This window comes from Psychrobacter immobilis (genome assembly GCF_003148585.1).
In the GTDB taxonomy this organism is placed as follows: domain Bacteria; phylum Pseudomonadota; class Gammaproteobacteria; order Pseudomonadales; family Moraxellaceae; genus Psychrobacter; species Psychrobacter immobilis.
Genome location: NZ_QGGM01000001.1, coordinates 57,672 through 288,357, shown reverse-complemented (window position 1 = coordinate 288,357; position 230,686 = coordinate 57,672). Strand labels below are relative to the sequence as shown.

Sequence of the window (230,686 nt, the reverse complement as noted above, 5' to 3'; positions counted from 1 at the left end):
TGAAGCACATGCCAGTCATCCGCTAGCAACAGCATTGGTTAACGCGGCTACTGAGCGAAATTTGCCGTTGATGAATGTGACTGATATTAGGGTCATTAAAGGCGCTGGTATACAAGCCAATATTGAAGGTTTGGGTGTGGTAAAAGTCGGTACCGCAGAGTTTGCTAATTTAACACTGCCTAAGCTGATGCCAAAGGTATGGCAAATTGCCAGTACCGTTGCCGTTAGTATTAATGAGGAAGCTTTGGGTGCTTTTGCTCTAGCTGATGACTTAAAAGTAGATACTCCAAAGGCTATTACTGCGCTGCAAGATGCAGGTATCAATGTCATTTTGATGAGTGGTGATAAGCAGTCTGTGGTCGATCATGTGGCAGGGCAGCTAGGTATTGAGCAGGCTTATGGTAAAATGAGCCCACGTGATAAGGCCAGTCAAATTGCCTTGTTGCAAACGGCTGGTCATAAAGTTGCAATGGCAGGTGATGGTGTCAACGATGCGCCAGCTATGGCAACTGCCGATGCAAGCTTTGCCATGTTTGAAGGCACAGATGTCGCCCAGCATAGTGCATCTGCACGCTTGATGGGTGAGTCACTGATGCATATTGATGCCGCGCAAAAAATCGCTAATGCAACAGTGCGCAACATCAAGCAAAATCTGTTTTTTGCTTTTATTTATAACTGCTTGGGTATTCCGTTGGCCGCTTTTGGTTTCTTAAACCCTATGATTGCCGCCGCTGCGATGGCGCTTAGCTCTATTTCTGTATTAATGAATGCGTTACGTTTGACCCAATTTAAAACAAAGGTTGAGCTGGATAACACAGTATCTGGCTCCCACGCTAAAACAGAACGTCTAACAAAAGCATAAGAGTCATATGGCTTTTAATATTATAGGTGCTGAGACAAATCCATAATTGGTAATTTGTTTGTCTAAGTGTGATTTTATCAGCGCCAGTCGGTGCAAGATAAGGGAAGTTTGGCAAAATTTATGCTATGATGCCAAGCACTATAGCTGACGATTAAAGTATTAAAATCACCTTTAATCCTGCTCAAAACTTGCTGACTATATAGATAAGCAAAGCTGGTTTGAGCATAGCACTATACGATATTTTGCTTTATCTTTTTTGTATTCTAGTTGCCGTTATTTATCCCACAAACTTGGCATGACCAAAGGAATTAACAGACATTATGTACGCTGAAGAAACCACCAACGTCACCGCAATTAAAGACATTCGCGCCCGTGAGATTTTAGACTCGCGTGGTAACCCAACCATCGAAGCTGATGTAATCTTAGCTGATGGCACTATCGGTCGTGCTGCTGCGCCAAGTGGTGCATCAACTGGTTCACGCGAAGCGCTTGAGCTACGTGATGGTGACCAAAGTCGCTATATGGGTAAAGGCGTTAAGAAAGCCGTTGCTAACGTCAATAGCCAAATTCGCAGCGCGTTGATGGATAAAGACGTCACCGAACAGCAAGGCATTGACGATGCAATGATTGCGCTAGATGGCACAGAAAACAAAGATAGCCTTGGCGCTAATGCCATGCTAGCGGTGTCTCTTGCCACTGCAAAAGCCGCTGCCAAGTCACAAAATCTGCCATTACATCAATATATTGCAAACTTGCGCAATCAGACGTCGCTGACGATGCCTGTACCGATGATGAACATCTTGAACGGTGGTGAGCATGCGGATAACACGGTTGATATCCAAGAGTTCATGATTGAGCCTGTTGGTTTCACCAGCTTCTCAGAAGCATTGCGTGCTGGTACAGAAATTTTCCACAGCTTGAAATCTGTGTTGAAATCACAAGGCTTAAATACTGCGGTTGGTGATGAAGGTGGTTTTGCGCCAAACCTGCGTAGCAACGAAGAAGCCATCACCGTTATTATGCAAGCGATTGAGCAAGTCGGCTACAAAGCGGGCGAAGACATTCATTTGGCGTTAGACTGTGCGGCTAGTGAGTTTTATAAAGATGGTCAATATATCTTGGCAGGCGAGGGCAACAAAGCATTTGATAGCCAAGGATTCTCAGATTATCTAGTCGGCTTGGCGCGTCAATATCCTATTATCTCTATCGAAGACGGGCTTGACGAGTCTGATTGGGATGGTTGGAAATATTTGACTGAGCAGATTGGTGATAAAGTTCAGTTGGTTGGTGATGATTTGTTTGTGACCAATCCTGCTATCTTGCAAGAGGGTATTGATAAGCATATTGCCAATGCAATTTTGATTAAGTTTAACCAAATCGGTACTTTATCAGAAACGCTAGATGCGATCTATCTAGCGAAGAAAAATGGCTATGCAACCATTATCTCACATCGTTCAGGTGAAACTGAAGACAGCACCATTGCAGATTTAGCCGTTGGTACGGCTGCTGGTCAGATTAAAACTGGCTCTCTATGCCGCTCAGACCGTGTGGCAAAATACAATCAGCTGCTACGTATCGAGCAACAAGTACGTGCAAGCTATCGTGGTCGTGAAGAATTCATCGGTCTACGTGGTTAACAAGCCAGATTTCTTGCTACAGCTAGGCGATATGTCATCATTAATCTGGTGATATATCGCTTAGCAAGCTTAGCTGGTTTTTTATTTTTATTATTGTCTCTATGTTGTTCGGCGTTATTATCTTATGAAATACTTTAGCCAATTTATGCTACTTGCTCTAGCCGTTGCCGTCCTTTTGGGATTGCAATATCAGTATTGGCTGGGCGAAAATGGTCGCTTTGAGCATAATAAATTGCTGACTCAAATCGAAGAACAACAACGCCTAAACGAAAACCAAGTGGCAGCAAATAACTTATTGCGTACTGATGTGCATGACTTAAAAACTGGTCTTGAGGCAGTGGAAGAGCACGCTCGTTTAGACTTGGGTTTGATTAAGCCGAACGAGACCTTTGTACAAGTATCTACGGCGCCCACGACGCATAGTCGTTATTAATTGCCCTTAACTGTCTAAAATTATGATCTTCTATTGTCTATAATAGAAATCTTATTCCTCGTCTATCCCTAGCAATACTGTCATGGGTTCTAACCATGAATACTACTTTATGAATATTGCCCTATGAATATCACACCTAATGTACATGCCATGATCGTTGCTGCGGGTCGCGGTAGTCGTTTTGGTGCGTCTATTGCCAAGCAATATACGATGTTGCAAGGGCAGACCTTGCTACAGCATAGTGTGGCACGGCTTGCTAGTAGTGCTTATATTGATACATGTTTATTAGTCGTCGCAGCAGACGACAGTACGGCACAGACATTGGATTTTGCTCTACCCATACATTATGCCATGGGCGGCGCTGAGCGCTGGCAGTCCGTACAGGCAGGGGTAAAGGCGATTATTGAGGCGGGAGCCGACGACTCAGATTTGGTTGTTATTCATGATGCTGCGCGTCCTGCAGTTCCCAGTCATGATATTGAACAAGTCATCGAAGCGGCGATGCTAGAGCCCTATGGTGCTATCTTAGCGACACCGGTGGCTGATACTTTAAAGGAATCCTATCCGCAGTCTACCGCTCAATCTGAGCTTGTAGGTGAGACGCCTGTAGTTAACCTGACAGTGAGTAGCAGCCCACATTCTTATGTTAAATGTACTATCGATCGCCGTCATATGTGGCAAGCACAAACGCCGCAAGTGTTTCGCTTAGGTCAGCTGCAAAAAGTATTAATTTATGTCGCTGAACACAAGCTCACCATTACTGATGAAGCCAGTGCATTTGAATGTTTAGACCTACCCATTCGCATCGTGACTGGCAGTCGCCAGAATATCAAGCTCACCTATCCTGATGATGCTATCTTACTCGCAGCGATTATTAACGCTCAGTTCTGTTCTGAGCAGACTAAAAATAATTGAACACTCGTAATAGACATCAGTCTGTATCAATCTCATTAATGAGCCAGTGGTCTTATCGCTCATTGGTGACGATTTTTATCATCACTTTCCTCTCCCATATTACCTATTTATCCTATCGCTGCCCATGAACCACAGTGCAAATTCTCGATATAAATAATTGCGAATTATTGTTTGGTTTTTTCAATTAATGATATAAGATAAACATATATTGCTTTGATGACTAAACTAGCCTATGATGTAACCAACTTAATACAATTAATATAAACATTTATAAAATCAATAATATACCAAGCCTATTTGATATTTTCAAAGATCTTGTTTCTATGTTTTTTCTAAATTTAGTATGGTTGTCTTAGCTACATTTACCTAAAAATAGGGAGAAGCTGATTGTCAACAATCAACGATTCGACAAATCCAGTGACGACAGATCTCTGCCAGCTTATATATATAAGCCAAATTACTTCGACTGGTCTTTCAAGCCCCAGCACGCTTAACGACATCTCAGAGGTCGCGATTGAGCGTAACCAAGCCGATAATGTTACGGGTATTCTTTGCTATGGCAATGGCTACTTTTTTCAATGTGCAGAAGGGTCAGAACAAGATTTAACTAATCTAAAGAATCGCTTATTATTAGATAATCGACATAAAGAATTAAAAATCTTAGACTTTTCAGAAATTACTGAACGCCGTTTTTCGAACTGGTCTCTACGCTCCATTACACTTGAACGTTGGATGACCAAAGAACCTGAGCTGAAAAAGCTCATGCCATTTAAACCCTATGATTGGGGCTCTAACGCATGGCGCGAATTTTTAGATATCTTACAAGGGTATTATGAGGAACAAGCAAGAACTGGCAATATTGACACGCCACCTATCAAATACAGCACGTTAGGGGTGACGTTAAGTAAGGTTGTTGGTCAGCATCAAGCATTCTTCTTGATTCAAACGGTACTCGGTATCATGATCGTGATGACATTGTTGTGGCTAATGCTATCAGATAAGATTTGGTAGTTTTTGTAAAAATAGACTGTTTGATTTAAAAGTCCAGTATTCAATGCTGGATTTTTTTTGCTTAAATTTATGATGAAGAGTTCAATAAATAAACAAAATATCAAGCTAAGTATAGAAACTATGGATAGCGACGCTTAGTAAATATACCTTAATATCTTGAGCGAACTTAATACCGAATCTTATCTATAAAATTAATTATGCTTCACTTATTAAGTAAATCGGCGATGACGAACTGAGTGCTAAGGTATCAAGAGCCTCATGATATAAAAAACAGGCATAAAAAAAGCCCAATTACAATAGTATGTGATTGAGCTTTTTGGTGGTACGCTTGTTAGTCTTATCAGATGCTTTGCAGCAAACTTGCTAATAAGTGACGCCAAATAGTGGCGTCCCCAGGGGGATTCGAACCCCCGTTACCGCCGTGAAAGGGCGGTGTCCTAGGCCTCTAGACGATGGGGACTAGTAACACAACACCTCAGCTGCTTTCACCTTTATGCTGAAGTGGTGCGTATTCTAATAGCGTCTGCGCTTGCTGTCAAGCCTTTTTCTTCTTCTTTTTAAAATTAAGTATCTTTTTTTGATCGCACGGCGAGGATGTAAGTCATTACGCTTTAAATGATAGCGAATCCATAGAGAAGTACAAGCACTAATAGTCAATGCGAGCAGCATATAACCGAGGATGGTTCCCCATAACTTAAGCTGTGGATCCATAATAGAGTCCCTCCTATTACGCCTCGATAGCATGAATCGTACGGGCTATCGAGACAATGTGGGCAACTTAAACCATCTATAGGATATAACGAGACGTTCTAATGTTAGTAATTACAACAACTTATCTGTTTTTTGAATTGTTTTACACAATATGATATTCAACGGTTAGACAAGAGGCTGATTTATTGTGATATCAATCATATCCCTATTGATTGTAAAACCAAGATGTTAAAGTCATCAAGTATTACAAATAGCACTATTAAGGGTAGTTGGCAATATAGGATATGTGATAAATGGATTATTTGTGACTACTCTCAGTCGAATCCTCTTTATTTTCTTCAGTATGCATCGCATTAGCTAGCATAGGATAATGGTTTAGAATATGGCAAAACAGCTCAGCGGTCTTTTGTGTATCGTATAGGGCAGAATGCGCATCATTGCCATCAAAATCAAGCCCTGCTGCCTTACAAGCCCGTGCTAGTACTGTCTGACCAAATGCCAGCGCAGATAAGGTCACTGTGTCAAAAACTGAAAAGTTATGAAATGGGTTGTGACTTTTATTATTGGTACGCAGCACTGCCGCATTCAAAAATGCTAAGTCAAAATGGGCGTTGTGCCCGATTAAGACGCACTGGCGGCAGTCTTCAGTACGGCGTACTTCTTTTAACCCCTTAAAGATACGGCGTAGTGCTGTTTTCTCATCTTCGGCGATGGCTTTACGCATTGGATTGTTGGGATCAATGCCAGTGAAGGCAAGGGCACTTGGCTCAAGATTCGCGCCTTCAAAGGGTTCGATATGAGCATTGAATGCTTCCCCAGGATAAAACACGCCTTGCTCATTCAGTAGTACAGGAATGCAGGCAATCTCTAGTAAAGCATCGGTTTGCGCATTAAAGCCGGCAGTTTCCACATCAACGACGACAGGCAGAAACTTACGAAATCGGTCTTTTAGACGCATGGGTGCTAGCTCGTCTGCTGCGGCATCTTCTGTGTGATTATTTGACGCGATCTTAATGCTATTATCTATAGGGTTTGATGGGTTTTCGTCAGGTAAGGCGGCATCGTTTGGAGTGGTCATATCTGGTTAAATCGCTTTTATCAGTCGTACTGTTATATTGAATTAAGACATTAGGGTCTGTTGAACATTCACAAATAGGCACTGCTGATTGATCAAATCGTTTCAGACAAGGCGCAAATTGAAGATAATGCCCGTGCCTTAGCTAGACTTGCAACACAGTATGAAGCGATTTTAACATCAGCTCAAAGAGACAGGACTCTTTGTTGCCGCTTCGTCATTAAAAACATCCGCTTAGAACGACTAAACTAGATATTTTTAATCTAAAATCGACTAAAAAATAGTCACTGTCAGTGCCGTGGTCGAATGTTCAACAGACCCTAAATGAAAAATAAATAACCTATGATACAAATCACACTGCTGGTTAGCAGATGTCATTCTTATCATAGGGTTAAACTTCTCAAGTTAAAATAGAATACAGATGGTTTTGCTTAGTGCGTTTTATGCTTTGATAGACCAAGGCAGTGTCTCGCCTGCCATAAGCGGAGTCAATGATGAGCCATCAAAGTAGGGATAGGCTGCTGGCACTTGCATAGGCGTATTGACAAGCGTAATCGTGTTTTCATTGACTGGCAGTCCATAGAACTGAGCCCCAAAACGACTGGCAAAGCCTTCTAACTTATCTATTTTTCCCACGCTATCGAAAGCGGTGGCATACAATGGCAAGGCAGTTGCGGCACTATAGCAGCCAGCACAGCCACAAGCGGCTTCTTTTTTATCCGTCGCATGCGGGGCTGAATCCGTGCCTAAGAAAAACTTGGGATTGCCACTGGTTGCCACATCTAGTAATACTCTTTGATGGCTTTCACGCTTCAAAATAGGCAAGCAATAAAAATGTGGCTTGATACCGCCAACCAACAGATGATTGCGGTTAAACATTAAATGCTGCGGAGTGATAGTGGCGGCAATGTGATTGCCTTGTGCTAAGACAAAATCAGCGGCATCACTGGTAGTAATATGCTCGACGACAATCTTTAATGTAGGGAATTTGACAATGATTTGTGCCAATACTTCGTCTAAAAAGCGCTTCTCACGGTCAAAGATATCTACATGATCTTGCGTCACTTCGCCATGTATCAACAGTGGTAGGTTGTACTTTTCTAATGCTTCAAAAACATCGACACAGGCGTTAATATTGGTGACGCCATCAGCCGAATTGGTAGTCGCGCCAGCAGGATAAAGCTTGACCGCTTGTACGATACCTGATTGTGCTGCCATCTCGATATCTTGGGCAGTGGTTTTGTCAGTGAGATATAAAGTCATACGTGGATCAAATGCAGTTTTGCGCTCAGCATTCAGCTCACTGGCTACTAAGTGCGCCATGATACGGTCGCGATAGGCACGCGCATCGTCAGTGTTCTTAACAGGAGGCACTAAGTTTGGCATACATATGACACGGTTAAAGCTGTTTGCTGCGTGCGATACAGTCGTGCTCAATGCTTTGCCATCACGCAAATGGATATGCCAATCGTCTGGCTGAAGGATGGTCAACTCTCTAATCGAATCAGTCATAATGTCGTCGCGCTCTATATCGTCATATACGGAAATAAAAGGAAGGGATACTGTACTGCTATCATAACAGATTTGCCTACTTGACTAAATATGCGGCTAAATATCTGTACATAATACATGGGTTGTTTTTTAATTTGCGGCAGTTAACTGTCACTTACATGTGAATAATTGAAATCTATCGACCCAAAATTTAAATCAAAAGCTTATGCCATGGGGCAGTTGCACTTTTGCCTATAGTAAATATGATGTACACTGAGCAAGTAATTTATCTTTTGATTGAATATTAGCGCTTTTCCTAACACTAAATGCTCACAATAGGAGTTCTTCATGGCTCAACTTGATCCAAAAAATATTAATAAAATCGTCTTGGCCTATTCAGGTGGTCTTGATACCTCCATCATCGCTAAATGGTTGCAAGAAACCTATGATGCAGAAGTGATTACCTTTACTGCTGATATCGGTCAAGGCGAAGAAGTTGAGCCAGCACGCGCTAAAGCTGAAGCTATGGGCATCAAACATATCCATATTGAAGACTTACGTGAAGAGTTCGCCCGTGATTATGTGTTCCCAATGTTCCGCGCCAATGCTATCTATGAAGGCGAGTATCTGCTAGGAACTTCTATCGCGCGTCCGTTAATCGCCAAGCGCTTGGTTGAAATTGCTAAAGAACACAATGCCGATGCGATCAGTCATGGCGCGACTGGTAAAGGGAATGACCAAGTCCGTTTTGAGCTTGGCGCGGTTGCTTTATCGCCTGACGTAGTCACCATTGCCCCTTGGCGTGAGTGGGACTTGTCTAGCCGTGAGAGCTTGATGGAATATGCTAAAGAGCATAACATTGCGATTGATTATGCGGGCAATAAGAAAAAATCTCCGTACTCAATGGACGCCAACTTACTACACATCTCTTATGAAGGCGGTATTTTAGAAGACCCTTACGCCGAAGCAGAAGATGATATGTGGCGCTGGTCAGTAAGCCCAGAAGAAGCACCTGATGAAGCACAATACTTAGAATTAGAGTACGAAAAAGGTGACATCGTTGCCATCGATGGTGAAGCACTTAAGCCGTACGAAGTCATGATTAAGCTAAATGAGATTGGCGGTCAGCATGGTATTGGACGTTTGGATATCGTTGAAAACCGTTATGTTGGCATGAAATCACGCGGTTGCTATGAGACGCCAGCGGGCACCATTATGCTAAAAGCGCATCGCGGTATTGAGTCATTGACGCTCGATCGTGAAGCCGCACATTTGAAAGATGAGTTGATGCCACGCTACGCTAAAACTATCTACAATGGTTATTGGTTCAGTCCTGAGCGTATGATGCTACAAGCATTGATTGACAAGTCACAAGAATATGTCAATGGCACTGTACGTGTGAAGTTATACAAAGGTGCTGTGAGCGTTGTTGGTCGTAAGTCAGATGATTCGTTGTTTGATGAAAAAATCGCCACTTTCGAAGATGATGCGGGTGCTTACGATCAAAAAGACGCAGAAGGTTTCATCCGTCTAAATGGTCTACGTCTGGCGATTGAAGCCAGCCGTGGTCGTGATTTATCGAAGTAAGCCTGTCTTAATAGACTGTGCTAGATAAAGCATGAATAAAAAATATGAATAGAAAAGGCGCTATATGAACAGCGCCTTTTTTTGTGGATTTTTTGAAGGTTTGTTCGATGATTTTTTGCTAGTCAAAAAGTTCTGTATTCAGAGCTTTTATTTATCATTGAGCCGCTTTTGTTTCTTTATCATCAGGCTCCTCATCGTCAACCATGACAATAGCCACATCCTGCTGTTGACGTTCTTCGATAATATCTTGTTCTATGACCTCTTCTGTCGCCAGTAACACACCGTCAGATTTTTGGCTTTGATACTTGAGCGCTGCAAGCCCGCCAAGCACTCCGATGACAGCAATAATAATCAGGATAACCGGATTTTTCCAGAGGGGTATGGATGCCTCGTATTCAATGGGCTTTTCGCTGGTGGTGGTCGGCGTATTGTCGTTATTACCACCAATTAAACCTAAGCTTACCAAAGGCGGTTTGGGTGCGCTGGCAGGTTCGGAGGTAATACGTAGGCGATTACGACTGAGATAGATATCTGAGATTTTGGCGAGCTGTAATAGCCAGCGTTGGTGTGGCAAGGCAATGGCTTGCATTTCTGTAAAGACTAGCATGTCGTTATGGCGACCTTGCTGCAAGTTATCAGGTGAGCGCCCAATGGCTTTTAAATAATTACCAGTTGCCAACTGCATATCTTGCACAGGCTGTTGATTTTCAGGCTTGAATGTCGTCAATTCATGCCAGTAAGGATTGAACGCTGGTGGGGTGTCAGCGAGCTGCTCTGTACTTAATAAGGCACGTTCTGTATTAGGATTGTTGTCGGATTCAGCTGCTGATTTTGTTTTTAATGTCGAGTCTAAATTGATCTCTGATGCTGCGACTAGACTGTTATCTTCATTTACCTCATTCAATTTAACAGAGACAGACGCTGGCTCATTGATGGCAAAGCGAGCAGCTGATAAAAACTGTGGCTGTAAAGCGAACCACTTATCCATCTCGTCGTTATCAAGTTGGCTATAGTCAGCTAAAATAGCCAGTTCACGTAAGACAATCACGCATAGAGATGTGAGGAGTATCTGTACTTGCTGCGTTGTTGCGTCAATCTGCTGAGCAATATAGTCACTCGCTTTAATCACGCGAGCATTATCATAAAATATCGCATCCGCCGCTTCATGGCGGTGATATAACGTCGCATTCATGGTCGAAAAATTCATCGAATTATATTGGCGTAGCTCTTTAACAGCGCCGCGACTAAATAGCTTTTTGCTCACAGCTTGTCCGTCATTGTGCTGCTGGTAAGCAAGCAAGGCACTGATAATGGCCTGCAAACTGGCATCCATTGCCAATCGAGCTTGTGGTAATGAAAGCTTGGCGGCATCTGCCAATAAAGATACCATTGGCTTGGTATCTTGATAGAGAAAATCATACATCGACACACGTGTCGGTGAAATAGTCGTCATAATCTGCTAGCATCAAAAAGTGTGCCCCTATATTACGGTGCCAAAAGCCTTGATACAATCCCTTAATAATAGAAAAAATCAATCAACTTACTTATCACGCGGTCAATAATGATATCTATTGGGTAAATGACCGTTGGAAACATTCTATGAAAAATAACGAAAGCTATAACGAACAATTTAACGAAAGTTCTGATGTGCAGTTGGTGGTCAATATTGCTAAGCAAACATTAACGCTCTACCAACACGATAAAGAAATTACTCAATATACGGTATCTACCGCCAAAAATGGCATTGGCAGTCAGCAAGATAGCGGCTGTACACCTCTTGGCAAACACTTTATCGCCAAAAAAATTGGCGCAAATGAACCCATAAATGCCGTGTTCATCGGACGCGTCCCTACAGGCGAGAGATATAGTGCTGAGCTTGGTGAACGACATCCTGAACGCGATTGGATATTAAGCCGTATTCTTTGGCTAAGTGGTGTGGAAGAGGGCTTTAATAAAGGCAGTAATAGTCAAGGTGGCTGCGATACTTATCAGCGTTATATCTACATTCATGGTACGCCAGACAGTGAACCGATGGGTGTGCCACTCTCGCATGGTTGTATACGTATGCGTAATGAGGATATTATTGAATTGTTCGACCAAATTGCAGAGGCCATATCGGTGACGATTGTTGCTCATTAACCATTTTTAGCCCATTTAGGTACTTTCGTTCAGGCTCAGGACATGCCCTAAGTAAAACAGAATAATGTTATAGAGTGATTGATAAAATAAACTTTATAAATTGTGGATATTATTTAGTATATTGATATAATAGCTTGCTTATGAATGATCGACTTGTCATGCTAAACATGGCTCGTTTGACCTATATTTTATGATAATTATAAGGATAATATCGATGTCTAAAGAAACCCTAGTCACTTTACAACAAGCCTTTGATGAACGCCGGTCAATATATGCTTTAGGCAATGAGCTGCCAGTAGAGCCACAAGCAATTGTGAATATGGCAGAGCGTGTTTTATTACATACGCCTTCTGCTTTTAATTCACAATCTTCGCGCTTGGTCGTACTGTTTGGTGCCGAGCACCAGAAATTATGGGACATCGCTGAAGAAAAACTGCGTGTAGCCGTCGGCGATGGCGACTTTTCTGGGACTAAGCAAAAACTAGATGGCTTCCGTGCGGCGGCGGGTACGGTGCTGTTTTATGAAGATAAAAACGTGACTCAGTCACTGCAAGAGCAGTTTGCGTTATATGCAGATAGATTTCCAGTTTGGGCTCAGCAAACCTCAGCCATGCATCAGTATGCGATGTGGACTGAGCTACGTACTTTAAATGTTGGTGCCAACCTACAGCACTACAATCCGCTTGTGGATGAAGACGCAGCTAAGGCTTTTGCCATCCCAGATAGTTGGGAATTGGTGGCACAAATGCCATTTGGCAACATTGTTGCGCCTGCTGGCGAGAAAACGTATCAGCCAGTTAGTGAGCGTATGAAAGTGCTAGGTTTATAAAATACTTAAGCTTATAAAATACTTAGGCTTATAAACGCGCTAGATGTAGAAAACGGATAGTGATTTTTGAAATATGCTTAACTCAGTTGAAGTATTACGTTTTTCAAATGGCTGAGTTTAAGCATTCAATTAAAAAAAGCACCTCAAAGCAAGCGCTTAAAAAAAGACAGCCCATATAAAGTGAGCTGTCTTTTTTATTCTAAGCTTGGCTTATTTTAAGCATGGTTCATGCTGCTACAGTCGATTCAATTTAAAAGTAGTACAAGGCAACCGAGTGTAGATGTATATGTGATACTTCAAGTGAGGTTAACGCTATAATACTTTTATAGTGGAATGACTATAAGAGCCTTTTTACCGAAATACTGAGCTGTCTGCCACTTTAGCCAAGCGTTTTTCTGTGCGCTTAAGGTCTCTCACTAGCATGGCTGCAAACCACCCAGCGCCATACAATGCACTGCTATCTGTCTTCGACTTTAATTGATAGCGCTGTTGGTACATTTTATGATGATGATATTTATTCAAAGTCTTTTGTGCTTTTGCTAAGTATTTTAGCCAGCGTTTGCTTTCCTTCTTGGCTTTTTTCTTTTTTGATTTTTTCTTATCTAATAATGGCGTGGCAAACTCACTGATATAAAGTAAGGTGGTTAACTGCTCATGCAGCTCATGCTCTGCATTATTATCGTCTAGATCAATATTTTCTATATCGTCACTTTTTGAATCTACGTTTTCTAAGTCACTATCGTCTAAGTCAACACTTTGTAAATCATCATCTTTTAAATCATTGCTTTCTATATTAATGTTATTTGAGCCAAGGTCTTTTTTACTCTGTAGCTCTTGTACTGCCTTGCCAAGCTTTGCCTGCTGTTTGGATAAGGTTTTTGCCAGTTTATCGATGGCGAGTTGATCAGCCTGTGGTTCAAGGCTTGGGTCGCTCATTGTAAAGGCGATCAGCTCAAGTAAAGTCAGCTGAAAATCGTTGGCACTGATGGCATCTTTCGGAGTAATCTTCAGCGCATCCATATCTGTTGCCCAATCGACAGTAGGTGCACCATGCTGCTGTAAGTCAGGCTCTATATGTGAGGCAAGATGGGCAAGCTCTCGATATTCATTCAATAACATGGCTGTTTGTTTCAGTATCGGCAGCCAGTCTGGATTGATTTCGTCAGAATAGCTGGCAAATGCTTGTAGGGCAGCTTGTAAGCGGGTAATACCAATGTATAGTTGTAATGCATGGTCATCGTCTTCGCTGCCAGCGACGATAGCGCTGCTATTGGGCAGTATTTGCAACAGACAGTTGTGTACCGCTGCTCGCACAAAGGCAGGCATACTGATTTTCTTATCGATATTTAGCTGATCAAGGTCAGCGTGGACAGCTGGACTATGCTGCTGTTCTGTGATGAGTAAACCACCGCGCTCAGCTTTTGTCACCGTAGACAAACAAAGCTTGTAGCGCTTACACCAAGTTTTGGCGGTTGCAAATAAAAAATCGATATCTCCTGATATCAGCTCAAACTCAATCTCTTGAATAGCATCACGCTGAGTATCATCATTACCGTGAATAATTTCTCCATAATCGTACGCCATCTCGACATGGTTATTTGCATCACCATCACTACCACTATCATCCACTAGCAATCGTGTGGTGCGCTCTACATCGGTCACATATAACCGTGTGAGATTTTTAGCCAGTTTTTTTAGCTTAAATTCAGCTAGGGCAGGGGCGACAGAGGTGTTTTTATAAATGGTTAAATCAGGCATGAGCGTATTATTATCGAGCATCGCTTGTACTTGTTCATTATCCAGTACCGCATTATGCTCTAGGCGTGCTGCAATGCCATCGCCGCCCGCTTTGATGGTCTGTACCCAAGCATCGCCTTCTTTACGAATACGCAAGCCAATGCCTGCCTCTGCAAGCTGTTGGTCTGGGGTATCATAATAATGGGCAGCCAGTTGTGTCACCTCAGAAGACTTGACTCGTGCTTGGCGCATCAAACCTTTCAGTCGCGACTCTGGTACCAAAAACTTTAGCTCTATCTCTTGCATGATGGCTCCCGATTATTTTAATAAATTTGAATGACTACCATCGTATGAAAGCTATCAGCGAATAACAAGCAAAATTTTTTCTATAAATAATCTGAGCCAATATTAGAGATATACTTTTAGTAAGTAATCATTATAATTAACGTTAATTATTAAACAAAAGTAGGATAAAGGTGGTTGGCTTTATAATAGAAGCTAAAATATTTTTATCCAATATATTTATCATATCTCATAAAATGCCGGATTATAAAATAATGACGCGATGCAATCAAAAGAAGTATGACACGCAGCAGTCTCATGCAATATTACTGTCTAAAGCCTTGTTTCCATCAGTTTTATGTCTACCAATAATGCTTGGGTCTGTTTTATTGATAGGCGGCTGCGATAGCTCTTCTGAATATGCAGAAAGCAGCGCAGATCTGACAGAGGTGGCAACCGAAGAAGTTGCAGACGCTACAGAAGGGGAGATGGTTGGCATCATGTCCGATGTGGCAGCTGATAATGCCTCTAACGCTGATGATTTAGAGGTTGCAAACCTATCGAGCACTAGTGAACAGACCCTTGGTAGTCAGGCAGCAGACATTAAAATTGCGGGCAAAGCGCTATTGATAACTGCTAGTGCTGATTTTAAAGTTGAAGATGTTGTCAAAACTAGTGATGCTATTGAGAGTTTGACACGGCAACAGGCTGGTTATGTGGCACTTAGCAATATTAGCAATCATCCTCGTGATAGCCGAACCTTTGTACAAGGCAATAAAAATATCACAATTACAACCTACACTCGTCAAGCTGACATGACGGTTCGTATTCCTCGCGCCAATGTCAGTAAGTTCCTAGCGCAATTACAACAGCAAGTCGCATTTTTAAATGGGCAGCAGTTTAGTGCTCAAGATGTGACATTAGATATTTATCGTGAACAGCTAGCGAGCCAGTTAAATAGTGATATGGCAAGCGAGCTTAGCCAAGAACGCCTCAATAGTAAAAATGATAAAGACCAAAGTAGCAATGTTGATGCTATTACCGCGACTTATGCGGCACGTCGTCAGCAAGAGCTTGCCAAGCTTGAGCAACTGGCTATTGCTGATAAAGTTCAATATAGCACCATTAACCTGACCTTTATGCAGCCAGATATCAGTTATAAAGAAACCACACAAAATCTGGATGTGCTATTAGATGCTGAGCAGCCAAGTTTTAGTAGTCAAGTGGGTCAAGCATTTAAAGATGGCTGGGAGATACTTAGATCAGTAGCGCTTGGATTGATACAACTGTGGTGGCTGCTTGTACTTGGCGGTATTTTTTATCTAATTTACAGAATGATAAAGTCAATCTATCGTAAATTTTTTAAACATGATCCCCGTATAAAAAATATGAAGCGTGAGCTGATGGGTGAAAATCCAAAAAGTCACGATTCAGTCGGTATACAGAGTAGTCAGGAAGAGGATAATAGCAATAATATGAAAGAGGCTGATAGTAAGGATAATAACCACACAAATTAAGAATTAACAAGCTCACAATGCTCAAAATCTTACAATAATAGAGTGCAAATAAGCAGACATAAAAAAGCCGCCCTACAAGATAGGACGGCTTTCTCTATAACTGGTACTTACGAGATGTACTTATAAGTGGTCGGTGATTAGAACTGGTTCATCGTGTTCTTGCCGCCGCCAGCTTTAAGGGCGTTTTCACCTGAGAAGATCTCTTTGTGATCATCGCCAAGGTCAGAGCCAGCCATTGCTTGGTGCTTCACACAAGCGATGCCTTCACGGATTTCTTTACGTTGTACGCCAGCAGCATAAGCAAGCATACCATCTTCACCGAAGTAGCCTTTAGCAAGCTCATGCACGCTAAGCGCAGTGGTGTGATAAGTAGGTAGCGTGATTAAGTGATGGAATACACCTGCTTCACGTGATGCATCACGTTGGAAGTTTCTAGCCGCTTCGTCAGCTGCTGTATCAAGTTCAGTACCATCGTAATCAGCACTCATCAAGTCATCTTTATTGTAGGCAGATAGGTCTTTGCCTTCTTCTTCCCACTGAGCGATGATTTGCTTACGGAAGTTCAGTGTCCAGTTGAATGATGGGCTGTTATTGTATACAAGCTTGGCTTTTGGCTGTTGCTCTTTAATACGATCAACCATCATTTTGATGTGTGCGACGTCTGGAGTCGGTGTTTCGATCCATAGTAGATCTGCGCCATTTTCTAGAGCCGTTACACAGTCAAGTACGACACGGTCGATGTTCGTTTCTTCACGGAATTGATATAGACCATTTTGAAGACGAACTGGACGTACTAGTTTGCCGTTATGCTTAAGCAAGCTGTCGTTCTCTTTGGCGTTTTCTAGCGTGACTTCTTCCATCTCGATAAAATCGATGTACTGAGAAGCAAGGTCGCCTGGCTCATTTGATACTGGGATTTTTTGCGTTAGTGACGCGCCTTCAGAGTCAGTACGAGCAACGATAACGCCGTCTTCAACACCAAGCTCTAAGAATGCATAACGAATAGCGTTGATTTTTGCGATATAGTCTTCATGCGGTACAGTGACTTTACCCGCTTGGTGACCACATTGCTTCGCGTCAGATACTTGGTTTTCAACCTGAATAGCACAAGCACCAGCTTCGATCATTTGCTTAGTTAGCAAGTAAGTGGCTTCTTCGTTACCGAAACCTGCATCGATGTCAGCAATGATTGGCACAACATGTGAATCAAAGTTTTCGATTTTTTCTAGGATGGCTGAGGTATCTTGACCCGCTTCTTCTGCAGCGTTTAGCTCACGGAAGTAGTCGTTCAATACTTTAGCATCAGCTTGACGTAAGAAGGTGTAGATTTCTTCGATTAGCTTAGGTACAGAGGTTTTTTCATGCATAGATTGGTCAGGAAGAGGACCAAACTCAGAGCGAAGGGCTGCAACCATCCAACCTGATAGGTAGATGTAAGTTTTTGCTGTAGTACCGAAATATTTTTTCTTAGCGTACATAGTTTGTTGAGCCACAAAACCATGCCATGCACCTAAAGACTGCGTGTACTGAGACGTATCATTGTCATAGTCTTCCATGTCTTGACGCATGATTTTTGCAGTATATTTGGCGATATCTAAGCCCGTTTTAAAACGGTTTTGTGACATCATACGTGCCGCATCGGTTTCGCTGATATTCTGCCAGTTACCGTGCTTTTGCTTTAATTCACGTACTAAGTCGATCGCTGATTTATATGCAGTTGACATCTATGTCTCCTTGGGGTGGTGAAAATTAGTAACTTAGAAAATTACAAGTATTGAGGTAATTTTGATATATGTAGAAAGATGCTGGCAGAAGTAAAAATCTAAAATATAAACCTTGTGCGTTAGCAATCTCTACTAAACTATAAGAAAATTATGATAAAAGCAAATGAAACCTGTCGAATTGGTCAGCTTTTATTATTGGGTCTTTCGTTTTAGGTTGAATGCGCTTTTTTATAAGTCTTTTTTGACTGTTAAAGTGCTTATTGCCCTAAAAAGTGCCAACTACTCATTCAAGCTTAAAAACAAATGAGAGCAAAAAATTAAGTTTGCGTAATAAAGGTTATGTCCGTATTTCTGCATGAAAATGCGATAAAATACCTGTGGTAGTCAATCCATCAAAACGCACGGCGACTGCCTAACATTAGACAAGGACTGATTAAGCGCTTGCTAGCCACTATAGCTAGGTTGCCTTGATTTATCTAGTTTATGATTATTATCTTGGGTATTTAATTTTATGATAGTATATATAAAACAATGACTTATGATGAATGATTTCAGTTATAATAAGCGTATATCAAAATAATTAATATAAAATTGTCCTTATTTCATGCTGTCATAGATGATTTATACTAAATAACAGGGCAAAAAACGCCGCGTTTGTAGTGGTATTTATTTTAAGGTAAAGAGACATATATGAATTTGCAGCGGGTAGATTTAAATTTATTGGTACATCTAGATGTGTTGCTACGAGAAAAAAACGTCACTCGTGCAGCTGAGCAGCTTGGCATTACCCAACCTGCTATGAGTAATATTTTGCGCCGGCTGCGTAAGCTATTTAATGATCCGTTGCTGGTACGCTCATCCGAAGGCATGACGCCGACTGAACGCGCTTTGGAGTTACAGCCTCGTATCCGTGAAATACTGGCAGATTTGACACAAGTATTAGAGCCACGCACAGAGTTTCGTCCTTATAGTACCTCGCGCGTTTTTCGTATCATGACCTCAGACTATGCTGAAGCGACATTGGTACCAAAATTGGTCAAAGCATTGCGCTCAGAGGCACCAAATGTCATCTTAGATTTCTTAACGCCATCGGACGTCTCATATCGTGATATGGAGCAGGGGCGAGTGGACTTGGCGATCAACCGCTTTAATGAAATTCCGCAAAGTTTCCACCAAGTTTTGGTCTGGCGTGATACCTTTAGCTGCCTATTGTCCTCTGACAGTCCCTATGCTCATCGCTTTAATCTCAAAAATTATCTTAAGGCGCAGCACGTTTGGGTCTCTAAAACTGGTATGGGTGTGGGATTTGGTGTCAATCCAGAAAAATCTGGTGGCCTAGGTTCAATTGATCAAGCACTGCAACGTTTAGGTCAAAAACGTCAAATCAGTGTTTTTACCCGCCACTATCAAATGCCAGCCATGCTTGCAGCCAATAAAGATTTGGTTGCAACTTTGCCTACGCGTGTAGCAAAAATGCAGGCTAATAACGATAGTATCATGATGGTCGAGCCACCATTTTTTATCCCTGAATTTGAGCTAACGATGGCGTGGTCGCCTTTGTTGCAGCATCATCCCGCCCATCGTTGGTTGCGTCAGCTTATCATGCATGTGGCTCGTCAAATTGTTGACGAAGAAGAGAATCCACCCCAAGAAATTCCTGTGATGAATCATTTGTTTTAAGCCATTTGTTTTTGGTTATCGATTGCTTATTTATTAAACCAGCCCAAGCGCTGGTTTTTTATTGGCGTAATTTTACTGAAAAATCTCGTCCAATATTTCGACCCAATAAATCAGTCAGTCACATTCTTAACATCTTACGAACACTTCTTTATAACTTGTAAAACTACTCGTTGTACATTTTGCTATGATAAATCCCACTTAAGAAAAAAGACAAATACATAGCCTATTGTTAAGTTATACGACAGTATCGGATTTCATAAAATCGTTGATGAGGTTGTCCAATTTAATCATATGCGTTCATAAAAATGACCATTCTTGGTTTATGTGTTTCTAAGGTTTATGCGTTTCTAAGATTTCAGATATTGAAGCGATCAATTTTAAACCAATAAAATAGTTGAATAAATAAGGATAATAATCATGGCAGATATTACTACTATAAACCCAGCAACGGGTGAAGCGATCAAAGAATACGATTACATGAGTAATGACGAGGTGAACAAGATTGTTGAATCCTCGCACCAAGCATTTACTGAGTGGCGTAAAACCAGCCACGAAGCGCGTGCAAAAGTCATCAATTCTATCGGTGAGACATTGCTCAAGTACAAAGAAGAGTTGTCTAAACTCATGACTGAGGAGCGTGGTAAGCTCTATAGTCAGAGTTTGCAAGAAATAGATTTGTGTAAAGCAATTTGCGACTATACCGCAGAAAAAGGGGTGGCTGCACTTGCTGATGATGAACGTGATATTGAAGGCTTGAAGAAAGGTATTGTGACTTATCAGCCTATCGGTGTCATTTATGGCATGCAGCCATGGAACTTTCCTGCTTACCAAGTATTCCGTTATACCATTGCAAATTTGATGGCAGGTAATAGTATTTTACTCAAGCACGCGTCAAACGTGACTGGTTCAGGCTTGTTAATCGAAAATATCTTCCATGAGTCAGAGTTACCAAACGATTTATTCCGTACGATTTTAATCGATCACGACCAATCAGAAGCATTAATCGGTCATGACAAAGTGCGCGGTGTCACACTGACAGGTAGCGACGGCGCTGGTAGCATTGTGGGTCAGCAAGCAGCAAAAGCCATTAAAAAGGTGGTGCTAGAATTAGGCTCAAACGATGCTTTTATTGTCTTAGAAGATGCTGATGTAGAGTTAGCGGTAGAAACTTGTACCCAAGCGCGTCTCATTAATAATGGTGAAACTTGTGTCGCCGCTAAGCGCTTTATCATCGTTGATAGCTTATACAATGATTTCCGTGAACGCATTGTCAAAAAGTTTGCAGACGCTAAATCTGGCGATCCGATGGATGATGCCTCTGATCTTGGTCCATTAGCTCGTAAAGATTTACAAGAAAAATTGCATGAGCAAGTAGAAGATAGTGTGGCAAAAGGCGCAACGATTGCTGTTGGTGGTCAATTGCCAGAAGGCAAAGGCAGTTTTTATCCAGCAACTATCTTGGAGAATGTCGAAAAAGGTCAACCTGCCTATGATGACGAATTATTTGGTCCTGTCGCCTCATTAATACGAGCCAAAGACCAAGATGATGCATTACGCATTGCCAATGACAGTCGCTACGGTTTGGGCGGTGCTATCTTCTCTAAAGACGAAGACAAAGCCATTCGCCTAGCGCGTGAAGAGTTTGATACGGGCATGGTCTACATCAATGGTTACGGTCTTGCAAATCCAGCGTTGCCATTTGGTGGAGTGAAAAACTCAGGTCATGGTCGCGAGCATGGCGGTTTTGGTATCAAAGAATTTGTAAATATTAAAGGGCTACATGTTCATAAAAGTCAATAATAGCTGACGTCTTCGGGATTAATATGCTTTAGAAGATTTTAAAGGTAGCTATTAGAAAGCCCAGTCATTCATTGAGTGACTGGGCTTTTTTATGCAAAGAGTTTAAGCTTGATAGTTGGTGCCTGATAATTTGTGACTGTCGCTACTTACTCAGTCGTTCAAATATAGTTTTAATGGTAGCGTTGGTAAAGACATACTTTGTTGATTGGCTGCTTGAGCATGGTCTAGCGAGAGTGCGCCTTTGGCCAATAATAAAATCGTCCAAGGGAGCAATTGATGCTCAAGCTTTTGCACGCGTGCTTGCAAGCTATCGGCAGTGTCTCTTTGATGTATCTCTAACAGCGCTTGGGTCAAAACAGTACCCGCGTCAAGCTCAGCGGTGACGACATGAATACTACAGCCATGATGTCGCTCACCTGCTTGTATCGCACGCTGATGGGTATCAAGGCCTTTATAGATAGGTAGTAAAGAGGGGTGCAGATTAATCATCGGCGCTGGTGCATTATCGATAAAATCTGCACTCAAGACACGCATAAAACCAGCTAACACAATGAGATCTGGTTGCCATAAGGCTAGTTGGCTGCTGGCATGATTCTCAAAGGTCTTGATTCCCATGCGTTTGCCGCTAGCAACATGTGACAATACTGCCACAGGAATGTCAGCGTCTTTTGCACGGGTGATGGCATAAGCATCCTCACGGTTACTAATGACGCCAACAATCTCAATCGGCAGTGCGCCAGCTTGCATGGCATCTATCAGTACTTGCAAGTTGCTACCACTACCAGATACCAAGACAGCAATGCGCAAAGGCTTACTGTCTTGGCGTATATTGGTTGATATTAGCGATATTTCTGACATTAACGGTACACCACAGCATCCGCTTCGCGCTTCACCATTTCGCCTAATTGCCAAGCTTTTTCGCCAGCATCATTCAATGTATTGATAGCCGCTTCAGCTTTATCTTTAGGCACGACAATGACAAAACCAACGCCGCAGTTAAAGGTGCGGTACATCTCGCTTTGTTCAATATTTCCTTGGGTTTGTAGCCAAGTGAATAGCTCTGAGAACTGCCAGCTAGCCGTATCAATACTAGCAGCTAAATTCTCTGGTAATACACGTGGTAAATTATCGGTCAAGCCGCCACCAGTGATGTGTGACATTGCATGCAGCGCTGAGCTACCAAGAGTATCTTGTAGCGCTTTAATCGCTTTAACATAGATGCGAGTAGGGGCCATTAACGCGTCTTGTATAGGCTGACCATCTAGTTGCTCATCGCTAGTAGTCACATCAATGCCGCTAACTTCGATGACTTTACGCACCAATGAATAACCGTTTGAGTGTGCACCACTTGAGGCAAGAGCGATCAATACATCGCCTTCCGCGACATTTTCGCCAGTGATGACTTCCGCTTCTTCAACCACACCGACACAAAAGCCTGCCAAGTCATAATCGTCGTCTTGATACATACCTGGCATCTCAGCCGTTTCGCCGCCGATCAGAGCACAGTTTGATAGCTTACAGCCTTCACCAATACCAGTGACCACAGTCGCTGCTACATCAATATCAAGCTTGCCAGTTGCATAATAGTCTAAGAAAAATAATGGCTCTGCACCGCAAACCAATAAATCGTTGACGCACATGGCGACCAAGTCGATACCGATCGTGTCGTGACGGTTTAGCTGTAACGCCAGCTTGAGCTTAGTACCGACGCCGTCAGTGCCCGACACGAGTAGAGGAGAGGTGTAACCAGTTGGTATACGACAAAGCGCTCCAAAGCCGCCAAGTCCGCCCACAACCTCAGGACGAGAGGTGGCTTTTGCCACTGATTTAATACGTTGTACCAACGCATCGCCAGCATCAATATCAACACCAGCATCTTTGTAGCTTAAAGAAGGCTTGTTACTCATGGTCATCTCACAAATTTTATAGGGAATGAAGGTCTGTCAGTAGAAAATCGAGTTGGTCGTGTTAATTCTGAATATAGTGCGCGCATTATACCCAAAAATGACCCTTACTCGCAAAGCAACTTGCGGATATTTGGCGGATATTTCACGAAGACTGACTTTAAGTGGGAAATAAAAAGTTAAGAAACAAAAAATGACGGATTTTTTGCTGTACTCTGCGATAATAGAACGCTAAATTTATTGTCGATAACAGTTCGCTATTACACCGTTGTTGTACGATAAGACGTATCATTTCTTTCAATTATGCTCCCATCTTAAATCAGCCTATCATAGGATTCCTTGTCATGATGAACCAACCAATAGATCCTTTTTTTCGGCGCTTATTTATTGTCGTTGCGATGGTGGTGGGTATATTGTTACTGTATTTGATGATGCCAGTCATTATACCGTTTGTCTTTGCTTTCGTACTGGCTTACTTGTTCAATCCGCTGGTCAAACGCTTATCGAAGTATATCAAACGCTGGGTGGCGATTATCATTGTCTACTCCACCATCACTTTAGGAATGGTGTTACTGCTTTGGTGGTTGATACCGACTTTGTGGCATCAGTTGCAAGCGGCGTGGGAGTATCTGCCTAAGGTCTTAACTTGGTATAATGAAGTCGTACGTGAATGGTTCGTTAACAACAGTCGTATCAATCTGCCAGAGTTGGAGTCTAAAGGGTTTTCTGAGACATTGGTTGAATATATGCAGACCAATTATAAGTTTGAAGATGCCAGTACCATGATGAACCAAATATTGGTATCGAGCATGAACTTTATTAATAATGCTGGACTCATTGTGCTAGTACCGATTTTAACCTTTTATTTTTTGTTCAATTGGGATCAGCGTCTGCAGACATGGAAGCTGGCAATTCCCGCTGCGTATAGTGAAAAAGTCATTCAGATTGCTCGAGAGTGTGACCTTGCATTGATGGCATTTATCAAAGGTCAGCTATTGGTGATGGTATTATTGGGTGCTATTTATGCGGTGCAATTACAGCTTATTGGGCTTGAGCTTGGGCTGATTATTGGTATGGTTGCCGGTATTGCTAGCTTTGTTCCTTATTTGGGTTTTGGCATTGGTTTTATCGCTGCCATTATAGCCTGCCTGTTCCAGTTTGGGCTAAATTGGACGTATTTGTCGCTGATCGTCGGAGCGTTTTTAGTTGGGCAAGCCGCAGAAGGTTATATTCTACAGCCGTTACTATTGGGTGATAAGATAGGTCTATCGCCGCTTTGGGTGATTTTTGCCGTATTGGCAGGCGCAAGCTTATTGGGTTTCGTTGGTATGCTAATTGCTTTGCCAGTGTCTGCCGTGCTTAATGTACTGTTTCGCCATTTATACATCTACTATCGTTCGACAGATTTTTATAAAGGTCGTAAGCAATTGGCATTGTTTGAGAAGAGATAAATATTTTATCGTTAAATTGATAGAGTCAAGGGGAATTAATAGTAAATGGTGTGAGAGATAAACAGCGATGGATAAGGCTTAATAGGTAAAAGACTTGTCAGTCATTTTGCAAATATGTTATATATAGGCGCAGTATTGACAGTATCAGCCGTTATCCAGTTGGTCGTTAACAAGATGACTTTTGATTAGGTGATTCTCAGATATACTCTCGATTAAAACAACGAGATGCTAACGCAGCAAGTTTATATCAGGTAGTATAAGAGCATCTCAAAGACAGTTATTAATAATTTATCCTTTTATTTATTGCATTACGCAAAACGAGTTGATGATTCATGGCAGAAGCACAGCTAAGTCTCAATCTGGACATTAAGCATGATGCAAGTCTAAGTGACTTCGCCGGTCCTGGTTGGATGTCGATTATTGATGCAGTGCGGCAACTACATGTCGGCCTGATCGGTCAGCTGTACCTATTTGGCAGTCCTGCTACGGGCAAGTCGCACTTATTATCCGCTATCTGTGAGTCATTTATTGAGATGGACAAGTCAGCGATTTGTTTGTCACTCAATGAGTTGATTCATACCGATGTGCACGTCCTCTCCTCTCTAGAAAACTTCGATCTAATTGCGATCGATGATTTAGAGGTGCTGGAGCAAAGCAGTCAATGGCAAGAAGCCTTATTTCATTTGATTAACCGCAGTCGTGAAGGTCAGCGTCAATTGTTGTTTGCAGCCAATAAGCCTGCTGGTGATTTGCCCTTTCAATTGAGGGATTTGCTGACTCGTTTGGCACAAGCACCTACGTTTAAAGTACCTAATGGTCATGACTTAGCCGACCGTCAGGCGTTATTACAATCTATCTTGCGTCGGCGTGGTTGGCAGTTTGATGATCGAATTATTGATTATTTGCTTACTGAAGGACCGCATCGCATCGGTGCGATGATGGAAGTACTCAATTATATTCAGCCGATGTTTTCGAACCTTGGGCGTAGCAATATATCCAAAGCAGTCATCACTGACGCATTGCGTACCATTGATGAGCAGACACTAGCAGCAGAGCTTGCTGATATTGCGCAAGAGACACAGGTAGATAACGATTCAGCGGAACAAGATCAACATACGATGCCACTTGATTTTTAGCATTAAAAACTAAAGTCTTTTATCCAAAGCGCTTTTACTATTGCCAAAACGTTTTCACTATTAATGGAATCACTTATGAAATCCAATGCTTCTTTGCTAAAAAAACTGACCATCAGCACGTTGCTTATTGGTGCAGGCTCTGTCTCTATGCTGTCGCATGCTGAAGTAACGCTACTGGTTGATGACCATATCAAAGTCACGGCTATCAATGGGCAAGAAGTGCAGCAGAGCGCTTTTCAACCATTGACTAAAAAGTTCACGCTTCAGCCAGGTCAACATGCGATTACTGCGAAGTATGATCGCTTATATGACTTGCGCCGTGATGAGCATGATTATTTACGTTCGGGTAATGTGAGCGTGACGGCAGAATTGGCGGACAATCAAACCTATCGTCTGACCATGCCGAATCAGCCAGAAGAGTATGCAGCAGCTAAAGAATATGCCAAGCGTCCGATACTGGCAGTAGAGAAAAACAATACTGTGGTTGCAAGTCAGCAAGGTATCGCTGGTAATCAAGGTGGATTGTTGTCAGGTTTAGGCAAGGCGTTCGGCGGTGTGTTTGGCGGGGCAGATGATGCAGAGCTACAGAATCAGCGTGCGATTGCCGCATTAGATCAACCAAGTGTGAATACGGGTACGGTAGCGACTACTAAGCAAACCACTAGCGTTAATTCATCTGCTAATACCTTAGATCAATTTATGCAAATTTGGTTACAAGCCACGCCTGCTGAGCGCGAAAAAATGCGTCAATGGATGCAAAAATAAGGTTTCATTAGCAACAGCAAGCACAAAAAAAGCACCTAAAGTAGGTGCTTTTTTATGATCTAGATTTTAGGGCGTGCCCTCAATCCAATCAATTACTCTCTAAATGGGCTAAAAATGGCTAAATTTTGTTAAACATCGTCAAATAGCTTATCAATATCTCGATATTAACAGCGCTATCTTCCTTGTTTAACTGCAATTTATCTCATTTTTATCACCATTTTTAAAATGAGGACACGCCCTAGTGATGTACTGTTTAATTAGTAATGATTAACCCAAAAAGGCGTTATACATCCAGATGAGCTTTTCTTGCTCTTGTACATAGGCATCTACGAGGTCAGCTGTTCCTTGATCTTCGCTGTCTGCTGCTAGAGCAGATACTTTACGCTGCTCTGTAATTAAAGCTTGTAAACCAGTTACCACACCTTTCACACAAGCATTGCCATCTTTGACGTTTTTATCTTCTTGAATGCTAGTATGCTGAGTAAAATCGCTATAAGCATGCAGCGGTGTGCCGCCCAAAGTTAAGATACGTTCAGCGATTTCATCAATTTGTAACTGTAGCGCGGTATACAGTTCTTCAAACTTTGGATGCAAGGTGAAAAAATGCTCACCTTTTACATTCCAGTGATAGCCACGGACGTTTAAATAAAATACGTGATAAGTTGATAATAAATTGTTTAGTTGTGCAATGACTTCGCTCATGTCAGCTTTTTCTAGACCGATTTGATTAGTAGCGTTACTCATAATATTATCCTTATAGTTTGAGTGTTGATATAAAACATTAAATGAAGAAGATGAGAAGTGTAGCAACTCGTGTGCTGCATTACTATGCTCGTTAATATATTAACGCTTTTCAGCCTTAAAAAGTAACAATCTTAGAAAATAGTATGGTAAAACTGCCATATAGAATGGCATCAGCTTAAGCTGAAATCATAACTATACATTCATATAATTTAGAGCAATTATCACCTTGCTTTTGATAGCTATTATAATAGCAGAGCACCATCGATAAGTTAAATTCAATAAATTTATAATTACGATTGATTTTGTAAAAAGTATTTTTTATTGATCATTTCTTTATCGCTCATATAGTAAGCGATAAAGAAGTCTTCTACTATTTTATGCTGGCGGCTGTAAGTTTTCAGGATTTAAGCCTTTAACGGGGATAACTTCTTGCAAATGCTGACGTACCGTATCGATCGGGAACTTCTGTGCTTCTAAGCGTTTTGGCACAATTTGGCTGCCTTGTTGACCTTTCATCTCAAACATCATAAAGATATAGTCGTCCGTCTCATCCCAGCTTTTGACAGCTGACCATGGAATGACGGCTTGCTGGGTCGTGCCTGCTCGCATTTGCATGCCGCGCATTTGGTTGTTATTAAATGTGTCAGGCTGGTTCACTGGCATCGCCATGACGAGGCCATGCTTTTGTACGCCCAATTTCATCTGACGCATCTCGTCTGGCATTTCTTGATCGGCCACTTGCTTGTCAAACTCTCTTTTGACATACCATTTAAAGCCAAGGGTACGAACTAGTAAATAAATGACGACTGAAACTAACATCAGCCAAAAGATAATGGTTGAGTAGCCGGTGACAAAAACCAACCCTGCGATCGCTAGTACCACGGTTACCGCCATAATGATCCATTCTTTCATTTTGATGCTTTTTAGACCGAAAGAAGGGCTGGCACTGGCAAATAGCTCGTATTGTGCTTGGTGAAATTCTGCCTCAGTTAGGTTTAAGGCGACAGGTTGTAGCGTATAGGGGTACAAGGCCATAAAGGTTTCTCAAATACTTGTATTGAAAGTGTTGGGTTTAAATCGACAAAACGTAGCAGCTACGTCGTACTTGGCTAGAAGTCGAATAAAAGGTATGCGCTTATCTTACCGAAAAGTACCCCTAAATGAAACATATAAGCCGCTCTGTTCGTTGATAGAGGTGATATTAATGGTTTTAACAAAGATGGGCGAGGCTTATTGAGGTAAGCTGAACTTTGAGAGATGTATTTAAAGCAAATATAACTGGCTACGGATAATGAAAGTAATAAATGAAAATTCAATCAGCAGAGGTCAAAACATGGTCAAATCTGCTGTGTCTTGGTATTATAGCGGCTATCACTTATTTTGATAAAATCAGCACCTTTAAAAACAGTATCTTTAAAAATAACACTTTCGAACCTCTTCCTCACTTCTAGCGTTACAGGCAACTATTATGATTGATCCAAAACTCTTACGCGGCGATTTAAGCGATTTACAACAGCAACTGGCCACTCGTGGTTATGCACTTGACATAGATTTTTGGCAAATGGTTGAGTCAGAACGTAAATCTTTGCAGATCAAAACCGAAGAGTTGCAGTCGAGCCGTAATGCGGGTGCTAAGCAAGTGGGTGCTTTGAAAAAATCAGGCGGAGATGCCAGTGAGCTATTGGCTGAGATGCAGAATGTCAGCGGTGAGATTAAAACAGCCGAAGACGAGCTGCGCACTCTACAAGAGCGTATCAACAAAGCTGCTATGCAAATTCCAAATATTCCAGCAGCTGATGTGCCAGTGGGTACGTCAGAAGATGATAACGTAGAAGTGCGCAAGTGGGGCACGCCTCGTACGTTTGATTTTGAAATTCAAGATCACACTTATATTGGCGAGACACTTGGTATGCTCGACTTTGAAGCAGCGACCAAGCTGACTGGTAGCCGCTTTAATGTGCTAAAAGGACAGTTGGCGCAAATGCATCGCGCGTTGATTCAATTTATGCTCAATACCCATACCATGAAGTACGGCTATCTTGAGACCTATGTGCCTTATATTGTGAATTCAGACAGCCTCAAAGGTACGGGGCAGCTGCCTAAGTTTGAAGATGATTTGTTTAAGCTGAAAAATCACACAAACAATGAAGATATGGATTTTTATCTCATTCCTACGGCCGAAGTGCCAATGACCAACTTGGTACGTGGCGAGCGTTTAGATATTAGCGAGCTGCCACTTAAGTTTACCGCGCATACGCCTTGTTTCCGTAGTGAGGCGGGCTCTCATGGGCGTGATACTCGTGGTCTAATCCGTCAGCATCAGTTTGAAAAAGTCGAGATGGTTAACATCGCTACCGCTGAGCAATCTGACGACTTACTAGAGGCAATGACAGGGCAGGCCGAATACATCTTGCAGCAATTGAACCTACCATACCGCACGGTGCAACTATGTACTGGCGATATGGGCTTTGCAGCACAAAAGACTTATGACATCGAAGTCTGGTTACCGAGCCAAGACACCTATCGTGAAATCTCAAGCTGCTCTAACTGTGGTGACTTCCAAGCGCGCCGTATGGGCACACGTGTCAAAGACGGCAAACAAACCAGCTTAGCACACACGCTAAATGGTTCAGGCTTGGCAGTGGGTCGTACACTATTGGCAGTGATGGAAAATCATCAAAACGCTGATAGTAGCATCACCATTCCAGAAGTATTGCGTCCGTTTATGGGCGGTGCTGAGACGATTAGATAGATAATAACATCAGGTCATTATACTAACTAATGACCTGATCTTTAGGTTTATAAATTTCTATCAGAATGTTTTTCAACCCTAATATTATAGCTATTACCTAAAGGAGTGATAAGTTTACTATTTATTTTATTAACCATATCCTCAATCCTTGTACTGTAGTTGACAACTAAAAGAATTGCTTCCGTAGGTATTATTTCTTGAAGTTCTAACCCGTCCCAATACATTATTAGTTGGTATAAATGTATCGGCTGAGCATCTCCAACCTTCAACTCATAAATAATTACATTACCATCTGCTTTTTCTCTGTACACATCTATTTTCACACCACTTGACCAAACAGAATATTCATCTGTAACATCATCTTCTGGAGTTGTGGCTTTTATCATATCTATCCACTTCTGTTTCAGTTCTTTTTCTGTTTCTTGACGTACATCTTTAGGTGGCGGAAAGTTGTTTAATTGTTCAAAAATTTTGTTCCAACCTTGGTCGTCAAGATTAAAATCAGTTTTATTATTAACAGTGGTTAAGAAACCTCTAGGAATATTGGGGATACGTAATTCACCTACGAAATCATTATATGTATTGTGGCGATTCAACTGTGAAGTACCATTTTTTGTCTTCCATATGTGGTCAAACATAGAAGTAGCCAGTACTCTTTTGCCTAACCGTATATCAATTCCTTGAGTTGGAATATTGTTAAGATAGTAGTATTGGTTTTTGTTATTACTAACTAATGATTCACATTTTACTTCATCAAGAGTACCGTATTCATATTCAACCTTATAAACCTTACTTCCGAATTCTACTTCAAAATATTTTATTTCTGATCTACCAAATGGTACGTGAACAGGAGGTACTCTCATCCTATCCTTTTCGATAGAAACTTGAATAGTTCCTTGATTATCTCCAGTGCTTTTGTCTAATTCTAAGTAGCCTCTATAGAATACACCTAAGTGTTCAATTAACCATCTTCTAAGTTTGATCAAATCATTAGTAGGACCCCCTCTGCCTTGTACTGTTCTAATATATTCTAAAGTAGTTTCTGCATAAACAAGTGTTGATATTTCGGCAGGCAGGAAGTCATTGTCTGGAAATTGATCATTGTCTTCTAACTGCATCGTTGGACCAAATGGTCCTTCGACAGAAGATATTTTTCCTTCAGGTTGCTTTGTCCATATTTTCCAATAACCATCACCTCTAGTTAATGTAGCCAAGGAATTTTTTAATCCAAAACCATGTTCATGTAATCTATCTGAATCAGGAGATGGAGTCCTACCAAGTTGAAGAGCTTCTTCCAATATTTCTAGAGACATTCCTAGTCCGTTATCAACAACATAAACTCCAATTTTATTATTATCTACTGGCTGAAAAATAATTTCTACACGAAATTTTTTAGAGGGTTGAGTAGAGGCAACTGCATTATCGACTAACTCGCTAATACATTGATGAAATAACATATTTTGTTTCGCTAGTCCCATAAACACACCTTTAGTTGCAACTAGTTGTACATCATGCTTTGCCATTTATAACCTTCCTTATTAAGTTTAATATTAATACTTTTATTTCATAAATTAATATAGCAAATAAAGTCGCTCTTGACTCCAAGTCATTAACAGATCGTGGTAAAATATCCTCTTTTTGATTCAAGCTGTTGTTTCTTCTTTATTATCGCCACAACTGTTAGGACACTCTATGCCAGCTCCAATTAGCGAACGTAAATTAGCCAATGCCATCCGTGTACTGTCGTTTGACGCGGTTCAAAAAGCCAACTCTGGTCACCCAGGTGCCCCAATGGGTATGGCTGATATTGCCGAAGTTTTGTGGCGCAAGTTTTTGAAGCACAACCCAACCGATCCACAGTGGCACAACCGCGACCGCTTTGTCTTATCGAACGGTCATGGCTCAATGCTTATTTACTCATTGCTGCATTTATCTGGTTATGACGTCAGCGTTGATGATCTGAAAGGTTTCCGTCAGTTGCATTCAAAAACCCCAGGTCATCCTGAGCTTGGTTATACACCAGGTATTGAAACGACTACTGGTCCACTAGGTCAAGGTATCGCCAATGCCGTTGGTTTTGCAATTGCAGAAAAAACTTTAGCGGCGCAGTTCAATCGTGACGGCCATAACATCGTTGACCACAATACCTATGCATTCTTAGGCGATGGTTGCTTGATGGAAGGTATCAGTCATGAAGTGTGCTCACTGGCTGGCACGTTAGGTCTTGGTAAGCTGGTCTTCTTCTATGATGACAACGGTATCTCTATCGATGGTAATGTCGAAGGCTGGTTCACTGATGATACGCAAGCGCGTTTTGAGTCTTACGGCTGGCAAGTTATCAAAGTAGATGGTCATGATGCGGATGCGATCACTCAAGCAACTGAACAAGCGCTTAACGAGACTACCAAACCAAGTCTTCTGATTTGCGAAACTACGATCGGTGCTGGTAGCCCGAACAAACAGGGTCTAGCAGCCAGCCATGGTGCTCCGTTAGGCGATGACGAAATCGCCTTGACTCGTGATGCATTGTCTTGGAAGCATGCCCCATTCGAATTAGATGATGAAATCTATGAAGCGTGGGATGCTAAAGCCAAAGGCGACGTACAACAAAAGAACTGGGAAGCTGACTTTGACGCGTATAAAAAGGCCTATCCTGAACTGGCGTCTGAGCTATTGCGTCGTCTAAATGGTGATTTGCCTGCTGACTTTGATAGCCAAGCACAAGCCTATATTCAGCAAACGCAAGAAGCGGGTGGCGATGTTGCCAGTCGTAAAGCCAGTCAAAATGCGATCAATACCTTACAGCCATTATTACCAGAATTGCTAGGCGGTTCAGCGGATTTAGCTGGCTCGAATCTAACGCTATTCAAAGGCGCTAAGGGCATCGAAAAAGACGCTGACGGTAACTATATCTATTATGGTGTACGTGAATTCGGTATGACCGCGATTGCCAACGGTATTGCATTGCATGGCGGTTTTATCCCTTACGTAGCAACTTTCCTGATGTTTATGGAATACGCACGTAACGCGGTACGCATGGGTGCATTGATGAAGCAGCGCGTCATCCATGTCTATACGCATGACTCTATCGGTCTGGGTGAAGATGGCCCGACGCATCAGCCAGTTGAGCAATTGACTAGCCTACGTACCACGCCAAATCTACGCACATGGCGTCCGTGTGATGCGACTGAATCTGCAAGCGCTTGGGTAGAAGCAATCAAGTCAGAAAACAACCCGTCAGCGTTAATCTTTAGCCGTCAAAGCTTGCCTCATCAAGCCCGTGATAGCGAGCAAGTAGCCAACATCACTAAAGGCGGTTATGTACTGGCAAAAGAGCAGAGCGAGCTACAAGCAATCATCATCGCAACTGGTTCAGAAGTTGGCCTAGCAATGGAAGCGTATGAAGCACTAAGCGCAAATGGTGTTGGTGTCCGTGTGGTATCTATGCCATGTGCTGAGATTTTCGTAGAGCAAGATGCTAGCTATCGTGAAGCCGTGTTGCCTGCCAATATCCGTGCTCGCGTAGCAGTTGAAGCCGCGCATGTAGATTATTGGTATAAGTTTGTTGGTTTAGATGGCAAAGTCATCGGCATGACGACTTATGGCGAATCTGCTCCTGCAGATCAGTTATACAAAGAGTTCGGTATTACCACTGACGCTGTGGTTGAAGCGGTAAATAGTTTGGTGTAATAAACCTAACTTAGTCAGTATTTAAAAAAAGAGCTGCCGGAGAAATCTGGTGGCTCTTTTTATTGGCTAAATAATCAGTATATTCATAATGGTATTTAGTCCATAATTAAAAAAAACAGAGTACGGAATAATTATGAACTGGGATTTGTTGAGTATTTTTATCACGGTCGGCTTGGCACATTTTCTTGCACTATTGAGTCCTGGACCGGATTTTGTATTGATCGTAAAGAGTGCGATTAAGAACGACAGTAAAGACGCAATAGGGGTTGCGCTCGGTATCACCTTTGCTAATGCTGTGTACATCGGTCTATGTCTAATTGGTGTTGGCTCAATTTTAGCCGCCTCTGCACCTATTATGATTACGCTAAAAATCATTGGTGGGTTGTTTTTAATGTATCTTGGTATACAGGCGTTACGCGCACGAAAAGATGCGTATGACCAATTTCAGGTAGCCCAATCAGCCCATTCAAATATACCTAAGACAACTTTTTTAAAGGAATTTACTGCAGGGTTTTTGTCTGGAATATTTAATCCTAAAAATCTACTCTTTTATCTCAGTTTATTCACTGTAGTGTTGACACCAGAAATAAGTTTTGTGTTCAAATTGGGCTTAGGTATTTGGATGACTGTTGTGGTATTCGCGTGGGACACTGCTGTCATATTTCTATTGTCGACTCGCAAAGTACGCGCTAAATTTACCCAAGTTGCTTATTACATCGATAAAGTTACAGGGGCGTTGCTTGGCGTCATTGGTTTAACTATCGTCAGAACAGCAATTGTAGATCGGTAATTTTAACCAAAAGTAATTAGTATATTGATATTGAACGTTATTTATTTTTTCATAACCACTTTCAAGAAAAAAACCATGTCCATCAAATCCACTTTCAAAGGCTTTCTAGGCGAGACCGTTATCAATGTCGCCATGTGGCTAAAACTTGAAAAAGATGTCTATCACCGATTAAACGGTATTACCTTGCCAAGAGCCAATGGTGGCAGTACCCAAATCGATCATATTATCGTCTCTGTATACGGCATCTTTGTCATCGAAACCAAGAATTATAAAGGCTGGATATATGGTAGCGAAAAGCAAAAGCAGTGGACGCAAGCTTTCCCAAATGGAAGTAAGTATAAATTCCAAAACCCATTACGCCAAAACTACTTGCACATTAGGACTCTCGCAGATTTATTAGGATTGGAGCTGAGCTACTTTCATTCGATGATTGCTTTCATCGGTGAGTGTGAGCTGAAAACTCGTGATGAGTTACCTGAACACGTATTGACAGGTGGGATGGTCTCTTATGTGAAGAAGAAACAAGATGAGATACTAAGTGAAGACGAGGTTAAATCCATCGTTGAGCAGATTAATAGCAACAGACTTAGCAAATCTTGGCGCACCAATAGAGAGCATAAAGCCTATCTAAAAGACAAGCATAGCCTCTCAAACAAACAGCCTAGCAGTAACGCTACTGATAAAACAATTGCTAAAACTGCCAGTAAGCCTACACTCGAGCCGGTAATAAAAGAAACCGCTAAACGAGCCACGCTGAAAAGCCGAGAAGTGCTGCGATGGTCGGGTCAGACTGAGATTGAATCTAGCGAGTTGCTAACGGACAGTCTGAATACCCAGCAGACAAACACACCATATGTCAGTATATCGCATGATGTTGCTAATAAAGTGTTTCTTACACCGTTTGAGGTTGTAGAGCTTGAGCCACAGGTGGAAGCACCTGCAATATTTGAGGCGACAAACCCTACTGCTAATCTCGTTCAAGCGCCAACTTGCCCGAAATGTAATGGAGAGATGGTTAAACGCACTGCAAAAAAAGGCGAACGCCAAGGACAATTCTTTTATGGGTGCGCGCAGTTTCCAAAGTGCCGAGGTGTAGTAAATATTGCTTAGCCTTTAATTCTCTTACCCATATATTTCTTCCAAACGTAAACAAGCAACCAATCGACCATCCCATTCACGCAGTTGTGGCTCGACTTCGCTGCATTGCTGCTTGGCATACGGGCAGCGTTTGTGCAGTGCGCAGCCACTTGGTGGATTGAGCGGACTTGGTAGCTCACCTTGTAGCGTTAAGTCGTTTTTATGACCGCTGATAGTCGGTGCCGCAGCCAACAGAGCGATGGTATATGGATGTTTTGGCGCGTTATAAATTGCTTCTTTCGGGCCATGCTCAACTGCCTGACCTAAATACATGACCATCACATCATCAGCGACATGACGCACGACTGATAAGTTATGCGAGATAAAAACGTAAGCAGTACGATATTCATCCTGCAAATCCATAAATAGGTTCAATACTTGCGCTTGAATCGATACATCGAGCGCGGAAGTTGGCTCATCAGCGACGACAATTTTAGGATTGAGCATCATGGCGCGGGCGAGAGCAATACGTTGGCGCTGACCCCCTGAAAACATATGTGGATAGCGGCCAGCATGTTCGGGTCGCAGACCCACATTTCGCATCATCTCATTGATTTTGTCACGCTTGTCGTCTTTAGAGAGTTTGGTATGAATATCCAATGGTTCAGTCAATTGATAGCCGATAGTATGACGCGGATTGAGGCTGCCATAAGGATTTTGAAAGACCATTTGGATTTCAGTACGTAGCTCTTTGAGCGCTTTTCTGCTATAGCCAGTGGTGCCTTCATCGTTGATAAATAGCTCGCCATCAGTAGGCTCTTCAATCAGTGTCAACTGGCGGGCAAGGGTAGACTTACCGCAGCCTGACTCACCCACGACGGCCAGCGTCTTGCCTGCTTCAAGCTCGAATGAGATACCATTTAACGCTTTAACGTAGGCCTTCGCTTTGCCCAAACCTTGAGATACAGGATAATGCTTGTGTAGATTGTCTGCTTTTAGGACCACTTTATTACTCATACTTGTGACTCCAAGGTAGCAGCGTGAGAGGGGCGAGCAGAAGGATCAGAATAAATACAGCGCACTTTGCCAGTAGGTGTATCTAAAATAGGGGGTGGTACTTCGCAAGCGGGCTCTTTATACGGGCAACGCGGAGACAATAAACAACCAGTTGGGCGGTCATATTGACTCGGCACGACACCGGGCAAGCTATTCAGACGGTCTTGACCGATAGCCAATTCAGGGATTGCTTGCAGCAAGGCTTCAGTATACGGGTGCGCAGGCTTTTGAAAAATCTCTGGCACAGTACTGGTTTCTACTACTTGTCCAGCATACATGACCGCGACATCACGCGAGTTCTGCGCGACCAGTCCTAAATCGTGGGTAATCAGTATCATCGCCATTTGTTTTTCGCGTTGCAATCGGCTTAGCAAGTCCATTATTTGCGCTTGTACTGTGACATCGAGCGCGGTGGTAGGTTCATCTGCGATGAGTAGTTTGGGCTCACAAGCAATTGCCATCGCAATCATAACTCGCTGACTCATGCCGCCTGAGAGTTGATGTGGATAAACCTTGAGGCGGTTTTTGGCATCGGGCATCTCGACCAACTCTAGCAGCTCTAAGATACGTGTCTGTACTGCTGAACCTCGCAAGCCTAGATGCTTGCGTAAGACTTCACCCAGTTGCATCTCAACCGTGAAGCTTGGATTTAAGCAAGACATAGCATTTTGAAAGATCATTGAGATGTCTTTGCCAATGATGCCGCGTTTTTCTTTTGCTGACATACTGAGCATGTCTTTATCATCGAACATAACGCGCTTGGAACGGACAGTTGCAGAGGGTGGTAGTAGCCCCATCAGTGCCATCATCGTAACTGACTTACCCGAGCCAGATTCACCCACGACTGCGATGACTTCGCCTTGTGTAATCTTTAACGACACATCATCGACTGCACGAAAAGCGCGCACCCCTTGCCCGAAAGTCACTGAAAGATTTTCAATATCTAACAACAATGGTGATTCTTTTTTTGATACGTCATTCATAGAAGTGTGAGTGGTAGGCGTTTTAATTAATGGTTCAGTCATCTTAGGTCACCTGCTTTAATTTGGGATCTAGCGCATCGCGTAGGCCATCACCAGTCAAGTTAATCGACAATGCGGCTAAGAAAATAGCGACACCGGGCCAAATCGCTAGCCAAACATTACTTTGAATATATTGACGCGCCGTACCAAGCATTGCACCCCATTCAGCATCGGGTGGCTGTACACCAAAGCCTAAGAAACCAATTGCACCTGCTTCTAAAATAGCAGAAGAGAAAATCATCGTTGCTTGTACGATAAGCGGTGCCATACAGTTGGGCAAAATGGTGATAAACAATAAGCGTAGCACGCCAGCACCCATCACTTGCGAAGCGATAAAGTATTCACGCTGTAGCTCTACCATCGCAGTTGCGCGCGTCAGACGAATAAAAGGTGGCGTACAGACCAAGGCGATGGTAATAATCGTATTGGTCATAGAAGGGCCTAGGATGGCGGCGATAATGATCGCCAATAGTAAGCTCGGATAAGACATCAAAATATCATTGACCAGCATGACCGCTTTGCCCCAAACCTTGGGCCAAAATGCAGCACTAAGTCCCAATGAAACACCGACTAACATGGCAAGAGTCGTCGCGCTCAGACCGATAAATAGGGAGTAACGCGCGCCATACATCACCCGAGACAAGGTGTCTCGTCCAGCATCATCCGTGCCTAGCCAAAACATGGTATTGCCGCCATCCAGAAAGGCAGGCGGCAACTGCTCTTGACCAGTAAATAACTCGTAAGGGTCATGGGGTGCAATGGCAGGCGCAAGGATAGCAATAATGACCATCAATGCCAGTACAATAAAACCAAGCACCGCGCCTTTATTTCGGCAAAACGTCGATAAAAATAGCTGCCAAGATGACGGCGGTGTGGCGGCCATAAGGTTGACATCAGAGGGAAGAACAGAAGGCTTCATGAGCAGTTCCTATAGTGGCTAGCGCGTTGAAAGTATGTCAGTCTCGTTTTTAGTAAGCCTTTAAAATGTGCTAAAACTCACTCAAGACCATACAAACACCAATAACCACTACTTATAATATGAGTATTTATCAATGTTAAATTAAGAAGTATGGCGAATACGTGGATTAATCAGACCATACAAAATATCAATAAATAAACTAACCAAAATCAGAGCAGTGGCGACCAATAAAATACCGTTTTGCACGATAGGATAATCACGAGTGAAAAACCCATCGAGCAGCCAATTACCAACACCTGGCCAACTAAAGATAGTCTCAGTGATAATAGCCCCCGCGAGCAAGGTCGCCATCTGTAAACCAATCACAGTCACCACAGTGATTAAGGCATTACGCATGACGTGTACCAATATCACGCGGCGCGGCGATAGGCCTTTGGCGCGCGCTGTACGCACGTAGTCCTCATCTAACACCTCTAGCATCGCCGAGCGTGTCATCCGTGCAATCATTGCGAGTGGTATGGTCGATAAGGCAATAGACGGTAGGATAAAGTGTTTGACCACATCCCAAAATGCGCCAGGTTCTCCTGATGTTAAAGAGCCAAGTAGCCATGATCCATATAAAGGTTTGACGTCTAAAAACTGCGCGACAGATATGACACCGGCGACGGGCAACAGGCCGAGATAATGGGCGAATATACCCGTGAGAATAGGCCCTAATAAATAGATGGGCATAGAGTAGCCAGCCAGCGCCCCTGACATTAGAGTGTAGTCAATCCATGTACCACGTCGTAGCGCGGCAAAGATACCTAAGCTCACACCGACAACACTGGCAATGACAATGGCACACAAAGCCAGCTCTAAGGTTGGTACAAAATGAGCAAAGAAGTCTTGTAATACCGGAGTACGAGTACGAAAGGATTGACCAAAATCACCGGTCAATATTCCGGTTAAGTAATCCCAATATTGGACAATGAGGGGTTTGTCTAAGCCAAGTCTTTCTAACGCTCGAGCATGTAGCTCTGGATCGACCATACGCTCACCCATCATAATCTCGACGGCATCTCCAGGGACGAGCCGAATTAGGGTAAATGTCGATAGCGTTAAGCCAAGATAGACAGGAATTAGAATGGCAATGCGACGCAATATATAAAGTAGCATGGGCTGCTCAATTCAATAGTTGTGGTTCAATCGTTTTAGATCGATGAGTAGAATGTTGGCAGAGATGAAAGATTCGGTGACAGCATGCTTAAACAGTGATTAGAAAATGCTTAATAAGGCGCTTAACTCATATAAATACGGCTGGAGCAGAGTGTCTGACCCAGCCGAATATAAATTAAACAATCATGCATGTCTTACCGGACTTCATCAGATCAGGTTATTCAACCTTGACACCATCGAAGCGTATTGAGCCAAGCGGACTAATTTTATAATCGACCACATTTGGTGCGGTGAATACCGTGACCACCGAATGCGCCATTGTCGTCCAAGGCAGCTGCTCTTTGAATATCTGCTGAGCTTGTACATAATCGCTGACACGCTCATCTTGATTGGTAATCTGACGGGCGTTAGTCACCAAAGTGTCAAAGTCTTTATTACACCAGCGTGAGTAGTTATTGCCACCGACCGCATCACAAGATAGTAATGTACCAAGCCAGTTATCAGGATCCCCATTGTCACCAGTCCAGCCTGCTAGAATGACATCAGGCTCACCTTTAGCAGCACGGTTTAGATACTCGCCCCATTCATACGTCACAAGCTTGGTATCGACACCAATTTTTGCCCAATCTGCTTGTAGCATTTCAGCCATGAGTTTGGCGTTAGGATTATATGGGCGTTGAACGGGCATATACCATAGATTAATGGCAAGTTTGTCCGCGCCTGCTTCTTTTATAAGGGACTTGGCTTTTTCCACATCGTAAGGCGCATCTTTGATAGATTTGTCGTAACCCCATTGTGTGGGCGGCATAGGATTGGTGGCTTTTAATCCTTCGCTTTGATAAACCGCATTTATAATAGCGTCTTTATTAATTGCCATGTCTAATGCTTGGCGAACTTTAAGGTCGCTAAGCTTCGGTTTTTCAACGTTATAGCCGACATAACCGACGTTAAAGCCGGGTTGATCGAGAACGGTGGCCTTACCAGATTTTTTGACAGAGTCAATTTCGGCAGGTTTTGGATAAGCGGACACATGACATTCACCTGCTTGCACTTTTTGCGCACGCACTGCTGAATCTTTGGTGATGACAAAGACTAGATTATCGATATGAATATCATCTTTGTTCCAGTAGTCTGGATTTTTGGTATAACGAATTTGCGCGTCTTTTTGATAAGAAGTAAAGACGAAAGGTCCTGTACCAACGGGTTTGGTGTTGATATCAGCAGCATTACCAGAAGCCATTAACTTTTCTGCATACTCAGCAGAATCGATATAAGCGAAGGGCATCGCTAGGTTCTGTAAAAATGGCGCATTGGTCTCGCTTAGGGTGATCTTGACGGTAGAGTCATCAACTTTTTCGATATTGGAGATAATATCAGGTAGCCCCATACCGACCGAATAAGGGAACTCAGCAGGATAGGCTTTATTAAATTCAAACTCTGGATTGGTGATACGCTCTAGAGTAAAGACAATGTCATCTGCGTTGAAATCACGGGTTGGGGTAAAGTAATCGGTCTTACCATATTTAACCCCTTTACGTAGGTTAAAGGTATAAGTCTTGCCGTCTTCACTAATATCCCAGCTTTCGGCTAAGGCTGGCTGAATCTCAGTACCATCTCTTTTGAATTCTACTAAGCCGTTGTAGATGGGAAAGGCGCTCGCATCAAAATCGGTACCTGCAGTGTATTGTGCTGGATCGAATCCAGCCGGACTACCTTCTGAGCAATAAAGTAAGGTTTTGGCTGCTTTAGCATCTGAGCTGGCAGCAGAGTCATCGGTGGTTTTGTTGTCGCCGCTACAGGCACTGATGCCTAGAATAACTGTCGCCAACATCGTCAGTTTGAAGAGTGATTTTTGCATTATTACATCCTATGTAATGATAAATAGTCGCCAATATATTTATAAGATCGTTTTTGAACTATAAATATAATGAGCGTGCTTTTAATTCCCTTTAAAGCAATTGTTTATATCGTGTTTCTAATATGCAAAATAAAAAATATTTTAGGTTGTATTAACCATTATTCAGATTTGCAAAAAATACCGATATAAATAAGTGGTTTAAATATACTCTGTTCAACAGTGGTAATGCAAGACATCCGTAAGCTAATTTGATAGAAAACGTTCTGTTTTACTATCTTTATTGCCGAATTTGTTAGAGTTTCTCCTTATTTTAGAAATGCTGATAAAAATAACCACGAAAAAATATGGGTTAAACTTTTATACAATCTGCTTATTTTCATTTTATTGAATATAAAGTTTTAGTAAATAAGTTTCTTAAATAAAAATACTAATTATAAGACGCATATCTTCCTATGTTTTATGGCGTGATATCATTCGATATGACCGTGATTTGCTTTGATAAGATCTGCGAGTTTTTCAGCAATCATAATCGTTGGCGCATTGGTATTACCGCTGATGAGAGTCGGCATAATTGAGGCATCGATGACCCTTAAGCCATTTACACCGCGTACTTTTAATTGCAAATCGACGACTGAATTGCTGTCTGAGCCCATACGGCAAGTGCCGACAGGATGATAAATGGTATCTGATTTGTTGCGGATATAACCGAGCATACCGTCTTTTTCGATATAGGGAGCAGGGTAGTCTTCAGTAATATATTTGGCGATGGGTGATTCTTGCATGATGGCGCGCGTACGCTCCGCGCCTGCAATCATATATTCCACATCTTTTGGGTGCGAGAGGTAGTTTGGATCAATCAATACCGCGTCTGAGGGGTCGGCGGAGTCCAGTCTGACCGTACCGCGGCTTTCAGGGCGTAGGTAGCAACTGTGACAAGAGACCGCAAAGCCACGTCTGAGATCACGACCGTGCTCAATCACGCGGGATATGACAAAGTGCAGTTGGGTATTTGGCCACTCTTTTGGGTCGTCACCGACACTAAAGAACGCGCCCGCTTCAGCATAGTTGGTAGACAAAAGGCCTGTACCATCCTTTCTCCACTGCCGAATACTTTTGGTCAATGTCGAAATCGTCGCCATACCAATACCGATGACGTCAGTGGTATTGACCTCGTAATCAAAAACGACGTCCAAGTGATCTTGTAGATTACCACCAACATCGGGCGCATCTACCACGACGTCGATGCCATGTGATTGTAGATGCTCAGCAGGTCCAATACCTGACAACATCAGGACTTTGGGTGAGCCAAAAGTGCCCCCAGATAATATCACTTCATGACGCGCCATCACCGCATGCTCGACGCCATCTTTTTCATAAGCGACACCAACGGCTTGTTTGTCTTCAAAAATGACGCGGTTGGCTTGGGCGTGGGTGATGACGGTCAGATTTGATCGGTTTTGTACTGGATGTAGATAAGCGGCCGCCGCAGAGCAGCGTTGACCTTGTTTTTCGCCATGAAAGTGGGTGACTTGATATAGCCCTGTACCGTCTTGCTTTTCGCCATTAAAATCTTGATTATGATCTAAACCATTGGTGATAGCGGCTTCTACGAATGCTTTGGAGATATCACGCGGACTCAGTAAGTTGCTGACATGCAGCGGTCCGCTATCACCATGCAGCTCGCCGCTACCATGAATATTGTTTTCTGCTTTGATAAAGTAGGGCAGTACATCATCAAATCCCCAGCCTTCGCAGCCTTGTTCTACCCAACGTTCATAATCGAGCGCACTACCACGCGTATAAATCATGGCATTAATAGCCGATGAGCCACCCAAGCATTGACCACGTGGTTGGAAGCCGCGTCGATTTTTCAAGTGCATCTGCGGCGTAGTTTGAAAGCACCAATTATTCAGTTTCAGCGGCTTGCCTGGTACCATCAAAATCAGTCCAGCAGGGACACGGACAGCAAGGTCTTTGCCTTCACCACCATATTCTAATAAGCAGACACTAATGTCTGGGTTTTCTGTTAATCGGCTAGCAAGTACGCAGCCAGCTGAACCACCACCAACGATGACGTAATCAAATTTTTTATCAAATTCCATTTTACATTCCTTCTAGCATCCATGCTGAGTAAAACGTGCTCGTTAAAACGCGTTTATTGAAATAGGGTACGCATTACAGTATCTATTATTTTGCTGGAATAATAAAATAAAAATGACTAAGGGGTGTTTATCGATCAACATATGGCATGGCAAAACAATACTAGGTCGTTAAAACGCTGGTATAGGCTATTTAAACTTATATAGTACATATCTCTGAACGTACGATAAAGCGTTTACCTTCTGGTATTTCAAGCGAAAAACTGGCTCCGCGTCCATCGACTACGTCTATCGTTAGATCGGTATGTTGCCAGAGCTTATACTGAGCTTTACCCATATAAAATGGACAGCCAACCAGCTCGCCGATGAGTACGTCTTGTCCGCCTACTTTAAATTCGCCCAATGGATAACACATGGGTGAACTGCCATCGCAGCAGCCGCCTGATTGATGAAACATCAGCTCACCGTGCTTAGATTTTAGTAAGTCGATTAATGCTTTGCAGGACTCTGTGGCTGTGACTTTCATAATGATTTCCCTATCGTTAGACCCGAACGGATATCTTTCATAATCATACTGAGTAGAAAATAAAGGGTCGCATCATATTCACTCACATCATTTATCATATGTGGTTGAAAACGATACGACCCTTTACTGATGATTACTCTAGCCAGTCATTGAGATGGTATTACGAGTCTCAAAATATCATAAAGCATGTGGCTACATAATGGTTGCTACAGACTATAGTCAATGACAATGCGACCTTCGATTTTGCCATCACGCATACGATCGAAGATATCATTGATATTTTCTAGTGGCTCAGCGGCAACGGTGGCTTTTACTTTGCCTGCTGCTGCCATGTCTAACGACTCTTGCAAGTCGAGACGCGTACCAACGATTGAGCCACGAATGGTAATACCGTTTAAAACAGTATCAAAAATAGATACTGGGAATTCGCCCGTTGGTAGACCGTTACAGACCAAAGTACCACCGCGTCGTAACATGCCTAATGCTTGATCAAAGGCTTTTGAAGATACTGCTGTCACGAGCGCACCGTGAGCACCGCCGATTTCTTTTTGTAGATATTCAGCAGGGTCAGTATTTTTCGCATTGACAGTGACTTTGGCGCCCAGTTTTTTAGCGAATGCCAGTTTTTCGTCATCAATATCCACAGCAGCAACGTTCAATCCCATTGCAATGGCATACTGAACAGCCATATGTCCCAGTCCACCGATACCTGAAATGACAACCCAATCACCTGGCTTGGTGTCAGTCATTTTAAGACCTTTGTAAACCGTGACGCCTGCACATAACACTGGTGCAATTTCAATAGAGTCAACGCTTTCAGGAATGATACCGACATAGTTGGCATCTGCTAGTACATATTCTGCAAAGCTACCGTTTACGGAATAACCAGAGTTTTGTTGGCTTTCGCATAAAGTTTCCCAACCACCTAAGCAATGGGTACAGTGTCCACAAGCAGAGTAGAGCCAAGGGATACCGACTCGGTCGCCTTCTTTGACATGATGGACATTTTCACCAACGGCGGTGATAAGACCAACGCCTTCGTGGCCTGGGATAAACGGTGGGCTAGGTTTCACTGGCCAATCGCCCTCAATGGCATGCAAATCGGTATGACAGACACCTGATGCCTGCATTTTTACGACGATTTGACCAGCACCTGCGGTTGGAATATCTACTTCTTCAATTTCTAAGGGTTGTCCGAATTCATGCAGCACGGCCGCTTTCATTTTATTACTCACGTTGTAACTCCTTGTCATCGTTCTTTACATTAAGATGCTCAGCGAGCATCGAGGTCGCACTTTACAGTTTTGCCATAAAGTGCTTTGAAAAACAGAATTAAAAGAAGCCCATCGCTTTAGGACTATAAGAGACCAGCATGTTCTTAGTTTGTTGATAATGGTCTAGCATCATTAAATGGTTTTCGCGGCCGATACCAGATTGCTTATAGCCACCAAACGCAGAATGCGCAGGATAGAGATGATAGCAATTCGTCCAAACGCGACCGGCTTTAATGCCACGACCGAAACGATAAGCGCGAGTACCATTACGCGTCCAGACGCCAGCACCAAGACCATATAAAGTGTCATTGGCTAGCGCCATCGCTTCTTCATCGTCTTTAAAAGTGGTGACAGCGAGTACGGGGCCAAAGATTTCTTCTTGGAACACACGCATATCATTCGTGCCTTCAAAGATAGTCGGCTGCACATAATAACCGTTTGCCATATCGCCATCATGCTTGGCAAGTTCGCCACCGACTAAGACTTTGGCACCTTCTTTTTTACCAATATCAAGATAAGATAGGATTTTTTCTAACTGATCTGAGCTGGCTTGCGCGCCAATCATGGTGTCAGTATCGAGCGGGTTGCCCATTTTGATGGCTTTCACGCGAGCGATACAGCGTTTCATAAACTCATCATAGATGCTTTCGTGTACGAGCGCGCGTGATGGGCAAGTACAAACTTCACCTTGGTTTAGCGCAAACATGACCAAACCTTCAACCGCTTTATCTAAGAAGTCATCGTCTTCATCCATGATATCAGCAAAGAAGATATTTGGGCTTTTGCCGCCCAGCTCTAGCGTTACTGGAATGATATTTTCACTGGCGTATTGCATAATTAAGCGACCAGTGGTGGTCTCACCAGTAAAGGACACTTTATCGATACGTGGGTTAGAAGCGATTGGCTTACCGGCTTCTACACCAAAGCCGTTAATAACGTTTAGTACGCCTTTTGGTAAAATATCCGCCGCGCCTATGACGTCAAGCATGTATAAAACAGACGCAGGGGTTTGCTCGGCAGGCTTGAGGACGATACAGTTACCCGCAGCAAGGGCTGGGGCAATTTTCCAAATCGCCATTAAAATAGGGAAGTTCCAAGGAATGATTTGACCGACGACGCCTAGAGGCTCATGGAAATGATAGGCAACGGTATCTTCATCAATTTGACTAATGCCGCCTTCTTGTGCGCGGATAACGCCTGCAAAATAACGTAAATGGTCGATGGCGATTGGGATATCAGCGGCAAGGGTTTCGCGAACTGGTTTACCGTTTTCATAGCTTTCAGCGATAGCGATTGCCTCTAAATTGGCTTCGATACCATCGGCAAGTTTGAGCAACATATTAGAGCGTTCAGTGACACTGGTTTTGCCCCATGCGTCTTTTGCGGCATGAGCGGCATCTAGCGCCGCTTCGACATCGGCAGCTTTAGAGCGCGCAATTTGACAGAAGGTTTTACCATCGATTGGACTTGAGTTGTCAAAGTATTCGCCATCGATTGGTGCGACCCACTCACCATTGATGAAGTTGTCATATTTTTTGCGGAATTGGACAGGACTATTTTCAGTATTGGGATAGGCGTATAACATTAACGACTCCTTGTTGTGTATTATGGCTAGTTAAGAACAAACGACTTAAGCATAAATATTTGGCCATCCTGACCAAGCTATGACCCTATCGTACTGAGCTTTAGCGATGAGCGATAATGACTTTTTATAATGATATATTCCGTATCGTATAACTTTAAGTTATGTGGCTTATCAGGGTTAAAGTCGTCCGCGAAACGGATGTAGCTGCTATAATTGTTGGCAGCTTTTTCTCTTATTATTTGCTCTTAAGCTGTTTTTCTTATTACTATTAACTTAATTGGTTTAGATATATGCGTCAATCTTCTGCTCTTGATATCTTAAAAACGGGTCAAAATGTCTTTTTGACTGGCTCAGCAGGTTCAGGTAAGACTTATACTCTCAATCAATATATCGACTACCTGCGTGCGCGCCGTGTGCCTGTCGCCGTCACTGCGAGTACCGGTATTGCTGCCACACACATGAATGGCACAACGATTCATAGCTGGTCAGGCATCGGTATCAAAGATGAGTTAAGCGACCGCGACTTGACTACGTTATCACGCAAGCAGTTTTTGGCAGACCGACTAAAAGACACCGCGGTATTGGTCATTGATGAGATATCGATGTTGCATGCTAAGCAGCTCAATTTGGTTAGCCAAGTACTCAAGCATATCCGCAAAAATGACAAAGCCTTTGGTGGTATTCAGGTCGTCGTTGCGGGCGACTTTTTTCAGTTGCCACCGATTGGTAGTAAAGGCGAGACCAACCGTGAAAAATTTGCCTTTATGTCGGAAGCGTGGCTTGATGCTAAGTTCCATATTTGCTACTTATCTGAGCAACACAGGCAGGTTAGTGAAGCGGCAAATGGCGGGCTTGATTTGGACGATATTCTCAACCAAATTCGTCGTCAGGAAGTCACTTTTGAATCGATTGCCGCGCTGGAGGCGACTTTTGACCAAAATGTCGATATCAAACGTACCCGTCTTTATACCCACAATCTCAACGTTAATAGCATCAATGATAAAGAGCTTGCCGCATTAGATGGCAAGATGATGCGCTTTACCGCCAGATCTACGGGCGACAGTAAATTGGTTGAGACGCTTAAAAAAACGGTACGTACCCAAGATGATTTGGTGTTAAAAGTCGGTGCCAAGGTAATGTTTATCAAAAACAATACCGAACTTGGCGTGTCCAACGGTACGATGGGTGAATTGATTGGTTTTGCCGCTGTTAAAATCGATGATAGCAAAGACAGCAGTGATGATTTAATCGAAGACGATAGTGAAAGCATTGCAAATGAGACTGATAAGACTGTAAAAGGCAAAGGTAAAAAAGCCATAAAAGAGAAACCCAAAGCCAAAAAGCCAACGACGCAAAAAATGCCCGTGGTTCGGCTCAATTCAGGGCGTGAAGTCATCGCTGAGCCTGAAGAATGGATCATCGAAGATGAGACAGGAGATGTGCTGGCAAGCTATGAGCAAGTACCGCTTTGTTTAGCATGGGCGATTACCATTCATAAGTCACAAGGCATGACCCTCGATGCTGCTGAGATTGATTTATCGCGTACTTTTGAGCTGGGGCAAGGTTATGTGGCATTGTCACGATTAAAATCGCTGGCAGGTCTGCAGTTGCTGGGTATGAACGACATGAGTTTGCAGCTTGATCCGCTAGCACGCGGCGCGGACAAACGGTTTTTGGTGCTGTCAGAAGAAGCTGATGCCAATTATGCGATGCTTGATGAAGAAAGCATGACGCAGGCGCATGAGAAATTTATTTTAAAATCGGGCGGTACGCTGAGTAAATCAGTGATTGATGCTTATGCCACTTTGCAAAAAAAGCGCCGAGAGCAACAACAGGCGCAAATAGACAAAAAACAGAAACTGGGCAATCAAGTTTCTGACAAATCAGACAGTACCTTGCTTGCGACCAGAGTGTTGTTAGAAGAGAGCTTGTCGATTGCAGAAATCTCGCAAGCCCGTCAGCTTTCACAATCAACGATTATGCGTCATATTGCTGACCTAAAATCTCAAGATCCAAGCTTGGCTTGTGATCATTTGCGGCCAGAGGATGAGGTGATGACGGCGGTTGGCAATGCCTACGTCGCGATTAAAGTCGCCAATAATCCAAATGATTTCAATGATGATGGCAGTATTAAATTGCGTCCAATATTCGATCATCTTAAGCAAAGTATTGATTACAATGCCATTCGTTTGGCACTGATTTTTATAACGCCTTAATGCCGAATGGCGTCTTGATACTGAGTATGACAATTCAGGGTTCAAGCATTCACCAAAGCCATTTAGCTGTTATATAACAATCCTTAGAGCCGATTAACAACTTGTTGGTTTTATTTCATTGTAGCGCTGACTTTGTAGTGCTCAATTTTTTATCCCTTTATAGCGATATCTTTTTATGCCTGATTTTTCGAGCGCCACTTATCAATTAACATCTGACCCAGTAGCAGCAGCGGCGTTTTATGCATCTAGTGATGACACACAGCCACTGAGGGTTGCTATCAATGGTTTTGGACGTATAGGGCGCAACGTTTTGCGGGCATTGCTAGAGCGCTTTGAGGTATTAGGCCGTGCGATCCATGTCGTGGCAATCAATGATTTAGCCCCAGCGGATATTTTGCTGCATTTATTAAAGTTTGACAGTACGCATGGTCGCCTAAGTCGCCTTGGGGTCAGTGCTGATATTGTGGCAAGTAGCAACGATGAAGCGAGCGATGACGGTAACAATAATAGCGCCACACAGCTTTGTCTGACAAAAAACAATTATACCTATTGTATCAATTTATTCTCAGAACCTAACCCTGCGCAGTTGCCTTGGCAGGCGCTGGGTGTCGATGTGGTACTAGAGTGTACCGGACATTTTCGCTCTTATGAGCAAGCACAACTGCACATAGTGGCTGGCGCGCAGCAGGTGATTATCGGTGCGGCACCATTCGATGATGTCGATGCTTGTATCGTTATGGGCGTTAATACCGACGAGCTAACACGTGAGCTGCCGATTATATCGAGTGTCTCTTGTACCACGCAGGCCTTGGTTCCCTTGATTGCGACGCTTGATACCGCATTTGGGGTAAAGTCAGCGATGATGACGGAGATTCATGCTGTCACCGCTGATCAGACAGTGCTCGATCAAGCGCACCGTGACCCAAGACGCGCGCGCGCGTCTGGTTATAACATCATCCCAACCACCTCTAGCAGTATCGCGGCGACAGAGCGTGTGCTACCTGCTATGGTAGGCAAGATAAATGGGCATTCGATACGCGTACCTACCATTGATGTAGCAGCTATTGATGTGACTTTTGTTTTTGATACGCCCGATGTGTCTGTCGAGGCAGTCCGCGAGGCACTCAAATCTGCCAGTCAGGCACATTTGCGTGACATCATGGCTTATACGGATGAGCCATTGGTATCCAGTGATTTTATCCATCAGACTGAGTCTTTGATCATTGATGGTCAGCAGCTCATGCAAGTGGGTAGCCAGTACAAGGTTTTTGCATGGTATGACAACGAATGGGGTTATGCCAATAGACTGCTAGATATGTGTCTACATCTGGCTTCTCATAAAAAACCTATCGTCAATTCTCTATAAAAAAGTGGCCGCGTTAACCTCGCTGCAAGTATCATATATACCTCTGCATGCAGTTGCCTTGACTCTCTTTTAAACTGAATCAACGATAGCATCAAAATAATTTAAATTCGTTCAATTAATTGCTTGCATTCTTATGTTATATCGCTATAATAACGCACAAATGGAGACGTGGCAGAGTGGTTGAATGCACCGGTCTTGAAAACCGACAAGGGTTTGTAGCCCTTCGAGAGTTCGAATCTCTCCGTCTCCTCCAAATTCGAAAGCCGCAATCATTATTAATGATTGCGGCTTTTTTTGTTGCATTTTTATTTTATATCGCTATAATAATGCAACAAATGGAGACGTGGCAGAGTGGTTGAATGCACCGGTCTTGAAAACCGACAAGGGTTTGTAGCCCTTCGAGAGTTCGAATCTCTCCGTCTCCTCCAAATTCGAAAAAAGCCCTAATCAATGATGATTGGGGCTTTTTTTATGCTGGATATTTATCCTATTATTTTATAAATATTCTGTAGCGTTTTTTTATTTCATTAGCGACTCATCAAACTTAATTTCCTGCCCATTCTCCAATATCAATGTGCCTTTACTGATCATGATGGTCAAGTCTTTGGTGTTTTTAATGGCACGCATAACGTTGATGTCTTCAATACTGCTCTCGATGATAATCTTGCCAGACTGCTCTGGTTTAATAGGCGGGTCAAACTGTGTTAGTGGTACGTTAAAGCTTTTGCCCTGCGCCAAGTTAGCATCTTGCATGGTCAGTGTGCCCTTAAAGCTTTGAATGGCGAACTTGCCGTGATTAGAGAGCATAAACTGCAGTTTTACTTGATTTAAGCTGTCACTATCGCTGGTTTTGACTGGTAGTAGAGCGACAGGATAGTTTTGCGCATTGGCACTATAAGCTGGCTGGCTGCTGACGATGGGGCTTTTTTTACCTGTTGGATTGTTTGGATGTAGTCGTTCGTATTCACGCTGTTGCACAAGGGCTTGCTTGATAGTGGTACGCGGCATCGCCCCCGACTCATAGGCACCGCTGAGTTTCATTCGCAACATGTAGCGGCTGAGTAATTGCTGCTCAGATTGAGGTAACTGCTCAAAAGTGGTGCCGAGTTTTTTCTGCCACTGGTCAGAGTTGGTCGGTATGGTTTTTTTTGTTGGATCAGCGGTTGGCTGTGAGCAACCAGAAACGATTGATAGTATCGCTAAGGCAATCGTCAATAGCAAAGCTTTATTTAAGCGTTGATGTAAACTCGCCATCGTACACCTCCTTAAAAATCTTTATGGATAATAAAGAATGACAACAAAATAATGAGCGTTTTCTTAATATACCTCGTTTGATGAGAGGTTGTGTTTAATTATCGCTAAATGCTGTATCGCAAGCAAAATAGGCATATTTTTATTACGCCCACAAAAAAAGACTGAGTGCTGTAAAGCAAACTCAGTCTTTTTGTATTAACAGCAGTAACACCTAATGACTGTTTGAATGGTTAGTCATGAGCTTGGTCATTTTCTTGCAGCTCAGATAGTGAGTGAGTAATATTATTATTATGGGTCACAACAATGGCCTCATCAATAATATGCTGGCTGACCCCGCGTTTACGCAGGCTTTCGATGAACACCTCGTCATGGGCTAGGGTGTAGTCTTGATGATCGCGGTCAAGTCCTTGGCGAATATATAAACGAATAAGCCCTTGGATGCGTTTAAACCCCAACTCTTTTGAAGTGGCTTCTAATAACGAAATCATCTCTTCAGACAAACGAATACTGATCGGGCGCATGATTTTTTGCGGATGATCAGAAAACTTATTTTTCACACGTACAGGTATCATAATAAACCATTATTTTTAGTGAGTAGGAGTAAAGCACTCAGACAAAAACTAACCCAATCAAAACTATCCTTACCATACAACAAAAACGCCTAAAAGAACACCGTAGCATGCCAATCGCACTAGGGCATGTCCTCAATTCAATCGATTAACCTCTAAATAGGCTAAAAATGGCTAAATTCTGCCAAACATCGTCAAATAGCTTATCAATATCTCGACATTATTTGTGCTACTGTCCTTGTTTGACGGCAATTTATCTCATTTTTGTCACCACTTTTAAAATGAGGACACGCCCTAAGATTGCGACTATCTTCTTAATTGAAAACGGCAACCATAAAAAAACCTTCATCAAATAATGATGAAGGTTTTTAGTATATGGCTCTCCAACCTGGGCTCGAACCAGGGACACACGGATTAACAGTCCGTTGCTCTACCAACTGAGCTATTGGAGAATAAGTTGGTATAACGATAAGTTAGATAAGCGCTATTGCTTGTCTTGTTTGCGTTATGTGGGGCACATTTTAGCCAAGTTGTTATAGGCTGTCAACCTTATTATGCCATTAATTATAAATATTGTTGTTATCTGTCAAAAATAACCAGTAATCCCTTATAAAGCGGGCTGTTTTGGCAAATTTTGACCGCTAAAATATTATTTTTTGACTAGGGCGTGTCTTCAATTCAATCGATAAATCTCTAAATGGGCTAAAGAATGAGCTAAAAGTGGTCAAAACCCTTATTTATGTAGGTTGGATATAAAATCTAGCGGTAATTTGATTAGACAAGTCGACTATCTTTTTGAATAGTAAAACAATCTGTATCTCCCTCGAAACAAAAAAGTCATAAACAGCTCTTCACATTGCTAGAATATTTCTATAGAATACCGACCGTATGGTTTCTTTAATGTATATACATTATTAATATGTGATCAATCTGAGACAGGTAACCTAATTATGAGTCCCACCACTATTGCCTACGGTTATCTAGCCATCGCCATTATTTGCGAAGTGGTTGGCACGACCTTTTTAGTCAAGTCAGAGCAGTTTACGCGTTTGGTGCCGACCCTGATTATGGGTGTGCTTTATGCCATCTCGTTTTACTTATTAACTCAAACCATCAAAACCATACCGCTTGGTATTGCTTATGCACTATGGGGCGGGTTGGGGATTGTGCTGACATCGCTCGTAGGCTTGATGTTTTTTAAGCAAAGTCTTGATACAGCAGCTGTGGTTGGTATCGCTATGATTGTGGGCGGTGTCGTGGTGATGAACTTATTCTCTAATTCTGTGGTGCACTGATATGGAAATGGAAAACGCTTACAAACGTAAAAAACAGCCCGAAGTTGTCCGTCGTGCGCTACTAGATCAGGCAGCGCGAATCACGTTAGAGCAGGGCTTATCAAAAGTGACCTTTCAGGCGGTCGCTGATGCGGTCGGGGTGACCAAAGGCGGGGTGATGCATCATTTCACCACTAAAAATGCACTCATCCTTGAAGTGTTTCATGATGCGATGGCAAAATTTGAGGCAGAAGTCAATCAAGCCATGGCAGAAGACCCTGTGCGTTATGGCTCTTTTACTCGTGCCTATATCAATGCCACGATTAGCTTAGGCGAAAAAGGGCAGGAAGAGCTCGATAGTCAAGCAACCTTATATGCATTGATGCTAGGCGATAGCGAGTTACGTGAGTTGTGGGCCAAGTGGGCAAATGCGCAATTAAAGAAACATCAAGCAACCGACAATACCGAAACCTTATGTATGGTACGTCTGGTGGCTGATGGTATTTGGCTCTCTGATTTTTCGGGGATTAGTATCTCAGATAAAACCTCTATTCATAAGCGTTTGATAAAAATGACGCAACCTGAGAATGAATAAAATACTGTTCTTAAATGATTGATCAAAGCAGCTTTTTTATTAAAAAAGCATTGAAAGTCAGGCTTGTAGTAATAGCCACTATAAATTTATTTTAAACATTTAACCCATGACGACATTATTTAGCATTAGCTTGTTTATAAGGCTTTTGCCAGTCGTTAATAGGAGCACCGCATGACAGATTCAAAAACACACCTAAGCAACTTAACAGACATCATTGATTTAGAGAAGGTTCAAACTGCTTATATTAATGGTCGTTACTTAGCAATCGACGAATCGCTTGCTACTTTTGAAGACATCAATCCAGCCACGGGTGAAGTGTTAACTACCGTTCAGCAAACGACCAGTGAACAGATTAATGAAGCGGTAAAAGCGGCACAAAAAGGTCAAAAGGTTTGGGCGGCGATGACGGCGGTTGAGCGCAGTCGTATTTTGCTAAAGGCGGTTGCGATATTACGTGAGCGCAACGATGTACTCGCGTTACTTGAAACTAAAGACACGGGCAAAGCGCTCTCTGAAACCAAATATGTCGATATCGTGACTGGTGCTGATGTCGTTGAGTATTACGCAGGGCTTGCGCCGATGATTGAAGGTCGTCAGATTCCATTGCGTGATACTAGCTTTGTCTATACTCGCCGCGAGCCGCTCGGCGTCGTCGCAGGTATCGGCGCGTGGAACTATCCGATTCAAATCGCGATGTGGAAAGCAGCACCAGCTTTAGCCACTGGGAATGCGATGATTTTTAAACCTTCTGAAGTCACGCCATTGACTGCATTAAAGTTAGCGGAAATATTGACAGAAGCGGGTCTGCCAGATGGCGTCTTTAACGTTGTGCAAGGCGATTATAAAGTCGGCGAAGCGTTAACACAGCATCCTGATATCGCCAAAGTCTCATTTACCGGTGGTGTACCAACGGGTAAAAAAGTGATGGCGAGTGCCGCATCTTCGTCGCTGAAAGACGTAACCTTGGAGCTTGGCGGTAAGTCGCCCTTGATTATATTTGATGATGCGGATATCGATACCGCCGCTGATATCGCGATGATGGCGAACTTCTATAGCAGTGGTCAGGTCTGTACCAATGGCACGCGTGTGTTTATCCCTAAAGCCTTACAAGCTAAGTTTGAAGAAGCCATATTATTGCGTGTCGAGCGTATTAAATTGGGCGATCCGATGGATGAGAACATCAACATGGGTCCATTGGTCAGCTTCCCACATATGGAAAGAGTGCTTAGCTATATCGAGCAAGGTAAAGCGAGTGGTGCACGACTGCTAACAGGCGGCGACCGTATCACGTCAGGCACACTTGCCAATGGCGCCTTTGTCGCACCAACCGTATTTACCGATTGCAGCGACGATATGACTATAGTACGTGAGGAAATCTTTGGTCCCGTGATGTCGATATTGACTTATGAGACTGAAGAAGAAGTGATTCGCCGTGCCAATGATACCGAGTATGGTTTGGCTGCAGGAGTCGTGACTGCTGACTTGACCCGAGCGCATCGCGTGATTGCACAGATTGAAGCGGGTATTTGCTGGTTAAATACGTGGGGCGAGTCGGCTGCACAAATGCCAGTGGGCGGTTATAAGCACTCAGGTATCGGCCGCGAAAACGGCATTGAAGCCCTTGAGCATTATACGCAGACCAAGTCTATCCAAGTAGAGCTTGGTAAGTTTGAATCGGTATTTTAATCACTTTTGCTGTGAAATTTTTAAAACGGTAAGGCTGAATTATTAGGACTAATTTGTCCTTTTGGCACCGCCTTACTGATATGAAATGATGGATTTTTTAATATTATGGAGCGTTTTATGACATCAACCACACCTGAATATGACTACATCATCGTCGGCGCAGGTTCAGCAGGAAATGTGCTGGCCACCCGCTTGACCGAAGATGCCAACATTAAGGTGTTGCTGTTAGAAGCGGGTCGCCCAGACCACCGCTTAGACTTTCGCACGCAGATGCCAGCAGCGCTCGCTATGCCGTTGCAAGGTACTACTTATAACTGGGGTTATAAAACCGATCCTGAACCCTATATGAATAACCGCGTCATGGATTGTGGTCGCGGTAAAGGGTTAGGTGGCTCATCACTGATTAATGGGATGTGTTATATCCGTGGTAATGCCTTGGATTTTGACGATTGGGCGAAAATCAAAGGTTTAGAAGATTGGACCTATTTGGACTGCTTGCCGTATTTCAAAAAGCTAGAGAATCGCGATGCTGGTGAAAATGACTATCATGGCGTCGGTGGTCCTGTCGAGATGACCACTTCAAAACCAGGGGTCAATCCGCTGTTCCAAGCGATGATCGAAGCAGGCGTGCAAGCAGGCTATCCAAGTACCGATGATTTAAACGGCTATCAGCAAGAAGGTTTTGGGCCGATGGACCGCTTTGTCACGCCTAATGGTCGCCGCGCTTCGACTGCTCGCGGTTATCTCGACCGTGCCAAACCGCGTAGCAATATCACCATTTTAACGGGTGCATTGACTGACGTGATTTTGTTCGATGGCAAGCGCGCTGTCGGCGTTAAGGTAGAACATCAAGGTCAAACCAAGAATTTCTACGCGTCTCGTGAGGTGATTGTTTCATCAGGTGCGATTGCCTCGCCGCAATTATTGCAGCGCTCTGGTATTGGTTCTGGTCAATGGCTCAAAGATTTGGGTGTCAATGAGATTTTAGATTTACCGGGTGTTGGTAATAATCTACAAGACCATTTAGAGCTGTATATGCAGTACGAATGTAAGCTGCCAGTGTCGATTGCGCCTGCCAATAAATGGTGGAATAAGCCAGCCATTGGTGCCGAATGGTTATTTAATGGCACAGGACTTGGCGCCTCAAATCAGTTTGAAGGTGGCGGTTTTATTCGTACCGATGAGAAGTTTACCCATCCTAATATCCAGTACCACTTCTTGCCATTAGCAGTGCGCTACGATGGTCGTAGTGCAGTGAAGTCGCACAGTTTCCAAGCGCACGTGGGCTCATTGCGCTCGCCAAGTCGTGGTCGCGTCAAGCTGACCTCAAAAGACCCAAGCGTGCATCCGAGCATCTTGTTTAACTATATGTCTCACGACCAAGACTGGCACGAGTTCCGTGCGGCAATGCGTATCACCCGTGAAATTATGCATCAGCCAGCGCTCGATCCTTATCGTGGTCGCGCCATTGCGCCAACGGATGATCTAGTGACCGACGCACAGCTAGACGAATATGTCCGTAATCATAGCGAAACGGCTTATCATCCGTCGTGTACCTGTGCGATGGGTGAAGGTAATGATTCAGTCGTCAATGGCGAAGGACTCGTACACGGCATCGATGGCTTGCGCGTCGTTGATGCATCGATTATGCCAAATATCATCAGTGGTAATTTAAACGCCACCACCATTATGCTTGCCGAAAAAATCGTCGATAAGATGCGCGGCAAGCAGTTGCCACGCTCGACGGTAGACTATTACGTTGCCAATGGTGCACCGCTTAGAACTGAGCCGATGCGCGCTTACCGCTCTACTGTCTAAAGAGCTATATGAGCTATTAGGCAATGAAATATATAAGCAATTTCAATAAGAAGACCTTTCCACGCAAAGGTCTTTTTCATCAGCGCTAACGTATTAAATATTTTTAATACTGTTGTGGCTGCCTTTGATTGTCATTTAAATTTTTATTTACATCGCAATTTTCATTTATTGGTACTGCTTTGTGCGTCATACAGTCATCAAGTTATGACGGACAAATCAATATCAGACCCTGTTTAATTTACCTATTGAGGTCTTTTATGTACAGCTCGCCATCAAAAGATGCGACGAAACCCCTGACTCTAAACAAGACGGTTTTTTTAGGTTCAGCTATTATTTCTATTTTATTAATTATCTGGACGATTGCGTTTCCAGATTATAGTGAGACATTGTTAAGCTCAAGCATGGCATGGGTATCAGAGAGTTTTGGCTGGTATTACATGCTGGTGGTTGCCGCTTATAGTATATTTGCACTATTTGTTGGTTTTTCTAAATACGGCGATATCAAGCTTGGGCAAGATCACGAAAAAGCCCAGTTTCCTTTCCTAGCATGGGCCGCGATGCTGTTCTCTGCGGGTATCGGTATTGATTTACTGTTTTTTGGTGCCTCTGAGCCATTGATGCATTATTTAACGCCGCATACGGGGCTGGAGCCTGCCAGTGCAGAAGCCATGCGCGAAGCACTTGCGCAAACCTTTTTACATTGGGGTCTACACGGTTGGGGTATTTATGCCTTAATCGGTATGGCACTGGCGTATTTTGCGTATCGTAAAAACATGCCATTGGCACTGCGTTCACCACTGACGCCTATCTTTGGTGAGCGTTTAATTAAGGGCTGGCTTGGCGATGGCATTGATACCTTTGGTGTTGTTTGCACCTTAATGGGTATCGCCACCAGTTTGGGTATTGGGGTATTGCAAGCCAATGCTGGACTGACTCATGTCTTCGGTATCGAATCGAGCAAAACAGTACAGACGCTTATTATTGTAGGTGTCGTTGCTGCTGCGGCTATTTCGGCGATGACAGGTGTGGAAAAGGGCGTACGCCGCTTATCTGAATTTAATATGCTATCGTCGATATTACTATTAATCGCCATATTGGTGATGGGTAATACGGTGTATTTGCTGAATACCTTTACCCAAAATATTGGTCAATATTTCCAAACCATTCTCTTTAAAACTTTTGATGTATATGCCTATGACGGTACTGCTGGTGCTGATTGGAAGTCAGGCTGGACAATCTTTTTCTGGGCATGGTGGGTCGCTTGGGCACCGTTTGTTGGTCTATTTATCGCGCGTATTAGCCGTGGTCGTACCTTACGTGAGTTTGTCTTTGGCGTGATGTTTATTCCGCTTGGTTTCATTTTTGCCTGGTTCTCTATCTTTGGTAATTCGGCGATAGACTTGGTTGCTAATGGGGCAACTGAGCTTGGTGAAATCGCTGTTAATGACGCCGCCATGGGTATGTTTGCCTTGTTTGAGTATTTTCCTTACAGTGACGTTTTATCATTCGCTGGTGTGGTTATCGGGCTAGTATTCTTTGTGACCTCAGCGGACTCAGGCGCGTTAGTATTAGCGAATTTGAGCTCACGCGGCATGACCAATGACACTGACGCTCCTGTTTGGTTGCGTCTGTTTTGGGCAGCGGCAACGGGTCTTATCACTTTAGGATTATTATTTGCTGGTGGCTTTGCGTCATTGCAGTCAGTATCTGTGATTGCAGGTTTGCCATTCTCACTCATTCTTGTGCTCTATATGATGTCAATGTGGAAGTCGCTAAAAGAGGAAGGCAATAAACGTAAGGCCAGTACGATTGGTACGGCTAATGTGCTGGATAGTGGTAAGAGCTGGAAAGCACGCTTGCAACGTATCGTCAGTTTCCCTAGACATGCTCAAGTTGAACGCTTTTTACAAAATGTGGTTAGACCTGCCATGACGGAAGTTGAAAAAGAATTTGCGGCAGGCGGTCTAAAAACCTCTTTGGACATCCGTAATCCTGAACATATCGGACAAGATATAGATGAAGGCATGGATGAAAGTAGCGGTCAAATAGATGGTCTAAAATTGCGAGTTGGACATGGCGATGAAGACGACTTTATTTATGAAGTGAATTTGATCAAAGCTGAGCGTCCTAACTTTACATTGAGCACATCAACTAAGAATGCAGAGTACTATTATCGTGCCGAAGTGTTCTTGAGTGAAGGCTCACAAGAGTATGACTTGGTAGGTTACTCCAAAGAGCAAGTATTGGTCGATATCTTAAATCAGTACGAGCGCCATTTGCAGTATCTACATTTAGAGCGTTAATTGATTTATCAACACGTCCTGAATATTTAAGTAAAAACACTTAAGTAAAAACATCGTAACAAACAACCCCATAAGTTGAATGCAGCTTATGGGGTTGTTTTATGAAAAATAAAATAAGTAGATATAGGGTAAAATATATAAAGATACGTTTCGGATTATCAGTTTCGAAATATTAGCAAAGGATAAGTTTGTGACCACATTAAAGTATATCGCTCATTATTCTGAGCAAGTTCAAACCCAAGCGGCATTGCTGATTAGCGATGGTAAATTGGGCGCGTATCTAGAAAAAAAGTATCCCACTCAGCACCAAATAAAAAGTGATAAGGCGCTTTATCAGTATATCAATGAGATAAAAAACCAATATATGCGCAAAGTGGGACAGCTATCGAATGTCAGCTATAGCAGTAAATTAACGATCCTCAAACATGCGCTGGGTATTCATACCACCCAGTCTCGCATACAGGGCAGCAAGCTCAAATCGCATAACAGCATTACCGTGGCCAGTTTATTTCAGGAAGCGCCGCCTGAGTTTTTGCGCATGATTGTTGTGCATGAGTTGGCGCATTTTAAAGAGCACGACCATAACAAGGCGTTTTATCAATTATGCTGTCATATGGAGCCTGAGTATCATCAGTTTGAGCTTGATACGCGGTTGTGGCTGCACTGGCGCGAACTGAGTTGATCGCAGTGCTGTATTCTTTTCTTCTCAAAATGAGGACACGCCACAGATTGTATTTCTTATCATAACTTTCTTATCATAACTTTCTTATCATAACTTTCTTATCATAACTTTCTTATCATAAATAATATTATACCTTTTATTAATATATTTTAGTGTATAATTTAATAACGATGATTTTAATGATTGTTGATAAATGGAGAAGATGATGAAACGGATAGTTGCTACTGCACTTGCTATAAGCGCCGCCTCACTGATGGTTGGCTGTACAGCGACCAATGCTATGTCACAAAAGAGTGACGTCATTCCAGAGAATAAAAAACCGACGCCATCGGTGTTGATAAATGTGACATCAGAGGATGCTCAAGTGCAGCTGATGTCGATGGTACTGACCATGCAATCCGCGCAGCAAGGTGCCAATACTCGAGTATTGCTCTGCGGTCCAGCCGGTGATATGGCACTCCGTGATGCGCCAAAAAGTGTGACCACAGCACAACCGCCTAAAAATATGAGCCCACAGGGTTTGATGCAAATGGTCATGAAAAATACCAATACCAAGGTTGAGGTTTGTGCACTTTATCTACCGGGTAAGGGTATTGACCAGTCGGCACTGATTGACGGCGTGAGTGCTGCTGATCCTGCTGATATCGGGGCGCTAATGGTCGATCAAACCACCAAGATAATGAGCTTTTAGGCAGATAAAAAATAATTAGTAGTTTGATGAATAAAAAGGGTGTGATATCGACTATCGCATCCTTTTTTTGTGTCAGTCATTTTGGCTAGTGGAATTGCGTTATAATCCCAGCTAAGCACTGTTTACCAAGTAATATTCGCCAAGTACTCTTGGCTGAAAAACAAGTACCATAGATCCTAATTCATAAAAGGTTATGAGCAATGATTAATACCAAAATTTATAAAGCAATTTATACCTTAGCTGAAGAGTTATTGGAAGCTGATCGTATAGGCAATCAAGCAGCATTTGATGGGTTTTATGCTGAATTAGAAGCCATTTGTAATGATAATGAAAATACCGATAAAGACCATCCAGAACAGTGGGAAACATTGGCTGACTTTACCGAAGATTTAGACGAAGCCTTAGTTATTTATGACAAGGCCTTAGCCAAAGCGACTGCGATTAATTCAAAAGACCACATGTCATCGATTGCCTTTTCTATGGCGGTTCTAGAGATCGAAATGGGTGAAAAGGATGCGGCTATTCTAAATCTACAGAATGCTAAAATTACGGCTAATAAGATTGAAGATAAAGAGTTTAAGGTTGAGATAGACGAGCTGCTTACCAAGTTGTTGGCTGAATAACTTCGATACTGAATAGCTTCAACTAAGCAGGAATGATTTGTTATGCAAAGCCTACCTATTGCAATTATCGGTGGTGGCTTGAGTGGCTTATATGCAGCGTTTTTGTTAGAGCAACGAGGCATCGATTGTATATTGCTTGAGGCGCGTGATAGATTGGGAGGGCGCATCGCTGTTGCGAAATCATCAGTAGATCAGAATGCTAGTAGTCAAAGTGTCGATAATAAAAAATCAAACAATGGCTTCGACTTAGGGCCATCGTGGTTTTGGCCAGAGTATCAGCCGCAGTTGAGCAGTCTTATCGAGGCATTAGATTTACCACGTTTTGCGCAGTTCGAGGACGGCGACATGATGGTTGAACGTGCTGCCAATCAGTTACCTATCCGTACCCAAGGCTATCAAAGCTCGCCACCGTCTATGCGCCTCGTCGGTGGTATGGCAGCGCTCATTGATGCTCTGTATGCGGGCTTAAATCCTACGCGCATGATCACAGGGCAAATCGTAAAGTGTGTGATCAAGACTGAGCGCTGTATCAACATAGAGAGCGAGAGCAGCGCTGAACAGATGACAGCTGGTCAAATAACTACTTATCACGCGCAGCATGTGCTCCTTGCGCTACCGCCTCGTTTGGCAGCGGCTAATATTAATTTTGAACCTGCTTTACCACAGGCGTTGATAACAGAATGGCAAGAGACCGCGACATGGATGGCGCCACATGCCAAATATGTGGCGGTTTATGATTCGCCGTTTTGGCGCAATCAAGGATTATCAGGGTCAGCGCGCAGTGCAGTAGGACCGCTTACTGAGATTCATGATGCGTCCTTGGTAGAGGGAAAAGGTGCATTATTTGGCTTCTTTGGGGTTCCTGCTCACGTCCGTCAAAGCGTCTCTGAGTCAGAGCTAAAAGCCCATTGCCGCGCGCAGTTGGTACGTTTATTTGGCGCACAGGCAGAGACGCCAACGGCTGAGTATCTGAAAGACTGGGCGCAAGATTCATTGACAGCGACGCCTGCTGATGCCAGTGATGCTAGTCAACATGCTGTCGCACCGAACGCTAAGCCAAATAGAGGGGTATGGCAAGACTGCCTAACGGGCAGTGCTAGTGAATGGTCAGAGTCATTCTCTGGTTATATTGCTGGTGCTATCGACGCGGCACATAAGGCAGTACAAGGTTTAGATTTAAGTTTGTCTGATGGGCTATCGTCATCAGCGTCACCATCCAATAGGATAGTTGATGAGTGAGTCTTCAGAACAGCAAGCTTCTCGCAACACCAGCACATGGCTCATCCCTTTTGCTTGCTTGTTAGGCGGAGGAGGTCTGATTGGTATTTCTACCAATTTGGCAAAATATGCTGGTGAGATAGGTGTTACACCACTGGCATTTCTCTTTTGGTCCATCACGGGCGCTGCTGCTATTTTATTGATCGTTGCCTTCATACGGCACGAATTACCTCCCTTAAATGCGCGTAGCTTTGAATACTATTTTGTGGCGGCGCTCATCAGTGTTGCAGGTTCTAATTTACTACTGTTTTCGGCTATTCCACATGTAGGTGCAGGTTTCGTCGCGCTCATTATCTCGCTTCCACCATTGCTGACTTATCTTGGCGCATTGGCACTGAGGATGGAGCGATTTAATATCGTCCGTGCTTTGGGTGTGGCCGTGGCGCTTCTTGGCGCAGGAGTATTGGCAGCACGTAAGTTTTCGACGCCAGACGCCAGTACTTTTTGGATTTTGATCGCGCTTTGCGGTCCAGTATTATTGGCTATTGGTAATATATATCGCACCTTACGCTGGCCTGATAAGGCATCACCTAGTGCACTCGCGCCAGGTATGCTAATCGCGGCGTCGCTGTTGCTACTGTCATTTAGTGTATTGCCTAATTTTTCAGTCAATATGCCGCTAGACTGGTTGCCGCTAGGTTTGATTGGCATACAAGCCGCCGTATTTGCGGGTCAATTCTTATTGTTGTTTTTACTACAAAAAACTGGCGGTCCTGTTTTATTAAGCTTATTAGGCTCGGTCGGCGCAGTTGTCGGTGTGCCAGTGGCTATTTTTCTGCAGGGTGAGATGCCACCAGAAGGGTTGTTTTTGGGTGCCTCATTGATCGCACTGGGCGTTGGTTTGGTAACATGGGGCGGGGTGAAAATGGCGACCACATCGACGGAAACTACGTAAAGATGATTATTGGGATATAGCGCTCATAAATACGCCAATCTATAGACTAATGACGCTACTAGAGCATATGTTTGCACTGCAACTATCCAAAAATGTAGCCATGTAGAAATGTCGCTATGTAGAAATGCCACTATGCAACCCTCACAATAATCATTTTTTATCTAATCCAACTTCACAAAACCTCGTTAAAACGTAAATATTACCGTTACTGCCAATCTATAATTTATCTACAGCTATTTTAGCAATCAACATCGCTAGGTATGAGTGTTCAACAGGGCATCATAATTGGTTACGATTATCTAAAATCAGTTTTTGTGAGTAACACAAAAAAGGAGTATAAATATCGTGGTTATTCCTATCATGGATTAGGGCGATGCATGCAGCCAAGCGTTATCGATTGTTAAATAATGTCACGATTGTCATTAGTATTATCGGCGTAGCCATTGCTTTATTAGACAGTGGTTTCACGCTGCCGATGTGGCTACAACAGGTTTTCCATATTTTTTATCTGGCGATTATTTTTTTAGGCTTTGTTGTGACGGCAGGGCGTTACCTCTATAGCAAAAAGCCACTGACCCTAAATAAAGTCGCGGTCTTTGACTTACTGACCAGTATCGCGATTGTCATTTTACTGGTAGCGCATTTCACTGATTTGGTGCGCTCTGGGATGTCGGTCGCTGTTGATGGCTTCGTTGCCATCAAAATTGCCGTCTTTGTGACCTTTATTCGTGAAATATCTGACCACGATTTTAATCTCAATCGTACCTTTCTAAACCCTGCACAGTTTTTTATCTTAAGCTTCCTGTCATTGGTATTGGTCGGTGCATTGCTACTGATGATGCCCAATGCAACGACGCAGCCGCTGTCTTTCATTGATGCGCTCTTTACCGCGACCAGTGCTGTCTGTGTGACTGGTCTCATCGTGGTAGATACGGCGACTTATTTCACAACTTTTGGGCAAGTCATTATCATGGGGCTGATACAGATCGGCGGCTTGGGTATTTTGACTTTTGTGACGTATTTTAGTTATTTCTTTAAGGGCGGTGTCAGTTATGAGACGCAGGCGAGGATCAGTGAGATGTCTTACATGCGCGGCATGGGTGATGTGGTATCGACCCTCAAATCCATCTTATATGTGACGTTTGCCGTTGAGGCAGCGGCTGCGGCACTCATTTACATTAGCATTTATGACATACCGGATATGGATTGGTCTGAGCAGTTATTCTTCTCTGTTTTCCATGCGATTTCTGCGTTCTGTAATGCTGGATTTTCTACATTTAGCGCTGGCATGTATGATGACGCGCTACGTTTTAATTATCCATTACAACTGATTATCGCCACGACCTTTATCTTTGGTGGCATGGGTTTTGTCATTGTGGTCAATGTGCTGCGTTATTTACGTGATCGTGCCGAGCGCCTGATATATCGCCATGATCAGCGTTATATTTATCGACCGTGGTTGCTTAATATTAATAGCCGCATAACCTTGATTACGACGGGCGCTTTATTGCTGGTAGGTCTCATCGGTGTGATGATATTTGAATATAACAATGTGCTGGCAGACCATCGCAGTTTTTTCGGTAAGCTTGTCACAGGGCTGTTTACTGCTGCCACGCCGCGAACCGCAGGATTTAATACCATCGACATGGGTGAACTCGCGTTTCCCACGATTATGTTGACGATATTTTTGATGTGGATTGGTGCCTCGCCAAACTCGACGGGCGGTGGTATCAAAACCAGTACGTTTGCGATTGCACTGTTAAACACTTTGAGTTTGGCACGTGGTCAGACCAATGTTGAGGTCTTTAAGCGCCAGATTGCTGATATCTCGATTCGCCGTGCATTTTCTATTATGTGGCTGTCTTTATTGGTCATCGGTATGGGGGTGACGCTCATCAGCTATGATCAACCGGAGCTTGATTTAATCAAGGTGGTTTTTGAGTGTTTTTCAGCTTACAGCACGGTGGGATTAAGTTTGAATTTGACGACAGAGTTATCAGATTTTAGCAAAATGGTGGTATCTGTCATTATGTTTGTTGGGCGCGTCAGCATGTTGACCATCTTTATTGCCCTACTTAAAAATAGACGCCAGCGCAATTATCGCTATCCAACTGAAGAAATCACGATCAATTAAATGGTCGTAAATAAGCCATTTCATCATTAAAAAATACTGAAAAAGGTTAATAAGGTTATGAAATATATCATCGTAGGGTTAGGGAACTTTGGCTCATCGCTAGGCATGGCTTTGACCCGTCAGGGGCACGAAGTGATTGCCATTGACAGCAGCATGCAAAAGGTTGAGGCGTATAAGGAAGTCATCTCTCATACCATCTGTATGGATGCCACGGATGAATATACCGTCAATGGTTTACCGATTATCGACACCGATATCGTTATTGTCGCAATCGGTGAAGACCAAGGCGCAAACGTCATGGCGACGGCATTATTTAAAACCCTAAAAGCGAAACGTTTGATCAGCCGTAGTATCAATCCACTGCACGAAAAAGTGTTGCAAGCTATCGGTGTGGACGACCTTATTCATCCTGAAAAAGAGGCGGCCAATCGCTGGGCCAAACGGCTGTCGCTACGTTATTTCGTCGACTCGTTTGAGCTGAGTGATCATTTCAGTATGGTAGAGATTAGCATTCCCAAGTCGTTGATTGGTCAGACCGTTGATGACTTGCAGTTGGAGCAAAAGTTCAATATTCGATTGCTTAGTACCCTGCGCTATGAGTATTATGAAGACAGCTTTGGTCGTACGCAAAGTAAGCCTAGTATTAAAGGTTTGGCTGCGCCTGAGCAAGTATTGCAAGAGAAAGACGTATTGGTCATCTACGGTGCTAACAAACATATCAACGAGTTTCTGCGTAGTGTCGGTGTAAAAATCAAATAAACATTTGCAACAGCCGTGACATGAAAAGGCAAAGGGGAAACTTATGAGTAAGCGCACTATATCCATTTTGTTGCTTGCGACGATGGCATTGTTGTCAGGCTGTGATCAGACGCCGCAAGACCCGAACGTGTTATATTCAGAAAAACATCAAGACCCCATTCAAGAGCTGGAGATGACAACAGCTGTTGATCGTAGCCAGTTTGCCTATAAACAAACCTTTTATGTGCCCATTTATTCTGACATTTATACCGACAGAGACAATCGTAAAGTCTTGCTATCAGCGACTCTGAGTGTACGCAATACCACGCTAAAAAAATCACTGTATATCAATAAAATTGACTACTATGGCACTGATGGAACCTTTATCAAATCCTATTTAAACAAACCGATTGAGCTTCCAGCAATGGCCACGCTCAATTATATCGTCGAAAAAGAAGAGGATAAAGGCGGATCGGGCGCCAACTTTATCATTGAAGTCGAAGGGATAGACGAGACGGTCAAGCCCGTCATTGAGGCGGTGATGATCGGTAATTTTAGCAATAAAGGCTTTGCATTTAGTACAGAAGGTACGCCAGTGGTGCATTGATTAAGGATAATGAAATCCAAGGAAGGGATATGTCTGCAACCAAAGAAGAAATTGTCGCCTTTATGGCGTTGGAATTTCCACAAACCAAATGTGTCATCGAGGCAGTCGGCGACAATCGCTCGACCTTATCACACGATATTGGTATCAATGAATTGCGTCCCGGTGGTACGGTCTCTGGACCAGTATTGATGAGCATCGCTGATGTGGCTCTCTATGTGGCGATACTTGGTAAAATAGGTATTGTGCCATTAACGGTGACGACGAGTTTGACCATTAACTTCCTGCGCAAACCCTCAGCAGAAGCACGTATTATCGCTGAGTGTATGTTGATAAAAGTAGGTCGCACGCTAATCGTTGGCGAGGTTGCACTTTATTCTGAAGGCTCTCGCGACATGGTGGCTCACGTAGTTGGCACGTATTCCGTACCGCCTCAGCACGTTTAGCTATTTTTAGCCCATTTTTAAAATGAGGACAGTCTCTAAAAAAGCAGTGCTATAAAAATTAATGTCATAAAATTAATGCTGATAAGGACTGCTACTGTTTGGTTGCCTCGACCTGAATGTTTAAATGAAGGTTTTTAGTGACGCCAAACCACGCATATTTATCGATATTCCATTTGGTGCGATCAATCATCGCCGTAAAATCCCCACCACAAATATCTTTTTTGAGCGCGGGATGTAGATAACAGTCAAACTTAGTCGCTGTTAAGCTAATAGGATGGGTTTCGCCATGCAGCGTTAGATGACCGTCTACTTTTGTGACCATTGGGCGTGATTTGTCTTGGCTAAAATACCATTTGTTAGAATCAAAGCGTGCCAACGGAAAGCGTTGCATATCAAAGAAGCTAGGGCCTGTCAAAGTCTGGTTAAATGCTTTATTTCCCGTATTTAGAGAGCTGATCGGAATGACCAAGGAGATATTGCCAGTTTTTAAACTTGAGTCATATTGCAGTTGACCTTGGACATTATAAAAGCCGCCCGCAGTGTCAGGGGATTGGAAGCGTTCAATGGCAAAGCGCACATGGGTGCCAGCAGGATTGATGGTATAACTGGCGGCATGGCTGCTATGTGCAGCGCTTATTATTAATAATGTCAATGTTAGTAAAGGGTAGATATTTGATTTTTTTAGAATAAAAGATAGGATGCTCATAGCTACATTCCTTTGCGGGCTATTGATAAATAAAGAACGTCGTCGACGAGCGCAATCCATGCTGTTACTCAATATTAAGTCAGTCAGCAATAACTATTTATACATTATTTATCAAATGCTTAGTAGCTTTATTTTTATAAGGATATCATTGTTAATTTGGCTATTATTCAACAGCTAAGATTGGGTTTTCGACGATTTTTGAAAGCTTGCCGTATCAGATTTTTTGCCATTAGCATTGATACTGTTGGCTTTATTCGCTACTGGATATTTAAAAAATAGCGTTGCAAGTGCGCAGGTTATGGTCAATGACAGAAGCATCGATACTAATGTATGACTAAAAAAGTGATCACCAAACAGCATTTTATACAATCCCATCGTCCATCCTACGACCGTGACTATTTCAAATATTCTATAGCGATACTGATGCAGAGTGGGTAAAAATGCCAAGCCATATAGAGAAAATCCGGCACTGGCATGAGCCGCTGGGAAGCACTTGGCAGGCGTGTTAGCGGCTATATTTTGCCAAATATTTAGATAAGGCAGGTCGCCACCAAACAGTATTAAATGATTGGGGCAACTGACATGAGTGACACCTTTGAGTAGCGCAATCATACTGGGAACGGCAATTAAAACAAGCAGTAGATAACCTATTTCACGCGTGGATAAAGGCGTGAGCCGTTTATCGTACTGAGCATTTTTTATTACCAGATTGATGTCTGAATTCTGTTTATGTCTCAGAATTAGAACGGCTATGAGATAAATGCCAAGCAAGATGAGTAGCAATTTAGGCAAGTCATAAAAAATAAAGGCAAAAGGTTGTGTGCCTTTTTCTAGTAGCCAGTGTCCATTAGTGTAAAAAAGCTTGCTAATATGAATGTCTAATTGGCTGTGCTCAAACAACAGTGTCGCTATGATGGTCAAGCATAGGAGTTTAAGCCAAACTCCATTGGCTGAATATATTTTCAAAATACAACACTCAATAATGCCATCATCCACAAGATAAATAGCAGTAGTAATGCCAAAAATTGTGCCGCAGAGCCAACATCTTTGGCTATCTTTGCCAATGGATGCTTGGCGGTCGATGTGTGATCGACACTGGTTTCGATTCCCGTGTTAATGAGTTCGACAATTAACGATAAGAAAGAAGCAACGACCAGTAGCATTTTGACGCTGATAGTGAAAGGGCACAATATAATCGCCGTGAATAATATGAGATTGAGCCAAAATACTTGTCGAAAAGCCGCCTCAAATTTGTAAGCTGCTTTAAAGCCGTCCAGAGAGTAACCAGCGGCTTTTATAATACGGTAAAATCCTGTTTTACCCTTGGCCTCACTGGCATAGCTATGAGGTAGCAGTTGTTTTTTGCCTGCTATTGGGCTTAAACCCCCACGACTCGTCGACTGGTTTTCAAGATTAATAGGATTTGCTTTATTCATATCAAATGCTTCACAGTCTATTAATATCAAGGTATGCGATAAATATTAATCATTTAACCATGGTCGAATGTTTAATATGCCCTAAGTATAAGCGGGTAGGCATTAAGAAAACGTTAAGCTTTTTTAAAATAGAGATCTGCTCTAATGATAATTGATGATAAAGGTACTGCCACCTAACGGATTGACTTGATGGGTAAGCTGCCAGCCCATATGTGTCATGATGCGCTGTACGATACTGAGTCCCAAGCCTGTGCCTTCTGCTGGATAATGGGCGTCAGCTGCCGATGACGATTCTGTATCCAATGAGATGTCTTTATAATGCTGCTCTAGACGCTCAAATCTCTCATATAGCAGCGGCATCATCACCTCAGGAATACCTAGACCAGTATCAGTGACGGTGATTTTTTCAGCATCGATAGTGATGATGACCTCACCCTCATCGGTGTACTGAAACGCATTTTTTATCAAATTACCCAGTGCCATTTTTAGTAGTTCAGGTCGTACGTGTGCGACATACAGCTGTTCTGCGACTATTTTACAAGTGACTGACTTATGGCGAAGCAAGTAATTTAAGCGCTGTACTTCATTTAACGCGATGTCATTGATAGACGTTGCTGGTGCATCCAGTTTTTCAGGAGCACGAGACAGCAATAATAAGGCGCTGATAATCTCCGAGGTTTCTTTGGCGGTCGTACTGATACGAGTGGCAAATGCGCTCAAGTGAGGGTCGTTTTCTAGTTGTGAGGACAATACTTCTGATGCCCCCATGATAATCGTCAAAGGCGTGCGCAGCTCGTGACTGACATCACCAGTAAATAGCTGCTCGCGTTTGAGGTACTGCTCAAGTTTGTGGTTTTTTTCATCGATTGCGCGTGCTAACACGCCAACCTCGGAGGGCAGATGTGTCAATTCCGTCAAGTTGCGATGATCTGTTTCTACGGCTTGCTTTAAGTCTAATAAAGGTTTAATGATTTGCTTGGAGGACAGCGATGAAAATATCGCTGCAATCAATAAGCTCAAAATGACCGCTATTTTTAGGGCATTGGCAAATATGTCTTCTAAATGCTCAAATATGGCCAAAACAGGGTAATTCCCCATCACCATTTCAGTGTTTTCTAAGTAGGTTAAAATGTAGTTTTCTGTGTCTTTTTTATAATTAAAAAAATGTAACTCTGTCGTCGATTGACCATTTTTAGTGGTGACAGTGACGGGCATCTCTTGTACGGTTTGGGTGGCCAGTTTTTGTAGATTGCTCGGTGCGTTATCGAAGCGATAAATTTTAATACCCGGTTCAGCGGTATAAATAGGCTGATCGCCTTCTTTTTCTTGGCTAAGCTCTAACTGTTGCAATAAGCGAGCTTTGACCAGCTGTTGCTCCATTCTGACTTCGGCATACATGAAAATACTGACGAAAGTGGCACACAGTAATAGGGCAAATAACAAGTAGGAGAGTCGAAACTTATTGGCGATGGAGTCGATATTAAACATGGTGTTTACTTCGTTGTGAAAGAAGATATGAAAGACAGTAAGAGTCAAATAAGGACGTTAGACGATGATTTTTTAGGCTTTATCTGGATCAATAATCTGATAACCGACACTAGGCAACGTGACTATCATGATTTTATCGAACGGCTTATCTACCTGCGCACGGACCCCATGCATGTGAGTACGCAGTGCATCACTGCTTGGTATGTCTTCGCCCCATACTTTTTCTTCCAGCTCGGTTTTGCTAACCACGCGCGGCGCCGCACTCATCAAGGTATGTAGTATTTTGAAGCCTGTGGGTGTGAGTTTTAGCGACTTACCTTCACGTGTAATCGTATGCTCACTATGATTTAAAGACAATGTGCCAACGGTTAAACCATGCTCAAAATGATCGTCTTTATGTCGGCGTATGAGAGCCTTAATACGAGATTCTAATTCCACCAATGAGAAAGGCTTAACCAGATAATCGTCAGCGCCACTATCGAATCCTGCCACTTTATCTAAAATCGTATCGCGAGCGGTCAGCATCAATACTGGCGTTTTGTCATGCAGCTCTTCCCTGAGCTTTTTGCACAGTTTAGTGCCATGCATACCCGGCAGCATGACATCTAACAAGATGACGTCATATCGATTATTCGATGCGAGCGTTAAGCCACTAATGCCATTATGGGCATTGTCTAGCTCAAAGCCTTTCGGCTCAAAAAAAGCATAAATATTGGCGACGATATCGGGATTGTCTTCAATGATTAGTATCTTGTACATGAGTATTATTACCTAAAAAGGCGGAGCGATGATAAAGAATTCAATTAGCCACTTTAAAAAAGGTGGGTGCTGCTTTGGTTTCGTCAGTGGTGATACCAAAGAACTGAAGCAAGGTTGGCGTAATAAAATCATGTGATACGGGCTGATCAATCATGTTAGCTAGGCTACTGTTAGCAATAGTGCTGCTATCAATGCCGTTGCCAGTCGGTGACCAAATAATCACTGGCACGTGCTTTTGTGCATTTGGCGCAATAGCATATGGCAGACCATGCAAGTAAATATTGTTTTCGCCCAAACTTTCTCCATGATCACTAATATATACCATCATCACCTCATAATCTTGCTCATAGGGTTTTAAGGTATCGATCACGCTATTTAAAAAATAATCTGTATAACGAATGGCATTGTCATAACCATTGATAACCGATGGGTTATCGCATTTTGATAGCTCATTGGTCATACAGACAGGGTTATATGCTGCAAAATTTTTAGGGTAGCGCTTAAAATAGGCGGGTCCATGATTGCCCATTTGATGCAGCAAAATAAGTGTGTCTTTCTGTGAGCTGCCTGACTTAACCAGTTTATCAAAACCATCAAGCATACCTATGTCTCGACACTCAATATCACAATCTGGATTGAGCGCGGCTGTTTTATAATCCTCAAAAGTTACGCGGTCAGCCACCCCTTTGGCGCTAGAGTTATTGTCTCGCCAAACGACCTTGACGCCTTGCTTGTGTAGCGTATCGAGCACGTTTTCATTATAGCTAGCGCTATCAGGGTCATAATTTTCTCTATTGGCGTAGCTAAACATGCAGGGTACTGAATAGGCGGTGGATGTGCCGCATGACGAGGCGTCTTTAAAGCTGTAGATGTCTGATTGTTTTGAAAGCAAAGGCGTGGTGTTGCGCGCATAACCGTTTAAGCCAATATGGTCAGCGCGAACGGTTTCTCCTACTACAAATACCATCAACTTAGGTTTTACAGTGCTGTTGCTAGTGTTAAAAGAAATGCTACGCTTTGCATCTGTGGCATGAGGGATTAGCGTATCGGGACGACGGCGCTCAGCGATATAATCAGTACCCAGTTTGATGACAGAATAAACAGGAGTAATAGGATTGACATAACTACGGACTATTTTGTGCTGGCGAAAAAAGCTGGCGTATTGGTCACCAAATGGCACCAGACACACCGCTATCAATACGATAGATAATAATAGGGTGACTGATTTTTGAAGGGTTGCTTGTTGCCAAGATAATCGCTTTAGACGAATGTTGCCAATCATGAAAGCAGGCACTATGCCTACTAAAAACAGGCGAATAAATAGACTGGGTGCCATCAATCCCATGGCTTCTGCTTGATCAGTTTGTAAGCCGTTAATGAGCATATCACGATTAAATATCGTCCCGTAGGCGTCGGTAAAGTAACCACAGATGGCTGCAATCAGCACCATTATGATAAGCACTACTTTTGCCGTTGAGCGATAACATAGCAGTGACAACACCAACCACATCAGCCCAAATAATAAGCCTATGATGGAAAAAATAAAGCCCGTGTTTGTGTTAAATGGGTAAACGCTAAGTACCTGCTCGAAAAAGCCAATATTCGCCGACGCTACTAAATACAGAGCCACGACTATGATCAGATGATTGAGATTGATCTCACGATCATAGAGCTTGCTTAGGGAGCGGCTTTTTTTATTAGCTTTGGGCGCATCGATTTTGGCGGCTTGAGATATTGACATACAAGTACTTCTCAACAGGAGTGTAATGCCTTACAGTAACAAGTACGCTGTTAAGAAGATGTTAAGGTGGTTGAATTCAATAAGATATTAAGACATATCAATAACCTAAACGATGACACATCCTAATTTAATCCTGTGCGAAAGAGCGTGCCAACGACAACAAAGGCGACAGAAAACAAAGTGACCAATATGATATTGATTGAAAATCCTTTCAGGGTGTGAATAGACAATCTGGGTATTCGATAGAAACGAGCGTGCAGGGCAACCAGAACAGTCATTAGCAATAATAGTAATTTGAGACTAATAAGAATACTAAAATCATTATCAAGTTTAAACCATGCAGCAATGTTGGGTAATAGCTGGTAGGCCATCCAAAGTCCAGTGATTATTTGCAGCACCAAAGCCGGCATCCCAACCCTTTCAAACAGCTGCTCAAATTGCATCAGACCATCAATATTTCGGGATGATAGTGCTTTTGGTAAGACCACCAAGGTCAAAATCAGATGACCACCTGTCCAGACAGTAGCGCCTAACAAGTGTAGTATGAGTATATAGTTAAGCATAGATAACAATCCTTAAATGCCACTGACATAGGGCTTTATGTCGATTAACTGAGGTACTTAATCATGAAACGCGCCGCACAATTGCAACCATTATCTCGTCAACATCATCTAGGTCTGAATCTATCTCGCCATGCTAAAGAGTGTGCTGATGAACCTAACGCAATTGCCGAGCATTGGCTAAATATCACGTCTTATATTAACGAGATGCAACAGCATTTTCAGATTGAAGACAATCTAATGGCTCATGCCTTACAGCCTCATAGCAGCTCCAAACCTGAGGTGGCATCGGTACTAAATACACTTGATGCGCAGCACAAGTCCCTGCATGCACTCATGGCAGAGGTTCAAGATTTGCCGCAATCTCAAAGCAATCACGTCACCGTTGGACAAGTCAAAGAACTCGCCACCTTGCTATACGATCATATTCGTTTTGAAGAACGAGAATTGTTTCCTATCGTTGAGCGCTATCTGACAACAGAAGAATTAGAGGCTATTTATGATGCCAGTCCAGACAGTATCAAACGCTCCGATGAGAACCGCTAGAGCACGTTTTTTATCAAAGTTGTCTTACTCTATAGCGAGATATCCTGCGTCAGAAAAATACTGTTGTCCAGCAGGCGAGCGCAGATAGTTTGAAAAATCGGTCGCGGCAATAGTGTCACTAATCACCAACCCGTCTTGCAAAATAGGGGGATAAGTGTGTGGCGCTAACGTATAGAACTGCTCAGGCGTGGCTTTAATCGCTGTCAGTTGTGATTGAGCGACAAAGCCATAATCGACATTACCAGTGTGCGCATATTGAAACGCTTGCCCGATATTCTCAGCTTGAATAATGCGACTTTGCTCAGTGAGCGTGTCAAAGATTTTTTGTGTTTGTAGATAGGCTTGTGCCGACTTGCCATAAGGGGCAAGTTCTGGATTGGCAATGGTGATTTTGCTATCAGATTCAGACATCAATAATGCATTTAAGGTAGTAGGATTGAGTCCTTTAAGGGATTTGTTAACACTATAAAGTGCCAGCTGACCTTGGGTATAAGTAAAGGGCTCATGGGTTGCTTCGTCAGCAGATTTTGCGTTATCTAGTTTTTCTTTGGCAAGTTTGGCAGGGAATTCTTGATTGGCGGATAAAAATATATCGTAAGGTGCGCCAGAGGTAATCTGCGCATATAACTTACCTGAAGAGGCATAAGTCACGTCAATCGCTTGTGCAGGTGGAGTTTTATCCGCTTGATAAGCAGCAATAATCTCAGGCAATACATCTGATAAGTTGGCAGCCGCTGCGATACGCAGTGTTTGACTTTGTTCAGTGGCGTTGTCGGCGTCCGATTGAACAAGCTCAGCGGTTTGCTCTTTGCTACAAGCGGTTAGCGTTAACACTAAGCAAGCTGATGATATGGTTATTAGTTTAATCATTATTATAAAACCTTCTTATTATTGCTCGCTAGTGTCGCTCACTGTTATTGCTAAAGGTTAGCTATCGCTTTGAGTAGTCATTATTACCCATTATTACTAAGCCATTTAGATGAATCATCTTGGTAATATTCTTGCTTCCAAACTGGAATGTCGGCTTTAATCGTATCTAATATCCAGCGACAAGCATCAAAGGCAGGATAGCGATGGGCGGAAACCACGCCAACCCAAATAGCGACATCACCAATCTCTAATGCACCGATACGATGGATGGCAATGGCATGGGTAATCTCAAAGCGCTTTTTGGCTTCTTCAATAATGGCGCGACCTTGATTGATGGCAAGATCTTCGTAGCCATAATAGGTCAAACGATTGACGCTACTGGCATTATTATGATTGCGTACCCGTCCTTCAAAGCAGACAAACGCACCGCAGCTGTCATTATCAAGGGTGCTTTTAAGCCGATTTTCATCAATATCGGTATCTAACAGCGCAAAACCATCACGTTCAGCGATGAGGTACGCCTCATCAATGGTACGTTTAATGCTCATCGATTGACCGTGTACATTGTCTGTCATAACCATTTTCTCTTATTGTTTTTAAGATTCTTAGTGATACAGATGATAGTTAAATGGTTTTAACCACCAGCCACTGGGGTGATAAAAACCACACTATCACCCTCATAAATCTCATCTGTCCATTTGGCAAAATAGTCATTTACTGCCACGCGTAGCTCCGACTGCGGACGACTGAAGCGATGTTTTTGGCGTAGTTGTCCGTACAGTTCGGTCAATGAAGTCGACTGAGGCACAGTGATTTTTTCTTCGTGACAATTGGCTTCATCGGCTAAGCTGGCAAAGTATAAAACGTTGATATTCATCATGGTATTGATCTCTGAACCTGTATTGCTTTCTACTAAAGTGCTCATAGAAATCTCCTTTATTTATTCATTACTAAGCTTTTTGTAGATGATATGCATAAAGCCAATTTACGCATGTTGATAGTCGGACTTACCGCCCGTTTTTTTCATTAAATGAATATTATCAATCACAATGTCATGCGAGATGGCTTTGGTCATGTCATAAATGGTCAAGCAAGCGACACTGACGGCGGTTAATGCTTCCATTTCTACCCCAGTTTTATGAGTAACTTTAACCGTGGCAGTCACAGTAATGCTATGGTTTGCATCATCGTATGCAAAGCTTAAGCTGATTTTATCTAAGGGCAGAGGATGGCAAAGTGGAATCAAGTCGTGGGTGCGTTTGGCTGCCATGATACCGGCAATATGAGCAGTCTGAGTGATGCTGCCTTTTTTTGTCATGCCGTCAGCGGCTTTGATTTGCGTATAAATGTCCGCGGGAAAAACCACTTGTCCAAATGCACAAGCTTCTCTGGTGCTAGCCGTTTTGCCACTCACATCGACCATGGTGATATCACCGTCGCTATCTAGATGGGATAAGCCGGATTGGTTGCTTGGTGGATTACTGTTTTTTTGACTGTCGCTATTCATTCTTTATTTCTCTTAAATGGTCAGTTTTTCTGAAAGCTAGTTTCTCTCAATAAACCTTTTTATAAGTTGTTCAAAGCTAAACAAGCATGCTCAAAATCTTTAGGCGTATTAAAATTGGTCAAATACTGCCAGTTTTTTGCAAAAGGGATGGGCTGCACAAGCGGCTTAATAAACTTCATCACTTGCCGCTGTCCATCGTCAATATAATGCTTCAAATTAGGCTCAATACTTAAACGATATAAACCTAACAAGGGGTATAGGTGATGTTCATCGGTTAGGCAAATGACAGCTTTATCAGGATTTTGCGTCATATAAGGTTGCAGTTTTTGCCATAAATCATTGACAGGAATTAAGCTGTCACAGCTGATAACCATTAACCAAGATATATGTGGGCTTTTGTCTGTCATTAATTGGTTTGAACTTACCAAACTCTTTAATGATTGCAGCGCTGCTTCAATCGCTACCAACGCGCCGCCTGTTGCAATCGGCTTATCATCATTGCTTGACAGAATCTTGTTAGAAAGACTGTTAGCAGATAGATAATCAGTAATATGAAAGACTGGCGATGGCGAATTCTTAAGCAAATCTGGATTGATACTAAATCCACGCCCATTATCCGCAATCATAATAGGTAAGTTACTTGTCAATGCAGCACTCAATTTAAGCGCTTGTCTAACATGATAATCAACTAAACGCTCACCTGTCGGGAGTATCAACTCAGCTTTTGGCGATCCCATACGTTTGGACGCGCCGCCCGCCAAAATCACGATACCTGCTAAATAACTGAGTTCATCTGCTTGGATTAAGCTATCCGCCACTTCAACCATGAATTAATCGTGACCTGGATTGGTGCGCATAAAGTGCGGCACAAAATTACAGGGGCGTGTGCGACTATCGAGCTGCTCTTGTAAGATACCTTCCCAAGCAGTGCGGCAAGCGCCTGATGAGCCGGGTAAGCAAAAAATGCCCGTGCCATTTGCCATGCCAGCCACAGCGCGAGATTGGATGGTAGACATGCCGATATCGTCTTTTGAGATTAAGCGGAACATTTCACCAAAACCATCAACCGATTTATCAAACAATACGCCAACCGCCTCTGGCATACTGTCGCGAATATAAAAGCCAGTACCGCCAGTGGTGATAATAGCGTGCACATTTGGGTCGGCAATCCAACCGCTGATGACGGCTCTGATTTTATAAATATCATCAATAATCAGCTGACGATCGGCAAGTTGGTGTCCTGCTGTGGTCAGCTGGTCAACTAAATACTGCCCTGAGGTATCCTCTGCAAGAGTACGACTGTCAGAAACCGTTAAGATGGCGATATTAAGCGGGGTAAAGGGTGCTTGCAGCTTACTCATGAATAATCCTTAATAAATACGCTTGTTATGGGAATAAAAGTTTTTATTATTGATACATTATTGATTTTATCCACCAATCATCGACAAATTATTCATCATGCCGCTGTTTGATTCGTGAAGATGATGATGTTCAGGTTTGATTGGCATAAAGCTATGGAGGGTATTAACGAGTCCTGTGACATCATCGTGTGCTAGATGCTGACGAATATCGTAATTACCTTGGTCAAATAAGCACAAATGAACCTTGCCTTGACTACTAACCCGCAAACGATTGCAGCTATCACAAAAATGAGCGGCATAAGGGGCAATCATACCAATACGACCTTTATAATCTGGATGGCTGTATTCTATCGCTGGTCCATCGTTGCTACCGCGTATATGAGTTTGCCAGCCATTTTTTAATAAGTAATTGGTAATAATATCGGACTGTGCATGCTGCGCAAAAAATAAATCGCTATTATCACTGGTCTGCATAAATTCAATAAAGCGATAAGTGACCGCTCTGTTTTTGATGTATTCGATGGCATTCATTAGATTTTCAAAGGCGGTTTCAGCCATTAAAATACTGTTTATTTTTAGCTTAATATCTGTGGTCGCAAGCAAAGTATCCATATCAGCCAAGAGCTGCGGCAACATATCAAAGCCAGTCATTTTATGGAAGGTGGCAGCATCAAAGCTGTCCATACTGATATTAAGCTGATTCAGCCCAGCGGCTTGCCAGTTAGCTAAGTGCTTACCAAGCTTATACCCATTACTGGTCATGGCAACCGTTTCAATGCCTTCGGTATTTTTGATGGTTTTAATAATATCTACCACATCACGGCGTATAGAGGGTTCACCGCCCGTAATCCTGACTTTTTTAGTGCCAACTTGGGCAAATCCGCAGATTAACGTGGCAATTTCAGTAACGCTAAGTTCGTTTTGTGGTGGTTTGCCTTGATAGCCATCTGGCAGGCAATATTCACAGCGAAAATTACAGAAATCAGTAATCGATAGACGCAAATAGGTGAGACGTCGTGCGAAACCATCGGTTAATGGTTGAGAGAGCGTGACCGGAAAATACGTCGACGTGCCCGCAGCTTTCGATGCAACGTTCGATGATGAGTCACCGTCAAAAATAACGGGTGCAGCGGCAGGCGAATACAATTGCGCATTACCTAGGGTAGGGGCAAGATGGTTCATAGATGATTACCATTAATATTAAGTATAGTGTGTACTTTTAGGCGTTGCCTCAGGTTGTGAGTGGGAAGTTCTATTTAAACACGATTATGACAGCTTGCTAGCAAATAACCATTCACCGTAAGTGACCCAAAAACTACCACTAAAGTAGTAGATGCTACTTAGTTATGATTCTTAAAATCAACATACGCCCCAAGCAGTTTCTCATGATTCATGGCTAATCAACAGTATAAAGAGTTATTAACTGTGTAACGCTTTATACCATTGATTCGCCATGCAGCTTTTTAGCTATACCGTTATTAATGACTCAATTATTTAGCTGTTGTTTAGCGATTATTTAGCAATGTAACCAAGGGAAAGGTTGCACTTTTACGGTTTCACCAGCGGCTACATTGCCAGAATCTTGTGCTAGTACAATAAAGCAATTGGCATGGCTTAGTTGTTTGATACGGTGCGATTGTTGCTTGGTAAAGCTTTCAACTTGGAAATCGCCAAGTTCGTTTTGGGACAATATGCCTCTTTGAAAATCCATCCGTCCCGCTGATTTTTTGATATCATTTTTAAGCGTTGCAGTGAGACTTAACTGCGTAGGTCGCTCTTGTGGCGCAGCGCCTGCCATTTGCCACAAGGCTGGGATCACAAATTGTAGGCTACCAACGATGGTCGATAAGGGATTGCCGGGCAAGCCAAAATATAGCACGGGTTTGGCAAGATCTTTAGTTAGCTCGCCAAAGACAAATGGCTTACCGGGTTTCATCGCCACTTTATAGTGGTTAATCTGCCCAAGCTGTTCAATGACGGTGGTTAAAAAATCATAGTCGCCAACCGATACCCCAGCCGTGGAGATAAGGACGTCGCACTCTTGCATGGCTTGGGTTATGGCGGTGGTGGTTCTATCTAAATCATCTGGGATAATGCCATAATCACGAATAGTGATGGGCAAATCAGCGAGTAAGCTTTTTAGGGTAGGCGTGTTCGAGTTATAGATTTGCGCCAAACTGGTCAGCTCATTGCCAATTGCAACCAGTTCATCACCTGTTGCGAGTACACCAACGATTAAAGGCTGATATACCGTCACTTGACCAAAGCCCAAATTAGCCAATAAGCTAATATCAGCAGGATTTAGGCGTTTACCCTTTAACAAAACCGCTTCACCAGCTTCAATTTCTTCGCCTTGTTTACGGATATTGTCATCATACTTAGCGTCTTGACTGAGGGTAATAGCATAAAGCTGCGATTTATCAATGCTGCCTTTTATGGCGGCAAAGTTGGTGTTTTCTTGCATGATGACCGTATCACAGCTATCAGGAACGACCGCACCGGTAAAGATACGCATCCCTTGTCCTGCTGAAATGTCGCCACTATAAGGACTGCCCGCTTGTGATTCACCTACGATATCAATCGTGCTGTCTGCTGAGAGTAGACTGTCTTTAGCGATCGCATAACCATCCATCGCTGATAGATTTTGTCTTGGTATTGCAAAAGGCGAGACAATATCTTCCGCCAATATATGATGACGGCTGTCTAATAAGTCGTAGCTTTCGACCACTCTTTTGTGTAGCGGATAGTCGTTAGTATTATAAGTTTCTATGCGCTGCTGTATTTCAGAGATAAGTCCTGCAACCGTAATCATAAACGTCTACTCATTTTATTAATATTGAACTGTGTTATTGGTATTGAACGACACATAGCATAAAAGGGGTGTTGTATCACAAGAACCTTTATACCATAGCAGCTACTTTATAACATAAGAATTAAGTGACCGACAGCGGACTGCTTAGCCGCGGAATATATTCTCTTGCTCAAGCGTCATCTCGATACCTTGGATATCAGCCTCATGCGCTAAGGTAAACAAGTAATCGCATAATGATTGGTGAAAGGCTTGTTGGCTCAATTTGTTATGGATCGCAGGGCTGACTTGCTCATAAGTCATCTGTATCCCAGGTTCTTTATTGAGCACCTCAACGATATGAAAACCGTAACGGCTTTCGATAGGGCTGGGGGCAAGCCCTTTATCGAGCTTAAATAATACACCTTCAAATTCTGGTACGGTTTGACCTTTGCTAATCACACCCAGTTCGCCACCTTGCTCTTTTGAAGGGCAAGCAGAATGCTGGCGTGCTAACTGGATAAACTCTGCATCAGGATTGGTGTTATTTTTGATTTGTTCGATAAACTCATACGCGGTTTTTTTAAGTTTTAAGCGCTCATCACCATCTTCAGGCGGGCATGCCAATAAAATATGGCGTACAGTCATGATGGGATCAGTCTTAAAGTCAGTCATATTCTGCTTATAATAGCGCTCACAGGTTGCCATATCTGGCATCGTTGCTTGAACGTTTTTGTCTATTAAAGTAGAAATGGCTTGCTCTTCGTCGTTTTCCCATGCCGCTTCACCAAGACTTGGCTCATCTAAAACTGCCAATCTCAATAATTCGCGCACAACCAGCGCTTGCGTCGCTAAAAAGACGGCGTCTTCTTTGTTTTCTGCTGGATGATATTGCAGCTCTTGGGCGATATTGGTTCTATCTATCATCACCCCATTGACCGTCACAGAAGGCAGCTCATCACGGCTAGAGGCAATCAGATTTTTATGGTTGCTGCGCTCTTCTGCCATTGCTTTTTCGATGAACTCTTGGTCAGAATGCGGTTTTTGCAAATCAGACAAGGTTGGCATTACTCTAAGAATATCATCACCGCGACCAGTAGGGGTGTGATCGGCATGACTGTGACTGTGATTATCATTACCATGGCTGTGATGATTACCACTATGCACATGAGCGTTTTGGTTGGTCGCATGGTCGGCTGGATTGTAGGTACTGACAGTCATGGCTTTGCTCCACTAAGGGTTCTGGTAATAGAAATTCTAAAATATAGGGCGTGTTGATTCATCGTTAAAGGTAGGGTAAAGAGCAGTATCTAGGTGAGGATAGGGTTAAAAACGCCGTTCCATTTAGATACTGCTATATAGCCTTACTGAGAGTTCTTTTGTCTGACAATTTGATAGCGACGCCCGAAATACCAAATTGGCGCGCTAATGATATGAATAAGCCGTGTAAACGGAAATATCGCAATCAGGGTGATGCCGAGCGCCATATGCAGCTGATAAATTAAGTCAGTTTGCTCAATGCGCGCCGCTGCCTGCAAAGGTCTTAAGATTGTGATGTCCTGTGCCCAGCCTGCCAAATTCATCATGGTATAGCCATCTAAATGTTTCACTGACGTAAAGATGGACAGTAGACCTAAGTTCAGCTGGATAAATAACAGCACCAGTACCAGCTTGTCTGAGAACGATGAGGTGTTTGAGATACGGTCATCGGTAAAGCGTCGCCACATGAGCATGACTAAGCCAAACCAACAAAACACCCCTGCGATACCCCCAACGACCACTGCTAAAATCTGTTTATGCCCAGCGCTAATAAATCTGTCATAAAGAAAATGCGGTGTCAACATACCAAATAAATGACCCAGCAAGACCACGATAATGCCAACGTGGAATAAGTTGCTGGCAAGGCGCATGTTTTTGCTTCTGAGCATCTGCGTCGAGCCCGTCTTCCATGAATACTGAGATAAATCAAAACGTACCCAAGTACCAATAATAGCGATGGTCAATGCCACATACGGATAAACGCCAAAAAGGAAAATTTGTAGCCAGTTTAGGTTGGCTAAAGACTGCACACTAGGATCTGCGATATTCATGTCCTTTCTCCTTATTATGATTTAACCGGTTGGTTGGTTTTAAAATCTACCCAGTGCACTGGAGCATCGACCGCATTTGTAGCAGAGACATTTTTTATACCAGCTTTTGCTGCAAGATTTTGTGTACTCGTTTGTGACGGGCAGCGCTCTTCTTGTTGCGCATCCAAAAACGTCACCACTTCTTCTTCCCATTCTTTATCTAATGCTTCAAAGCTGTCATCACGCTTTTCTTTGCTGATTTTTTCTTGGTACTCTTCAACGATATCGAGCGGTTTACCAGCGATTTGCAATAGCGCATTAAAGCAGCCTTTATACAAGCTACCGCGACCCTCTAATCTGGCGGCAAGCAAAGCGAGGATATGGCTAACATCAGCGATATCCATACGAATTTGAATGTCGTCTTCGATAATGGTTGCTTGATACGCTAAAAATTCAAGATACAAAGGCAGATAATCAGGCAGCTCTTTGACGCTAATCTCAAAGCCAGCTTCCTGATATTGACCCATCAAATCGACCATCGCTTGACCACGGTCGCGCGACTCGCCATGTACATGCTCAAACAACCATAGTGATAAAGAACGCCCGCGCTCAAACAGACCGTCATAACGCGCTTGCGCCTCAAGAGAGCCGGTATCGATTAAATCTTCGATCAAGTCGATGATTTGCGTGCGTACTTCTGGGCTAATCAGCGTTGATTTGGCGACAATTTCGGTGCAATCGGCAAGCGTATCGCCGAGAAACAGCTCATTACTTGGATAATCAATAAGTAGGCTGAGTACCTTGAGTAGCTTCAAATCCGAGTTGCCGATGGTTGGTTGGGTAATTGGCTCATGCACTGAAGTGCTGTTATTAAGTTGAGTAGTTTGCATCTTATGACTCCCACTTTTGGACAGTATCGATGAAATCGCGGCGATTGGTTTTGCGTTGTCCAAACATGCTATTGTCCGAATGTCCTGAACAGCCTTCGCCAAAGGTGAATCCGCAACCATTACGCTCAGCGAATGCATCACTCAATGCTTCTTCACGATGCGCCGTTGGAATTACAAAGCGATCTTCGTAGTTGGCGATAGCCAAGTAGCGGTACATCTCTTCCACTTGCAGCTTGGTCAAACCCACATCATCCAAGATACTTTGGACTTCTTGTTTTTCAACCAATTGCATACGCTTGTAGCTACGCATAGCAAGTAGGCGTTTCAATGCTAGACGAACTGGCTCTTCATCGCCTGCGGTAAGCATATTTGCTAAATAGCGCAAAGGAATGCGTAAACTGTCGACATCTGGAATCAAACCATCCATACCAACTTTGCCTGCTTCAGCAGCATTTTGAATCGGTGATAATGGCGGTACATACCAAACCATCGGCAGCGTGCGGTATTCAGGATGTAGCGGTAGCGCAAGTTTCCAATCCATCGCTAGTTTATAAACTGGTGAGCGCTGGGCTGAATCAATGACCGATTGCGGTACACCGTCTTTTAATGCTTGGGCGATAACAGCAGGGTCGTTTGGATCTAAAAATACGTCTAACTGTGCTTGATAAAGGTCTTGCTCGTTAGGGGTGCTTGCTGCTTCAGCGATTTTGTCCGCGTCATAAAGCAGTACGCCCAAGTAGCGGATACGACCAACACAGGTTTCTGAACAAACGGTCGGTAAGCCAGCTTCGATACGTGGATAACAGAAGATGCATTTTTCAGATTTCCCCGACTTCCAGTTGTAGTAAATCTTTTTATACGGGCAGCCTGAGATACACATGCGCCAGCCGCGACATTTTTCTTGGTCAATTAAGACAATGCCGTCTTCTTCACGCTTATAAATCGCGCCACTTGGGCATGATGCGACGCAAGTTGGATTCAAGCAATGCTCGCACAGACGTGGCAAATACATCATAAAGGTGTTTTCGTACTCGCCATAAATCTCCGCTTGAATGTTGTCAAAGTTCTTATCTTTGCGACGTTTTTCAAACTCTGAGCCGAGAATTTCTTCCCAGTTAGGACCCCATTCAATTTTTTGCATACGCTTGCCAGTGATGGCTGAGCGCGGGCGGGCGATAGGTTGATGATTACTAATGGGCGCAGTATGTAAATGTTGATAATCGAAATCAAACGGCTCGTAATAGTCATCAATCTCTGGCAGGTCAGGGTTAGCAAAGATATTTGCCAATACTCTAAATTTACCGCCGATACGCGGATTGATGGTGCCATTGGCATTGCGTATCCAACCGCCTTTCCATTTGGTTTGGTTCTCCCACTCTTTGGGATAGCCGATACCGGGTTTTGATTCAACGTTGTTAAACCACGCATATTCCATACCTTCACGGCTGGTCCAGACGTTTTTACAGGTGACTGAGCAGGTGTGACAACCGATACATTTATCAAGGTTAAGCACCATGCCGACTTGCGAACGAATTTTCATGGATCTGTGCTCCAAATAATAGTAAAAAAGCAGCTTTATGTTCTTCCTAGATATCCTGAAATCAGGATATCTTTTCGATAGAAGAAACAGCTTTACCCTTCAATGCTGGTTGGTAATGGACGTGGCAATTCGTTATCTGGCTTATCTTCTAGCCAGTCGATTTTTGACATTTTACGAATCACGACAAATTCATCACGGTTACAACCGACGGTGCCATAATAGTTAAAGCCATAAGACTGCTGGGCATAGCTACCAATCATATGCGTCGGTTTCAAAATCGTCCGAGTGACCGAATTATGGATACCGCCACGCGTGCCTGTTTGCTCAGAGCCTGGAATGTTGACCAGTTTTTCTTGGGCGTGATACATCATGGTCATGCCTTCTTTCACCCTTTGACTGACGATGGCACGGGCAGTGATTGCTCCATTAGCATTGAACAGCTCAATCCAGTCGTTATCGACGATACCAGCTTTTTGCGCATCGACTTCCGACATCCAGACACAAGGTCCGCCGCGACTTAAGGTCAGCATCAGCAAGTTTTCAGAGTAGGTACTGTGGATGCCCCATTTTTGGTGCGGTGTTAAGAAGTTCAGTACAATCTCTTTATTACCATTTGGTTTAGCGTCTTTGAGCAGCTCAGTGGTCTTGGTGTCGATAGGTGGACGATACTGCTGCATTTGCTCACCAAACGCCTGCATCCAAGGATGGTCTTGATAAAACTGCTGGCGACCAGTAATCGTACGCCATGGAATCAGCTCATGGACGTTGGTATAACCAGCGTTATAACTGACCTGATCCGACTCAATGCCTGACCATGTCGGGCTTGAGATGATTTTTCGCGGCTGTGCGACGATATCTTTAAAGCGGATTTTTTCGTGCTCGCTAGATTTGGCAAGATGAGTATGGTCGCGACCAGTAAATTCAGAGAGCGCGCTCCATCCTTTTACGGCGACATGACCATTGGTCTCAGGCGCGAGCATCAAAATCATCTCAGAAGCATTAATGGCTGTATCGAGACGTGGTCTGCCTTCAGAGATACCCGTTTCAGTCACGCGGTGGTTTAAATCCCCCAGCTGTTTGACCTCGGTTTTCATATCCCAATTCAAGCCTTTTGAGCCATTGCCCAGTTTTTCTAAGGCAGGACCCATAGAAGTGAACTTTTTATAAGTGCTCGGATAGTCACGCTCAACCACTTTAATCATTGGGCAGTTTTTACCCGGTACAGGTTTTTCGCCAGCCGTTTTCCAGTCAGTGCCACCAAATGGCTGTGCCAATTCACCTGGGGTGTCATGTTGCATCGGCAAGGTGACAACGTCAGTTTCAACACCTAAATGACCTTTTGAGACTTCAGAGAAGCTCTTGGCAATGCCTTTATAAATTTCCCAATCGGTCTTAGATTCCCACGCAGGGTCAGTCGCGGCGGTTAATGGGTGAATGAATGGATGCATGTCTGAGGTATTCATGTCATCTTTTTCGTACCAAGTTGCAGTCGGTAGCACGATGTCAGAATACAAACAGGTAGAAGACATGCGGAAGTCTAACGTGACAACCAAGTCTAATTTACCAGTCGGTCCTTTTTCTACCCAATCGACTTCTTTTGGTTGCAGGTGACCCTCGGCGTTTTCTTTATTGAGCAAGCCGTTTTTGGTGCCCAAGAAATAATGCAGCATATATTCATGACCTTTACCTGATGAGCCCAATAGGTTTGAGCGCCAGATAAACATGTTGCGAGGGAAGTTGGCTGGGTTATCAGGTGATTCACAAGCAAAGCGTAAGCTGCCATCTTCGAGAGAATCGACCACATACTCTTCCACGCCTTTGCCGCTTTCCTTGGCTTTAGCAGCGATGGTCAGTGGGTTACGGTTTAATTGCGGCGCTGAAGGCAACCAGCCTGCGCGTTCTGCTTGAATGTTGTAATCAAGCATATGCTCAGGGAAGAACTTTTTATCGACGAGAGGCGAGAGTATCTCATGGGCAGAAATGGTTTCGTGACGCCACTGTGAGCTGTGATTGTAGAAGAAGCTCGTGCCGTTCATATGACGCGGCGGACGATGCCAATCAAGCGCAAAGGCCAATGGCAACCAGCCCGTTTGAGGACGCAGTTTTTCTTGACCAACATAATGTGCCCAGCCGCCGCCAGATTTGCCGATACAGCCGCACAGCATCAGCATGTTAATCACGCCGCGATAGTTCATGTCTAGGTGATACCAGTGGTTCATACCCGCGCCGATGATAATCATCGATTTACCATGAGTCTTATGGGCGTTTTCAGCGAATTCACGCGCGACTTGAATGACGCGCTCACGGCTTAGACCGGTGATGACTTCTTGCCAAGCAGGCGTGCCCGGTACGGTGGCATCGTTATAGTCATCGGTGACATGCTCGCCACCAACACCATTATCCACCCCAAGGTTGGCAACGGTTAGATCAAAGACGGTCGCAACGATAGCGGTGCTGCCATCGGCAAGGGTAATGGTTTTACAAGGAACGGTTTTTTGCTGTATCGCTTCGCCCGGTACCGAAGTGAAATGTGGATGATCCACATGACCAAAGTAATCAAAGCCGACTTTGCAAGTCTCATTACTGTCTTTTAAAGTCAATGTTAGGTCAATCTCTGCGCCTGTCGTGCCGTTTTTTTGCTCAAGGTTCCATTTGCCTTTTTCGCCCCAACGATAGCCAATCGAGCCGAGTGGGGAGACCAGTTCACCATCACTATTTAGACCGATGGTTTTCCATTCAGGATTGTTTTCTTGACCTAAATTATCGATTAAGTCAGAAGCGCGTAGATAGCGACCAGCACGGCGTGCGCCTTCTTCACCTTCTAGCATCACAAGGACTGGTAAATCGGTATAGCGTTTGGCGTAATCTAAGAAATAGTCACTTGGCTGCTTAAGATAAAATTCTTTGATAATGACATGACAGAATGCTTGCGCAACAGCCGCGTCAGTACCCTGTTTTGGATTTAGCCATAAGTCAGTTAACTTAGAAACCTCAGCATAATCAGGGGTGATAGAAACGGTCTTAGTGCCTTTATAACGAACTTCGGTAAAGAAATGCGCGTCTGGTGTACGCGTTTGCGGAACGTTTGAACCCCAGGCAATAATATAGTCAGAGTTGTACCAATCGGCTGATTCTGGCACGTCAGTCTGCTCGCCCCAAACCATTGGCGACGCTGGTGGCAGGTCACAATACCAGTCATAGAAGGACAAGCAAACACCGCCGATAAGTGATAAATAGCGACTCCCAGCGGCATAACTGACCATCGACATCGCAGGAATCGGAGAGAAACCGACGATACGATCAGGACCGAAAGTTTTGGCGGTATAGACATTACTAGCGGCGATGATTTCATTAACTTCCGCCCACGTTGAGCGAATAAAACCGCCCAAACCGCGCTTGGATTTATACTGTTCTGCTTTGATAGGGTCTTGGACAATGCTGCCCCAAGCATCGACTGGATCAGGATACTGCGCTTTGGCTTCACGCCATAATTTGAGAAGCGGCTTACGTACTTTAGGATATTTCACACGGTTCGCTGAATACATGTACCAGCTATAACTTGCGCCACGAGGACAGCCACGCGGTTCGTGGTTCGGTAAGTCTGGACGGGTTTCAGGATAGTCAGTTTGCTGAGTCTCCCACGTGACCAAGCCGTTTTTTACGTAGATTTTCCATGAGCAAGAGCCGGTACAGTTGACCCCATGCGTTGAACGCACGACTTTGTCATACTGCCAACGGCTACGATACACATTTTCCCAGTCACGAGACTCATCGCGCGTCTCACCATGCCCATCGGAGAATTCGCCCTTTTTACGTTTAAAAAAACGGAATTGGTCGAGTAAATGGCTCATTTCGCTATCCTCTGTATTATTGCCTATGGGGTATCTAAAGCTGAATGGCGTGGTAAAAACAACCCATTGCCCAAGCTGTAAATATTTTTCGATGGTATTATTTTAAGTAAGCCATTGCTCTCTTGCTATCCGCTAACATGAGCAGAGCACTACCACCTTAGTAGTAGCGGTAAATGATAAAATTTGCTTAAAAAATCGTTAAGTATTTATGAGTTGGGCTTATTTATAAGCAGAATATGGATTGGTAAAAATAAAAAAAGTGCTACTTACGCTGGCAAGTAGCACTATAAAGAGCGATGTTTTTAATTTAAAAATCTGTTTTTAGCGGATGATTTATACAAGGCTGCTTTAGCAAGGAATCTCAGCATTAGGGCGACTGTAATACCACCATGTCAACACTATACAGAGAACATAAAAGACAATTAAAGCGATAAAAGTACCATCAACACCCAATCCTGAACCAAACATTTTTGGGACAAAGAATGCGCCATAGGCTGCTATCGCTGAGGTAAAGCCAACCACTGCTGCTGATTCTTTACGTATCTCGACAAACAAGTCCTCTGTACCTGCTTTTTGAGGTTCAAGGCGTTCATGAAAGGTTCTGAAGATAACGGGAATCATGGTAAAGGTAGAGCCGTTACCGATACCCGTGGTAATAAACAGCACCATAAAGGAGATAAAGTATCCGACAAAGCTGCCCTCATGAGTCTCGCTAGGGAGGAAATACATCACCGCCACTACCGCCAACACCATCACGATATAGTTCCAAAAAGTCACTTTTGCGCCACTGGTTTTGTCAGATATCCAACCACCTAAAGGGCGAAATAGCGCACCAACTAAAGGACCCAAGAAGGCAAACTTAAGCGCATCAATGGCAGGAAATGAGTTTTTAATCAGCATCGGAAACGCGGCTGAAAAACCAATGAACGAGCCAAAGGTCGCCATATATAGGATACACATGATCCAGTTATGTTTGCGTTTAAAGATAACCGATTGGTCTTTAAAGGAAGCTTTAGCAGTGGCAATATCGTTCATGCCAAACCATGCCAGTGCTGAAAATAGCAGAATAAAGGGTACCCAAATAAAGCCTGCATTTTGTAGATAGAACAGCTGACCGCTTGCAGAGACTTGCGGGTCGCCGCCTAAGCTACCAAAGGCTGCTACCAATATAATCATCGGTACAACGAACTGCATGACCGACACGCCAAGATTACCCAAACCCGCGTTTAGCCCAAGAGCAGTGCCCTGTTCTGCTTTTGGAAAGAAGAACGAGATATTGGACATGGAGGAGGCAAAGTTACCACCACCGAAGCCACAAAGTAGGGCAATAATGGCAAATATCATAAATGGCGTATCAGGATTCTGAACCGCAAAGCCCATCCATAATGCTGGAATTAACAGGGATAAGGTAGATATCGCTGTCCAACGTCGCCCACCAAAGATAGGCACCATAAAAGAGTAAAAAATTCGCAGCGTTGCCCCTGATAGTCCGGGCAGCGCGGCGAGCCAAAACAACTGCCCATCATCAAAATCAAAACCAATCTCTGGCAGACGGACGATGACGGCACTCCATACCATCCATACTGCAAATGCCAATAGCAACGATGGAATGGATATCCATAAATTTCTACGCGCGACTTTTTTGCCGCCTCCTTCCCAAAATTCTTCTACTTCAGGTCGCCAGTCAGTGATGAGCTTACCACCTTTGAAGTTGTAATTATTGCCCATGTTATTCCTCACTTAGTATCAGCTATGCCTAGTTATGTTCAGTGTTTTTTATCATCAAATGGCTGTCTAAACTTACAGTAAACCGTAGCGCTTACTCCTGTTAATGTTGATAACAAAGAGCCGCCGTAATGGCTTATGAGCGCTATGAATCACTTGCTCTTTCAAAAAATGATAACTCACGGTACTGTGTTATCACGGTGAGTAGTATTCATACATAGTGGTATACTGATGACTAAAAGGGGTATATTGCGGGCAGGTTTATCACTAAAGTTTTGCTTGTCGATGGACTGATAAGTGCGCTGTAGTATTTTTTATGCTGTGTATTTTTTGCTTTTGCGACGTTCAATTTTAAGATCTCAAATCCTTTGTGCAGGAAGTGTTTGATGGGAGCGCTATTAATCATGTCTAATCTACGACGGCAGTCTTTGTTCCTTCATACTTGGATTGCTATTACGATCATTGCTACTTTGTTTTTGATGTCAGCGATAGGCAGCGGTGCGCTCGCTTGGGTCGCAAAGTCTGATGCTGAGGCGATTAATACCGCAGGCTCGATACGCATGGCAACGTATCGCATTAGCTTTCAGTTAGCGACTGATTTTGCGGATAACCATCCCTTTAGCTCAAGTCTAAATATCAAACAAGATGGCTTAGATAGTGACAATGCGTCGCAGGTAGAAAAGCAAGACAGACTGGATTTCTCCAATAAAAGTGAGTCTGAAAAAATAGACATACTGGTTGAAGACATGGAGAGTCGTCTCAACAAATTACAAGCGTATCAATTGACCAGTGCCAACAGAGATAAGGTCATCAGTGAGCAATGGAGCCAGATAAAATCACAATGGTTTCGTGATTTAAAACCAGCATTGTTGGCACAAGACAAGCAAGGCTTTTATAGTAATTCAACCAAGTATATTGACGATGTTAATCGTTTTGTTGGCGCGTTACAGGATAGAAATGAGCAGCGTCAGACATGGCAGCAAAACCTACAAATACTCTCACTGATACTGAGCATGATTATTATGCTGATAGGCGTACGGAGATTACAGAACTCAGTGCTAACGCCTATTCAACAACTCATTAAAGCCAATCGGGCGTTTAAAGAAGGCAAATATGATACGAGAGTGTCTATCAGCGGTTATAGAGAATTTGAAGCGCTTGGCAATTCTTTTAACGGTATGGCCAGTACCATTGAGAGGTATCAGCGCTCACTTGAGAGTGAGGTACAGACAAAGACTCAGCATCTGGTAAAAGCCAACCAAGCCTTATCATTGTTTTATGATTTTTCAAAGCAATTGACCAGTAGTCCTGTGAGCTTACATCGGCTTGATGAATTGATTACTGGCTTTGGGTGTATATTCCCATATTTAGATTTTACGCTGTGTATCCAAAGCAATATTCTCACCAATAAAAACTCTATAGCCCTGCACGATGATAGGATGAAGGAGCTATGTACCAAACTCACTTGTGAAAGCTGCTCTATTAAAGAAGACGTTTATACCAAAACGTTTCCGATCATTCATCAAGATATAGAGTTTGGTGAGCTAAAGGTCAGACCGAAATCTGTCTTAATGACCAATAAAGCTTATGCAGAAGATAATAAAAAAAGCGAGGAAGATTCAACACGCATCAAAGTAGTAGAGGTAGATAGTAGTTATTTAATTGCTAAAAACAATGAGTTGATCGTTGTGCTGACCAATCTCGTCAGCACCGCCTTATCGCTACGCAGACAAAGGCAGCAAGACCATCAGCTTATTCTACTTGAAGAGCGCTCGACCATTGCTAGGGAGTTGCATGACTCTTTAGCACAGTCATTGTCTTATCTAAAAATACAAGTCAGCGTGCTCGAAAAACATCTGCAACTGTCTGCTGATAAAGACAGTGGGCTGGTGGTGTTTGATGAGAAAAGTCAAATCAAGGTTGGGCAGCATATCAGTCAAATAAAAATGGGTCTGAACTCTGCTTATCATGAGCTGCGAGACTTATTGACGACTTTTCGCTTGACGATTGATAGCGGCAATTTTGATGAAGCTTTGTATGAGGCGGCTGATGAGTTTGCTGTAAAAGGGCAGTTTGACATAAAGGTCAACAATCAAATCCTATCTTTGAATCTAACGGCAACCGAACAAGTGCATCTCATTCAAATTATAAGGGAGGCGCTGTCGAATATCAGTCGCCATGCCCACGCTAACAGCGTCACTATCGATTTGGTTTATGATGATGAAAGTAATTATGTAGCGATGATGGTCAATGATGACGGCATCGGCATATCAGGGACTGTCAATCAGACCCAGCATCATGGTCTAATGATTATGAAAGAGCGTGCCTATAAATTAGGCGGTGATTTGATTATCTCTAATAATGTACCCGCAGGTACCAGCGTCATCGTCAGGTTTGTACCCAGTTTCTTTACGGATTATATGGCTGAGCAAAACTAAGTGAATAGGCTTAGTAAACGCTCTTAACCACTGCATTGTATTTTTTGTAGCATTTTTCAATTTGTGAGTATTTTATGACTACTAAAGTTTATACGTCTGCTTCTCCTGCTCGTCTATTATTGGTCGATGATCATCCTATGCTGCGCCGCGGTGTCGCAGAACTGCTCAGTCTCGAAAGTGATGTCACCGTCGTTGGTGAGGCGAATAACGGACAAGAAGCGTTGGATTTTTTGGCAAACAATCCGGTCGATCTGGTCATTCTAGATCATAAAATGCCAGTGTTGACTGGTATCGAAACCTTAAGAGAAATCAAGGCCAGAAATATTGACGTGGCTACCTTGCTATTTACAGTTTCTGACAGCGGAGAAGACGTGCAAGAAGCGTTGAAATTAGGGGTGGATGGTTATTTGCTAAAAGATATGGAGCCTGAGTTAATCATCGTCGATATTAGAAAAGTGTTGCGCGGTGAGCTGGTTATCAGTCCCAATTTGGCCTCAATCTTGGCGCAAACATTACGTACACCAAGTATTGAAGATATCGCTGGCAATCTCACCACTAGAGAGTTGCAAGTGATTCAAATGATTGCGGAAGGCTTAAGTAATAAAATGATCGCCAACAAACTGGATATCGCAGAATCCACAGTAAAGGTGCATGTTAAGCATATTTTGAACAAAACTGGACTACGCACACGGGTGGAGGCAGCAGTATGGACTGTGAATCATTTATCAAAGTAGTCGTTTGTCAAAATGGTTATTTATCGAAGTGGTTGTTTTTTGAAATCGCTACTTTTTGAAAGTGCTAATTTTATAAAAAATCATAGGTCATCTCAATAACCCCTGTTACATGTCTGGATAGCTCTCTATATCAGTCAAAAAAAGCCACCGAGCAGTGATGCTGGGTGGCTTTTTTATTTTATAAGCTAATCAAATTAGCCTTCTTCAGCGGCAATTTGACGATCGACCGAGGACATTTTGTATTCGTCACCAAAGGCATCTTCAGGCTCTTTTAACCAGAAGAAACAAAGTACCCAAGCGATAAATGCACCTATCGCAATGATAAAAAAGAACTGATTTGGTTCGACCAAGGTAAATATAAATAGATAGAACACAGCGCCCACGTTGCCATAAGCCCCCGCCATACCAGAAATTTGACCCGTTAAGCGCCGCTTAATTGAGGGGATAATACCAAAAGTTGCGCCTTCTGCCCCTTGCACAAAGACTGAGCATAGAATCGTAAAGACGACCGCGATAAACAATGGCCACTCTGCATTCAGCAATCCCATCAATCCAAAGCCGATACCGATACCGAACATGTATACCAACATCACCAAGCGACGATTGCCAACCTTGTCAGAGATATAGCCGCCAAGTGGTCGCGCCCATAAGTTAACAAAAGCAAAGGTCGATGCAACTAACCCTGCGACGGTAGGATCGAGCTTCCACGTTGCGGCAAAGAACATCGGTAGCATAGAGACGACCGCCAGCTCTGCGCCAAAGTTAGCAAAGTAGGTGACATTTAGGGCGGCAACAGAGGTAAAGGGGTATTTGTCATCCTCAGGGATACCCGCTTTGAGCATGGGTACGTTGACACTGATGGCTTTATAAATTTGATAAATAACCACCACTGCGATGAGAGTATAAAACCCCCAAGCACCTGTTTCGCTCAGGAATCCCATGTTTTTAGTGCGATAAACCAATACACCCAATACGCCATATAAAGGAATAATAAATAGGCAGTATAATAATAAATCTCTCCAACTCGATACCTCTAAAGCACCCGCCTTACGTGCTTTTTTATGGGTATCTTGTGTAGGACCATCGGTGATTAAAAACCAATAGGCCACCCCGTAAGCGGCCATCAGTAAGCCAGATAATGCAATTGCCCAGCGCCAACCGTCATCACCACCAAAGAACTGTAGCGCAACCGTGGGAATGGTAATCGCTGCGGCAGCTGAACCAAAATTACCCCAGCCGGCATAAAATCCTTCGGCAAAGCCAATGTCTTTTGGCTTAAACCAAAGGGCAGTCATGTGAATGCCAACGACGAACCCTGCGCCCACGATAGACATAAATAGGCGAGCGACGAACAGCTGCATCGCGGAATCACCAAACGCGAAGAACCATGTCGGTATCGCCATGACGACCATCAGTATGGAAAACACGCGACGCGGACCGAAGCGATCCAATGCCATTCCAACCACCACTCGCCCTGGAATGGTCAAAGCAACGTTGGCAATGAGAAATAATTTGATGTGTTCAGAAGTTAAGTAGCTTTCGGCCTCTAGCATAGAAGTGGCTAGTGGTGCCATATTGAACCAGACATAAAAGGTCAGAAAAAAAGCAATCCACGTATAGTGAAGCGCTCTTATATCACGGCGTTCAACCTCAAGTAGCTCTTTTGCATGCATGACAAGTATTCTCCACCGTCGAACTGGATAGTTTAGATGGAGTTAATGTAGCAATAAGTAAGCTCGCTAACCATTAGGCGAAAGCAGTATGAATGTCATTTCACATACTACTTAATGGGGATTAAAAAGTGGCTTTAATATCCTATATATTGATGGTTAACTAAGATGATATGAGGATAGCAATACATTTGAAAATATGATGCGCTATAGTAATAACCATTACTGTGCGTGCTTTTCTCGTTTATCAATAGAATTTTATTCTCAAGTAAGCTGTTAATAAAAAGGATTGGGATACACCCATCAAATTAGCCAAGGAGTTACCATGAGTCATACTGTCGCCTCAAACCCCGTCATACCCAGCCATTGGAAAATAAAGCGTTCGACCCACTTTTTTACTAAAGATAAAGTCCCAAAAGCCTTGTTGACTCATCACAATACAGCAGAGGGCGTATACGGCCAAATTTGTGTCATGCAAGGCACGGTTACCTTTTATGGCTTTGCCGATGAAGCCGCCACTGAACCTGAAAAAACCATTGTTATTAAAGCAGGGCAGTTCGCGGTCAGTCCGCCTCAATATTGGCACCGCGTAGAATTAAGTGATGATGCCCAATTCAATATTAATTTTTGGACAGAAGCGGATACTGGTAATAAGTCGCTGTTCAATAGCTCAAAGATACATAGCAAGCCTATCGAAAAGTTATTTGATCAGTCGGATGAATCATAAGGGCTATATATATGAATCAGCTATTAAAAATATCCTATTCATAAGCAAAAAAATAAGGCCACGAATGGCCTTATTGTATTAAGAGTTTTGATAGTAAGGATAATCATTATAGCCAATTTCGGTGCCGCCATACATCGTGGTAGGATCTGCCTCATTGAGTGGCCAATGATTGGCGATGCGCTCAGGTAAATCGGGATTAGCAATAAAAGGACGACCAAAAGCAAATAAATCGCCATAACCTTTAGCTAGCATATGCACCGATTTTTCCGTCGTGTATTTACCTGCATAGATAATGCGTCCTGAAAACTCAGCTCTGACGGCTTGATAAAACGTCTCTGGTAAATCAGGAGCATTGTCCCAGTCAGCTTCTGCAATAGATAAATAAGCGATACCCGCTTGTTCAAGTAGTTTAATCGCTTCAATATACGTATGATGTGGATCTGATTCCACTAGCCCTAAATACACGCGAGTTTCATCTGTGCTAGCAAACAGCGGTGCGAAACGTACGCCTAAGCGATCAGCACCAACCACTGCACTGACGGCAGCAACGATTTCTTTTAAGAAACGCAAGCGATTGGTCAATGAACCGCCATATTGGTCATCACGTGTGTTGCTATGCTCAGAGATGAACTGATTCACCAAATAGCCATTAGCACAATGCAGCTCGACGCCATCAAAACCTGCTTCCAATGCATTGCGTGCGGCTGCCGCATACATAGCGACCAGTTCACTAACTTCATCAGTACTGAGTGCGCGTGGCTCACTAGGATCGGCTAACGCGCCTGCACCTGGTGCTGTTTCGATAAATACTTTTACATTGTCAGCAGTGATAGCTGATGGTGCGACTGGCTGAGCGCCTTGTGGTTGTAAGCTGGTATGAGACACGCGGCCAACATGCCAAAGCTGAGCGAAAATGATACCACCTGCTGCGTGTACCGCTTGAGTGACCTTTTTCCAGCCTTCGATTTGGGCATGCGAATGTATGCCTGGCGTCCACGCATAACCTTGACCCCTCGGCTCAATTTGCGTGCCTTCAGTGACCATAAAACCTGCAGAGGCGCGCTGTGTATAGTAGCTTGCCATTAATTCATTAGGAATATTGCCCGGTTGCGTGCTGCGAGAGCGTGTCAACGGTGGCATGATAATACGGTTTTTTAACGTATATGGTCCGAGTGTGACAGATGCAAACAACGGGCTGGTATCGATATTAGATGGTTCCATAAAACTCTCTTTTAAAACAAATAGATGGGGTTATTGTTTAAACCACTGAGCTTGTTTTGATGCTTTATTACTGCGTAAGTAAGGTTGGTAAGCATAGAGTTTTATAGATACAATTGGAAACAGGATTTTCTTGTTTAAGATACAATTATTAATGGTATATGTTATGAATGGAATTAACCGACTCGATATCAAGCAGCTGAGAGTGCTACATGCGTTGCTTGATCTAAAAAATCTCTCACAAGTCGCGCGCAAAATGGGGCTGACACAGCAGGCAATCAGCGAACAGTTACGTAAGCTGCGTGATTTGTTTGATGATCGTTTGTTTATTCGTCAAGGCAATCGCATGGTGGCAACCCCCAAAGCGCTATCGATGCAGCAACCCATTAGTCGCATATTAGAGCAGTTAGAAGCACTGTTAGAGCCAGATGTGTTTTCGCCGCAGACTTATAAAGGCATATTTACGATTAGCGCGACCGACTATGCGACGCAGGCATTATTACCGCAGTTGTTTCATATAACGCGCCGCGACGCGCCTGATTTGAAGTTAATCGTGCGTGATTTTGCCTCAGACAATATCAATCAGCTTATTGCGGCAGGCGAGCTTGATCTGCTGATTACTTTCCCAGAATTTATTCCTGATAACTTGGCTTATGTGACGCTGCTTGAAGAACAACATTTTTGCATTACTGGTTGCAATAATAGTTTGACAACAGAGCCGCTGTCACTGGCGCAAATTGCTGCACACTCGCAGTTGGTGGTGTCACCTTCACGCGCTAACTTGCGTGGTTCTCATGACCAATGGTTTGCAGAAAAAGGTCTTAAACGAAACATCGTTATGTCCGTTCCTAGCTTTTCTGCGGTGCCAGATATCCTTTATACAACCGATATGATCGCATTTTACCCTTCGCGTTTATTGCCAAACAGTCGGGTTAAAGAGCTTAAAGTGGAAGCCCTGCCACCCACATTTAAGGTAATAGCAGCATGGCACCCACGTACCAGTCACAGTGGTATACACCGTTGGCTGATTGAGCAATTACAGCGGTTATCCAAGTCTGACTAAGGCATGTCCTTAGTTCAACCAATGAACATTTAAATGGGCTAAAAACGGCTAAAATTTGTTAAAAATCGTCAAATAGCACTGTTAGTATTCGTAACGGTGCTATTTTCCTTGTTTAACGGCAATTTATCTTATTTCTATCACCATTTTTAAAATGAGGACATGCCCTAGAGCGTTATCGCTTTTATTCTTCGTCATTAGTTTTACTAAAGCCATTTTTATCAAAGCTGCTTTTATCAAAACTAACATTACTGATGCGGGAACTACTTATGCCAAAGCCCTTTGATTGCCTCCCACTGCTGAGTAAATATTGAGTCATTGCCGTTGGTGGATTGATTGGCTTTTGGCAATATGTGCTCGTAATAAGTACCCTTAAGGAGCTTAGTTAATAGACCTTCGCCGATGAAACCTTTACCATCATTGAGTGTATTCGCGGCTTTTAGTAATTGACGGATATCGTATTGTAATGGGTTTATATCGGGGACTTGTTTTTGCACATTTAGTAGCTCATAAACTGCGACACGAGCAGTACGAACAGAGCTCTCCATGGTAAATACCACATCATTATGTGTCTCGACGAACTGACCGACTAGACCCATATTGACACAACCATCAGGGACTATCTCAGGACGATCGCCTTTAGCACGGGGCATAAACATCGAGGTAATGTAGGGCATATAAGCCGTTCTGACGATGGTATTGGCCATGATATTCTCTATATCATCGAGGATGCCAAGGTGATGACAGAGTTCGCTCAAGATCTCTTTGCCTGTACATTCTGGGATGGGTTTTTTTACATAATTGCCTTCTTTATCCATAAACAAGGCATATAGCCATACGACTAGCGTGTCTTTTGGCTGATCAGGGAAATGCGGTTGACGGTTACAAGTAAAGCTCATCAGCCAGTTTGAATCCGTAATCGTAATGATGCCACCGGTCACTGTTTTACCCGTATAAGGATCGTTGATAGACAGGATTTTGAGCTTATCAATAAAGGCAGACGGCTGGCAGGTCAACGTCGCCGACATCCAAGCAGATTTATCCACATGCTGATTAAATTTTTCTGGGTGACCAAAGACGTCAGATTGCTTAGCCAGATTATTCCATACTTTCCAACCAGAAGATTGCCCCATGCTGTCTTTTGTGAAGTCCAGCGTCGGTGCAGTATTATCGTCACCATAGCGGGTATCTTCGGTCATGGAGCCAGTCGTCACGATGACGAAATCATTGCTACCCATAGGAATGGTGGTTTGCTCACTCGCTTTCTCCGTGATGATGGCTTTGACCTTTTTGGTGCCTGTTAATTTATCAGCATGCTCAAATTCAATGTCTAAATCGGTAACGAGCGTGTCATACTGAAACTGCACACCTTTATCTTTTAAATAATTTTGTAGTGGCTTAACAAAGCTATCAAATTGATTGTATCTTGGGAATACCAGCGCAGACATGTCGTTTAGACCGTCCAATGCGTGTAAAAATCGATGCGTATAAAGCTTAAACTCAAGTAAGCTATGCCAGTTTTCAAAAGCAAACATGGTTCGCCAAAACGTCCAGAAGTTACTATTCAAAAAACTGTCATCAAAATACTCTTCAATAGTGATATCGTCTAGCTCTTCCTTAGGTTTTAATAGCAAACGAATTAAAGCGAGTTGGTTGGCTTTACTCAATCCCAGTTGACTGAAGTCTTTTATCTCACCTTGCTTATGGATCAGGCGTGCAATAGAGTAATTGGGATCGGTGTCATTTGCTATGCGATACTCATCCAAGGTGCTATAAGGCGCAGGCATTTCAAGAGCGGGGATATCTTGGAATAAATCCCAAAAGTTTTCGTAAGTGAAATCCATTTCACGACCGCCGCGCACCATATAACCCGTCTCAGGATTGCCGCTACCATCTAAGGAGCCACCTGCCACGTCAAGATGCTCTAAAATGGTAATGTTTTCAGCGGGTACTTTGCCATCTCGGATGCAGTAATAAGCACTGGCCAAACCTGCAATACCGCCCCCAACAATATAAACCTTACTGTCCTGATAAGCGTCAGTGGGCGTCCCAATATTGCGCTGATAATTACCAATTTGATCAGGGAAGGGTAAGCGTTTGCCTGGTATGTTTGCTACACGGGTTTTACTGGCATCAGGCTGATGGATAAATGTGTCGTGGTCTACCGGATTATTGATTTGAGTCTTTATAATTTTCATAGGTTCATCCTTATTGAGTAAGACTGATATAAAAGGTTATTTGACTAAAATGAAGGGTTTATAGACAGACTATAGTGTCTTTCTATTAAACAATAATGACATCGGTTGAAAGTAATATAAGTACTTATTTGCCAAATTATGCGTTATCCATTGGCTAATGGCTGACTATTTATGATAGTTGCTAACCACAATAAATTCTATGCCATTACGTAGGTGCTGTTTCATACGCTCCAGCAACGGCGCAACCTTGATAGCTTTTATTATCATAAGTTAACGTCACCGTAAATTCATTCTGATAGCCATTATCATCGGTACAAATCTGGCTATTTATATTCATAATAATAGGTTTGCCGCTAACGGTACTCACGTATTCCACACCTTCGGCATAGGTCGAACGAGAGACAACGATGGTCGTTGGTTTCAAAAAATCTGCTTCAATGCTGAGTTGGTTGCCATCAATTACTGTGCGCCAACTTTTTTCTGTATTACCAAAAGCGGTGAACGCTGATAACGGTTCTTCGGGGCTGGACGGCTCCATGCTTAGCTGTTCGTCAGCGTTCTCTTTTGCCGTGTTGTTAATGATAGCTGCTGATTCTTTTGTCGTGGTTGGTTGATGACTACTACAAGCCATTAGTGAAAGACTACTTGTTAAGCACAAAGTACTAAAAAACAAAGGACGCATCGCTTTTCCTTTAATATTTAAAAGAGAAAGACTTTGTGAGCCTCTTTCTTTAGGGTTAGTTAAATAGCTGTATGAGCGAGTGATATCAAGCTCTGAGTGTACAACAGACAAGCTTTGCAATCAGTGATAAGTGACGGAGATCCGCGACATTATATAAAATACAAACACGCCCTCTATATTAGTATTATTAATATAACATATTTATAAAATTTCACAGTACAGAACAAGATAAACTTGGTAGACTCTATAATCATAGAGATATTGATGACATAAATAGAAAAATTAGCGACTGACTTGAATATGAAGAAGCCACTTAAACAATAAGTGGCTTTTTTGTGCCTTGCAATGGCTGATAGTACAGCTATAGTCAAGGAATTTTAGAATCGCTACAAGGCGACCGACCACAGATAGTACACTGAGTACATATAGGGCGGGTAACACCGTAGCGGTTTAAAAGTGCTCTGACTATATGCGCTCAATAAGCTGCATGATGTTATTGATGATAAAAAGAGAGCAGCGCTAAATGAGTACAAGGTTGTATTTACCAACGGCAAGCTAACTGTTGTTAATTAAAAGGTGCTAGTCAACAGATAAGAAAACAAAACTTTTGTCATCATATTGTCATGACGGCATCGTATCCTTGAGCCCACTATAAATGGTGGTTTCGTATCACTGGTGTCTTTATTCATTAAGTGATGCATTGATGATGGTAGACGCATCAATATAAGGTTTATCTATGAGTGTTGCTGGTCGGCTTGGTAGTATTTCCACACGCATGCTGATTATTTTAGCATTGGCTTTTTTACTAATTATCCTGATGGTGTACTGGGTCATCGAAACCCAAGCTAAGCCGCGCATACTGGAGATGACCTCAGAGACAGTGGTTGAAACGGGTAACGAAGCCATTAATAGCATTATGGCGAATATCAGCCATGTTGACGGACTGGCAAAGGCAACCAGTGCGATGGCGGGCGGCTTGCCAAAAGAAGACAGCCTTTATAGAGAAACTTTTGGTAATCTTATGCAACAAACCGATCAACGGATTGTGGGCGGTGGCGTGTGGTTTGATCCAAATATGTACGCTCAAAACCGAGAGCGGCAGTCGTTTGTGTGGGCGCGGGATGACGCAGGCAACATGCAGCCGTTAGAGCAGTATAATCAAGTGCGCCAAACGCCGAGTCCTTATTATCGAGAGTGGTGGTACATTCCTGCGATGTACGCACGCCATGACCACTGTGTCTGGAGCCGTGCGTATGTTGATCCGCAAAGCAATCAGCCGATGATGACGTGTGCCAAGGCATTGTATGACAGTCGCAATCAGGCTTTTGATGGGGTAGTGAGTTTTAATCTGCTATTAGATAACCTCGATGAGGCCATGAAAAAGTGGCAAGATAAGCTGGGTGGTTATGTCTTTTTGGTAGACTTGGACAATCGATTTTTGACCTTTCCTGATCAATCTATGGTCACGCAAGCGACTAAAGATAATCCGCAAGGTGAAATGGTAACCGCGCATCAATTGGCCGAGAAACATCCTAGCTTTGTCCCTATTGCGGACAGCCTAGATAGCATTAATCAAACACTCATCGATGAGGCTGTTAACAAAGATGAGAGTCGTTATACGCTCGCGGCACGTAGTATTTTGAGTACGACCAATCTGAATAAAATAAGCGAACAAGAATCCAAGTTGCTGTCAGCATTGCTGCTATTGAATATTGACCAAACGTTTAATCTGGTAGACAGTCACTTGATTGAGACCATCGCTGTGCCCAATGACTTTGTGTTGCAGCAGCCCGCCACCGCCTTTGTGTTTCGCATGCCATTTACCTATTGGAAGATGGTTATCGTCAAGCCCAATAATGACATGATGAGCGTGGCAAATGCGTTGTCGAACCAGCTGATTCAAACCATGCTACTGGGTTTTATTCCTATCCTGTTGTTGACCGCGTGGGTGTTTCGCCGCTACTTTACGCGACCGCTAAAGCACATGGCACAGTCAGTGGCTGATATGGGTGCATTAATTGAGCAAAAAAAATACCAACAATTAAGCGCGCTTAAACTGCCACACTCAAATGTTAGCGAGATTCAAATCATCAGCGAGCAGACCAATCAACTGATCGACCGCGTCGTCGAAAACGAAGGCGCACTTGCCGAAATCAACGTTCATTTAGAAAAACAAGTCGCTGCCCGCACCCAAGACTTGCAGCAAGCCATGGATGAGTTGAAAGCCTCACAAGTGCATCTGGTACGTTCCGAAAAAATGGCGACATTAGGTCAAATGGTGGCAGGCGTGGCACATGAGGTCAACACGCCGCTGGGCTATGTGCGTAGTAACATGGAGCTGGTCGGCGATAATCTTGTTCGTTTTGATGAGATGCTACAGCATACCGATCAATTATTGCAGGCGTTAAAAGCGCCAACTATCAATCAAGAACAAGTCAAGCAGCTAATAGAGCAAACCTTACAATGCTGCGAGGCAATCAAAGAAGATGAAGTCAGTGAAGATTTGGCAGATTTGATTAAAGACGGACTGTATGGCGTCGATCAAATTGCTGAACTGGTCGTCAGCTTGCGCGACTTTTCTCGACTAGACGAATCCAAAGTAAAAGATGTCGATATCAATGATTGCATCAATACCTCATTGATTATGGCTCGCAATAATTTAAAAACCTTAGACGTCAAAACCAATCTAGCCGAGCTGCCGCTCATTCAGTGTAATCCTTCACAAATTAACCAAGTATTACTAAACCTATTTAATAATGCCGCGCAAGCCATACCGCCAGATCATAAAGGGACATTGCAAGTCAGCTCGTCTGTCGATGAGGCGCAGCAATATATCGTAGTACGCATTATAGACAATGGTGTCGGTATCGCAGAGCATATTTTAACGCATATCTTTGAGCCGTTTTTTACCACTAAAAAAGCAGGCGATGGCACAGGTTTAGGATTGGCCATTACGGCACAAATCATCGAACAACATAGTGGACGCATTGAGGTTAGCTCAGTCGTTGGCGCGGGCACGACGTTTACCCTCATGCTACCGATACAGTCTATCGTTCATGAAAAGAAACCTTCGCAAGCCTTATTTGAAAGTTGAGAGACTTCCAACCATTTATTTAAAGAGAGCGTCATGCAAAAACCAAAAATCGCTTTTATCGATGATGAGCCGCGTATCTTGCGCAGCTTAAAAATGCATTTTCGCCAGTCACATGACGTATTTATTACTACCGATGCCACTGAGCTAATGGAATATGTCAGCACGAATGAAGTACAAGTGGTCATCAGCGACCAACGCATGCCAGATAAGCAAGGTACAGAAGTATTGAGTGACATCAAAGCAGCTTCACCAAATACTATTCGTATCTTGTTAACTGGTTATGCGGATCTAAATGCCGTGATGGATTCTGTGAATGAGGGCGAAATTTATCGCTATATCACTAAGCCATGGCAAAATGACGAACTCAAAAAAATCGTTAATAAAGCCACAGAAATTGCTCAGCAAACGCAAGAAATCACACAAAACGCTATGGAAAATGATGCAACTCAAAACTGTGTTAATAGTGGCACGGTTAGCAATCGCAATATATTGGTATTAGACGATGATGAAAGTGTGTATCAACAAATAAAAAGTCATTTTAAGAGCGCTTATACCGTGAGCTGGGCGAGTAACCTTGAACAGGCCGCAAAGTTATTACAAAAAAAACGCTTTGGTGTCACGATTACAGATTCGACGCTCAATAAAGAAAATATTACGCCCATCGTTTATGCCTTAAAAAATATCCAGCCAGATCTGATGGTGCTGATGTTGACTGAATTCAAAGATGCTCATATGGTCATTGATTTAATTAATAGGGGTCAGGTATATCGCTGTCTACCACGTCCGACTAACTTCTCTATCATGAGTATCAGTCTTGATCGTGCTTTTGATCATCACGAAAGATTGGTGCAGCAGCCGATACTGGCAGCTCGTCATCATGTTGAAGAAGTGCCGGAGTCAGAGGCTTTTAACTTTTCTGAAAGGCTAAAAGGTTTCTTTGCTAAATTCAGAGGTTGGCGCATTAGTAGATAAAAAAATAGGGCACGCTAAAAATGCCCTATCCATAGTTTAAAATATCATTGCCTCCTATGTACATGAGAGACGTTTTTATTGCTCGTGATTCATTTGCTCGTGATTCATTTGCTCGTGATTCATTTGCTCGTGATTCATTTGCTCGTGATTCATTTGCTCATGGCTTATTTTCCCGTGTCCACCATGCATATTGGCCATGATCATCGGCACCGCTATGACGGCTAAGCCAGATAACATCATGATTACGCCATTCACTTGCCTTAAGCGCAAACGCCCGATTTGATTGCGCATCCAGTTGACCGTTCCGTGCGTAGCGACGAGCATGGGTACGGTTCCTAGACCAAAGACAAACATTAACACGGCACCTGTGAGCGGGTCATGACCGACGACCGCAATAAGTAATGCGCCATAAACGAGACCACAAGGTAAAAATCCCCATAATAAACCTGCTGTTAATGCTCGAGGAAAGGTGTTTAAGGGGAATACTTTCTGCCGCAGAGGTGATAAAGCTTGCCAAAAATGCATACCAAGGCGTTCAAGCTTGTTCAAAAAAGGCAACCCTAGCATGGTTAATCCTACAAATACCAAGACCAACCCTAGTAGAATGCGAGGTGTGCTGTTGCCAACCATCAGAGGGGTTAATACTGTGGTGCCAATCACTCCAGCAATTAAGCCCAGTAGGGCATAACTGAGTAAGCGCCCCAAATGGTAAGTCGCAATGAGGCCGCGTTTTTTTGCTGGACTGGTTTCTTTCATCGATAGTCCGAATGCGGTGACGATACCGCCACACATACCTAAGCAATGCGGCGAACCAAAAAATCCCATTAAAAATGCTGCAATTAATAGTGCCATAGTCATGAAGGTGCTTCCTAAAATATAAGATAAATAAAATCTGTTGAAGGTTTAATCATTATGTTAGTCAGTGAATGACCTATCTTAATGACACCTAGAACTTATAGTTGACACCCACATACAATGATCGTCCCGCGCCAGGAACGGCAGTACCCCAATTAGAACCGCTACCTATTTCGCCATTCATCGACATGGTTTTGCCTTGACCCATGTATGCGCCTCCTAGAGGTAGGGCATAGTTTTTATCGAATACGTTATCGATACCAGCCTCAATTGCTACCTCTTTAAACTGATAGCCTGTACTGAGGTTTAAGAGACCATAACCCGCCGTTTTAATTTCGTTGCGAGGGGTTGAGATATCATGTTTAGCCGCGACGCCCACCACTTCGATTTGGTTTGTCCAACCGTTATTTTCCCGATTCAGGGCCACACTGCCATTGAATGGCATAATGTTATATAAGTCTGAGCCACTGTCTTTATTTTTCCCCTTGGTATAGCTTAACGACCCTACTATATCCCAGTACCCCCAAGCATTTGCTGCCAGCTCCCGATTGGCTGAGATATCCATGCCATATATCTCGGCATCTTGGTTGGTATAGCGCAGCACATTATATTGATTAGCTGTTTGAGTGCTAGCTGCTGTGTTTGCCATGGGATTCCACTGTATGGCATCGACATAGTCATCAATTTTTGAATAGTAAGGAGTGGCTTTAACGCCCCAGCTATCATCAGCACCGCGCCAGTCTAGGGTGGCAGATAGGGTGTTGGATTTTTCTGGGCGTAGATTAGGATCACCAAAATAGCCATTACCGTCACCAACGGTATTATTCATGATGGCCGCCATTTTCCAAGTGGACCAAGTATAGCGTTCATATAAGCTTGGCGTGCGCTCTTTGTGCGACAGACCTAAGGCTAGATTTTTTTGTGAATCAATGTCGTAGCGTGCGAGTGCAGTAATATCAAAGTTGTTATCGGTGGTTCGGCGGTCACTGGCATTAAAGTTAGCGCTATCTCGCAGCTGATTGGTCATATTGTTTTGACCATCGATTTGATAGCCATGTACTTCATCAGCACTGGTACGTACGTTTTCATAGCGAGCGCCAAGCTGGGTGCTCCAGTCAGATGAGATGTCTTTTTCCCATTCGCCATAGATACTGATACGCTGACGCTGACCATTGTTGATATTTTGAAAGTCGTTTGGCGACATCATACCGTCGCCAGATGCCGCCCACGTGTCATCGATCGTGTAGTCTTGATATTCAGCACCTATATTGAGCGTACTTTGATTGGTTAAATCAATAATACCTTTAAGATTGGCACCGATGGTCTCGCTACTGGTGTACATCGGCATACCTTTGGCATTACCATATAAGAACTGTTTGTCTTCCCCAAAATTCATATAGTGATCGACATCTTCATGATAGGCCTGTGCTTCTAACTGTCCCCAATTTAACTCGCTTTTGTAGCGCAAATTAATGCGGTCAAGCTGATTGTCGAGCATGTCCATCCGCTGATTTGGATATAACTCTTTTGGGACGTTTTGCCACAAATAAGTGCCTTGTAGCAGATGATTGCCGTTCTTATAAGCCACATCTACTGACTGGTTTTTGCTTTCATAGGCGGTTGAACCAACTTCGTCTTTCGCTAAGGTTTTACCAGCGTTCCCTGTCTCTGTATAAGATTTAAAATCACCACCAGCTTTATAATTATCCGCCTGCGCAAAGCTGCCTTTATAGGTGAGGCTAAGCTGCTCGTTTGCTGCTGTGGTAGATACATTGGCACCATAAGCGTCACCATTACTACGATAAAATGTGCCGATTTCACCTGAGGTTAATATGTCGCTATCCGTTGAAAACATAGGCTCTGCTGTTTCGACAACGATAGTACCGCCAATACTATTACCACCGACACTCACAGGCGTCACACCTGCATAGACGGTGGTCTTCTCTATAGCGCTTGGCGCAATATAAGACAAGGGTGAGTTCATACTGTTTGGACAGGAGGCGATTGAGTCAACGCCATCCACTAAGATACGCAGACGGTTGTCCGCCAAGCCTCTTATCACGGGCAGGTTTGAGATACCACCGGCACTTTGTACATTTAGACCGGGTATTTTTGTCAGTATAGTGGCTGTATCACTGCTTGCCACTTGTTTGCTGCTAATAAATTTTTGATCAAGGGTGGCGGCTGTCCCAAGTGCCTTGGTACTAGAGCGCTTATCCGCTGCTGTCGCATAAACGACGATTTCTGGCAATTGAATATGTGGCTCATCATCCGTAGTAGGCATGTGCGCCTTTACGGTTGTGGAATCTGCATAAGCGCTACTGATATGCAATAAAGACAAAGCTAAAACACTTAGTTTTAAAATAGGTACAGCATTCATTGATGAAGATAACATCTTACTTTCCTAGAAATTCGCAAAAATATTTTATGAAATCGGTTATTCAGTTTTTACCAAGCTGTAATGTCAGCCAAGCCATTTATTGACTTAGACTAGGTGCTTACTGAATATTTTCCGATATAAATAGATAGCATTTTGAGCACAATATTATGAGCACAGTTTTGAGCGCAATGTTTTAGGCAAACGCATACAAGTGCCTCAATCAGAGCGTCAAATGAGCGCGTTGATTGAGAGCCTTGTCACTAATGCTCTAGGGCGTGTCCCCAATTCAATTGATTACTTTCGAAATGGGCTAAAAATGGCTAAATTTTGCCAAACATCATCAAATAGCTTATTAATATCTCGATATTATTTGCGCTACTTTCCTTGTTTGACAGCAATTTATCTCATGCTTATCACCATTTTTAAAATGAGGACACGCCCTAAAAATATTGGACTATAAATGTAGATAGTTATGTGAGTGTGACTGGAGGAGCGCGTGCGAGGGGTCGTAAAAAATTACTAGGAGAGTAGGTATGTGAGCGATACAAAAACGTGACTGAGACAATAGACAGCTCAATCAAAGCCGAGTCAGTATGTGTAAAAGCGACTGGCAATAGTGCCGCAGACATGGCAGTGCAAAGGTCACAGCCAGTGTATTTTACGGCAGCAGGGTTAGATTCAGAGCTTTCAACCTTATCTTTGCTATACAAAGCTTCCTGTGAAGGTGCGGCGTCAACCGTTATGACTGGCTTAACGGTCGCAGGCGATGCTAAAGATAGGGATGCATTATGATGAAGTAAATGACGAGCGGCACTATCAATGGGTATGTTGTGATTTGTTTGCGCAATATCAGTCTGTATTTGCTCATACTGCTTAGCTGCCGATACAATCGGTGCAAGCTCTGCACAGATACCATGACCTAAGTGGGCATTATCATCCCACAGAGGTGTGAGCAACAGCGTGATGTGCATGATCCAAGCAAAACATGCGACCAACATGCCGAACCACATCGTTACCGGTGATGAATATCGTAAAACAAGCTTACGGCGCTTAGTAGACATGATAGGGTCATCGTATTACCAGCATGCTGATGATGCATAGGTAACATTTATAAGTAAGGAGGTGTGCTAACTTGAAACGTCAGTTTAAAGCATTTTAGAAAGAATACTTAACAAAATAGACATTATCATTAACAATGCCATTCTAAGACAAGGGGTATGCTCTTTACAAGTCTTGTATAGAGATATATCGGGCATTCTAGAGAAATCGGTCACAGCGTCGTCATGTTTGCTCAGCCTGCTATTTGCCGTACTTTAATTTGTCGTACTATCCTTTGCTGTACCTATTCATCTTGTACTGAGAAGACTATATGACTGAAGTAGCTATACGATAACCAAGCAAATGGGAAAGAGCTAATAAAACCCAGCGGAAAAGATAGGCTAATGTAATGCGGAGTGCGATTTTTTATTTTACGCGACCAATATTGATGGTGCTAGCGACTTAAAAATAGTGAGATTTTTCGGTAAAAGAGAACACTTTAACAACTATTGCTCTCTATATTGTTTTTTTCGATAATATCGATTTTTCTCTCTAACTCTATAATCTGTAACTTACAGCTCTTATAGTGACCTTCTTGATTGCTCTTTATGTCTTTAAGGGTTCTTTGATAGATACGGTCATACAGTGAGGTTAGGGCTTTTTTAATTGCTTTGATTTCTTTCGAGGATAAATCCATTTGCTTATCAAAATCAGGTGCTTTTATTTTTGCACATAGCTCAAAAAGTGTGAGATTAAAATCTTGATAGTATTGCTGCACTGAGTTTTCTTTTGATTGATCGCTATATTGGATGTTTTTTTTCATCAGAATGAGCAAAGCACTATCAATCAAGTTTTTTTCATAATCTGTCAAATATAAGTAATGGTTCATTACATCGATTCTCAGTTATTTCAAAATTGCTATTCAGAAGGCCATCAGTTGGCTACTTTAAAAAAATCCCAACTCCAACGACTCTTGCAGAATACTTATCTCGCCTGCTTAGTTTGGTCTTTACTCTTTAAAAGACTTTATTGTGATGCGGCATATCGTCAATGGCTTTGAATAATCAACGCATTTTATAGGGTGAAAATGAAAGTATCGTGACAACGTCTACGCTTTATAAAAAATATGCCAAAGCCAGTCATCCTAAGCTATATATAAGATATCTTTTCATTCGCTATTACTTGCCCGTCTAGAAAAGCGCCAATATGACGCTTATAGCGTACCACTTAAGAAACCTTCCCTCATTAAGGTTACCTTTCTTCAATCTTCATAAATCTACTTAACGTTTGAATCATTTATCATTCTCGTTGTCGATAGAGCAGATTTTTATCATGATGCTTTTTATCACGTGAATGCTTTACTCGATATTGAGTAAGGCAGTTTCAACCACACCTCATAACTAATATGACTTTATACGAGAAAAAATAATGAAAAAAATAATGATAAGTTCAATCCTAGCCATTACTGCTTGCTTCACAATGGTTAGCCAAGCAAGTGCTGCGCCGCAAATTGCTAAACATCATGTTGCTCAAGTGAAGCATCAAAAGGTCAATGCAAAGTTTGATAATAAACATCAGCATGTGAAGAAAAAGGCAGTAGTATCAAAGCATCAATCAAAAAAACCAGCGGCTCATCTCAAAGCAAAAAGCAAGTATCAAGCTAAGCATACTCATGGACATCGTTCTTAATCGTTCAGCTGACTGATATAAAAATAGCGCCCATATTAGGCGCTATTTTTTTGTTTCGTTGTTATGTAATAAATGCTATGTGACGAAAGCTATGTAGCAAGGCTATATGATAAAGGGCATGTCACCATGATAATAGCTACTGACTGTTTAAAGTAACCGTCTTAGTACTACCATTACTACTAGGCTGACTCAGTGTCACTTTGCTTGCTAAAATATCGCCTTTGGCATTGATCTTGTAGCATTCTGATGAAGTGCCTGTAGGGTCAAAGCTGAGTAATAGATTGCCTGAGGTTTCTATACAGAACCATGCGGTATTATTTGTATCACGCGACAAAGACCAGTCTTGGTTATAAGTCCCTATCTTGTTACGCATGCTACTATCGGCATAGACATTTTCCGTCAGTAGCTTACTAGAAGCGCCCACCGTCGCCATTTTAGGAATGGTGGTCGTCTGGTTAGATAGTGAGTATTTACCTGTACCGTCTGTAAAACCATGGAATATCAGTGGATTCAGGGTGAAGTAATTGATAGCGACTGATTGATTGGTGATTTGATTATTAATCTTATTAATGGTGTTTATTTCGGTACCTTGTACAGACTTATTATTAAATACCATACTGCCTTTAGGCGTCACTTGAATCTCTGCTGACACGCTTTGACTGCCGACAACCGCAACTAATTTATCACTGCGTTGTTTGGTATAGATGTTGAGCATGGCAGTCTCAACAGGGTATTGAGTGACGATACCATTGACATTATTGTTTTGACCCGTGTTCCCTGTCATTCCACCAGCACAAGCGCTTAAACCTAGTCCTGCTGCAATACATAAACTTAGTGTCTTCATTATTTTGTCCTCAACTTTTAAATGTATGATTCGATATCTACTATAATCGAATTTTTAAACAATGACATCTGCTAACTGTCTTAGACTTTGCTATTTTTAGTCCGCCCATACCAACGGTACTTCGTGAAGACACATCCTAGTTATGAGTTGGCTTTATAATAAAAAATATTTGGTTGAGAAAATCTGCAGACCACAAAAAAGCCAGACAATTTAAGTTGTCTGGCTTTTTGTGCAGTATTTCTTATCAGCTGTCTTAATTAGTTAACCATTAACCATCAATCTATAGTCGCGATACTGCTACCGCTTAGAACTTCGACCTTTTGCAGGGCGCTTACCATTTGTAGTAGGTTTGCCATTGCCCACAGCCTTCTTGCCATTACCAAAAGGACGTCTATCTTTACCTTTAGAACCCGCTGGTTTTCTAGCATCATCCTTGGCGTGTTTTTTATTGCCCTTTGCTGCCCCCGCTGATTTCGAGGACGTTTTTGTCTTTGATGAATCATCAGTACGAGCATTTTTTCGTGGCGCATTACGAGATTTCTTGCCCGGATTACTGGCATCTGAAGAAGAACCTTCTATGGACTTAAGTAAAACAGACAACTCTTTTTCGGTTAAATCTCGCCAGTCTCCAACGGGAGTACCTTTAAGACTGACATTCATAATCCGCGTACGCTCAAGCTTCACCACTTCATAGCCAAAATGCTCACACATACGACGAATTTGGCGGTTTAAACCCTGCACTAGCGTGATGTTAAACACGGTGGGTGCCACCTTAGTAACCTGGCATTTCTTGGTCATCTTCCCAAGCATTGGCACGCCACCAGCTAAACCCTCAATAAAACTATCTGTTATCGGCTTGTTCACCGTCACCAAATATTCTTTCTCGTGGTTATTACCAGCACGTAATACTTTATTAACCAGATCACCATTACTGGTCAAAAAGATTAAACCCTGAGAGTCTTTATCCAAACGTCCAATTGGAAAAATACGTGTACTATGTCGAACGAAATCAACGATATTATCTTTTTCTGAAGCTTCTGTGGTGCTCACAATACCTACGGGTTTATTCAAGACAATGAACACAAAATCATCCGCCTCTCGCGGCTCAATGAGTTGCCCGTTGACTTTTACCGTATCTCCAGCAACCACTTGATCGCCTACTTGAGCACGCTTACCATTGATGTATACATTACCTTGTTCAACAAAGCGGTCAGCGTCTCGCCTGGAGCAAATACCGCTTTCGCTGATGTATTTATTTAAACGAGTTGAGGAAGCGTTAAACATAAAGCACCGTTTTACCTGATAAGCAGCATTTTTTTACTAAGAAAAAAGCCTAAATTAAAGGGGTTATCAACAAAGAGATGGTTCACATTATATAGGAAATTCAATATCCATTTCGGGAGAGAAGGGCAAAACCTTAGAAATATATCCAGTATCGTATTTGTACCTATTAAAATCAATATTATCCCATGTTAGCTCGCCAGTCTCACTAGTACGCATATCTTTCTCGTTTTCCTCTCAAACGTATAAAATACTATGATCATCGAACGGACGTATATAGTGAATCCCTTTGATGAGCACCGTCTCTGTAAGCTCATTATCTATCGTAAGTGCGACAGGGGTTAGTAAGACCACTCTGCACAATATAAGGAGATTAGCGTTTTAATCCTTGCATATAATTGAGAAAATATGAAGAATATTACCTATATTCACTAAAATCTATACTGGACTGAGTGGTAATCTTTACCATATCAAGGTAGGTCAACGAACCACCATAGAATGCTTGAGTTATGCGGTTTCAATCCACGCAACCGTGAAGGTGCGAACGTCTTGTTGACGAGCTTTGGCTTGCGATGCAAATTTGTTTCAATCCACGCGCCCGTGATGGACGCGAAGTACCTTATTTGCACCACAACCGCAAAATAGAGTTTCAATCCACGCGCCCGTGATGGACGCGAAACCATTAGCGTTTGCCCAAAGTGCTGCGGCTCATGTTTCAATCCACGCGCCCGTGATGGACGCGAATATTTACGTGCCGGAGGGTGTTTACTGTATTAGCGTTTCAATCCACGCGCCCGTGATGGACGCGAAGCACAGGCTGTTATTGATAAGATGGATAGATTGTTTCAATCCACGCGCCCGTGATGGACGCGAAATTAACGGTATTGAGCGACCCGTGGCAGCGTTTGTTTCAATCCACGCGCCCGTGATGGACGCGAATCTAACAGCCTCAGCACCGCCCAATCTCAACTCATGTTTCAATCCACGCGCCCGTGATGGACGCGAAGCAAAGCCACTGGTTTAATTGCTCACTATGGGGGTTTCAATCCACGCGCCCGTGATGGACGCGAAAACCTGCTGTAAGTTCTCTTAGACCTCCAGTAAGTTTCAATCCACGCGCCCGTGATGGACGCGAAGAATCATGCTGACCGACATATCTTGATAGTTGTGTTTCAATCCACGCGCCCGTGATGGACGCGAAAGTAGCTATTCACAGATGGCGGATAATCTAGCGAGTTTCAATCCACGCGCCCGTGATGGACGCGAAGCAATATCTTCATCACGGTTGATAATGACGGCGTTGTTTCAATCCACGCGCCCGTGATGGACGCGAATATGCTCACTCACCACTTGCTCGTAAATCTCTTGTTTCAATCCACGCGCCCGTGATGGACGCGAACAGTTACGTTGGTATCACAGCAAGCATCTACGATGTTTCAATCCACGCGCCCGTGATGGACGCGAAGTTGCAGAGCCTCGCCTAGTGTTTGTGGTATCTGTTTCAATCCACGCGCCCGTGATGGACGCGAAAAAACAATAACTGATTATTTGGAGACATGGCCATGTTTCAATCCACGCGCCCGTGATGGACGCGAAACGACAAGGTGACGTTTGAGCAAATGCACAAGGCGTTTCAATCCACGCGCCCGTGATGGACGCGAAAATCATTGAAACTAAAGAGGAGTTGGTGTTTAAGTTTCAATCCACGCGCCCGTGATGGACGCGAAGTATACACCGGTACAACAGGGCACAGCAGCAAGCGCGTTTCAATCCACGCGCCCGTGATGGACGCGAATGCTTGCTCAATCAGTGAATCACTGCTTATAGTGTTTCAATCCACGCGCCCGTGATGGACGCGAACTCCTTAGCTGCATCGCGTAACCATTCGCTAGCTGTTTCAATCCACGCGCCCGTGATGGACGCGAAGAGCGGTACTGATCTCGCAGGACCAATACTAGCGTTTCAATCCACGCGCCCGTGATGGACGCGAATACAAGAGGAACGCTGGTACAACCCTACCAATAAAGTTTCAATCCACGCGCCCGTGATGGACGCGAACAACCGCTACCGCAAGTCTAGGCTTTGCTTATGTTTCAATCCACGCGCCCGTGATGGACGCGAATAACCATGAATGATATTGACAAGCTAAAGATAGTTTCAATCCACGCGCCCGTGATGGACGCGAATCGTATTCCCGTTCTCTTAATGTTCGTATATTAGTTTCAATCCACGCGCCCGTGATGGACGCGAAAGCTACTGTATGTCTATCCTTAAATGCCGTTCCTGTTTCAATCCACGCGCCCGTGATGGACGCGAAGATAGCACCGTTTGATTATGACGGCAAAGACCAAGTTTCAATCCACGCGCCCGTGATGGACGCGAATTCTCAACACTGCCAAACGTGTTGTAATGCTCGTTTCAATCCACGCGCCCGTGATGGACGCGAACCTGTGCTATAAAGTTACGACGGTTACTGGTATGTTTCAATCCACGCGCCCGTGATGGACGCGAAAATCCTGATTACCAGCCACCTAGCCAACAACAGGTTTCAATCCACGCGCCCGTGATGGACGCGAATGTCATGCCAGCGCGTGTCGAGCCTATTATTAAGTTTCAATCCACGCGCCCGTGATGGACGCGAAGGCAAGGCGTGGGTTTTCTTAGTGTTTAAGCCTGTTTCAATCCACGCGCCCGTGATGGACGCGAAATAAGACGCTTAACTGCTGCGCTAGGCTCATAGTTTCAATCCACGCGCCCGTGATGGACGCGAACGATAGCGTGGTCGAGCAATGGGCTATCGTTGAGTTTCAATCCACGCGCCCGTGATGGACGCGAACCAGAGAGTTGTTCTTACGTCCAATGAGCGCCAAGGTTTCAATCCACGCGCCCGTGATGGACGCGAACGAGCTAGGTCAGCAGGTTTTAGATAAGTTGAGTTTCAATCCACGCGCCCGTGATGGACGCGAAAGCCTGATGTAACAGTTATGGATTATGGCGATAAAGTTTCAATCCACGCGCCCGTGATGGACGCGAACAAGCAAGATTCATCGTTTATTAACGCAGATGGTTTCAATCCACGCGCCCGTGATGGACGCGAAAATTATTTCTACGTGCCTAAAGATCATCTTTAAGGTTTCAATCCACGCGCCCGTGATGGACGCGAACACTGGCATACCTTACGGCTATATCCGCGATATGTTTCAATCCACGCGCCCGTGATGGACGCGAAGTTTTGAATTACACACAGGCAGGTGAGTTCTGCGTTTCAATCCACGCGCCCGTGATGGACGCGAAACTTGATTAACTCATTTGCCGAGGTGGTGGCATGTTTCAATCCACGCGCCCGTGATGGACGCGAATTGCAAGTTGTTTTTTGGTGTACCGATACTTTGTGTTTCAATCCACGCGCCCGTGATGGACGCGAAGGTGTGTCAAAAGAACCAATATGCTTGTTTTTTGTTTCAATCCACGCGCCCGTGATGGACGCGAACATTAGTGATACGCTAAGCGAATTACGTAAAGCGTTTCAATCCACGCGCCCGTGATGGACGCGAAAAGCGCAGGGCATTGTTAGCACGATGGATAGATTGTTTCAATCCACGCGCCCGTGATGGACGCGAAACCAAAATCAAGATGGGGTAAGAGCCGCGGTCATGTTTCAATCCACGCGCCCGTGATGGACGCGAAGGGCCGCGTCGGTGAGTTTTTTAACCTCACTCAGTTTCAATCCACGCGCCCGTGATGGACGCGAAAGCCCCTAGTCTAAGTCGCTAATAAGGTTAAGAAAAAACCTTGGCATTTGCGAACGTCTAAACCATAAGCGAATTTGGCAAGCATCTCGCTTACCAAAGTTTTAATATACGAAAATAAATTCAGTAAAATCAAGTTGTTAAATAACATTGCGACCCCTTTGCGAGTCTCTTAGAGATTTCATGTACGCTATAGGTTCGCATTGACCTTATTACGGTCAAACAATAGATTTTATGATAACAACCGCTAAAATAGCAGTACATCGTTTAAGTCTAGCACAGGTTTTGCTCCAATGTGTTCCACTTTATTCCGCCAGTTTTTACCAAGATAATAATAACGTAAACTATCCACATCATGATTAATAATGTCCTCAAGCGTGGCTTTCAGCGTCGTCCACTGAGCCGGATTGACCTCAATCTCAAACACCGAATATTGCACCCGTTGCCCAAAGTTTAAACAGTGCTTGGCAACGTGACGTAACCGTTTTGCAAAGTTTGCGTCCTCTGAGCTAATGTCATAAGTCACCAATACCATCATAATATGAATCCTTTTTATTACGTTTATACTTACTGTTTTTATAATTATCGTTACTTCCACAAAAACGGAATATAAGCATCAATATCGCCTCTGATATGCCGCGCCATAATGGTCGCTTGCAAATGGGGGAGCAACCCAAACGGTACAGTTTCTTCAAACCATTCATGATAAATGGTTTGCTGCTTACGGTCATGCCATGCCTTAAAAAAGGTTTGCCTAGCATCATCTTTAAGCCAGACCGCGCCGCTTGCCTCTGTTTTAAAATCTGACTTGCTCAGCTGCTTTTTATTGACCAGCGATAATACAAACCGATCAACAATAGGGCGGAACTCTTCGACTAGATCCAACGCTAGTGAAGGACGACCAGGGCGCAGCTGGTGAAACACACCGCAAGCAGGATCAAGTCCGACCGTTTCCAGCGCACTGCGACACTCATGGGTCATCAGTGTATACGTAAAAGACAGCAGCGCGTTCATCGCATCAGTCGGCGGATTACGCGTGCGTTTGGCAAAATGAAAATCAGGATTACGAATAAAATGAGGAAACACACTGAAGTAAAGGCTTGCCATTTCCCCTTCGCGACCTAGTAAATCAGGCAAATTTTCGGTCGCTAGAATTTTATGCAGTCCGCGTTCAAGTCGTACTTGTACCGACTCTAAACGATCAACTATATTGTCATCTAACCCAGATTTATAATCCCGCAGATAGCGGCGCACCACTTGGCGCTGATTGTGTACTTTACCCAAAATAATACTATGACAAATCGGCTGCACCCGCGCCGCATCATCACTAATGCGATACTGCTCACGGCGCAGCAGCACATTACCACTGACCGCGCCCTCAATACGTGCTTGAAACTTGCCATAGCGATTGAGATGCGTAATGGTCATCGCGTTGTCGGTACAATGTGCCATAAGGGCTGGTGAAATTGAGACTTGCCCAAAACAAACAATAGCCTCCAGCTTATGAATAGGTACACGACCTTTGACTTCATGGTCAATATTCATGACCACATTTTCGCCTTGCTTATTCAGCCATGCACCTTGGGTTTGCACAAATAGCGTATTTTTTAGTGGGCGCATGAGTATCCTTATCTAGGCTAAAAAGTAGTGAAATTAGCAGTCAATTAAATAGTGAAGCACTGCTAATTCTCTAAGCTCAGATTGATTTTTTTGTTCAACCAAGCTTGAGCATTTTTATTAAAAATCTTTGGGTGACAGATATCTTTAAGTGAACAGTTGCGGCACTTGCTAGTGCTATAGGTAGGCTTTGGCGTCTGTCCGCTCTCTATAATATGACGGCACTCGTCAATCGCATTTAAGGTAATTTGCCGCAGCTCGTCATCAAAATCTACCGCGTGACGGCGGCGCGTTTTGCCATAAAAAAGTGCGCCTTTAGAAACAATACAGTCGTGCATATCTTCTAAACACAACGCTTGGGCGCACAGTTGCACTTCATCGGCGCGGTGTGATTTGGGCTTACCGCGTTTATACTCAATAGGGAAGGGCGTCTGGGTACCAGTGTCATCAGTATGATATTCAACCACATCCGCCACGCCCTCTAATCCCAGTGCGTCATGACCTAACCGCAAGGTACGCACGGTTTTAATATCACCGCGCGTATCATGCCCGCCAGAGTTGACCTTTTCGTGCATGACTTGCCCTTCAGCGGTAAACAAGTTCTCCTCCCACGCGCATTCCAGCTCAATCAGCGCAAATTGACGCGGGCAAAAGAGATAGTGTTGTAGACGAGATAAGTAGAGGGTTTGCATGGCTATGACTCCTCATTGAGTAATATGGTTTGAACAAACCTCACTTGGTAAAGTTTGCTCAGATGTTTAAAGGCTAAAATTAACTTAAAACCCTTCAATAATCTCAGGCTTTAATCCTGCAAGCGCCGACGTTAACGCTGCCTCATCAAACGCGCCTTTGTTATCTAACAGCTCTTTTAAACTGCGATGTACTTTTGCAGAAGAATATTGTCCTGACTTACTACTATGCTCCCACCAAACGACCTTTTTGACTTGCATACTGCCTTCAGGACGCGCTGATGACGCATCACCTTCAAATAACTTCGGTAAAATCTCTTTTAGCTTTTCAGCATCGTTATCACTAAAGCCCGTGCGCTCAGCCAACTGCGGTGTGATAGCGCCATAAGTCACATAAACACCTTCATCAACGCGGTGTTTCATGCCCATGGTATCGCTGCCTTTTTTGGTGCCATCGCCTTCACCGCTGACGCTTTTGGTGATTTGAGTGCTGGTAATATCGACAGGTTGTAAGCTAAACGCAGATTGAATGGTGACAGGACCGCGAATTGGAATAGATACGCCATCGGCATTTTTAGTGTCTGCTTTAAAGGCAAATACTTGACCAAAAGCGCGCACATCAAACCACTTATCACAGGCTTTTTTTGCGGTTTCATCACGTTTGGCTTCGATATTGTCTTTTTTATCAGCCTCAAACGCGCCTTTACCTAAGCCAACCACTTCGTCATAAGCACGGTTCTTTAGACTGGTCATGCCGTCGATTTTTTTCTCATCAGACTGGATAAATATCGCCTCGCCTGACTCTTGCAGACGATCACGAATTTTGCGTTTTAGACACACATCAGTGATTTCACCATTGCCTTCAAAGTCCGTGCGTGGACGGTTGCCGTTTAGTGGGTCGCCATTGGGGTTGGCATTGGTTACGCCCATGATGATGGCAAAGTCGATTTTATTATTAATAGGGTTTTGAGTAGAGGCGGTCATACGGTTTCCTTTTATTAGGTTTTAAATACAAATATTCAAAAGTTTAGATTAAGCCGTTGTATCAGTGTTTTCTAAATATTTTTCGTCTTCACGATTCTTTTTTGCTTGCTGTTTATCCAGTTTTATTTGCATTTTTTGGCTGTGATAACCCAGTAAAAACTCACCTGACAAGGCGGCATCATTGGTAAAGTCTGCAACATTAAATAAGCTCATGATTTGGTCCATTAAATCTTGTTTATTAGCCAAATAACCGCCACGATTGGACTTTAGGCGGTTCTCATAAGGCTTGAGAGCCAGCTCGATATTGCGCCATGTGGTAAAGGGGCGATTGGCAAACTGCTGCATGTAACGCTGTGCGGTGGTGTTGCGTTTTTCGCCTGCTATAAATAGCGCTAAGCTCTCGATATCTTCAGCAACCGCCAATAGGCGACCGTATAAATAGTCACGGCTGGTATAGTCAGTTTGTAATGCCACGGTATAGCTCCTTTTTTTAGATTCTGATTGACGCAAATAATAGCCACGGTATAAGGCACAGGCAATGCTAATAGCTTGCTCCCACTCCCAGTTGTCTAATGCCAGTGGGTTACAAGCGCGTTTGATGGACAAATCGACTAATTGCCAAGGAAACTGCCTTGCCGCGCCCTCAACGATACAAGGCAGTACTTGCGAGACGACTTGTTTTTTTAGCGCATCAGACAGACGCGCGCCATAAGCCACTTGGGAGATTTGCTTAGGGGTTGGCGCTTTGAGTGTTAATTTACGCTCACCACTTTCGGGGTCAGCGTAAGTAAAATACCACGCAAATTGTCGATGCCAAGACTCTAGCGCATCAATATAATCGTTGGGCATACTCTCATGATAATACGTCACTGCCATACGTCCAGGGGTCGCGGCTTCCAAAGTGATGATAGAAATTTGGTCATGTGCGTCAAGCTTCTGCCGATAGCCTTGCATGGTGTTGTTTAAATGGGTCGCGAACAGATGACCTAAATTGTTACTGTGCTTAAAGGGTAAAGGCGCTTCCTTATCAGTGCCAGCGATCTCTTGTTCACTGTCTTCATCATCTTCACTGTCCATATTTTCGAATTCGTCAATATCGTCCGATTCAAAAAGCATCTGCTCACTTTGTTCAGCATTTTTGACCACATCAAAAGTGGCGCTTTTATTCAAGGGTTCGGTTGGCTGTAACGTCTCCTCACCAGATATTGCCCAAGCGACGACCGCTTGTCCTGCTTCCTCGCGCCCTTGACGTGCCAGTAACCAAGAGAGCGCGGCATGGGCTTTTTCGGTGACCACGGCACTGATGTTCGCACCTTGCAAACCTTGCGCTTTGATAGAGGCTTTATTATCCGTAAAGCGCCCTAAAAAGGTAAAGCTGTCCATATCATTGGCGGAGATGAGCTTGGCATTGGTCGCGCTTCGCAAAATACGGTTAGGATGTTTGCTGGCAAGTGGACGGTTTTGACCCGTGATATAACAAAAGCCATCGGTGCTATCAAGGGTGGCATAAAACTGCTGCCATGAGTCAAACAAGCTGTCATCTTTCCACGTTTCGGCTTGGCTTGGTTTAGCTTGACTGCTCAATTCACTATTGATGACTTGCCATGAGACAAATGCCGCTCCTTGATCAAACACACCTTTATTTTTATTTAATGAGGATAAAATACTGTCCGGATAATCGCCGGCTTGCTCAGGATAAGCCAGTTTATTATTATCCTCAGGATCAGCTATCAGTACTTTAGCGTTGAGTAAATCTTTGACCAGCGTACCTTTTTGGACATAATTTAGCACCGCTTGTGCTTTTGGGTGGGCGTATTCTGACTCACACCAAGTAGAAAGCACTTCTTCGTATAAAGGATAGACATCCTTTTTATTATCGCTGTAGCTATAGAAGTCTTTAGCCACATATTGCAATTTATCCGACAACGGATGGGCAACTGCTCCCGAGGTGCGGTTAGCAGAATCGTTAGTTGCAGGAATTGCAAGGTATTTAGACTTTACTTTACCGCTATCCTCTCGGCAAATCTCTGCTCTAACAAAGTCGCCTTTATTATTGATGGTGGCGATGATTTGTATGTTTTGATTGACATGGTAATAAGGCATCAAAGCATGATCTTGCGCTTTGATATCTTCATTTTTACTGGCAAGCTCGTAGGTTTGATATAACCGTTGTAACCAACTCATAGCGTTGCCTCCGTTTGCATGACTGATTGAAAATTATCATCAAGCGCAAAGCTTTTGGCAGTCATCGCGCGCACAAAGCGATTGGGCATACCATTATTGCTATCGGTTTGCAAATCATCCGTCGGCTTGGGAAACTCTACGACACCATACTCCATCACTGCTCGAAAAAATCGACTGTGTAGCTCATCTATGCCAGTTTCATCAGGATAGGCAAAGCTATGAAACATCAGACCATAACTTAACTCTGGCGTATCATCATAAGCGCCTTTACCACTACCAAATTTGCAAGGCTCTACATAGCCTTGGCACTCTCTTGCACCTAAAAATATATCTTGGCGACCGCCTTTATCGACCATACGCTGAGCAATACTATAATGCTTGCCATCAATACGATCAGCGGCAAGCTCTGGGCGGTGCATATTCCACTCAAAATGTGCTTGCACTTGATAAGCGACATCATGCAAATAAGTGTAATAAGCCAAATCATTTTCATCTTTGTGAAATTTAATAGGCTTCATGCCTTTGGTTTGGGTACGAATGGGGTTTATCACGCGCACTTTATCGATGTACCAAATGATGGAGGGTTTCCAGTAGATGCTTTTGCATACGCCTTTTAGCGCTTCATACGTTGGCAGATGATAGCTGGTTTTTTCACCGCCAATACGAGTGATGGGATCGGTAAATAGAGCATGTCGTCCGGTGAGGAGGAATTCGATTTTATTTTCTTTCATATCATGTCAGTTCCTTTTAATGAATAATGCAAGTCCCTAAAAAAGAACTTGCACCCTTCAAATTTTTAGTTTGTTAGATTACTATTTAACCAGTCATTAATTTCGTTAGAACCATAACCAGCACATGGCTGTTTTAGCGTAATAATATAAATACGATCATTAGTATCTAACTGTGGTTTAAACTGGTCATAAACCTGCTGAGGCGTTAATGAAGTAGCTACAGCATAGCTTGACTCTGAAAGCCTAGCCCATCCATTAAAAGTCTTTATTTTGTCAAGAATCTTATCATGCTCTTGACCAGGTGCATTTAAGTCGTAAGTGATCAGTAGGGCTGCCATAATCGTTTTCCTTTTGATAGTAAGCTAACAGAATCTTAGAGAATAAAAAACTTCGTAAAAGAAAATATGTTTATATAGAAAATTACCTTCAAAACGATAATAGCGTATAATGGATCACTTCATCAAGCTATTTTTATTTAAAATCTTGATGTGGATTGAAACGTAAAGGAAAATATGAGTATATTTGCTCGGCAATGACTGTCTTACCACGGTCATTGCCATTTCATATCAACTGCTACATCCCAAAATCTACAAAATCAAGCTTGCCTTTTCCTGCGATATCTATCCCCATGTGCTCATCATAAAACTGCTCATTTAGCGTTAGAATACCCGTGTCTCTGACCATGACTATTGCCTTATCATCTTGTAATTTTTGCAGCATCCAAGGGAACACATTGACACTATATTGCTGAGCTTTATGGACTAGTTTATAAAATTCACCATCGCTAACGAGTGTACCGTGCAAGTCATTAATCAGCTCAACACCTGCTTTATGATAAGGAACGATGATCGCTTGCGTTGGCGCATCAATCGCCTTAAATGCACGCCCTGCATCCATAAAAGATTGCCAAAGTTTTGGATATTGACCGTTTTTAAGTCTATTTGGATTTTCATTATTGACGACAGGGTTCGTGGTGTTGTTGCTTAGCCAACCATATATGGTCTCAGTGCCAGAAGATTTGCCATTTTTATTTTTAATAGGATAAGCCATCTCTTTTGTTGCATGTTCTGTGGTATAAAACACCTTAAAAAACTCAGTCATGATATCGGGATCGAGTAGGTGCTTGCCCTCATTTTCAGGCAGTCTTAAACTGTGAAGAATATCAGACATTTTATTTCTACCCAGCTCAATAGTCGGCAGCTTGCTTAGGTTTTCTTTATCAGGACGGACGATAAATACTTGTCCTCTTAAAGAGGCTCCTGTCTCATCACCCATCTCGCCATGACGGTTACAGCGTCCAGCAGCTTGCGCGATACTGTCGAGTCCTGCCAAAAATCGAATCACGGACTTAAATGAGACGTCCACGCCAGCTTCAATTAATTGCGTTGAGATAACTAGCGTCGGCAGACCTTGGTCTAACCGACTTCTAATCTTAGCCAGTAAGTCTTTACGATGGCGCGCACATTGCCCCGTACTCAGATGAAATAGCTCATCCTCAGCTATAGAGGCTGATAGCGACTGATACAGCTGAGTTGCCCACGCTTTGGTATTCACAATTACTAAAGTGCTGGCATATTCTTGAAAGTTGTCTTCAATATAAGCTGTTAAGTTGTCTAAATCTCTAAGTGTTTGAGTGTGGTCGTGAATGTCCACGCGCTTTAGGGTGTCAAATAGGGTGGCTAACTGTTCGCGGTTGCCAATAATCTCTGTTGAGGGGTTGAGACTGCCATTATGCGCGATGGGAAGATTGTCTAGCACTGGTTGCGTCGCCGTACATAGCACCGCTGTAGAGCTAGCATGACGGGTTAAAAAGTTAATGGCATTACAAAACAGATAATAGCAACTGATGGGCAGCGTTTGAATTTCATCAAATATAAGTACCGCGCGGCTTAACTGGTGCAAACGCCTGACACCTTTAGTACCGCCGCCAAAGCAGCTTTCTAAAAACTGCACCATTGTGGTAAATACAATCGGCGCATTCCAATTGTCCATAATTAGCTTACTTTGCCATGTCTGCACATCAGGCTCTAGGTTTGAGTGTTGCTCTAATACCCATTTGCCATCAAAACTGCCATCGGCTTGCTTTTCTTCTAGCACCTTGCGAATCTCAGCGGCGTTTTGCTCAATGATGCTGGTAAAAGGAATGATATAGATAATGCGCTCAAGAGTGTGTTTTTTGGCATGCTGGAGCGCAAAGCGTAGGCTGGCAAGTGTTTTGCCGCCGCCCGTTGGCACGGTTAAAGTATAGATACCTTGCGCTTGTTGGCCGCTAGCATAACAAGTATCCGCAATATGGGTGCGCTGCTCATTAATGGGGTTATGAGGACTGTTTTTTGCTTGATTGGCAAAATCCTCATACAGCGCTTCCACTTTATCTATCGCAGTCTGCCAATTTGGGCGCTGATAATCTAATAGATGCGCTTGGTCTGGATGTTCAAAAGCGATGCTATTACTACGATCAGCATCAATCAGACAGCTGAACAGCAGACGTGCATAGAAGCCAATATAGAAGTCTTTTTGTTTGTCTTTCGAGGATTTATCGTTTAACACATTGGCAATCGCTTTGCTAAATTCGCCCAGCATTTGATTGTTAATCTTGTCATCTAAGTGAGCAAATAACTCATTATCGCGAGCATTGGTTAAAGACTCTTGATAATGAGATTTGCCCTCGATTTTTTGCTTACGATTTTTAAGGTATTCATTGCCTTCTTTATCAATGACATTGACCATGCCGCTATGATGGGAGGCAACACAAATGAATAAAATATCGGCAAGCAGTTGTCCTTGACCTATTTTTATTTTTTCTTGAGTGCTGTCATTGATTCGGCTGGTAGATAAGCCTTTAAGCTGTTTATATAAATAAATTGCGCCAGCGGTAGAGTGATCGACAGAACCGCGTTTTGGTTTGCCTTTTAGCAAGATTTCGGCTTCTTCGTCCTCATCTAAATCTAGGCTTTTATAATTATCATAAGTGATACTGTCTTTAATATATTCTTGAAATTCTTGGCTATATTTGCCTAAATCATGTACCAGTCCAATCAACTCACCCGCTAATGGCAAACCAATCTTAGTTGCCAAGTTTTTGGATATTTTTGCTGTGCCTGTTAAATGGTCATAGAGAGGTTGCTCATGACCGTCGCTGGCACGAACATGCGCGATAAAAGTATTACCAGCAACTATCGAACAATTCTGCTCATTATCATTATTCATATTCAATTATTAATCCAAACAAATGTTTTTTAAAATTTACCTGAGTTTATCCTTTCTCGCAATAAGGATTTTTACGTGGATACATTCCTTGCGATCTTTTAAAGCTACCATTTCTGCCGCCTTGTCACTTTTTGGAAAGTACTTAGCATAGTTGAACAAACCTAGGATGATTTCTGCTTCCATTTTTTCAATCACCTTCTCAAGCTTTTTGCGATTCGCTGGAGTGTCGGTCAGGTTTGTCGTCTCCCGACAGCGCTTACCCATATAGTAAAAATCCAAAATAAGCTTGCCGTATCTACTTATGATACTAGCCATTCTATTTCTCCTTATTGAAGTGCCATGGCATTGATGCTATCGGCGACGCCAGTGCGCATATCTTTTTCAATATCTTCCCAAATGTACAAGATCTTACGACCGCCAAATGGACGTATGTAATGAATACCCTCGATAAGCACACTATCTTTGAGCTCATTACGGATAGTACGGGGGTTATATTTGATGAGATCAGAAAGCGCTTGGGTAGTTAGGTATGTTAAATAATATGTTACTTATATAAAGTTTAACCATAATGGTAATTTTTAATACCACAGTTGTAATTTTCCATAAATTTATAACTATGCAAGTACTTTTTATAATTATAATGGGGGTTTATAGGATGATAGTTAACCATCTTCCGACTTTGTTGGCTGAAAGAAGGCTAAAAGTAGCGGATGCCGTACGAGCGACAGAAGTAAGCAAAACGACGTTACATAAGATATACAATGATCAGTCATCAAGAATTGATTTTGATACTATAGATAAGCTTTGTGAGTATTTAGGAGTAGGAGATCTTTTTGAATATGTAACAGAAGTTGAGGCAGAGAATATAAAGAAATAGACGTTAATCTAAAATTCGAAGTAGAAGTCAAAAAGAGAATTTTTAGTTTAGGGATTTTTAAAGACTGGTCACGTTTTGGTCACCGTCGTTTTTTTTAGCAATTTAAAACAGCTTACATAGTGATGATTATAGGGCGTTACGAGTAAAGATTTTCCGCTACAGCCCATATTTCACGGACAAAAAAAGCCCCAATCGTAAGATTGGGGCTTTTTAAATATTTGGTAGGCATAAGCAGACTCGAACTGCTGACCTCTACCATGTCAAGGTAGCGCTCTAACCAACTGAGCTATACGCCTATTTAGGTTGAGTATTCTATCAAGTTTTTGAGATTTTACAAGCTTTATTTCTAATAAATTTTTTTATTAGCATAATAATGATTATCTCACTTTATATTATGCGAATTTTAATATTTTTTTATGTAGTTATATTAAATAGTTATTGAAATTGGTTTATTTTTTATTGTCAGTAGAACTACAAACCCTAATAGCTAGGCAGTATATAACTGGTATCATCATTCTCAAAATAAAGTGAGGAGAGTGACATGGGTCTATTGGTTGATGGTCAATGGCAAGACAAATGGTATGACACAGAGGCGAGCGGTGGACGCTTTGAGCGAGAAGATGCGGGTTTTAGAAATTGGGTCACGGTCGATGGCAGCGCAGGCCCATCAGGTGTTGGCGGTTTTAAAGCCGAAGCTGATCGCTATCATTTATATATCTCGCTTGCATGTCCTTGGGCACATCGTACCATTATTTACCGTCAGCTAAAGGGTTTGCAAGACCTGATTTCGCTGTCAGTGGTGCATCCATTTATGGGCGATAAGGGCTGGACGTTTTCAGAGGGCGCAGGCGTGATTGCTGATCCTATCGTAAATGCTAATTACTTATATGAGATTTATACGGCGGCAAAGCCTGACTATACAGGACGGGTGACGGTGCCAGTATTATGGGACAAAAAAACCGATACCATTGTCAGTAATGAGTCCTCTGAGATCATTCGTATGTTTAACTCAGCTTTTGATGAGGTTGGGGCGCTAGCAGGTAATTTTTTACCAACCGAGTTATTAGCAGAAATTAATGCAGTTAATGAGCTCGTTTATTCTACGGTCAATAATGGCGTTTATAAAGCAGGATTTTCAACCACACAAGAGGCTTACGAAGAAGCGGTGACGGAGCTATTCGATGCATTAGAGACACTAGAGGCACGTTTGACAGGCCAGCGTTATTTGCTGGGTAATACGATAACTGAGGCGGATTGGCGCTTATTTACTACGCTGGTGCGTTTTGATGCGGTATATGTCGGACACTTTAAATGTAATATTCGCCGCATTGTTGATTATCCCAATCTTTGGGGTTATCTGCGTGATTTATATCAAGTGCCAGGTATTGCAGAGACGGTAAGCATCGAGCATATTAAGCAGCATTATTATACTAGCCATGCCAATATCAATCCCACGCGTATCATTCCTGTTGGTCCAGTGCTTGATTTTAATGAGCCACACGAGCGTACACGTTTATAAGTTTTATTGAGATGTTAAAATAAGGTAATAAAAATCGCGCCAGCTGATTAATCACAGTTGGCGCGATAGATTGATGGTATAAATAAAAAGCTGCTTAATTTATATTAGGCATTATTCAACTGACGAGCGGCTTCTAGCGCAAAATACGTCAAAATTCCATCAGCACCCGCACGGCGGAAACCAATCAAAGATTCTAAAATAACCGCATCGGTTAGCCAGCCGTTTTGAATAGCAGCCATATGCATCGCATATTCGCCAGACACTTGATAAGCAAAGGTCGGTACGCCAAAGGTATTTTTAACTTCACGAATAAGGTCTAGATACGGCTGACCCGGCTTAATCATGACCATATCTGCACCCTCGGCTATGTCCATCGCCACTTCGTGCAGCGCTTCAGCACGATTACCGAAATCCATCTGGTACTGTTTCTTGTGTCCACCTTTTAGGTTGCCAGCACTGCCGACTGCATCACGGAACGGGCCATAGTATGCAGAGGCGTATTTGGCAGAGTAAGCCATGATAGCGGTATTCACAAAGCCTTCGGCTTCAAAGGCGTCACGCATGGCTTTGATACGGCCATCCATCATATCACTAGGCGAGATGATATCAGCACCAGCGCGGGCATGTACCAATGCTTGCTTGACCAATACTTCGACCGTTTCATCATTAATCACATAGCCTGAATCATCCAGCAGTCCATCTTGACCATGCGAGGTATAAGGATCTAACGCCACATCGGTCATTACCACCATTTCAGGCACAGCATCTTTGATCGCTTTTACGGTACGAGCAGTAAGGGCATTTTCGTCATAAGCTGATTTACCGTCGGGTGTTTTTAAGGAATTATCAATAACAGGGAAGATGTCGATGGTAGTGACGCCCTCGCTTAATAATTCTTTGGCATAGTTGATCAGCAGGTCAATCGATAAGCGTTCAACGCCTGGCATACTAGCGATTGCTTCGCGCTTATTTTTGCCTTCTAAGACGAAGACAGGGGCGATAAAGTGCTTAGGATGCAGCTCAACTTCACGAATCATCGCGCGTACGTTATCGTTGTAGCGTAATCGACGTAGACGAGTTTCAGGGAATTGACGGTTAAAGGTATAAGTCATGATTTGTCCTCATTTGATTTTAGTCATTGTTATTTATCAGCTTGATTAAATAAGCTGTTTTGAAGCATATTTTTTTATAGAACGGACATTAACAAGTGGATAAAAATATGTGTAAGCTAATTTCTCTACTATAACTAAAAGCGCCTTACAAAAGCAAAAAGCCCTACCAAGTCGGTAGGGCTTTTTGTACTTATCGACTATCAATGTGAAGGAAATCACCTCACACTATTTATGAGTGTTTAAGGCTCAACGATCTGCGTGACCGATACTTGCTCAACGCTGGTTTCGTTATACGTCGTCTGTTTGGTAACCACTCCTACGGCAGCGTCTTTTTTGCCATCATTATTGACGTCAACGACAGCGGTTGGCTCAAAGGTGGCCGTTTCCGATGGTTGCGCTTGTTTAATGGCGTTTGCTTCTTGTGCAGAAGCAACTCGCGCTGAGCTAGCCGCATCGATAGCATTTGCCGCTTTTGCTTTATTGCTATTGGCAGGTAGATTCACTAGTTGCACTAAGTTTTTATGTGGTACAGGAATCGCCGTTGGTACATCCAGATTGGCACCGCCACCCAGCACTTGGTATAGCTCGACTTGGCTCACAATTTTTTGTAGCTCTAAATCCAAAATACCTTGCTGCGTTGAGAACAATGAACGCTGTGCATCTAGCACATCTAGATAGTTGGCAATACCTGCTTTAAAGCGTTCATCTGCTATCTGGAATGTTTGTTCAAAGTTATCTTGTAGACGGTATTGTGCTTCGAGCTGCTCACCCAATGTGGCTCGTGTCGCGAGTACGTCTGACACTTCACGGAATGCGGTTTGGATAGATTTCTCGTAGCCTGTGAGCGTTTGTTCACGCTCAATTTTAGCCACATCGTAATTGGCATCTAGGCGACCAGCGTCAAAGATAGGCACGCTAATGCTTGGACCAAACGACCAACCGACAGCGCCGCTTTTGAATAAGTCATCTAAACTGCCGCTACTAACCCCAATGCTACTGGCTAAGCTGATAGACGGGAAATAAGACGCGCGTGCCACTTCGATATTGGCACCAGCGGCTTTTAGGTTGTATTCTGCTTGCAGTACATCTGGGCGATAACGTAGCAACTCACTTGGTAAGCCTGCACTAAATATCTGCTGGCTAGTGATGTTGCTGACTGCTGGTGTTGGAATTAGATTGGTTGGAATTGGTCCACCCACCAAGAACTGTAAGGCGTTACGTGATTTTAAAATGCTGCTTTGTGCCCGTAGGACAGCAAGTTTGGCATTTTCTAATGACGCACTGGCTTGCAAAGATGGCAGCTTCGGATCAATGCCTGCTTCAAAGCGTTTATCAGCGATAAACAGAGACTTTTCACGACTCTCAACCGTCGCTTCAGCCAGCTTTAACTGCGCTAAGCTATAGCTCAAGTTGGCATAGCTCTGAGCGATGTTACTAATCAAGCTGATTTGGGTCGAATCTTTGGTCGCTGTAGTGGCTAAGAAATTTTGTAGCGCTTGATCTTTTAAGCTAGCAATTTTGCCCCAAAAGTCCAACTCGTAATTAGCCAAGCCTAGGTTGACGTTATAACTACTATTGGGGTTTTTGTCGGTTCTATTTTGTGCTTGACGCGTGTATCCACCATTACCATTAATCGCTGGTAGATCATTAAGATCGGTAATTTGATACTGTGCGCGTGCTTTCTCGATTGCTAAACGAGCACTTTCAAAATCTTTGTTGTTCTCTAACCCTAAAGCAATCAAGCCCTTTAAACGCTCGTCACTATAAAAATTCTGCCAGCGTTGACCCGCAATACTTGCTTGATCAGCGCTACTAACCGTTTCTTTATCGAATGCCCCATAGGTTTGTTCGATAGGAATATTTGGCTCAGCAAGCACAGGGCGCATATCTGCTTTTGGAATCGTGTTACAAGCAGCCATGCTCATCGCTAAAACGGTCAAGCCGATTAGGCGACCAGCATTTCTGCGCATATGTGAGCCCGCTGGTTGCGCAGTGATAGCAATGTTTGCTACCGCTACTGAGTTGGTGTTATATATTTTCTGAACACTCATTGTGTATTGTCTCCAAAGCTTGCAGGCTGATAATTCTCAGAAGGCGTTGGGTCTTGCGGGTCAGGCGTACCATGACCATCATCTTTATCATTTGGTTTATTATTCTCGTATTTGTACGGGAACATACTACGTACCCAAATATAAAACATGGGAATAAAGAAGATACCTAACAATGTCGCGGTCACGACGCCACCTAGTACACTGGTACCAATGGCATTTTGACTGCCTGAACCAGGACCTGTGGCGATAAATAATGGCACAACACCCAGTCCAAAGGCAAGCGAGGTCATGATAATCGGGCGCAAACGTTGACGCGCTGCTGTCATAACGGCTTCTCTCAGACTATAGCCTTCCTCTTGGTGCTCTTTTGCAAACTCAATAATTAAGATAGCATTTTTAGCGGATAGACCAACGACTGTGAGTAAACCTACCTGCAAATAAATATCGTTATTAAATCCACGTAGCCAAGTAAAGAGGACTGCACCTAATACCCCAAGTGGAATGACCAATAGCACAGAGAAGGGGATAGACCAGCTTTCATACAAGGCTGCTAGACATAAGAACACCACCAAGATTGAAAGCGCGTATAGCATTGGCGCTTGTGCACCTGACTTTTGCTCTTCAAGTGACATACCCGTCCACTCATAGCCCACACCTTCAGGCAGATTCTCCATCATTGCTTCCATCGAACTCATCGCTTCACCCGTACTTAGACCGGGTGCAGCACTACCTTGAATATTCATCGATGGTAAGCTGTTATAACGGGTCAGACGCGGTGAGCCAGATTGCCATTCGCTGCTAGAGAACGCATCAAATGAAATCATTTCACCTACATCGTTGCGTACATACCATTTAGCAATATCTTCAGGATTAGTACGGCTGCTTGGTTCACCTTGAACAAAGACGCGTTTAATACGCCCGCGATCGACGAAGTCATTAATATAGCTTGAGCCCCAAGCGGTAGAAATAACGCTATTAATACTAGCAAGTGACAAGCCATAAGCAGCGGCCTGCTCTTGATTAATATTCACTTTTAACTGCGGTGCATCTTCTTGACCATTTGGACGAACGCCTGCGACTTTGTCGTTTTGCGCAGCCATGCCAAGCAGCATATTACGTGCTTCGAGTAGACCCTCATGTCCAAGGTTACCGGTGTCTTGAATCATTAAGTCAAAACCACTGGCGTTACCAAGTTCGGTAATGGCTGGCGGTACAATCGCAAATACTTGTGCTTCATTTAGTTGGGTAAAGAAGTAACCCATGGCGCGATCAGCGACAGCCTGTGCAGTGTTTTCTTCACCGGGACGATCAGCCCAATCCGATAAACGTACAAAGGCCAGTCCCATATTCTGCCCTTGTCCTGCAAAACTGAAACCTGCGATCGTAAAGACTGAAGCGATATTATCGCCTTCTTGGGTACTGTAATAATCACTGACTTTATCGAGCACTTCTTGCGTTTCATCAAGCGTCGCACCAGCAGGTAACTGAACCAAGGTAAACATAATACCTTGATCTTCTTCTGGTAAGAACGAGCCGGGAATACGTAAGAATACCACTGCCATAATACCGATAATGGCAGCATAAAGAATTAAGTATAGCCACTTCAAGCGGAAACTTTTGCCAACTAAATTCTCGTAACTACGACTGACTTTATAAAACGAGCGGTTAAACCAACCAAAGAAGCCTTTTTGCTCTTCTGTATTGCCTTTATCATGGCTCTTGCTACGCTTGAGTAAGGTCACACAAAGGGCAGGGGTAAAGATAAGCGCTACTAAGGCTGATAGCACCATACTGGTAATCAAGGTGATAGAGAACTGACGATAAATCACACCTGTTGAGCCACCGAAGAATGCCATCGGTACGAATACGGCAGATAGAATCAGCGCAATACCAATAACGATTTTACTAATCTCGCCCATCGATTGTACGGTAGCATCCTTAATAGAGATATCAGGATCTTCTTCCAAGATACGCTCGACGTTTTCGACGACGACGATCGCATCATCGACCAACAGACCGATGGATAGTACCATGGCAAACATGGTCAAGACGTTAATACTAAAACCAGCGATGTAAAGTACAGCGAAGGTGCCAAGTAATACGACAGGTACGGCAAGAGTAGGAATGATGGTCGCACGCCAGTTCTGTAAGAAAACGAACATGACGATAAATACGAGAACGATTGCCTCAAGCAGTGTCATAACCACTTGTTCGATAGACAAGCGCACAAATGGTGTGGTGTCATAAGGGATAACGGATGTTAGACCTGCTGGGAAGTTTGCTTCCAGCTCTGCCATACGAGCGCCAACAGCTTCACGAGTTTCCAGTGCGTTTGCACCACCCGCCAATGAAATACCAAGACCAGCTGCTTCTTTACCATTGTATAGCGACACTACGCCGTAGTCTGCACTACCAATCTCAACCTCTGCCACATCACCTAAACGCACTTTTGCGCCAGCAGTATCTGTTTTTAATAGAATGTTTTTAAATTCATCAGGCGTTTGTAGATAGCTTTGAACCGTGACAGTCGCATTGATAACCTGTTGACTGGTATCAGCAGGTGCTTGACCTAGCTGACCGGCAGATACTTGGGCATTTTGTGCGCGTACTGCCTCAACTACATCCGCTGGCACCATGTTATAGCTACGTAAGCGCGCCGGATCTAACCAAATGCGCATGGCATAAGCAGAACCGAAAACTTGTACTTCACCAACACCTTCCACACGGCTTAACTGGTCAACAACGTTTGAGTTGACATAATCGGCGATATCCGCACGATCCATACTGCCATCTTCAGAAATAAAACCTTGCACCATTAAAAAGCTGCTAGAGGATTTATTAACGTTGACGCCTTGACGCTGTACCGACTCGGGTAGTGAGCTCATGGCGGCTTGGAGTTTGTTCTGTACCTGTACCTGTGCAGTATCAGAGTCTGTACCATTTTCGAAAGTGAGCGTAATGGATGCAGCACCATTCGAGGAGCTCGATGACGACATATACATCAGACCATCAAGACCCTTCATGCGTTGCTCAATAATCTGCACGACTGAATCTTCAACCGTTTGAGCATTAGCACCAGGATAGCTTGCGCTGACTGAAATCGTCGGTGGTGCAATACGTGGATACTGCTCAATCGGTAAGTTAATGACCGATATCACCCCGATGAGCATGACTAAAATAGCCATAACCCATGCAAAAATAGGGCGATTAATAAAAAAACGTGACATAGTATATTCCTAGTCTTCCTATCTTTGAATGGAATTAGTTAGCGGTAGACTCTGCTGGTTTCTGAGCAGTGGCATCTTTGCTAGCTGGCTTATCCATCGCTTTAGCAGCTTGCGGCGGCGTCTGGGCATTAGGGGCACCTTCTTTAGCTGGTGCTGGGTTTGGATTCTCTAATGGCTTAACGACCACCTCTTGTTCAGGCTTAACTTTTGAGCCGCCGATAACAACTATCTTGTCCCCTGCTTGTAAGCCGTCAGTGACAACCCACTGGCCTTTATAAGTGCCATTAATAGTGACAGGACGTACTTGGATTTTATTATTTTCATCAACGATGTAAACTTGCGTCTCACTTTTCGGTGTACGCATCACGGCGCTTTGCGGTACCAATGCAGCATTGGTAATCACGCTCTGTGTCAAACGTGCCGTCACATACATACCAGGCAGCAAGATATTATTGCTGTTGGGGAAAATAGCACGCAAGGTCACAGCGCCTGTTGACTCGTCAACCTTTGCTTCAGATAAAGCAAGCTTGCCGCGTGCTGGGTAGACTGAGCCATCTTCTAATACCAACTCAACCGAGTTCATTCCTGCTTGTGCTTTGCCTTCAGCGATTTGCTGACGCAGTTTTAATAGCTCAGAGGATGATTGACTGATATCAACATAGATAGGATCTAAGCGTGAGATAGTCACCAGCGGATCAGCTTGACCTGCGCTGACCAAAGTACCAGCGGTGACACTAGAGCGGTCAGTACGACCTGACAGCGGGGCACGTACGATGGTACGGTTAAGATCTAGGTTACTAGCATCTAAACCCGCTTGAGCAGTTTGAATGCCTGCTTTTGCACTTTCGATGCCTGCTTGTGTCTGTCCAACAGCGGCGGCCGCACTTTGTACCGCTGCTTGTGCAGTACGTACTTGTGTTTGTGCTTGCTCATACTGCTGCTTTGAGATGGCGTCGATGCTAACCAAGCCTTGTAAGCGCTGTAAATCATTTTGCGCTTGTGCCAATGATGCCTGACGGCTGGCTAGCTCGGCTTTTGCATTGGCATTGTTTGCTTGTGCTGTCTGGTAATTTGCCTGTGCTTGTTGCACTGCTGCTTGACCACTGGTGACAGAAGAAGCGTAGTTATCAGTATTGATACGATAAAGTGGTTGACCTTTTTTGACGTTGCCGCCTTCACGGAACAATACTTCGTCAATAACGCCATTAACTTGTGGGCGGACGTCGGCAGTCTGATAAGCCGTAGTACGTCCAGAAAAAGTCTGTACTTGGGGTACAGTATCGAGCGTGACAGTCTGGACGTTAACAACCGCAGGCGGCATCTGCTGCTGTGCGGCATCTGCGCCAGCGGCGTCCTCGTTTTTGTCACAGCCAATCAGTACAGCTCCAGATAGTACAGATGCTATTACAAGCGCAAGAGTAGAGTGCTTCATCAATGTCCTCGGCAATAGGTATAAAATAAGTAATGACAGTATAAAAAGTTTATCAATAAATCTAAGCGTATTGAATATAAAAATGAGTATTGATTCTAATGATCTTTACTTTCTCGGCTAAATTTGTTCTTAATAATATGAATTTAGCCAAACATCACTATTAGAACCTCTAATAGCGATATAAGTATCAAATATCGGTGTAAGAATCTTAAGCATCAAAGCTGTAGCCAAACCACAACCTTGATTAGTAAAGTTAACGAGTAATTATAAACTATCGGGATAACCCCACAGTCAAGTAGTTGAGCGCAGGATTTATGGTTAGAAATCGTAATATCAGCTTTTGTGAATGCATTAAATGCTGTCATGGCAAGCGCCATCTTCATTAACAGCTAATGTACAGTCATACAATGGTCAGTGAGAAATAATTGTAAATTTTTGTGAAAATAGCATAACCATATAGATTGTAAGGTCTTTAATGAATGATAAATAAGGTTTGCTAACAAAACAAAAACTTTAGCAACTATTAACTGTGACCATTAACACAATTACTCATTAATGGTCTTTATCAACAGCTAATGGCTGCTAGCCGCAAGTATTGACAGCTGTTATGACGATACTGACTACAGCAAGCGTGCGCTAGCCAATTCAGTCAATTGATATAAGCCTGTGCGATAACGATTGTCAGGTAGCGTACTCAATGCTTGTTGCGCCAGCTTGGTTTCTTCCCAAGCTCGCTGCTTACAGTAATCTAATGATCCTGAGCGGCGCACTAACTCAATAAGTTGTTCAGCGTTCGGTGTCTTTCCAGTTTGTACAGCGACACGCAACTGCTCATAGCCTTCGATATCGCTGTCTTTTAGCAGCTCAAGCGCTTTGATGGTTGGCAGGGTTGGCTTACCTTCAGCGAGGTCGTCTCCTAGGTTTTTGCCCATTACCTCACTATCACCACTATAGTCGAGCACATCATCGATAATTTGAAAAGCATTACCAAAGTGCTGACCAAAATCGCCTAAAGCCTGCATATACTCTATTCTGTCTTGTAAAATTGCAGCGCCCTGAGTCGCCATCATAAACAGCCGCGAGGTTTTACCATCAATAATGCGCAAGTAATCCTCTTCTGTCGCGGCAGGGTTGTGCTGATGCTGGAGCTGCAATACTTCGCCTTCAGCGATATCGCAGGTGCCATCTGAGAATACTTGCAACAGTGGCAGGCTTTGGAAGCCAACTAATAAATTAAAGGCGCGAGCTATCAGATAGTCACCGACCAGTACCGCGGTGGCATTATCCCATGTGGCATTAGCAGTCGGCTTACCACGGCGCTGTCCTGACTCATCAATCACATCGTCATGAACCAAGGTCGCTGTATGCAGCATTTCAGTAATAGCGGCTAGATGCATGGCTTTTTCTGAGGGCTTGTCCTCAAACATGCGTGCACATAACAAGGTAATCAGCGGGCGCATGCGCTTACCACCAGCATTGATTACATGCTGTGAGACACTCATTACCAGTTGAACTTTGGAATTAAGACTACCGAATACTTGCTTGTCCATAATCTCAAAATCATCCGCCACGATACTTTGAATATCAGCATAATTAGGCGTTGATTGAGTCATTGAATCTGTTTTATGTGAAGGGATGCTGGTCATAATAAATAGTCATATTAATAAGAATAAAGAGAATTTTTTATAGCCTTAGTTTTATAGATAGGTAAGGCATTATTTTCTATAATAGCATAGCTATGCCTTTAGATTGTGGGTTAAAACGTGCCTAAAACATCGCGCCTATCTTTTAAATAAGATTTACTATATATAGAAATTGACATAAAAACTGTAAAAATTGGCTGAAATTTCACTAGAATTAATGGTCATTTATCGGCGATATCTAAGGTCCTTTAAGAGATGTATAAAAGGCTGTAAGTTGCTGATTATATAAGTTATAATAGCCGCTATTATTATATAGTGTTTTTTTGTTGGAATAGCATCTTGGATGCGCTCCTAATCAGCAGTAGATATAATAAAAAGTGAGGTGGTTATTCGTGTAACTGCCTTACAAAAACCAGTTAAACAAGTGAGATAGACGGCTTGCTTTTATGAGCAAAAAGCCGTAAAATCTTGCCTTTAATTTTTCCCTGTCGTGTTCGTCGTAAAAGCGTTGGTATAACATCAGCCACGGCACACGGGTTAAACGGAGTCATACAATGTACGCAGTAATCAAAACTGGTGGTAAACAGCACCGTGTAGTTGTCGATGAGTTGCTTAAAGTTGAACTACTAAAAGCAGAAACTGGCGCAACAATTAAATTCGAAGATGTATTGATGATTGTTGACGGCGAAACTGTCAAAATCGGTCAGCCTATCGTTGAAGGTGCTAGCGTTGAAGTTGAAGTGGTTGAACATGGTCGCGGCGAAAAAATCCGTATCGTTAAGCACAACCGTCGTAAGCATTATCACAAAGAGCAAGGTCACCGCCAATGGTATACCTTGTTAAAAATCAAAGCTATTAATGCCTAATTATCCACTTAGCAATTACTGCTAAATAGTGCACTAAACGCTTAAGAGTTATCGCATCAGCGATAAGTCAAATTAACAAGGAGATTTTCCCATGGCACATAAGAAAGCTGCCGGTTCAAGCCGTAATGGTCGTGATTCAAACCCAAAAATGCTAGGCGTTAAAATCTTTGGTGGCCAAGCTATCACAGCTGGTAACATCATCGTTCGTCAACGTGGTACAGAATTCCACGCAGGCGAAGGCGTTGGCATGGGTCGTGACCATACTTTATTTGCACTGAATGACGGTGTGGTAAAGTTTGCGACCAAAGGTAAGTTCAACCGTCGTTATGTAATGGTTGAAAGCGCATAATTGCCCATCTAGGTTGTTTTAGTCAAAGACTAAAATAATCCGATGACTAAAAAGCCTCTATTACCGTTTGGTAGTAGGGGCTTTTTTTTAGTTATTTTCGTAGGGGTTAAGGATGCTAAATTGGCTTTATGCTGCTAAACAATATTAGGGCGTGTCCTCATTTCAAAAATGGTGATAAAAATGAGATAAATTGCCGTCAAACGAGGAAAACAGCGCAGATAATATCGGGATATTAACCAGCTATTTAACGATGTTTGGCAAAATTTAGCCATTTTTAGCCCGTTTAGATATTATCAATTGAATTGAGGACATGCCCTAGTAAATAACGTTAGGAAATAATGAATAGTTAAAAAACTCACCATCCATGCGGTTTATTATTGTGTAGCCGCTTATGATCACAAAAATGGTCAAAAGAGTAGTTACAAGCGTGTATGGCAGCGGTAGTAAAGATTGCAAATCATGACTAGGCGTGTAATAAAAAAACTGGCACACTGTTGTCATTGTTTATGAGCACCCGTTTTATGGCTGCTAGATAAACATTTATGGAAAACAAAAATTTTAATAAGATGTCTTATTTTAAAGCGACAATTTTTAAGCGATTATGCATTTTTAGAGAGGATTTATGATGACTTTATCAACCAACAAAACAACTTTAAAACAAAAAATGATGAGCGGTGCTTTAGCTGGTGTATTACTGACATCGCTTGGTGTCGCAGCCCCAATGATGGTATTGACACAATCAGCTACTGCTGCACCAGCTGATAATTTGACCGCTGCCAAACGTTTAAACAAGCTGCTGACAAATACCAAAAGCATGACGGCTAACTTTAGCCAAACGACCAAAGGTGCCAACAGTGGTACTTTTACGGGTACGATGAGTGTACAACGCCCAAATAATTTCCGCTGGGAAACAAAGTCGCCGTCACAGCAACTGATCGTCGCTAATGGTAACTCCATGTGGGTTTATGACAAGGATTTAGAACAAGCGACCAAGCAAAACGTTGACAGCCAAGTTGGTAATACACCAGCACTGCTGTTGTCAGGCGACCCAAGCCAAATTGACAAGAATTTCAAAATTACCCAGCCATATGATAATAAAAATTACTATGTGCTGTACCCAAAATCAGACAGTGCTAGCTTTAAGAGTTTATCAATGAGTTTTAGCGGTGGTAAGCCAGTGATGATGGTGCTAAATGATAGCCTTGGTCAAACCACTTCCATCAAATTTAGTGGTATCAAACTGAACCCAAGCATTAGTAGCAGTCAGTTTAAGTTTACGCCACCAAAAGGCGTTGATGTTATCAATCAATAATAGGCCGTTAGCAAGAGCCAATTATTAATGGCTAATCAACGGCTTTATTGATTAAATAAAAAAGACAGATCCTATGCGGTCTGTCTTTTTTTTGAATGAAGATTCTCTGGAAAATACTGCTAAATCTCTTCTATACTATGTTTTAAATGCTTAACGCTTTTTTAAATGCTTCACGCTCTAAAGGCTTAAGACATCGCTTTGATGGCGCTGATATCTGGCATCGGTGGTAACTCGCCCAACTCACTCAGTCCAAAGGCATCTAAAAATTGTGACGTGGTGTGTAGCAATGCTGGGCGACCCAAAGTGTCTTTATAACCATCCTCTTTAATCCAGCCTTTATCAAATAGTTGACGCAATATATTGCTTGATAGCGTCACACCGCGCACATGCTCTATGTCGCTACGAGTCACTGGCTGCTTGTAAGCAATCACACTAAGCGTCTCAAGTAAGGCTTGGCTCAGGCGTTCTTGCCGCTGCGGGAAGACGCGTTGAATTAAGGCACTATAATTATTCGCGATTTGCAGTCGATAACCGCTGGCAGTTTCGTGCAAGCTTAGTACGCCCATATCCAAGCGCTGTCTTAGTAGCGCCAAAGCCTGTGTTAGCTCTTTAGCCGTTAAAGACAGGTGTTTTCTTAAGACAGTGGCGGTGAGGGGCGCTTCGGACGCATGTAATAGCACTTCGATATGCTTGCTTAAGTCTTCTAGATGCTGTCGCTGCTCATCGGTCAATGACAGTAAAGCGCTAGATAATGAAGATGTTTTGTCATGATCTTGCTTGGTATTGTCAGTATCTGTCATTAGAAAGCGACTCTTTTTAAATGATAATGTGTATCGATATTTATAGGAATAGACAGATGGATAATAACTATGCCAACCACTGTAACGTTAAGGGTTTAATATGACGGTCTTCGGCATCATTATTGTCAGTGGTAGGGTGACTTTCTAAATCAGCATTTATAATACCAACCAACTGTCGTTTTATCAGCTCTAGTATGGCGACGAAGCTGACAATCACACCTATTTTACCTTGTGTTTTATCTAGTAGCTCATAAAAAGAGCGCTCGCCATCCGTACTGAGCTGTCGGCTAATACTGGCAATACGATCAGCAAGAGGAACAGCATCGACTTTGATGGTATGCATTTGATAATCGGGCTGCAGTTGCATTTTAAATAGGCTGTCAATCAAAAGGTTTGGCGAATAGCTAGGTAATTCCGCATTCATGACGTCTTGACCGGGCATACTGACCATGGCCAAAAACACATCACGCTCAAGACGCACCAGATTATCTAAGCGTTGACTGGCTACTTTGATTTGCGCATATTCTTCAAGGCGCTCAATCAGTTCTGCTTTTGGATCACGCTCATCGCTGGGAGTTTCAGGCTTGGGCAGCAACAGCTCGGTTTTAATGGCAATCAACGTGGACGCCATCAACAGATAATCGCCTGCCAATTCAAAATGCTCGGTATCTAATTCGCTGATGTAAGCCAAATACTGCTCCGTTATGGGTAGTATCGGCATTTGGGTCAGGTCAACGTTATTTTTTTTGACCAAATATAGCAAGAAATCTAATGGTCCGGCAAACTGCTCAAGCCAAATAGCAAAGGCTTGCGGCGGCACATAGAGATCTTCTGGTAGATGTTGTACGGATGTCTGGTAAATGCGTAAAGACATATCATTGATAACTGAGCCGTCGTGTGCGCGCTTAGTATCTAAAGAATCAGAGGCTTGAGGCACAGTTAAAAGAAGAGCGGCTTTTGGTAAAGCCGCTTGTTCATTTTTTAGCTCAGTCTGCACGCTTAGTATCCATCTTGGTTAACATAATCAAATGATTATTTAAGTTTGGCAAGTGGACGGATACCAATGGCACGACGAGTTTTGTCTAGTTGCTTACGGCTATGACGACGGGCTTTTTCTGCCCCCATTTGTAAGATTTCTTCTAGCTCTTTTGGGTTAGCCATAAGATGCTCATAACGCTCACGGAAAGGTGCTATTTCCGTATTTATTTTCTCAAACAGGGCTTGTTTGGCATCGCCCCAGCCGATACCAGCGGCAAACTGCGCGCGCATATCAGCAATTTCTGTAGGAGTAGCAAAGGCTTTATAAATCTCAAAAATAGCAGAGTCATCAGGGTCTTTTGGCTCGGAAGGCAGTTGTGAGTTGGTCACAATTTTCATGATGGCTTTATGCATCTGTTTTTCGGCGCTGACTTGTGGATTACCATCACCAAATAGCGGAATGGTATTGCCATAGCTCTTGCTCATTTTGCGACCATCCAAACCCGTTAGTAATGGGATATCGTCATCTACAACGGCAGATGGTAAGGTAAAGAGCGTTTTATAGCGATGGTTAAAGGTACCAGCAATATCACGTGCCATTTCAACATGCTGAATTTGGTCGCGACCGACAGGTACATGTGTGGCATTAAACATCAAGATATCTGCTGCCATGAGTACAGGGTAGCCAAACAATCCCATATTAATACCTTGATCAGGATCGACGTCTTCTTTTTTCATATTAATATCAACAGCTGCTTTATAAGCATGAGCACGATTCATTAAACCTTTGGCACATGAGCAGTTCAAAATCCAAGCAAGCTCTGGTATTTCCGGCACATCTGATTGACGGTAAAAAGTGACGCGTTCAGGATCCAGACCACAGGCAAGCCAAGTCGCTGCAATGGCTTTGGTCGATTCATGAATAATAGCAGGATCATAACAGCCGATAATGCCATGGTAATCTGCTAAAAAAAAGAATGCTTCGTCATCACTGTTTTGGATAGACTGAATGGCTGGACGAATCGCGCCAACGTAATTACCCAGATGTAGGGTGCCAGTCGGTTTGATACCAGTAAGGATGCGTTTGGCTGCTGCTGAGCTATTAATAGTAGGTTGGCCGTCAGAAATCTGATTATTACTCATGGGAAATCCGTTATTTATTGATCAATTTATTATAAATTCATTGTTATTTATATGTAGGTAATATAAAAAATATATACTGCAAAGTATAGCAAATTTTTTGGCGATTTTTCGTAGTAATACACGCTTACTTATAGATATCAGTACGACCATCAGGACCATTTTTGAAACGACGATGGAACCACATCCACTGAGTGGGATCAATACGAATCAATCCCTCTAGCAACTCATTGACTCGCGTCGCATCAGCCAATTCATCGTTACTTGGATAGTTTTGAATTTCTGGGGTAATCGTTAGATGATAGTGCGGGCGTTTGCCTTTGGGTAAACTGTCTGGTGTCTGCCGGTAAGTATGCAGCGCCATTAATGCGGGTGGATGTGCCTTGTCGCCCAATTTTGCCATGCGCCGTGATGCTGTAATAGTCGCTGCTGGCACACCAAAGAATGGTGCCATGACGCCTTGTTTTAGACCATAATCTTGGTCAGGTGAGTACCAAATCACGTGACCAGCTTTAATTGACTCAACAAAACTGCGCATGTCACGACTGGCTATTTGCTTGCTAAGAATACTGGCACGACCATTATAAACAAACCAATCAAGTAGCGCGTTATTCTGCGGACGATACATCCCATCCATCGGAAAAAACTGCGTACAGAGCATGCCGCCTAGATCAAGCATCGTATAATGAGCGCCCAGTAAAATGACAGGACGACCCTCATTCTGTGCATTGACAACGTGCTGTAATCCCGAAATTGAAACGGTACGAGTAAAAACATTTGGACGATACCAAGCACATAAGGTTTCAAACACACCAATGCCCTGATTGACAAAGACTTGTTTTGCCATCAATTCGCGCTCGACGTCTGGCTTTTCTGGAAAAGCCAGTTTCAAGTTGATAAGCGTATCACGCCGACGTGAGCCTGCTATTTTATAGATAAATATGCCCAGCTGACGTCCCAGCCAAAACTGCCAACGTAGCGGCAAATATATGATGGGTAAGATCATTGCTGCCAATAGCCAAATGCCCCAATATTTAGGCAACAAAAACTGCCATTGAAAAGGCTTTTTTTCGATGGGTGCTGTGCGCTTATGATTTTGGGTAATCGTTGGCATGCCAGCAGGTATCGCTGGGGACTTAGCAGGCTGCTGCGTACTTGATGGTGGCAGGCTGCTTTTGGTAGATGGTTTGCTAGGATCGTATTGTTCAGGCGCTTTCATAAAATTGTTACTAATAATGAAAAGTTATCATCATGATGGGGTAGCCAGCATTGCTTTGCAAGGTGGTTTACGCACAAAATCACGAGCAAATGCAAAAGTCATCAGCCATAAAAAAACCTTATAAGCTGCGAACAGCTTATAAGGTTTTGCAAATCTACTCTTTTCTTTAATATTGTGACTGTCGCTCTGAGATAAAGACAACAGCCGCAAAAAGATAAGAGATAGCTTTGATTAACGTTTCGAGAATTGTGGACGTTTACGTGCTTTACGTAGACCCAATTTCTTACGTTCAACTTGACGTGAGTCACGAGTAACAAAGCCAGCTGCTTTTAGTGCAGGTTTGTTGGCTTCGTTTAGCTCAATCAATGCACGCGTGATGCCGTGACGGATTGCGCCAGCTTGACCACTAATACCGCCACCTTTTACAGTGATGTAAAGGTCATAAGCAGTAGGTGAGTCAAGTAATTCTAGAGGCTGACGAACAACCATACGTGAAGTTTCACGGCTAAAATACTCATCAAGTGGCTTACCGTTAACAACGATGCTACCAGTACCTTTAGCTAAAAAGACACGAGCAGTAGACGTCTTGCGGCGACCAGTTCCGTAATTGCGTTCCATAAGTATATCCTTAGATGTCTAGTTCTTTAGGTTGCTGTGCAGTATGTGGATGTTCAGTACCCGCATATAGCTTCAGCTTCTTGATCATCGCATAGCCAAGAGGGCCCTTTGGAAGCATACCCTTAACTGCTTTGTGTAGAACATCTTCAGGCTTATGTGCAAGCAACTTACTGAAGTTGGTTTCCTTGATACCACCTGGGTAGCCACTGTGACGATAGTATTTTTTATCTTGCGCTTTTTTACCCGTTACCGTGATTTTATCAGCATTGATGACAACAATGAAGTCACCAGTGTCAACGTGCGGCGTAAAAGAAGGCTTATGCTTGCCACGTAAGCGACTAGCGATTTGAGTGGCTAAGCGACCAAGGGTTTTGCCGTCAGCATCTACGACATACCAGTCATGGGTCACTTCAGCTGGTTTTGCACTAAGTGTTTTCATGATAAAACCTTAAAATTAGAATTCGTTGAGAGTTTAGCTGGGAACGGGGCTCTCAAAAAACAGACTGCACATTATAAGCAGTAGTGCCTACGCTTGCAAGCTGCATTGGGGTTTATTTTCGCCTTATATACATTAAACTGCAGCGTTGGCCAGTTTTTAGCGGTTCTAAACATTTGTAAAATTTGTTAATGGCAGGCATTAACCCGACAATTATGACGATGATAAACGATAAAGTCCAGCAACAACTTGTCCAACCTTGGTCTGTTTCACACATTCAAAGCGGATTATTTGCTGAATAGCACTTGATTGGATATCTGGATTTTTATTAAGCGTCTCTTCCAGTTGTTTCAATTGGCTCTCTAAATCTTTATCTGCTTCTAGATAAATCAGGGTTTCACTATCAATTAACGACTGGGTAATTAGTGCTATTAAAATAGGTTGCCACAGATCTTGAGCATAGGGTGGATCGATGAATACAATATTGAAAGGGCGTGGAACAATCTGCTCTTGCATCAATACTCTTTCTGCAGTGCCTTGGATAATTTGATGGGTATCAGCGCTCAGATGCAACTGTTCAGCACTTTGCCGCAGCATATTACTTTGCGCAGGATTTATTTCGATAAAGGTGGTATGCGCGGCACCACGAGACAGTGCTTCAAAACCTAAGACACCGCTACCAGCACAGCTATCAAGCACATAAGCGCCATGAATATCAGGAAGTAGCCAGCTAAACAGCGTCTCTCGCAAGCGATCTGGGGTCGGACGTAGACCCTCTGCGTCGATAAAACGTACAACACGGCGTTTAAACTGACCACCAATGATCCGCACGTCGCCCGCAGCTATATTTTTGCTCTTATGATTGTTCCTATGCTCGCGGCTGCTTGTAGATTTTTTCATAATATTTATATGTACCGTATCTCGTTTAGCGTACTTTTACTCAGAGGTCGTGGCGGCTATGGCTGCTTCCACCTCTGCCTTTTCTTCTAGCGCTTTTTCTTCTTTTTCACGCTGGGCATCACGCATCAATTTTTCAAAAGCTTTTTGGCGTTTGATGACTTTTAGTTGATCAGCCGTTGGTGGCAAGATAGGGTCGTTTTTGCGCTGTAATATCCAGTAGTCAAATAGTGCGCGACCGATAGGTGCTGCAACCACACTACCACCGCCACCATTTTCGACCAGTACTGCAAGCGCAATCTCAGGATTTTCTACGGGTGCAAAACCATTGAACCACGCGTGATCCCAGTGACGTTTGTCTATGGCAGATTTATCATAGCGTTTGCCTTGTGCAATGGACTTGACTTGCGCAGTACCTGTTTTGCCCGCAATACGATAGCGCGGCGTATAAATCCCACGTCCGGTACCTGCCTTGACGGTTTCTTCCATTGCATCGTGCATACGTAGCCAGTCAGACGGTTTGCCATTATATTCGATTTTACCATCAGGTTTGGTGATTACGTTAACTTGTGCTGCACCATCGCTACTTTTTAGGAGATGCGGAGTAATGTGATAGCCTTTGTTCGCTGTCATGGCGGTTGCATTGGCAATCTGTAATGGTGTGGCTAAGAAATAACCCTGCCCGATACTGACTGAGATGGTTTCGCCCGGCAACCAGCCTTTATCATAGGTGTCTTTTTTCCATTTTGGTGACGGCATAATTCCTGATTTTTCATTGGGCAAATCAATACCTGTTGGTTCACCAAATCCAAAACGTGCCATCCAATCATGTAGGCGCTGAATACCCATCTCATAAGCCAATTTATAATAATAGGTATCCACTGACATCACGATAGATTTTTTAAGATCTACCGTACCGTGACCACCGCGTTTCCAGTCACGGAATCGATGTGAGTCTCCTGGTAAGCTAAAGTAACCGGGATCATAGATAGTGGTTTCCCAATTGCGCAGCCCATAATGAATGCCGCCTAAGCCTTCAAAAGGTTTAATCGTAGAGCCGGGTGGGTATGTCCCTTGTAGCGCACGATTATAGAGCGGCTGATCCAGATCTTCACGCAGATTGCCATAATCCTTAAAGGAGATGCCTGAGATAAAAGGGTTGGGGTCATAGCTTGGATTACTGACAAACGCCAATACATCCCCATTTTTTGGATCGATTGCTACGATAGCGCCGCGACGACCGTCTAGCTGCTGCTGGGCGACTTGCTGTAAACCATAATCCAAGCTCAGCGTAATGTCATTACCAGCTACGGGTGGTTTAGTGTCTAATTGACGCAAAATATTGCCAAGAGCATCGGTTTCTACCGACTGATAACCCGGTTGCCCTAGCAATATGTCCTCGTAATAATCTTCGATACCGATTTTGCCGATAAGGTCAGTGCCAGCGTAGCGATCTTTGTCAATGCGTTTGGTTTCTTTATCATTGATACGCCCAACATAGCCGATGACGTGTGCAAATAGCTCGTCATAAGGGTATGAACGTGTCAGCTTGCTTTGAATGGTCACACCACGAAAAAAGGGTTTGCGCTCACTAAACTGCGCCAATTGGGCATCGGTTAAGTCAATTTTAATGGTCACAGGATCGTTTTTGCTTTTACTCAGTCGCGCTAAAATATCGGTAATATTTTCATCTGTTAGCTCAAAAATAGGCGCAAGCAAATTTAGCGTACGCTCTGGATTTTCGACTTCATCAGGGCTTAACATGGCCGTAAATACGGGCTGGTTGTCTGCCAATATGATTCCATTGCGATCATAAATATAGCCGCGGCTGGGCGGTGCAGAGATCAGCTTAATACGGTTATTGTCTGCTTGCGTCGTATACTTATCGTGCGCATAGACTTGTAGGTAACCATAACGCACGATCAAGCCACTCAATCCAATGAATATCAGAATTCCAAGGATAATAATACGACTGGTGAAAACACGATTGACCTGTTCAGTATTGGGAGTTAGCGGTTTATTCATAGAAAGTAAGAGCCCAAACGGTCAGTGAGTCAATAAAAGAGAGTAAAAGGGCAGGGTCGTTCACCAAAGTGCGGCGAGCATAAAGGATAATAATAAGAATTTCAATTACATGGACTGATATGAGTTGAAATAATAATCTCTCAATCTATATACAGCGATGTGCGGTCATACAATCACAAATTATAACAGAACAAATGAGGCGCCGCAGTACACCGCCATTTATTTTGTGGTCGTTATTATCTAAAGCGCCTGTAGATGATATTAATATTGTTACTATCGAAAGTAATAGTAAAACGTGTCATCCCTAGTCACAACTTACCTAGGCTCGACGTGTGCTAATGAATGGCAAGTATGCTAAAATCAGGCGATTTATTTGATAATAATTATCATGGGCAGAGCGGCTTTTTGTTAAGCGTTCTAATTTGCTAATCCTTTTTAATTAGCGACGACAATTAACCTGTCAGGGGCAAGATAAGTCATGGATGCAACTTCATTGTGGCAGACAATAGCTGAACACCCAGAGTTTTTTGCCATGCTGACTATTCCGCCTGTGACCGCATTTGTCACATGGATACACGTGTGGATGGCGCTTAAAATGCTGTTCTATCCGATTAAGTTTCGGGGTATTCGTATTCCAAACTTCCCGTTTTTTGGGTTGCCGGGTATTGGCTGGCAAGGTATCGTCCCACGAAAGGCTGGCAAGATATCAGGCGTTATCGTGGATCAAACGCTATCAAAGCTTGGTTCGCTTGATGAGTTCTTTCAGGCGATGGAACCTGAGCAGATGGCGGTATTTATCACGGATACCGTGGACAAAAACCTTGAAGCATTGATTGATGAAATTATGTTGGACCATTCGCCAGCGCTGTGGGGTAATCTGCCTTATGCGTTGAAGCGCCGTGTCTATGCTCAAGCGCATCAAGAGCTGCCCAATATCATGCAGTCTTTGGTGACTGACTTGACCCATAACGTCGAAGACTTGGTTGATATGCGCAAAATGATTGTTAACACGATGGAAAGTGATCGTCGTTTAATGGTCAATATGTTTTTGAAGGTTGGTCAAAAAGAGATCGATTTTATTTGGCATATCAGTGCTTTGATTGGTTTGGTCTTCGGTATTATCCAAATGTTTATATTTTTGGTGGTGCCGCAGCATTGGACAGTGCCGTTTTTTGCCGCTATTTGGGGTTTTCTTACCAATTGGATTGCTATTTGGATGGTGTTTAATCCTGTAGAGCCGCGATTTATTCCTTATGTGAAGTTTTTTGCCGTCCAGAGTCGCTTTCCCTTTATTAGACCGCAATTACCACATATCGCCCAGTACCGTTTGCAAGGCGGTTTTATGAAACGCCAAGAGGAGGTTTCTGAGGTTTTTGCTGAGATTGTCGTAAAAGATTTGGTGACGCTTGAGAACATCATGAATGAGATGATGTATGGCGACCGTGCTGCGCAAACGCGTGAGTTGATGAAGTCGCATTTATATAAAGTGCTAGAGTCGCCAGTGATTAGTACGACACTGCGCCTAGGCTTGGGTCGCCGCGAATATGGACAGCTAAAAAACACCATCATTGATAAGTCAATTGTTGCGACAATGGTGCCATTGCGAGATCCTGAGCTCAATGAAAGCCGTGCCAGTAAAATTTTTGGGCTGTTTCGTGACCGTATTCGCGCGCTGACGCCAGATGAGTTTCAGAACTTATTACGTCCCGCTTTTCGTGAAGATGAGATGACGTTAATCGTGTTGGGTGGTTTGACAGGGTTTTTAGCAGGCTGGTTGCATCTGGTTTTAGTGTTTTTTCCTGCGATTCAGTAATGACGCATTTTTTAGGTCTTTATACACATCGCATACAGAGTGGATACAGAAACGTGACAAGTTGACGCTAATGTACCTTGCTGTAAGCGCCCTCAGCTGCAATGGCTAATGGCGCTTTTATAATAAATTATACTAATAAAGATCAGCAGTATAAATACTCGTAGTAACGATTACTGGATGCTTTCGAATATCCTAAAAAACCAATCCCTAAAATAAACAATGACCGTATTAAGGTAAACAAGGTTAGACCGTATGTTAATCACAGAATTGGGTTATTTTGCCTTGCTAGCCGCCTTTATATTGGCGATTTTGCAGGTGGTATTACCAACCGTCGGTATTATGCGTGACCACGTTGCGTGGCAGCGTTTGGCACCAAGTCTGGCGTGGGCACAATTTGCTGCCATGATCACATCATTTGCCGCGCTGATGGCAGGCTTTTATTACAATGACTTCAGCCTCGTCTATGTCACTCAGCATTCTAATACGCTGTTGCCTTGGTATTATAAGCTGTCGGCAACTTGGGGTGGTCATGAGGGTTCATTGCTGCTTTGGATGACCATCATGGCTACTTGGTGTGCGCTGGTCTCTTACTTTAGCCGTGGTTTGCCACTGTCTATGCGTGCGCGAGTGTTAGTAATTTTGGCCGGCGTGCAGATGATGATGCTAGCGATGCTGATTTTTACCTCGTCGCCATTTGATCGTACATTACCAAACTTACCTGTTGATGGTGCGGATCTAAATCCTGTGCTACAAGATTTCGGTTTGATTATTCATCCACCGATGCTGTATATGGGCTATGTGGGTTTGGTCGTGCCGTTTGCCTTTTGTATGGCGGCATTGTGGGAAGGTCGTTTAGATGCAGTGTGGACACGCTGGTCGCGTCCGTGGGCATTGGCGGCTTGGGGCTTTTTGACCGTTGGTATCGCGCTTGGCTCATGGTGGGCCTATTATGAGCTTGGCTGGGGTGGTTGGTGGTTCTGGGATCCAGTAGAGAACGCTTCATTGATGCCATGGCTGGCTGGTACTGCGCTGTTACATTCGCTTGCCGTCACAGAAAAACGTGGTGTCTTTAAAGCATGGACGATTATGCTGGCGATTTTTGCTTTCGCACTCAGTCTATTGGGCACCTTTCTCGTGCGTTCTGGCGTTATTACCTCGGTGCATTCGTTTGCCGCCGACCCAACGCGTGGTCTGGTCATTCTAGTCATTCTCGGTGTGATCATCGGCGGTGGCTTGCTGATGTTTGCGGTACGTGGTTGGCGTTTAACGGTCGAAAGTCAGTATCAACTGATCTCACGCGAGTCGTTTTTAGTCATTAACAACGTTATTATTTTGATTTCGACTTTGGTCGTACTACTCGGCACGCTGTATCCTATCATTGCTGACTCCTTTAATTTAGGTCAGGTGTCTGTCGGCCCTCCTTACTTTAATGCGCTATTTGTACCGCTAACGTGGCTGATCTTAGTGGCAATGGGTATGGGCTCGAACATTCGCTGGAAAAAAGACAGCCGTCCGCTATTGGGCGCTGGTATGGTCATTGCAGCCAGTAGTTTAGTGCTTGCAGCAGTTATCACGTATTTTGTGAGCCCGTCTGCGATGCTTAATATTGGCGTTACCTTGGCGGTCAGTTTTTGGGTACTGCTATGGATGGTGGTTGATTTCAAAGACAAAACCAAAAACGCACCCAATTTTGTTAAAGGGTTACGCCAGTTACGTCTGAGCTATTGGGGTCAACAGACCGCTCATATCGGTGTCATTATTGCTGTCATCGGCGTCGCATTTACCAGTACGTTAAGTATTGAACGTGATGTCGCGCTTGGACCAAACGATAGCGTTCATGTCCAAGGCTATGACTTTACCGTTAAAGGCTTTCGTGAAGTCAAAGGCAGCAACTTTGATGCCACCCAAGCTGAGGTTGAAATCAGCAAAGATGGCCGTGCTGTGACTACGCTGTATCCTGAAAAACGTAATTACATCATTAGTATGATGCCAGTCACAGAAGCCGCGATTGATGCTAGCCTCATGCGTGATGTTTATGTGGCACTGGGCGAACCTATCGCCGAAGATAGCAACGAATGGGCAGTACGTATTTATGTGAAACCGCTTATCCGCTGGATATGGCTAGGCGCTCTGATTATGGCGTTTGGTGCAGTACTGAGTATTCTTGATCATCGGTATCGTATTAAAAAAACCAAGACACCTGCACAAATTGCGGCGAATAAAGCAGGCTTTACCACCGTCGCCGATTTGGATGCGTCAGCATTAAAGACAGGGGATAATTAATATGAGCACATCAAAGCAATCCCCTGATCAAAATGCAAAGCAAGATAAGGTAGGTGGCACGAAAACCATGAACAAAAAGCAACTTAAGCTATGGTTTTTGATTCCACTGATCGTCTTCATTGGCTTAATCATCATGCTATATCTGCGTTTGGGTAAGCCGACGGATATCGTTACCAATACGGCACTTGAGCGCCCAGTGCCCGCTTTTGAGTTGCCTTTATTATCAGATACCAGTCGTATCATGACCAATGAGAATCTGCCTGATAAGCCCTTTTTGATGAATATCTGGGGCTCTTGGTGCCCAACTTGTATTATTGAGCATCCTTTTCTTATGCAACTAGAGGAGCGCGGTGTCAATCTGGTCGGGGTCAACTATAAAGATGACATTGGCGATGCCCTAGGCTACTTAAACCGAGGTGGTGATCCGTTCTCGATGTCCATTCAGGATTTATCTGGTCAGTTTGCTTTGGACTTAGGTTTGACGGGTGCGCCTGAGACTTTCATAGTCGATGGTAATGGTATTATTCGTCAGCACATCATTGGTGAGATCAATGAAAGCAACTGGCAAAGTCGTATTACGCCTTGCTTGATGGTGCTCAATGAAGCCAATAATAACAACGTCAGTCCAGATCCGACTCAGGTTGCGGAGGCGTGTAAATGATAGCCAATAAAATAACAGCCGTTACGTTAAAAGTAGCGAGCTTATTAATAGCTTGTCTAATAAGTATGGCAAGCTATGCTGCTATTGAGGTCTATGACTTTGATTCTGTGCAGCAAGAAGCCCAATATCGTGGTCTCATCGAAGAGCTGCGTTGCCCAAAATGTCAAAACCAAAATCTTGCAGGATCGGATGCGCCCATTGCTCAAGATCTAAAGCAAAAAACCTATGATTTGATAAAAGATGGTCGTAGTGATGGCGAGATTCGTGCTTATATGCAGGAACGTTATGGCGATTTCATCACTTATAAGCCGCCTGTCCGTCCATCAACGTGGATTTTGTGGTTTTTTCCGCCACTATTACTCATCAGTTTACTCATAGGCTGGTTCTGGCAAAGTAAACGACGTCAGCTTGTCGCTAGTGGTGAAAGCGGGGTAACGGTCAATAGTACGGCTGCTGCTCTGTCTGCTGCTGAAAAAGCCGAGATTGATCGTCTGTTATCACGTGCTTCGAGCGATGACAAAAACGACCATGATATTACAAGCCTCAAGGACAAAAAATGACCATATTCTCTACTGTGGGCTTATTTATTGCTCTAAGCTTACTCATCGCCCTAATACTCGCTGTTATTACTATCATGCCTTGGCTGCGAGCATCACGCTCGCCAGAAAAGCCTCTGGACAATCAGCTGTTGGATATCAACGTTGCTGTGTTCCGTGAGCGTCTAGCAGAACTAAAAACAGATAAAGATAATGGCACTATCGATGACAGCCATTACCAGAACCAAAAACTGGAGCTTGAACGCCAGTTATTGGATGCTCAGCGTGAAGTCACACCGATGGTCGCGCCTGGTATCAAAAGTCGATTGATCATTACTGTCTGGGTGCCTGTCTTGGCAGCGATGGCCTATTTGATGGTCGGCGATCGTACGCCTGTGTTCGAACTTTGGGCAGCTGAAGACAAGGTGGGTCAAGTGGCTGATGACTTATTAACGGGTAAGATTGATCAGCCGCCTGCTTGGGCGATTGAAGATGGTCAACAGCTGATTAGTGCCATGCAGACCAATGTCTATCGTCACGCTGATGATCCAGATCGCTGGATGCGTTTATCAGAATTATTCTTATCATTAGAAGCGACGGATTCCGCAATTGAAGCCTTGTCGCGTGCTTATCGTTTGTCACCAGACAATGAAGAGATTGCAACCACCTATGCACAGATTAGCTTCTTTGCCAATAAAGGCCAATTAGACGCTAATAGTCGCCGAGTGCTACAAGACGTGTTGGCTAAAAATCCAGAGCATGAGGGCGCGCAAATGCTCATGGCAATGGGTGAGGCACGGAGTAGTAATTTCGATCAAGCACAAGGCTGGATTAAGCGTCTACGTGACAGTATTGCAGCTAAACCTGGTGATCATACCAAAGCATTGGCGAGTCTAGATGAGCTAAGTGCTAATGTCACCGCTCAGCAACAGCAAGCCTCTGAAGGTATTGAAGTGACTGTTACAATTAATGCTAGCCTGCTGCCGTTAGTCAAAGCCGACGATGTGTTGTTTGTCGCCATACGTGATGTCAATGGTGGACCACCATTTGCTGCCAAACGTTTGCCGATCAGTGTCATCAAGCAAGGTGAAGCCAGCATTAGCCTAAGCGATTTGGATGCCATGATGCCTGAACGTACTTTGAAATCGGCTCGAGCGGATAAAGTTCAGTTGGCTGTCATCGCTCGTATCAGCCATAGTGGTACTGCCAGTGCAGAGTCAGGGGATTTGTCAGGTAATCCAGTGGTGATTAGTGCGGAACAAAATCAGGTCAATGTTGAAATTAATCAACAAATTCCATAGTATTTATATCTGTTGCTGTCAGCACCTCTGACGTAAGCGCTGTTGTCCGATACAGCAGCGCGCAACAGCATTATATGAACAGATAAGTCATGACAACTTATCACTGCAAATAATGAAAATACTTGAGCTTTGCCAAGCCACAAGGTAAGGTAGCTTGGCAAACAACCAATCCCTGAGTTTTATTAGTCCCAAAATCCTATCTATTAAGGAGAATCGTGTAATGATGCGTATTATTTTGCTAGGTCCACCAGGCGCCGGTAAAGGTACCCAAGCCCAGTTTATTTCTAAAGAATATGATATCCCGCAGATCTCAACTGGCGATATGCTGCGTGCAGCAATCAAAGAAGGCAGCGAGCTTGGCAAAAAAGCCAAAGACATCATGAATGCTGGTGGTTTGGTTTCTGATGACCTCATTATTAACCTAGTGAAAGAACGTATCGCTAAGCCTGATTGTGCCAATGGTTGTATTTTGGATGGTTTTCCGCGTACGATTCCACAGGCTCAAGCACTTGCAGATGCTGACGTTGCTATCGATCATGTAATCGAAATTAGCGTGCCGGATGACGAGATTGTCAAGCGTTTATCTGGTCGTCGCCAACATCCTGGTTCAGGTCGCGTTTATCACGTTGATCACAATCCACCCAAGGTCGATGGTATCGACGATGTTACGGGCGAAGCGCTAATCCAGCGTGAAGATGATAAAGAATCTACCATTCGTGATCGTCTAGCGACTTATCATGAGCAAACATCAGCGCTTGTTGGTTTTTATCAAGACAAGGCCAAAGAAGGTGCCGATGCCCCTAATTATGATAAGTTTGATGGCACGCAAGGCATCGATGATGTTAAGCAACAAATTTTATCAGCGTTAAAAGGTTGATCATCGATTTTAAATAATTGATGACGCGATTGAAGACCCTGTTTATTAGCAGGGTTTTTTTATGTCTGACGGTTTTAACTGTATGTCTTACAATATTACTCAGTAGAACTCTCGTTGCTTAACGATTCTTTTGAATAAGCGCTTAAACAGCATCCACAAAAAAGCCGCTCACTCCTGATGAGTAAACGGCTATTTTATCAAAATATACTGCGAATAAAGCTAGCACATTTTTGCTTAAAACTTATGCATTACCTTCAGCATCAACTTGTGCTTGTTGCTGGCTTTGCGCGTAAGCTTGGTCAAAGTTGACAGGGGCTAGCAATAACTGCGGGAAGCTACCACGCGTTACGATGTCGCTGATTACTTCACGAGCATACGGGAACAAAACGTTCGGGCAGTATGCACCTAAGATTTGACCGATTTGGTCTTCTGGGATGTCTTTTAATAAGAAGATACCTGCTTGATGCACTTCAGCGATAAATGCCGCTTCTTCCGCATTTTTTGCTGTAACGCTCACTGTTAAGATGACTTGATAATGATCATCATCCAGTTTTTCAGCGTTGCTAGACAAATTGATATCAAGCTCTGGGTTCCACTCTTTGGTGAACACACTAGCGCCTGGGACTTCAAGTGACATGTCTTTTACGTAGATACGCTCTAGTGCCAATTGTGGTTGTGCTTGTTCTTCAGCCATGATAAATCCTCTAAAAGTTGATCAAGTAGTTGGACAAACTGTCATTTTAATAAAAGTTCATTGTAATATAAATCGAGACAAAATCTGGATGTTTTTATTACTCTCTTTTATCTTTGCCGCTGTCTATCATTGCACAGGCAAAGACAGACAGCAACGAAAAGTAGCAGATTAACCTGCTAATAGCTCGTCAAGTTTGCCTTGTTGGTTCATTTGATTGAGCTCATCAAAACCACCGACAAAGGTCTCACCGACGAAAATCTGTGGCACAGTGCGATAGTTATTGGTTTTTTTCATTAATTCTTGACGCTCTTCGCGGCTCATATCGTGCATGCCAATTTCTTCGTAGTCAACGCCTTTAGTTTTTAAGAGTTGTTTGGCGTTTGAGCAATATGGGCAGATAGGGGTGGTGTAAACTTTAACAGCGACAGTCATGGTAAATCCTTATTTATAAGTTTAGAAGGTAATCGTTTTATTATAAAAAGTATTATAAATAATTATTTGATAAAAATTCTTATAATCCGTTACCAGCAAGTAAATTGAAGATAGATTCGGTGATGCTCGTTATTAAAGTGGGGATGAGCAGAGCAAATTCAAGATGCTTGAGTATAAAAGCGCTGACGGTAGCATAAATGCCACAAACAAAAAAACACCTATCGATAAGGTGTCTTTTTTATTTGTGAATATTCAACGCGCCTCAATCATATACCAATTGATACGGGCTGAATATTTTTTAAACAGCAGTATAACGGACTACTTATGTAGACTTGGTTTGGCTTTGCCTTTATTTTTAGGCTTTGCATCTTTTAAGCCAACCAATGGCATGCCCGCTGCTTGCCAGCCACCGATACCACCTTCTAAGCGATAAACACTGTCCTTGCCGATCATCTGAATCGCCGCGCCTGCTTGCACACCCATATCACAAATGATAATCACTGGCTGCTCAATTGCACGGATTTCTTCTAAGCGGTCTTTGAGCTCAGTGAACGGTATGTTACGGCTGCCTTGAATGTAACCAGTCTCAAACTTCTTTTTGGCACGAATATCGATTAGCTGCGCGTTTTGCGAGTTAACCATCATACCTAAGGTATTGGGCGATATTTTTCTGCCACTACGTTTGTTTTCAATCGTAAAAAATAGCACGGCAAGTACGGCTAATATACCAAATAAAAACGGGTGGTTGCCCACAAATTCCAGCGCACGATCCAAACCATACCTCCAAAAAAATAAGTGTTCGGTTAAGCTGAGAAGACAGCCTAACGATACTGAACAAGGCGCTATTATACCGATTAGACCATCCATAGTAAACGGGCGATGGTCAACCAAGCGATTAACGAGCTATAAGACAGCGATTACGATTGATAAGGCGGATACTAATAATGCCAATCTTAATAGGGCTTAGTATCTGCCTCTTCTCTTAGGGTAACGAGGTTTTCTACACGGCGCTGCAATACCACGCCGTCAGCAACCGCTTGCCATAGTGCGCAGCCTTTGCTGTTGTGAGTATGACGACAATCACGGAACTGACAGTTGCCAGATAACGGTGCAAGTTCCACAAATCCTGAAATGATATCATCGGGTGTGAGATGCCAAATGCCGTACTCGCGGATACCTGGCGTATCGACGATACCGCCTTGGGTCAAGTCAGCTGGATTAAATGGTAATAAGCGACTGGTGGTGGTGGTGTGTTGACCAAGTTTTGAGTTATCAGAGATGATATTGACGCTTTGTGCCGATTCAGGGAGTAGTGCATTGATTAAACTGCTTTTACCGACACCAGATTGCCCCGCAAAAATAACCAGTTTTTTATCGATATAACGTTTTAATTCATCCAGCCCTTCTTGCTCATCGCTATCCGCAACGTTTTCAGGGCAGTCGACTGAGGTCAAGACGCTCTCATAACCGAGAGAAGCATATTGTGCGAGTAATTCTTTGGTATCGACGCCGTTTTCTTCTGCCAATAAATCGGCTTTATTAAGCACCAACAGCGGCTTTACGCCAGCATGATGACAGACGACCAAATAACGATCGATGAGGGTTGGCGCGGCAGCAGGTAGCGGCGCGAAGACAATGGCTAAAATATCGACATTGGCGGCGACAGGTTTAAGTTTATGATAACGATCAGGACGCGAGACCAGAGAGGTACGCGGCTTGACCGATTCAATACGTCCAAAGCCAGTATTAGGATCAGCAATCCAGCGTACTTGGTCGCCAGCGGCTAGCATCGGTAAATTGGTACGCACATGACAACGCCAAATATCGCCTAATGCCAGCTCTTGCCAAAACGGCTCAGGATCATCGGGTGCAATCTCCGGCTGCACGGGTATCACCGCAGGCAAGCTGGTCACTTGTACTTCCAACTGCTTGCCATAATGCGCCATGACCACGCCATCCATCAAACTGTCATCGATGCTGTCTTGACTTGCCAGCTGTTGTTTGTCGATGCGACGAATCTGTTGCTTAGTCAGTTTGCGTTGCCGAATTAATGCCATGGGTTTTGAACCTATTAAAAAAATATTGCTAAGTGTAGCGTGAAAGTTTGATAACATACAGCCTAAAGCGCCTGCTGCAGACAGAGATTTTGTAACGTTTTAAGGGTTATAAATCAGTAGATGCAACGTTTTGCTACAGTTTGCTACTTATGCATGAACATTAACAGGCGATTTATCTAATTAATATTGCTCCAAAGTTGTTCTAAACTTTATTGACCATAGGATATTTTATGAGTACCGGTGACCACCCCAACAAGATTAAAATCAGAAACCAAGGCAAAAAAGGGCTGGTATGGATTGACCTAGAAATGACCGGACTGGATACCTTGAATGACGAGATTATCGAGATTGCTACCGTTGTCACTGATGAAGATTTGAATGTCCTTGCCGAAGGGCCAGTGTTCGCTATAAAAGTATCGGATCAAACGTTGAATAAAATGGATGATTGGAATACCAAGCAGCATGGTCAGTCAGGATTGGTCGACCGTGTCCGCCGTAGTACCGTGACATTGGCAGAGGCCGAAGCTGAGACGATTAAGTTTCTCAATAAATGGGTCGATAGTGGTAAGTCGCCAATGTGCGGCAATTCCATCTGTCAAGATCGCCGTTTTATGGCGCGTCAAATGCCGGAGCTTGAGCGCTTCTTCCATTATCGCAATCTGGATGTGTCGTCAATCAAAGAGCTTTGCTTCCGCTGGCGTCCTGATATTCTCAGAAACTTTGAAAAAGGTGGTAGTCACTTAGCGTTAGATGACATTCGTGATTCTATTCGTGAGCTAAAGCACTATCGTCAACATTTCTTTAAATTAATACCGTAAAGTAAGAGTTGAGTGATCAATAGTTTCACACTTAAATTCGCTTCAATTATGCAGTGTAATTTAAAGAAAAAAGGTCTATTGATAATTCAACAGACCTTTTTTATTGTTCAGAGGCGCTCAAAAAAAATGATATTAAATGAGCGACTTAAACTCAATCAATCTAAATTCAGCAGCATTACTACTAAAACTGTCATTTGAATGCTCGTCGCCTGTGACTGCGCCAATCACCGCACTTACTTTTGGCTGGCGAGTATCTTTATCTAACAATCTCCAGTCGCCGAGCACGTAGCGTTTTTTATCAGTGGTAGCCTGACGAATATCTGGACGATGGGTGTGACCATGTAGTAATGCATCGCTATCAGCCACTGCTTGTATCACTGCATCTTTATTGACATCCATGATATGCGCCGCTTTATTGGCATTATTCTGCTGGCTTTTTTGCCGCATTTTATCGGCGATAGCCAAGCGTTTTTCTAATGATTTATTGAGCAAATACCACTGAGTCAAACGATGACGCATGATTTTACGAAAAAACTGATACTTTTTATCATCAGTACACAAGGCATCACCGTGCTCTAGACGATAATTTTGCTGACCGACAGTCAAAGTATACGGCTCGTAAATAAGCTCGCCACCAAATAGATTGCAGAATGGCTGACCTAACAAAAAATCACGGTTGCCATGCATGACCAAAATCTCACAACCAGCTACCCGTAGTTTTTTTAATTTAACGATAAGCGGAGTGAGCCAATGACTTTGTCGTTCCTCGTCGGATAAAGACAAATAAAAATCATCACCGAGCCAGACCTCAAACCAATCACCTAAGATAAACAAGCGTTTGAGCGCAGGCAGAGCAAGGCAATCATCAAGCAGCGCCAAAAAAGCCTGCACTAAGGCAGGCTCTTCAGGCGATAAATGCAAATCGCTAATCAATACTTGCCGCACCTCATGAGGGCGGGTGGTAATTAGGTGGTCAAAACTTTGCATTTATCCTTATCCTCGTAATTTTAAACAGTAACGACTCATAAGCTTTTACAGACTCATCGCTACTGAGTAATAACTATTGAAGAATGATTACTGAGAGACAGTTATTTAGTAGCAGTTACTTAGTGATAATAGTTGCTGAGTTGATAACCACTGGCTCTTTTGGCACATCAGCATGCATGCCGAAACGACCAGTAGGTACGCCGCGCATTTTTTCGATGACGTCCATACCGCTGGTTACTTTACCAAATACGGTGTAGCCCCAACCTTGCATGTTTTTGCCAGAATGGTTTAGGAAATCGTTGTCTTTTACGTTAACGAAAAACTGGCTGGTTGCTGAATGCGGATCTTGCGTACGCGCCATCGCAATCGTACCAGCGTCGTTTTTTAGACCGTTGTCTGCTTCGTTTTCAACTGGAGCATTGGTCGCTTTTTCATTCATTTCAGCGTCCATTCCGCCGCCTTGAATCATAAAGCCGTCAATAATGCGATGGAAAATCGTACCGTCATAATGACCAGATTTTACATAGTTTAAAAAGTTTTCAACGGTTTTTGGTGCTTTTTCTTCATTGAGTTCGATAACGATCGCACCCATATTGGTGTCTAGTTCTACTACTGGTGGCATGTCTACCATGTGATATTCCTCTTTGATTGCAGCGCCTAAAATGACGCTGTTAAGTGGTGGCTAAAAAGTTGGTGATTAAAAAGTTATGGCTAGTCTAACGGCTTTTTTATCTCGTGTCATGTATCAGGCTGTTAATGCCTTTGCAAAAGCTGATAGAATAACGCAACTTTAGCTTTTTATTATCATTTTTAATAACTTGTTTTTAATGATTTGGTTTGAATTTTCCATGCTGCGTGATGGCACGTAGCATGAACTGACAATTTGCGTTAGGAGCAATGCCCGATGAGTGAACACTCAAGCAACAATGCACAAAAAGACGAACAAAAAAACGATTTTATTCGCAATATCATTCGTGACGATGTCAAGGCGCAAAAATACCCACAAATCGTGACGCGATTTCCGCCAGAGCCAAACGGCTACTTGCACTTGGGGCACGTAAAATCTATCTGCCTAAACTTTGGCGTGGCTGAAGAGTTTGGTGGTGTTTGTAACCTGCGTTTTGATGACACTAACCCAACCGCAGAAAAGCAAGACTTCATCGACAATATCGAAAATGATGTCAAATGGCTTGGATTTGAGTGGGCAGGAGAGGCGCACCATGCGTCAGGCTACTTTGACCAGTTGTATGCATGGGCTGTGCAGTTGATTGAACAGGGTGATGCCTATGTAGACTTGCAGTCACCTGAGCAAATTAAAGAAAACCGAGGCTCATTCAATGAGGCAGGCACAGCGTCACCACATCGTTCTGCCAGTGTTGAAGAAAACTTGAGCCTCTTTAACGACATGAAAGAAGGCAAGTTTGCGGAAGGTAAAGCGGTGTTGCGCGCCAAGATTGATATGGCAAGCCCAAACATGAATATGCGTGACCCTGTCATCTATCGCGTCATGCATCAAGCGCATCACCAAACGGGTGATAAATGGTGCATTTATCCGATGTATGATTTTGCCCATCCGCTCTCTGATGCACTCGAAGGCATTACCCATTCATTGTGTACGCTGGAGTTTGAAGATCATCGTCCATTTTATGATTGGGTCATTGACAAAATTGGCTTTGATGTACCACCGCACCAGTATGAGTTTAGCCGCTTAAATGTCGATCATACCTTGACCAGCAAGCGTAAGCTTAAACAGTTGGTTGACGAAAATATCGTTAGTGGTTGGGATGATCCGCGTATGCCGACGATCGCTGGCATGCGTCGCCGTGGTTATACACCAGAGGGTTTACGTGATTTCTGTGAGCGTGTTGGTGTAACCAAAGTAGACAGCGTCGTTGACTTTCGCTTATTAGAATTTAGTATTCGCCAATCATTAGAGACGACTACAGGTCGTGGTATGGCGGTACTTAAGCCATTAAAAGTGACCATTACCAACTTTGCAGAAGCGGTCAGCAGTTGGGAAGCGCAAAAAGCGGACAGCGTCAACGCGCGCTTTGATGATGAAGCGCAAACCTTATGGCTCACGCAGCCAAACCATCCAAATGTCGATATGGGTGAGCGTGAGATTCCATTCACTGAGACTCTCTATATCGATCAAGGCGATTACGAGATAGAGCCGCCAGCAGGGTATAAGCGTCTATCACCAGAAAAGCCAGAAATTCGTCTGCGTAACACCTATGTGTTGGCAGTGACCGAACATGTGCTAGATGACGCAGGTAATGTCGTTGAACTAAAAGCGACGATTGATCCGGCGACTTTGGGTCAAAATCCTGAAGGTCGTAAGGTTAAAGGCGTGATTCATTGGGTATCAGCTAGCCAAGGCATCCCAGCAACAGTGCGCATGTATGAGCAGTTATTTAGTGTCGAAGACCCAAGTGGCGTCGCTGACGTCCATCAAGCATTGAATCCTAACTCGTTGACTGAACTCAATGCCGTGGTTGAACCGTCATTGGTGAATGCGGACGCTGGCACACGCTTCCAGTTTGAGCGTGAAGGTTACTTTATCTCTGATAGCGAAGACCATAGCACTGATATACCAGTCTTTAACCAAATCGTCAGCTTGCGTGACAGCTATAAGCCAGCTTAATTTATCACTATTAGCGGCATTAGCGCTTATTTGAAAAACTACTGAACAATAGTAGTTTGCAAGCTTGCCCATTTCTAGTACGCTAGGGATGGGCTTTTTTGTGCATGATTATAAAGTGATTGATCGTAAGACTTGAGGAAATAATAATGGCAAAATTTTTAAACAGCAGTGGCACGACTTACCATTTAGAAGAATTGATTAAAAGTGCGTCTGATAGGTTGATTATCATCAGTCCCTATCTAAAGCTGAATGAGCGTATTAAAGAGCTATAGTCATTCCACTATAAAAGTATTACTGCGTTAACCTCGCTTGAAGTATTAAATATACATCTACGCTCGGTTGCCTTGTACTATTTTTAAATTGAATCGACTATATTGGAAGATCGTAATCGTCTCAAAATTGATATTAGAATCGTTTATGGCAAGAATGATTTGCACCCAGAAGAAATAAACTGGCTCAAAAACCTGACCTTTATTCGCACCAGCTTTTGCAAAAATTTGCATGCGAAGTGCTACCTCAATGAAAACGAATGCATCATTACCAGTTTGAACCTTTATGAATTTAGCCAAGTCAATAATAATGAAATGGGCGTGCTGATTTATCGTAATGAAGATGCCAAACTATATGCCGATACTTATGAGGAGGCACAGCGCATTATTCGTATCAGCGATGAAGTGCGCATGTCGCTTGAAAAAGTGACCGAATCTGATGGTAGGACTGATAATACTGCTACTGCCAGTCATACAATGCCCAGCAATAATGCTAATACAACGGTCGCACCTACTGCTATAGAAGCGGCAACGCCTAATTACTCTAAATTAACGACGGCGAAGCTTGCCAAAGAGCTGGGTTTTAAGACACAAGAGTTAAATGATAAGTTGCTTGCAGCGGGATATTTACAAGAGCAAGAAGGTGAGCTTACATTAACAGATGCTGGGCGTGCAGCAGGTGGTACCAGTAAAAAAGGTAAATTCGGTGATTTTTGTTTGTGGGATTCTGGGATGGTGATTTGATTCATTCGTTAAGTCTATGCTAAATTACTTAGTAATAAACAGAATAACCGCATTACAATCCTTCACAAGACAGTCATAACCAGTTTGCTAAGATAAAATAGAATTTTTGCTGACGTGCTTTGAGTTATTGTGTAATATCTGACAGGATACGTTGATAATAAGAAGTACGTTGATAATAATAGAGCGCGTGAATATCTTTGGATATTAGTGCTCATCACTAACATAGCTAAGGAATTAAGCATGGCACATTTACGTTTAGGCGATACCGCACCGAATTTTGACGCTGCAACCACAGAGGGTAATATCAATTTCCACGAGTGGGCAGGCGATAATTGGGTCGTTTTTTTCTCCCATCCAGCTGATTTTACGCCAGTATGTACTACTGAGCTTGGTCGTGCTGCGGCATTGAATGGCGAATTTCAAAAGCGTGGTGTCAAGCCAATCTGTATCTCTGTTGATGGTATCGATGACCATCATGCGTGGGCAAAAGACATTGGTGAGACTCAAGGTACTGAGTTAAATTTTCCAATCATTGCTGATCCGAACAAAGAAGTCGCTGAGCTATATGACATGATGCATCCAAATGCAGATAGCACGCATACGGTACGCAGTGTCTTCATTATTGATCCAAATAAAAAAATCCGCTTAACGCTGACTTATCCTGCGAGCTGTGGTCGTAATTTTGACGAGATTATCCGTGTTATTGATGCTCTGCAACTGTCTGATGAATATAATATTGCGACGCCAGTTGACTGGAAAGACGGTGATGATGTCATCATTCCACCAAGTGTCAAAAACGAAGATATCGCGGCTAAATACCCTAAAGGTTATACAGAAATTAAGCCTTATTTACGTACCACGCCTGCACCCAATAAATAAGTAGCATGACTGGATGAATGAAATGAAGCCTCATGACGTAACGTTGTGGGGCTTTTTGTTGTTTAGTCTCTGATCAAAAAAGCAAGCCTAATAAGGCTTTGCTATGATGAGCAGAGTAGGATATAACTGTTGTATAAAGGATGGCCAGTCTTTATCTATCATCAACAGTGTAATAACCATAATAAAACCAGATAGCGTTGAGTCGCTTTTGTCTAATCTTACAAGGAGTTTGCCATGAAAAAACTATACGTCACCCGTACTGCGCCCAATCCACGTAAAGCCCTTATTTTGTTAGCATCAAAAGGCATCGATGTCGATGATATGGATGATGTGGACGTGATTGACATTGATTTTGCTGCCAATGAGCAAATGTCAGACGAGTTCACCAAAATAAATCCAATGCAGACCGTGCCAGTTCTAGTACTAGGGGATGGCACGGTACTTAATGATTCACAGGCTGTATGTGAGTATCTCGACCGTGTCTATGGTGAGCGTTCGGTGATGGGTAATGATGTAATACAACGTGCGCAAGTGTGCGCTATGCGCCGCATTGCTGAGTTTGAGGTATTATATAATTTTATGCTGGCTTTTCAGCACAGCCATCCGTCCAAAGCCCAACGTGTTGAGCAAGTCCCAGAGTTCGTCGCGCCATCTGTTGCACGAGCTGTTAAAGCCCTTGCTTATTTTGAGAATATTTTAGAAGGTCGTGAGTATTTGGTCGGTGAACAATTAAGCTTTGCTGATATCGTCCTATATCTCGGTTTGGATTTTGGTAAAGTCCTGAACGTAAATCCGAATGAGCAGGGCGAAAATCTTGCGCGTTTTTATCAAATGATGAATGAGCGTTTCAGTATTAAAAATATGGCAAAAGCCAAAATTGCTCATACAAACGAGTAAGACTAGCGCGAAAAATTAAAAATGTGACATCATTGATGGTCTTGAATGATTGATGAAATTTTCAATTATCTGAGACCATTGATTTTTTATGGTACTTTTAAATATTAAAATAGCAGTTACGATGAATCCATAAAAATAAACACTTTGTTACAACCATGGTAATCAACGGCGCTATAGTGGTGAATTGTGACGCTTTAATAAAGTGGATATCATCAGCCCCTTATTATTAAATATTTAACCTGATTTTTTAAATACTTTGACTTAAAAAAGGGATAACCACAAGGTATGACTGCTATGACCTCATCTGTTAAAAAACGGCCAATTCGATTCACTTTACTACCAAGTTTGTTGGCACTAAGCTTGGTAGTAAGTGCCTGCCAAGATGCCTCTTTGCCCAATGAAAGTGACGTACAAGAAGGCACTCAGACAAGCGCTGATACAATAAATGATGATGGCATAGATATGAATGCTGATGCAGTAACGGATGATACTCAGATGGATAACATGAGCGATGAAGAGAAAATGATTGCCAATCTTTCACGTTATCGTTGGACATTGATGTCTGTAATGGACAAAGGCGCACAGCCATTAAACATGCTGACGGATATTAAAGACCAAGTGCGTTTGTCTTTTAATCAATACCAAGGTGAGAATACGTTAAGTTATAGTGTTGGCTGTAATACCATGAGCGCCGGCTACCAATTGCAAGATCATACTTTGACTATTGAAGAGGGTATGAGTACGAAAATGTCTTGTGGCGAGCTTGATAAGGCTGAAAATAGTTTAAGTCAGCTGATGCAAGGTGAAAGCCAGTTAACATTAGTGAAAGCTAGCAGTACTGGAGATGGCGACGCCAAAGACAACAACTCTAACGGTGATAGTCTCAAGAGTGATAAGCCAATATTAACCCAAGTTACCAGTGATGGAGCAACGTTGATTTGGGAAGGTAGGCTTACCTCACAAGCCAAGTATAATAGTAAAGGTGAGACCGTATTCTGGGCAGTAAGCTCGAAAATGATACCTTGCACCGATAATGGCTTAGAGATGTGTCTACAAGTGAAACCCATTACCTATGATGACCAAGGTATTAAAACGAGCGAAGGCAAGTGGGCAGTCTTTACGGGTGAAATCGATGGCTATCAGCATGATGGCATGCATGATGAAATATTACGTCTACAGCGCTACCCATTAGACAGTGACGATAGCAATAGTACAGAAGGCGAAGAATATGCTTATGTGTTGGATGCAGTGATTGAAAGTGCCGTCGCAGAGTAGTCGGTTTAAGCCGTTGCATTTTTATAGTAAAGCGATTTTATAGCAAAACGATAGTGTAAATAACTTAGACAGTTTGAAAAACACGCGGCATTCGAACGCGTGTTTTTTTATGCTTGTTTTATAAGCGTTCTTAACGCAAATTGCCTAGGTCTTCTTCTGTCAAACGCCAGCGACCTTTTTTCTTAGACGCACCGCGCCCACGCATGGCGCTGTTTAATATTAATTTATTCATGGAATGGCTTGAATGCGCATGACAGATGGCGCAGGCAAGACCATCGGCGGCATCTTGCTGTGGCACGACATCCAAAGATAGTATTCGGCAGACCATCTCTTGCACCTGCTCTTTGGCCGCTGCACCATAACCGCAAACGGCTTGCTTAATCTGGCGTGCAGTATATTCTGATACTTCTAAGTCTAGAGCAACCATAGCGGCAATAGCAGCACCTCGCGCTTGCCCAAGTTTCAACGCTGAGTCAGGGTTTTCTGCCATAAACACCTGCTCGATAGCTGTATAAATAGGCTCATCTGCATATTTCAAATGATGCTGTGTGATGCGCGTTAAGCCATTAAAAATCCGCTTTAGACGTTCAGGCATCTCTTTGGTGTCGGTACGTATGGTACCTGCATCGATATAGGTGAGTTTGTCGCCTGTTTGCTGCACGATGCCATAACCAGTCATGCGCGAACCAGGATCAATTCCAATAATAATTGCCATAGTATTCCATACTTGCTTATATTTTATTTTATCGTCAAGCCTATATAAATCGGATACAGTATCAGGCTCGTTCAGCCTCCTACTCGTAGAATTTCTACTTACCTGACTTGTATTCAAATCATATTGTACCGACTATATGGCTTAAAAATCAGCCGTAAGTTTGATAGTATAGCAATCAATCCCCATATACATCATATGTTAGCCATCTTAATTTGCATGGCGCTCAATTTATTGGTTTTTATTTTATAGGACGACACTTTATGGGTCAGATAGTTGGTATTGCCATTGTTTGGTTTATTATCGAAATGCTACTTTGGTATTTGCTTGCTCAGTTTATGAGTGGTTGGTGGGTATTTATGTGGTTTATTATCGCCGCAGTCATCGGTATCTCCTTCTTGCGTAAAGGGATGGCTGCCCTCAATCCAATGGCACAGCAGATGAAAGCAGGTGGCATGATGAACCCATCGATGCGTCCGCAAGAATCAACCATGATGAAAAGTGTGGCCATGGCAGCGGCTGGTATTTTGCTACTCATTCCAGGTGTGCTGAGCGATTTGCTCGCATTATTGGTGATATTGCCACCCGTGCAAAAGAAGCTTAAAGATTTTGCTAATAATTATGTCATGAATAATCAGCAAAAAATGATGGAAATGATGGCCAAGCAAATGGGTGGACAGATGGGCGGCGGACAAAATCCGTTTGGTGGTATGGGCGGTCAAAACCCATTCGGCGGCGCAGGAGGTATGAATAATCAAAATCCGTTCGGTCAACAACAAAACCCGTTTGGTGATGGGTTTAAACAGCATACAACGATTGATGGGACAGCAAAAACCATTCCCAAGGATGTGAAAAAAATCACCAAATCTGCCAATGACGAATAGTTAAATTAATAGGCAAGCATAGAAAAACCCCCTTTTATCAATGATAAAAGGGGGTTTTTAATGGTTATTACTAATTCTTTATGAAGTGATAAGTAAACCTACCAAATATAAATAAAATAATAATTAACCGAATAGAACAACCGAAGTGCCGCTGTAAGATGGTGACCCATGAACCGTGAAGTTCAGGGCGGATGCGTCACTGCCTCTGCAGGTTTCCTGATACACCGCAAGCGGTGCAGGCATACACAATGAAGCAATAGGTACCACATCCTGGTAAAGCATTATCGGCTCAGGGAATAAACATCTACTAGCCAACACTTCAGAATATAATTATATTAACGAATGGTTTGAATGATTGCAAGTATGATTTACAGATTGATACGTAGATTTAGAGAGTGGCATTATTGCTATTAAGTTTTAACCGCCTTTTCTACTGATAGATGTGCTTTAAATAAGTATGCTTTAAACGCTTGAGAGTGGGCGTAAAATGACGATTTTTCAGCTATTTTAAGATGTGTGTTAATATAGAGGGCTTTAAACATCCTAATATAGCATTATAGGCGTTCATTCACTTGAGGAGCGGTAATCCATGACCAATACCCAGCAACAATCAGCATTTATCGATGATAATCAGGCTCAGATCAATAGTAAGCAGGATGGCGATCAAAATAAAAAAGTGCCGCATGTCTTAATGATATTAGATGGTTTTGGGCATCGTGAAGACGATAAGGATAATGCGATTGCTGCCGCCAATATGCCAAATTTGGATAGGATTTATCAGCAATATCCGCATGGATTGATCTCTGCTTCTGGAGAAGATGTTGGTTTGCCAGATGGGCAGTTTGGCAATTCAGAAGTTGGGCACATGAACTTAGGTGCGGGTCGCGTTCTGTATCAAGATTCGACTCGTATCTCAAGTGAAGTAGCCAATCGTGAGTTTTATAAAAACGAAGCATTAGTAAAGGCGGTCAAAGCCGCGAACGAGTTGGGTGGTAATGTGCATATCATGGGCTTGTTGTCAGATGGCGGCGTCCACTCTCATCAAGATCACATCGAAGCAATGTGCCACTCGGCGTTAGTGCACGGCGCCAAAAATGTCTTTGTACATTGCTTCTTGGATGGACGCGACACCCCACCTAAATCGGCGGATAAGTATATTAATCGTCTGCGGGATCATATCAATAAGCTTAATGCCCATTATGAAGGCGGCCGCGTACAGATTGCCAGTATCATTGGGCGCTATTATGCAATGGATCGTGACAATCGCTGGGATCGCGTCCAAAAAGCCTATGAGCTTATCACTGAAGGTAAAGCTGATCGTCTGTCTACACGTGCAGATGGCGCAGTACAAGCTGCTTATAAGGCACGCGAAACCGATGAATTTATCAACCCGACCGTAGTCATTGGCCGTGATGAAGTGCCTTATACCGTTGATGACAATGACGCGCTTATTTTTATGAACTTCCGTGCTGACCGTGCCCGTGAGTTGGCGCAAGCCTTTGTATTACCAGATCATGAGTTTTCAGGGTTTGCCCGCAATAAGCAGCCAAAACTTGCCGCATTTGTGATGCTGACCAAATATTCTGACGTTTTAGCAGACAATCCCAAAACTAGCGTTGCTTATTATCCCACGTCGTTGACCAATACGCTTGGCGAGTATTTGCAAGACAATGGTAAAACTCAGCTGCGTATCGCTGAAACTGAAAAATACGCGCATGTGACGTTTTTCTTTAGCGGTGGTCGTGAAGAAGAGTATGATGGCGAAACACGTATTCTCGTACCCTCTCCAGATGTGGCGACTTATGATCTGAAACCAGAAATGAGTGCGCCTGAAGTGACCGATAAATTAGTGGCTGCCATCGAATCAGGCAAATATGACGTGTTAATCGTTAATTATGCCAATGGTGATATGGTCGGGCATACAGGGATTTTTGATGCGGCTGTAAAAGCAGTAGAGGCACTAGATGTCTGTGTTGGCCGCATTGAGTCAGCGGTACGCGCTGCTGGCGGCGATATGCTTATCACAGCAGATCATGGCAACTGTGAGCAGATGCAAGATTACGAAAGCGGTCAAGTACATACTCAACATACCACTGAACATGTGCCACTCATTTATGTGGGCGAGAAAAAGCTACAAGTACGTAGTCGTGGTAAGTTGAGCGATGTCGCACCGACTATTTTGGCGCTGATGGATATTGAGCAGCCTGCTGAAATGACGGGCGAAAGCTTACTGGTTCCAGCGTTGTAAGTCAGGCATTTAATACTATTATATTGACAACTTACTAGCGTTGTTAGAAGTAATAGAAAGGGGAGAGATATTTATTGTCTCTCCTTTTTTTGATCTGTTTTTTAAGAGATATTTGGCTGACTTTATTTATCTTTAAATGTTTGGATAGTGAGAAAAATAAGGGCCAGCATGATATTTCGCCTGCTAAACAAACTTGACACCGCTACTCATCATTTGATGAAATCATATCAGTTATCGTGAATGTTACTTGCAATACTCTCCTAGTCTTAGACTGGCTCTTGATGCTATCTTATGAGATAAATATTCATCCATATATCTATAAAAATAATTCTATTATTAAACGAGTTCTCTTATGCGTTCTATTTATTTTATGCGCTTACCAGTGACGAAGCGATTGGGCAAACAAGCAATGAAGGTATTCACTGCGCCGACTATTTTTAAACCTGCATTGATGATAGGTCTGCTTGGGCTCAGCACTGCTAGTATGTACGCACAAGCAGCGAGGTCACCAGCTAATGCGACCATCAATAATCCCACCGCCAGTCTACAACTGATTAGCTTAAATGCTAATGAGATAGCCACAGAAGATGACACTAATAATTTATCAGATGTCGCTGATATGCTTGAGTCGGCCGACCAAGTTGACGATTCGATAGACAGTGTCGCAGATGAGAGTGCCTTGACCGATGATACGAACGAGATCGATGTCAGTATTCCACCTGAGGTTGCGCAAGTATCATTGAATGCCATTTCTCCAGAAACGCTCAAGACGTTTGTTGCGGTAGTGGATTTGGTACGCCGTGAATATGTAGATGCGGTCAATGATGAAGAGCTGTTCAATAATGCGTTGAGTGGTATGTTGACTAAGCTAGATAGTCATGCTGAATTTTTAGATGCTGAGGCTTATGAAAACCTGCGTGCCTTTACCGAAGGTGATGTAGGTGACGTCGGTATCAAAGTCAATTATCAGCCTACAGATGGCTATTGGGTGATTACAGAGGTTATTGATGCATCGCCTGCAGATAAAAAGGGCATTGCGGTTGGCGATTATTTACATCAAGTCGGTGATTTCAAGCTTGATGAAGATAAAGAAAGTAACGATATTGAGCAGCTTTTGACAGGGATTGCGGGGACGCAAGTAGATGTTGTCACCTCAAAAGCTGGTCGCCGCAAACATACCACGACCTTGCAGCGTAATAACAGCCACCCTCAAACGGTCGAGGCAAGTCTCATTGACGGTATCGCTGTTATTAAGTTGCCTGCCTTTCAAAATAATAGTCGTGAAAAACTCTTGGAAGGCTTGATAGATCTAGACGCACCTATCACAGGTATTCTGCTAGATATGCGTGATAATCCAGGCGGGGTGCTAACGTCGGCGGTGAGCGTAGCCAGTTTGTTTATGAGCGACACTGATGTGGTACAAGTAAAGGGTCGTCAAAGTGACACGCGTACGCTATCCACTCAAGGGCTGGCGATACTTGAATCATTGCCAGTGGTGGTGCTACAAAATCGCTATTCGGCGTCAGCGGCAGAGGTGCTGGCCAGTAGCTTACAAGCACAAAAACGTGCCACAATCGTTGGTGAAGTCAGCTATGGTAAAGGGTCGGTACAGTCAGTCATCCCACTGAATGATGAGCAGGCTGTCAAACTCACCGTCGCCAACTATATGACAGCGTCAGGCAATAAGATCGATGGAATCGGTGTAGAGCCTGATATGACCCTGTCAGGAAGTGAAAGTACATGGGAGCAGCAAGCGCTCGCTTTACTAAAAACAAAAGCACTTGATTCGGGCATTCGTTTTGTCCGAAAACCTGCCAAAGTCGATCAAGCAGTGGCAGGCAATAGGGTTCAGTAAGGCTCGCTTAAAGATAGGCTATCGCGATGTATTAACGTTAAAATATCATTTGTCATTATTCAAAAATGGCGAATGCTATGGCTCAAATTGATCCTCAGCTATCTCTAGTTTTTTCATGCGATAGCGTAACGAGCGAAAAGTGGTGCCTAGTAGCTCAGCTGCTTGCGTTTTATTCCAAGCAGTTTGTTTTAGCGCGGTAATAATCAACTGTCTTTCTTGTTCTTGTAGGTAGTGTTCTAATCCTTGAGAGGGCAACTGACCATCCTCTAATTTGCTTAGAATTGCTTTTTCATCACTTTCTTGCAGAGTAGATCGATTAGTGACAGATTCTTCATGATTATGACGGGCCGTATGGTTTGGGCTTTCTGCATGATGGCTTTCTGAACGCTGTATCGTAGAAGGGTAGTGCTGAGCGTTAGTACGATAAGGGTGCAAGTTGGTCGTCACTTGCTTGACCTGTGGCGCTATTGTCTCATCCATAGATTGAATGACTTTTTCTCTATTTTCTATCGATTGAGCGATCATTTGATGGTTTGTTTGACGCTCAGAATGTTGAGTATTATTGACAACCACTGGCTCACTTTTCTGATCTTGAGAGACTGCGCGGTGATGGGTTATATCAATATCAGGCAAACCCAAGTGGCTGATGTCAATGTGCGGTGTCTCTGCTAGGGTTACTGCACGTTCAAGGACGTTACGCAGTTCACGAACGTTGCCCGCAAAGTTATGATCTTGCAAACGCTCGCATGCCTCAACAGTGAGTATCGGTGGATTCTCTAACTGCCATTCATCAGCAATTAATGCTAAAAAGTGCTTGGCTAATACAGGGATATCATCACGACGTGCATTGAGCGTCGGCAGTTTTAACTCAATCACATTGATACGGTAGTACAAATCTTGTCGAAACGCACCGTCTTGCACCAATTGGTTTAAATTTTTGTGGGTGGCGGACAAGATACGAATATCTACGGGAACCTCTTTGGTATCACCAATGGCTCTCACCGTTTTTTCTTGAATGGCGCGCAGTAGTTTTACCTGCATGGCTAAAGGCAAGTCTGCCACTTCGTCTAAAAATAACGTGCCGCCATTGGCTTGCTGAAACAGCCCTTGCTTGTCAGCGACAGCTCCTGTAAAGCTGCCTTTTTTATGACCAAAGAACTCTGACTCCATTAGCTCTGATGGTATTGCTCCACAGTTTACTGGTACAAAGCTACCATCACGGCGTGGGCTTAAGTCATGAATCAATCGGGCAACCACTTCTTTACCAGTACCCGAAGCGCCTGACAAAAATACAGGTGCTTGTGAGCGTGCCAATTTTAAAATAGTATTTTTCAGTGGGTGCATCACCGCAGAATCACCAATGAGCCTACTGTCCAGCAGTTTTTGTTCAGGTGAGCATTCGGCTGTGGCTTTTGCTTCATTATCTTGATGAATAACTTTTAAAGCATTTTCCACCAGTTGACGTAGGCGCGGTAACTCAAGAGGTTTATTCACAAAGTCAAAAGCACCAAGCTTCAATGCTTCAATGGCGAGATCCATACTGCCGTGAGCAGTAATCACGGCAATGGGCGTACTAGAGCTATTGCTAATTTCTTTTACCAACTCTAGTCCTGACCCATCAGGCAGCTTTAAATCGGTCAGGCAAAAATCGTAATCATTGTCTTGCCAGTATGATCTTGCTTGTGACAGAGTATATGCTACATCACTTTTAATGCCCATTTTGGTCAAAGTAATTTGCATCAATCGGCACAGATCCACTTCGTCATCAACGACTAGCGCGGTTGTTGTCATACATCATCTCATCGTATTCAATAGCTATAAAATGGTAAAAACCAAGAGGCCTTAATGGCAAAGTATTCCATATAATATTAATACTTGGTAACGTTAATATTTATAAAATAGTGGTATTAACATTATGTTCAATTGTATTAATATGACTATCGGCGCCAATAGCAGGTGCTATCAAGCGAAAACAGGTTTTCTCATGTTCAGGAATATAAAGCAAGCGAGTTTGATTGGCCTCACAAAAAGCTTGTGATAGATACAGTCCCAAGCCTGTCCCTGCTTGATCTGTCGTAAAAAATGGATTGAACAAATGTTCTAAATCTTTGGGGCTAACCCCGCGACCAGCATCCAAGATATCAATTATAACATCGTTATCCGCACAATAAATCTCGATTTCCACATAGGCATGAGGGTGGGCGTAGCTACTGTAGCGCAAGCCATTGTTAATTAAATTGATTAAGACTTGCTCTAGTTGATGCGTGTCGAATGATATGGTCGGTTGTGTTTTTACATGTAGAAAAACATCGTGTCCTTGAAAGTAGTTCTCTAAAAATGTTGGCATCCACTCTGCCAATATAATCGCCTGCTGGTTTGCGGTTTGCTGGCGCGACAGTTTTAGTACATCTTCGATAATACGATTCACACGTTTTGTTTGTGAAAATATCATTTGATAAAGCTCATGATTCGCTGCCATATCATCACTTGAGATAGGCGGCGTTATCGTATTATCTGCTGTATCGACTTTTAGGTTGGCCTCTATAACATCTTCCATTAATAATTGGCTGGCTTGTGATATCGCTGCCAAAGGATTCCTTATTTCATGGGCGATGCTCGCTGTCAATTGCCCTAAAGAAGCCAGTTTTAATTGTTGGGCACTGGCTTGTTCGCGGCGTAAATCCTCTAACATTATCAGTTTACTGTCATCTTTTAATGGAATAATTTGTACGCGCAGTTTACCAAATATGGAAGCGTTTGCGACTGCAGGCAAATCATAAATAAAGGTGCGTGATTGGCCTGCCGCTACTGACAAACAGGCTTTAAATAGCTGCGTATGTTGTTGACCAAGCTGCTGCTGAAAGTTAGATAAGAGTGCACTGCGAGTATTGTTCCTAGTATCTTTTGTATCAATAGAGGTGTTATGCAATGATGCGGAAGGGGTGGGCGAAAGGCTAAGTAATTGGTGAGCGGCAAGGTTTGCTAAAACGATATGCTGTTTATCGATGACGATGACACCATTAACCATTTGCGTGATGACTTCTTGGTTGATGACGTTTAATCGTTCAACTTCTTTAGCGTGACTCGCTGCTACTTTTTCAAGTTGTACCAAACGCTGTGAGATGGACCAGCTCAAACCACCAACCGCCAAAAAGCTGGCTGACATGAGCAATGCGTCCCCTAAATTTGTTAAGCTCATGCTATTGGCTATGGCATAAAAGAATTGCTGATAAATGACAAAAATAATAGCGAGTAAGGTAATAATTAAGGCTTGTGAGCCGTGTAGCAACATAAAACTCGCTGCGACGACCACCATATATAGCATGGTCAACTGTAAATCAGGCGCACCCGCTGTATATAGCAATAAGCTTAATATAATGACGTCTAATACTAAACCAAAGGCCAACTGCCGCCGCATTTGCTGATTAACGACATAAAACAAGCCAAGTAAAATAAGGCTAAGCAGGAAATAAAAGCTAAGCGTTGTTTGTTGTAAAAAGCTTGGTAGAGAGAGGCTGTTGTCAGAGTGAGCGGTGATATACACCATCAGGAAAGAAAACAGACTAACAGCAAAGCGGTAACTGCTATAAATAAGCCCTAACCTGCGCAATTGAGGTAGAGATAGCGTGTCATCACGATGCAAATAGTGAGTAACAGCAGAGACGATATTAGTAGCAGGCTTCATAGATTGACCGCAATAAGGGAACAGTTGCTAGGGTGTATCTTCATTTTAAAATAGAGATAAAATGAGATAAATTACAATCAAGCAAGGAAGATATCGCCATTAATATCAGGATATTTGACGATACTTGATAAAATTTAGCCATTTTCAGCCCATGTAGATGTCCATCAATTGAATTGAGGACACGCCCTAATGAGTTAGGGCTGAATTAGACCATGACGAATGGCCAGATGTGTTAACTTCACATCGCTATCAACCCCAACTTTTTCATAAATACGATAGCGATAAGTGTTGATGGTTTTGACACTCACAAATAGCTGATCAGCGATTTGCTGCGGGCTTTGACAGTTAACGACCATCATTGCCACCTGTTTTTCGCGATCACTCAGTAAGTCAAAAGGCGAGTTGGCATTATCTGACAGCAAAACATCAGCCAGTTGCTCAGCGACATCTTGGCTAAAATAACGACCACCTTGATAGATTTTTTTGACAGCGCGAATCATCTCATCGAGCGGCGTGCCCTTCGTAATATAGCCATTGACCCCCGCTTTAATAAGCATAGAAGGGTAAGGCTGCGCTGACATACTGCTGACGGCCAATATTTTGATACCCATATCCAGCTGAATTAAGCGTTTGGTTGCTTCAAGCCCACCAATATTAGGCATATTGACATCAAGCAAAACCACATCAGGGCATAATTGTTTGGCCAATTTGATGGCCATGTCACCGCTGTCCGCTTCGCCGATTACTTCGATATCGATACTATCTGACAACATGCGGCTAATACCCATTCTCACCAAATCATGATCATCTACTACCAGTACTTTAATCATAACGATACTCTTTGTTGTTTGTCAGAATGAAGGCTTTTATTGACGCTAAATGACAAAAAATAAAATCATTAGAGTCGTTTTTTTAGTTTTTGAAAAAAATAAAATATTGCTAATCTTTTAGATAGATACCATTGTTTAATATAACAAAAAACGAATAATTACAGTGTTCAAAGTTAAGATATATTACTGAAATGTGAGTCAATGTTTCTGTAATATAAAGTGGTTGTAGTAAAATTTGAATTATACCAAAATAAATTATTAAATCAGCTTGATACATTAAACTTAAATGCAAACCATGATACACTAAAAATACAAAAACTCTATACGAGTACTTATAAACCCATTCATAAACGCTACGTACGTTGTTGCTATTGGTTAGTATGTAACTGATTCTCTAATTAACAGCATCGTGACAGCAGGAGGCATAATGAAGCAACTACCATTAACCAAACAGCAATTAATCGCTGCTATGATTTCATTGAGTTTGGGCAGTGTTGCACAAGCCGCACTTACTATTAATGGTAGCGCCGACACTAGCTCTAGTGCTCGCATGAGTTGGGGCGGTGCCGATAGCTTGTCTGAAGCACGCAATATTATGTACAAATCCAAAGGCTCAGCTATCAAGAAAGTTGATAGTGGCAATGGTACGACCAGTATCACCAACGCCAATAGCTTCGGTAGTAGTAATAACAGTTACAATAGCAGTAACAGCTACAATACAACGTATCGTGGCTCATTTGGCAGCAGTAACATGATACCAATTAGCACTGATTCGCGTAGTGTTGCGGTCATCGATGCTGAAACGGGCGAATCTATTTATGAAAAAGATGCTGACATTGCGCGTCCAATGGCCAGTATCTCTAAAGTGATGACGGCCATGGTCGTATTGGATGCTGGTCTCGATATGCGTGAAGAGCTCACACTCGATCCAGAAGATTTCGTCGGCCCTAAGCGTGCCAGCTCTAACCTTAAATCAGGCGATCGTTTGAATCGTGCCGAGATGTTGCTCATGGCATTGATGAAATCAGAAAATCCAGCAGCAAAGAGTTTAGCGCGTAATTATCCAGGTGGCTATACTGCCTTTATACGTGCCATGAATCGCAAAGCTCAAGATCTGGGTATGACCACGGCGTTCTTTGGTGATCCAACGGGTCTTGATAAGCGCAACGTCGCTTCATCAAATGACTTGGTTAAAATGGTTCGCGCGGCGGGTAACTATGACGTGATTCGTCGTTTCTCGACCACCAAGAGTTATGACTTTTATGTGTCTAACTACTCAAGTGGTAACCGTACTTATAAAGCCAATAACACCAGTAGCTTGGTTCGTGCCGGTGATTATCCAATTGGTATCTCAAAAACAGGTTTCATCAATGAAGCTGGTCGTTGTGTAGTAATGGAAACGCGTGTGAATAACCGCCCAGCAATTATCGTCATCTTAGGAGCGAACAGCTCAGCCACACGTTGGGGTGATGCCAAAAATATTCTAAACAGTCTAGCGACACGCCGCACGGTATAACTTTACTGTTTTAGCATTTATAAAAAGGCTGTTATTCGATATAACAGCCTTTTTATTGTGTTGAATTTAAGGTGTGTCTTTAATTTAATCAATGGAATTCTACATGGGCTAAAAAATTATCTCATTTTTATCTCCATTTTTAAAATGAGGACACACTCTAGGAAAAATAATATGACTCAAATATCGACTGTTATATCAGCGCCAAAGCTATATTTACTGACCAATGACGATGAGTTTGCGCTGCTGTATCGCAAATTAGAAGCAGCATTAGCAACAGGATTCATTGCGCTGTTACAAATTCGTCGCAAGCAGATATTGGCGCTATCTGATGGTGAGCCTCGTCTATACGAAGAGGCTAGACAAATAGTTGAGTTGGCGAAAGCGTACAACGTACCAGTCGTCATCAATGACAATATTAAACTGGCTGCCAAGCTCGGCGTTGGTGTGCATTTAGGTCAACAAGATGGCGAAGTCACTGATGCTAAGCATGAACTACAATCAAACCAAGTGATCGGACGCACTTGTCATGGCAAGATAGAACTGGTTGAAGAAGCAAAAAATGAGGGCGTAAGCTATGCCGCTATGGGTGCGATTTTTATCTCAAATACAAAACCTAACGCCAATGTTATCTCGCGCCAGCAGCTCATAGATGGCTGTCAGCAAAATATAGCGATATGTGTCATCGGTGGCTTGACGGCAGAAAATGTCACCGAGCTGGCAGGTTTGCCCATTACTTACGTGGCGGTCGTTGGGGATATTATGGATTTGCCCGTGGATCAAATCGCTGCGCGCTGTAAACAATGGCAGCAGGCGTTCTCTCAATGGAAAACGCCTGCTTGATCACTGGAGCTTTGACTTGGAATGGCTGTCTTAGAGTAAAATGAGTCGTTATTCAGCATGTTCCATACATAGGGTAGCGTAAGGCAGTGCTTGTAAGCGTTGCTCTTCAATTTGCTCACCGCAGACTTCACATTTACCATAAGTCCCGTTTTCAATACGGCTTAGTGCATTTTCGACATAGATCAAACTTTGACGGGCTTCAACCATCAAATTTGTACGCATGTCGTTTTGACGATAAGAGATGGCTTGGTCTTCCCAATGTTCATTGAGGTCGTCTTGCGGGTTTTGGATATGATCTTCGATTTTATCGATACGAGTCTCATATTCTTCTTTAAGTGTGAGTAGGTTTTGTTTGGCAGCTTGAAGGTCGATACTCATTGGGTTCTCCTAATGGGTTATTTTTATTGTGGGTATTATTTATTATCAGTGCTAATAGTATCTTAAACAGCCTTATTACTAAGTGCCACCACGAAATGTTACTGATTTTTATTAAAATTTAGCCATTTGTCTTATTTTTATCCCCATTTTCAAAATGAGGACACGCCCGAGTAAAATTTAATCGTGCGTTCTTTATGAGCACTTGCTAGAAAACTGCTAGAATACACCGCCTCAAATTCTTGCTTGGTTACTTTTATAAAGCCACAGACAAGAGCAGCCGATTTGATAAATATTTTTAGCAATGAGTAAAAAGCCAACCGATAGATTAACAAGAGATGATGCATAGGAGCAGGTAATGAATTTTTTGCGTATGAGTGAGCTGAGCTTAACGGATAAAGTGGTGTTGATTCGTGAAGATCTCAATGTGCCTATTAAAAACGGTAAAGTCGCCAGTGATGCACGCCTGCAAGCCAGTTTGCCTACGATTAAGATGGCGTTAGAAAAAGGCGCGGCCGTTATTGTTTGTTCACACTTAGGTCGTCCAACTGAAGGCAGTCCTGAGTCGATATATTCGCTAGCACCAGTGGCTGAGTATTTAAGCGATAAATTAGCCACAGAGTTATCAAAGCCCGTTAGCTTAAACAATGACTACCTTACTAAAGGCGTGGCAATTAAAGCAGGCGAGGTCGTGCTATTAGAAAACGTACGCTTTAATCAGGGCGAAAAGAAAAACGATGCGAATTTAGCACAGAAGTACGCTGACTTATGCGATGTATTCGTGATGGATGCATTTGGCACCGCGCATCGTGCGCAGGCCTCAACAGAAGGCGTTACCCAAGCTATGCATCGAGCAGGAAAAACAGCTTGTGCAGGACCTTTATTGGCGGCTGAGCTTGATGCGTTAAGCTTGGCACTTGAGACCCCAGCGCAGCCAATGTTGGCAATCGTTGGTGGTTCAAAAGTATCGACAAAGCTAGAAGTGCTGCACAGTTTGTCTGAATTATGCTCGCAGATTATCGTTGGTGGCGGTATTGCAAACACCTTCCTAGCCGCGCAAGGTCATAGCGTTGGTGCATCACTTTATGAAGCGGATTTGGTTGAGACAGCTCGTGACATTATGACTAAGACTGAGATTTTATTACCTGAATATGTTGTCGTTGCTGATAAAAATGAGATTGATTTTTCTGACTTCACGGGCTCATTACAACAAGCCACTGCGACCATCAAATCTGTCGATGCGATTGGCGAAAATGACATGATATTGGACATCGCTCCAGAAAGTGCCAAGCAATTAGCGGATGCTATTATCAACGCAAAAACCATTTTATGGAATGGTCCAGTCGGTGTTTTTGAAGTCGATGCTTTTGGTCAGGGCACACAAATCATAGCAAATGCCGTTAAAAACAGCGAAGGATTTTCGATTGCTGGTGGTGGTGATACGCTTGCTGCAATTGATAAATATCAAGTGGCAGATGGCGTTAGCTACATGTCAACAGGTGGTGGCGCATTTTTAGAGTTTGTAGAAGGCAAAGTATTGCCTGCGGTTGCTGCTCTACAGATTGATGCGTAACGCTTTAACGATATTTAGCAGATGAGTAACATTAGCCGTACAATTTAGCCTCACCATCTCATGTACGCTGTATCAATAATATTTTGGCTACTATTCTTATGTTATTGTTTTAAGAGAAATAAGAATCAGTGGCCACTCATTATTATTAAGTAGTAATTATTTGTTTCTATACTGAAAATTATGATTGCATGTCTAATTTGCACTCTATAAAATAGCGCAAATCATGTATTTGACATGCTTTATTTATGAGGGATTTATTATGTTAAAACGCCATTTATTACTTGCTAGCGTACTTGCTGGTACTTTTGCAATCACTGCATGTAGCCAACAAACAGAAGAAAACGCCGAAGCTGCTGTTGAGTCTGCTGGTGATGATGTTGCCGCTAATGCTGATACTGCCGCTGCTGAAACAGAAGCCGCTGCTGCTGAAGCTGAAGTTGCTGCAAAAGATGCTGGTACTGAAGTTGCCGAAGGCGCTGAAACTGCCGGTGTTGCTGCTACAGATGCACTAAAAAACACTGGTGAAGCAGTTGTGGTAGGCGCAAATGAAGCCGTTGCCAAAACTGCTGAAGTGGTTGCCGATGGCGCATCTGCTGTTGAGAATAAAGCCAGTGAAAACGCAGTAGAAGCAGAACAACAGTACTAATCATCAATACATAAGCAACTGAACCTAAGCTATTGATCTACTAATTTATCGATTGATGAATAGTTTATTAAGCTGTTGGTTGCAGATATTGATTGCTGTATAAGCCCTCAAAATATTTAAAAAGCTTTGGTGATAGCCAAGGCTTTTTCGTATTTAAAATCATAATCTAGAGGTTATGGTGTGTCCTCATCTTTAGCGCATTTAAATATCCATTGATTGAATTGAGGGCAGGCCCTATTCAGTCAAAAATATGGTGCACAAGGTTTATCCATTTTTTCAATCAGCTGCGTATCATATGGAACTTATCAAATTGTTTTATAAAACTCGCTATTATTCTGTTTTATGAATCAAGCAAAGAAAGAAATAGTCGGTTAACCGCTACGAAGCGCTGGCAATTTTTGCTATAATCACGGCGTAATAATTACGATCAAAAAACACCGGTTTTTTGCTGGTCTGACTATTATCAGGCTAGGGTTTTAGGGCAATTGTTGCAACATCGTATTTTTAAGAATGATTTCTTAATATCATATTCAAAATTTAATCAGAGAGCGTCTTATGGCTTTAATATCGTTACGTCAACTTCTAGATCATGCCGCCGAAAATAACTACGGTGTCCCTGCTTACAATGTCAATAATTTAGAGCAGATGCGTGCAATCATGATGGCAGCCGACGCCTGTGATTCTCCTGTTATCGTACAGGCTAGTGCTGGTGCACGCAGTTATGCAGGCTCTGCATTCTTGCGTCATCTGATTATTGCTGCTATCGAAGAGTGGCCACATATTCCAGTCGTTATGCATCAAGATCACGGTATGTCACCAGCGATTTGCCAACGCTCAATTCAGCTTGGCTTCTCATCAGTGATGATGGACGGCTCGCTCGGTGAAGACGGTAAAACGCCAATGGATTATGATTACAATGCCAGCGTGACTCGCGAAGTTGTTAAGATGGCACACGCGTGCGGTGTTTCAGTAGAAGGTGAAATTGGTTGCTTAGGTAGCCTTGAGACCGGTATGGCTGGTGAAGAAGATGGCTCTGGCGCAGAAGGCGTATTAGATCACGAGCAGCTATTGACCAGTGCTGATGAAGCAGAACAGTTCGTTAAAGACACCAACGTCGATGCGTTAGCGATTGCGATTGGTACCAGTCATGGTGCGTATAAATTCACCCGTCCACCGACAGGCGACATCCTATCGATTGAGCGCGTCAAAGAGATTCATGCTCGTATTCCTAACACGCATTTGGTCATGCATGGCTCGTCATCAGTGCCGCAAGAGTGGTTAAAAGTCATCAATGAAAATGGTGGCAACATCGGTGAGACTTATGGTGTACCGGTTGAGCAAATCGTTGAAGCGATTAAGCATGGTGTGCGTAAAGTAAATATCGATACCGATTTGCGTTTGGCATCAACGGGCGCTATTCGTAAATTCCTTGCAGAAAACCCTAGCGAATTTGATCCGCGTAAATACTTCAAAGCCTCTATGGTTGCGATGTCAGATATCTGTACCAATCGTTTCGAGGCCTTTGGCTCAGCTGGGCAAGCGCATAAAATTCGTCCAATCAGCCTTGAAGGTATGGTTGATTTTTATAAATAAGCGTGTCGGTGAGATATGCTTATTTAATAGCATTTATCATTAAATAGCAGCTCAGTTCATTTGTTATATCAGCTTTAATAGAGGTAGTGGATTATGATTGGATTGATTAGTGGTCAAGTGCAGTATTTGATGGCACCGACTGCCTGTGTCATGACTACCTCTGGTGTCGGCTACGATATAGAGCTGCCGCTACCGTCATTTTGCCAGTTGCGTCTCAATGAGCAGGCGAGCATTTGGACGCACTTTCATGTGCGCGAAGATGCGCAGCTGCTTTATGGCTTTATCGATCGCAAAGAGCGTGATGTCTTTCGGCAATTGATTAAAATCAATGGTGTTGGCGCAAAAATGGCGTTAGCAATGCTATCTGCGATGTCAGCTGCTGAGCTAAAGATGCATGTCGAGCAAGAGTCAGAGACGGCATTAACCCGTATTCCGGGTATCGGTAAAAAAACAGCGCAGCGCTTATTGATTGAGCTAAAAGATAAGCTGAAAAATATCGAAGTCGATAGCAGTAATTTAGAGTTTGCTATGCAACCTGCTGAGGTGTCTCACGAGGGCAGCATCATCGCTGAGGTAGAAGGCGCGTTGATTAGTTTGGGCTATAAAGAAAGAGAGGCACAGCAGGCGATTAAAGCCGCTAAGAGTAATGGTAATACCTTTGCCGATACGCAAGGTTTACTAAAAGCCACATTGCAACAGTTGTCAGGATTTTGATTCATTCAGCTCACTACCATCAATAAGTATCAATAACTCTTAAACAGATAAGCGACATTCATTGTCGCTTATTTTCGTTTTAGGCTGTGCTTTATTTAGTCGCTGCTTTATGATGTTTTGCATGACTTATACGTAGCGTTTGGTTATGCTATTTATACCTATTCTTTAAAAATAATGATTTAATATAATGATAAAACCTATGATGCAAGATCGTTTGATTAATCCATTTGAAGGGGCAGGCGATGCGCCTGATTCTAATATTCGACCGGCATTACTGGCTGAATATATTGGTCAGCCAGTGGTACGTGAGCAGATGGAAGTATTTATTGGTGCAGCGCGTGGTCGAGGTGAGGCATTAGATCATACTTTGATTTTTGGTCCGCCCGGTCTTGGAAAAACAACGCTTGCCAATATTATTGCTCGTGAAATGGGTGGTAACTTGCGTTCTACCTCAGGGCCTGTGCTTGAGCGCCCCGGTGATTTGGCAGCCATGTTGACCAATCTAGAAGAGGGTGATGTGTTATTTATCGACGAAATTCATCGATTGAGTTCCGTTATTGAAGAGATACTATACCCCGCCATGGAAGACTTTCAGCTGGATATTATGATTGGTGAAGGGCCCGCGGCACGCTCTATCAAGCTGGATTTACCGCCGTTTACCTTGGTTGCGGCAACCACGCGAGCAGGATTATTGACCTCACCACTGCGTGACCGTTTCGGCATCGTGCAGCGGCTCGAATTTTATAATATTGCTGATTTGACCACGATTGTGAGTCGTGCCGCACGCTTGATGCGTGTACCGATGAGTGAAGATGGCGCGGTGGAGATTGCTCGCCGTGCGCGTGGTACGCCAAGGATTGCCAATCGTCTATTACGCCGTGTACGTGATTATGCTGAAGTGAGAGGCGACGGTAGTATCAATGGCGCGATTGCGGGTAGTGCGCTCGATATGCTGGCAGTTGATAGACGTGGTCTTGATCATTTGGACAGACGTTATATTGAGATATTGCACGAACGTTTTGATGGTGGTCCAGCTGGCGTTGAAGCGGTAGCAGCAGCAATGGCTGAAGATCGCGGTACGCTTGAGGATGTGATTGAGCCATACCTTATTCAGCAAGGCTACGTATTACGTACCGCTCGTGGACGCGTACTGACACAGATGGCGATTGACCAGATGTTATGAAATTAGCCTAAAAAATGCGCCTACGTTTAACTAGAGTATTAAACGTAGGCGCATTTTTTAGGCTTTGATTTCTTATAAGCACTATTCAACAGTTAAACAGTGGGTAAAGGCTCAGGCCATATTTTACCTGGATTTAAGATGTTTTTAGGGTCAAGAGCTGATTTAATTGCTTGCATCAGCACTAAGGCATTACCGTGCTCTTGCTGCATATATTTTTGTTTGCCTTGCCCGATGCCATGCTCACCTGTACAAGTGCCATCCATCTCAATAGCGCGGGTAGCTAAGCGGCTAATAATGCCGTCAGCGGTAGCAACTTCTTCAGGGTTATCGGTATCGACCAATAACAAAACATGAAAATTACCATCGCCGACGTGACCGACGATAGGCCCAATCATACCTGACGCTTCGATGTCTTTTGCTGTCTCACTGACACATTCTGCTAAGCGTGAAATGGGCACACAAGCGTCCGTCGATAAGGCGCTGGCTTCAGGACGTAGAGCAGAGCTGGCATGATAAGCGTTATGCCGTGCTTGCCACAGACGCTTGCGCTCGGCTTCATTGGTATCCCAAGCAAAGTCACGACCGCCGAATTCTTCGATAATATCCGTAAAGATTTGAGCTTGTTCAGCGACGTTGGCATCTGTGCCATGAAACTCTACAAATAGGGTAGGCGTCTCATCCAGATCAAGATTGGCATATTGATTACAGGCTTTAATTTGCATGGCATCAAGTAACTCAATGCGCGCAATCGGCAAGCACATTTGAATGGTCAGCATCACTGCCTGACAGGCATCTTCAATCGTTGGGAAATGGCAAATACCGCTACCAATGCATTCGCTAATACCGAATAGTTTAAGCGTCACCTCAGTAACAATACCAAGTGTCCCTTCTGAGCCGATCATTAATCTCGTCAAGTCATAACCCGCTGCAGATTTTTTGGCACGGGTACCAGTGCGGACAATCTCTCCACTAGCGGTGACTATCTCAAGCGCGAGTACCACATCTTTCATCGTGCCATAACGTACCGCATTGGTGCCTGAAGCGCGAGTGGCGACCATACCGCCGATACTGGCATTGGCACCCGGATCTATTGGAAAAAACAGTCCTGTATCACGTAAGTAGTGATTGAGCTGCTCACGTGTGACGCCTGGCTGTACGGTCACCGTCAGATCTTCATTATGTACCTGCAATATTCCATCCATCGCATGCATATCGATGCATAATCCGCCATATGGCGCATTTAATTGACCTTCTAAGGATGAGCCAATACCAAATGCAATCACTGGCATTTGATACTGATTGCAAATCTCCACCGCAGCTGCTACCTCGTGCTTATCTTGTACTGTCAAGACGGCATCGGGTGGCTGATTGGCAAGCCACGTCATCGTATGCCCATGCTGCTCACGTACCGTTATATTGGTAGTAAGTTGTTTACCGAAACGAGTTTGTAAGGCAGCAATAGCCTCGCTGTGGTCTTTTTTAGCAATTGATATTTTAGAGGTAGACATGGGTGACTCCTATACATGGTGTCTTTTTTACCGAGCCAATGAAAAATGAAGCAATGTAAAAGCTAAGCTCTCACTCACTTTCATTGCTTTTTAGTGACATTTAAAGTGAGTGAGAGCTTATTGAATAAATACTAGATAGTACTGGCTATTAACCAATACTTATTTTCATTAAAAATAACGAAGCGTTAAGCTAAAATACGCCAAACGACAACCAAAATAGCCAATATATAAAAGATAGGCGAGAGCCAGCCAACAACCTGTGTCGCAATGGCAATGAAAATGGCAAAACCTGACAGTGCTAGCCAATCTCGGCGTCGATCATTAAGCATATCCGCACGAATTTGTTGTATTTCTCGCAGTTGGCTGTCTTGGCGTGATCCTTGTGAGGCAAGGCTTTGTAAGCCTTGATCCAGTAGCCTTGGAATATCAGTCGTAGATAATAAAATCTCTGGCAACTGTTGGCGTAAATGTTGTAAATTACGCATCGGATCGAGCTGCTCTTTAATCCAACTGCTTAAAATCGGCTTGGCAAGTGACCAGATATCAAGGTCAGGATACAAGTCGCGACCGAGCCCTTCAACATGTACCAAGGTTTTTAGCAGTAGCATGAGTTGCGGCGGGATACTCATATGGTGACGACGGGCGATATCTAAAATTTGCATTAAGACACCAGCAAAGTCGATATCATTAATAGATTTTTGTAGCATAGGTCCAACCGTGCGTTTCATATCGCGCATTAGGGCATGCTTGTCTGTATTTGGTGGAATCCAGCCAGCTCTACTGACGATATCAACCATCGCCGTAAAGTTGTTATTCATCACCGCCAACAGCATGCGCGCCACAATGAGCTGATCGTCTTTTGATAGCGTACCCATGATGGCGCAATCAAGCCCGATATAGCGCGGCTCGTGCCCTAAGTCAACCGCTGCCATATCGGCAGTGAGCGTTTTAACCGGCGGCGTCTCTACAAAGACATTACCCGGATGCATATCGGCATGAAAAAAGTTATCGCGGAATACTTGGGTAAAAAATATCGTTAAGCCTTTTTCTGCTAGTGCTGCTCGGTCATAACCAAGTTGATCAAACACTGCAACTTGCGAGATAGGAACGCCTTGGATACGCTCCATGACCATCACATTTTTGGCAGAATCATAGACTTCTGGTACATACATCAATGCCGAACCCAAGAAGTTGTTGCGCATCTGAGTGGTATTGTCTGCCTCTAAGGTCAAATCCAACTCGTTTAACATCACTTGGCGATAGTCTTCGACAATATCGACGATATGGATGGCACGTGCCGCTTCAATACGCGCTGATGCCCAATTGGCCAGCTCACGTAGTAGCTCAAAATCAGCAATGATGGTGGTACGAATATCAGGACGCACCACTTTTACCACCACTTCACGACCATCATGCAGCGCAGCAGTATGTACTTGGGCAATAGAAGCCGCCGCTAGAGGTTTGACATCAAAGCGTGCGAACAAGGTACCAATCGATTGACCAAGACCGTGTTTAGGGTCTTGGATTTGGGTAATGGCCACATCAGAATTGAAAGGTTTGACTTTGTCTTGTAGCTGAACCAATTGTTCGATAATCTCAGGCGGCACTAAATCGCGACGCGTTGACAGCAGTTGGCCAAGCTTTAAAAACAGCGTGCCCATGTCTTCAAGCGCATATTTAATCGCATTGGGTTGGTGTTTTTTACCCCACGCCGCTGGATGTAGGCGAATCAAACGCGCCAAAGGTTGCAGCTGTGGCGCGTCTTCGATAGAAAGATGAGTATCGATGCGATAAGTTGCGGCGATACGCCAAAGCTCAAGTAAACGGGCGCGATGAGATAATAGCATGAGGTATGGGTACTCTAAAGAAAGTCGAAAATAGGGTGGGCACTGCACTTGTTTATAAATTGCACTTATCTATAAAAAGCGCTATCAATAATAGAATTTAGCGATCATCGACGACAACAGTTATTGATGAAACGAGTTATTGAGAAAACGTGCCTGTTCATCTTTGATAGCAGCAAGTTTGGCCTCTTCACGTTCGACATCAGACCGCAGCTTTAACAGTTGCTGCTTAAGATCGTTTACTTCTGCTGTCTCGGTAGGATCAGGAGCACTATTACCTGCTACCTCATTAGCCCAGTCGCTGACGTCATCAAAAGCGCGTTTGGCACTATGACGCCAGTTACCTTTTAGCTGTGATATAAGTAGATGTAACTGACTGGCCATCGGCTTACCAATAAATGGCTCAAGCTGTCCTGCGACGTCTGGATCGAAACCTGCGACCAGTTGTTTGAGCTGCATTAGTACCTTGTAGTCACCCGCGATAGGTAAATTGCCTTCGGTACCACGCATCAGATTCAGCAGTTGCGCTGGGTTATCTACAGTAATGGTACAGTCTGGGCGACTATGACCAATCCGTGCGCGCTCCATAGTGGCTTGTTGGTGCTCGTTCATCGCGCCACTTTGCTCAAACACGCTGTCTGTTGTCACCGGCTCAAAACGCAAACGCTCATGAGTGAATAAAATATCCAAACGAATCTCAGGCATGGCCATATTGAGTCGCAACACTTTGCCAGCAAGCGGTGCCAATCCTGATTTGGTAATTTCATCACTCGCAATAGCAAGGTTAATCAGCTTTTCGGCACCCGCCAAAAGTAGAACAGTCAGCATAAGGCTCTCGCATAGTCAGTTGAGCGCCTTAAAAGAGCGCATCATTTGTAAAGGTCAGTTGCCACCACTTTACGTGATGGCATGTCTATTACTATGTAATGTAATTTAAAACTTAATCTTACGCTTTAAAGCCGCGATGGACAGCGACAATACCAGCCGTCAAGTTATGATAATCACAATTTTCAAAGCCCGCTTGCTGCATCATTTGTTTCAACGTCTGTTGATCAGGATGCATACGAATCGATTCGGCCAAGTATTGATAACTCTCAGAATCATTGGCAATCAGCTTGCCCATAATAGGTAAGGCGGTAAATGAATATAAGTCATAGGCTTTAGACAATGGCTCAAATACAGGTTTTGAGAACTCCAAAATTAATAAACGTCCACCTGGCTTCAGCACGCGATACATCGATTTGAGCGCTGCGTCTTTGTCCGTGACATTACGTAGACCAAAGCTGATAGTAACCAAATCAAAGCTATTGTCATCAAATGGTGCGAGTGTTTCTGCATTGGCAAGTACAAAATCGACGTTATTGCAGCCAGCATTGATTAAGCGTTCACGACCGACTTCTAACATGGCGGCATTGATATCTGATAACACTACATGACCGTTTTTGCCGACTTCACGACTAAATACTTTGGCTAAATCACCTGTACCACCAGCGATATCAAGCACATGTTGACCCGCACGTACGCCTGATAAGCTGATGGCATAACGCTTCCATAGGCGATGAATACCAAATGACATTAAGTCGTTCATGATGTCGTATTTTTTGGCAACTGAGGTAAAAACATCGGCGACCCGTGCTTGCTTTTCAGCCTTATTGACGGTCTTGTAGCCAAAATGCGTTTCTTCATTACCGTCAGTATCAGGCGTATGCGGATTATTGATGTCATCACGCTGATTAAAAAGCGTTTGCTTAGCAGTTTGTGTTTGTGCAGATGCATTATCTACAGTGTTGCTGCTGGTATTGTTATTTGGCATAGTGGTTTGTTGGCCTTGTGGCGTTCCCGTTGGTAGGTCTTGGACTTGTGTAAAGTCATTTTTCTTGCTGTTTTCGACGCCAGCATCAATACCCGTATTAAGCGTGGTATTAGTTTCATAGTTCTGACGTGCTTGCACTTGTGCCGTGATGTTTTGATTGTGGGTGATGCTATCTCTGACCAATTTATCTTGTAGATGACCATTGATGGTAGGTTTTTGATCGAGATGAGCGTTGTTATTATGGATGTTATCGGTCATAGCATTATCCTGTTATTTACTTTTATGATTATTGGTTTGCAAGGTATAAAATAGCAGCTAACCAAGCAAATGATGCGTCTATCATACACCAAACGTCATTGGCTTACCGCCATTATCCGTCTCATGAACACGGTCAATAATCTCAAGCTCACGCTCACAAAACGGTTCAATAAAGCCGCTGACACTTTTTAGTGGTTTCATCGCTTTAAAGCCTGAATCGATAAATTCATACAAAGGCTGATAGTTGTAACGGTAGGCGGTGCCTTTAGCCAAGGCAAAGGCTTTTTGCAACATAAAAGAGTTTATATACTTATCAGTACGATAGCACACCTCTTTTAAATGACCGATTTGGATACGTCTGGTGTCGGCTTCATTGACCGCACGATAGGCGGTCAGCATGTTGTCTTCGTTAACGGCTAAATCTTGAGCCAATAGCCATTCTGCTAAATGTAAATCCAGCTCTATCGCTAAGATAGCGGCTTGTATCGCCATGCTGCCAGTCTCTAAAGCCGCTGCTGGCGCAAAACGCTCGACTTTTTGTGCCTTGGGTACAATGCGTTCTAACTGTTTGGCCAGCAATTTAAACTCATCGCCGCCATACAATTGTGTCAAAAAATAATCTGCCATTAATTGATTTTGAGGTTGCTCAAACAAGTCTTTATGAGTGTTCTGAATACGATCTCGTTGCCAAGCTTGCACCTCACTAAGTTTATCGTTTAATGCCAAATCTTCATGATAAGGCAGTGCCCAAAAACGGTTCAAATGTTGTTGTAAATCGGCTAAAGAGGCCATGGTTAGTAAACCTGCATAAAAGTAAAGAGGGTTAAAAGGTTGCGAATAAAAAGCTCAGAATAAACCATGTTTTATACTTTTGGTTTTTGTATTTATAGAGCGTGATTACAGCATGTGTCTGAGATTGTGTTCACCTTAAAAGAAAATAAAGCAGAATACAAATGTCAAACTGTTACATAGCAGCGTTATTTACCGAATTGCTGCAATGCTATGATGACTCTAACACGCTTTCAATCATAGGATGATGACAGTTATGAGCAAAAATAATAAGACGACTGAACCCACCGCACCACAAGCGCTAACTGCACAATTTAGTGAGCAGATTATCGATGAGCGCTTAACTCCCAATCCCCTGAGCCAGTTTTCTATGGACAAAGATGCACTGAGATTGGCACTGGTCACGGCCCAATATGCTCTACGAGCAACGCGGCAACAGACGCCGCCAATCCTCAATAAACCAACAGGGCTATTGGTATTGGTCAATGGTATGGAGCAGGCAGGCAAGGGCACTGCTGTTAAGCAATTGCGCCAATGGGTAGATCCTCGACTACTTAAGGTTGAGGCAACCGTTGGTGATTGTCCCTTAGCGTATCAGCCGATTTGGCAGGCACATACCAAGGCATTACCCCGTCATGGCGATGTGATGGTTTATTTTGGCAACTGGTATGCGGACTTGCTTTATAACGTCATGCGTATGGCAACGTCAGACAATGACAAGTCTGCCAAAGACAAAGCGTTACCGATTGCGCAATGGCAAGCATATTTACAGCAGCAGCTTATTAAGCTACAAGCGTTCGAACAAGATTTAGCTGCCAATCAAACCCGACTGCTTAAATGCTGGTTCCATGTGGATATTGAAACATTGCAAGCGCGATTGAATGACGATGAAGCCGATCCGCAGTTTTTATACCAAATTGACTGGAATAGTAAAAAAGTTATCGAAACCTTTAATCAAGTGGCTACCGTTCTGTTACGCCAGCAAGATGATTGGATCATCATTGATGGTGATGACAAGTCAGATGCGGCTGACCATTTTTGCCATGAAGTGCTACAAGCGATGCAAACCGCGCTAATGAGTAGTAAAATAAATACAGTAAAAATCTCTGTTAAATCAAAGGCTAAGAAGCAAGCTCAGCAAGCACTCAAATCAGCAAAGTTTGAACCTGTAAAAATTCCTAAATATTTAAAAGATATCGATGATGCAGAGATTGATAAGTCGGACTACCGTGATGTGTTGGTAGAAAAACAAGTTCGCCTTGCCCAGTTGCTGCGTGCGCGCAAAGGGCGTCATATCGTTTTTGCCTTTGAAGGAATGGACGCTGCTGGCAAAGGTGGCGCGATCAAAAGGTTGGTTGCGCCGCTCGACCCACGCGAGTATCAAATTTATAATATCAGTGCGCCAATGTTGTATGAGCTGCAACATCCTTATCTATGGCGTTTTTGGACCAAACTTCCGAACGAGCAAACCGACCGTATTAGCCGTATTGCCATTTTTGATCGGACTTGGTATGGGCGCGTTTTGGTTGAGCGCATTGAGGGTTTTGCCACTGATGAGGAATGGCAGCGTGCTTACGATGAAATCAATCGCTTTGAGGCGGATTTAGCCGCGGCGGGGACAATCGTTATCAAATACTGGTTGGCTATTGATAAAAAAGAACAGCTTAAACGTTTTGAGGCACGTCAGGAGACACCGCACAAGCAGTTTAAGCTGACGGACGATGACTGGCGCAACCGTGATAAATGGTCAGATTATGTGCAGTCTGCGGCGGATATGCTGGCACGTACCGATACAGAGTACGCACCGTGGTGCGTCATCGCGACCAATGAGAAGCGTCAAGCACGTTTGGATGTTTTAGATCATGCGATTAAGCAACTATCAGCGGTGTGTGGCAGCTGATATGTGATTGGTCATTATTATATATTTAACGTTAAATAAATTCAGGGAAAGAGAGTATAATGCGGCGTTACAGCAGGATGTTTTCTAACACATATGCTGGCAGTTACAAATCTTGCAATATCATCATGCATTATGCGCTTATATTTAATATAATAGGCGCGTAATAGCTCCTGCTGTGCACGAAACTCACTGAGTGAGTAGAGTGTTTTTACCCTTTGACACAGACATTTTAATCACTCTGGTTAATAAGTTTGGCAAAGGTTCTTACAATAGCAGTTATTAGCACCAAAATTATTACTACGACATCTCTAAGCCGCAAGCTGCTGTAATCAGACGATTTGGCAATATTCCTTGCGGCTTTGTGACATATTGAGTGATGTGTTTTACCTTATTTGCTGCCTTTACGCAAAATTGAATACGAGTAAATAAAAGATAAGCGTTAGGGTAGAGCACCAAGATAGCAGTAAGAAAAACCGTTTTTAGCAAGCATATTGCGCGTTTCATATACGTTATATTAATGTCAGAAGCTATCACGAGCATTATTAATAGCCGCGCAATGTCATCAACCGCCTATAATTTCAATCAGCTTACGCAGGACGTATCAACGTATGGGTATTAGCAACAGTTCTACAGAGCCAGTCAAATCAGTCGGTTCTATGAGAATAAATCTATTTTTTGCCATTTTACTGATTGCGATGACCGCCTACTTTTTGTGGTGGGGTCTAGATTACACGATGCGTCAACAGACGACGCTATTTATTGTGGCCACTGCTTTTGGTGTCTTTATGGCATTCAATATTGGTGGTAACGATGTCGCCAACTCCTTTGGTACCTCAGTAGGTGCAGGGACGTTGACTATCCCGCAGGCACTGGGTATCGCAGCGATATTTGAAGTGTCCGGAGCCGTACTGGCAGGTGGTGAAGTCACCGATACTATTCGAAGCGGCATTGTCGATTTAGATGGTCTTTCAGTAACGCCCAACCAGTTCATTTATGTCATGCTGTCAGCGCTCATCGCTGCCGCATTTTGGCTGTTATTTGCCACCAAAAAGGGTCTGCCCGTTTCAACCACGCACGCCATTATTGGCGGCGTTGTTGGTAGCTCTATTGTATTAGGTATCACGTTAGGTGGTACTGAAATGGCATTATCAACGGTGAATTGGAGTACGATTGGCACCATCGCGATTTCTTGGGTATTATCACCGCTATTGGGCGGCGTTTTGTCCTATGTATTATATGGACAGATTAAGAAAAACATCATTGAGTATAATGATAGAACAGAGGCGCACATTGCGACTTTGAAAGCCGACAAAAAAACCTTAAAACAAAATCACAAAGAGTTTTTGGACGGTTTAACAGAATCAGAACAGCTGGCTTATACGTCAGCGATGTTACGTGATCAAGAAATCTACAAAGATGATGATTGCGATGTTGAAGACTTAGAGACCGATTACTATAAACAGCTTTATGAAATTGAAAATGAACGCAGCAACCTTGATACGCTAAAAGCGTTGAAGCAATGGGTGCCTATCATTGCGGCTGCAGGCGGCGCGGTCATGGCCTCTTTGGTCATCTTTAAAGGTCTAAAGAATGTCAATAATGGCATGACGACGCTGCAAGGCTTTTTAATCATGGGTATGATCGCGGCGCTGGTGTGGCTTGCGACCTTTATCTATACCAAGAGTATCCGCGGTAAACATAAAGAGGATTTGACCAAAGCGACGTTTATTATGTTTAGCTGGATGCAGGTCTTTACCGCCTCTGCTTTTGCCTTTAGCCATGGCTCAAACGATATTGCCAATGCAGTCGGTCCTTTTGCTGCGATTATGGATGTTATCCGTACCAATAGCATTGCGACTGAAGCCGCTGTACCACCTGCGGTTATGCTGACCTTTGGTGTTGCGCTTATCGTTGGTCTTTGGTTCATTGGTAAAGAAGTCATTCAAACGGTTGGTACCAACTTGGCAAAAATGCATCCCGCTTCTGGTTTTTCAGCTGAATTGGCTGCGGCTGCAGTGGTAATGGGCGCGTCAACCATGGGTCTGCCCGTATCGAGCACGCATACCTTGGTCGGTGCAGTACTTGGCATCGGTATTGTCAATAGAGACACCAATTGGGCGTTGATGAAACCTATCGGTTTGGCATGGATCATTACTCTTCCTGCAGCAGCGGCAATGTCTGCAATCAGTTATATTATTTTGGTCAATATTTTTTAACACGTACGCTTATTAAGGTTTTTGCTTAAATCTTATTTAACGTTATTTATAAGCACGTTTCAAATAAAAAACGCTTATCAGCATCACGCCGATAAGCGTTTTTTTATGTCAAATTAAGGTCTATTCGGTACCAAATTGTTTGCGCTTTTTGGCAAAGAAGCGATCTAAGCGATCCATGGCATCCTCTAAATCATGTAGGTTTGGCAAAAACACCAAGCGGAAATGATCGGGCTTATCCCAGTTAAAGCCTGTTCCTTGCACCATTAAGACATTTTCTTCCACAAGCAAATCCATCATAAATGCCATATCATCTTCGATAGGGTAAATATCAGGATCCATCTTTGGAAAGCAATAAAACGCGCCTTGTGGCATGGTACAAGAGATACCTTTGATCGCATTAAGCCGTGACACAGCCATTTCACGCTGCTTATATAAGCGCCCACGCTCTGACGTGAGCTCTTTCATGCTTTGATAGCCGCCCATCGCCGTTTGAATGGCATACTGACCTTGGACATTGGAACACAAGCGCATAGACGCTAACATGTCCAAACCTTCGATAAAGTCAGTGGCATGGTGCTTTTTGCCAGACACCATCATCCAACCTGCGCGGAATCCCGCGATACGATGCGATTTAGATAATCCATTGTATGAGAGCACCAGCACATCATCAGTCAACGTGCTCATTGGGGTGTGTACCATATCATCATAAAGAATACGATCATAAATTTCATCGGCCATGATGATTAAATCATGCGCTTTAGCGACCTCAATAATTTGTTTCAGTAATTCATCACTATAAAGTGAACCCGTTGGATTATTAGGGTTAATCACCACGATACCTTTAGTTTTAGAGGTGATTTTAGATTTAATATCTTCGATATCAGGATGCCAATTGTCGTCTTCATTACAGCGATAATGTACCGCTGTGCCGCCAGCTAGGTTCGCCGCTGCCGTCCAAAGCGGGTAGTCTGGCATTGGGATAAGCACTTCGTCACCATCATTCATCAAGGCCTGCATGGTCATTACAATCAGCTCAGAAACTCCGTTGCCCAAATAGACGTCACGGACATCAACTGCCGATAGCAACCCTTTTGATTGGTAGTACTGTAAGACGGCTTTACGCGCTGAAAAAATCCCTTGCGAGTCGGAATAACCGGTCGCGTCTGGTAGGTTCATCGCCACATCGCGCAAAATCTCATGCGGGGCTTCTAAACCAAAGGGGGCTGGGTTACCGACGTTCAGCTTTAATATACGTTTGCCTTCTGCCTCCATCTTATTGGCTGTTTGTAATAGCGGGCCGCGAATGTCGTAGCAAACATTTTGTAATTTATCCGATTTTTTTATTGTGTTCATAATGTGACCACTCATAGGGTTATTTTGTGAGTTTGTATCTATAGTAGGAGTTGTAGCTGTTTGATTGATTTGGGAGTCATGTATCTTGTCAGTTTGAGCAGATGACGTGTTTTGACTATTCTTATTATGAGAATGAGCGCTCTTACTCACCTCTTTATTATCACTGTCGTTTTTTAGTTCGCCGCGTAACAGATAGCCTTCGCTGCAGCCTAAAATGTGTGCTAGCGTTGGTAGTTTAGATGACACAATGCCATTAGTACCACGCTCCCAATTCGAGATAGCACCGCGACTGACTTTTGCGCCTGCTGCGGTCATGGCTTGCGCTAATTGCTCAGCAGTCAGCCCTTTATCACGACGTAGCTGTACCAGTCTTTCGGCTTGTGTGCTTTTATTTTTGTCATCAGCCATAATCATTCAAGCCTTTATTCAGTAGTTGGTAATCGAGAGAAGGAAAGCAGGCATTTGTTTTAATTAAGCCTTAATGCAAGATATTATTGCATTGATACTAACAATGCAAGATATTATTGCATTGATACTAACAATGCAAGATATTATTGCATTGTTAGTATCAATGCAAGCTTTTTTTAAGGAAGATGTATTTATTGATGCAAGAATAACTTGCATCAATAGTATTATAGTTGCCTTACTGCTGTTCTACTAGATATCAAACTTCTTTCAGAGAGTTATTGTCATGGCTACATCTGTATTCATTGATATGTTAAGAAAATTTGCTGTATTTTATTTATCATAGCTTTTTCAATACCTTACGCCATCACTTGTTTATGATAGTTTTCTTGTAATGTATGCCTTGAATATTGAATAGATAAACAATAGATAAGGCCCATCGTTTTTATAAAAATATGGCGATAAAGTGTTAGTTAATAGCAGATAAAAGCTAATGCTAATGGACGAGATAATACATACCCAAATTAAGGATACATTATGCAAGACAATCAACTTAGCCAAGAAGAGATCAGCCAGTTAACAGAAGCTGATTGGAAAGAGCGTTTGAGTGCTGATGAATATCACGTGATGCGTGAAAAGGGTACAGAACGCCCATTTACGGGCGTCTATAACGATGCGACTGATGACGGTATTTATCGCTGCAAAGGCTGCGGTGCGAGCTTATTTGACTCAAGCAATAAATTTGATGCCAGCTGTGGTTGGCCAAGTTTTGACCAAGGAGTTGATAACAGCGCTATCGAGGAGCATGTGGATAATTCGCTGGGCATGACGCGGACAGAAGTGACCTGTAGTAACTGCGGCGCACATTTAGGTCATGTCTTCCCTGACGGCCCAAGCGAGACGACGGGGATGCGCTATTGCATCAATTCTGTGTCTATTGATTTAGATAAATCTGAAAAGTAATTGGTGAAAAAATTGCTTAGAGTATTTTAGAATCATGGCAGGGCAGCGCGAGATGCTGCCTTGCCAGTTATTAGCATTATTAATGTTTTCACTGTTATTGAAAAATGAGCACGGCTTAAAAGAACATCAAAATAATAACTGAATCGATTGAAGGACAAATGATGAGCACGATTTACGATTTTACTGCTGAGCGTATGGACGGTACTGCAAAAGCCTTTGCTGATTATCAAGGTAAGGTGTTATTAATCGTCAATACCGCCAGCAAATGTGGGTTTACGCCGCAATTTGAAGGCCTAGAGGCAGTATATCAGCAATATAAAGATCAAGGATTGGTCGTTATTGGTTTCCCTTGTAATCAATTTGGCGGGCAAGATCCAGGCAGTAATGAGGAGATTGGCGCATTTTGTCAAAAGAACTATGGTGTCAGTTTCCCAATGATGGCGAAGGTTGATGTCAATGGCAAAGACGCTCATCCTATTTTTGATTGGCTTAAAGAGCAAAAGGGTGGCGTATTAACAGACGGTATCAAATGGAATTTTACTAAATTTTTAATTGGTAAAGATGGACAGGTCATTGACCGCTATGCGCCAACCACCAAACCAGAAGCCATAAAAATGGATATCGAACAAGCATTAGCCAGTAAATAGGGTCATGCTTGAAAATTTATTGGTTTTTTATAAAAATATAAATCCAATGAAAACATAGGCTTGTCAGATTAATAAATAAAAACCTATAAAATAGGTTAAAAAACTGAAAATACTGTTTGACAGCCATGTGTAAATCTATATAATACACACCCACAGCAAGGGGACTTAATTAAGTTCAATGTTGTTAGAATTTTTACTGACTTAAAGCGTGACAACTTTAAAGATTAAACTTTCTATAAAATTCCCTTTAAGGAATTTTAACTTGCGAAGCTAAAATTGCACTGCAATTCTTTAACGCTTCTCAGGGTGATTAGCTCAGTTGGTAGAGCGTCTGCCTTACACGCAGAATGTCGGCGGTTCGAATCCGTCATCACCCACCACTCTTTTTAGCGAGTGTCTCTGTAATAAGAGAAGATGCTAAGACGACCTAAGCAGCGGTAGTTCAGTTGGTTAGAATACCGGCCTGTCACGCCGGGGGTCGCGGGTTCGAGTCCCGTCCGCTGCGCCATATTTAGTAAAAAGCTAAAACGAATTTTAAACTTTTGAGTTTAAGCAAGTTTCGCCTCAAACATAATTTTGTTTGGGGTTTTTTTTGTGTTTAAAATTCCTCTTACAGCCTTTATCTATAAAGGTTGGCTATTTTTCTTTATCAACTGATAGGGAATAGTCTATCTTCAATAGTGTATTCTCTATCAGTTTGGTTGCATACATTCTAACTTTTGAAAATCGCTGATCACCCGCTTTCTGACCACCTGTTCGGTGACCAAATGGTGACCATTTCTCGATCAAACCCGCCCTATGATTCTTTTAATAACTGTACGTTAACTTGAAAGTAATACTCATCCTTAATGGTAATAATGACTTTGCCGTTATGGGCATTGACGATTGCTTGTACGATGGCCAATCCCAGCCCTGTGCCCGAATGCTGATTATTGGATTTGTGATGACGATAAAAGCGTTCAAACAGTCTATCTGCTTCCGCTTGAGTTAGTGGCGTCTGCAAGCGATTAGTGATAGTAATATTTAGCGATGGCTGCTGAACCGTTTCTCTAAGGGCGTGAGCGTTATGTTTTATGAGGCTAGCAGTCTTAGAAACGGCGATAATAGTAATGATACTGTCGCTGGCGGCGTAGTAAATCGCATTAGATATCAAGTTGGCAAACAGCCTTTGTAACAAGCTCTCATCCCCTAATACCACATCAAATTCCCCTTTTTTCTCAAAAGAGATACCGCGCTCTTCGGCTATCAGTTCAAAATAATCGATGAGCTTAATTATCAGTGAGTTGGTATCGACAAGATGACGTTGTGAATCGTAGAGACCTTTTTGAGTTTTTGCCAGCAATAGCATATTGTTAATTAGCAGGGATAGTTGCTTGAGCGTGTCGTGTTGATGATGTAGCTGCTCGACATATTCTTGATGGTCTCTAGGTTTACTGAGCATCACTTGAGTTTGAGTGCTTAACGTTGCCAGTGGTGTGCGCAGTTCGTGAGCAATGTCATCTGAAAACTGTGATAATGAGGCAAAGTTGTGTTCAAGTTTATCCATCATGGCATTATAAGCGTCAGCCAAGGGTCGCAGCTCGCTTGGCATTTCAGAGACGATGATTCTATCGTCTAACTGCTCGGCGTTGATACGTGCCATTTTTTGACTGATGGTCGCTAAGGGGGCGAATCCTAGATAGACGCTAAAAGCCGCCACTGATACCAAGATAAAAGTGATCGCAATAAGTATCAGAATAAGATGGTGATTAAACTGGGCAAGGTATTGATGATGCACATCAATCGGTAGCGCGATTAATGCCAAGCGATTAGAGTGCTCAATGACCAGCGCGCGATAATGACGATGATTAAGCTGCAAGTCAAAGGGTTGATCGCGGTGCTGCTGCCATAGTTTTTCGACCAATTGGGAGTCATTGAGTTTATCAATAAAATCCTTTGGCTGACTATTGATGACACGCCCATTATGGTCAGTGATAATTGTTTTGACTTCATAATCTGGTCGAAAGATATCTACCACAGATGATGCTGTATTGGCGAGATAAGCAGGGTCGGCAAGGTTGTTAGAGCGCTGATCATCCAATGTAATCTCTGTCATGTACTGTCGTAAATTAAACGCAGCATGAGTCAGGATCTCTGAGTCCATTTGTTCAAAATGATCATTGACCGAACGCTGTATCCATATGTACAAAAAAGCTTGAGATATCAGCACGCATACTGTTAATACTAGAGTAGTGCGCCACAGTAATGATAGGCGTCGATGCTCCGATTTATATGCCATGCTATTTCACTTCAACGTGGTTGAGTTTAGAAACTGTATTAGCCTCATTACTCATATCAATGCTAGTTTCACTATTGACTGTAACGGCGCTATTGTCCGCTTCTAGTTTATAGCCCATACCGCGTACGGTATGAATGAGCTTATTTTCAAAGCCATCGTCGATTTTACTTCGTAAGCGTCTTATCGCCACATCAATCACATTGGTATCGCTATCAAAATTCATATCCCATACTTGTGAAGCGATGACAGAGCGGGGCAATACTTCGCCTTGATGCTCAAGTAAAAACTGCAATAGCGCAAATTCTTTGGCCGTCAATTTGATAGAACCCTTATCTCGATGTACGCTACGTTTGGCGATATCCAGTTTTAAATCAGCCATTTGAAGCACTGTGCTGGCGTAATCTGCTTGATTGGCACGGCGTAGTAAGCTTTTGATTCTGACCAACAGCTCAGCGAAGGCAAAAGGCTTAGTGAGATAATCGTCACCTCCAATCTCAAAGCCTTTTATGCGGTCGCTAAGGTCATCTTTTGCGGTCAAAAATAATACAGGGATGGTGTTACCAGCAGCGCGATAATTACTGACCAGCTCAAAACCACTGACATCAGGCAGCATCACATCCATCACCACGACATTGAAGTCCTCAGTCATCAGAGCATGATAACCATCTAAACCGGTGGTTTTATGCTCAACGATAAAACCTGCCTCGCTTAAACCTTTTTTGATGTAGTCGCCAAGCGATAATTCATCTTCGACTAACAATACTTTCATAGCATACTCGCACCAATTATTTAGGATGAGATCAATATAAAATGTCTCTATTGTTATCAATCATAGAGGAATACTGGTAATAAACCTATGCTCAGTCTAGAAGATGACAAAATTGTCATCTTGGCGTCATCTGACTGTCAGAGTGGTTATGCTAGTTTGGCTTCAATACATCCTAATTTTAATATTCAACACCATGAAATATTCAACACTATGAGAAGCCTCTATGATGCCTTTTACCGTTAAGTTTGTTCGAGGGTCAGCGGTCTTATTAACCGCTGCCATATTGTCAGCATGTGGTCAACCTGACAGCAATGCTTCTAATGCTAGCCCCTCTACTGCCAATGCCGCTAACGCCAGCAGTGGTGAGGCAAACGCTATACAGAGTAGACAAACAGTGACAGAGACAACAGCCAACAACCCAGACCTGCTCAAGAACGTGTCAGCCACTGTCTATAAAGATGCCAATTGTGGCTGTTGTAAAGAATGGATAGGGCACGCAGAAGATAATGGGTTAACGACAACTGCCCATGATGTTGCAGACTTGTCATTATTTAAAGAGCGTTACGGTGTACCTGCTGAGATGCGTTCTTGCCATACCGCCGTTACCAGTGATGGTTATGTCATCGAAGGTCATGTTCCTGCTAAGTATGTGGCTGAGTTTTTGCAAAATCCACCAAAGCATGCCATTGGTTTGGCGGTACCGGGTATGCCCGTCGGTAGCCCTGGTATGGAATATCAAGATAAGTTTATGCCATACCAAATTATGCAAATCAATAAAGATGGCACAAACCAAGTATACGCTGAGATTGAGTCCGCAGAGCAGCAGCTATAAGCCAATACTTTAGATAGTTTTTCAAATTTCAGTTACTCATTGTAGTACTGATAGCAGCATTGATGGAGACTGACTGATGAATCATACAGAGCAAAAACAGATGAACCCTTATGTAAAGTTCACCCTCATGATTCTGACGTCTACCGTGGTGATGTATATCATGATGTACTTCAATACTTATGAGTGGGATCATATTTATTTTAGTGAGACCAGAGCCTATATGGCGCTATATATGGGCGCAGGCATGGCAGTGATTATGCTCGCCTTTATGAGCAATATGTACAAGAAAACTAAGGTCAATTTAATGATTTATGGTCTTAGCGTATTGCTATTTACCGTGGGTATCTGGGGCGTCAGATCTCAAGCAACCGTCGATCAAGTGGATTGGATGCAGGCTATGATACCGCATCATTCAATTGCGATCTTAACCAGCTCAAGAGCCGATATAGAAGACCCTAGAGTACAGCAACTTGCTGACGACATCATCGAAGCACAAAAACGTGAAATCCAAGAGATGCAGGCACTGATCGAAGCATTAGAGTAAATAACCTTAAAACACACTGCTCTTAGTACATAAATTAAATGATTTTTCCAACTGGTGGATCTTAGCTGATTTGCCAGTTTTTATATGAACCATAACTACCAAATGATTGTAATTAAGGATCTACCATGAAAATGATAAGAAATTCACGTCTTGCCATGCTTGCAGTTAGTGTCAGTGCCGTGATGATGCTTAGCGCTTGTCAGCCGACGAATGACGTAACAGAGGCTACTGTCAAAGACGAGGCGGCTCCCGTTAATAATGCTACAACAGACACTAGCGCGATGGATGCTCATGCAGGTCATGATATGTCAGGCGATGCGATGACGGGCATGCATGGAGAGTATAATGACTCTATGACTAAGATGCATGATGAAATGATGGCAGGCATGGCATACAACGATCCCGATGCTGCCTTTGCCCAAGGAATGCTTGGTCATCATATAGGTGCTGTTGATATGGCAGAGATTCAGCTAAAGTATGGTACGGATGCAGAAATGCGTCAGTTGGCACAAGAGATTATTGACGCTCAGAAAGCTGAGATTGAGCAAATGCAGAACTGGCTTGCCAACCACCCTGATGCTGCTGAGCCAACGTCTGATACTGAAGCCATGCAGAAAGCTTATGCTAAAGGTATGGATACGATGCATAGTGAAATGATGGCAGGTATCGCTGACCCTAACCCAGATATGGCATTTGCTCGCGGTATGTTGCCGCATCATATTGGCGCAGTAGATATGGCAAAGATACAGCTAAAGTATGGCAAAAATGAAGAAATGCGTCAATTGGCACAACAAATAATTGACGCGCAGCAGCCTGAAATTGAGCAAATGCAAAACTGGATAGCCAAGCACAATAGTTAAATGATGAGTGCTTAAGGATATTTTTTTGAACATGCATTTGCTTTTTGTAGGTAGATAACAACTATACTACTTATCGATTTATAAAAATAGCAGCTATAAAAAAACCCTCATCAAAGAGATGAGGGTTTTGGCAAATGCCATAATTGAATTAAAGATAATTCAAGAAATTTACAACTAAAATGTGGCTCTCCAACCTGGGCTCGAACCAGGGACACACGGATTAACAGTCCGTTGCTCTACCAACTGAGCTATTGGAGAATAAGCTGCAAGTGTTTAAAACCTTACAACGAGCCTTAGAAGTCTCTAACGAGTTCTTGCTAAGTGGGGCGTATTCTAGCAAAAATAAAAAATACGTCAAGCCTTTTCTGCATAATTATCAAAGATAATTATTTTAATAAGGGGATAAGGCGTTTTTCGAGGTTTTTTGCCAAAAAAACTCCCAATTGTGAGATGAATAAAAAGACGCCACATAGAGGATAGGTGGCGTCTTCGTTTATAAGCACATACTTAAGCGTAGTAGTTTTAAGACAGTGGCTGTTTAGTCTTTATTCAGCAACGTCTAGATCAGCAACCGCTTTTTCGATACGTGATAACGCATCTTTTAGCGTTGCTTCATCAGTCGCGTAAGAGATGCGCATATAGCCACCAAGACCAAAGGCGTCACCAGGCACCACTGCAACGCCAACCTTCTCTAACAACCATGCTGAAAATTCAGTACATGATGACAGACCAGCGGCTTTGATGAGTGGTTTGATATCAGGATATACGTAGAAAGCGCCATCAGGACGCAGGCAGGTGATACCTTTAATCGCGTTCAAACCATCAACGACTAGATCACAACGCTTTTCAAAGGCTTCTACCATCGGGGTGAGCACGCTTTGATCACCACTGATAGCGGCTTCAGCAGCAACTTGGCTGATCGATGTTGGGCATGAGGTTGACTGTGATTGTACTTTTTTCATTGCCCCAATCAGCTTGGCAGGGCCACCAGCATAACCAATACGCCAGCCAGTCATCGCATATGCTTTTGACACGCCATTTAAAATAATCGCCCGTTCTTTTAGCTCAGGTGCGGCATTCAGAATATTGTAGAACTTATCACCCGTCCAGCGGATGTGCTCATACATATCATCTGAAACGACATAAACTTGTGGGTGCTTTTTCAGCACGTCAGCGATTGCTTTTAGCTCATCCAACGTGTAAATCATACCGGTTGGGTTAGAGGGGCTGTTCAATACCAGCATTTTAGTTTTGTCAGTGATGGCGTCTTCTAACTGCTCAGCGGTGATTTTGAAATCTTGCTCAGCAGGGCATTTGACGATGACTGGTACGCCTTCTGCAATGATGACCATGTCAGGATAGCTGACCCAGTAAGGTGCCGGAATGATGACTTCATCACCTGGATTGATAAAGGCTTGCGCAAGGTTAAAAAATGATTGTTTACCACCGACCGATACTAGGATTTCGTTTGGCTCATAGCTGATGTTGTTGTCACGTTTGAACTTCTCAATGATGGCTTTTTTGAGCTCTGGCGTACCATCGACAGCGGTGTATTTGGTAAAACCGTCATTAATGGCATCGATTGCTGCTTTTTTGATGTGCTCTGGCGTATCAAAATCAGGTTCACCCGCACCCAGACCGATTATGTCTTTACCAGCTGCTTTTAGCTCTTTGGCTTTATTGGTAATCGCTAGCGTAGGCGATGGCTTGATGTTGTTGACGCGGTCAGAGAGTTGCAATTCGCTCATGAGAGATCCTTTTTATAGTGGAGTGGGATTGGTGAAGCGCTATCATCAATTGTATAACGTTTGAGATGTCATTAGGACACGGTATCAGGAGGACACGATATCAGGCAGTTTCAAAAACTGTCGCAAGGGAAGTTGATTTTTGAAAATAAATAACCGTTAATAAAGACAAGCGCTTTTAACAGGTTGGATATTTTCATGATAAATACGCTGACTAATCAGCCATTTAATGTAAAGCTATTTTTGATTTTTAGTATTGTAGCATGCCGTAATTACGCTGTCTTATAAGGCTAGTAACATAAAACGACAGACCTAAGAGCAATTTTTCCAGTGCGCGAGAGTAGACAGGTTCAGTCAATTAAGAGACGCATTGATTGCGAAACCACAACAATAAATCGATAGCCGTGCGCTATGATTGTTTAGATTTAATAAATAAAATGGATGATACCTTAATAAGAAAAGGTTAATGCCATCAGCTGACTAAAGATGATACGCAAGTATTTAGCACTTAAATGCATGGTAAGTTTTGTACTATCAGCACAAATAAAAGGACGTTTACGATGACTGACTCTACTAAGAAATTACATATACTTATTACTGGCGCGACGTCTGGTATTGGCAATCAATTGGCAAAAGACTATCTACTAGACGGTCATCATGTCTATGCCGTTGGTCGAGACGATAGCGCATTGGCTGAGCTTGAGTCACTAGGCGCAGAAACGGTTGATTTAGATCTCATGGATCGGGATAAAGTTATCGACGCTTTTGAAAAAATTGAAGAGGTTGATTTGGCGATTTGTGGCGCTGGCATGTGCGAATATTTGGACATGCCAAACTTCGATAGCGCCTCTTTTATGAAAGTGATGTCGGTAAATATGGGTACATTGTCACATGCGATCGAAGGGATATTGCCAAAACTAATCGCCTCAAAAGGTCGTCTGGTTGGCATTGGTTCAGCATCTGCTTATGTGCCATTTGCTCGTGCCGAAGCTTATGGCAGCTCAAAAGCTGCCATCCATTATCTAATGAAAACTTTGCAAATTAGCCTTGCACCGCATGATGTGTCGGTAAGTTTGGTCGTGCCTGGTTTTGTCGAGACGCCAATGACTAAGCAAAACGATTTTCCCATGCCCTTTATCCAAACAACAGCGCAGGCAAGCCAAGCTATTCGTGATGGTATCGCGAGTGGTCACGATGTGATCGAATTTCCCAAAAAGCTCACTTTACCGCTAAAGGTATTGGGTACGTTGCCAGATTTGGTGTGGCAGCAAGTCAGTGAAAAAATCAATAAAAAATAGCTTATTATATTGAAAAACGGCTAAAAATAAATTACTAAAAATATGGAAAGGAACGCATCAATGCTGTTTAACCGCCGTAAACGTAAGAACCTAGAGACAGTCTCTCATGAAGCCAGCAGCCTCTCAAAACAGACGACTAACGCTCAAGCTAAAAAACGTATTGCTATCATTGGCTCAGGTGTATCAGGATTGACTTGCGCTCATTATCTGGTGGCGCAACATGAAGTGACAGTGTTTGAGGCTAATGATTATATTGGTGGGCATGTAAATACCATCGATGTGGCGCTACAAGACGGCAAAAAAGCAAAGAGCAGAAATGTGGAAAACAGTGCCATAGATACTGGCTTTATCGTCTTTAATGAGCGTACTTATCCCAATTTCTTTCGTCTACTGCATGAGCTACAAGTGCCGTTTCAATCGACTGACATGAGCTTTTCGGTAAAGAATACAGCGCGCCATTTTGAATACAATGGTCACACGCTCAATACTTTATTATCGCAGCGTAAGAATGTTTTCAATCCAAAATTTTGGCAATTTATCAAAGATATTTTACAGTTCAATAAACATATCAAGCAGCTACGCCAAGACTACGAAATGACACGTGCTAACGGGCAAGATGTTAGTATTTTTACTGAGCAAACACTGGGCAGCTATCTCACAGAAAAAAGCTATGGCAAGCTGTTTATAGACAACTATCTGCTGCCAATGGTTTCTGCCATTTGGTCAACCAGTCTGCATGAAGTACAAGACTTCCCACTGGTGTTTTTTGCACAGTTCTTTGACAATCACGGCTTGCTTGATGTGGTTAATCGTCCGCAGTGGTTTACGATCAAAGGTGGCTCAAAACAGTACGTCAATAAGTTGATTCCACGCTTCATCAAAGCGGGCGGTAAGGTGAGAGTAAACAGTCCCGTACAGTCTGTGGTTCGCGATGGTGAGCAAGTATTATTGACGGTTCAAAATAAAAGCATTACTGATAACAATATCGAAAGCTTGAACGAAAAATTAGTATTTGACGAAGTTATCTTTGCTTGTCATGCAGACACCGCGCTCAAAATTTTAACAGACGCCAGTAAGGATGAACATGAGGTACTCAGTCATTTTCGCTTTACCAAAAATACCGCCGTATTGCATACCGATGTCAGTGTCCTACCGAACAAGCCGTTGGCATGGGCCAGCTGGAATTATCTGATTGATGAGAGTCTCGCAAATCAAAAAGCGCAAACATCAGCAAAACCAGTGCTGACTTATCACATGAATATTCTGCAACGCCTGACCAAAAAGCACAATTATTTGGTTACGCTGAATCCAGAAACCGTTCATGACAATATTGATGATAAGCACGTCATTAAGCGCATCGATTATAGCCATCCTGTGTTTGATAAAGCGATGATTAAGGCGCAAAGCAGATGGTCGAGTATCTCTGGTAACGGCATGCACACACATTTTTGCGGTGCCTATTGGCTTAATGGTTTTCATGAAGATGGCGTACGTAGCGGTCTACGTGTCTGTCAGGCGCTCGGCCATAATATTGCCATAAAAGACGAGGTGGATCCGACTCATCTACCTGATGCCGAGAGCGCACATACGCCGTTTCGTTATAAAGACCTGCCGGTAAAGGCAGATACCAAATTGCGCACACTTAATAAGCGTGAGGTGGTCACGGCGCTTACCAATCAGGAGCTGATTGAGTACATTGAACGTTTACAACCGACTGTTAAAAATGATGAACCAAAGCGAAAGCGTCGCTTATTCGGTCGTCATAACGTGCAGTGATTTTGGTCGTGAGATCAACGAACACTATTGAAGAGAATGCTATGTCTATTGAAACCGGCACGCCTAATAAGCTGTTACCCCATCAGTTGTTCCATGGGACGACTTGGCACAGTCGGTTACTGCCAAGTGTGCATAAATTTGCGTATCCATACCGTTATTGGGGCATCAATATCAGCGCATTGGCTAAAGGGCTGGAGCTTCCTGAAGTAAGTACAGGTATTAGTAGCAAAAATAAGCTTTTAAAAAAGTTGCTTTCAAAAGGGCGACTGGTCAAAGGATTACCATTATTTTCAGCAAAGAAAAAAGCCTTGCAGCAGTTTTGTCCTGATGATTACTTACAAGGTCTACCTTTACAAGAGTCAAATAGCCTAAGTGATTTATCAATGAGTGGTAAGCATGATAATTGTCGTTCAAATTCTGTTCAAGCACTTAATCATCGCTTAAACCAAGCGTTTACTGAGCAAACGGGTAGTGCGCCAACAGGCGATATTATTGGAATGCTCGTTTGCCGCAATGCGGGCATATATTTTAGTCCAGTCAATTTTTACTTAGGTTTCGATGAGCAGCAGATGCCCTCGCATTTATTGGCTGAAGTCTCTAATACACCATGGGATAAGCGCCATTATTATGGGTTTACACTCAATGGTGCGAATACTGAATTTTGTCATAATAAAGATTTTCATGTCTCACCTTTTAACCCGATCGACCAGCTATATCGTTGGCAGGTTAAGGTAAAAAAGCAGCCGGATAATTGCTTGCAAGTTCGTATTGCTATCGATATCAGCGATGAGCGCGGTGAGGTATTAAAAACGGGTATAAAAATGGTTGGCGTTCTAATGACCGCCACAACGATTCGCAACAGCTTGCGAAAAAACCCGCTAATGAACATGACCTCTGTAACCCGTATTTATTGGCATGCTTTCAAGCTTTATGCGATTAAAAAAGTGCCTTATATTCATTATGATGAAAAACTGGCCGATAGCCAACAGAACAAAGCACCGACTCCAAAAGATATTCTTTGATCGTTTAAGGGCTAACGATCAGCCAAAGAAATTTATCAGCGTAACGCTTAAGCATAGAGCATTTAAACAAGGATGAATATACGATGTCAGCACGACCAACCGACCGAGCACCCGTTTCGACATTAGGAAAATTGACCGCACAGATGAGTAAGGTCGTCAATGAGAGCGCCATTTTTCAGCCCGTCAGTGCGGGAATGAATCAATTGGCAAGAAAACTCATCTTCCGCGCATTAGCGCATATCCAGTTTGGTAGTCTGACTATAGTCGAAGCCTTCGATGAGCAAGCACCTAATACCGTTAGCTTTGGTAAAGTATCCGATAGTGTCGCGAGCAGTTCGGCAGTGGGTCGCCATTCACTACACGTTACCTTGATGATTCATGATCCTACTGTATATCGGCAGCTGTTGCTTGGCGGCTCTATTGCGCTAGCAGACAGCTATATCAATGGTGAGTGGGATACGGACGATTTGACAGGGCTAATTCGGTTGGCAGCGCGTAACTTGGCGGTGTTGAATAAATTAGAAAATCGCTTTGCAGGTGTGAGTAAGGCGTTTGAAAAAGCGAAGCATCGGCTACGTAGCAATGATCAGTCTGGTGCCAAGTCCAATATTTTAGCGCATTATGACTTGGGCAATGATATGTATCAGCGGTTTTTAGACGATACGATGATGTATTCAGCAGCAGTCTATCGTACGCCTGATGTATCACTGAGCGCAGCACAGCAGTATAAACTGGCGCTCATTTGCCAGCGATTACAATTGACGCCTGATGATCATGTGATAGAAATTGGCACAGGGTGGGGTGGTTTTGCTATTTATGCCGCCACACATTATGGCTGTCACATAACGACGACGACCATCTCTGACGCCCAGTATGATGAGGCGCAGCGCCGAGTTGATGCGGCAGGACTGTCTGATAAAATTACCCTGCTGAAGCAAGATTATCGTGAGCTGACAGGGCAGTACGACAAGCTAGTCAGTATCGAGATGATTGAAGCCGTTGGGCACGAGTACTTACCGACGTTTTTTGCCAAATGTAATAGCTTGCTCAAACCCACAGGGCTTATGGTACTGCAAGCCATTACCTTTAATGATCAACACTACCAAGATTATGTTAATTCAGTCGATTTTATCCAAACGCACATTTTCCCTGGTGGTTGTTTGCTCTCCAATCAAGAGCTAAATACACAGTTTACGGAACAAACCGACATGGTCATCAAGCAGCTACATGATTACGGTTTTGACTATGCTCATACCTTGCGCGACTGGCGTGCCGCGTTTATGGCGCAGCGTGAAGAAATTAAGGGGCTTGGTTATGATGATGCCTTTATTCGCTTGTGGGATTTTTACTTTTGTTACTGTGAAGGTGGGTTTTTAGAGCGCACCATCGGCGTGGTACAGTTGACCGCAGTGAAGCCAGACAATATTGATGTGATGCATTTCTCTGATTTGTCTTCTCATGACACTCTCACCGATGAGCAAAGCAGCCGTCTGATTCACGATATTATGAATTCTAATGAAAGCGGTAATGTTAACAGTGATGGCCAAGACGCCTCCAAACGAAACATAGCGTCTTAACAAGTTGGGTTTCAATAGGCAGTGTCTTAACAAGCACTGACTTAACAAGCGATGATGGAAATAAGCTGGGATTAAAAAACGCTAATTAAAAGGATGTGGTTATGGGTTATGTACTTATATATCTGGCTGCTGTGCTTATATTTTTGGGTATTGACGCAGTTTGGCTCAAGACTATGACTGGCTTATTTTACGAAAAGCGTATCGGGCATCTGCTTGCCGATGAGCCAAACATGATTGCTGCTGGCGTGTTCTATATGTTTTATCTACTGGCTCTCTGTGTCTTGATTTTATATCCACAAATCAAAGCAGGCGCTTCGATTGGTCATATATTCTTGCTTGGTGGCCTAATAGGGCTGATGGCTTACGGTACTTATGACTTTACCAGTTTAGCGTTGTACAAAGGTTTTACACTGGATACAGCGTTGGTTGATTTTGCTTGGGGCGGTATCTTGACAGGTTCAGTGAGCGCCATTGTCGCTTGGCTTGCTTATCGTTTTCATTGGTTGAGCTAAAGTTAAATAGCTTAAGGTTTACATAACCTAGACCATTCAATGACAGAGTGCTGTTTGTGCTCTCTTGTGAGCTGCTGTATAAATGATACTTACTATCAACACGCCCTAAATCATTCAAGGATTTTTATGCCGCAATACAATACCAGCTCGACTGCCAAAAAAGCCCCATTAAATCATGAGCTATATATGTCGATACTTATGACGCCTGATATGGCGAATTTTATTGGCAATGTGCATGGTGGTGATTTGCTTAAGATGCTTGATCAAGTCGCTTACGCTTGCGCCAGTCGCTATAGCGGCAATTATGTGGTGACGCTGTCTGTCGACCAAGTGATGTTTCGTGAGCCTATATATGTTGGCGAATTGGTTACCTTTGCGGCAAGTGTTAATTATGTGGGGAATACTTCGATGGAGATTGGCATTCGCGTCGAAGCAGAAGACGTCCGCGCCCGTACCGTACGCCATACCAACAGCTGCTATTTTACGATGGTCGCTATCGATGATAATGGCAAGCCCACACATGCGCCGCCACTTGATATCAAAAACCCCATGCAGCAATGCCGCGCTGATGCCGCACTAGAGCGTAAAAACCTGCGTCTGGAAAGCTCGCATCGACCCAGTTGTGATATTGGAGATATGATTGGTGAGCTGGCTAATTCTCATGATCGTTAAGATAAGTAGACTCTGCATAGTCAGTTAAAATGCTTTCAATATACGGTCTATTGATCTGGTTAAATATATACATATCTGCGTTCAAAAAGCCTATATCGAGATTATTATGAGCTTAAAACCATCGGAAGCCGAGTCACCTACGCCTATTTCTCATCAGCCAGCGCCGTGTAGTAGCCGTGCTCGGGGTGCTGGCACGCTCATTAAAGACACCACTTCTGATGGTAATTCTCACTCTGTATTAGGCGGTTCTGCTAATTCGACCACCAATAAAGACAAGCAGCATTCCGCTTCATTGGTAACGGTATTAATTGCCGTTGGAGCCAACATTATCATTGCGATTGCCAAAACGGTTGCAGCATTTATGACGGGTTCTGCTTCTATGATCGCAGAGTCAGCGCATTCGTGGGCAGATGCAGGTAACGGTACTTTATTAATTGTCGCCGAGAAAAAGGCGATCAAACCTGCTGATGAAAGCCATCCCCTCGGCTATGGCAAAGAAGCTTATGTCTGGTCGATGATTGCCGCTTTTGGTGTCTTTATGGCAGGTTCGATTGTCTCCATTTATACCGGTATCACCGAGTGGAATGCTGCGGAAAGTGAGACCAACTATACCATCGGTTTTATTGTATTGGCGATTGCGTTTGTGCTCGAAGGGTTTTCGTTAGGGCAAGCTTACTTACAAAGCAAAAAGCATGGTGAAGCGATAAATGTCAGCGCCATTGGCTATGTGGTCGATACGTCAAATCCAACTTTACGTGGTGTATTCTTTGAAGACTTGGCAGCTGTCATCGGCTTGGTTGTCGCTGCTGCTGCCATGGGTATGCATGCTTACACGGGACAGCCGTTTTGGGATGCGCTCGGCTCTATTATTGTCGGAATATTATTGGGTGCGGTAGCCATCTTTTTAATTAGCCGTAACCGTGACTTTTTGGTCGGTTATAAAGTATCAGAGAGGATACATGGCTATGCATTGAGCGAGTTACTCAATCATCCAGATATCGATAGTGTGTCGTACTTACATTTGGAGTGGGTGGGACCCAAAAAGATATTTATGGTGGCAGCAGTCGATATCGCTGGCAATCAAAAAGAAAAAGAGATTGCCCAAAAATTCGAAATTATTGAAAGTCAGTTCCGTGCCAATCCTTTATTTCAGGAAGCTATCCTGACATTATCTGTACCTAATGCTGAAACTTTGAGCTTACCCAATAGTTATAATCAAGATGCCTGATAAAGAGAAACTAATATGAAACTAAGTCTTCAGTCTGCTATAGAGAGCCCTGTTGGGCGTTCACTCATGGTTCGCTCATTAAGTATGACCGTTATCACTATTAGCGCAGTAGCCAGTCTGACTCAAGCACAGGCTGAGCTGGTAATTCATAGTGAGCCTGCTCAACAGCAGACAGTAAGTATCAATAGAATAAGTGCGAATAGCGCTTCTATTAACAATACCGCTTTTATGAATAAAAATATCTCCCCAACAGATACGTCTATTATTAAGCTAATGGAAGTGATGCACATTGATGAGCAAATAGAATCTATCGTTAAAGGAAAACAAGCAGCTATCGATGCCATCAACGTACAAACGCAAAATCGTACAGAGTCAGTAGGTGATGGTAAATTAAATAAACGTCAACAGGCGCTACAAGAGCAGATTCAAAAAGTGCTGGGTCAATATGCCAAGATAATGACCAATAGTATCGGTGATACCACTGATAAGCAGACGTTAACGCAAGCTTATATTGATGCAGCAAAAACTTACTATACGCAAGCGGAAGTTGATGCTCAAATTGATTTTTATGATACGGCGATGGGTCAAAGTATCTTGTCGAAACAGCCACAGATTACGGCAGCTTTTTTAAAGCAATCTTTGCCTGACGATACTAGTGAGACAGAAGCACAACTGGGTGAGCTTCTACCGCAAATGCAGCAAATAATTCAAGGTACTTTTTAACTCATAAAGGATTGTTTAGCTATTTTAAAGACATCTTCTGAAAAGACAGCTTCTGAGCAGCAATCTTAAAGTTAATCCATAAAAAAAGGTCACTATAAAAGTGACCTTTCTGCTGATAGATACTATCTATTGATGTAACTGGTTTAGGTATAAAGTTATTATTTTTTTGGCGCATTAGCACCGATGAACCACGCGTCTTTATCAACGATACGGCTTACTTCCGTTAATAGGTCAGCGGTATCTTCGTCACCCGCATCACTAGCAGTATCGATTCCTTCGCGCAATGATGCTGCAATGGTCTTATAACGATTGGTAAGCTCACGAACATGCTGATCAACTTCAGTGATATCAGTAGGGTAAGTCTCTAGGATAGAGTCCTCAACGACACGTTTAGAGATACCATTGGCTTTACCGCCAAGGATAACAATACGCTCAGCGACCGTATCATAAGCTTCAGTTAAGCGACCATAAGTATCATCTAATAACTGATGAACACCGATAAAGCCAGTACCTTGCAAATTCCAATGACATTGCTTACTGTCCATACTCAAATCAATGAGATTCGCTAGATTAGCGTTCAATAAGTCGATCATTTTCTTTGCGGTTGCGTCATCTATTCCACTTGCGTAACGTTCTCTCATGTTCTACTCCGTTATGTGTATTATTTTAATGAAAATCTCATTTGTTGTTATTGGTATCTTACTAATGAACTACTTGTTGATTCGTTATAAATAATAGCAGCTTAAATGAAGATTGAAAGCCTCAAGCGTAGGCTTTATTAGGTGGTCGTGTAATGAGTTTGTTAATCATGAAAAGCTTTGTAAATTTAGCAGATGCTGTGTGCGTTTTTTATAACGAAGGTACTATTTATTCGTTATAAATAGGGCGTGTGACGTCATATCTAGATGCTAATATTGTAAGAGAAGATGACAACATAAAACCCTTAATTACCTTTAAAAACCCTAGCTTAGACCCCACATTGTTATAAACCTTCAGAAGAAGAAAGTCATTATGCGAATGCCTGAACCGCGCTCGTCGCGTCAGTTAAATCAATTGGCCACTCAGCTACAGGGCGAAGCTGAAATTAGTGGTGTCAATGCGTCTGGGACGCAAATATCAAGTCGTGCTTTTGAGATGGTCACCGAATTTGAGCCAGCAGGCGATCAACCGCAAGCGATTAAAAAACTCGTCAACGGTATTAATTCTGGCATGGATGAACAGTTACTACTGGGTGTAACGGGCTCTGGCAAGACCTATACCATGGCAAAGGTCATCTCTGAGACGCAGCGTCCAACCATTATTATGGCGCATAACAAAACGCTTGCCGCGCAGTTATATGGTGAGTTTAAGTCATTTTTTCCAAACAATGCCGTTGAGTATTTCGTCAGTTATTATGACTACTATCAGCCAGAAGCCTATGTCGCGGCGAGTGATACTTTTATCGAAAAAGACAGCGCCATTAACGATCATATTGACCAAATGCGCTTGTCAGCCACGCGTGCCCTTCTTGAGCGTCGTGATGCGATTATTGTTGCTTCGGTATCGTGTATTTATGGTTTGGGTGATCCAGAAAGTTATTTAAAAATGCTGCTGCACGTCGTCGTTGGGGATAAAATCGATCGCACTGCTACCATTAAACGCCTCGTTGAAATGCAATATACGCGCAATGAACTAGACTTTGGACGCGGTACGTATCGGCTGCGTGGCGAGCTGCTCGATATTTATCCTGCTGAGTCAGAGCAGCTGGCGGTACGTGTGCATTTATTTGACAATGAAGTGGAGAAAATTACTTGGTTTGATCCATTAACAGGTAAGACGGTACGTAGCGTGCCGCGTATTACTATTTATCCAAAGTCGCACTATGTGACGCCGCGTAATAAACTAGAAGCTGCCAGTCATACCATCCGTGCTGAGCTTGAGCCACGTTTAGAGTATTTCCGTGACAATAATAAACTGATTGAAGCACAGCGTCTTAAAGAGCGTACTCAGTATGATCTTGAGATGATTCAACAGCTCGGCTACTGTAACGGTATTGAAAACTACTCACAGCATCTGTCTGGTCGTCCATCAGGGGAAGCACCGCCGACCTTATTTGACTATATTCCAGAGGATGCGTTGTTATTCCTTGATGAGTCACATGTCACTGTTTCGCAAATTGGTGCAATGTATAAAGGCGATAGATCACGTAAAGAGAACTTGGTCAATTATGGCTTTCGTCTGCCAAGTGCTATGAATAATCGTCCGATGAAGTTTGAAGAGTGGGAGCGTATCAAGCCTAAGACTATTTATGTCAGTGCTACGCCTGCATTGTATGAGCTTGAACACAGCGAGCAAGTCGTTGAACAAGTCGTCCGTCCAACGGGTTTGATTGACCCTGAGATTGAGATTCGTCCTGTATTGACGCAGGTCGATGATGTGTTATCAGAGATTACCAAGCGCCGAGAAAAAGATGAGCGCGTGCTGATAACTACCTTGACCAAGCGCATGTCAGAGGATTTGACCAGTTATCTAAAAGAGTACGACGTCAAAGTTGCTTATCTGCACTCGGACATCGATACCGTTGAGCGGATGCAAATCATTCATGAGTTGCGGACTGGTGTGCATGATGTACTGGTCGGTATTAACCTATTGCGTGAAGGTTTAGATATGCCAGAAGTGTCATTGGTCGCAATATTTGATGCGGACAAAGAAGGCTTCTTGCGTTCTGAGCGTGCCTTGATTCAGACCATTGGTCGTGCTGCGCGTCATATCAATGGTAAAGCTATTCTTTATGCCGACCGTATTACCAACAGTATGCAAAAGGCGATAGATGAGACGGATCGTCGCCGTGAAAAACAAGTGGCATTTAACCTTGAGCATAACATTACGCCGAAAGGGGCACGCCGTAGCATCACTGATAAAATCGATACGGGTGACGATCAGAATGCCAATGACAATCAAGTGATTCCTATCAAGAGCAATCTACCTGATGTCGATATTAGTATCTTACGCAGTCCTGATTTGCTGGCGAAAGAAATCAATCGTCTTGAAAAGCTTATGAAGCAAATGTCACGTGACTTGAAATTTGAGGATGCAGCGAAAACGCGAGATAAAGTGCTAGAGTTAAAAGCGCATTTGATCTAATAGGTTATTTGAACTTCCGTTAATATCAGTTTGTATCTAACAAAAAGGTGAGTTGCCAATGGCGCAGCTCACCTTTTTTATAGTCTTTTTATCAGCAAAACAACCTCGCCTTTGTTCGAGATTATTAATAACTAATAATTGGTTATATCAAAACTTGTGTTTATAACAAATGCCCCTTAATATGATATCAATGAGCAATATGAACTTATAACAACGGACGTTGAGGCATATAATCGATCATGCAAAATAATAAATTCTTAGAATTAAATGCGAATGAAAACTCACTAGGTATGGCAGATTCTGCTAAACAAGCCATTATAGAGTCTTTAGGCGAGGGCTTTCGTTATCCAGATAATCCACGCGCAGCGCTCATTAGCAAAATTGCCACCATCCATGGTGTGACAGAAAACCAAATCTCATTAGGCAATGGCTCGACTGAAAATATTCGAGCTACCTTACAAATGTTGCAAAACAAAGCATTAAAAGAGGGCAAGCAGTTTCAAATGGTGATTCCTGTGCCAACGTTTGATTGTGCAGAGATGTATGCAAATTCCATTGGCGTGCCTGTGGTCAAGATACCATTAACTGCTGAAAACCATGATTATGATTTTGATGAATTACAAAAAGTAGCTGACGATTTTGATGGCATCAGCCTGATCTATATTTGCAATCCAAATAATCCAACTGGCATTATTACATCAACGGAAAAGCTCAAAAATTGGGTAAGTAATGCACCAGATAACCATTACTTCTTGCTAGATCAAGCTTACTTGGAGTACGTGTCAGATCCGAGCTTTGAGAGCGGTATTGAGTGGGTGAAACAAAGGTTATCAGACAACCTTATTGTTATCCATACTTTCTCAAAGTTATGTGCCTTAGCAGGTATGCGAGTGGGATACGCAGTTTCTAACCCTCAAGCTATTGAGAGTGTCGAAGCGTTTATGTCTATGGACAACACCAACTTGTCAGGTGCGGTTGCTGCTATTGCCACGTTAAATGATGCAGAGTTTTTAGCGCTCAGCTTACGCAATACCAATCAGTCGCGCCAGATGATTGAGACAGTATTAGATGACCTTGGATTGCGTTATTTACCCTCACAGACCAATTTTATTTTTCATGAAATAAAGGGTGATTTAAAAACATACATCGATAGAATGCGTGACCATGGCATCAAGGTTGGTCGCGAGTTCCCACCTGTGACAGGGTTCAATCGCTTGACGCTTGGCACACCTGACGAGATGGCAGCATTTATTAAAGTATTAAAGCTGTTCCGTGAAAAAGGCTGGGTCTAAGTAGTGCATTAAAAAATTGCTAATTTGAAATATCGATAAACTAGCAAGACTAGCGCATGTCCTCAATTCAATCGATTACTTGCTAAATGGCTAAAAATGGCTAAATTTTGCCAAAAATCGTCAAATAGTTTCTTAATATCTTGATATTATTTGCGCTACTTTCCTTGTTTGAAGGCAATTTATCTCATGTTTATCACCATTTTTAAAATGAGGACACGGCCTAGTATTAGCAAACATGTTAAGAATTTTACAAAGTGAGTTGCCTATAGGGTGGCTATTTTTTATTTAACGGACACTATCAATAAGTGAGCATCTTACTCATAACAGCTGCTAACGAGTTTCATCGCTCAGAGCGCTTGTAATCAGGGTAAATGCCACTTACCATAACCATTATTATCCGAATGCATCTCACCATCCATATATAAACCCTACTAAATAATCAGAGTAGCAAAAAAGACGAGCGCAAGTGCTACGTCCGCTGGCTGAGCGAGTTTGACATTATTCATCGCATATTTGGTATGGGTATCAATTAGGCGTATTACTATTGTGCTTACCAATCCATTAATAGAATTAAACTCTAACGAAAACTCACTAGGTATGGCAGACTCTGCCAAAAAAGCGGTTATCGATGCTTTAGATATCGGCTTTCGTTATCCAGATGACCAGCGTGCAGCCTTAATCACTAAGGTTGCGAAAATTAATGACGTGACTGAAAGTCAAATATCTCTAGGCAGCGGCTCCAGTGAGAATATCCGCACCGTCGTACAAATGCTGCAAAACAAAGCGTTAAGGGAAGGCAGAAATTTTCAAGTAATTGTGCCGCACCCAACCTTTGCTTATGCGGAACTATATGCAACATCTATCAATGTGCCCGTGGTAAAAGTAGCACTGATGCCTGAAAGCTATTCTTTTGATTTACAAAATATGCAAAAAGTGGCTGATGATTTTGATGGTATAAGCTTATTTTATCTCTGCAATCCCAACAATCCTACAGCGACGATTACTGACACAGATGAGTTAAAAGCGTGGGTAGGAACGGCACCAGACCATCATTATTTCTTGCTAGACGAAGCCTACTCAGAATATGTCACTGACCCAAGTTTTGAGAGTGGGATTACGTGGATAAGAGAGCAGCGCTCAGACAATATTATCGTGGTTCGGACTTTCTCCAAACTGTGTGCGCTAGCGGGTATGCGTGTCGGCTATGCGGTTGCCAGTCCGCAAATGATCACTGAGTTAGAGGCGTTTATCTCAGTAGATAATACCAATCTGTCTGGTGCTGTCGCTGCGATAGCAACCTTGGATGATGAGGCGTTTTTGGCGTTGAGTTTGCATACTGCCAATCAATCGCGTCAGCTGGTTGAGCAGACGCTGGATGAGCTTGGACTACGCTACTTACCATCACAAGCCAGCTTTATATTTCACGAAATCAAGGGCGATGTACAAACCTATATCGATAGAATGTGCGACCATGGCATCGCTGTTGGTCGCGAGTTTGCGCCTATCACTGGCTTTAATCGCTTGACGCTTGGCAGAGCTGATGAGATGGCAGTGTTTGTTGAGGTGTTGAAATCGTTTCGTGAAAAAGGCTGGGTGTGATTAAGCCAGATAGAGTAGTTTCATCATTAAAAAAGGGGAGTTGCCTAGTTTGCCACTTCCTTTTTTTATTGCAATAGGATAAAGGAGCCACAGCTAACATTCTATTTTTACCAACATCAAACGCAGTTTTACATATCCTGTCTTAAAAAATATCACGTCATCTTATAGTATTGATTCATAAAGCACGAACGAGCAGGCAGCAGATTACATGCTGGACAGTGGCTGTAAAATCAGGCGTGCTAACGTATATTATAATTTTAAGGTCAGGGATATATCCATGTTTGATATCAAATCATTTTTTAAGAGAGAAGTAGAAAAAAAACTCATCAATGTAGACGATTATATTTTTATGCCTGAGCGAGTAGAAATGGAGCTGGAGGGCGGAATATTAAATTGTGTACTCAACAGTGATGGACGAGTCGATATTTTTTATAGTAAGCAAGGTGTGACAGAGGTCGGCTCGGCATCGCGTAAGCATCCCTTTACGGCATTCGAAACTGAACTATATCATGGTGTTTATGATGACGTTATTAATGAGTTAATCAAAGAAGTAGATAAGATTATCGATGGCTCTTCTAAGTATTTTAGCCGCAGTAAAATACTGCCTTTTACAGCAGCATTGTCACAGAATCCAGTTGACAAAAACAAGTTCTAAGCCAAGTTAATAAGATAAGTGGATGGTATAAAGACTTAGCAATAAAAAGGGTGCGTTATTTATAACGCACCCTTTTTATGGTCTTATTTTAATGTCTTAAAACTTGAATGTTATGCAACTATATCTACTACAAATCAGTAGATATATCATATTTTATTTCATAAAACTGGTATAGCAACTTTGTAGAGATTTTGCGACGACTTTCGTGACCAGCTGTGTGCGATATTGCGAATCGATAGCAGCATTGCCCAATTCAACGAGTGTCACTTGCTGCGGCGCTTGCTCACTGACGCAGCCACAGACGTTGGTTTTAACAGTTTCTTCCTGAGCATCAGTCATCGCAATACTAGCAACCTGCCATGCACTTTGTTTTTCGATTTCGCTGCGGCATTGTGTATCAATGGCTGATGTAAATATATTCATACCAATACTACTTGCAGTCGTCATGGCTGTGCTAGCAGTAGTGCCTGTAGTCGTGCCAGTACCTGTCGATGTACAGCCAGCTAGAGCAAGAGTGGCAAGCATAGCGGTCGAAGCTAGAAGTTTTTTCACAGAATTTTCCTTTGAGGTTTTTATGAGCTTTTGAAGCATATATTTGATAGCAATTAATATTTGCCAGTCGAAATTTATTCTCGTCCTGAGTAAGTCGTATATTATCAGCAAAATACGTTAATAACACTATCAATGCTTACTTAAGCAAAATCAAGCCACTTTTTATGTTAATCCAGCCAAGCATGAGGATGATAATAAGCGTAGACTTTATAACCAATATATCCAGTAATCATTAGTAAACTACCGACGATAAATAACCATGTGTTGATGTGCTTCCATGAAAAGCCGTCAAAACTGTTATTGAATGCTGCAGAAATACAGGCAATGAAAAGCATGATGCAACCTAGTAGCAGTATCAGTGTTGAGGTTAGCTCATAACTATCTACGCTAAAGTTTGGCATACCATAATCCAAGAATAAAATTTATCTTACTTTAACGAGTTCATTAACTGAGAGAGGTGAAATATTCATGAAGTATTGCTATATTTGGGTAGCGTGTTTATTATTTTCCACTGTTAATGCTATGCATCGAGATATCATGAAACATGCATGGACAGGAATATTTATTTCATCAAAATAGGTTTCCTAAATTCAATTAGAGATTCAATGGATAAAAAGCTATCAATACCCTGTCTTTTAATTGCTTTGACACTCAGCCTTTTTTTTATAAGAAGTGTATATGTGATGTCTGATTATCACGTACAGCAGTGTCATTGGAAAGGCTCTACATCAAAAGTCATGGGAGATGGATTTAGTTTTGATAACGATGTTCGGCTCAAAGATGGCGTCATTTTCATAAAGAACAAACCAGCGGCAAAAATAATGGTTAGAAAGTATCGTCCTTATGCAGATAACATTATTATAATTAGTGACATAGAGTATTCTGAGTTAGAGATGTATTATGAAAAAGGCTATTATTAAATTGAAAAATTAAACCCATATATACGTAGCTCAGCATAAAAAAACCAGCTAAGGCAATGGCTCTTAGCTGGTTTTATCTTATAAAGTTGATGTCGGTTTTTTAACTGTTTTAGACATTTTTACCGTGTTGCTTTTGCTGAATATCTTTTGCGAGCTTGTAGCACTCATTGATGTGATCATTGGCGATTTTTTTGAAAATCATATAGCCCATTGTAGCAGCAACCATTTGACCCCCTAATGGGATAAATTTCGTTACTTGTTTGGCAGCGATACGACCACCAAAGCCTTGTACGGTCTTTTTAACAATACCACGTGTCGCCATCAACCCTGCAAAATCGACAGTACGATCTTTTAATGCACCCCAATGAATGGCTCGTGATTCTAAATCAACTGCCGCCTTACGATCTTCAAGTAAGCCAAATCGCTCGCTAATGTCAGGTAATAGTTGAGTAAGCATACCTGCATCTACTGCGACATCAAAAAATGGTACAGGAACGATGGCAACACCAGCAGAATATTTGGCGCGTTTTTTAACCAGCTTTTGACATTCTTTTTTTACTTGTTCAAGATCCAAGCTAGGGTCAATGGTATTTGGTAACTTTTCAGCCAGTGGTGTGGTTTTCATAAAGCATCCTTATAAATGGTTAAAATAAAAAATCAAATCTCAATAGATAGCAAGTATCTCAGTTGCTTACCATTTTATGGATTTCTGAGCGGCATACAATCATTGCTTTGTAGCAAAATGCAGAAAAATGCAGTCGCTATGCACCGTTTTTGTAAATGAAATATTATTCATACTATATGCACAGAGTATGAATTATTTGCTCTATGCTAGTATGAAAATATGGCTTATCACAATGTGCTGCAACAAAAAACGATAAACCAAGCCACCAAAAATTGTCATTGTGACCCTCTGCCAAAGCCAGTAGAATATGCACATGCTAAATTTAACCCCCCGTTATACCAGCACTCGCATCGACGAGTTGCCCGCCGCGCTGCAACCACTTGCCGCCCAATCATTGACGCTTGCCCGCTTATACGCAGGTCGCGGCATTACTCGACCTGATGAGCTAGAGACGCAACTCTCTGCGCTATTGCCAGCCGAAATGCTGCATGGTGTCACCGAAGCAGTGCGTCTATTAGACGTCGCCATCGATGCCGGTCAGCGTATCCTTATCGTGGGTGATTTTGACTGTGATGGTGCGACCAGTACCGCATTGATGATGCGTGCGCTCACAAAAATGGGCGCAGTCGTTGACTTTTTAGTGCCCGACCGTTTTAAGTATGGCTATGGTTTGACACCAGAAATTGTCGAATTGGGTATTGAGAAGTATCATCCTGAGGTGATAGTGACTGTTGATAATGGTATCTCAAGCCATGAAGGCGTGGCTCGTGCGCAAGCCGATGGCATCACTGTGATTATTACTGATCATCATTTGACGACTAAAGAAACACCGCCTGCGGAGGCTGTGGTTAATCCCAATCAGCTTGATTGTCACTTTAGCAGTAAAGCGCTCGTAGGGGTGGGCGTGGCATTTTATGTGCTGGGACGCTTGGCCAAGCTGCGCCGCGAAGCTGGTAAATCTACCGTGCAAGTGAGTCAATATTTGGATTTGGTGGCATTAGGGACGATTGCTGACGTTGGGGTGCTTGATAAAAACAATCGCATTTTAGTGCATCATGGACTGGCGGCTATCCGCCAAGGGCGCTGCTCGCTCGGTATCTTGGCACTTCTTGAACAAGCAGGGCGAGATTCTAAGCAGTTGCAGGCACAAGATTTTGGGTTTGTCTTAGGACCTCGTATCAATGCCGCTGGTCGTATGGACAATATGCGCATCGGTATTGAGTGTTTGTTGACGGATGACTGGAGTACGGCGCAGCGTTTGGCGCAAGAGCTTGAGCAGTTAAACCGGACGCGTCGGCAGGTAGAAGGTGAGATGCGCGCGCAAGCGGATAACATCGTACAGACATTAGCCGCTGCGGATACAGACATGGACGATGAGGCTACGGCGGATAACCATGAAAGCGGGGATGTTATTGTTCAAAATAGATCTGAGAAAAAGACGAATAATAATCGTAAACGCAGTATCGTTTTATACCAAGATGATTGGCATCAAGGCGTCATCGGCATCGTCGCTGGACGGTTAAAAGAAAGTCATTATTTGCCAAGTATCGTCTTTGCGCCCGCGGATACAGAGCGTACCGCTGAAGATGACCCTATCAAAGGCTCGGCGCGTTCTATCGCTGGCGTGCACATTCGTGATGCGATTGAGCAGGTTGCCGAGCGCCATCCTGATTTAATCAGTCATTTTGGTGGTCATGCGATGGCAGCAGGCTTAACGATCAAACGCCGTAACTTTGATGGGTTTGTTATGGCTTTTAATGACGTCATGGCACAGATGGATAATGAGGTGTTTGCAGAGCAAAAATTCACTGATGGCGCGTTGCAGGCGAGTGATTTTAGCTTGTGGTTTGCTGAACACTTAGCTGACGCTAATATTTGGGGTCATGGCTTTGCAACGCCAATATTTGATGGGGTCTTTGAAGTGTTAAGTTTTAAGATATTAAAAGACAAGCACCTTAAACTGTCGCTGCGTTACCCTGATGTGCAATATTCGATTGAAGCAATTTATTTTAACTTTGATAGCGAGATATGGGATTATCGTGCGGAAAAAGTGCATGTATTATTTCAGCTAGACATCAACGAGTGGAACGGCAAACAAAGTCTACAGTTGATGGTAAGGGATTTAGCAGTCATACAGGAATGATGGCATTATCCTATTGTAGGATACTCAATCAGTAGCAAATATAGCGTCGACTTTGTTTAAGGTTGACGCTTTTTTAGTATTTCCATTCGATGGTTGGAAACTGCCAGTCATAACGAATGGCGAGCATGCGTAAGGTAAAAATCGTACTCATAGTAGCGATGTCAGCAATCCAAGCTGTCACACCCAGATTGTGTAGTGCAAAATAGAGGATGCCGCCAGCCAAAGCTGCCGAAATATAAATCTCTTGCTGCAACACCAGCGGAATCTCATTGCAGATCATATCGCGGATAATACCGCCGACAATAATGGTGATCACCCCAAGTAATAATGCCACGGGCACATTTGCACCCATACTATCGGCAACCTTGATACCGATTAAGGTAAAAACTGATAGTCCAATAGTATCTGAGAGTTTGAGGAACTTATTAACGCGTTTAGAGTTGGGGTGAAAGAATATTTGCATCACTAATGAAGAGATGGTAATAACAGTCAGGTAGCTCATATCCACCATCCAAAATAGTGGATGGCGATCTAAAATGACATCACGCACAGTGCCACCACCGATAGCGGTGACAATAGATACCAGTAAACAACCAAAAACATCGAAATTTTTATGTTTTGCCAATATCGTGCCTGAAATACTACAAGCGATAATACCAATCATATCAAAAAGATAAATGAGAGAGCGTGGGTCAAACGTAGTGATTAGTGCTGAAGGGTTCAATGCGATAGCCAGCATGAGCAAGTCTCACTAAGTGTGTATGATGATTGTCTGATTATTTTTAGCCAATACAGTAGAGCTTAGGGCGTGTTCTCATTTCAAAAATGGTGATAAAGATGAGATAAATTGCCGTCAAACAAGGAAAGTAGTGCAAATAATATCGAGATATTAAGAAGCTATTTGACGATGTTTGGCAAAATTTAGCTATTTTTAGGCCATTTAGAAAGTAAACGATTGAATTGAGGACACGCCCTAGTGTTTAAACCATATATATCGGTCTTATTTCACCAAACGTATAGAAGGCAGGTGCCAATCAAAACGCAATGCTAGCATCCGTACAGCAAAGATAACGCCCAGCATAACAAATTCATTCAATCCAGCATCTACACCCAAACGGTCAAGCAGCAGATAAGTGATCGAACCTACAATACTAGCAGAGATATAAATCTCGCGTTGAAGTAACAGTGGTATCTCATTACAGATGATATCGCGTAGCAGACCACCAATAATAGCCGTCCAAACCCCCATCATAATAGCGATAATAGCTGACATATCTTGTGTCAATGCTATCTTAAAACCAATCACGCTAAAAGCCGCCAACCCAATGGCATCAAACAGCTTCAATGCCTTATCAATCTTATGATACAGATGAAAGAATATTTGTAAAATAAGCGATGTCACTGTGATGACGATCACATAATTGAGGTCAGTCATCCAAAAGAGCGGATGACGGTCTAGCGCCATATCACGTAGTGTACCGCCGCCGATAGCATTGACCATCGCAACCAAGATACAGCCAGCAATATCAAAACCTTTGTGCTGTGCCAGCAGTGTACCTGCGATCGCACAAGCAATCACACCAACCATATCTAATAAATATAATAAAATATCAGGAAAAATTAAATCATTAACC

190 protein-coding genes, 8 tRNA genes, 1 other RNA gene, 3 pseudogenes and 1 CRISPR repeat array (2 of these 203 only partly in view) are annotated in these 230,686 nt (G+C 43.1%); of the genes and pseudogenes, 95 read left to right on the top strand and 107 right to left on the bottom strand.

The window, feature by feature from the left end; translation table 11 throughout:
* The 5 genes from C8D84_RS01260 to C8D84_RS01240 all read left to right on the top strand — a co-directional run.
* Positions 1-862 carry the end of a heavy metal translocating P-type ATPase gene (locus C8D84_RS01260; protein ID WP_109589408.1) on the top strand. Its footprint begins 1,499 nt before the window's first position, so only the last 862 of its 2,361 coding nucleotides appear in the window; its start codon lies off the left edge, out of view; the stop codon is at positions 860-862.
* Positions 863-1,182: 320 nt separating this feature from the next.
* Entirely contained in the window at positions 1,183-2,499 is a 1,317-nt protein-coding gene (eno, locus tag C8D84_RS01255; protein WP_055125148.1) for a phosphopyruvate hydratase, read from the top strand.
* Between the two features lie 124 nt (positions 2,500-2,623).
* A complete protein-coding gene (locus tag C8D84_RS01250; protein ID WP_055125147.1) occupies positions 2,624-2,932 on the top strand; it encodes an FtsB family cell division protein in 309 nt (102 codons plus the stop codon).
* 123 nt (positions 2,933-3,055) lie between these two features.
* On the top strand, positions 3,056-3,847 hold the full coding sequence (locus C8D84_RS01245; protein WP_109589406.1) for an IspD/TarI family cytidylyltransferase: 792 nt from the start codon (positions 3,056-3,058) through the stop codon (positions 3,845-3,847).
* 387 nt (positions 3,848-4,234) lie between these two features.
* The gene (locus tag C8D84_RS01240) at positions 4,235-4,858 is read left to right on the top strand and encodes a BLUF domain-containing protein (protein ID WP_109589405.1); all 624 of its coding nucleotides are present in this window, start codon (positions 4,235-4,237) and stop codon (positions 4,856-4,858) included.
* A gap of 384 nt (positions 4,859-5,242) precedes the next feature.
* On the opposite strand, the gene C8D84_RS01235 is transcribed toward C8D84_RS01240, so the two are convergent.
* From C8D84_RS01235 to pyrC, 4 genes are all read right to left on the bottom strand, one after another.
* Positions 5,243-5,318 (bottom strand) — tRNA-Glu (locus C8D84_RS01235).
* A gap of 53 nt (positions 5,319-5,371) precedes the next feature.
* Positions 5,372-5,569, bottom strand: coding sequence for a hypothetical protein (locus C8D84_RS13705; protein ID WP_140412980.1), 198 nt, complete (start codon positions 5,567-5,569; stop codon positions 5,372-5,374).
* 298 nt (positions 5,570-5,867) lie between these two features.
* Positions 5,868-6,527, bottom strand: coding sequence for a ribonuclease T (rnt, locus tag C8D84_RS01230; RefSeq protein WP_201600334.1), 660 nt, complete (start codon positions 6,525-6,527; stop codon positions 5,868-5,870).
* Positions 6,528-7,085: 558 nt separating this feature from the next.
* Entirely contained in the window at positions 7,086-8,156 is a 1,071-nt protein-coding gene (pyrC, locus tag C8D84_RS01225; RefSeq protein WP_109589401.1) for a dihydroorotase, read from the bottom strand.
* 327 nt (positions 8,157-8,483) lie between these two features.
* Here pyrC and C8D84_RS01220 point away from each other — a divergent pair, with 327 nt between their 5' ends.
* Positions 8,484-9,722: an argininosuccinate synthase gene (locus C8D84_RS01220; RefSeq protein ID WP_060491644.1), complete on the top strand. Its 1,239-nt coding sequence runs from the start codon at positions 8,484-8,486 to the stop codon at positions 9,720-9,722.
* 154 nt (positions 9,723-9,876) lie between these two features.
* Here C8D84_RS01220 and C8D84_RS01215 read toward each other — a convergent pair whose 3' ends face one another.
* On the bottom strand, positions 9,877-11,175 hold the full coding sequence (locus tag C8D84_RS01215; protein ID WP_109589399.1) for a hypothetical protein: 1,299 nt from the start codon (positions 11,173-11,175) through the stop codon (positions 9,877-9,879).
* Between the two features lie 146 nt (positions 11,176-11,321).
* On the opposite strand from C8D84_RS01215, the gene C8D84_RS01210 reads away from it, so the two are divergent.
* Positions 11,322-11,861, top strand: coding sequence for a L,D-transpeptidase (locus tag C8D84_RS01210; protein ID WP_109589397.1), 540 nt, complete (start codon positions 11,322-11,324; stop codon positions 11,859-11,861).
* Between the two features lie 214 nt (positions 11,862-12,075).
* Positions 12,076-12,690: a nitroreductase family protein gene (locus C8D84_RS01205; protein ID WP_109589395.1), complete on the top strand. Its 615-nt coding sequence runs from the start codon at positions 12,076-12,078 to the stop codon at positions 12,688-12,690.
* Between the two features lie 351 nt (positions 12,691-13,041).
* Here the strand turns inward: C8D84_RS01205 and C8D84_RS01200 are convergent, their stop codons facing one another.
* Positions 13,042-14,733: a CYTH and CHAD domain-containing protein gene (locus C8D84_RS01200; RefSeq protein WP_109589393.1), complete on the bottom strand. Its 1,692-nt coding sequence runs from the start codon at positions 14,731-14,733 to the stop codon at positions 13,042-13,044.
* A gap of 347 nt (positions 14,734-15,080) precedes the next feature.
* On the opposite strand from C8D84_RS01200, the gene C8D84_RS01195 reads away from it, so the two are divergent.
* On the top strand, positions 15,081-16,226 hold the full coding sequence (locus C8D84_RS01195; RefSeq protein ID WP_170108248.1) for a DUF4349 domain-containing protein: 1,146 nt from the start codon (positions 15,081-15,083) through the stop codon (positions 16,224-16,226).
* A 137-nt stretch (positions 16,227-16,363) separates the two neighbouring features.
* Here the strand turns inward: C8D84_RS01195 and C8D84_RS01190 are convergent, their stop codons facing one another.
* Positions 16,364-17,950, bottom strand: coding sequence for an isocitrate lyase (locus C8D84_RS01190; protein WP_087814449.1), 1,587 nt, complete (start codon positions 17,948-17,950; stop codon positions 16,364-16,366).
* 690 nt (positions 17,951-18,640) lie between these two features.
* Here C8D84_RS01190 and C8D84_RS01185 point away from each other — a divergent pair.
* Both C8D84_RS01185 and C8D84_RS01180 read left to right on the top strand, forming a co-directional pair.
* Positions 18,641-19,630, top strand: a complete 990-nt coding sequence (locus C8D84_RS01185; RefSeq protein ID WP_045444529.1) for a LysR family transcriptional regulator — start codon at positions 18,641-18,643, stop codon at positions 19,628-19,630.
* Positions 19,631-20,047: 417 nt separating this feature from the next.
* Positions 20,048-21,430, top strand: a complete 1,383-nt coding sequence (locus C8D84_RS01180) for an NAD-dependent succinate-semialdehyde dehydrogenase (RefSeq protein ID WP_087814450.1) — start codon at positions 20,048-20,050, stop codon at positions 21,428-21,430.
* A 150-nt stretch (positions 21,431-21,580) separates the two neighbouring features.
* Here the strand turns inward: C8D84_RS01180 and purN are convergent, their stop codons facing one another.
* The gene (gene purN, locus C8D84_RS01175) at positions 21,581-22,288 is read right to left on the bottom strand and encodes a phosphoribosylglycinamide formyltransferase (RefSeq protein WP_087814451.1); all 708 of its coding nucleotides are present in this window, start codon (positions 22,286-22,288) and stop codon (positions 21,581-21,583) included.
* Complete coding sequence (gene purM, locus C8D84_RS01170) at positions 22,288-23,337, bottom strand: phosphoribosylformylglycinamidine cyclo-ligase (RefSeq protein WP_087814452.1); 1,050 nt, start codon at positions 23,335-23,337, stop codon at positions 22,288-22,290. The genes purN and purM overlap by 1 nt, the downstream gene beginning before the upstream one ends.
* Positions 23,338-23,678: 341 nt before the next feature.
* Between purM and C8D84_RS01165 the strand changes: the two genes are divergently transcribed.
* From C8D84_RS01165 to C8D84_RS01155, 3 genes are all read left to right on the top strand, one after another.
* Positions 23,679-24,785: an AI-2E family transporter gene (locus C8D84_RS01165; protein WP_060491635.1), complete on the top strand. Its 1,107-nt coding sequence runs from the start codon at positions 23,679-23,681 to the stop codon at positions 24,783-24,785.
* Between the two features lie 332 nt (positions 24,786-25,117).
* Positions 25,118-25,921, top strand: coding sequence for a DnaA regulatory inactivator Hda (gene hda / locus C8D84_RS01160; RefSeq protein ID WP_060491634.1), 804 nt, complete (start codon positions 25,118-25,120; stop codon positions 25,919-25,921).
* A gap of 75 nt (positions 25,922-25,996) precedes the next feature.
* The gene (locus C8D84_RS01155; protein WP_087814453.1) at positions 25,997-26,686 is read left to right on the top strand and encodes a DUF2057 family protein; all 690 of its coding nucleotides are present in this window, start codon (positions 25,997-25,999) and stop codon (positions 26,684-26,686) included.
* Positions 26,687-26,953: 267 nt separating this feature from the next.
* Here the strand turns inward: C8D84_RS01155 and C8D84_RS01150 are convergent, their stop codons facing one another.
* Entirely contained in the window at positions 26,954-27,430 is a 477-nt protein-coding gene (locus tag C8D84_RS01150; RefSeq protein WP_045453127.1) for a Dps family protein, read from the bottom strand.
* Between the two features lie 375 nt (positions 27,431-27,805).
* Positions 27,806-28,465: a YcxB family protein gene (locus C8D84_RS01145; protein WP_055125130.1), complete on the bottom strand. Its 660-nt coding sequence runs from the start codon at positions 28,463-28,465 to the stop codon at positions 27,806-27,808.
* A 433-nt stretch (positions 28,466-28,898) separates the two neighbouring features.
* Between C8D84_RS01145 and serS the strand changes: the two genes are divergently transcribed.
* On the top strand, positions 28,899-30,182 hold the full coding sequence (serS, locus tag C8D84_RS01140) for a serine--tRNA ligase (RefSeq protein WP_087814454.1): 1,284 nt from the start codon (positions 28,899-28,901) through the stop codon (positions 30,180-30,182).
* A 47-nt stretch (positions 30,183-30,229) separates the two neighbouring features.
* On the opposite strand, the gene C8D84_RS01135 is transcribed toward serS, so the two are convergent.
* Positions 30,230-31,705, bottom strand: a complete 1,476-nt coding sequence (locus tag C8D84_RS01135) for an ATP-binding protein (protein ID WP_087814455.1) — start codon at positions 31,703-31,705, stop codon at positions 30,230-30,232.
* A gap of 169 nt (positions 31,706-31,874) precedes the next feature.
* Between C8D84_RS01135 and tkt the strand changes: the two genes are divergently transcribed.
* From tkt to C8D84_RS01120, 3 genes are all read left to right on the top strand, one after another.
* Positions 31,875-33,872 (top strand): transketolase, encoded by a 1,998-nt coding sequence (tkt, locus tag C8D84_RS01130; RefSeq protein WP_087814456.1) that lies wholly within the window; start codon positions 31,875-31,877, stop codon positions 33,870-33,872.
* A gap of 133 nt (positions 33,873-34,005) precedes the next feature.
* The gene (locus C8D84_RS01125) at positions 34,006-34,662 is read left to right on the top strand and encodes a LysE family translocator (RefSeq protein ID WP_055125127.1); all 657 of its coding nucleotides are present in this window, start codon (positions 34,006-34,008) and stop codon (positions 34,660-34,662) included.
* A gap of 75 nt (positions 34,663-34,737) precedes the next feature.
* Positions 34,738-35,772: an NERD domain-containing protein gene (locus C8D84_RS01120; RefSeq protein ID WP_109589391.1), complete on the top strand. Its 1,035-nt coding sequence runs from the start codon at positions 34,738-34,740 to the stop codon at positions 35,770-35,772.
* Positions 35,773-35,784: 12 nt separating this feature from the next.
* Here the strand turns inward: C8D84_RS01120 and C8D84_RS01115 are convergent, their stop codons facing one another.
* From C8D84_RS01115 to exaC, 9 genes are all read right to left on the bottom strand, one after another.
* Positions 35,785-36,756 (bottom strand): peptide ABC transporter ATP-binding protein, encoded by a 972-nt coding sequence (locus tag C8D84_RS01115; RefSeq protein ID WP_087814458.1) that lies wholly within the window; start codon positions 36,754-36,756, stop codon positions 35,785-35,787.
* A complete protein-coding gene (locus tag C8D84_RS01110; RefSeq protein ID WP_211181222.1) occupies positions 36,753-37,820 on the bottom strand; it encodes an ABC transporter ATP-binding protein in 1,068 nt (355 codons plus the stop codon). Before C8D84_RS01110 ends, C8D84_RS01115 begins: the two co-directional genes overlap by 4 nt.
* A gap of 1 nt (position 37,821) precedes the next feature.
* The gene (locus C8D84_RS01105) at positions 37,822-38,736 is read right to left on the bottom strand and encodes an ABC transporter permease (RefSeq protein ID WP_087814459.1); all 915 of its coding nucleotides are present in this window, start codon (positions 38,734-38,736) and stop codon (positions 37,822-37,824) included.
* A 141-nt stretch (positions 38,737-38,877) separates the two neighbouring features.
* The gene (locus C8D84_RS01100) at positions 38,878-39,894 is read right to left on the bottom strand and encodes an ABC transporter permease (RefSeq protein ID WP_045453107.1); all 1,017 of its coding nucleotides are present in this window, start codon (positions 39,892-39,894) and stop codon (positions 38,878-38,880) included.
* Between the two features lie 217 nt (positions 39,895-40,111).
* Complete coding sequence (locus C8D84_RS01095) at positions 40,112-41,752, bottom strand: ABC transporter substrate-binding protein (RefSeq protein ID WP_109589389.1); 1,641 nt, start codon at positions 41,750-41,752, stop codon at positions 40,112-40,114.
* A 470-nt stretch (positions 41,753-42,222) separates the two neighbouring features.
* Positions 42,223-43,854 (bottom strand): GMC family oxidoreductase, encoded by a 1,632-nt coding sequence (locus C8D84_RS01090; RefSeq protein ID WP_109589387.1) that lies wholly within the window; start codon positions 43,852-43,854, stop codon positions 42,223-42,225.
* Positions 43,855-44,050: 196 nt separating this feature from the next.
* Positions 44,051-44,377: a DUF779 domain-containing protein gene (locus tag C8D84_RS01085; RefSeq protein WP_109589385.1), complete on the bottom strand. Its 327-nt coding sequence runs from the start codon at positions 44,375-44,377 to the stop codon at positions 44,051-44,053.
* Positions 44,378-44,583: 206 nt separating this feature from the next.
* A complete protein-coding gene (gene adhP, locus C8D84_RS01080) occupies positions 44,584-45,612 on the bottom strand; it encodes an alcohol dehydrogenase AdhP (protein ID WP_173936718.1) in 1,029 nt (342 codons plus the stop codon).
* Positions 45,613-45,709: 97 nt separating this feature from the next.
* Positions 45,710-47,236: an acetaldehyde dehydrogenase ExaC gene (exaC, locus tag C8D84_RS01075; protein WP_109589383.1), complete on the bottom strand. Its 1,527-nt coding sequence runs from the start codon at positions 47,234-47,236 to the stop codon at positions 45,710-45,712.
* 290 nt (positions 47,237-47,526) lie between these two features.
* On the opposite strand from exaC, the gene C8D84_RS01070 reads away from it, so the two are divergent.
* From C8D84_RS01070 to C8D84_RS01055, 4 genes are all read left to right on the top strand, one after another.
* Positions 47,527-49,452: an AAA family ATPase gene (locus C8D84_RS01070; RefSeq protein WP_109589381.1), complete on the top strand. Its 1,926-nt coding sequence runs from the start codon at positions 47,527-47,529 to the stop codon at positions 49,450-49,452.
* Between the two features lie 175 nt (positions 49,453-49,627).
* A complete protein-coding gene (locus tag C8D84_RS01065; RefSeq protein WP_109589379.1) occupies positions 49,628-50,818 on the top strand; it encodes a type I glyceraldehyde-3-phosphate dehydrogenase in 1,191 nt (396 codons plus the stop codon).
* 162 nt (positions 50,819-50,980) lie between these two features.
* Positions 50,981-51,071, top strand: a tRNA-Ser gene (locus C8D84_RS01060).
* An 84-nt stretch (positions 51,072-51,155) separates the two neighbouring features.
* A tRNA-Ser gene (locus C8D84_RS01055) sits at positions 51,156-51,246 on the top strand.
* A 91-nt stretch (positions 51,247-51,337) separates the two neighbouring features.
* On the opposite strand, the gene C8D84_RS01050 is transcribed toward C8D84_RS01055, so the two are convergent.
* The 3 genes from C8D84_RS01050 to C8D84_RS01040 form a co-directional block, all read right to left on the bottom strand.
* Entirely contained in the window at positions 51,338-52,072 is a 735-nt protein-coding gene (locus C8D84_RS01050; RefSeq protein ID WP_109589377.1) for a hypothetical protein, read from the bottom strand.
* 230 nt (positions 52,073-52,302) lie between these two features.
* On the bottom strand, positions 52,303-52,644 hold the full coding sequence (locus C8D84_RS01045; RefSeq protein WP_109589375.1) for a CopG family transcriptional regulator: 342 nt from the start codon (positions 52,642-52,644) through the stop codon (positions 52,303-52,305).
* A gap of 373 nt (positions 52,645-53,017) precedes the next feature.
* Positions 53,018-53,093: transfer RNA gene (locus C8D84_RS01040), tRNA-Asn, on the bottom strand.
* Positions 53,094-53,591: 498 nt separating this feature from the next.
* On the opposite strand from C8D84_RS01040, the gene C8D84_RS01035 reads away from it, so the two are divergent.
* The 14 genes from C8D84_RS01035 (at position 53,592) to C8D84_RS00970 (ending at position 68,408) form a co-directional block, all read left to right on the top strand.
* Positions 53,592-53,936 carry a DMT family transporter gene (locus C8D84_RS01035; protein ID WP_055125113.1) on the top strand — a complete coding sequence of 115 codons (345 nt, stop codon included), beginning with the start codon at positions 53,592-53,594 and terminating at the stop codon, positions 53,934-53,936.
* A gap of 1 nt (position 53,937) precedes the next feature.
* Complete coding sequence (locus tag C8D84_RS01030; protein WP_109589373.1) at positions 53,938-54,510, top strand: TetR/AcrR family transcriptional regulator; 573 nt, start codon at positions 53,938-53,940, stop codon at positions 54,508-54,510.
* Positions 54,511-54,681: 171 nt separating this feature from the next.
* Positions 54,682-56,196: a betaine-aldehyde dehydrogenase gene (gene betB / locus C8D84_RS01025; RefSeq protein WP_109589371.1), complete on the top strand. Its 1,515-nt coding sequence runs from the start codon at positions 54,682-54,684 to the stop codon at positions 56,194-56,196.
* A gap of 117 nt (positions 56,197-56,313) precedes the next feature.
* Positions 56,314-58,014, top strand: coding sequence for a choline dehydrogenase (betA, locus tag C8D84_RS01020; protein ID WP_109589630.1), 1,701 nt, complete (start codon positions 56,314-56,316; stop codon positions 58,012-58,014).
* Between the two features lie 257 nt (positions 58,015-58,271).
* Complete coding sequence (gene betT, locus C8D84_RS01015) at positions 58,272-60,317, top strand: choline BCCT transporter BetT (RefSeq protein ID WP_060491617.1); 2,046 nt, start codon at positions 58,272-58,274, stop codon at positions 60,315-60,317.
* A gap of 190 nt (positions 60,318-60,507) precedes the next feature.
* Positions 60,508-60,999, top strand: coding sequence for a M48 metallopeptidase family protein (locus C8D84_RS01010; RefSeq protein ID WP_109589369.1), 492 nt, complete (start codon positions 60,508-60,510; stop codon positions 60,997-60,999).
* A 202-nt stretch (positions 61,000-61,201) separates the two neighbouring features.
* Positions 61,202-61,690 carry a hypothetical protein gene (locus C8D84_RS01005; RefSeq protein WP_087945714.1) on the top strand — a complete coding sequence of 163 codons (489 nt, stop codon included), beginning with the start codon at positions 61,202-61,204 and terminating at the stop codon, positions 61,688-61,690.
* Between the two features lie 200 nt (positions 61,691-61,890).
* Positions 61,891-62,313, top strand: a complete 423-nt coding sequence (locus tag C8D84_RS01000; protein WP_060491615.1) for a hypothetical protein — start codon at positions 61,891-61,893, stop codon at positions 62,311-62,313.
* Positions 62,314-62,355: 42 nt separating this feature from the next.
* Complete coding sequence (locus C8D84_RS00995) at positions 62,356-63,552, top strand: flavin monoamine oxidase family protein (protein WP_109589368.1); 1,197 nt, start codon at positions 62,356-62,358, stop codon at positions 63,550-63,552.
* On the top strand, positions 63,545-64,486 hold the full coding sequence (locus tag C8D84_RS00990) for a DMT family transporter (RefSeq protein WP_109589366.1): 942 nt from the start codon (positions 63,545-63,547) through the stop codon (positions 64,484-64,486). The genes C8D84_RS00995 and C8D84_RS00990 overlap by 8 nt, the downstream gene beginning before the upstream one ends.
* 373 nt (positions 64,487-64,859) lie before the next feature.
* Entirely contained in the window at positions 64,860-66,620 is a 1,761-nt protein-coding gene (locus tag C8D84_RS00985; RefSeq protein ID WP_109589364.1) for a TrkH family potassium uptake protein, read from the top strand.
* 57 nt (positions 66,621-66,677) lie between these two features.
* Complete coding sequence (locus C8D84_RS00980) at positions 66,678-67,379, top strand: potassium channel family protein (RefSeq protein ID WP_109589362.1); 702 nt, start codon at positions 66,678-66,680, stop codon at positions 67,377-67,379.
* Between the two features lie 43 nt (positions 67,380-67,422).
* The gene (locus C8D84_RS00975) at positions 67,423-67,965 is read left to right on the top strand and encodes a DUF3124 domain-containing protein (RefSeq protein ID WP_087814475.1); all 543 of its coding nucleotides are present in this window, start codon (positions 67,423-67,425) and stop codon (positions 67,963-67,965) included.
* Positions 67,966-67,994: 29 nt separating this feature from the next.
* Positions 67,995-68,408 carry a PaaI family thioesterase gene (locus C8D84_RS00970; protein ID WP_109589360.1) on the top strand — a complete coding sequence of 138 codons (414 nt, stop codon included), beginning with the start codon at positions 67,995-67,997 and terminating at the stop codon, positions 68,406-68,408.
* Positions 68,409-68,499: 91 nt separating this feature from the next.
* Here C8D84_RS00970 and C8D84_RS00965 read toward each other — a convergent pair whose 3' ends face one another.
* From C8D84_RS00965 to C8D84_RS00935, 7 genes are all read right to left on the bottom strand, one after another.
* Positions 68,500-69,114, bottom strand: a complete 615-nt coding sequence (locus C8D84_RS00965) for a YceI family protein (RefSeq protein WP_109589358.1) — start codon at positions 69,112-69,114, stop codon at positions 68,500-68,502.
* Positions 69,115-69,288: 174 nt separating this feature from the next.
* Positions 69,289-70,080 carry a PAP2 family lipid A phosphatase gene (locus tag C8D84_RS00960; RefSeq protein ID WP_228244393.1) on the bottom strand — a complete coding sequence of 264 codons (792 nt, stop codon included), beginning with the start codon at positions 70,078-70,080 and terminating at the stop codon, positions 69,289-69,291.
* Entirely contained in the window at positions 70,077-70,550 is a 474-nt protein-coding gene (locus C8D84_RS00955; RefSeq protein ID WP_109589356.1) for a diacylglycerol kinase, read from the bottom strand. The genes C8D84_RS00960 and C8D84_RS00955 overlap by 4 nt, the downstream gene beginning before the upstream one ends.
* Positions 70,551-70,691: 141 nt before the next feature.
* Complete coding sequence (locus tag C8D84_RS00950; protein ID WP_109589354.1) at positions 70,692-72,038, bottom strand: sensor histidine kinase; 1,347 nt, start codon at positions 72,036-72,038, stop codon at positions 70,692-70,694.
* Positions 72,039-72,110: 72 nt separating this feature from the next.
* Positions 72,111-72,797, bottom strand: a complete 687-nt coding sequence (locus tag C8D84_RS00945) for a response regulator transcription factor (RefSeq protein ID WP_109589352.1) — start codon at positions 72,795-72,797, stop codon at positions 72,111-72,113.
* A gap of 40 nt (positions 72,798-72,837) precedes the next feature.
* Positions 72,838-74,538, bottom strand: coding sequence for a phosphoethanolamine transferase (locus C8D84_RS00940; protein WP_109589350.1), 1,701 nt, complete (start codon positions 74,536-74,538; stop codon positions 72,838-72,840).
* Between the two features lie 122 nt (positions 74,539-74,660).
* On the bottom strand, positions 74,661-75,101 hold the full coding sequence (locus C8D84_RS00935) for a CopD family protein (RefSeq protein WP_045447163.1): 441 nt from the start codon (positions 75,099-75,101) through the stop codon (positions 74,661-74,663).
* A 63-nt stretch (positions 75,102-75,164) separates the two neighbouring features.
* Between C8D84_RS00935 and C8D84_RS00930 the strand changes: the two genes are divergently transcribed.
* A complete protein-coding gene (locus C8D84_RS00930; protein ID WP_087814482.1) occupies positions 75,165-75,644 on the top strand; it encodes a hemerythrin domain-containing protein in 480 nt (159 codons plus the stop codon).
* Positions 75,645-75,668: 24 nt separating this feature from the next.
* Here C8D84_RS00930 and modA read toward each other — a convergent pair whose 3' ends face one another.
* The 14 genes from modA to C8D84_RS00860 all read right to left on the bottom strand — a co-directional run bounded on the left by modA (position 75,669) and on the right by C8D84_RS00860 (position 92,248).
* Positions 75,669-76,514: a molybdate ABC transporter substrate-binding protein gene (modA, locus tag C8D84_RS00925; RefSeq protein WP_109589348.1), complete on the bottom strand. Its 846-nt coding sequence runs from the start codon at positions 76,512-76,514 to the stop codon at positions 75,669-75,671.
* Positions 76,515-76,597: 83 nt separating this feature from the next.
* Positions 76,598-77,089, bottom strand: a complete 492-nt coding sequence (locus tag C8D84_RS00920; RefSeq protein WP_109589626.1) for a molybdenum cofactor biosynthesis protein MoaE — start codon at positions 77,087-77,089, stop codon at positions 76,598-76,600.
* Between the two features lie 59 nt (positions 77,090-77,148).
* Positions 77,149-77,439, bottom strand: coding sequence for a MoaD/ThiS family protein (locus tag C8D84_RS00915; RefSeq protein ID WP_109589346.1), 291 nt, complete (start codon positions 77,437-77,439; stop codon positions 77,149-77,151).
* Positions 77,440-77,499: 60 nt separating this feature from the next.
* Positions 77,500-78,021: a cyclic pyranopterin monophosphate synthase MoaC gene (moaC, locus tag C8D84_RS00910; protein WP_109589344.1), complete on the bottom strand. Its 522-nt coding sequence runs from the start codon at positions 78,019-78,021 to the stop codon at positions 77,500-77,502.
* 59 nt (positions 78,022-78,080) lie between these two features.
* The gene (gene mobA / locus C8D84_RS00905; protein WP_109589342.1) at positions 78,081-78,848 is read right to left on the bottom strand and encodes a molybdenum cofactor guanylyltransferase; all 768 of its coding nucleotides are present in this window, start codon (positions 78,846-78,848) and stop codon (positions 78,081-78,083) included.
* Between the two features lie 3 nt (positions 78,849-78,851).
* Positions 78,852-79,382 carry a molybdenum cofactor biosynthesis protein B gene (gene moaB / locus C8D84_RS00900; RefSeq protein WP_060491600.1) on the bottom strand — a complete coding sequence of 177 codons (531 nt, stop codon included), beginning with the start codon at positions 79,380-79,382 and terminating at the stop codon, positions 78,852-78,854.
* Between the two features lie 66 nt (positions 79,383-79,448).
* On the bottom strand, positions 79,449-80,564 hold the full coding sequence (gene moaA, locus C8D84_RS00895) for a GTP 3',8-cyclase MoaA (RefSeq protein WP_109589340.1): 1,116 nt from the start codon (positions 80,562-80,564) through the stop codon (positions 79,449-79,451).
* A gap of 334 nt (positions 80,565-80,898) precedes the next feature.
* Complete coding sequence (locus C8D84_RS00890) at positions 80,899-82,194, bottom strand: molybdopterin molybdotransferase MoeA (RefSeq protein ID WP_109589338.1); 1,296 nt, start codon at positions 82,192-82,194, stop codon at positions 80,899-80,901.
* 144 nt (positions 82,195-82,338) lie between these two features.
* Positions 82,339-83,238: a peptidylprolyl isomerase gene (locus tag C8D84_RS00885; protein WP_407691865.1), complete on the bottom strand. Its 900-nt coding sequence runs from the start codon at positions 83,236-83,238 to the stop codon at positions 82,339-82,341.
* A 296-nt stretch (positions 83,239-83,534) separates the two neighbouring features.
* A complete protein-coding gene (gene narI, locus C8D84_RS00880) occupies positions 83,535-84,260 on the bottom strand; it encodes a respiratory nitrate reductase subunit gamma (protein ID WP_045447153.1) in 726 nt (241 codons plus the stop codon).
* Positions 84,261-84,274: 14 nt separating this feature from the next.
* Positions 84,275-85,129, bottom strand: a complete 855-nt coding sequence (gene narJ, locus C8D84_RS00875) for a nitrate reductase molybdenum cofactor assembly chaperone (RefSeq protein WP_109589334.1) — start codon at positions 85,127-85,129, stop codon at positions 84,275-84,277.
* A 1-nt stretch (position 85,130) separates the two neighbouring features.
* Positions 85,131-86,669 carry a nitrate reductase subunit beta gene (narH, locus tag C8D84_RS00870; RefSeq protein WP_055125087.1) on the bottom strand — a complete coding sequence of 513 codons (1,539 nt, stop codon included), beginning with the start codon at positions 86,667-86,669 and terminating at the stop codon, positions 85,131-85,133.
* 92 nt (positions 86,670-86,761) lie between these two features.
* The gene (locus tag C8D84_RS00865) at positions 86,762-90,520 is read right to left on the bottom strand and encodes a nitrate reductase subunit alpha (protein WP_109589332.1); all 3,759 of its coding nucleotides are present in this window, start codon (positions 90,518-90,520) and stop codon (positions 86,762-86,764) included.
* Positions 90,521-90,868: 348 nt separating this feature from the next.
* A complete protein-coding gene (locus C8D84_RS00860) occupies positions 90,869-92,248 on the bottom strand; it encodes a NarK family nitrate/nitrite MFS transporter (RefSeq protein WP_055125085.1) in 1,380 nt (459 codons plus the stop codon).
* A 401-nt stretch (positions 92,249-92,649) separates the two neighbouring features.
* Here C8D84_RS00860 and C8D84_RS00855 point away from each other — a divergent pair, with 401 nt between their 5' ends.
* Together C8D84_RS00855 and narL are read left to right on the top strand one after the other, a co-directional pair.
* Entirely contained in the window at positions 92,650-94,683 is a 2,034-nt protein-coding gene (locus C8D84_RS00855) for a histidine kinase (RefSeq protein ID WP_228244391.1), read from the top strand.
* A 74-nt stretch (positions 94,684-94,757) separates the two neighbouring features.
* Positions 94,758-95,417 carry a two-component system response regulator NarL gene (gene narL / locus C8D84_RS00850; RefSeq protein WP_045447151.1) on the top strand — a complete coding sequence of 220 codons (660 nt, stop codon included), beginning with the start codon at positions 94,758-94,760 and terminating at the stop codon, positions 95,415-95,417.
* 194 nt (positions 95,418-95,611) lie between these two features.
* On the opposite strand, the gene C8D84_RS00845 is transcribed toward narL, so the two are convergent.
* Positions 95,612-97,090 (bottom strand): MFS transporter, encoded by a 1,479-nt coding sequence (locus C8D84_RS00845; RefSeq protein ID WP_045455078.1) that lies wholly within the window; start codon positions 97,088-97,090, stop codon positions 95,612-95,614.
* Positions 97,091-97,412: 322 nt separating this feature from the next.
* Here C8D84_RS00845 and C8D84_RS00840 point away from each other — a divergent pair, with 322 nt between their 5' ends.
* Positions 97,413-97,814, top strand: a complete 402-nt coding sequence (locus tag C8D84_RS00840; protein WP_055125082.1) for a DUF1971 domain-containing protein — start codon at positions 97,413-97,415, stop codon at positions 97,812-97,814.
* 78 nt (positions 97,815-97,892) lie between these two features.
* On the opposite strand, the gene C8D84_RS00835 is transcribed toward C8D84_RS00840, so the two are convergent.
* Positions 97,893-99,020: an alkene reductase gene (locus tag C8D84_RS00835; RefSeq protein ID WP_228244412.1), complete on the bottom strand. Its 1,128-nt coding sequence runs from the start codon at positions 99,018-99,020 to the stop codon at positions 97,893-97,895.
* A gap of 178 nt (positions 99,021-99,198) precedes the next feature.
* On the opposite strand from C8D84_RS00835, the gene C8D84_RS00830 reads away from it, so the two are divergent.
* A complete protein-coding gene (locus tag C8D84_RS00830) occupies positions 99,199-100,095 on the top strand; it encodes a LysR family transcriptional regulator (RefSeq protein WP_109589326.1) in 897 nt (298 codons plus the stop codon).
* A gap of 260 nt (positions 100,096-100,355) precedes the next feature.
* Here C8D84_RS00830 and C8D84_RS00825 read toward each other — a convergent pair whose 3' ends face one another.
* Together C8D84_RS00825 and C8D84_RS00820 are read right to left on the bottom strand one after the other, a co-directional pair.
* Positions 100,356-102,290, bottom strand: coding sequence for an oleate hydratase (locus C8D84_RS00825; protein ID WP_109589324.1), 1,935 nt, complete (start codon positions 102,288-102,290; stop codon positions 100,356-100,358).
* 205 nt (positions 102,291-102,495) lie between these two features.
* Complete coding sequence (locus tag C8D84_RS00820; RefSeq protein WP_109589322.1) at positions 102,496-102,972, bottom strand: hypothetical protein; 477 nt, start codon at positions 102,970-102,972, stop codon at positions 102,496-102,498.
* Positions 102,973-103,708: 736 nt separating this feature from the next.
* On the opposite strand from C8D84_RS00820, the gene C8D84_RS00815 reads away from it, so the two are divergent.
* A complete protein-coding gene (locus tag C8D84_RS00815) occupies positions 103,709-106,066 on the top strand; it encodes a PAS domain-containing sensor histidine kinase (protein ID WP_109589320.1) in 2,358 nt (785 codons plus the stop codon).
* A gap of 33 nt (positions 106,067-106,099) precedes the next feature.
* Entirely contained in the window at positions 106,100-107,038 is a 939-nt protein-coding gene (locus tag C8D84_RS00810; RefSeq protein ID WP_109589317.1) for a response regulator, read from the top strand.
* A 75-nt stretch (positions 107,039-107,113) separates the two neighbouring features.
* Here C8D84_RS00810 and C8D84_RS00805 read toward each other — a convergent pair whose 3' ends face one another.
* The 4 genes from C8D84_RS00805 to C8D84_RS00790 all read right to left on the bottom strand — a co-directional run bounded on the left by C8D84_RS00805 (position 107,114) and on the right by C8D84_RS00790 (position 112,161).
* Positions 107,114-107,896 (bottom strand): sulfite exporter TauE/SafE family protein, encoded by a 783-nt coding sequence (locus C8D84_RS00805; RefSeq protein WP_109589315.1) that lies wholly within the window; start codon positions 107,894-107,896, stop codon positions 107,114-107,116.
* Between the two features lie 88 nt (positions 107,897-107,984).
* Positions 107,985-110,288 carry a TonB-dependent receptor gene (locus C8D84_RS00800; protein WP_109589313.1) on the bottom strand — a complete coding sequence of 768 codons (2,304 nt, stop codon included), beginning with the start codon at positions 110,286-110,288 and terminating at the stop codon, positions 107,985-107,987.
* 455 nt (positions 110,289-110,743) lie between these two features.
* Positions 110,744-111,334: a hypothetical protein gene (locus C8D84_RS00795; protein WP_146192877.1), complete on the bottom strand. Its 591-nt coding sequence runs from the start codon at positions 111,332-111,334 to the stop codon at positions 110,744-110,746.
* Between the two features lie 476 nt (positions 111,335-111,810).
* The gene (locus C8D84_RS00790; protein WP_146192876.1) at positions 111,811-112,161 is read right to left on the bottom strand and encodes a hypothetical protein; all 351 of its coding nucleotides are present in this window, start codon (positions 112,159-112,161) and stop codon (positions 111,811-111,813) included.
* A gap of 578 nt (positions 112,162-112,739) precedes the next feature.
* On the opposite strand from C8D84_RS00790, the gene C8D84_RS00785 reads away from it, so the two are divergent.
* Complete coding sequence (locus C8D84_RS00785; protein WP_109589307.1) at positions 112,740-113,000, top strand: hypothetical protein; 261 nt, start codon at positions 112,740-112,742, stop codon at positions 112,998-113,000.
* A 136-nt stretch (positions 113,001-113,136) separates the two neighbouring features.
* On the opposite strand, the gene C8D84_RS00780 is transcribed toward C8D84_RS00785, so the two are convergent.
* The 12 genes and pseudogenes from C8D84_RS00780 to C8D84_RS13925 all read right to left on the bottom strand — a co-directional run bounded on the left by C8D84_RS00780 (position 113,137) and on the right by C8D84_RS13925 (position 128,744).
* Complete coding sequence (locus C8D84_RS00780; RefSeq protein WP_109589305.1) at positions 113,137-113,844, bottom strand: hypothetical protein; 708 nt, start codon at positions 113,842-113,844, stop codon at positions 113,137-113,139.
* 297 nt (positions 113,845-114,141) lie between these two features.
* The gene (rluF, locus tag C8D84_RS00775) at positions 114,142-115,128 is read right to left on the bottom strand and encodes a 23S rRNA pseudouridine(2604) synthase RluF (RefSeq protein ID WP_109589303.1); all 987 of its coding nucleotides are present in this window, start codon (positions 115,126-115,128) and stop codon (positions 114,142-114,144) included.
* A gap of 579 nt (positions 115,129-115,707) precedes the next feature.
* Positions 115,708-118,877: a CRISPR direct-repeat array (repeat unit 32 nt; unit sequence GTTTCAATCCACGCGCCCGTGATGGACGCGAA).
* 244 nt (positions 118,878-119,121) lie between these two features.
* Positions 119,122-119,412, bottom strand: coding sequence for a CRISPR-associated endonuclease Cas2 (gene cas2, locus C8D84_RS00770; protein ID WP_109589300.1), 291 nt, complete (start codon positions 119,410-119,412; stop codon positions 119,122-119,124).
* Positions 119,413-119,462: 50 nt separating this feature from the next.
* Positions 119,463-120,494 (bottom strand): type I-C CRISPR-associated endonuclease Cas1c, encoded by a 1,032-nt coding sequence (gene cas1c, locus C8D84_RS00765; RefSeq protein WP_109589298.1) that lies wholly within the window; start codon positions 120,492-120,494, stop codon positions 119,463-119,465.
* Between the two features lie 62 nt (positions 120,495-120,556).
* Positions 120,557-121,183, bottom strand: coding sequence for a CRISPR-associated protein Cas4 (gene cas4, locus C8D84_RS00760; protein WP_109589296.1), 627 nt, complete (start codon positions 121,181-121,183; stop codon positions 120,557-120,559).
* Between the two features lie 84 nt (positions 121,184-121,267).
* Positions 121,268-122,164: a type I-C CRISPR-associated protein Cas7/Csd2 gene (gene cas7c / locus C8D84_RS00755; protein WP_109589294.1), complete on the bottom strand. Its 897-nt coding sequence runs from the start codon at positions 122,162-122,164 to the stop codon at positions 121,268-121,270.
* A 48-nt stretch (positions 122,165-122,212) separates the two neighbouring features.
* Entirely contained in the window at positions 122,213-124,348 is a 2,136-nt protein-coding gene (cas8c, locus tag C8D84_RS00750) for a type I-C CRISPR-associated protein Cas8c/Csd1 (protein WP_109589292.1), read from the bottom strand.
* A complete protein-coding gene (gene cas5c / locus C8D84_RS00745) occupies positions 124,345-125,079 on the bottom strand; it encodes a type I-C CRISPR-associated protein Cas5c (protein WP_109589290.1) in 735 nt (244 codons plus the stop codon). The genes cas8c and cas5c overlap by 4 nt, the downstream gene beginning before the upstream one ends.
* Positions 125,080-125,144: 65 nt before the next feature.
* On the bottom strand, positions 125,145-125,417 hold the full coding sequence (locus tag C8D84_RS00740; RefSeq protein WP_109589288.1) for a hypothetical protein: 273 nt from the start codon (positions 125,415-125,417) through the stop codon (positions 125,145-125,147).
* Positions 125,418-125,652: 235 nt separating this feature from the next.
* A complete protein-coding gene (gene cas3 / locus C8D84_RS00735; protein ID WP_109589286.1) occupies positions 125,653-128,289 on the bottom strand; it encodes a CRISPR-associated helicase Cas3' in 2,637 nt (878 codons plus the stop codon).
* Positions 128,290-128,379: 90 nt separating this feature from the next.
* Positions 128,380-128,604: pseudogene (locus tag C8D84_RS00730) on the bottom strand (Arm DNA-binding domain-containing protein); the annotation flags it as partial.
* A gap of 11 nt (positions 128,605-128,615) precedes the next feature.
* A complete protein-coding gene (locus C8D84_RS13925) occupies positions 128,616-128,744 on the bottom strand; it encodes a hypothetical protein (protein WP_265735492.1) in 129 nt (42 codons plus the stop codon).
* Between the two features lie 200 nt (positions 128,745-128,944).
* Here C8D84_RS13925 and C8D84_RS00725 point away from each other — a divergent pair, with 200 nt between their 5' ends.
* Complete coding sequence (locus tag C8D84_RS00725) at positions 128,945-129,166, top strand: helix-turn-helix domain-containing protein (protein ID WP_109589624.1); 222 nt, start codon at positions 128,945-128,947, stop codon at positions 129,164-129,166.
* Between the two features lie 219 nt (positions 129,167-129,385).
* Here C8D84_RS00725 and C8D84_RS00720 read toward each other — a convergent pair.
* A tRNA-Val gene (locus tag C8D84_RS00720) sits at positions 129,386-129,462 on the bottom strand.
* Positions 129,463-129,707: 245 nt separating this feature from the next.
* Here C8D84_RS00720 and C8D84_RS00715 point away from each other — a divergent pair.
* Positions 129,708-130,685 (top strand): glutathione S-transferase family protein, encoded by a 978-nt coding sequence (locus C8D84_RS00715; RefSeq protein WP_109589283.1) that lies wholly within the window; start codon positions 129,708-129,710, stop codon positions 130,683-130,685.
* 104 nt (positions 130,686-130,789) lie between these two features.
* Here C8D84_RS00715 and hemB read toward each other — a convergent pair whose 3' ends face one another.
* The 5 genes from hemB to C8D84_RS00690 form a co-directional block, all read right to left on the bottom strand.
* On the bottom strand, positions 130,790-131,797 hold the full coding sequence (gene hemB / locus C8D84_RS00710) for a porphobilinogen synthase (protein ID WP_109589282.1): 1,008 nt from the start codon (positions 131,795-131,797) through the stop codon (positions 130,790-130,792).
* A 239-nt stretch (positions 131,798-132,036) separates the two neighbouring features.
* Positions 132,037-133,848, bottom strand: coding sequence for an efflux transporter outer membrane subunit (locus C8D84_RS00705; RefSeq protein ID WP_109589280.1), 1,812 nt, complete (start codon positions 133,846-133,848; stop codon positions 132,037-132,039).
* Positions 133,845-137,075, bottom strand: coding sequence for an efflux RND transporter permease subunit (locus C8D84_RS00700; RefSeq protein ID WP_109589278.1), 3,231 nt, complete (start codon positions 137,073-137,075; stop codon positions 133,845-133,847). Before C8D84_RS00700 ends, C8D84_RS00705 begins: the two co-directional genes overlap by 4 nt.
* Before the next feature lie 34 nt (positions 137,076-137,109).
* Positions 137,110-138,507: an efflux RND transporter periplasmic adaptor subunit gene (locus C8D84_RS00695; protein ID WP_045447023.1), complete on the bottom strand. Its 1,398-nt coding sequence runs from the start codon at positions 138,505-138,507 to the stop codon at positions 137,110-137,112.
* A 620-nt stretch (positions 138,508-139,127) separates the two neighbouring features.
* On the bottom strand, positions 139,128-140,153 hold the full coding sequence (locus C8D84_RS00690; RefSeq protein WP_109589276.1) for a polyprenyl synthetase family protein: 1,026 nt from the start codon (positions 140,151-140,153) through the stop codon (positions 139,128-139,130).
* Positions 140,154-140,704: 551 nt separating this feature from the next.
* On the opposite strand from C8D84_RS00690, the gene rplU reads away from it, so the two are divergent.
* From rplU to lolA, 3 genes are all read left to right on the top strand, one after another.
* On the top strand, positions 140,705-141,016 hold the full coding sequence (gene rplU / locus C8D84_RS00685; RefSeq protein WP_010199185.1) for a 50S ribosomal protein L21: 312 nt from the start codon (positions 140,705-140,707) through the stop codon (positions 141,014-141,016).
* Positions 141,017-141,107: 91 nt separating this feature from the next.
* A complete protein-coding gene (rpmA, locus tag C8D84_RS00680; protein ID WP_055123782.1) occupies positions 141,108-141,365 on the top strand; it encodes a 50S ribosomal protein L27 in 258 nt (85 codons plus the stop codon).
* A gap of 625 nt (positions 141,366-141,990) precedes the next feature.
* On the top strand, positions 141,991-142,677 hold the full coding sequence (gene lolA, locus C8D84_RS00675; protein WP_109589274.1) for an outer membrane lipoprotein chaperone LolA: 687 nt from the start codon (positions 141,991-141,993) through the stop codon (positions 142,675-142,677).
* Positions 142,678-142,862: 185 nt separating this feature from the next.
* On the opposite strand, the gene scpB is transcribed toward lolA, so the two are convergent.
* From scpB to mrdA, 8 genes are all read right to left on the bottom strand, one after another.
* Positions 142,863-143,408, bottom strand: a complete 546-nt coding sequence (scpB, locus tag C8D84_RS00670; RefSeq protein ID WP_407691864.1) for an SMC-Scp complex subunit ScpB — start codon at positions 143,406-143,408, stop codon at positions 142,863-142,865.
* Positions 143,409-143,544: 136 nt separating this feature from the next.
* Positions 143,545-144,351 carry a segregation and condensation protein A gene (locus tag C8D84_RS00665; RefSeq protein WP_109589620.1) on the bottom strand — a complete coding sequence of 269 codons (807 nt, stop codon included), beginning with the start codon at positions 144,349-144,351 and terminating at the stop codon, positions 143,545-143,547.
* A 158-nt stretch (positions 144,352-144,509) separates the two neighbouring features.
* Positions 144,510-145,598 (bottom strand): tryptophan--tRNA ligase, encoded by a 1,089-nt coding sequence (locus C8D84_RS00660; protein ID WP_109589273.1) that lies wholly within the window; start codon positions 145,596-145,598, stop codon positions 144,510-144,512.
* A 124-nt stretch (positions 145,599-145,722) separates the two neighbouring features.
* A complete protein-coding gene (locus C8D84_RS00655; protein ID WP_109589271.1) occupies positions 145,723-146,814 on the bottom strand; it encodes an LpxL/LpxP family acyltransferase in 1,092 nt (363 codons plus the stop codon).
* A gap of 231 nt (positions 146,815-147,045) precedes the next feature.
* Entirely contained in the window at positions 147,046-147,432 is a 387-nt protein-coding gene (gene rpsI / locus C8D84_RS00650; RefSeq protein WP_045451158.1) for a 30S ribosomal protein S9, read from the bottom strand.
* A 10-nt stretch (positions 147,433-147,442) separates the two neighbouring features.
* Positions 147,443-147,871: a 50S ribosomal protein L13 gene (gene rplM, locus C8D84_RS00645; protein ID WP_045447009.1), complete on the bottom strand. Its 429-nt coding sequence runs from the start codon at positions 147,869-147,871 to the stop codon at positions 147,443-147,445.
* Between the two features lie 210 nt (positions 147,872-148,081).
* Positions 148,082-148,768, bottom strand: a complete 687-nt coding sequence (gene rsmD / locus C8D84_RS00640) for a 16S rRNA (guanine(966)-N(2))-methyltransferase RsmD (RefSeq protein WP_109589269.1) — start codon at positions 148,766-148,768, stop codon at positions 148,082-148,084.
* A gap of 36 nt (positions 148,769-148,804) precedes the next feature.
* Entirely contained in the window at positions 148,805-150,790 is a 1,986-nt protein-coding gene (gene mrdA / locus C8D84_RS00635) for a penicillin-binding protein 2 (protein ID WP_109589267.1), read from the bottom strand.
* Between the two features lie 478 nt (positions 150,791-151,268).
* On the opposite strand from mrdA, the gene C8D84_RS00630 reads away from it, so the two are divergent.
* The 6 genes from C8D84_RS00630 to adk all read left to right on the top strand — a co-directional run bounded on the left by C8D84_RS00630 (position 151,269) and on the right by adk (position 158,261).
* The gene (locus tag C8D84_RS00630) at positions 151,269-152,603 is read left to right on the top strand and encodes a hypothetical protein (RefSeq protein ID WP_087815527.1); all 1,335 of its coding nucleotides are present in this window, start codon (positions 151,269-151,271) and stop codon (positions 152,601-152,603) included.
* 252 nt (positions 152,604-152,855) lie between these two features.
* Positions 152,856-154,886: a heme lyase CcmF/NrfE family subunit gene (locus C8D84_RS00625; protein WP_055123789.1), complete on the top strand. Its 2,031-nt coding sequence runs from the start codon at positions 152,856-152,858 to the stop codon at positions 154,884-154,886.
* Between the two features lies 1 nt (position 154,887).
* Positions 154,888-155,547 carry a DsbE family thiol:disulfide interchange protein gene (locus C8D84_RS00620; protein WP_109589265.1) on the top strand — a complete coding sequence of 220 codons (660 nt, stop codon included), beginning with the start codon at positions 154,888-154,890 and terminating at the stop codon, positions 155,545-155,547.
* Positions 155,544-156,107, top strand: coding sequence for a cytochrome c-type biogenesis protein (locus C8D84_RS00615; protein WP_087815522.1), 564 nt, complete (start codon positions 155,544-155,546; stop codon positions 156,105-156,107). The genes C8D84_RS00620 and C8D84_RS00615 overlap by 4 nt, the downstream gene beginning before the upstream one ends.
* Positions 156,104-157,384, top strand: a complete 1,281-nt coding sequence (gene ccmI, locus C8D84_RS00610) for a c-type cytochrome biogenesis protein CcmI (protein WP_109589263.1) — start codon at positions 156,104-156,106, stop codon at positions 157,382-157,384. The genes C8D84_RS00615 and ccmI overlap by 4 nt, the downstream gene beginning before the upstream one ends.
* Positions 157,385-157,604: 220 nt before the next feature.
* Positions 157,605-158,261, top strand: a complete 657-nt coding sequence (gene adk, locus C8D84_RS00605) for an adenylate kinase (protein WP_045451169.1) — start codon at positions 157,605-157,607, stop codon at positions 158,259-158,261.
* Between the two features lie 241 nt (positions 158,262-158,502).
* Here the strand turns inward: adk and secB are convergent, their stop codons facing one another.
* The 4 genes from secB to rsgA all read right to left on the bottom strand — a co-directional run bounded on the left by secB (position 158,503) and on the right by rsgA (position 161,444).
* Positions 158,503-158,955, bottom strand: coding sequence for a protein-export chaperone SecB (gene secB / locus C8D84_RS00600; protein ID WP_045446997.1), 453 nt, complete (start codon positions 158,953-158,955; stop codon positions 158,503-158,505).
* 168 nt (positions 158,956-159,123) lie between these two features.
* Entirely contained in the window at positions 159,124-159,387 is a 264-nt protein-coding gene (grxC, locus tag C8D84_RS00595; RefSeq protein ID WP_045446994.1) for a glutaredoxin 3, read from the bottom strand.
* A 318-nt stretch (positions 159,388-159,705) separates the two neighbouring features.
* On the bottom strand, positions 159,706-160,161 hold the full coding sequence (locus tag C8D84_RS00590) for a rhodanese-like domain-containing protein (RefSeq protein ID WP_045446990.1): 456 nt from the start codon (positions 160,159-160,161) through the stop codon (positions 159,706-159,708).
* Between the two features lie 179 nt (positions 160,162-160,340).
* Positions 160,341-161,444, bottom strand: coding sequence for a ribosome small subunit-dependent GTPase A (gene rsgA, locus C8D84_RS00585; RefSeq protein ID WP_109589261.1), 1,104 nt, complete (start codon positions 161,442-161,444; stop codon positions 160,341-160,343).
* A gap of 230 nt (positions 161,445-161,674) precedes the next feature.
* Here rsgA and orn point away from each other — a divergent pair, with 230 nt between their 5' ends.
* Positions 161,675-162,262, top strand: coding sequence for an oligoribonuclease (orn, locus tag C8D84_RS00580; protein ID WP_109589259.1), 588 nt, complete (start codon positions 161,675-161,677; stop codon positions 162,260-162,262).
* Between the two features lie 132 nt (positions 162,263-162,394).
* Here the strand turns inward: orn and C8D84_RS00575 are convergent, their stop codons facing one another.
* Positions 162,395-163,249, bottom strand: coding sequence for a UDP-2,3-diacylglucosamine diphosphatase (locus tag C8D84_RS00575; protein WP_109589257.1), 855 nt, complete (start codon positions 163,247-163,249; stop codon positions 162,395-162,397).
* Between the two features lie 115 nt (positions 163,250-163,364).
* Positions 163,365-163,880, bottom strand: a complete 516-nt coding sequence (locus tag C8D84_RS00570; protein WP_045446977.1) for a peptidylprolyl isomerase — start codon at positions 163,878-163,880, stop codon at positions 163,365-163,367.
* Between the two features lie 273 nt (positions 163,881-164,153).
* On the opposite strand from C8D84_RS00570, the gene C8D84_RS00565 reads away from it, so the two are divergent.
* The 6 genes and pseudogenes from C8D84_RS00565 (at position 164,154) to C8D84_RS00540 (ending at position 169,957) form a co-directional block, all read left to right on the top strand.
* Positions 164,154-165,893 carry a glutamine--tRNA ligase/YqeY domain fusion protein gene (locus C8D84_RS00565; RefSeq protein WP_109589255.1) on the top strand — a complete coding sequence of 580 codons (1,740 nt, stop codon included), beginning with the start codon at positions 164,154-164,156 and terminating at the stop codon, positions 165,891-165,893.
* 146 nt (positions 165,894-166,039) lie between these two features.
* Positions 166,040-166,162: pseudogene (locus tag C8D84_RS13920) on the top strand (DNA repair protein); the annotation flags it as partial.
* A gap of 105 nt (positions 166,163-166,267) precedes the next feature.
* A pseudogene (locus C8D84_RS00555) lies at positions 166,268-166,906 on the top strand (DNA repair protein); the annotation flags it as partial.
* Positions 166,907-167,146: 240 nt separating this feature from the next.
* Positions 167,147-167,785 carry a peroxiredoxin gene (locus tag C8D84_RS00550; protein ID WP_045446971.1) on the top strand — a complete coding sequence of 213 codons (639 nt, stop codon included), beginning with the start codon at positions 167,147-167,149 and terminating at the stop codon, positions 167,783-167,785.
* 234 nt (positions 167,786-168,019) lie between these two features.
* Complete coding sequence (locus tag C8D84_RS00545; RefSeq protein WP_109589253.1) at positions 168,020-168,682, top strand: glutathione S-transferase family protein; 663 nt, start codon at positions 168,020-168,022, stop codon at positions 168,680-168,682.
* Between the two features lie 294 nt (positions 168,683-168,976).
* Positions 168,977-169,957, top strand: coding sequence for an META domain-containing protein (locus C8D84_RS00540; protein WP_109589251.1), 981 nt, complete (start codon positions 168,977-168,979; stop codon positions 169,955-169,957).
* A gap of 130 nt (positions 169,958-170,087) precedes the next feature.
* On the opposite strand, the gene ruvC is transcribed toward C8D84_RS00540, so the two are convergent.
* Complete coding sequence (gene ruvC / locus C8D84_RS00535; RefSeq protein WP_045446965.1) at positions 170,088-170,672, bottom strand: crossover junction endodeoxyribonuclease RuvC; 585 nt, start codon at positions 170,670-170,672, stop codon at positions 170,088-170,090.
* Between the two features lie 260 nt (positions 170,673-170,932).
* On the opposite strand from ruvC, the gene C8D84_RS00530 reads away from it, so the two are divergent.
* On the top strand, positions 170,933-171,553 hold the full coding sequence (locus tag C8D84_RS00530) for an FxsA family protein (protein ID WP_109589249.1): 621 nt from the start codon (positions 170,933-170,935) through the stop codon (positions 171,551-171,553).
* A gap of 133 nt (positions 171,554-171,686) precedes the next feature.
* Here C8D84_RS00530 and ssrS read toward each other — a convergent pair.
* Positions 171,687-171,882: non-coding RNA, 6S RNA (gene ssrS / locus C8D84_RS00525), on the bottom strand.
* 260 nt (positions 171,883-172,142) lie between these two features.
* On the opposite strand from ssrS, the gene gpmI reads away from it, so the two are divergent.
* Both gpmI and C8D84_RS00515 read left to right on the top strand, forming a co-directional pair.
* Complete coding sequence (gene gpmI / locus C8D84_RS00520) at positions 172,143-173,801, top strand: 2,3-bisphosphoglycerate-independent phosphoglycerate mutase (RefSeq protein ID WP_109589248.1); 1,659 nt, start codon at positions 172,143-172,145, stop codon at positions 173,799-173,801.
* Between the two features lie 352 nt (positions 173,802-174,153).
* Positions 174,154-175,656, top strand: a complete 1,503-nt coding sequence (locus C8D84_RS00515) for a S41 family peptidase (protein WP_109589246.1) — start codon at positions 174,154-174,156, stop codon at positions 175,654-175,656.
* A 75-nt stretch (positions 175,657-175,731) separates the two neighbouring features.
* On the opposite strand, the gene C8D84_RS00510 is transcribed toward C8D84_RS00515, so the two are convergent.
* The 3 genes from C8D84_RS00510 to C8D84_RS00500 all read right to left on the bottom strand — a co-directional run bounded on the left by C8D84_RS00510 (position 175,732) and on the right by C8D84_RS00500 (position 180,171).
* Entirely contained in the window at positions 175,732-177,447 is a 1,716-nt protein-coding gene (locus C8D84_RS00510) for a sigma-54-dependent transcriptional regulator (protein WP_109589244.1), read from the bottom strand.
* A 100-nt stretch (positions 177,448-177,547) separates the two neighbouring features.
* A complete protein-coding gene (locus C8D84_RS00505) occupies positions 177,548-179,341 on the bottom strand; it encodes a sensor histidine kinase (RefSeq protein WP_109589242.1) in 1,794 nt (597 codons plus the stop codon).
* Positions 179,342-179,535: 194 nt separating this feature from the next.
* Entirely contained in the window at positions 179,536-180,171 is a 636-nt protein-coding gene (locus C8D84_RS00500) for a response regulator (protein ID WP_109589239.1), read from the bottom strand.
* Between the two features lie 427 nt (positions 180,172-180,598).
* On the opposite strand from C8D84_RS00500, the gene C8D84_RS00495 reads away from it, so the two are divergent.
* Both C8D84_RS00495 and C8D84_RS00490 read left to right on the top strand, forming a co-directional pair.
* Positions 180,599-181,687, top strand: a complete 1,089-nt coding sequence (locus tag C8D84_RS00495) for a serine hydrolase (protein ID WP_045451193.1) — start codon at positions 180,599-180,601, stop codon at positions 181,685-181,687.
* 171 nt (positions 181,688-181,858) lie between these two features.
* The gene (locus C8D84_RS00490) at positions 181,859-182,527 is read left to right on the top strand and encodes a thiamine phosphate synthase (RefSeq protein ID WP_109589237.1); all 669 of its coding nucleotides are present in this window, start codon (positions 181,859-181,861) and stop codon (positions 182,525-182,527) included.
* Between the two features lie 48 nt (positions 182,528-182,575).
* On the opposite strand, the gene C8D84_RS00485 is transcribed toward C8D84_RS00490, so the two are convergent.
* Entirely contained in the window at positions 182,576-182,905 is a 330-nt protein-coding gene (locus C8D84_RS00485) for a TraR/DksA family transcriptional regulator (RefSeq protein ID WP_045446956.1), read from the bottom strand.
* 355 nt (positions 182,906-183,260) lie between these two features.
* Here C8D84_RS00485 and C8D84_RS00480 point away from each other — a divergent pair, with 355 nt between their 5' ends.
* The 5 genes from C8D84_RS00480 to ruvB all read left to right on the top strand — a co-directional run bounded on the left by C8D84_RS00480 (position 183,261) and on the right by ruvB (position 188,611).
* Positions 183,261-184,475 (top strand): phosphoglycerate kinase, encoded by a 1,215-nt coding sequence (locus C8D84_RS00480; protein WP_109589236.1) that lies wholly within the window; start codon positions 183,261-183,263, stop codon positions 184,473-184,475.
* A 259-nt stretch (positions 184,476-184,734) separates the two neighbouring features.
* Positions 184,735-185,121: a hypothetical protein gene (locus C8D84_RS00475; RefSeq protein ID WP_055123806.1), complete on the top strand. Its 387-nt coding sequence runs from the start codon at positions 184,735-184,737 to the stop codon at positions 185,119-185,121.
* A 555-nt stretch (positions 185,122-185,676) separates the two neighbouring features.
* Positions 185,677-186,714 (top strand): class II fructose-bisphosphate aldolase, encoded by a 1,038-nt coding sequence (gene fba / locus C8D84_RS00470; protein WP_045446949.1) that lies wholly within the window; start codon positions 185,677-185,679, stop codon positions 186,712-186,714.
* 93 nt (positions 186,715-186,807) lie between these two features.
* A complete protein-coding gene (ruvA, locus tag C8D84_RS00465; protein ID WP_087815487.1) occupies positions 186,808-187,428 on the top strand; it encodes a Holliday junction branch migration protein RuvA in 621 nt (206 codons plus the stop codon).
* Positions 187,429-187,630: 202 nt separating this feature from the next.
* Positions 187,631-188,611 carry a Holliday junction branch migration DNA helicase RuvB gene (ruvB, locus tag C8D84_RS00460; protein WP_045447074.1) on the top strand — a complete coding sequence of 327 codons (981 nt, stop codon included), beginning with the start codon at positions 187,631-187,633 and terminating at the stop codon, positions 188,609-188,611.
* Positions 188,612-188,703: 92 nt separating this feature from the next.
* Here ruvB and C8D84_RS00455 read toward each other — a convergent pair whose 3' ends face one another.
* The 5 genes from C8D84_RS00455 to C8D84_RS00435 form a co-directional block, all read right to left on the bottom strand.
* The gene (locus tag C8D84_RS00455; protein ID WP_109589234.1) at positions 188,704-190,119 is read right to left on the bottom strand and encodes an FAD-binding oxidoreductase; all 1,416 of its coding nucleotides are present in this window, start codon (positions 190,117-190,119) and stop codon (positions 188,704-188,706) included.
* A gap of 185 nt (positions 190,120-190,304) precedes the next feature.
* On the bottom strand, positions 190,305-191,966 hold the full coding sequence (locus tag C8D84_RS00450; protein ID WP_109589232.1) for an ABC1 kinase family protein: 1,662 nt from the start codon (positions 191,964-191,966) through the stop codon (positions 190,305-190,307).
* Positions 191,967-192,086: 120 nt separating this feature from the next.
* A complete protein-coding gene (locus C8D84_RS00445) occupies positions 192,087-192,791 on the bottom strand; it encodes a ubiquinone biosynthesis accessory factor UbiJ (protein WP_109589230.1) in 705 nt (234 codons plus the stop codon).
* A gap of 118 nt (positions 192,792-192,909) precedes the next feature.
* The gene (gene ubiE / locus C8D84_RS00440) at positions 192,910-194,034 is read right to left on the bottom strand and encodes a bifunctional demethylmenaquinone methyltransferase/2-methoxy-6-polyprenyl-1,4-benzoquinol methylase UbiE (protein WP_109589228.1); all 1,125 of its coding nucleotides are present in this window, start codon (positions 194,032-194,034) and stop codon (positions 192,910-192,912) included.
* Between the two features lie 81 nt (positions 194,035-194,115).
* A complete protein-coding gene (locus tag C8D84_RS00435) occupies positions 194,116-194,826 on the bottom strand; it encodes an FFLEELY motif protein (protein ID WP_109589226.1) in 711 nt (236 codons plus the stop codon).
* Between the two features lie 253 nt (positions 194,827-195,079).
* Between C8D84_RS00435 and C8D84_RS00430 the strand changes: the two genes are divergently transcribed.
* Both C8D84_RS00430 and C8D84_RS00420 read left to right on the top strand, forming a co-directional pair.
* Positions 195,080-196,723 carry an ATPase gene (locus C8D84_RS00430; RefSeq protein WP_109589225.1) on the top strand — a complete coding sequence of 548 codons (1,644 nt, stop codon included), beginning with the start codon at positions 195,080-195,082 and terminating at the stop codon, positions 196,721-196,723.
* 608 nt (positions 196,724-197,331) lie between these two features.
* Positions 197,332-198,939 carry an inorganic phosphate transporter gene (locus tag C8D84_RS00420; RefSeq protein WP_109589221.1) on the top strand — a complete coding sequence of 536 codons (1,608 nt, stop codon included), beginning with the start codon at positions 197,332-197,334 and terminating at the stop codon, positions 198,937-198,939.
* 120 nt (positions 198,940-199,059) lie between these two features.
* Here C8D84_RS00420 and C8D84_RS00415 read toward each other — a convergent pair whose 3' ends face one another.
* On the bottom strand, positions 199,060-200,700 hold the full coding sequence (locus C8D84_RS00415) for an aminotransferase class I/II-fold pyridoxal phosphate-dependent enzyme (protein WP_407691861.1): 1,641 nt from the start codon (positions 200,698-200,700) through the stop codon (positions 199,060-199,062).
* 534 nt (positions 200,701-201,234) lie between these two features.
* Here C8D84_RS00415 and msrB point away from each other — a divergent pair.
* The 4 genes from msrB (at position 201,235) to C8D84_RS00390 (ending at position 202,815) form a co-directional block, all read left to right on the top strand.
* Entirely contained in the window at positions 201,235-201,660 is a 426-nt protein-coding gene (gene msrB / locus C8D84_RS00405) for a peptide-methionine (R)-S-oxide reductase MsrB (protein WP_045448234.1), read from the top strand.
* Positions 201,661-201,821: 161 nt separating this feature from the next.
* Entirely contained in the window at positions 201,822-202,307 is a 486-nt protein-coding gene (locus tag C8D84_RS00400; RefSeq protein WP_109589217.1) for a glutathione peroxidase, read from the top strand.
* A 304-nt stretch (positions 202,308-202,611) separates the two neighbouring features.
* Positions 202,612-202,687, top strand: a tRNA-Val gene (locus tag C8D84_RS00395).
* Between the two features lie 51 nt (positions 202,688-202,738).
* Positions 202,739-202,815 (top strand) — tRNA-Asp (locus C8D84_RS00390).
* A 288-nt stretch (positions 202,816-203,103) separates the two neighbouring features.
* Here C8D84_RS00390 and C8D84_RS00385 read toward each other — a convergent pair.
* The gene (locus tag C8D84_RS00385; RefSeq protein ID WP_109589216.1) at positions 203,104-204,585 is read right to left on the bottom strand and encodes an ATP-binding protein; all 1,482 of its coding nucleotides are present in this window, start codon (positions 204,583-204,585) and stop codon (positions 203,104-203,106) included.
* Between the two features lies 1 nt (position 204,586).
* Positions 204,587-205,354: a heavy metal response regulator transcription factor gene (locus tag C8D84_RS00380; protein ID WP_109589214.1), complete on the bottom strand. Its 768-nt coding sequence runs from the start codon at positions 205,352-205,354 to the stop codon at positions 204,587-204,589.
* Between the two features lie 223 nt (positions 205,355-205,577).
* Between C8D84_RS00380 and C8D84_RS00375 the strand changes: the two genes are divergently transcribed.
* The 3 genes from C8D84_RS00375 (at position 205,578) to copM (ending at position 207,590) form a co-directional block, all read left to right on the top strand.
* Complete coding sequence (locus C8D84_RS00375) at positions 205,578-206,186, top strand: DUF411 domain-containing protein (RefSeq protein WP_109589212.1); 609 nt, start codon at positions 205,578-205,580, stop codon at positions 206,184-206,186.
* Positions 206,187-206,262: 76 nt separating this feature from the next.
* Positions 206,263-206,730, top strand: coding sequence for a DUF305 domain-containing protein (locus C8D84_RS00370; protein ID WP_109589211.1), 468 nt, complete (start codon positions 206,263-206,265; stop codon positions 206,728-206,730).
* A 125-nt stretch (positions 206,731-206,855) separates the two neighbouring features.
* A complete protein-coding gene (gene copM / locus C8D84_RS00365) occupies positions 206,856-207,590 on the top strand; it encodes a CopM family metallochaperone (RefSeq protein ID WP_228244389.1) in 735 nt (244 codons plus the stop codon).
* A 182-nt stretch (positions 207,591-207,772) separates the two neighbouring features.
* Here copM and C8D84_RS00360 read toward each other — a convergent pair.
* Positions 207,773-207,848 (bottom strand) — tRNA-Asn (locus tag C8D84_RS00360).
* 287 nt (positions 207,849-208,135) lie between these two features.
* Entirely contained in the window at positions 208,136-209,338 is a 1,203-nt protein-coding gene (locus C8D84_RS00355) for a pyridoxal phosphate-dependent aminotransferase (RefSeq protein WP_109589210.1), read from the bottom strand.
* 557 nt (positions 209,339-209,895) lie between these two features.
* Between C8D84_RS00355 and C8D84_RS00350 the strand changes: the two genes are divergently transcribed.
* From C8D84_RS00350 to C8D84_RS00315, 8 genes are all read left to right on the top strand, one after another.
* The gene (locus C8D84_RS00350; protein ID WP_109589208.1) at positions 209,896-210,633 is read left to right on the top strand and encodes an SDR family NAD(P)-dependent oxidoreductase; all 738 of its coding nucleotides are present in this window, start codon (positions 209,896-209,898) and stop codon (positions 210,631-210,633) included.
* A gap of 60 nt (positions 210,634-210,693) precedes the next feature.
* Positions 210,694-212,409 (top strand): NAD(P)/FAD-dependent oxidoreductase, encoded by a 1,716-nt coding sequence (locus C8D84_RS00345; RefSeq protein ID WP_109589206.1) that lies wholly within the window; start codon positions 210,694-210,696, stop codon positions 212,407-212,409.
* Positions 212,410-212,450: 41 nt separating this feature from the next.
* Entirely contained in the window at positions 212,451-213,431 is a 981-nt protein-coding gene (locus C8D84_RS00340) for a DUF1365 domain-containing protein (RefSeq protein WP_109589204.1), read from the top strand.
* An 83-nt stretch (positions 213,432-213,514) separates the two neighbouring features.
* The gene (locus C8D84_RS00335) at positions 213,515-215,008 is read left to right on the top strand and encodes an SAM-dependent methyltransferase (RefSeq protein ID WP_109589203.1); all 1,494 of its coding nucleotides are present in this window, start codon (positions 213,515-213,517) and stop codon (positions 215,006-215,008) included.
* 101 nt (positions 215,009-215,109) lie between these two features.
* Entirely contained in the window at positions 215,110-215,520 is a 411-nt protein-coding gene (locus C8D84_RS00330) for a DUF2177 family protein (RefSeq protein ID WP_087815779.1), read from the top strand.
* 126 nt (positions 215,521-215,646) lie between these two features.
* A complete protein-coding gene (locus C8D84_RS00325) occupies positions 215,647-216,192 on the top strand; it encodes an acyl-CoA thioesterase (RefSeq protein WP_109589201.1) in 546 nt (181 codons plus the stop codon).
* Positions 216,193-216,298: 106 nt separating this feature from the next.
* Complete coding sequence (locus C8D84_RS00320) at positions 216,299-217,420, top strand: cation diffusion facilitator family transporter (RefSeq protein WP_109589199.1); 1,122 nt, start codon at positions 216,299-216,301, stop codon at positions 217,418-217,420.
* Positions 217,421-217,435: 15 nt separating this feature from the next.
* Positions 217,436-218,143 carry a DUF2059 domain-containing protein gene (locus C8D84_RS00315; protein ID WP_109589197.1) on the top strand — a complete coding sequence of 236 codons (708 nt, stop codon included), beginning with the start codon at positions 217,436-217,438 and terminating at the stop codon, positions 218,141-218,143.
* A gap of 158 nt (positions 218,144-218,301) precedes the next feature.
* Here C8D84_RS00315 and dps read toward each other — a convergent pair whose 3' ends face one another.
* Complete coding sequence (dps, locus tag C8D84_RS00310; protein WP_109589195.1) at positions 218,302-218,784, bottom strand: DNA starvation/stationary phase protection protein Dps; 483 nt, start codon at positions 218,782-218,784, stop codon at positions 218,302-218,304.
* 370 nt (positions 218,785-219,154) lie between these two features.
* On the opposite strand from dps, the gene uvrB reads away from it, so the two are divergent.
* The 4 genes from uvrB to C8D84_RS00290 all read left to right on the top strand — a co-directional run bounded on the left by uvrB (position 219,155) and on the right by C8D84_RS00290 (position 224,812).
* Positions 219,155-221,266 carry an excinuclease ABC subunit UvrB gene (gene uvrB, locus C8D84_RS00305; protein WP_055123841.1) on the top strand — a complete coding sequence of 704 codons (2,112 nt, stop codon included), beginning with the start codon at positions 219,155-219,157 and terminating at the stop codon, positions 221,264-221,266.
* A 239-nt stretch (positions 221,267-221,505) separates the two neighbouring features.
* Positions 221,506-222,558 (top strand): pyridoxal phosphate-dependent aminotransferase, encoded by a 1,053-nt coding sequence (locus C8D84_RS00300; protein WP_109589193.1) that lies wholly within the window; start codon positions 221,506-221,508, stop codon positions 222,556-222,558.
* Positions 222,559-223,104: 546 nt separating this feature from the next.
* Entirely contained in the window at positions 223,105-224,157 is a 1,053-nt protein-coding gene (locus tag C8D84_RS00295; RefSeq protein WP_228244388.1) for a pyridoxal phosphate-dependent aminotransferase, read from the top strand.
* 277 nt (positions 224,158-224,434) lie between these two features.
* Positions 224,435-224,812: a hypothetical protein gene (locus tag C8D84_RS00290; protein ID WP_109589191.1), complete on the top strand. Its 378-nt coding sequence runs from the start codon at positions 224,435-224,437 to the stop codon at positions 224,810-224,812.
* A gap of 153 nt (positions 224,813-224,965) precedes the next feature.
* Here the strand turns inward: C8D84_RS00290 and C8D84_RS00285 are convergent, their stop codons facing one another.
* Both C8D84_RS00285 and C8D84_RS00280 read right to left on the bottom strand, forming a co-directional pair.
* Positions 224,966-225,364 (bottom strand): hypothetical protein, encoded by a 399-nt coding sequence (locus C8D84_RS00285; RefSeq protein WP_109589189.1) that lies wholly within the window; start codon positions 225,362-225,364, stop codon positions 224,966-224,968.
* A gap of 167 nt (positions 225,365-225,531) precedes the next feature.
* A complete protein-coding gene (locus C8D84_RS00280) occupies positions 225,532-225,765 on the bottom strand; it encodes a hypothetical protein (protein WP_109589187.1) in 234 nt (77 codons plus the stop codon).
* Between the two features lie 204 nt (positions 225,766-225,969).
* On the opposite strand from C8D84_RS00280, the gene C8D84_RS00275 reads away from it, so the two are divergent.
* Positions 225,970-226,284, top strand: a complete 315-nt coding sequence (locus C8D84_RS00275; RefSeq protein WP_146192875.1) for a hypothetical protein — start codon at positions 225,970-225,972, stop codon at positions 226,282-226,284.
* 109 nt (positions 226,285-226,393) lie between these two features.
* Here the strand turns inward: C8D84_RS00275 and C8D84_RS00270 are convergent, their stop codons facing one another.
* Positions 226,394-226,909 (bottom strand): hypothetical protein, encoded by a 516-nt coding sequence (locus C8D84_RS00270; protein ID WP_055123847.1) that lies wholly within the window; start codon positions 226,907-226,909, stop codon positions 226,394-226,396.
* Between the two features lie 313 nt (positions 226,910-227,222).
* Between C8D84_RS00270 and recJ the strand changes: the two genes are divergently transcribed.
* Positions 227,223-229,052: a single-stranded-DNA-specific exonuclease RecJ gene (recJ, locus tag C8D84_RS00265; protein WP_109589613.1), complete on the top strand. Its 1,830-nt coding sequence runs from the start codon at positions 227,223-227,225 to the stop codon at positions 229,050-229,052.
* Positions 229,053-229,125: 73 nt separating this feature from the next.
* On the opposite strand, the gene C8D84_RS00260 is transcribed toward recJ, so the two are convergent.
* The gene (locus C8D84_RS00260; protein WP_045445303.1) at positions 229,126-229,791 is read right to left on the bottom strand and encodes a trimeric intracellular cation channel family protein; all 666 of its coding nucleotides are present in this window, start codon (positions 229,789-229,791) and stop codon (positions 229,126-229,128) included.
* A gap of 261 nt (positions 229,792-230,052) precedes the next feature.
* Positions 230,053-230,686, bottom strand: the 3' portion of a protein-coding gene (locus C8D84_RS00255) for a trimeric intracellular cation channel family protein (protein ID WP_109589182.1). Its footprint extends 2 nt past the window's final position; only the last 634 of its 636 coding nucleotides appear in the window; the start codon is cut by the window's right edge — 1 of its three bases falls inside, at position 230,686; it ends in the stop codon at positions 230,053-230,055.

Bases quoted from the DNA above. Each gene is read 5' to 3' on its own strand.
- ruvB (WP_045447074.1), top strand. From the start codon at position 187,631: ATGCAAGATCGTTTGATTAATCCATTTGAAGGGGCAGGCGATGCGCCT.
- uvrB (WP_055123841.1), top strand. From the start codon at position 219,155: ATGCGAATGCCTGAACCGCGCTCGTCGCGTCAGTTAAATCAATTGGCC.
- cas8c (WP_109589292.1), bottom strand. From the start codon at position 124,348: ATGAGTTGGTTACAACGGTTATATCAAACCTACGAGCTTGCCAGTAAA.
- C8D84_RS00785 (WP_109589307.1), top strand. From the start codon at position 112,740: ATGAAAAAAATAATGATAAGTTCAATCCTAGCCATTACTGCTTGCTTC.
- C8D84_RS00715 (WP_109589283.1), top strand. From the start codon at position 129,708: ATGGGTCTATTGGTTGATGGTCAATGGCAAGACAAATGGTATGACACA.
- C8D84_RS01085 (WP_109589385.1), bottom strand. From the start codon at position 44,377: ATGAAAGTCACAGCCACAGAGTCCTGCAAAGCATTAATCGACTTACTA.
- narI (WP_045447153.1), bottom strand. From the start codon at position 84,260: ATGAATATCGCAGATCCTAGTGTGCAGTCTTTAGCCAACCTAAACTGG.
- C8D84_RS00545 (WP_109589253.1), top strand. From the start codon at position 168,020: ATGAAAAAACTATACGTCACCCGTACTGCGCCCAATCCACGTAAAGCC.
- C8D84_RS00515 (WP_109589246.1), top strand. From the start codon at position 174,154: ATGCGTTCTATTTATTTTATGCGCTTACCAGTGACGAAGCGATTGGGC.
- C8D84_RS00940 (WP_109589350.1), bottom strand. From the start codon at position 74,538: ATGTCAATATCTCAAGCCGCCAAAATCGATGCGCCCAAAGCTAATAAA.
- C8D84_RS00975 (WP_087814475.1), top strand. From the start codon at position 67,423: ATGAGTAAGCGCACTATATCCATTTTGTTGCTTGCGACGATGGCATTG.
- hemB (WP_109589282.1), bottom strand. From the start codon at position 131,797: ATGACTTATACCTTTAACCGTCAATTCCCTGAAACTCGTCTACGTCGA.
- C8D84_RS01100 (WP_045453107.1), bottom strand. From the start codon at position 39,894: ATGCTACTTTATATATTGCGTCGCATTGCCATTCTAATTCCTGTCTAT.
- C8D84_RS00780 (WP_109589305.1), bottom strand. From the start codon at position 113,844: ATGAAGACACTAAGTTTATGTATTGCAGCAGGACTAGGTTTAAGCGCT.
- C8D84_RS00565 (WP_109589255.1), top strand. From the start codon at position 164,154: ATGAGTGAACACTCAAGCAACAATGCACAAAAAGACGAACAAAAAAAC.
- C8D84_RS00690 (WP_109589276.1), bottom strand. From the start codon at position 140,153: ATGACCAGCATCCCTTCACATAAAACAGATTCAATGACTCAATCAACG.
- ubiE (WP_109589228.1), bottom strand. From the start codon at position 194,034: ATGACCGATAACATCCATAATAACAACGCTCATCTCGATCAAAAACCT.
- rpsI (WP_045451158.1), bottom strand. From the start codon at position 147,432: ATGGAACGCAATTACGGAACTGGTCGCCGCAAGACGTCTACTGCTCGT.
- exaC (WP_109589383.1), bottom strand. From the start codon at position 47,236: ATGTTATACGCCTATCCCAATACTGAAAATAGTCCTGTCCAATTCCGC.
- C8D84_RS00970 (WP_109589360.1), top strand. From the start codon at position 67,995: ATGTCTGCAACCAAAGAAGAAATTGTCGCCTTTATGGCGTTGGAATTT.
- C8D84_RS00795 (WP_146192877.1), bottom strand. From the start codon at position 111,334: ATGTCTACTAAGCGCCGTAAGCTTGTTTTACGATATTCATCACCGGTA.
- C8D84_RS00490 (WP_109589237.1), top strand. From the start codon at position 181,859: ATGACTCAAATATCGACTGTTATATCAGCGCCAAAGCTATATTTACTG.
- rluF (WP_109589303.1), bottom strand. From the start codon at position 115,128: ATGTTTAACGCTTCCTCAACTCGTTTAAATAAATACATCAGCGAAAGC.
- C8D84_RS00540 (WP_109589251.1), top strand. From the start codon at position 168,977: ATGACCTCATCTGTTAAAAAACGGCCAATTCGATTCACTTTACTACCA.
- C8D84_RS00615 (WP_087815522.1), top strand. From the start codon at position 155,544: ATGATAGCCAATAAAATAACAGCCGTTACGTTAAAAGTAGCGAGCTTA.
- C8D84_RS00570 (WP_045446977.1), bottom strand. From the start codon at position 163,880: ATGGTAGACATGCCACCAGTAGTAGAACTAGACACCAATATGGGTGCG.
- C8D84_RS00660 (WP_109589273.1), bottom strand. From the start codon at position 145,598: ATGAGTAATAATCAGATTTCTGACGGCCAACCTACTATTAATAGCTCA.
- C8D84_RS00665 (WP_109589620.1), bottom strand. From the start codon at position 144,351: ATGTCTTTACGCATTTACCAGACATCCGTACAACATCTACCAGAAGAT.
- C8D84_RS00885 (WP_407691865.1), bottom strand. From the start codon at position 83,238: ATGCCAACCTTGTCTGATTTGCAAAAACCGCATTCTGACCAAGAGTTC.
- cas7c (WP_109589294.1), bottom strand. From the start codon at position 122,164: ATGACCGCCTCTACTCAAAACCCTATTAATAATAAAATCGACTTTGCC.
- C8D84_RS00330 (WP_087815779.1), top strand. From the start codon at position 215,110: ATGGGTTATGTACTTATATATCTGGCTGCTGTGCTTATATTTTTGGGT.
- C8D84_RS01115 (WP_087814458.1), bottom strand. From the start codon at position 36,756: ATGAGTAATAAAGTGGTCCTAAAAGCAGACAATCTACACAAGCATTAT.
- msrB (WP_045448234.1), top strand. From the start codon at position 201,235: ATGCAAGACAATCAACTTAGCCAAGAAGAGATCAGCCAGTTAACAGAA.
- ccmI (WP_109589263.1), top strand. From the start codon at position 156,104: ATGACCATATTCTCTACTGTGGGCTTATTTATTGCTCTAAGCTTACTC.
- C8D84_RS00550 (WP_045446971.1), top strand. From the start codon at position 167,147: ATGGCACATTTACGTTTAGGCGATACCGCACCGAATTTTGACGCTGCA.
- C8D84_RS01120 (WP_109589391.1), top strand. From the start codon at position 34,738: ATGTCCATCAAATCCACTTTCAAAGGCTTTCTAGGCGAGACCGTTATC.
- C8D84_RS01045 (WP_109589375.1), bottom strand. From the start codon at position 52,644: ATGATACCTGTACGTGTGAAAAATAAGTTTTCTGATCATCCGCAAAAA.
- C8D84_RS00985 (WP_109589364.1), top strand. From the start codon at position 64,860: ATGCATGCAGCCAAGCGTTATCGATTGTTAAATAATGTCACGATTGTC.
- C8D84_RS00375 (WP_109589212.1), top strand. From the start codon at position 205,578: ATGATGCCTTTTACCGTTAAGTTTGTTCGAGGGTCAGCGGTCTTATTA.
- dps (WP_109589195.1), bottom strand. From the start codon at position 218,784: ATGAGAGAACGTTACGCAAGTGGAATAGATGACGCAACCGCAAAGAAA.
- C8D84_RS00420 (WP_109589221.1), top strand. From the start codon at position 197,332: ATGGGTATTAGCAACAGTTCTACAGAGCCAGTCAAATCAGTCGGTTCT.
- C8D84_RS00800 (WP_109589313.1), bottom strand. From the start codon at position 110,288: ATGTTATCTTCATCAATGAATGCTGTACCTATTTTAAAACTAAGTGTT.
- tkt (WP_087814456.1), top strand. From the start codon at position 31,875: ATGCCAGCTCCAATTAGCGAACGTAAATTAGCCAATGCCATCCGTGTA.
- C8D84_RS00915 (WP_109589346.1), bottom strand. From the start codon at position 77,439: ATGAGCACTTTAGTAGAAAGCAATACAGGTTCAGAGATCAATACCATG.
- C8D84_RS01195 (WP_170108248.1), top strand. From the start codon at position 15,081: ATGCTTGGGTCTGTTTTATTGATAGGCGGCTGCGATAGCTCTTCTGAA.
- C8D84_RS00480 (WP_109589236.1), top strand. From the start codon at position 183,261: ATGAATTTTTTGCGTATGAGTGAGCTGAGCTTAACGGATAAAGTGGTG.
- C8D84_RS00805 (WP_109589315.1), bottom strand. From the start codon at position 107,896: ATGACTATGGCACTATTAATTGCAGCATTTTTAATGGGATTTTTTGGT.
- C8D84_RS00290 (WP_109589191.1), top strand. From the start codon at position 224,435: ATGTTTGATATCAAATCATTTTTTAAGAGAGAAGTAGAAAAAAAACTC.
- C8D84_RS00955 (WP_109589356.1), bottom strand. From the start codon at position 70,550: ATGAATAAAGCAAATCCTATTAATCTTGAAAACCAGTCGACGAGTCGT.
- C8D84_RS00455 (WP_109589234.1), bottom strand. From the start codon at position 190,119: ATGTCTACCTCTAAAATATCAATTGCTAAAAAAGACCACAGCGAGGCT.
- rnt (WP_201600334.1), bottom strand. From the start codon at position 6,527: ATGCGTCTAAAAGACCGATTTCGTAAGTTTCTGCCTGTCGTCGTTGAT.
- C8D84_RS01090 (WP_109589387.1), bottom strand. From the start codon at position 43,854: ATGGAATTTGATAAAAAATTTGATTACGTCATCGTTGGTGGTGGTTCA.
- C8D84_RS00530 (WP_109589249.1), top strand. From the start codon at position 170,933: ATGGGTCAGATAGTTGGTATTGCCATTGTTTGGTTTATTATCGAAATG.
- recJ (WP_109589613.1), top strand. From the start codon at position 227,223: ATGCTAAATTTAACCCCCCGTTATACCAGCACTCGCATCGACGAGTTG.
- C8D84_RS13705 (WP_140412980.1), bottom strand. From the start codon at position 5,569: ATGGATCCACAGCTTAAGTTATGGGGAACCATCCTCGGTTATATGCTG.
- ruvC (WP_045446965.1), bottom strand. From the start codon at position 170,672: ATGGCAATTATTATTGGAATTGATCCTGGTTCGCGCATGACTGGTTAT.
- rsmD (WP_109589269.1), bottom strand. From the start codon at position 148,768: ATGAAAAAATCTACAAGCAGCCGCGAGCATAGGAACAATCATAAGAGC.
- C8D84_RS00355 (WP_109589210.1), bottom strand. From the start codon at position 209,338: ATGAGCGAATTGCAACTCTCTGACCGCGTCAACAACATCAAGCCATCG.
- C8D84_RS00945 (WP_109589352.1), bottom strand. From the start codon at position 72,797: ATGTACAAGATACTAATCATTGAAGACAATCCCGATATCGTCGCCAAT.
- C8D84_RS00275 (WP_146192875.1), top strand. From the start codon at position 225,970: ATGGATAAAAAGCTATCAATACCCTGTCTTTTAATTGCTTTGACACTC.
- C8D84_RS00380 (WP_109589214.1), bottom strand. From the start codon at position 205,354: ATGAAAGTATTGTTAGTCGAAGATGAATTATCGCTTGGCGACTACATC.
- C8D84_RS00300 (WP_109589193.1), top strand. From the start codon at position 221,506: ATGCAAAATAATAAATTCTTAGAATTAAATGCGAATGAAAACTCACTA.
- C8D84_RS00430 (WP_109589225.1), top strand. From the start codon at position 195,080: ATGAGCAAAAATAATAAGACGACTGAACCCACCGCACCACAAGCGCTA.
- rsgA (WP_109589261.1), bottom strand. From the start codon at position 161,444: ATGGCATTAATTCGGCAACGCAAACTGACTAAGCAACAGATTCGTCGC.
- C8D84_RS01050 (WP_109589377.1), bottom strand. From the start codon at position 52,072: ATGGCGAGTTTACATCAACGCTTAAATAAAGCTTTGCTATTGACGATT.
- C8D84_RS01000 (WP_060491615.1), top strand. From the start codon at position 61,891: ATGATTAATACCAAAATTTATAAAGCAATTTATACCTTAGCTGAAGAG.
- narH (WP_055125087.1), bottom strand. From the start codon at position 86,669: ATGAAAATTCGTTCGCAAGTCGGCATGGTGCTTAACCTTGATAAATGT.
- C8D84_RS01095 (WP_109589389.1), bottom strand. From the start codon at position 41,752: ATGCAAAAATCACTCTTCAAACTGACGATGTTGGCGACAGTTATTCTA.
- purN (WP_087814451.1), bottom strand. From the start codon at position 22,288: ATGTCAGAAATATCGCTAATATCAACCAATATACGCCAAGACAGTAAG.
- C8D84_RS01070 (WP_109589381.1), top strand. From the start codon at position 47,527: ATGCGTCAATCTTCTGCTCTTGATATCTTAAAAACGGGTCAAAATGTC.
- C8D84_RS00920 (WP_109589626.1), bottom strand. From the start codon at position 77,089: ATGACAGACAATGTACACGGTCAATCGATGAGCATTAAACGTACCATT.
- cas2 (WP_109589300.1), bottom strand. From the start codon at position 119,412: ATGATGGTATTGGTGACTTATGACATTAGCTCAGAGGACGCAAACTTT.
- C8D84_RS01030 (WP_109589373.1), top strand. From the start codon at position 53,938: ATGGAAATGGAAAACGCTTACAAACGTAAAAAACAGCCCGAAGTTGTC.
- C8D84_RS00325 (WP_109589201.1), top strand. From the start codon at position 215,647: ATGCCGCAATACAATACCAGCTCGACTGCCAAAAAAGCCCCATTAAAT.
- moaC (WP_109589344.1), bottom strand. From the start codon at position 78,021: ATGAATAGCGACAGTCAAAAAAACAGTAATCCACCAAGCAACCAATCC.
- C8D84_RS00860 (WP_055125085.1), bottom strand. From the start codon at position 92,248: ATGGGCAATAATTACAACTTCAAAGGTGGTAAGCTCATCACTGACTGG.
- C8D84_RS01190 (WP_087814449.1), bottom strand. From the start codon at position 17,950: ATGTCAACTGCATATAAATCAGCGATCGACTTAGTACGTGAATTAAAG.
- betA (WP_109589630.1), top strand. From the start codon at position 56,314: ATGACATCAACCACACCTGAATATGACTACATCATCGTCGGCGCAGGT.
- narJ (WP_109589334.1), bottom strand. From the start codon at position 85,129: ATGCAAACTACTCAACTTAATAACAGCACTTCAGTGCATGAGCCAATT.
- C8D84_RS00450 (WP_109589232.1), bottom strand. From the start codon at position 191,966: ATGCTATTATCTCATCGCGCCCGTTTACTTGAGCTTTGGCGTATCGCC.
- C8D84_RS00485 (WP_045446956.1), bottom strand. From the start codon at position 182,905: ATGAGTATCGACCTTCAAGCTGCCAAACAAAACCTACTCACACTTAAA.
- C8D84_RS01150 (WP_045453127.1), bottom strand. From the start codon at position 27,430: ATGAGTAACGCTACTAATCAAATCGGTCTAGAAAAAGCTGACATGAGC.
- C8D84_RS00350 (WP_109589208.1), top strand. From the start codon at position 209,896: ATGACTGACTCTACTAAGAAATTACATATACTTATTACTGGCGCGACG.
- C8D84_RS00815 (WP_109589320.1), top strand. From the start codon at position 103,709: ATGAGTGTTGCTGGTCGGCTTGGTAGTATTTCCACACGCATGCTGATT.
- narL (WP_045447151.1), top strand. From the start codon at position 94,758: ATGACTACTAAAGTTTATACGTCTGCTTCTCCTGCTCGTCTATTATTG.
- copM (WP_228244389.1), top strand. From the start codon at position 206,856: ATGAAAATGATAAGAAATTCACGTCTTGCCATGCTTGCAGTTAGTGTC.
- hda (WP_060491634.1), top strand. From the start codon at position 25,118: ATGGCAGAAGCACAGCTAAGTCTCAATCTGGACATTAAGCATGATGCA.
- moaB (WP_060491600.1), bottom strand. From the start codon at position 79,382: ATGAGTAAGCTGCAAGCACCCTTTACCCCGCTTAATATCGCCATCTTA.
- C8D84_RS00825 (WP_109589324.1), bottom strand. From the start codon at position 102,290: ATGAAAATTATAAAGACTCAAATCAATAATCCGGTAGACCACGACACA.
- cas1c (WP_109589298.1), bottom strand. From the start codon at position 120,494: ATGCGCCCACTAAAAAATACGCTATTTGTGCAAACCCAAGGTGCATGG.
- mrdA (WP_109589267.1), bottom strand. From the start codon at position 150,790: ATGAATAAACCGCTAACTCCCAATACTGAACAGGTCAATCGTGTTTTC.
- C8D84_RS01245 (WP_109589406.1), top strand. From the start codon at position 3,056: ATGAATATCACACCTAATGTACATGCCATGATCGTTGCTGCGGGTCGC.
- C8D84_RS01155 (WP_087814453.1), top strand. From the start codon at position 25,997: ATGAAATCCAATGCTTCTTTGCTAAAAAAACTGACCATCAGCACGTTG.
- cas3 (WP_109589286.1), bottom strand. From the start codon at position 128,289: ATGAATAATGATAATGAGCAGAATTGTTCGATAGTTGCTGGTAATACT.
- C8D84_RS00865 (WP_109589332.1), bottom strand. From the start codon at position 90,520: ATGAGCCATTTACTCGACCAATTCCGTTTTTTTAAACGTAAAAAGGGC.
- C8D84_RS01250 (WP_055125147.1), top strand. From the start codon at position 2,624: ATGAAATACTTTAGCCAATTTATGCTACTTGCTCTAGCCGTTGCCGTC.
- modA (WP_109589348.1), bottom strand. From the start codon at position 76,514: ATGATTAAACTAATAACCATATCATCAGCTTGCTTAGTGTTAACGCTA.
- C8D84_RS00810 (WP_109589317.1), top strand. From the start codon at position 106,100: ATGCAAAAACCAAAAATCGCTTTTATCGATGATGAGCCGCGTATCTTG.
- mobA (WP_109589342.1), bottom strand. From the start codon at position 78,848: ATGGTTGAAGTGGCGGATAGCTTAATCCAAGCAGATGAACTCAGTTAT.
- C8D84_RS00370 (WP_109589211.1), top strand. From the start codon at position 206,263: ATGAATCATACAGAGCAAAAACAGATGAACCCTTATGTAAAGTTCACC.
- C8D84_RS01185 (WP_045444529.1), top strand. From the start codon at position 18,641: ATGAATTTGCAGCGGGTAGATTTAAATTTATTGGTACATCTAGATGTG.
- rplU (WP_010199185.1), top strand. From the start codon at position 140,705: ATGTACGCAGTAATCAAAACTGGTGGTAAACAGCACCGTGTAGTTGTC.
- C8D84_RS00840 (WP_055125082.1), top strand. From the start codon at position 97,413: ATGAGTCATACTGTCGCCTCAAACCCCGTCATACCCAGCCATTGGAAA.
- C8D84_RS00400 (WP_109589217.1), top strand. From the start codon at position 201,822: ATGAGCACGATTTACGATTTTACTGCTGAGCGTATGGACGGTACTGCA.
- adk (WP_045451169.1), top strand. From the start codon at position 157,605: ATGATGCGTATTATTTTGCTAGGTCCACCAGGCGCCGGTAAAGGTACC.
- rpmA (WP_055123782.1), top strand. From the start codon at position 141,108: ATGGCACATAAGAAAGCTGCCGGTTCAAGCCGTAATGGTCGTGATTCA.
- C8D84_RS00820 (WP_109589322.1), bottom strand. From the start codon at position 102,972: ATGCGTCCTTTGTTTTTTAGTACTTTGTGCTTAACAAGTAGTCTTTCA.
- C8D84_RS00700 (WP_109589278.1), bottom strand. From the start codon at position 137,075: ATGTCACGTTTTTTTATTAATCGCCCTATTTTTGCATGGGTTATGGCT.
- C8D84_RS00260 (WP_045445303.1), bottom strand. From the start codon at position 229,791: ATGCTGGCTATCGCATTGAACCCTTCAGCACTAATCACTACGTTTGAC.
- ruvA (WP_087815487.1), top strand. From the start codon at position 186,808: ATGATTGGATTGATTAGTGGTCAAGTGCAGTATTTGATGGCACCGACT.
- C8D84_RS01110 (WP_211181222.1), bottom strand. From the start codon at position 37,820: ATGACTGAACCATTAATTAAAACGCCTACCACTCACACTTCTATGAAT.
- C8D84_RS00890 (WP_109589338.1), bottom strand. From the start codon at position 82,194: ATGATTACGGTTGCAGGACTTATCTCTGAAATACAGCAGCGCATAGAA.
- orn (WP_109589259.1), top strand. From the start codon at position 161,675: ATGAGTACCGGTGACCACCCCAACAAGATTAAAATCAGAAACCAAGGC.
- C8D84_RS01035 (WP_055125113.1), top strand. From the start codon at position 53,592: ATGAGTCCCACCACTATTGCCTACGGTTATCTAGCCATCGCCATTATT.
- moaA (WP_109589340.1), bottom strand. From the start codon at position 80,564: ATGAACCATCTTGCCCCTACCCTAGGTAATGCGCAATTGTATTCGCCT.
- lolA (WP_109589274.1), top strand. From the start codon at position 141,991: ATGACTTTATCAACCAACAAAACAACTTTAAAACAAAAAATGATGAGC.
- C8D84_RS00855 (WP_228244391.1), top strand. From the start codon at position 92,650: ATGTCTAATCTACGACGGCAGTCTTTGTTCCTTCATACTTGGATTGCT.
- secB (WP_045446997.1), bottom strand. From the start codon at position 158,955: ATGGCTGAAGAACAAGCACAACCACAATTGGCACTAGAGCGTATCTAC.
- C8D84_RS00950 (WP_109589354.1), bottom strand. From the start codon at position 72,038: ATGTTTAATATCGACTCCATCGCCAATAAGTTTCGACTCTCCTACTTG.
- C8D84_RS00990 (WP_109589366.1), top strand. From the start codon at position 63,545: ATGAGTGAGTCTTCAGAACAGCAAGCTTCTCGCAACACCAGCACATGG.
- C8D84_RS00845 (WP_045455078.1), bottom strand. From the start codon at position 97,090: ATGCATGCAAAAGAGCTACTTGAGGTTGAACGCCGTGATATAAGAGCG.
- C8D84_RS00445 (WP_109589230.1), bottom strand. From the start codon at position 192,791: ATGCTGACTGTTCTACTTTTGGCGGGTGCCGAAAAGCTGATTAACCTT.
- C8D84_RS01145 (WP_055125130.1), bottom strand. From the start codon at position 28,465: ATGGCCTTGTACCCCTATACGCTACAACCTGTCGCCTTAAACCTAACT.
- cas5c (WP_109589290.1), bottom strand. From the start codon at position 125,079: ATGAAAGAAAATAAAATCGAATTCCTCCTCACCGGACGACATGCTCTA.
- C8D84_RS00625 (WP_055123789.1), top strand. From the start codon at position 152,856: ATGTTAATCACAGAATTGGGTTATTTTGCCTTGCTAGCCGCCTTTATA.
- C8D84_RS00385 (WP_109589216.1), bottom strand. From the start codon at position 204,585: ATGGCATATAAATCGGAGCATCGACGCCTATCATTACTGTGGCGCACT.
- C8D84_RS00620 (WP_109589265.1), top strand. From the start codon at position 154,888: ATGAGCACATCAAAGCAATCCCCTGATCAAAATGCAAAGCAAGATAAG.
- C8D84_RS00315 (WP_109589197.1), top strand. From the start codon at position 217,436: ATGAAACTAAGTCTTCAGTCTGCTATAGAGAGCCCTGTTGGGCGTTCA.
- C8D84_RS00705 (WP_109589280.1), bottom strand. From the start codon at position 133,848: ATGAGTGTTCAGAAAATATATAACACCAACTCAGTAGCGGTAGCAAAC.
- serS (WP_087814454.1), top strand. From the start codon at position 28,899: ATGATTGATCCAAAACTCTTACGCGGCGATTTAAGCGATTTACAACAG.
- C8D84_RS01180 (WP_087814450.1), top strand. From the start codon at position 20,048: ATGGCAGATATTACTACTATAAACCCAGCAACGGGTGAAGCGATCAAA.
- pyrC (WP_109589401.1), bottom strand. From the start codon at position 8,156: ATGACTGATTCGATTAGAGAGTTGACCATCCTTCAGCCAGACGATTGG.
- C8D84_RS00575 (WP_109589257.1), bottom strand. From the start codon at position 163,249: ATGCAAAGTTTTGACCACCTAATTACCACCCGCCCTCATGAGGTGCGG.
- C8D84_RS00655 (WP_109589271.1), bottom strand. From the start codon at position 146,814: ATGAAAGCGCCTGAACAATACGATCCTAGCAAACCATCTACCAAAAGC.
- C8D84_RS01125 (WP_055125127.1), top strand. From the start codon at position 34,006: ATGAACTGGGATTTGTTGAGTATTTTTATCACGGTCGGCTTGGCACAT.
- C8D84_RS01065 (WP_109589379.1), top strand. From the start codon at position 49,628: ATGCCTGATTTTTCGAGCGCCACTTATCAATTAACATCTGACCCAGTA.
- C8D84_RS00280 (WP_109589187.1), bottom strand. From the start codon at position 225,765: ATGCCAAACTTTAGCGTAGATAGTTATGAGCTAACCTCAACACTGATA.
- C8D84_RS00980 (WP_109589362.1), top strand. From the start codon at position 66,678: ATGAAATATATCATCGTAGGGTTAGGGAACTTTGGCTCATCGCTAGGC.
- C8D84_RS00830 (WP_109589326.1), top strand. From the start codon at position 99,199: ATGAATGGAATTAACCGACTCGATATCAAGCAGCTGAGAGTGCTACAT.
- C8D84_RS00740 (WP_109589288.1), bottom strand. From the start codon at position 125,417: ATGGCAGCCCTACTGATCACTTACGACTTAAATGCACCTGGTCAAGAG.
- cas4 (WP_109589296.1), bottom strand. From the start codon at position 121,183: ATGCAAACCCTCTACTTATCTCGTCTACAACACTATCTCTTTTGCCCG.
- C8D84_RS01005 (WP_087945714.1), top strand. From the start codon at position 61,202: ATGATGAAACGGATAGTTGCTACTGCACTTGCTATAAGCGCCGCCTCA.
- C8D84_RS01135 (WP_087814455.1), bottom strand. From the start codon at position 31,705: ATGGCAAAGCATGATGTACAACTAGTTGCAACTAAAGGTGTGTTTATG.
- C8D84_RS01210 (WP_109589397.1), top strand. From the start codon at position 11,322: ATGAAAAATAACGAAAGCTATAACGAACAATTTAACGAAAGTTCTGAT.
- eno (WP_055125148.1), top strand. From the start codon at position 1,183: ATGTACGCTGAAGAAACCACCAACGTCACCGCAATTAAAGACATTCGC.
- C8D84_RS00930 (WP_087814482.1), top strand. From the start codon at position 75,165: ATGAAACGCGCCGCACAATTGCAACCATTATCTCGTCAACATCATCTA.
- C8D84_RS00630 (WP_087815527.1), top strand. From the start codon at position 151,269: ATGGATGCAACTTCATTGTGGCAGACAATAGCTGAACACCCAGAGTTT.
- C8D84_RS00725 (WP_109589624.1), top strand. From the start codon at position 128,945: ATGATAGTTAACCATCTTCCGACTTTGTTGGCTGAAAGAAGGCTAAAA.
- C8D84_RS01165 (WP_060491635.1), top strand. From the start codon at position 23,679: ATGATGAACCAACCAATAGATCCTTTTTTTCGGCGCTTATTTATTGTC.
- C8D84_RS00505 (WP_109589242.1), bottom strand. From the start codon at position 179,341: ATGAAGCCTGCTACTAATATCGTCTCTGCTGTTACTCACTATTTGCAT.
- C8D84_RS01105 (WP_087814459.1), bottom strand. From the start codon at position 38,736: ATGAAGCCTTCTGTTCTTCCCTCTGATGTCAACCTTATGGCCGCCACA.
- C8D84_RS00335 (WP_109589203.1), top strand. From the start codon at position 213,515: ATGTCAGCACGACCAACCGACCGAGCACCCGTTTCGACATTAGGAAAA.
- betB (WP_109589371.1), top strand. From the start codon at position 54,682: ATGACAGATTCAAAAACACACCTAAGCAACTTAACAGACATCATTGAT.
- gpmI (WP_109589248.1), top strand. From the start codon at position 172,143: ATGACCAATACCCAGCAACAATCAGCATTTATCGATGATAATCAGGCT.
- C8D84_RS00345 (WP_109589206.1), top strand. From the start codon at position 210,694: ATGCTGTTTAACCGCCGTAAACGTAAGAACCTAGAGACAGTCTCTCAT.
- C8D84_RS00935 (WP_045447163.1), bottom strand. From the start codon at position 75,101: ATGCTTAACTATATACTCATACTACACTTGTTAGGCGCTACTGTCTGG.
- C8D84_RS00475 (WP_055123806.1), top strand. From the start codon at position 184,735: ATGTTAAAACGCCATTTATTACTTGCTAGCGTACTTGCTGGTACTTTT.
- C8D84_RS00500 (WP_109589239.1), bottom strand. From the start codon at position 180,171: ATGATTAAAGTACTGGTAGTAGATGATCATGATTTGGTGAGAATGGGT.
- C8D84_RS01200 (WP_109589393.1), bottom strand. From the start codon at position 14,733: ATGCAAGAGATAGAGCTAAAGTTTTTGGTACCAGAGTCGCGACTGAAA.
- rplM (WP_045447009.1), bottom strand. From the start codon at position 147,871: ATGAAAACACTTAGTGCAAAACCAGCTGAAGTGACCCATGACTGGTAT.
- betT (WP_060491617.1), top strand. From the start codon at position 58,272: ATGTACAGCTCGCCATCAAAAGATGCGACGAAACCCCTGACTCTAAAC.
- C8D84_RS00995 (WP_109589368.1), top strand. From the start codon at position 62,356: ATGCAAAGCCTACCTATTGCAATTATCGGTGGTGGCTTGAGTGGCTTA.
- C8D84_RS00415 (WP_407691861.1), bottom strand. From the start codon at position 200,700: ATGGCTGATGACAAAAATAAAAGCACACAAGCCGAAAGACTGGTACAG.
- C8D84_RS01220 (WP_060491644.1), top strand. From the start codon at position 8,484: ATGGCTCAACTTGATCCAAAAAATATTAATAAAATCGTCTTGGCCTAT.
- C8D84_RS00270 (WP_055123847.1), bottom strand. From the start codon at position 226,909: ATGAAAACCACACCACTGGCTGAAAAGTTACCAAATACCATTGACCCT.
- C8D84_RS00320 (WP_109589199.1), top strand. From the start codon at position 216,299: ATGAGCTTAAAACCATCGGAAGCCGAGTCACCTACGCCTATTTCTCAT.
- purM (WP_087814452.1), bottom strand. From the start codon at position 23,337: ATGAGTAACAAGCCTTCTTTAAGCTACAAAGATGCTGGTGTTGATATT.
- C8D84_RS00435 (WP_109589226.1), bottom strand. From the start codon at position 194,826: ATGGCCTCTTTAGCCGATTTACAACAACATTTGAACCGTTTTTGGGCA.
- C8D84_RS00495 (WP_045451193.1), top strand. From the start codon at position 180,599: ATGAAGCAACTACCATTAACCAAACAGCAATTAATCGCTGCTATGATT.
- C8D84_RS00510 (WP_109589244.1), bottom strand. From the start codon at position 177,447: ATGACAACAACCGCGCTAGTCGTTGATGACGAAGTGGATCTGTGCCGA.
- grxC (WP_045446994.1), bottom strand. From the start codon at position 159,387: ATGACTGTCGCTGTTAAAGTTTACACCACCCCTATCTGCCCATATTGC.
- C8D84_RS01215 (WP_109589399.1), bottom strand. From the start codon at position 11,175: ATGACGACTATTTCACCGACACGTGTGTCGATGTATGATTTTCTCTAT.
- C8D84_RS01205 (WP_109589395.1), top strand. From the start codon at position 12,076: ATGTCTAAAGAAACCCTAGTCACTTTACAACAAGCCTTTGATGAACGC.
- C8D84_RS00965 (WP_109589358.1), bottom strand. From the start codon at position 69,114: ATGAGCATCCTATCTTTTATTCTAAAAAAATCAAATATCTACCCTTTA.
- fba (WP_045446949.1), top strand. From the start codon at position 185,677: ATGGCTTTAATATCGTTACGTCAACTTCTAGATCATGCCGCCGAAAAT.
- C8D84_RS00340 (WP_109589204.1), top strand. From the start codon at position 212,451: ATGTCTATTGAAACCGGCACGCCTAATAAGCTGTTACCCCATCAGTTG.
- C8D84_RS00695 (WP_045447023.1), bottom strand. From the start codon at position 138,507: ATGAAGCACTCTACTCTTGCGCTTGTAATAGCATCTGTACTATCTGGA.